Origin of the sequence: Mycobacterium sp. NPDC049093, assembly GCF_040704635.1 — a bacterium.
Lineage (GTDB): Bacteria > Actinomycetota > Actinomycetes > Mycobacteriales > Mycobacteriaceae > Mycobacterium.
Window position 1 is genome coordinate 115,344 of sequence record NZ_JBEZJS010000007.1, and the last position, 228,628, is coordinate 343,971.

The window sequence follows — 228,628 nt, forward strand, 5'->3', positions numbered from 1 at the left end:
CAACTGCCTTGGCATTTCCGCGCAGTGCCGTCAGGGTGTGCAGCGCGTTTTCAAGATTCGTACGCCAGATGTTGCGCCCGTCGACCACGCCCGCCACCAGCAGCTTGTCCGCAAGCTCGGGGACCGCTGAAAGCGCCTTGGCAGATCCGGCCACCAGATCGATGCCAATCCCTTCGACCGGCGTCCGCGCCAGAGCGGGCAACGCATCGGTGAGTTCACCGAAGTAGGTGGCGACGAAGATCGCCGGCCGCTTCGCCAACTCAGCCAGCCGGGTGTAGGTGCGCTCAGCCAGCTCGGCAGCATTGTCGAGGATGTCGGTCACCAGGACGGGTTCGTCGATCTGTACCCACGTGACTCCCTTGCCGGCGAGCACTGCGAGCAACTCGGCGTACACGCCGACGAGCTCGTCCAGCCTGGAGATGGGAGCGTCGGCACCCTCGACCGCCTTGGACAGGGCGAGGAACGTGATCGGGCCGACAAGCACCGGTCGAGCCGGAACACCCTGGGCTGCAGCTTCTTCCAGTTCACCGAGCACCTTCGCCGGATTGAGCGCGAAGTTGGTGTCCGGTCCGATCTCGGGCACGATGTAGTGGTAGTTGGTGTCGAACCACTTGGTCATTTCCAGTGGCGCGATGTCGTCGTTCCCGCGCGCAGCAGCAAAGTAGCGGTCGAGATCATCGGCAATGCCGTGGACACGGGCCGGCAGGGCACCGACCAGGACTGCGGTGTCGAGCACCTGGTCGTAGTAAGAGAAGTCGTTGACCGGGATCGAATCCAACCCGGCCGCCGCCAGTGCCTTCCAGGTGTCGCGCCGCAACGTGGCGGCTACGGACTCCAGTTCGGCGCGATCGATTCGCCCGGCCCAGTACTTCTCGACGGCACGCTTGAGTTCACGATTGGGCCCGATTCGGGGTGACCCCAGAATGGTGGCGGAAAAAGGTATTGCGGTTGTGCTCATGACGAGGTCCTTCAACGTACGAAGAGGATGGCCACCGCCAGGAGACACCGACCGAACGCGACCACCCGCCACGAGTGAGCCGCTTTCGGCCACTGCCCATTCCGCGAGGCGATGAACCACCGGACGCGGCGCGCCCGGTACGGCTGGCAGGTCTTCGGACTCACAGGCACGCACGAAACCGTGCACCTACTGGCCGTCGCTTCCCAGCCGCGCAATCCTGCGTGCCAGTGCTGATGACGGCGGTCGTTCCTGCATACCGCTGCGGGACAGTCCCGGATTCTCACCGGGTTCCCTCTCGCGTCGCATCTCAATCAGCCTGCGACGCTCGATGTCGGCACCGTAAACGCCCCAGTGCCGACAAACCAACTGCGTGGCTCAGACTACCCCGTGGTCAGCACCGCTCATCGAGGCATCGCGGCCTTGATCTTGTCCACCACATCGGCGGCCTGGGTGACCGAGGATCCGGCCGGCTTGCACGCCTGGATGTCCATGACGAGGTTGGCGGCGGCGGCCAGCGCGCGCTGGCAGTCGCGGGTCTGGTCACCGTCGACGCGGGTGAACGGCAGGGTGAGTTCGTCTTCGGTCTGTGTGAGCGCCCCGCTCTTCCATTTGGGCAGCGGTTCACCGTTCAGCGTGATGTTCACCTTGTGGTCGGTGCACTTGGACCACCGTTCCGCCGACTGAGCAAGGAAGTCGTCGGCGTCCTGCGCAGACGGAAAGATCACCACCGACTGCACCAGCAGGTTGTCCCAGTTGTCATTGTCCGGCGACCGGAGCAGCACCTGGCGCATGGCGGCCCAGTGATCCCCGTAGAGGGCGGACTCGTTCACCTGCCAGGCACCGAGGCAATTCAGATTGGGGAGCAGGTTGCGATGGTCGCTCATATCGGTCACGGGTGGGTGCGCCGTCATCCCCTCGGTTCCCATCAGGCTGTTGACCTCTTCGGTGCTGAGCAGCAGCCCCTCGAGTGCCGACTTGGGCACGTCCTTCGGCGGCCCCTGGACCGTGTCGCCGTTGCCGGAACAACTGGTGGCCATCAGCACGAGTGCAACCAACGAGATCACGAGCCGGATCACGGTAATCCTTTACTGCAGGCACGGTGCACCGCGCGTCGGGTGGGTGAATGTTCGAAGGTGGCAGGTGCCGGCCAGGCCGCGATTACCCAATCATTCCAACGTGATTGGCGTTTCGTCAGGCGTGGGTACCCGCGGCGGCACAGGCCATCTGCGCGTTGTTGGCATCGTTGTTGAGCTGGGTGGCCGTGTCGTTGAGCGATTGACCGCCGGTCCGCAGCCCCATCTTCAGCAGCAGCTTGGTGGCACCGAAAGACCATGAGCGCATCGGGTTGGCGATGTCGGGCGACAGCCCCGGCGTGCCTGCGGCGTTCATCGCCGACGCGGCAGCTTCACGCAGCGCCGTCCGGCCGCTGGTGTTCGTCGTGCTGATGGTCGGATCCCCGTAGTCGGGGCGTTCCACACCTTCGATCGAATCGGCGAAATCGCCGTAGTAGGTCGATGCCGAGTCGAGCGCGGTGGCGAACGTCGAGCAAGCCGTAACCGCAGGCACGCCAGGGTCATCCGTGCTCGCAACCGGCACCGGCACCGGACCTGCAACCGGTGCACCCGCCGCCACCGGCGGCAGCTCGGGCACACCGGGCGCCGCCGGCCCCGGTGCGCCGGCTTCATCGTCGGGTTCCGCGAACGCTGTGGGCACGGCACCGAACCCAATGCTGAAGGCAATGAGCAGCGATGCGATGCCTCGCTCGTACACCTGAGACGACCTCAACGATTCCTCCGTCAGTCGGATAGCAGTTCGGCGCCGGGCGCCACAGTTGACGTCCGCGCCTCATCGACGCATCTGCCGTCCCCCCGGATGCACCACACGGTCGAGGGTCCATATGTCCAAAAGGTGAACACCCGGCCAACCCGCTCCCCCTAACGGTCGTCCATTCTGTGCCGACCGTCGCCTCCGATGCCTCATATATGTAATGCGCTGCAGCACACGACATTTCCCAGCAACCTCACAGGTTGGGCGATTCCAGCCCGACGGAAATGAGGTGGGAACTGTTGGGACGTTGTTCACCAAACCGAAACGCGACCGGTTCATGATTCGTCGCGACAGATTCCTTGGGCCCTTTGATTTTTGACGACCACGGCGCGTCGCATAACGCAGGGCCCAGAACCACGAGAGGCGCAAGTTCACGCATGTTGAGTCGTTTTGCCCCCCTGGCTGCAGTCTGCATGTTGGCCCCTGTAGCGATTGCGCCCCTTGCATATGCAGATCCCCCGCCCCCGCCGGACCCGGCAGCCCCCGTCGCCGCGCCCGCAGGGCCCCCACCGGACACCGGCGCGGTGCCGTCGTCGCCTCCCGGCGTCCTGGACACCCCCGACGGCTGGCATGTCACGGTGGCCGGCTCCAACGAGACCCTGCTCCCGGTCGCCCCGCTGACCACCGCGATCTCGTCACGCGAGTACCTCGTCGGCGGCACCTTCAACGGGAAGGTGTCGGGCGGCGGCAAGACCAAGCTGACCGGCGGCACACTTGAGGCCGGGGCCCAGATCGGTTGCGGCATCATCAGCGACGAAACGGAGATCAACCCCGGTATCAGCTTCTCGCCGAGCCTCAAGATTCCGTTCACCGGGTCCGCCGGCGATGTCGGTGCCGGTACGGGTATCAGCTTGCAGGGCAAGGTGTACCTGAAGCCGGGAACGGTCACCATCGTCCCGATCGACAAGAAGTCGTTCAAGGGCTCGGGTACCCGCGTGACGATCACGGGCGTTCGCATCAAGTTCGATCAGTGCGCCGGCCAGTCGTTCATCCGGACCTACGCGACCATGACGAGTTCCACCGACAACACCGACGACGTCATCACCTACCTCGGCGTCACCAAGGCCGTCTGACCTCGGCCCGGAAACGACACCGACCATGAATCACACCGATCATGACGCTGATCCCTCGGATTCGACCCCCACGAGAGGCACAAGTTCCCGCATGTTGAATCGTTTCGCCACCCTGGCTGCTGTCTGCATGTTGGCCCCGGTTGCGTTGGCGCCCCTCGCGTCAGCCGACCCGCCACCGCCGCCGCCGGACCCCGCGGCTGTCGACGCCGGCCCACCGCCGGACAACGGCCTGGTCGCATCCGCCGAGCCGGGCGTGGTCACCACACCGGACGGCTGGAAGCTCACGGTCTCGGCCAAAGACGAGAGCCAGCTGCCGATCGCGCCGCTGACCACCGCCGCGTCGTCACGCGAATACCTTGTCGCAGCGACGTTTACCGGCACCGTCACCGGCGGCGGGTCCACCTCGCTCACCGGCGGCACGCTGGACACCGGCTACCAGATCGGCTGCGGTATCGAGCTGGGACAGGTCCGCCTCATCGGATCGATCGGTCTGAGCACGTCGGGCTCGACGCTGGCCGGCATCATCCCGACCGGTGTGAGCATGCCGATGTCGGGCACTATCGAGATCCACGCCAAGCCCGGCACCGTCACCAACGTCTCGGTGAACAAGAAGTCGTTCAAGGCCGCGCCGGTGCGCGTCACGGTGAAGGACGTCCACATCAAGATCGACGGCTGCGTCGGCCAATCATTCCTGCGCTCGTACGCAACCCTGACCAGCTCCACCACCGACACCGACGATGTGGTCGCGTACTACGGCGTCACCAAGGCAGTCTGACGGGCTGGATGTGAGAGCGAAACACGAAGGCATGAGCGAGAACCCGGACGGCACATTCGCGGTCAAGCACGCGATGGCCACCCTCGCCGCAGCCGGGCTGTTCGTGGTCGGCGCGGCGGTTGCCTGCTCGGCAACCGCCGCGGCCGACCCGGCACCGCCGGAGGTTCCAGGTGCGCCTGCGGTCGCCGCCCCGGCCCCGGCCCCTGAACTGGCACCGCCGCCACCACCCGGGCCGCCGGTGCCCATGATGGGCGCACCGCTCGGGCCGAACGGTCTGTCGGTTCTCGGCCAGACGGGCACCGACACGGCGCCGGGCAGGCTCGGCGTCCCCAACGGGGTCGACATGAGTCCTGGCGCGCTACTGGGCCAGTACGAAGCTCCGTCGGCCCCGGGCGGACCGGCGCCGACCAACGCTCCCAACCTCAGGGCGTTCAACAACGGAAACTTCTTCCCGCAGAACGAGAAGCCGGCAGCGCCCGGCCAGGGCACTGTCGTGGGTGTCGCACCGGGCCAGGAGAACGCGGACATCTCCGGGCTCGACTGGATGCGGCAGATGCACACGATGTACCGCAACGGGAACCTGCGTGGTGCAGCGCTGGGTCAGGTGCCCAAAGAACAACTGGGTGAACCACTTCCGGGTACCGCTCCCCCGCCCGGGACCAACATTCCGTCGGGTCTGGGCGAGAATCTGCCGGACCCGGCGGCGCCACCTCCGGCACCGGGAGCACCGCTGCCCCCAGCGGATCCAGTCCCCCCACCGCCTGCTCCGTGAGACATTCGGGCAGCATCCGGTTATCTCCGGATGCTGCCCGATTTCTATTCCCCGGCAAATGTCACCTACACGATTTTTGATAACTATCTGTTAACTTTCTGTACATCCGGAATACACTGACTGGTAACGGTCGGGGCTGCCGGTGAGAGCGACAGCATGAGATCCGACCGCCGGGAGGATCGAAATGTTGACGATGACTCGATGTTCGAAGGTCGCCGGTCTGGCCGTGCTCATTCCGGCCATTGCGACCGGGGGCGCTCCATTGGCCGCGGCGGACCCGCAGAGCAATGACCAGGCGGACCAGATCATCTCGGCCCTCAGCAACGAGGGCTACAACGTGGCGGTCAACTGGATCGGCGGCAAGAGCACGCTGTCGTTGTCGCTGTGTCGAGTCAATTCGATCCACAACCCCAACCGCGGCTCTCCGGCCCTGCCCAAGTCCGAGGTAACGGTCTACGTGGATGTGCAATGCCCGGACGAGGGCTCGAATTCGTGAACTGCGCGTGAATCGCTCAGCCGAGCAACAACTCCGTCATGCCCTTTCCCGGCGGAATAGACTGACACAAGCCGATCCGACCGCCGGAAGGGCCACCATGCGACGAGTAGTGCGTTGCGCGAAGGTGTTCGCACCCTTCGCAGCACTGTGTGCCGGCATCGTCCTCGCTCCGTCGGCAGTGGCGGACCCGACGACAGGCACTCGATCGGCTGCCGACACGATCAACGACCTGACTGCCAAGGGCTATGACGTCCAGATCAACTGGGTAAGTGGGGTCAGCAGTGAACCGCTCACGCGCTGCCGGGCGACAGCGGTTCACAACCCCGACCGATCTCCGGGTACCGATCCGGCGAATACCACTGTCTACGTAGACGTCTCGTGCCCCAACGGACCCGATGATGACGTGTGGGGCGGTATCGGAATCGGGTTCGGCTGACCTACCGTAGACGCTCCGTCAGCACGAATCAGAACGCTGCCCCGTTGGGCGCCGAGGTGGTGGCGTAGGGATTCGACATGGTCGTCGTCGGCGGCGCGGTTGTGTCGGCCGGGGCTTCCGGCGGTGGCGGTGGCGTAATCGATGTGCCGATGTCCTCGCTGGTGCTCACCGGCGTCCGCGGTGCAGTGCTCGTGGTCGTGGTCACCGCCCGCGACGAAGGCTTCACCGGCGTCACCGGGGTCAGCCGATCAGGTTGAGGGGGCAGCACCGACTGGTGTGACGTCATCAGGACCGCGAACACCAACGCGCCGATGGCCACCACACCACCGATCCCGGCGACGACCATTGCGGCGGGAGTCTCGTGCCATGGCGTTCTCGGCTGGGCCTCGGCCGGATCGACCCGATGGTCCAGATCAACTTCCGGCATGCCACTCCGAACTCCGGGCGGCGCCGTTGAACGGAAAACCCGACAGCGACAACGTAATCAGCCAGACCACACCGGCCAGCACGGCCAGATCCGCCACATTGAACACAGGCATCGGGCCGATGGCCAGAAAGTCGACCACGTGCCCTCGCATCGGGCCGGGGGCACGGAAGAACCGGTCGACGAGGTTGCCTGCAGCACCACCCAGGATGATCCCCAGGCCAAGGGCCCACCACCGAGAGCGGACGTTCACACCGATCCAGGCGATGGCCGCAGCCACCGATAGGACAACGATGGTCAGCAGCACGGTCCGGTCCGCGGCCATCGACATGGCCGCACCGGAATTGCGGGTGAGCTCGCAGGACAGCCAGCTGCCCAGCAACGGGACGGGATGGCCGGGTTCGAGCGTGCCGACGGCAAGCGCCTTGGTCCCCAGGTCGAGCAGGAAGATCGCCCCGGCAGCCATGAACAGGAGACGACGACGCGTCGGCTTTGCCGACTGCGCGCCAGAAATACCGGCAATGTCAGCCGTCACCGAATCATTGTCCGCTCACACCGGCCGGACCGCTGGGCAATGAGGCCGACGTTTCGATGAACATTTGTGGTCACCCGCACGGAGGCTAGGCACCGACTGCCACGCGCCGAATGTCACGCCAGAGTGGCGCGCGAGCGCGGGCGCCACTCTGGCGTGACGCTCACCCGGCAATGCGCACGGAGGCTAGGGTGGCTTCGTGCCGGATTCAGTGTTGGTCAGCGTCGACGATCACATCGCAGTCATCACCGTCAACGATCCCGATCGCCGCAATGCGGTGACCTTCGAGATGTCGGCGGCCCTGCGCGCTGCAGTCGAGGGCGCCGAGGCCAACCCCGACGTGCACGCCGTGATCGTCACGGGTGCGGGCAAGGCGTTCTGCGCCGGAGCCGACCTCACCGCGCTCGGCGAGGCCACCGAGGACGGGCTGCGCAAGATCTACGACGGGTTCCTGGCGGTCGCCAACTGCACGCTGCCCACGATCGCCGCGGTCAACGGCGCCGCAGTCGGGGCGGGCCTGAACCTGGCGCTGGCCGCCGACATCCGCATCGCCGGCCCGGGCGCGCTGTTCGATCCACGGTTCCAGAAGCTGGGCATCCACCCCGGCGGCGGCGCCACCTGGATGCTGCAGCGAGGCGTCGGCCCACAGGTGGCCCGAGCGGCACTGTTGTTCGGTATGCGCTTCGACGCCGAATCCGCGGTGCGCCACGGATTGGCGCTGTCGATCGCCGAAGATCCGGTGGGTGCGGCGCGCATGCTCGCCGCGGGTCCCGCCGGTGCTCCGCGCGACGTGGTGATCGCCACGAAGGCCTCGATGCGGGCCACCGCCGATCCGGGCACGGTCGACACCGACCAGCACGGGACCGCCGTTGACATCGAACTCGGTCCGCAGGCACGCTCGATCGAATCTCCCGAGTTCGCAGCGCGTTTGGCTGCCGCCAAGCGGAAGTAGCGGGCTACAACTCTCCCTACAGGTCCAGCACAGCGAGCTCGGGCGCCTCGACCAGGGTGCGCAGGTCGCCCAGGAATGCCGCGGCCTGCGCGCCGTCGACGACGCGGTGGTCGAATACACACGTCAATGACATGGTCGGGCGGGCCGCAACCGCACCGTCAACAACGACCGGGCGCGGTTTGATCGAACCCATGCCCAGAATCGCCGCCTCCGGATAGTTGATCACCGGTACGCCGTCGTCCAGGCCGAGAGCACCGAAGTTCGACACCGTGAACGTCGACCCGCTGAGCTCCGCCGGGCTGAGCGTGCCGGCTCTGGCCCGCTCGACGAGCCTGGCCACCGCACCGGCCAACTGCCGGGTCGTCATCGTCTGCGCGTCACGGACCACGGGAACCAGCAGTCCGCGCGGCGCGGCCACCCCGAAGCCCAGATGCACGGCCGGATGCCGGTGGATCTGAGCACCTTCCGTGGTTTCCAGCCACGTGGAGTTCAGCAGCTGATGCCGCCCCAGCGCCACCACCAGCAGCCGCAGCGTCAGTACGAACGGCGTGACGGGCAGCTCGGCATCGGCAGCCCGGATCCGGTCGCGCAGCTGCAACAACGCGCTGCAATCGACTTCGACACGGGCATGGGCATCAGGAATTTCCTTGTGCGACAGAGACATCCTTCGCGCCATGGCGGCCTGCACGCCAGTGACGTCGAGGTTCTCCGAGCTACCCGCGGCGGCCAGCACATCGTCACGGGTGACGATCCCCTCGGGCCCCGATCCCGGGACAAGTGCGTCGAGGTCCACATGCAGATCGGCTGCCAGTTTCCGCACCGGTGGTTTGGCACGGGCCCGGTCACCCGTTGCCGGCGCCCGCCTACTGGCATCCATGCTGTCATCGGTGCCGTATCCGACCAGTACCGATTTACGTGGCGTCGCACCATTCTTCGCCGGAGGAGTGGGGGTATCGGCCGGCTCACCGGCATCGATGCGGACCAGCAACGTCCCGACGGTCAAGGTGTCCCCTGCCGCGCCGCCGAGTTCGAGCACCTGCCCGGCGAACGGGCTCGGGATCTCCACCTCGGCCTTGTTGGTCTCGACGGTGCACAGCGTCTGGTTGAGCTCGACCGTGTCGCCCACCGCGACACTCCAGCTGGTGATGGTGGCGTCCTGCAGCCCCTCGCCGAGATCGGGGACCAGGAACTCCCGGTTCACGGCTGTTCCAGCGCACGCTCGACACAGTCGAGCAACCGGTCGACGCCGGGCAGCCACGCCTTCTCCAGCCGGGCCGGCGGATACGGTGTGTCAAAACCCGTGGCGCGCAACACCGGTGCCTCAAGGTCGTAAAAACACTCCTCGGAGATCCGGGCAGCAAGTTCGGCACCGAAGCCCAGGGTCCGAGGGCCTTCGTGCATCACCACCGCACGACCGGTGCGCTGCACCGCGGCCGCGACCGTGTCGAAGTCGAGCGGGTTGAGTGAGCGCAGATCCACCACCTCCAGGCTCCAGCCGCGGTCGGCGGCCAGCTCGGCGGCGTTGAGCGCGGTGCCCACCAGCCCGCCGTAGGTGATGACCGTTACGTCGGTTCCGTTGCGCCGCACGGCGGCCCGGCCGATCGGCGGCGCCGGTGCGCTGGTGTCGACGAGTTCGCGGGCCCAGTAGCGCCGCTTGGGCTCCAGGAAGATCACCGGGTCGGGGCTGCTGATCGCATACCGCAGCAGCCAGTAGGCATCCGACGGGGTCGATGGTACGACGACCTTGAGACCGGCGGTGTGCAGCCAGTACGACTCGGTGGACTCCGAGTGATGCTCGACCGCGCCGATACCGCCGAACGACGGAATCCGCACCGTCACCGGCATCTTCACGTCACCGTGGGTGCGCATGTGGTATTTCGCCAGGTGGCTGGCGATCTGGTCGAAGGCCGGATAGCTGAATCCGTCGAACTGCATCTCCGGAACCGGGATGAAACCGCGGATCGCCAGGCCGATGGAGATACCGATGATCGCCGACTCGGCCAGCGGAGTGTCGAAGCACCGCTCGGCACCGAAGGTTTCGGCCAGCCCCTCGGTGACTCGGAAGACGCCGCCGAGGGTCGCGACGTCCTCGCCGAACACGAGGACATGTTCATCGGCGGCCATGGAATCACGCAGCGCCCGGTTGATGGCCGCGACCATCGTCAGCTCGGTCGGCACCGGCATGACATCCGGCGGCGGAGGCATCTTGAGCAGAGTCAGCTCCGGCTCCCACGGGTCCGGCGAATCACCCTGAGCGGCAGGACGATCGATGATCTGGGTCATGGTCTCACGCCTCCTTCGCCAGTTCGGCCGATAGTTGATCGCGTTGACGTGCCAGATCCGGGGTGATCTCGGCATACACGTTGTCGAACAGCTCGGCCGGATCGGCATCCGCGGCTCCGACGATCGTGTCGCGCAACTCTGCGCAGAGCCGGAGTGACCGCGACGCGACGCGTTGCTCCAGACGGTCGTCGAGCACACCGGTGGTCTGGAGGTAGGTGCGGTAGCGCGCGATCGGATCACGGGCCAGCCAGTCATCGAGCTCGGTGGCCGACCGGTAGCGGGTGGGATCGTCGGAGGTGGTGTGCGGGCCCATCCGGTAGGTGACGGCCTCGATGAGCGTGGGACCGCCGCCCTGCCGGGCTCGTTCGGCCGCCTCTGCCATCACCGCATAGCAGGCCAGTACGTCGTTACCGTCGACGCGGACACCCGGCATGCCATAGCCGGTGGCCCGATGTGCGATCGACGGCCCGGCCTGTTGCCTGCTGACCGGCACGGAGATCGCCCACTGGTTGTTCTGCACGAAGAAGACGCACGGCGCCTTGAACACCGAAGCGAAGTTGAGCGCTTCGTGCGCGTCACCCTCACTCGTCGCGCCGTCGCCGAGAAATGCGACGGTCACCGAATCCTCGCCGAGACGTTGGGCAGCCATCGCCGCGCCGACGGCGTGAAGTCCGTGCGTGCCGATCGGAATCGCGATCGGGGCGACGCAGCGGCTGGTGAACTCCGTGCCCCCGTGCCACTTGCCCCGCCACACCGCACCCATCTGGCCGGGCGTGATGCCGCGCAGCAAGAACGCGCCGATCTCCCGGTACTGCGGGAACAGCCAGTCCGTCTTGCGCAGACAGGCCGTGGCCCCGATCTGTGCGGCCTCCTGACCACGACACGACGCGTACAGCGCCAGCTCACCCTGCCGTTGCAGGTTGATGAATTCCGTGTCCAGATCGCGGGTGACCACCATGGACTCGTAGAGCCAAGCCAGGGTCTCGTGGGGCAGATCGCGGCTGAAGCGGGTCTCGCCGGTGGGTGACCCGTCCGCGTCCACCAGACGTACCGGATCCAGATCGACACCCGGTGCCGCATACATCCCAGCCATACCGCCTCCTTCTCAGGTGACGGCATGTCGCGCCGCCAGTCCGTGAGGTGCTCAGAGCAGCGGCGGTACGTGCAAAACCCCTGGTGAGAGGCTTCCGGCTAATGCCTGGGTGTGGCGCTAGTCAGACGATCCGCTCGGCCCGTCGCAGCACTGGGGCATATCGCCATTATGCGCCCGAACCGAGTTCGGCCGGGTCCATCGCCGGTAACGATTGGAGGCGTGTCGGCCCAAATCAGGGCGCCAGAGCGACGATCCGCTCGGCCCGGCGCAGCACCGGGGCGTCGACCATCAGACCGTCGTGCTGGAAGACGCCACGTTCGGTAGCCACCCGGTCGAGCACTGCCCGTGCCCAGCTGATCTGCTCATCGGTCGGCGCATAGGCCGAGCGGATGACGGCGACCTGCGTGGGGTGGATCGCCACCTTGGCGTCGAATCCGACCGCTACCGCGTCATCGGACTCGGCCCGCAGGCCATCGAGATCCTTGATGTCGAGGTACACCGAATCCAGCGCCAGCTTCCCGTAGGCCTTGGCCGCCAGCAGGGTCTGCGACCGCACGTGCTGGGCGACGTCGCGGTAGGTGCCGTCAGGCCGGCGGTTGGCGGTGCCGCCGGTGACCGCGAACAGATCCTCGGCTCCCCACATCACCGCGAAGGCGTTGTCGGGCTGCACCAACTCGACGACGTTCAGCGCGGCCAGCGGGGTCTCGATCAACACCACGACATCCAGCGGGGCCAGCGCGCGCACCTGATCGGCATGCTCGGTCTTGGCCAGCATCACGGTGGTGTAATCGGTTGCGGCGACTGCCTTCAGGTCCAGCTCGTGATCGGCGCTGTCGGTCGGGTTGACCCGCACCACGGTGCGGGCCGGATCCAGCCGCGTGTCGATCAAGGCCTGGCGAGCGGCGGGGCGGTCCTTGGCCGCGCACCCGTCCTCGAGGTCGAGGATCACGACATCAGCTGCCGCCGCGGCCTTTTCGAACCGTTCCGGCCGGTCGGCCGGGCAGAACAGCCAGCCGGGTCCGTTGTTGCCCAGTGTCATCAGGAACCCCCCTCCGGGCACATCCGCATCAGGGCCTTGCGGGTAGCCGTGGCCACGATGTCACCGTGCTGGTTGCGTCCGGTGTGCACGAACGTGACGATACCCTCGCCGGGACGGCTCTTGGATGCCCGCTTCTCGGTGACGACGGTCTCGGCGTAGAGCGTATCGCCATGAAACATCGGCTTGGGGAAGGCGATTTCGGAGAACCCGAGGTTGCCGACGGTGGTGCCCTGCGTGAGCTGGGAGACAGAGAGCCCGACCAGGGTGGCCAGCGTGAACATCGAGTTCACCAGCCGCTGGTTGAACGGCGGCTGCTGCTCGGACCAGGAAGCATCGAGGTGTAGCGCCTGGGTGTTCATGGTCACCGCGGTGAACAGTGTGTTGTCGGCCTCGGTGATGGTGCGCCCGGGCCGGTGCAGGTAGCGCACCCCGGTCTCGAACTCCTCGAACCACAGCCCACGCTGTTCGATCACTCGCTCCTCGGTCACAGACCCGCCTCCCGCGCGATCAGCATCAGCTGCACTTCGGTTGTCCCCTCACCGATTTCGAGAATCTTGCTGTCCCGGTAGTGACGCGCCACCGGGTATTCGTTCATGAAACCGTAGCCGCCGAAGATCTGGGTGGCGTCGCGGGCGTTGTCCATCGCCGCCTCGCTGGAGACCAGCTTGGCCACCGACGCCGCCTTCTTGAACGGCTTGCCGGACAGCATCAACGCCGCGGCGTCGTAGTAGGCGGCGCGGGCGGTGTGAGCCCGGGCCTCCATCCGGGCGATCTTGAAGGCGATGGCCTGGTAGGTACCGATGGCCGCACCGAAGGCCTGACGCTCCTTGGCGTACTTGACGCACTCGTCCACGCAGCCCTGCGCGACACCGACGGACAGCGCCGCGATGGCGATGCGGCCCTCGTCGAGGATGCGCAGGAAGTTGGCGTAGCCGCGGCCGCGTTCGCCGAGCAGGTTTTCGGCGGGCACACGGACGTCGTCGAAGCTGAGCGGGTGGGTGTCCGAGGCGTTCCAGCCGACCTTGTTGTAGGCCGGTTCGGCGGTGAACCCTTCGATCGGCACGGGGACCAAGATCGAGGAGATCTCCTTCTTGCTCTGCCGATTCCCCAAGTCGCTTCGCTCCTGCCCGCCGGATCCTCCCGCTTCGCCGGTAACCGCCGTGACCGTGACCAGCTTGGTGATGTCGGTGCCGGAATTGGTGATGAACTGCTTGGAACCGTTGATCACCCAGTGGCCATCGTCCATTTTCGCGGTGGTCTTGGTGGCACCCGCATCGCTGCCGCCCCCGGCCTCGGTCAGACCGAACGCACCCAGTGCCTTACCGCTGGCCAGCAGCGGCAGCCACTCTTCCTTCTGCGCGTCATTACCGAAGCGGTACACCGGCATGGCACCCAGTGAGACTCCGGCCTCGAGCGTGATGGCCACGCTCTGGTCCACCTTGCCGAGTTCCTCCAGGGCCAGGCAGAGCGCGAAGTAGTCGCCGCCCATGCCGCCGTACTCCTCGGGGAACGGCAGCCCGAACAGCCCCATGTCGGCCATACCGGCCACGACCTCATACGGGAACGAGTGTTCCTCATCGTGTTTCGCGGCCACCGGGGCGACGACGCTCTGGGCGAAGTCGCGGACGGTCTTGGCCAGTTCCGCGTAATGGTCCGGCAGCGTGCCGGTGGACAGAAAGTCCGTCATTGCTCGTTCTCCTGTGTTGCAGCGGTAATCCGGGCCAGCGGCTGGCCCACCTTGACCTGGTCGCCGACGGCGACAAGTAGCTCGGCCACACCATCGGTGGGTGCCGTCAGGGCATGCTCCATCTTCATCGCCTCCACGGTGACGACCATGGTTCCGGCGGACACCTCGGTGCCGCTCGCAACGCCCACGGCGACAACCGATCCCGGCATGGGACTGACGAGTTCGGCGTCACCGCTGTGCTCGTCATCGGGGCGCACCGGCGCCTCGCGGACCTCCTCGACGAGGTAACTGCGTCCGGCGCCGGAGAGCCACAGCTGACCTACCCCCCCGCTCAGTTGCGCGCCGACCAGGTACTCGGCCCGCATGCCGTCGAGGGTGAGGGTGAACTGATCTCCGACGAATGCTGCACTGACGGTGTGGGTTTCACCGTGCTCGACGGTGGCGGTGGCCTGACCGGGAGTGCCGGTGAGGTGCACGTGGTCGGTGCGGTCGCCGGCCCTCAGCCGGAATGCCGCCGGGGCACGCTCCCCCACCCGCCAGCCGGTCGGCCGTGCCCACAGATCGTCGCCGGCCTCGGTCCAGTTGCTGATCCACTGGTAGGCCGCCGCGGCGATCAACTCGGCGTCGCCGAGTACCTGAGGCGCGAAATCCGGTGCCCGACGGTCCAACAGGCCGGTGTCCAGCCGGCCGGCGGCCACATCGGGATCGGCCAGCAGGAAGCGCAGGAACTCGGTGTTGGTGGTCAGGCCCAGTACCGCGGTATCGGCCAGCGCCCGGTCCAGCTTGTGCAGCGCCGCGGCCCGGTCGGCGCCGTAGGCGATGACCTTCGAGAGCATCGGGTCGTAATCGCTGCCGACGACGGTGCCCGCGGCCAGGCCGGAATCCACCCGCACACCGGGTCCGGTCGGCTCGCGCAATCCCAGTACCGGCCCACCGGTGGGAAGGAAGCCGTTCGCGGGGTCCTCGGCGTACACCCGGGCCTCGATGGCATGTCCGGTCATGACGATGTCGTCCTGGCCGAGCCCGAGCTTCTCCCCCGCGGCAATGCGCACCTGCTGCTCCACCAGGTCCACACCGGTCACCATTTCGGTGACCGGGTGTTCCACCTGAAGCCGGGTGTTCATCTCCATGAAGAAGAACTCGTCGGGTGCATCCGCGGACACGATGAACTCCACCGTGCCGGCGCCCGTGTAGTCGACGCTACGCGCGGTGTCGCAGGCGGCGGCCCCGATACGAGCCCGGGTGGCCGGATCCAGCAGGGGTGACGGCGCTTCCTCGATGACCTTCTGGTGGCGGCGCTGCAGGCTGCATTCGCGCTCACCGAGGTGGATCACGTTGCCGTGGCCGTCGGCGAGCACCTGCACCTCGATATGGCGGGGCCGCAACACGAATCGTTCCAGAAACAGGGTGTCGTCACCGAACGCGGCCGCGGCCTCGCGACGGGCGCTGATCAGCGCAGCAGGCAGGTCGGAAGCCTGTTCGACCACACGCATGCCCTTGCCGCCACCGCCTGCCGACGGCTTCACCAGAACGGGGAACCCGACCTCGGGCGCGCCCGCGATCAGCTCGTCATCGGTCAGGCCCGGACGCGAGATGCCGGGTACGACGGGGACGCCGAACGCAGACACCGCGGCCTTGGCCGCGATCTTGTCGCCCATGGTGGCGATCGCCGAAGCGGGCGGGCCGATGAACACGATGCCCGCGGCCTGCAGTGCGGCGGCGAACTCGGCGTTCTCGGAAAGGAATCCGTAGCCGGGGTGCACCGCCTGTGCACCGGTGCGCTGCGCAGCCGAAACCACTGCGTCGATGTCGAGGTAGCTCTGCCGGGCCGCAGCCGGTCCGATACGGACGGCCACGTCGGCCTCTGCAACATGTCGGGCTCCGGCGTCGGCGTCGCTGAACACCGCCACCGATCGGATGCCCATGGCCCGCAGGGTGCGGATGACCCGCACCGCGATCTCGCCACGGTTGGCGACGAGGACTGTATCGAACAGAGAGAGGCTCATCATCACATCCGGAATACGCCGTAGGAGACCGGCTCCAGCGGAGCCTGGCCGACAACCGAAAGAGCAAGTCCGAGCACAGTTCTGGTGTCGGCCGGGTCGATCACCCCGTCGTCCCAGAGCCGGGCCGTCGAGTAGTACGGGTTGCCCTGGTGCTCGTACTGGGCGCGGATCGGCGCCTTGAACTGCTCTTCTTCCTCGGCGCTCATGTCGCCGCGCACCGTGGCCAGCACCGAAGCGGCCTGCTCGCCGCCCATCACCGAGATGCGGGCATTGGGCCACATCCACAGGAACCGTGGCGAATAGGCACGCCCGCACATCGAGTAGTTGCCGGCCCCGTAGGAGCCGCCGATCACCACGGTCAGCTTCGGCACCCGGGCACAGGCCACCGCGGTGACCATCTTGGCGCCGTGCTTGGCGATGCCGGAGGCCTCGTAGTCGCGGCCGACCATGAACCCGGCGATGTTCTGCAGGAACAGCAGCGGTGTCTTGCGCTTGTCACACAGCTCGATGAAATGCGCTCCCTTGAGCGCGGATTCGCCGAACAGCACACCGTTGTTGGCGACGATGCCGACCGGGTGGCCGTGGATGTGGGCGAACCCGGTGACCAGCGTGGTGCCGTACTCGGCCTTGAACTCGCTGAACTCGCCACCGTCGACGATCCGGGTGATCACCTCGTGCACGTCATACGGCACGCGGGAGTCGACCGGGACCACGTCGTAGAGCTCGGTCTGGTCGGCGACGGCGTCCACGGTGGGCGTCACGGCCCACGGCGGGGCCTCGGCCGGCCCCAGGGTGGCGACGATGTTGCGCACGATCCGCAGCGCGTCCCGGTCGTCGTGAGCCAGGTGGTCGGTGACACCGGAGGTCTTGGAATGCAGGTCCCCGCCGCCGAGGTCCTCGGCGGTGACGACCTCACCGGTGGCGGCCTTCACCAGCGGCGGACCGCCCAGAAAGATCGTGCCCTGGTTACGCACGATGACGGCCTCATCGCTCATCGCAGGCACGTAGGCGCCACCCGCGGTGCACGAGCCGAGCACCGCGGCGATCTGCGCGATGCCCTGCGCGCTCATCGTGGCCTGGTTGTAGAAGATCCGGCCGAAGTGTTCGCGGTCGGGGAACACCTCATCTTGACGCGGCAGGAAGGCACCGCCGGAGTCGACGAGATAGATGCACGGCAGTTTGTTCTGCAGCGCGATCTCCTGCGCACGCAGGTGCTTCTTGACCGTGACCGGGTAGTACGTGCCGCCCTTGACGGTCGCATCGTTGGCCACGATCAGGCATTCCCGGCCCGACACCCGGCCGATGCCCGCGATCATCCCGGCACCGGGACATTCGTCGTCATACATCCCGTCGGCAGCCAGTGCGGCGATCTCCAGGAACGGGCTGCCCGGGTCCAGCAGCCCGTCAACCCGGTCCCGGGGCAGCAATTTGCCCCGGTCGACGTGGCGTTGACGGGCTCGCTCGGGGCCGCCGAGTGCGGCGGTGGCGAGCTTGGCGCGCAACTGCCCAACCAGCGCCTGATGCTCGTCGCGGTGCGATGACAAGGCAGCTCCCATTTCGGTTAATGACAACTAACTCGTGTTAGGTTAGTTTTCATTAACTGAGTTGTCTACCCCCGGAGGCGCCATGTCCGACAGCGCCGTCACCCGTCGCAGCAAGGCCAAGTCCGACCGCCGCAGCCAACTGATCGCTGCCGCCGAACGGCTTGTGGCCGAACGCGGTTACCTCGCGGTACGCCTGGAGGACATCTGCTCTGCGGTCGGCATCTCCGGGCCGGCCATCTACCGGCACTTCCCCAACAAAGAGGCCCTGCTGGTCGAACTGCTGGTCGGGATCAGTACCCGCCTGCTCGCGGGAGCGCAGGAGGTCACCGCCCGCAGCGCCCCGCCCGCAGACACCCTGAACGGCCTCGTGGATTTCCATCTCGACTTCGTCTTCGGCGAGCCCGACCTGATCCGCATCCAGGACCGCGACCTGGCCCATCTCCCCGACGCCGCCAAGCGCCAGGTGCGGCGGTCCCAGCGACAGTACGTCGAGATCTGGGTGGCGGTCCTGACCCAGGTGAACCCGGATCTGGCCGAGGACGACGCCCGCGTCATGGCTCACGCCGCGTTCGGCCTGCTGAACTCCACCCCCTACAGCGTGAGACCCGCTGTCCCCAAGACACATTCACGTGCGGTACTGCGCCGGATGACGCTGGCCGCGCTCACCGCCGACTAGACACCGAACGCCTTGGACAGCCAGCGGGTCGCCACATCGACCAGCACGGCGCGGTTCTCCCGCTTGACGATCTCGTGGCCGTCGTCGTCGAAGATCAGCAGTTCTGCGGTGCGCCCGAGCGCCATCAGTGCCTCGTACATCTGACGGGATTCATCGGGCGGCACGTTCGTGTCGTTGCCGCCGTGCACCAGCAGCAGCGGGGCGATCATGGCATCCGCCCTCGGCAGCGGCGAAAGCCGTTCCAGCAGATCACGATCCGCCACCGGATGGCCGTATTCGGGGTAGGACGCCGCGGCGATCCACTGCTCGGTGGTGTGATAGAAGCTGTTCAGGTCGCTCATCCCGCAGATGCTGATGCCGGCGACGAACAGTTCCGGGTGGAAAGCCAACGCCGCCTGGGTCAGATAGCCGCCGTACGACCACCCGGTACAGGCCAGCCGATCGGCCGGCGCGACACCCTGGTCCACCAGATACTGCGCGCAATCGGCGACATCGTCGATCGCGGCGAACCGCAGCTCCTTGTCGTCGGCGTGCACGAAAGCCCGGCCGAACCCGCCCGAGCCGCGCACGTTCGGCGTCAGCACCGCAAAACCCGCCTCCAGCAGCGCCGGGAAGATCTCGTTGTATTCCGGCCGCGCCTGCCCCTCGGGGCCGCCATGCAGGAACATCACCGCACCCACCGTCTCGCCCTGCGGCCGGTACAACCACCCGGTGAGCTGCAGCCCGTCGCGTGCGGTGATCCGCTCCAAGGTCGGCGCCGCGGTCAGGGGCCCGCTGCTGGGCTCCCGGTCGATCCGCTCCCATTCCAGCGAACGCGGGTCGACGAGTTCGACGGTGCGCGGCAGCGACGGCCCCTGCACGGTCACCGCCACCATGGACCCGCCCGCGCTGATGCTGAGCTCACCGGCGACCGGACCGGGCATGGGAATCGGTGCCGACAGCGATTCGTCGGCATACTCCAGGACCTGCAACTCGCTGCGGCCGTCGATGTTCCACAACAACGCGACGGTGGACAGATCGTCACTGACCACGAACTCGTCGAGCTCGTAGCCGGCCCGCTCGGCCACGACGTGATACGTCACACCTTCGGCGGTCACCGTCACCTCCAGCAGACGGGCGTGCGCGGCGCCGTTGTCACTGCGGATCAGGGCCCGCACAAAGCCTTCGGTGCTGCCCGGCTCATAGGTGCTGGCCGGGTAGTACAGGGTGGTCTCACCGTCGAAGCCGCTGCGGAGCCTTCGCGGGGTGTGATCATCGAGGATCACACCGAAATCGGTGACCGACCCGGGATCCGATGGCAGCAGCGCGATCTCGGTCAGGCCCCACAACATGATGAGCTCCTGGTACCCGCGCGGCCCGACCCGCACCAGCGAGGCGCCCGCCCACGCGTCGACCAGCCGGCCGCCCGACCGTCGGTCGAGTATGAGGGTGCCACCGGTGGCCGGATCGATCAGGCACGAGCTGCCGACGCCGTCCTCTCCGGTGAGGATCGCCGCGACCTGGGTGCCGTCCCAACTGATCAGTTCGGCGGTGCCCTCCGCGTCGGGCGGCCAGTAGTCGATCCGGCGCGCGTCACGGTCGTCGGGATCGGTCGTCACCACCCAGATCTGGCTGCGGGTCCCACCTTCGGGTGCCACCTGGCACGCCAGCCAGTGGCCGTCGGCGGAATGGATGACCTTCGTCACGGGCCCGACCACGGGCAGCTCGACGTCGCGCGAGGAACTGGCCCGCCACCCGCGCAGGAAGCGCTGCACCGCCCGCGGATAGCCGCCATCGTCGACCAAGTGGGCAAATGCCGTCGCATCCGGTGACAACGACGCGCCGTAGTTCACCCGCACATGCCGATCTGCGGCCACCTCGCGTCCTCCCGTCATCTGCGCAGTCCACTCCAGCATCTCTCATCACCACGCGATCCCTGGGACCTCGGCCGCAGCGGACTGAGCATCCGCACAGGTACCCTCGCAGCCATGAGGTGGGCATGACCGATTCACCACGCCGCGACGGGTCCGAGCCGACCCAATCGTTCGGTAGCGGCTACCCCGTGGACTATCCAGATCCGGCGTACTCGAACCAGCCGCCGTATCAGGGCGCGTACCCGGCTGTGCCCGGTCCGGCGCCGCAGGCAGCCCCGAATCCCACCCAACAGCTACCGCCCTACTCTCCCTACGGGCATGACGCGGGCGCAACCGGCCAGCCGCCGGGCGCTCCCACTCCGCCGGGAACCCCGCCGGAGCCCGACGGCCCCGAGCCCCGGCTCTGGTTGTGGATCCTGGCTGCCGTGGCGGTCCTGGTCGCGCTGGGCCTCGTCGTCGCACTGGTGATCGCCAACGGCTCCAGCCAGGAGACCGTGGTCGCGCCGCAACCGATCACCCCGCAGCCCAGCTTCAGCACGTCACCGAAGACACCCACCACGACCTCGCGGGCGCCCCGCCCGGTCCCGGCGCCCACCACGGCCCCACCCACGGAGACCACGCCCGGGCCCACCGAGACGGTCACCTACGAGGTCGCCGGTGAGGGCCGGGCCATCAACATCACCTACCTGGACACCGGCAACGTGCTGCAAACGGAGTTCAACGTCATGCTGCCCTGGAGCAAGCAGGTCGAACTGGCTCAACCGGCGACCGAGACCGCCAGCGTGAGCGTCGTGAACTTCGGCCCCGAGGTGGCGTGCACCGTGACCGTCAACGGCGTGCAGACCCAACATCGGACCGGCTCGGGAATCACCATCTGCGTCGGTACGGCCTGAGCCCGGCTCAGTGCGCCGGCACGGCGGGGCTGGGCTGCCGTGCCGGCACCCGCACGGCCAACATGCCCGCCAGTCCCAGCGCCAGCACCAGCACCAGTCCGCCCATCCCGGCCCGGTCGGCGCCGAACACATTGATGAAAATGGAGAACAGCAACGGCGCCAGGGGGGACGCTGCGCGTCCGACGGTGGTGTAGAGCCCGAACGCGACGCCCTCCTTGCCGTCCGCGGTGATCCGCAGCATCAAGGTGCGGGCCGAGGCCAGCGTCGGCCCGATGAACAGACACAGCAACAGGCCGCACGCCCAGAAGGCCACCGGTCCTGACAGCACCAGCAAGGCCAGCCCCACCGCGATCAGGGAGACCAGCGATCCGACGATGACGGACTTGGAACCGATCCGGTCATCGAGCTGCCCACCGATGACGGCCCCGAGCGCGGCGATCACACAGGCACTGATCCCGAACAACAGCACGTCTGCCTCGGAGATGCCGTAGACGCTGACCCCCAGCACCGCGCCGAAGGTGAACACCCCGGCCAGCCCATCGCGGAACACCGCGCTGGCGAGCAGGTAGTAGACGACGTTGTGGTCGCGTTGCCACTCGCCGCGGATCTCGGACCACAACTTGCGGTAGGCGCCGAAGAAGCCGACCCGCTCAACAGGGGGCGCATCTTTCACCGGCGGCACCATCACGAACAACGGCAGCGCGAACAACGCAAACCAGACCGCGGTGAGCAGCATCACCGCTCGCACGTTCTGTCCGTCTTCGGTCTGGATGCCCAGCATCCCCCCGTCACCGGCCATGAATCCGACGTAGGCCAGCAGCAACAGCACGACGCTGCCCCCGTAGCCCATCGCCAGGCCGAGCCCGGAGATCCGCCCTGACGTCTCCGGGGTGGACAGCTGTCGCAGCATGGCGTTGTAGGGCACGGTGGCCAGCTCGTTGCAGGCCGCGGTGCAGGCCAACAGGATCAACCCCGGCAGAAGGTAACGGTGGTCGTCGCGGATCAGGCTCATCGCCGCGGTGAACGCCACGGCGGCACCCGTCATCACCGCCAGTACCCGACGCCGCCGCTGCGGCGCGTCGACCCAGATCCCGACGGCGGGCGCCAGCAGAGCCACCGCGAGACCGACGGCGAACATGGCCCAGCCCAGCCAACTGGCCGGCGAGGTGTCGCCGGGCAAGTCCGATCCGACGCCTTTCGTCAGATACACCGAGAACACAAACGTGATGACGATGGCGTTCAGCCCAGTCGCGCCGCAGTCCCACAGTGCCCACGCGAGCACCCTCGCCCGCCGGGGGTTAGTCATGACCGACACCTTATGGGTTCGGGCGCCTTCTAGGATTGGCCGCATGCCAGTACCCGCACCCAGTCCGGATGCCCGTGCCGTCGTCACCGGCGCCTCGCAGAACATCGGCGAAGCGTTGGCCACCGAACTCGCTGCCCGCGGCCACCACCTGATCATCACCGCCCGACGGGAGGACGTACTGACGTCACTCGCGCAGCGCCTCACCGAGCGTTACGGGGTCACCGTCGAGGTGCGCGCCGTCGACCTCGCCGATCCCGCGGCCCGAGGCGTCCTGTGCGACGAACTCGCCCAGCGCGAGATCTCGATCCTGTGCGCCAACGCGGGCACCGCGACCTTCGGCCCGGTCAACGACCTCGACCCGGCCGGTGAGAAGGCACAGGTGCAGCTGAATGTGCTCGGTGTCCACGATCTGGTTTTGGCGGTGCTGCCCGGAATGGTCAAGCGCGGCTCCGGCGGCATCCTGACCTCAGGCTCGGCGGCCGGTAATTCACCGATCCCCAACAACGCCACCTACGCGGCGACCAAGGCGTTCGCCAATACCTTCAGCGAGTCACTGCGCGGCGAACTCAAGGGCGCGGGCGTACACGTCACGGTGCTGGCGCCGGGCCCGGTGCGTACCGACCTGCCCGACGAGTCCGAGCAGTCTCTGGTCGAGCGGCTGATCCCCGACTTCCTGTGGATCTCAACCGAATACACCGCCAAGCTGTCGCTGGACGGTCTGGAGAAGAACAAAATGCGGGTGGTGCCCGGCGTGACCTCCAAGGCCATGTCGATGGCCAGCGGATACGCACCGCGGGCGATCGTCACCCCGATCGTGGGCGCCGTGTACAAGAAGCTCGGCGGCGGCTAGAGCTTCCCACCCCTCTGCGGCGAAACGGCATTCCAGCAGCGAAATATCGAGTAACGCCCTGCCGGAATGCCGTTTCGGCGGATACGCGGACTACCGGCGGCGGCCCGTCCCGAAGATGCTGCGGGTGATCTCGCGACCGATCACGGTGCCCGCCGAGCGCATGGCGCTCTTGAACGCCGAGCTCTTGAGCACCTGCTCGAGCATCCCCGGCTCGGCCGGTTGCGCCGGGGCCGGCATGGCCTCGATCTCACCTGACGCCTCGACACCGCCGAAGCCGCCCGGATCCTCCGGCGACGGTGGCGGGGCCAGCTTGGCGGCCAGTTGCTCGTAGGCCGAATCCCGGTCCACCGTCTGGCCATACGTCGCCTGCAGCGGGCTGGCCTTGGCGGCAGCGGTGATCGCGTCATTGCCGATCGTGTCCATCAACGACCGCGGCGCCCGCATCCTCGTCCACGCCACCGGCGTCGGCGCACCCTTCTCCGAGAGCACCGTGACCACAGCCTCGCCGATACCCAACGACGTCAGCGCCTTCTCCAGGTCGTAGACATCGGTCTTCGGGTATGTGCGCACGGTCTTCGACAGCGCCTTCTGGTCGTCCGGGGTGAAGGCGCGCAACGCATGCTGCACCCGGGCACCCAGCTGTGAGAGCACCTCGTTGGGCACATCGGTGGGCAGCTGCGTGCAGAAGAACACGCCGACGCCCTTGGAGCGGATCAACTTGACGGTCTGCTCGACCTGCTCCAGGAACGCCTTGGACGCGTCGGTGAAAAGCAGATGCGCCTCATCGAAGATGAAGACCAACTTCGGCTTGTCGATGTCACCGACCTCGGGCAGCGACGTGAACAGATCGGCCAGCACCCACATCAGGAACGTCGAGAACATCACCGGACGCGCGGCCTGCGAACCCAACTCCAGCAGGCTGATGATGCCGCGGCCCTGCGCGTCGGTGCGCAGCAGATCCTTGGGCTCGAGTTCCGGTTCGCCGAAGAACGAATCGGCGCCCTCGGCCTCCAGGTTGACCAGGGCCCGCAGGATGACACCCGCCGTCGTAGTCGACACCGCGCCCAGGGCCTTGAGCTCGGGCTTGCCCTCGTCGCTGGTGAGGAACTGGATCACCGAACGCAGGTCCTTGATGTCCAGCAGCGGCAAGCCCTTCTGATCGGCCCAGTGGAAGATCAGGCCGAGCGTGGACTCCTGAGTTGCGTTGAGCCCCAGAACCTTTGACAGCAGGATCGGTCCGAAGCTGGTGATCGTGGCCCGCACCGGGACCCCGATCCCTTCGGTGCCCAGCGACAGGAACTCCACCGGGAAGGCTGTCGGCGCCCAGCTGTCGCCGGTGTCCTTGGCCCGCTGCGCGGTCTTGTCGTTGGCCTCGCCGGGCTTCGACAGTCCCGACAGATCGCCCTTCACGTCGGCCATCACCACCGGGACACCCGCCGCGGACAACTGCTCGGCGATCACCTGCAGCGTCTTGGTCTTGCCGGTACCCGTGGCACCCGCGATCAAGCCGTGCCGGTTGACCGTGGCCAGCGGGATGCGGACCTGCGCGCTCGGGTCGACAGTGCCGCCTGCGTCGTCGGGGACGAAAACAGTTCCCAGCTCCAACGCCCGGCCTTCGACTGCGTAACCGGCAGCAATCTGCTGCGCGGGGGTGGCTGTCGATTCGGTGGTCATGCCGCGGTCCTCCCAGTTTTCGCGAACGAGCCAATCGGGGTTTGACACTACTTGTCAGGCGGCGCGCGCGGTCGGTGTGACGGCTCGTTGTCACGTGTAGGAATACTGTGGATCTTCGTGCGAGACGAACTGGTATGGATCGACTGCGAGATGACCGGCCTGGACCTCAAGTCCGATCGGCTGATCGAGATCGCGGTTCTGGTAACCGACGCTGACCTGAACATCCTCGGTGACGGCCTTGACGTGGTCATTCACACCGACGACGAGGCGCTGTCCTCCATGGTCGACGTGGTCAAACAGATGCACACCAGGTCCGGGTTGATCGAAGAAGTCCGGGTGTCGACCGTCGACGTGGCCACCGCCGAGCAGATGGTGCTCGACTACATCCGCGAGCACGTCAAGACCGCCAAGGCCGCTCCCCTGGCCGGCAACTCGATCGCGACAGACCGTGGCTTCATCGCCCGCGACATGCCCAAACTCGACGATTACCTGCACTACCGGATGATCGATGTCAGCTCGATCAAGGAGCTGTGCCGCCGCTGGTACCCCCGGATCTACTTCGGCCAGCCGGAGAAAGGTCTCGCACACCGCGCCCTGGCCGACATCCACGAGTCGATCCGCGAACTCAAGTACTACCGCTCGACCGCGTTCGTCGCGCAGCCCGGGCCGTCTACCAGCGATATCGCTGCGATCGCCGCCGAGCTCGGCCCGCCGAAGGACGACGCGACCGAAACCGATTCGGCGGTACAGCACCCAAGCAGTTAGTATCTACGAGCCGCATATGCTCCAGAGGCAGAGCGGCGATGGTGGCTGTAGTTCAGTTGGTAGAGCACCAGGTTGTGATCCTGGCTGTCGCGGGTTCGAGTCCCGTCAGCCACCCCGATATCGGGAACGCCGTCTGCGCAAGCAGGCGGCGTTTCTGGTTTCCGGCGTCCTTGCCGTCAACCAATCCCAGGATCACTCCATCGAGCGATGATCTGACCGGCGAAATCAAGCATCTCGTCCAGGCTGGGGAACATGGCGAAGGGATCCACGATCGCCTCGTCGGCACCGGACCCGGCCAGACGCTCGAGCCTGTCGGCGACAGAGTCGACGGACGTGCCCGGATCGAGGTTGATCCGCATGGCCTTCTTCAGCGCGTCAGGATCGCGGCCGGCGTCCTTCGCCTCCCAGCGGGCAATCGACCACAGGTGGTCGGTGATCTCGTCCTGCAGTCCCTCGACTCCCAGCCAGCCGGTGCCGCTGCGGCCGACCCGGCGCATCGCCGCCTCGCTGACACCGCCGATCCAGATGGGCGGACCACCGGCCTGGACCGGGCGAAGGTCGGCATGCACCGGCGGCAGTGAGAAGAACTCGCTTTCCCAGGAAACCGGGGTCGTCGTCCACCACTCGTGCAGGAACGCCAACAGGTCGTCGAGCTGCCGCCCGCGCCGGCGCCAGTCCGCGCTGCGGGCGATGTCATGTTCGTCCTTCATCCACCCGATTCCCACGCCGACGTCAAGGCGGCCTTCGCTGAGCACGTCGAGTGTGGTCAGCATCCGGGCCAGGTGCACCGGCTCGTAGTAGAACGTGCTGAGCGTGCTGGCGTTCAGCCGCACCCGACTGGTTGCCGCCGCGGCGACCGTCCACAGCAGCACCGGGTCGAGGTAACGGGTCATCTGTCGCGGGTACGGCTGCTCTTTGCCCGGGTAGGTGCTGTGCATGTCGACCGGCGTGACCAGGCGATCGCCGACCCAGAGTGTGTCGTAGCCAAGGTCTTCGAGTCCGCGGCAGAACCCACTGAGACCCTCGGCGCTGCTGATTGCGGGCCCGACTATCGGAAGCGCGAAACCAAGCTTCATCAAGAAAATCCTTTCATTGATACGTCAACCACTACTGGGGTCCGGGCCGACGGTGCGGCTCAGGCGGGACGGGTGGCACCGAGGGCAAAGCCGAAGTCCCCCACCCCATTTCGGGCGAGGCCCATCATGACCAGGCCCGTTCCTTCCAGCCAGTGCGCCATGTTCAAGCCGCCTACGTCGAGCGGGCGCAGCCCGAGGCTCGCGATGAACTCCGTTACGTCTCCTTTCGCGCGCACGTCGTCGCCGGCGATGAAGACGTCGAGCGGCCGGCCCTGGTCGAGGACGACACCGAAGATGGTGTTGAACGCCTTCACCACGCTGGCGCTAGCCGGTGCCGCCTTGGCGACTTCCTGTGCGACTGAGGTGTCCTCGGGGATCGCCAGCCCGTCGGCCGCGGCATTGAAGGGGTTGCTGATGTCGACGATGACCTTGCCCGCCAGGGCGTCTCCGTACTGGGTGACGACCGGAACGACGTTCGCGTACAGGAGGGACATGATGACGATGTCCCCGGCCGGGACGGCGCCGAACTCTCCCGTCGTCGTCCTCCCGCCGAGCGCCTTGGCCAGGTCGGAGGCCTTGGTCTGATCTCGGCCGGTGATCTCGACGGTATTGCCACCCGCCACCGCCAGTGCGCCTATGGCGCGGGCCATGTTTCCGGTGCCGATGATGCTGATGCCGCTCATGAGATATCCAATCTGGTCAAAAAAGGTTGATGCATCAACCTTAAGCTGAATTGGGTGATGCGTCAACCAAAAGAGTTAGAATGGAGCCGATGGAACCGAACTGGCTGAGCCCGAGCGAAGACCGCGCCTGGCGGGCCTTCATGCATGCCCACCATCAACTCGTTGCGCACCTGAACAGAGGTCTGCAGGAATCGGGCCTATCCGGGGCCGATTACGAGGTCCTGGCGGTGTTGTCCGGTCACGACGGGGACCGCATGCCCGCCCACGAGCTGTGCAATGCACTGGACTGGGAGAAGAGCCGGGTCTCCCACCAGGTGCGGCGTATGCAGAACGACGGACTGATCAGCCGCGAGCCCAACCCCGACGACGCCCGCAGCACCATGGTCCGACTGCTACCGGCCGGCCGCGCCGCCATCGAGAAGGCAGCGCCCAGGCACGTCGACGACGTCCGCCGGAATTTCATCGACCTACTCAGCCCGGCCGAGCTCGACATGCTCGCCGCCCTCAACGAACGAGTCCTGCGCCATCTGGCCAAAGGCAACGACGACTCCCCCGCCGAAGGCGAGTCCTCGTAACCCTTGTCAGCCTGAGGATTTCAACTCCAGCCCAGGCCTCCCCCCGGGGCCGCTGGAGCTCAATCCTTGACGTCCGGGTCCCAGGTGGATGGCAACAGTGGCACCGTCGAACCATCGCCGAACTCGGCGCCGCCCAACGTCGTCAAGCCCGTCGTCGTCGCATCCTTCTGGTCCCGCGCACCGGAAAATCCCAGAGCCCCCGCACCGCGGTCCGAGGCCATCGGCGATGTCTCCGGAGCAGCATCCCCGGGCAGGTCAGCTTGCAGGTCCATGTATTCGTAGCCGTAGCCCTTCTCGCGTATCGCTGCGCGTCGCCGGCGGCGGGCGCGCGCCTCGCGGGCTGTTTCCCCGGCAGCGGCCACAGCGGCATCGGGTTCGGAAGCTTTCTTCTTGGCGGCGGCCGCGGCGTTGGCCCGGGCCGCGGCCGGAACGGCGGCGCCCGGCGCGCCGATCAGATAGGGCGGGAAGAATCCCGGTCCACCACCCGGAGCAGCCGACGGCGCCGATGCGGAGGCGACGGGTGCCGACGCCGACGCACCGGTCGAGGGGGCGGCGGGCGCCGACGGCGCGGTCGGAGCCGGCGTCCCGCTCGCCACCGTCGATGCGCTCCCGGCCGCCGGCCATGATTCAGGGTCGGTGCCGGCCGGAATTTCCGCCCCAACCAAGGCGGGCGGCTGGATTGCGGCCAGACCGGTGATCGCCCACCCCAGGTTGGCGATCACGACGCTCAGGGCGGGCTGAATCAGGGCCGGGGACAACTGAACAACGACCTGCAGCAGCTGCGCCGCATGGAACGCCATGTCGGCCAACACCATCGGCAGGTTGGTCAACAACGCAGCAGGGTCGTTCAGCAGGTTGTCGATCAGCAGGCCGATGTTCTCGATCTGCTCTTGGCCGACTTCCAGCCACCACCGCGGGTCCAGTGGGCTCAGGTCACCGTGGCCATGGTCGTCGTGGTCATGATCGTGGTCGCCGTCGTGATCGTGATCGTGGTCGCCGTCGTGGTCATGGTCATGGTCGTCGTCGTGATCATGGTCATCGTCGTGGTCATGTTCGTCGTGCAGGATCCGCGGCGCCGCCCGGGTGACTGGCGCGGATGCCACGGCCGTCTCGGAGACTCCTTGGTAGACGGTCATCGTGGTGGCGGCCTGGATCCACATCCGCACGTAGTCGGCCTCGTTCACCGCGATCGGGATGGTGTTGATCCCAAAGAAGTTGGTGGACACCAGGACCGCCTGCCGTGCATGGTTGGCGGCCAACTCGGCCAGGGTGGGCATCGCCGCCAATGCACTGGTATAAGCGGCGGCGGCGGTTTCATGCTGGACGGCGATCGCCGAGCTGTCGGCGCTGACCTGCTGCAACCACGCCAGATACGGCAGGTGAGCAGCCAGGTACTGTTCCGCACTCGGACCCTGCCATGCCCCCGCTTGCACCGCACCCAGCACTGCCGCGAGTTCTGCTGCCACCGCGGCATATTCGACGCTCAACGACGACCACGCGCCGGCCGCAGCCAACATCGCACCGGGACCCGGGCCGCTGGTCAGCAACGCTGAATGCACCTCTGGCGGTGAGGCCATCCATACCGCGACCATGAGGACCCTCCTTGTAGACCGGCTACCCGAAGCGTCCAAGCTATTGAATATGATTGTCATTATCAATGAATCATTTGAAACTCATAGAATGCCGAGCGGAAGCAGCGTCAACGGCAACGTCGCCACACCGACGTTTCATCGCGGACATCATGCATCGCGTGCGGGCAGCCCTGGCCCACCAAAGGGGCCCAAAGGCCTTGTGAGCGAAAGGCCCTCACGACCCTCGAGGTATCGCAGCGACCGGAGTCACCGGCCGAGTGAGTTGCGGACTATGGCGTGTCTGTTAATTGCTGACGCGGTAGAAGGTGGTGACGGATCCTCAGCCTGGCTGCCTCCGTGCCGAGTCTCGTGAATCGGACCTTGTCCGGGAAAATCAAGTCTCCCTGTGTGCCACAACACCATTCATATTGATTAGACATGCTCTACGTCTAGGATTGCGGCCACATGCTGGCAGTAATCCTAGGCGTAAGCGCTTTCAGGGTTGAATTAGCTGCGCTTTGGCCAGGGTCCGCTGCGACACCGTGGCCAGCGCCTTGGGTCTGCCGATTTTGTCAGACACACCCTAGTCCGCCGCGTCGACCCGCCGACGAATACGCGGCGCCAGTTGCACGATCTCGGGCACCACGGTCGGATTCTCGTAGGCGGTGGTCACCAGCGACACCAAGGTGTTGGCGACGTCGCGCAGGGCCGACATCCGGGCCGGCAGGGCCCCCTGGGCCACCCACGTCTTCACCAATTGGTCCAGCAGATCGCGGTCCGCACCGCGCAGGATCTCGGTGTCGTCGGTGGGGCCGACGCCCACCCGGATCAGCGACAGCTCGGGATGCTCGATGCGCCAGGAGTTCAGGATCTCGTCGAGCGCAGCCTTGCTCGCGCTGTAGGCCGCCACACCGGCCCGCGGACGGCCCACGTCATAGCTCGACGCGACCAGCACCACACCGTTCTCGGACAGCCGCGGTGTCGCCGCGCGCAGCACGTTGTTGGCACCCACGGTGTTGACGCTGAACGCGTGTAACCAAGTGGCCACATCGGTGTCCTCGATGTAGGCGAAGGGGATCACCGTGCTCGTGAACACCACGGCGTCCAGGCCGCCCAGCGCGTCCGCCGCCTCGTTGACCACACGACTGATGGCCGAGGAGTCCTCGACGTCGAGTTCGAAGGCGACGCCACCGATGGCGTCTGCCAGGGAATTCAGCAGGTCGACGCGTCGCGCGGCGACAGCGACCTTGGCGCCGCGTTCCGTGGCACTGACCGCAACAGCGTGGCCGATGCCCGAGGAAGCACCGACGACGAGGAGACGCAGCCCGGCTGCATCGGCTCGCTGACCGCTCATTCTGGATCAACCTCCATGGTTCATCTCAAGGTGTTAGGTCACCCTTCGCTCGTCGGACATTACCGGGTGCGATGAATTCCGGACGCTCGGCGGGTCCACTTAAGAGAACGAGATTCTCCGAGCAGCAGTCAGGAGCCCTTCATGACGACAGGAAAACCGCCGATAGTCGACCAGCAGGCGTGGCGCACCGCGCTCGACGATCTGCGGCACCGGGAGAAGGCCGCCACCCGGGAACTGGACGCGATCGCCGCCGCACGCCGCCGGTTGCCGATGGTGGAGCTGCCGGACTACACGCTGATCGGCGCAGAAGGCCCGGTGCGCCTGGCCGATGTGTTCGACGGACGCGCTCAGTTGATCACCTACCACCACATGTGGACCGACGGTGCCGAATGGCAGTGCGGCGGCTGTACGGGCTTCACGTCGCAGTTCACCCGTCTCGACTTCCTGGACAACTACGACGCCCGCTTCGTCATCGTCACCAACGGACCCATCGAGGAGGCGCTGGCCTACCGCGAGAAGGTCGGCAACCGCATGGACTGGTTCTCGTCATCCGAGAGCTCCTTCGGGTCCGACGTCGACGCCGCCCCGGGCGAAGGCTTCGCGGTCAACGTCTTCTTTCGCGACGGCGAAACCGTCTACCGCACCTGGCACACCAATGGCCGTGGCACAGAACAACTCAGCCACTCGTTCGCGCTGATCGACCTGCTGCCCTGGGGCCGGCAGGAACAGTGGCAGGACTCCCCCGACGGCTGGCCCAAACAGCCGACCTACTCGGGCTGGCTCGACAGCCCCGACATCGCCCACCTGTACGGAAAGGACTCCCTGTGACCACATCAACCGATCAGCAGCGCTACGTCGTCACCCGTACTACCTCCGCGTCGCCTGCCCAGGTGTTCGCCGTCCTGGCCAACCCGGCCCGGCATTGCGACACCGAGCCCGGCGACTGGGTGCGCGACGCGATCGACCCCGAACCGATCACGGGGACCGGCCAGATCTTCGCGGTCAACATGTTCCTACCGGCGGCCGGTGGCCACTACGTGATGCACAACCTGGTGACGGAGTTCGACCAGGACCGGACCATCGCGTGGTTACCCGGCCAGCTCGACGAGCAGGGCCACCATGCGCCCGGCGGCTGGTGGTGGCGGTACGACCTGGCCCCCAACGGGGACCAGACGGACGTCACTCTCACCTACGACTGGACCGACACTCCGCAGGGCTTCCGCGACCAGATCGGCGGGATGCCGCCATTCGGGTCCGACTTCCTCGACGAATCGCTTGCAGCACTGGATCGTTCATCGAAATAGTCAGGCCGGCACCTGGTCCAGGAACCCGAGAACGGTCTGGATCCGGCCCTCACCGTCAGTGGCGAGGACGTCGAATCCGACCACTACCGGATCGGCGTCGCGCGGACCGAGCCCCCACTGGAAACGCGCCTGCCGGTGGTGGGTATCGGGCCCGCTGACAAGGGTGAACACGAATCCCGGAAACTGGGAGTGGACGGCCTCGATGGCGCCCGAGATGCCGTCGTGCCCGCTCACCTCAGCCAGCGGATCGGTGTAGGTGACGCCCGCCGACCAATGCCGTTCCAACAGGGCCCGTCGTTCGACGGCATCGGTGGCATTCCAGGTGCTGAGGTACGCGGTGACGGTGTCATTGAGCTCGGCCATTTCGCCTCTTTCACGGTAATCGACTGGGACTCAGCCAGATTCACCGATCTGAAGCGGGATGTCGATTACCGCAGGGGTAATCGGGTCAGGTGCTGGCGTTGCCGGTGCGCCACCGGTCCCACGGGATGTTCCAGTCCCCCAGGCCCTCGGTCCCCGGCAACACCGAGCCCACTGTGTTGACGACCTCGACGATGTCGCCGCGTTTGGTGTTCTCGTAGAACCACCGGGCGTTCGCCGTGCTGACATTGAGGCAGCCATGGCTGACGTTGCTGTACCCCTGGCTGCCGACCGACCACGGGGCACCGTGCACGTAGATGCCGCTGTAGGACATCTGGGTCGCGAAGTCGACCTCGGTGCGATAACCGTTCGGCGAGTTGACCGGCACCCCGTAGGTGGAGGAATCCATCACCATATGGTCGAAACGATCGCCGACGATGTAGACGCCGTTGTTGGTCGGAGAACTGTTCTTACCCATGGAGATCGGCATGGCCTTGACGACCTCGCCGTTGCGCCGGACGGTCAGTGTCTTGGTGGTGTCATCGGCCTGCGCGATCACCTCGTCACCGATCGTGAAGTGGGTCGTGACGTTGCCCTGGCCGAACAGCCCATCGCCCAACGCGACACCGTAGGTGTTGACCGTGACGTCGACCGAGGTGCCAGGTTTCCAGTATTTCGCGGGCCGCCAACGGACTTCCCGGTTGTTGAGCCAGTAGAACGCACCTTCGACCGGCGGATCGGTCTTGACCGTGACGGCACGTTGGGCAGCCAGTCGATCGGAGATGTTCTCGTCGAACCGGATTGCCACCGGCTGCCCCACCCCGACCACTTCCCCGTTGTTCGGCAGGACATACGGCATCGTCAAGTTGGCCGGCGAGTGCGTCTCGAACCGCAGTCTGCGGTTGGCGACGCCACCGAGGCCCAGAGACTGCGCGTTGAGGGTGTACTGCTCGTTGTAGTCGAGCGGGTCGGTGGTGGACCACGTCAGCCCGTCGGCACTGAACTTGCCTGCGACGCTGGCGCCTTCTTCGTTGGTCATGGTGACGCCACCGAGCACACCGTTCTCCGCGCTCACCGTGACCGGCGCGTCGACGGTTACCCCGACCGCACCATCGGTCACCGAGGCGTTGACCCTGGGCACCAACAAATCCCCGTAGGGGGTGCCCTTGTCGGTGATCACCGGTGCCGGCCCCTGTGGGTCTTCACCCCCGCACGCGGTAAGCCCCAACATCATTGCCGGCACCATGGCAACCACTGCCCGCCGGAACACACCCCGATACGGACGGGTCACCGTCTGGGCCTGCCCCATGGTCGTCCTACCCCTCGGATGGTCGATAGCAAATTCTTGGCAATAGTCTAAGGGTTCCGGCCGGATCGGGCCGATCAGAAGCCCGTCCCAGCCCCGCCACCAGCGGATTTCACTGTTGAGAGAAACTCCTGTTATTGTCTCTCTCGCGCGCCGTTAGCTCAGTTGGTAGAGCAGCTGACTCTTAATCAGCGGGTCCGGGGTTCGAAACCCTGACGGCGCACCAACCAAAAACCCTGCCTCGGCAGGGTTTTTGCGTTTCAGGGTCTCAGAGTTACTGGGATTGCTCACCTGTCAGGCTCGGTACCTCTCGGCCAGTCGGTCGTCGATGCTGGGTTCAGCCTCTTCCAACAACATCTCCACGGCCCCGGCCAGATGCGCGGCCGCATAACCGTGATCCCGGTACTGCTCGCTCTTGAAGCGGTCGAGCTCCCTGCGCAGATCGCCCAGGGTTTCGTCGCTCACATGCGCCATATGGCTACCTCCCGTCGGTGTGACCACGGCTCACATCACCTTGCGGAGGTTCGACATGAGCCATTGGGTGTCGTCAGCGAATCCCGACGATGAGCCCGTCGGGATCGGCTCTACCGGCGATAGCCCATGCAGCAATCCTGGCAAACGGAAAATAAGTTAGCTGCAACGCAATACCCCCTTGTCACACGATTGTCCCGTGTTGCGGTCGGGATCAAGACCCAGGGCCGCCTCCCCGATCCTGACCCGACGTCGACCTTAGCTGGACACCTATGCACTAGCAACCGGTTCGACCAGAAAGACGCGTTCCCGCCCTGCTATGCAGGAGATTTCAGCTATCGCGCCTCGTCTGCACCGAGTTGCACAGGACACCGGCGATTACCAGACCGACACATGTTTGCCAATCGTTTTCCCCACCAAATCGGCGTGGATCAGGACGGAACAGCTGACCGCGCGTCACGCGACGCCAACATTCCAGCAAACTTTTCAGTGGATCGGTCCGATTACGTCCGTCGCCACGCACTCAGTTTCCATCCGCCACCAGGGCCGTCGGCCGAATTTGCGGTGAGCGGTACTCGTAACAGTCAAACACCCGTCGCCGACATACCTCGATAATGTGCTGATAACCGTGACGCAACCCGGCAAGTTGGGGTAATACTCCATTGTTGACGGAGTCGTAAGTTACTGCCTAGAATCCATCTTCAGCGCTTCCGCTGGTCAGACGCTAGAAACCGTGTTAATCTCAAGTTAGCTGATTAATTGCGATCCGGTACCGCATGGCGATTACGCCAAGATGAGGGGTGTTAGCTGATGCCTGCCGTAGGTGGCGCCGATCCCACAGCTGCAGCGACCGCCGCATTTGTTGCTGCGAACCAGCCCGTCATGGTGTATACCTGCAGCCGTCTGGGCCGCATCGCCAATCCCCCGAGTTTCTCGTTGGCGGACTGGCTCCTGTTCCGCCGCCGCTGAGCGGCGTATTCAGCTGGAGCCGCTGAGCGGCGTATCAAGCCGGAGCCGCCGCTCCGGGCGTCTCCGCAGGGCACACAACGCGCGCCCTGCGGATCGACACTCAGCGCCGCTTGATCCGTCGCACGACGACGAACACCACCAGCACTCCCGCACCGGCCAATGACGCCGTCACGGCGGGCTTCTTGATGAAGCCGATCACCGCCGACTTGAAATCGTCGGCCAGACGCTGCGGGTTGGCCCGCTCTGCCAGGGAGTCGACAGTCACCGCCAGCTGATCGCGAGCCTGATCGATGTCCCGCTTGATGCTCTCCGGGTCCCGGTTCGCCACTGTTTGCTCCTCCAAGCCGCTCCACGTCGTGCTGCCCTGCCGCACTACCCTAGATCAGCCGGCGCCGTGACGACGGAACCGGTCGACAAGAAGGGATACCCACGAATGCCGCAAACCCCGCGCCTCGAGGTGGGAGACACCGCCCCGGCTTTCAGCCTGCCCGACGCCGACGGCAACATCGTCAAGCTCTCCGACTACAAGGGCCGCAAGGTCATCGTGTACTTCTACCCCGCGGCGTCAACGCCCGGATGCACCAAGCAGGCGTGCGATTTCCGGGACAGTCTCACCGAACTCAATGGCGCCGGCCTCGATGTCATCGGCATCTCCCCCGACAAGCCGGAGAAGCTCGCCAAGTTCCGCGACAAGGAAGAGCTCACCTTCCCGTTGCTGTCCGATCCAGACCGTGAGGTGTTGACGGCCTGGGGTGCATTCGGCGAAAAGACCATGTACGGCAAGACGGTTCAGGGTGTGATCCGCTCGACGTTCGTCGTGGACGAGAAGGGCAAGATCGCCGTCGCGCAGTACAACGTGCGGGCCACCGGCCACGTCGCCAAGCTGCGCCGCGACCTGTCGGTCTGACACCGGTCAGGACTGGGTCGTCAGCAGGAACGTCAGGTAGCCGAGGTAGGCCGTGATCATCGCGGCCCCCTCGGCTCGGTGCACCCGCCGACCGGAGACGAAGATCGGGATACAGGCCAGGCTCGCCGCGACCATCAGTGGGATGTCGATCCACACGAGGTTGTGGGTCAGCTCGAGGCCCCGCGCGGGCACCAGGCACGTGATTCCCAGGATCAGCAGGATGTTGTAGACGCTGCTGCCGAGGAGGTTACCTACCGCGATGTCACGTTCGCCGCGCACCGTCGAGACGATCGTCGTGACCAACTCCGGGGCCGAGGTTCCGATCGCCACGACGGTCAGGCCGATGAGCGCGTCCGACACCCCGAATCCGCGGGCGATCCCCACCGCCCCGCCGACCAACCATTCGGCCCCGAGAATCACCACGGCGATACCGCTGACCGTCATGACCGTATCCTGAAGTGCGCCACGGCCAATCGGTTTCGTCTTGGCACCGCTTGACTGTCCCGTCGGGAAGGCTTCGGCGTATCCGGCGACGGTGGCCCGGCTCTCCCGCCGCGACATGCGGATCAGCACAGCGGTGTAGACGAGGGCTCCGGACACCAGGATCAGCCCGTCCACGCGCGACAACACCCCGTTGACGGCCAACACCCAGAGCAGCACCGCGGCTCCCGCCATCACCGGCAGGTCGAAGCGCAAGGTGCGCTGCTCGATCGCCAGCGGACGGATCAACGCGCTGAGCCCGAGGATGAACAAGATGTTGACGACGTTGGTGCCGGCGATGTTGCCGACGGCCAGTTCGCCGCTGCCGGTGGTCGCGGCGGTGATGCCGACAGCGAGTTCGGGAAGACTGGTGCCGATCGACACCACGGTCAGACCGATCAGGATCGGGCTGATTCCCAGGCGCGCTGCAAGTTTCGCACCGCCGCGGACCATCACCTCGGCGCCGATCGCCAAGGCGATCAGGCCGACGACGAACCAGCCGACGCTGCTGGCCATCTCGGGCTAACGGCCCAGCGCCTCGAGCAGTAACGCCTCGGCCGTCGCCGCTTTCTCGAGCACCCCGAGATGCAGGCTCTCGTTCACGCTGTGCGCCTGGGTGCCCGGGTCCTCCACGCCGGTCACCAAAATCGTCGCGGCCGGGAAGGCTTCGGCGAATTCGGCGATGAAGGGAATCGATCCGCCCATGCCCATGTCCACCGGGTCGGAGCCCCAGGCGGTCCGGAACGCCGTGCGGGCCGCGTCGTACACCGCACCCGAGGCATCGATCGCGTAGGGCTGGCCCACGTCGCCGGGAGTCACGATGACCTGGGCTCCCCAGGGCACATGGGATTCGAGGTGACGGGTCAACGCCTCCAGATGCGCGTGGGCGTCACCGCCGGGCGCGACCCGCATGCTGATCTTGGCGCGGGCCCGCGGGATCAGCGTGTTCGACGACTTGTCGATGGATATGGTGTCGATGCCGATGACGGTGATCGCGGGCTTGGCCCACATGCGTTGCACCACTGAGCCGGAACCGATTTCGGCCACCCCGTCCAGCAGACCGGATTCCTGGCGGACCCAGTGCGCACCGCGGTCGACATCAGCCGCGGTCGTTTCGTGCAGACCGGCGACCGCGACATTGCCGTCGTCGTCGTGCAAGCTGGCCAGCAGGCGGACCAACACGCTCAACGCATCCGGCACCACCCCACCCCACAGGCCCGAATGCAGGCCGTGATCCAGGGTCGCCACCTCGACCACGCAATCGGCCAGGCCGCGCAGGGTCACCGTCAGCGCCGGGATCTCGATGCTCCAGTTGTCGGAGTCGGCGATGACGATCACATCGGCAGCCAGGGCCTCTTTGTGCGCAGCCAGGAGTGCGCCCAGTGACGGCGACCCGGATTCCTCCTCGCCTTCGACGAAGACCGTGACACCGACCGGAGGCTTGCCGTCGAAGGCCCGGATCGCCGCCAGATGGGTTGCGATACCGGCCTTGTCGTCGGCGGTGCCGCGGCCGTAGAGCCGGCCGTCACGTTCGGTGGGCTCGAACGGTGCGGAATCCCACTGGGCCGGATCCCCTTCGGGCTGCACATCGTGGTGGGCGTACAGCAGCACCGTAGGGGCTCCCGCCGGTGGCGGGTAATGCGCGATGACGGCCGGCGCGCCGCCTTCGCTGACAATGCGGACGTCGGGAAAGCCTGCATCCGACAACAGCTTTGCGACCGCCTCGGCGCTGCGGTGCACTTCGTCGCGCCGGGCCGGGTCGGCCCACACCGACTGGATGCGGACCAGATCCTCCAGATCGGACCGTACCGACGGCAACACCTGCTGCACCCGCGCCACGACGTCACTCATGGTGACGACACTAGCCGCACTGTCGAACGCCGCGAACGTGCGCGAAGCGCGGCCCGATCACGGCGTGTCGGACAGCAGACGCGCACGCTCGCGGTGCAGAGGGTTAGAGCTCCTCGATGATCGCCACCGCGGCGGCGGTGTCGGCCTCGTGGGTGAGCGAGACGTGAATGGTCACGGTTTCGAGGTGCTTGGCGATCTCGCCGGACAGCCGCACCTTGGGCCGACCCCACATGTCGGTGACCACCTCGATGTCGCGGTGGATCCCCTCCGGCAGGGCCGGCCGCTTGGAGAACCGTGAGCTGGACCAGGCCTTGATCACGGCTTCCTTGGCCGCCCACCGGGCCGCCAGGTGCCGGGCCGCCGACGAACTCTTGTCCGCGGCGTCCCGGCGCTCACCCGGCGTGAACGTCTCGGCGAATACGGTTCCCGGCCGGTCCACCTGCTCGGCGAAATCAGGTATGGAAACCACATCGATGCCTATGCCCATAATCGCCATGGAAGCGAACCTAGCTCACCTCTCCGTGCCCGCACTCACCGCACATAGAGATCGTCGTCACCGAGGCGGGCGTCCGCGTTCAGCAACATCGCGGCTTCCTGACGCTTCTCCGGCACATCGTGGTCGAAGCGGCGGTCGGCGGGCTTCTCGTACATCGGACGCCCGCCGGCGATCGCTCCGGCCAGGCGGCGCTGACCGGCCAGCGTGCGCTGCTCGGCGCGCTTGCGGTAGTCGTCGCGCTCGGCCGGATCCAGTGACGCGATGAACGCCTCCGGATGCACCAGGGCAACCAGACCCGACACGTGACCGAACCCGAGGCTGGTGACCAGACCGGCCTTGAGCGGGAACTTCCCGCGCAGGTCGAGGGCCTCGCGCACCCAGACGAAGTGGCCGGAGGTGGCCAGCTCGTCGTCGACGCAGTCCAGGCTGCGGTTCGGCGGGATCACGCCGTCGCGCAGGATCTGGCACAGACCCATCATCTGGAACACCGCCGCGCCGCCCTTGGCGTGCCCGGTCAGCGTCTTCTGGCTGACGATGAACAGCGGCGCACCCTGCGAACGGCCCATCGAGTCGGCCAGCCGCTCGTGCAGCTCGGTCTCGTTGGGATCGTTGGCCAGCGTCGAGGTGTCGTGCTTGGAGATCACCGCGATGTCGTCGGCGCCGACACCCAGCTTGGCCAACGAGCGAGCCAGCTGCGAGTCCTTGCCGCCACGCCCGGCACCAAGGGCACCCAGGCCCGGAGCCGGGATCGAGGTGTGCACACCGTCGGCGAAGCTCTGCGCGTAGCCGACCACGGCCAGCACCGGCAGACCCATCTTGGCGGCCAGATCACCGCGGGCCAGCAGGATGGTGCCACCGCCCTGGGCTTCCAGGAAGCCGAGACGACGACGGTCGTTGGCGCGGGAGAACTTCGAGTCGCTGATGCCCTTGGCCCGCATCATCTCGGTGTCGGCCGTGGCGGCCATGTCACCGAAGCCGATGATGGCTTCCAGGGTCAGATCGTCGAAGCCGCCGGCGATCACCAGGTCGGCCTTGCCGAGGCGGATCTTGTCCACACCTTCCTCGACCGAGACGGCCGCGGTGGCGCAGGCGCCGACGGGGTGGACCATGGCGCCGTAGCCACCGACATAGCTCTGCATGACGTGTGCCGCAACGACGTTGGGCAGCACCTCCTGCAGGATGTCGTTCGGCTTGGCGCGGCCCAGCAGGTTGCCGTGGTACATGGTCTGCATCGAGGTCATGCCGCCCATGCCGGTGCCCTGCGTGGAGGCCACCAGGCTCGGGTGAACCCAACGCATCAGCTCGGTCGGGGTGAAGCCCGAGGACAGGAACGCGTCGACGGTGGCGACGATGTTCCACAGCGCAACCCGGTCGATCGAGTTGGCCATGTCCGGGGTGATGCCCCACACCGTCGGGTCGAAGCCGGTCGGGATCTGGGCACCGACCGTGCGCGACAGTTTGGTCTTGCGCGGAACCCGAATCTCGGTGCCCGCCTTGCGGATCACCTGCCAGTCACTGGAATCGGGAACCGGCCGGGCCACCGTGTGTTCGGGGTCGAAGGACACGAATGCCCGGGCATCGGCCTCACTGGAGACGACGAAGCTGAAGTCCTTGTCCAGGAACACGCTGACCAGCAGCGGCGAGGCGTGATCGGGGTCGATCGCACCGTCGTCCACGAATTCGCGGATGCCGCAACGTTCCACCACGGCGTCGTGGTAGCGCTCCACGATCTCCGATTCGGGCACCAGGTCACCGGTCGTCGTGTCGTACCAGCCGGCCTTGGGATCGTCTTCCCACTTGACCAGACCGGTAGTCCAGGCCAGTTCCAGCACGCCGGCCGCCGACAACTCGCCGGAGACCTCCATCTCGAAGCGGGTACGCGACGAGCCGTACGGCCCGAGCTCGGCACCACCGACGATGACCACCAGGTCGGCCGGGTCGACGTCGAGGTCGGCCCACTCCGGCGCGGGCGCCGGGTTGTGTCCGCGCGGCGGGGACGGCAGCGCCGCAACGGTATTGCTACCGCCTTCCTCGTCCTCGGATTCGGCTGCGGCGCTGGACATGTCCTCGCGAGCCTTGGCAGCCAGCTCGGCCATGTCGATCTTGATGTCGCCCAGACCGCCGGTCAGGTCGGCCTTGATCGGCGCATTGGCCGCGGCCACCTTGGACTCCACCGTGCACAGGTTCAGCAGCATGGCTGCCATCTCCGCGGTGCTGTAGGTGGTGACGCCGGCCTCCTCGACCGCGCTGACGATGGCGTCGTTGTGCCCCATCAGCCCGGTGCCCTTGGTCCAGCCGATCAGCGCGTGCGCCAGGCTGACCCGCTCGGCCCACGAGCTTTCCGCGCTCCAGCGGTTCACCAGCGCGTCGAGCGCCGACTTGGATTCGCCGTACGCGCCGTCGCCGCCGAACATGCCGCGGTTGGGCGAGCCCGGCAGCACCACATGCAGGCGCGAGGCGATGTCACGCTCGGCACCGATCGTCGACAGCCCGCCGATGAGCCGCTGCACGGCCCACAGCAGGACCTTCATCTCCATCTCGGAGCGTGAACCCGCTTCGGAGAGGTCCCCGGCCACGCGCGGCGCGGCGAACGGGAACAGCAGCGTCGGGGTCTGCGCATCCTTGAGGTGGATCGATTGCGGCCCAAGGCTTTCGATCTGCTCGCTACCGACCCACTCGGCCAGCTTGTCGATGTCGGAGTAGGACGCCATGTTGGCCGGGACCACCCACAGGGTGGCGCCGAAGCGGGCGTTCTCGCGGTAGAGCTTCTTGTAGAACGCCAGCCGGTCGTCGTCCAGACGCGAGGTGGTGGCGATGACGGTGGCACCGCCGTCGAGCAGCTGCCCGACGACCGAAGAGGCGATAGAGCCCTTCGACGCACCGGTCACCACGGCGACCTCGTTGGTGTAGCGCCCCTTGCCCGGGTTCTCCGCACCGGCCGCGATGCGACCGAACAACGACGCGTGGATGGTGCGCCCGGCAGCGAGCGCCTTGCCCTGCCACCAATTCGCCTGCGTGGCAACGGCATGCCCGGCACCCTCGAACCGCTCCGACAGGTGCGGCCAGTCGGCGTCGATCTCACCCTCGTCTGCCAGCCACAGCTTGACCAGGTCCTCACGTGCGCTCGCCCAGCGGTCGTCGAACACGACGGCCTTCTTGGCATCGAACGCCGGAGCCACCAATCGCGGCCAATCCGAACCGAGTTCGGTGGTGACCAGGTCGATCAGCTCGGCATCGGTGGCAGCCTCGGGGGCGCCCACGGGCGCATCCAGACCGAGCTGACCCAGAATCGTGCGCGCGGCCGAGGCCAGCACGCCGTCGGGACCGGTGACCTTCTCGGCGAACTCGTTCAGCGCGGCCGAATCCACCACACCGCCACCACCGGCTCCGCCGGCCGAGGGCAGGCTCACCGGGACACCCCGACGCGCACCCACCGCGGCGACCGCGGCGTCGATGACCTTGTCGACGTCAGCGGCACTCGCCAGCGCGCCCGGGTGCAGACCACCCAGATCGCCGCCGCGAACGCTGCTGCCTTCACGGGTACCCATGGCCACCTCGACGGTGACGTGCTTGGCCCAGCCCGGTCCGAGTTCCCAGGTCTTGGTGACCCGCTCGGCGATGTAGCCCGGACGCTTGCCCGACGGGCCGAAGACCGTGCGCAGCTGATCGTTGATGGCGTCCGAGAGCACCGGGCCGAACGGCTTGTAGGTCCGGGCCAGCTTGCTGACCTGTCCCTTGAGCGCGCCCAGATCCGCCTCGGCGGCACCGTCGATGGCACCCAGGTTCAGCTCGGAGCCCAGGTCGACCAGCAGCTGGTTGCGACGCGAGGACGCACCGTCGGTAATGGACTCGATGGAGTCCAGCGCCTCGATCTGGTCGATGCGCATCTTGGCGCTCAGCGCGATGAGGCCCACCGTGGCGTCGGCCGCGTCGAACGTGATGTCGTCGGGCCGTGGGCCACCGGACGGAGCAGCCGGGGCGGCTGCGGGCGCCGGGGCCGCCTCGGCGGCCGGGGCGGCTTCAGCGGACGGGCTCGCCGGGCTTTCGTCGACCTCGGGCTCCGGCTCCGGATCGGTGTCGCTGGCGAACAGCACCGCGGCATCGCGCTCGGCGTTGAGCACCTCGACGGTGCTGTGGGCGTATTCGGGCAGCTTGAGCGTGTTGGTGGCCAGGCCGGCGACGGTCGGCGCGTTCTTCACGCCGATCTCGACGAACCGCTCCACTCCGAGTCCGCCTGCGGCCTCCTCGATGAACAGCAGGTCCTGGGTCTCGATCCAGCGCACCGGGCTGGCGAACTGCCAGGCCAGCAGCTCGATGACGACCTTGCGGCACAACTCGATCGGACGCTCGTTACGCCAGGTGTCGTAGTCGGCGAGGATCTCGTCGAGCGGCTCGGCCGGCACCAGATCCCGGATCTCCTGGATGAAGTCGCGGTCCAGCGTGAACGGCCGGGGCACCAGGTTCGGGATGTAGCGGCCGACGACCAACTCCGGGTCGCGATCGCGCGGCAGGACGCGTTCCAGGCTGCGCCGGAAATCGTCCACGCCCACGCGCAGCACGCTGGAGTGGAACGGCACGTCGATGCCGGGCACCAGGATGAACGACCGCTTGCCGCCGCTGATCTCGCGACGACGCTCGACCTCTTCCTCCAACGCCTCCAGACCGCGCACCGTTCCGGCGATCGCGTACTGCGAACCACGCAGGTTGAAGTTCACGATCTGCAGGAATTCACCTGTACGTGTAGCGATCTCGGCGACGAAGCTCTCGACGTCCTCATCGGCGAGGTCGATCTGCGACGGCCGGATCGCGGCCAGCCGGTAGTTGGACCGGCCCCGCTCGTCACGCGGCACGATGTCGTGCATCTTGGAGCCGCGGTGGAACACCGCCTCCAGCAGACCTTCGAGCTCGATCACTCCGGAAACGCAAGCCAGCGCGGTGTACTCACCGACGGAGTGACCGCAGGCGATCGCGCCCTCGACGAACGCACCCTGCTCACGCATCTCGGCAACCTGGGCGGCGGCCGTCGTGGCCATCGCGACCTGGGTGAACTGCGTCAGGTACAGCACGCCCTCGGGGTGCTCGTAATGCACACCGGAGGCGATCAGCGACGTCGGGTTGTCGCGGACCACGTGCAGCACCGAGAAGCCGAGCGTCTCTCGGGTGAACTTGTCGGCCTTGTCCCACACCTTGCGGGCGGCCTTGGACCGGGCCCGGACCTCCATGCCCATACCCTTGGACTGAATGCCCTGGCCGGGGAACGCGTAGACGGTCTTGGGTGCGGCCAGGCGTGCGGTAGCGGCCATCACCAGCTCGGAGCCGATGCGGGCCTGAACCTCGACAACCTCTGCGCCGACGTCGATTCCGACCCGGTCGACGCGGAAGTCGACCTCGTCGCCCGGCTTGACCATGCCCAGGAAGCGGGCGGTCCAGCCGACCAGCTTGGCCGGCGGAATCGGCTTGCCGTCGGTGGCGGTGACGACGTGCTGCGCGGCGGCGGACAGCCACATGCCGTGCACGATGGGCGATTCCAGACCAGCCAGCAGCGCGGCGGCCCGGTCGGTGTGGATCGGGTTGTGGTCACCGGACACCACGGCGAACGGCCGCATGTCCACGGGCGCACCGACGGTGACGTCGCGACGACGACGACGCGGGGTGTCGGTAGCGTTGTCCGAGATCGCGCCGCCGGCCCGGACCGGGTCGGTCAGCTCGGCCTCACCGGTGCGGCCGCGGATCGCGAACCGCTCCTCGAGCTTGGCCAGCTCGGTGCCATTTGCACTGGTCACGGTCACCGAAACCGGCACAACGCGGCCAACTTCGGTGTCATGTGCCGCCGAAGCCGTTGCGGTGACGGTCAATTCGGCGGGCTCGGTCGGGAGCGCCGACAACAGGTGCGCGGCGTGGTCCAGGTGCACGAGGCTCAGCAGACCCTCGACGACCGGGAATCCGGAGTCGGTGGCGGCGGAACCGATCGCGGCGAAGACCGCGGGCCAGCAGCGGCCGACCAGCGCGTCGGGGACGACGGTGAGCGTCGGCGCCAGCGGGGCACCGAAGGTGGCGGTGACGCCGGTGTGGTCGGCGACCTGCTCCGGGTTCCAGGCGACGGTGACCGTTGCGGCCCCGTCGACCACGGACGGCAGTGCATCCGGACCGTCGACGCCGGCGGCAATGGCGAGCACCGACCGCATCGCGGTCGCCGCATCGGCGACCTCGACGACCGGTGCGCCACCGCTACGGATGGCATCGGTCAGGGTGAACCGGATGTCGATCCAGGTTCCCGACAGCGGCACCGACAGCACCACGTGCCGATCGTCGGCGACCTCAAGCCGCGCTCCCGTGGACGGGTTTGTAGCGGAACGGTTCTCGTTCACCTGCCACGCAGAGGCGGGGGCGATCCGGTGCACCGGGTTGACCGAGGTGCGCCCGGCCCACAACACGTCGGGAGCGTCAAGCAGCACGGCCAACGGACCGGTCACGTCGTCGCGGCCCTGACGGCGCGACAGCACGGCCTGCGGCTGGGCACCGGCGGCCAGCGCCTCGTCGACGGCGGTCTGCTCGAAGCGGTCCAGCAGTTCGCCGACGGGCTCGTCGACCCGGGTGATGCCGGCCACCGCTTCGGTACCGGGGATGACGCAGACCTGATCGGCCGCGTAGCGCGCATCGTGGGCCTGCCACAGCGAGTCACTGCGCCACCAGCGGCGCACGTCCTTGTCGATCACCGGGACGAAGTTGACCGGCTTGCCCAGCGACTTGCACAGCTCGACGAAGAACGGCACGTCGGCCGGGTGCAGCTGCACCGATGCGGCGTCCGGGTAGGCCGAGACCAGCGCGGCCAGCGCGGTCTTCGGGTCCTCCAGCAGTGCCTCGCCGTCGCCGGCGGCATCGAACAGCGTCTCGATGGAGCCGAAATCCTGTGCACTCAAACGCGCTTCGGCGCGCTTGAGCATCTGCTCGAAGCGGTCGCGCCAGGTGATGTCCAGCCACGGCGAGTGCTCGCGCTTGGTGTCGGCGGTGCTGTTGCCCTCGCCGATCGCCAGCTCGATGTAGCGACGCAGCCACTGCAGGTAGGTCATGTCGGCGACATCACCGAAGTACGGCTTGGCGGTGTCGGCCATCGCGGCGATGATCTCGTCGCGACGGGCGGCCACCGCATCGGCGTCACCGGCCACCTCGTCGAGCAGCCGGCCGCAACGCGACGCGGTGTTGTCGATCTCGTGGATGTCGGCGCCGAGCTGGCTGCGCCCGGAGGCCATGCCGCCCGAGGCCTTGCCTGCCCCCACCCATGCGTCGGTGCCCTTGGTGTCCACCAGCAGCTGCTTGACCTGCGGGCTGGTGGTCGCTTCAAGGGTGGCCATGGCGGCGGTGCCGACCAGGATGCCGTCGATCGGCATCAGCGGGTAACCGTGGGCGGCCGACCAGCGTCCGGACAGGTACTCGGCGGAGCGCTCGGGGGTGCCGATGCCGCCGCCGACGCAGATGGTGATGTTGGACCGGCTGCGCAGCTCGGAGTAGGTGGCCAGCAGCAGGTCGTCGAGGTCCTCCCACGAGTGGTGGCCACCCGCGCGGCCGCCCTCGATGTGGACGATCACCGGCTTGGTGGGCACCTCGGCCGCGATCCGGATGACCGAGCGGATCTGCTCGACGGTGCCCGGCTTGAACACCACGTGGCTGATGCCGAGGTCGTTGAGTTCGCCGATCAGCTCGACGGCCTCTTCGAGGTCCGGGATACCGGCACTGACGATGACGCCGTCGATCGGCGCGCCGGACTGGCGGGCGCGCTGCACCAGACGCTTGCCACCGACCTGCAGCTTCCACAGGTAAGGATCGAGGAACAAGGTGTTGAACTGGATCGCCCGGCCGGGCTCCAACAGCTCACCCAGCTCGGCGATGCGATCGTTGAAGATCGGCTCGGTGACCTGTCCGCCACCCGCGAGTTCGGCCCAGTGGCCGGCGTTTGCTGCGGCCGCGACGATCTTGGCGTCGACAGTGGTGGGGGTCATACCGGCCAGCAGGATCGGCGAACGTCCGGTGAGACGGGTGAACTTGGTCGAGAGCTTGACCGAACCGTCGGGCAGGCTGACCACGGTCGGGGCGTAGCTCGACCACGGGCGGGCCACCTCTGGCACCGCGCCGATGGTGAACAGGTTGCGCTGGCCACCGCGGGTTGCGGCGGGCACGATCCCGATGCCGAGGCCGCGGACCACCGGGGCGGTCAGGCGGGTCAGGATGTCGCCGGGGCCGAGGTCAAGAATCCATCGAGCTCCAGCGTCGCTGATCTCGGTGATCTCGTCGACCCAGTCCACCTGGCTGACCAGGATGGACTCGGTCATCGCGCGGGCGAGTTCGACGTCGATGCCGACGGCCTCGGCCCAGCGGGCGACGATCTCGATGCCGTCGGCCAGACGCGGAGTGTGGAATCCGACCTCGACCTGCACCGGGTCGAAGACCGGGGCGAAGACCGCGCCGCCGCGGACTTTGCTCTTGCGCTCGGCCTCTTCCTTCTCAGCGATCTGGTTGCAGTACAGCTCGAACCGCGACAGCTGCTCGGGTGTGCCGGTGATCACAACGGAACGCCGACCGTTGCGGATGGACAGCACCGGGGGCAGCACGGTGCGCACGTCCTGGCTGAACTCTTCGAGCAGCTCGTAGATGCGCTCGGGCTCGGCATTGGTCACCGACACCATCGGCGGGCGGTCACCCAGCACGGTGATCCCGCGACGACGGGCGACCAGGGTGCCTGCTGCGCCGATCAGCTGCGCCAGCGCCAGCAGCTGCACGTCCTTGGCACCCTTGGCGGCCAGGGCCTCGACGGCCAGCACGCCCTGGGAATGCCCGGCGACGGCCACCGGCGGGGTGGCGGCCAGGTCCATGCCCTGACGGGCCAGTGCGCGCACCGCAGCGATCTGGGTGAGCAGGACGCCGGGCACCGACACCGCGGCAGAGGTCAGCTGCTTGTCGGAGGGCACCGGCTCCTCGGCGGCCAGCGCGCGGACCCACTGCAGGGGCTCGAACCCGATGGGCCGGACCACGACGAGCTCGGCGGCCACCGGCTCGAGCAGCAGCTCGGCCTCGCCGGCCAGGGTCGCCAGTTCGGCCTCGATACCGGCCGAGGACACCAACTCCTCAAGAGTCTCCAGCCAGGCGCTGCCCTGGCCACCAAACGCGACGGCGTAGGGCTCACCGGCGCTCAGCCGGTCCACGAGAGCGTGGGTGGAGTCAGCCTGCCGACCGTCGGATCCTGAGTCGTCGTTGCGACCGGCGGACACCCGGTCGTGTTCATAGATCGTCACTGGCGCTATCTCCTCGGTGCTGCTGTGGTTCTGCGGTGAATGGTGTCGCGTGTGGCTGTCGCGTGCGGTCTTGGTTATCTGTCTGCATGTCTGGGGCGGTGTGGCTGCCCGGCGACAGGCCAACGGCGATTCAGCGTCGAATCAGGCGGGGAACGCGGTGCCGCCGGAGTCCTCCGGACGGTGTCACGCACATTCCCGCCGTACTAAGAGTGTCATAAGAGGTGGTGGGCTTTTTCCGCCCAGATTGGTTACTGGCGAGTTCTACGCATGGGTAACCGCCGGTAACGTAACGCGGCGTCGAGTAGCGCCCAAAGACATTCGGGACAAACGTCCTGTTGGCAGGTGGTTACGGTCGAGTAGGGATAACTGCGCAGATCAAGGCAGTATTGTTATCGAATCGTTATCTAAATTTTCCGCCGCATCCGGGGCCGCGAACCGGCCGCGAACCAGCAGACAATCGAGCCGATTCTGTCTAGCGAATCACACGCACTCGGGCCGAAAGTTTGCTGGAATATCTTACTCGCCGGTAACTATTCAGTCCCACTGGCCGGATCTCGGCTTCAGGACATGGTTGATGTCGACGCCGATGCCCCCGACTTTGCGCTTGTCGATCTCGACCTGATGCAGGGGCGCGACCCACCGTTGACTTCCGGTGGATGGACGATCAATCAGCGGTGCCCACGCCCGCACGTAGGGCCCGGTCCACCCCGGCCGAGACCACCGCCCGGGCCAGCTCGGGCAGACCGGCATCCGAAGGGGCCCCCTGACATTCAGCGACGGCAGCGGCAGCCGACTCGGCCAGGTGATCGATCTCCGGCCCTGTCACCCGAGCGAGGTGGGCCATGCTGCGGACGAGACGCCGATGGTCCTCCGCGCCGTTGATGAGCGCGACCAAGGCGGGATCGGTCACTTCGATAGAACCGTCCACGACGTCCGCCAACCCGAACTCCACAAGCGTCCGGGCGTCATCTCCGGCCGGGTCCACGTTCAAAACCAGCGTCGTCGGCCGGTACCAGTCCGAAGCCCGGACTCCCAAGGCCTCGGCCAGATCCTTGCCGCCGCGCAACGCGACGAAGAACTCGGCGATGTGCGCCGAATTGAATCCCTTGGCCAGTAGCTGGCTGATCGATGTCAACTGATGCAGGTGCCGCTCACCGTAATACGCCGAGCGCCCGACGCGCCGCGGCGAATCGAGTAACCCGCGTTCACGATAAGCGCGGATATTGCGAGCGCTGACGCCGGAAATTCGCGCCAGGTCTTCAAGACGGTACTCAGCCAAGCCGGCGCCCTCCGCGTCGGTTTGAACAGCGATTCATGCCGACACCCTACTCCCCGGTTATTGGTGCGAGCGAATTCGCAGCTACAGCATTCCATCATCCGATGGCAGGATCTGCAGCGCGACCAGCTGCGGATATGTCTGCCACCCTCTCTCAACTTGTACATGAGAGTGCATTTTCAGCCAACTTGGTGAATCGATGGAAAACCGGGTTGGAGGCGAAATTCACAACGGTGACAAACGGGCGCTGTCGCTCGAACGCCTACGGTGAGAGACCATGTACGTCTGCCCCGCGAAACACATTTGACGAAAGGTGCCCGCGTGCGTCCCTGGATCGTTTGGGCCACCGGGCTGCTCGCGTACATCATCGCCGTTCTCGACCGCACCACCCTCGGCGTCTCGGGCCTGCAGGCAGCCGACAGATTTGCCGCAAGCCCGGGCGTGCTGTCCACATTCGTGGTGTTGCAGGTGATCGTCTACGCCGCGGCGCAGGTTCCCGCCGGACTATTGTTGGACCGCTTCGGTTCCCGGGTTCTCATCGTCTGCGGGGCCGCGCTGATGACCGCGGGGCAGCTCGTGCTCGCACTCAGCGAGTCACTACCCGCAGCCATCGGTGCGCGGGCCATCGTCGGCCTCGGCGACGCACTGACCTTCATCTCGGTTCTCCGTCTGGTGCCCCATTGGTTCGAGCCGGCTCGTGTCCCGTTGGTGGCCCAGTTGACCGGCATCTGCGGCCAGCTCGGCCAGGTGCTCTCCGCGGTCCCGTTTCTGGCGATCCTCACTGGTAGGGGCTGGACGCCCGCCTATCTGTCGGTCGCCGCATTCGGCCTGGTGGTGATCGTGTTGGCACTGGCGCTGATCCGCAACACACCGCACGGTTCGGCGATGACACCCGAACCGATCTCGATGCACACCACCCTGTCTCGCATCAAGACCGTCTGGCTCCGACCCGGCACCCGGCTCGGGTTCTTCACCCACATGGGCACCCAGTTCTCGGTGACGGTCTTCGCGTTGATGTGGGGGGTGCCCTATCTCACCGTGGCGCAGGGGCTTTCGGAGACAGCGGCGGGGTCGCTGCTGACCGTCTCGGTGGTGGCCGCCATCTCCGCCGGGATCATGATCGGTATCTTCACCGGGCGCCATCCACACCGCAGGTCGCGCCTCGTGCTCTGGATCATCGCCAGTAACGCCTTGGTGTGGACCGTAGTGCTGGCCCTGCCCGGCCCGGCGCCGGTGTGGTTGTTGGTGGTGCTCATCGTGGTCATCTCGGTGGGCGGCCCCGGGTCGATGGTCGGCTTCGACTTCGCCCGCACGTTCAATCCGAGTCACAACCTCGGCACCGCGCAGGGCATGGTGAACATGGGCGGTTTCCTGGCGGCACTGCTGGTGATGCAGGCCATGGGACTGATCCTGTCCGGCACCGACAGCTACTCGTTCGCCTCGTTCCGCGTGGCATGGTCCGTCCAGTACGCGGTGTGGGTCCTCGCCACCATCGGAATCCTGATCACCCGCCACAAGACGCGCCGCCTACTGGCTGCCGAGCAGGAACGAATGCTGTTGGAAAGCTTCGAAACTCACCCCGGTCGATGAATGTCCAGACGCCGACTGACGATCGCCGCGGCATGCCGGTGCCCGACGGCCTCGAACCCGACGACGACAACCACGGGAGCCGCGGTGACGATCAACAGACACACCGCCATCGACGTTCCGGATGCGGCCAGCGCCACCGCAGCCACCAGCGCAGCCCCGGCCAGCACCAGCAACAGCGCGTGGAGCAGATCGGTCTCGCCCACCAGACATGAGTAGATGACGAACATCGACAACAGGTAGATGCCCACCGGGATGGCCACCGCCAGCACGGTGCCGACGGAATCCAGCTTCGACTGGCCGTCGACGTAGTAGGCGGCCACATGGAGCCCGGCGCCAGTCGCGACGATGGCACCGAACACTGCCACGTGCAGATAGCCGTACCAGAACGACAGTTGGCGCCTGGCGTGCAGCAACTCACCGGCCGGAATCAGGAAATACACCCACCACATACCGAAGGTCAGACCGGTGCCTGCGGCCACCAGCAGGATGGCGTCGGTGGACCAGCCGTGCTCCCCCACCGCTGCCGTCAACGACGCCACTGTGCCGACCACACCTTCGCCCAGCGCGATGATCGCGAGCAGTCCGTATCGTTCCGCGACGTGGTGGGCGTGCCATGGCGTGCCTCCCATGCGCCGCTCGGCCAGCAGCGGACCGCTGATCTCCACCAGCACCAGCCCCAGCGCGGTGACGAAGAAGACCGGAACCGAGGTCTCCACGAAGATCTGGACGATCCAGCCGATCTGGGCGACGACGACCGCACAGGCGTACGTCAGGCAGGCGGACCGATGTTGTCGATCCTGCGCAGCAGCCCGTAACCACTGCCCCACCAGAGCAATTCGCATCACCACATAACCGGCCACCAGTACCGAGTTGTCGACGTGCCCACCGTGTTCGACGGACGCGAACATCGCCGGTATGCCGAGCGAGAGGATGATGACGCCGACCATCTGCAGCATCGTCATCACGCGGTATACCCAGTCGTCGGTGTCATAGGCGGACGCGAACCAGGTGAAGTTCATCCACGCCCACCAGACCGCGAACGCAGCGAAGGCAAAGCCCACCAGACCAGCCGACACATGCCCCTCGGCCATCAGATGCGCGAACTGTGAGGCGGCCACCCCGAAGGCGATGACGAACGTCAGGTCGAACAGCAATTCCAACGGACTCGCCACCCGGTGCTGCTCGTGCGGGTCGCGTCCGGACATCCTGCTCAGGCGGTGGGATTGAACCGGGTTAGGCGTTTCTTCGTTCAACCTGATGTGTCCCTTTCTCACCACGCTTTCCCGCAATTCCATCGCATCCGGGCGCAGGACAGTGGATTGCCGACGGCGTGGTGGGCAGAAACTCACCGAAATACAAGTAGTCGACTACTGATGCCAGGGCTCCGGCCTCACTCGAGGATGTATATATGTCCAAGCAATTCAGGCTGAACCTCCTCGGCGAGTTCGCCGTGTATCGAGACACGGAACCGCTGGTGTTGCCGCCCTCGTGTCGCCGGTTGGTGGCGCTCGCCGCGGTGAAGCGCCGTGAGCTGCACCGCAGCTGGGTCTGCGACTTGCTGTGGCCGGGCAGCCCTCCGCACAAGGCGGTGTCCTCGCTACGTTCTGCGCTGTGGCGGTTACGACCGCTGGGCGCCGATGCGTTGCTCGTCGTGCGACACCAGTACGTCAGCCTGGCGCCCGAGGTGACCGTCGACTGGCACGAAGCGGTCGCCCTGCACGAGGCGCTGACCATGATCGAAGGACGGCCGGTGCCTGCGGGCGCTCATCCGACACTGCATCGACTGGTGCGCAGCGGTGACCTGCTCGAAGGCTGGACCGATCCCTGGTGCAAGACCGAGCGTGACCGCTACCGCGCCATCCAGCAGTCTGTTCGGGACATCCCCGACAGCGCCGTGCCGAGGCAGGTAACGCACTACGCAGTCGGTGGCTCTGCGCACCGTCCAGCCGCCCGCGGGGGCCTCCGCCACAGCGACAACGCATGGTGCCGGCCATGAGTGCGTTGCTGCTCGGTCTCGTCGCGGTCAGCGCATTCGCGACCGCATTGGCGGTGCACGAGCTGCAGACGTGGCTGGAGCGGTGGGAGTACGAGCGTCACGCTCAGGATTGACGCCAGTCGGTGGAAGGTCCCGCTACACCGGGTCGAACGACGAGATCAACCAGTTGCCGTCGATCTTGCTCATTCCCACTTTGACCGCGCTGGCGGTGAAGCTCCCGTTGGGGTTCTCGGCGCTCGTGGTGGCCTGGTTGACGAACACCAGCGCCACAGCGGAGTCGGGATGGATCTCCGAGATCGCCGAGCGCACCACCGCTGCGGTGGTCTTGACCGATTTCTGTTTCGCCGCCGGGGCGACGATCTCCTCAGTGAACTGGGTGTAGTACGACAGGAAATCGCCAGTCAGGTGCGTCTTGGCGGCTGTGAAGTCCCGGTCGAGACTGTCCGGCGCGTAGCTCAGCAGAGCCACGGTGCCGTCGCTCGCGGCCTTGAGTACCGTCGCGGAAGCTGCCGCACCGGTCTGCTGGTCGGTGCGGAACTGCGCGAAGTACAGCCATCCGGCCAGAGCTGCTGACGCGACCAGCGCCACCACCAGTGCCAGCGGGACCCACAGCTTCGCCAGCTTCTGAGACCACCCTGACGCGGGCTCGTCGGCTGCGGTGTCGGTGACGTCCTCTGCCACGTCGGCCTCCGTCGCCGCCTGCTGCTCGTCGGCCTCGTCGGTGTTCTCGGTCTCGACTGCCGTCTCGGTGCCGTCGATCTCGACTGCCGTCTCGGTGCCGTCGGTCTCGACTGCCGTCTCGGTGTCCTTCTCGGTCTTCTTGATGTCCACGGTCACGGCACGAACTCGACTTTCGACAGCTTGATCTGGTCGCCCTCGCGGACCATGTCAACGGCCACCCGCCACGGCCGCGGTTGCTTGTTGGCACCTGTGGTGTTGGTGACCTGGGTGTTGACCGCGACCAGGACCACTGCTTTGTCATCGCTCATGGTGTCCACAGCGGCGGCGGTCACTTTCGCCTCGGTCACCACCTTGGCGTCCTGGGCCAGCTTGACGAAATCTTTCGACTGCGACTCGAAATCGTCCCGGAACTCGCCCGTCGAGTTGTCGAGAATGTTCTTGACGGCGTTCTGAGCGTGGTTGAAATCCAGCGACATGAGCGTCACGACGGTCTGGCGGGCCGCGGCAGTGTATTCGGCCGCGAGTTGCTGGCGATGCTCAGCTTGGCGGTGGTGCCAGATCATCCAGCCGCTGGCGGCGAGCAGGCCCACGATGACGATGATCGTCAGGCAGCTCGCCAGCACCTTCCAGAACAGGCGCGAGACCTGCAGCCGCGGCAGGCGACGCGACGACGTGCCGTCGGCGACCGCTACTGCTGTCTCCGGTTCGGCATCGTCGATCGATTCGGCCTCGACGGCTCCTGCCTCTGCATCTACGCCGGTGGTTTCGGTGATCTCAGGGGTATCGGAGCTTTCGGTGTCCGCCGGATCGTCGGCATCTTCGGTCACCGTCGTGACCACCGCGTCCGCGGCAGCCTGGTTGCGCAGCCGAATGGCGCGGGCCCTGGCGCGTGCGGCAGCCGCTACGGCCTCGGCCTCTGCGGCCTCGGCCTCGGCCAACTCGGCCTGTTCGAGTGCGTCGCCTGGCGACGCGTCATCTTCGCTAGTATCGAGTACCGGCGACGAAGGCTTGCGGGACGGCATGCCGACCTCCTGTCCGTTCAGCAGCCTGCTTAACGAGAATAACGTTATCAGTTTGCGGTAGTGACCCGAGAGTACATCATCGACAGCAGGCACTTAAATGGCCATTTACCTGCGGAAATGATGTTTACGTGCTGTGCGTTCACTTAGCCCGGGCTGGCAGTTATCCGGGACTCGAGCTGGTTCTTCATCACCTTGCCGGTGGCATTGAGCGGTAGTTCGTCGAGGAACTCGACATACCGAGGCACTTTGTAGCCAGCCATGCGCTCGCGGCTCCAGGCGATGAGGTCCTCGGCAGCCACAGGCGAGACCGCGGGCTCGGCCCGCAGCACGACGAACGCCTTGCCGACCTGGCCCATCCGCTCGTCGGCGACGCCGATGACGGCGACCTGGGCGATCGCCGGATGCTCCAGCAGGAATCCTTCGATCTCGGCGGGGTAGGCGTTGAAGCCGCCGACGATGAACATGTCCTTCTTGCGTCCGACGATCCGCAGCCGACCGGATTCGGTGAACTCGCCGAGATCTCCGGTGTGCAACCAGCCGTCGGGGTCGATCGCGTCGGCGGTGGCGGCCGGATCGTCCAGGTAGCCCTGCATCACGTTGTATCCGCGCACCAGCACCTCGGCGTCATCGGCGATGCGCACCTCGACGTCCCCGCACGGAAGTCCGGCGGTGGTGGCCACTTCCTCCGCCGAGTCACCGGGTCGTGACAACGTGACGTTGCCGGCCTCGGTGAGCCCGTAGCCGGTCATCAGCGTCTGGAACGGCAGCTCCTCACGGATGCGTCGCACCAGTTCCACCGGAATGTCGGCGGCGCCGGTCACCCCGGCGCGCAACGTCGCCAGCCGGTCGCGGTCGGCGACGGCCAGCAGCGAGTGGTACAGCGTGGGCGGGCCCGGCAGCATCGTGATGCGCTCGCGCTCAATGAGTTCCACGGCATTGTCGACGTCGAACACCGCGACCGGCAGCATGGTCGCACCGCGGAGGAAGGAAGCCACCAACCCGGCCTTCAACCCGAAGGTGTGGAAGTACGGGTTGATCATCAGATAGCGATCACCCTCGCGCAGATCCGCCAGGGTGGCCCACTCCTCGTAGGCCCGCAGCGTCTGACGATGATTCATCATCGCGCCCTTGGGCCTGCCGGTGGTACCCGACGTGAAGATGACGTCGGAGACGTCCGTGGGGCTCACGTCCCGGGTGAACGGGGTTCCACTGCTCAAGAAGTCCGACTTCAGATCGATCGTCGGAACATCGAGATCGGTCCCGGTGAACGCGAAATCCTGTCCCAGGAAACCCTTTTGGATCATCACCGCCTTGGCGCCGCTCCGCGCGACCACATCGGCGGCCTCGTCGGCCTTGAACCTCGTGTTGACCGGAACCAGGACGCCGCCGGCGGCCATGATCCCGAACGCGGCGATGATCCAGTCGGCCGAGTTGGGCGCCCAGACCGCGACCCGGTCCCCCTTGTCGACGCCGAACTCGGCGAACGCACCCGAAGCCCTCCGGATGCGCTCGACGAGTTCGGTGAACGACAGACGCAGCGGACCGTCGACGACAGCTTCGGCCTCGCCGAACCGGTCCGCTGCACTCAAGACCATCTCGGGGATGGTCTGCCAGTTCGACACCCGTTACGTGGTGACGAGGCGACCGAGGTTGCCACCCATGATCTTGGCCTGATCCTCGACAGCGAGGTGCTCAAGCGCAGTCACGTAGTGGGTGGGCTCGGCGAGACCCTCCGGGTGCGGCCAGTCGGAGCCGTACAGCACCTGGTCGACACCGATCAGGTTGATCAGGTCGTCGATGCCTTCCTCGTAGAACGGGCTGACGTAGATGCGGTTCTTGATCTCCTCGATCGGGTTGCCCAGGAAAGCTTCCGGAGCCTTCTTCCAGACCTCGGCCATCGAATCCAGCAGCGGGAACATCCACTTGGAGCCGGCCTCGACGATGCCGACCTTGAGCTTCGGATGCCGGAACAGGGCTCCGTGGATCACCCAGGATGCCACCGCGTCCTGGATCGGGCGCCACTCGTTGAGGATGCCCATCGCATTGGTCTGGAACGGCAGCATCTCCTGCACGGTGCCGTCCCATTCCGAGGTGTAGCGCGAGTAACCACTGTCGGATGAGTGCATGCCGACGAACACGTCGTACTCGACGCAGCGCTCCCAGAAGGGGTCGAACTCGGGCAATGCGAACGAGCGCGGGCCACGGAAGCCGGGCACCGGCGCCGGGCGGACCAGGATGGCGCGGGCACCGCGCTTGACGGCCCACTCCAGCTCCTCGATGGCCTTCTCGACGATCGGCAGGGTGATGACCGGGGTGACGAAGATGCGGTTCTGGTAGTTGAAGCCCCACACCTCGTCGAGCCACTGGTTGAGCGAGTGGATGATGACGTGGATGGCGACCGGGTTGTCGCGCAGCCGCTCCTCGATGAGGCTGGCCAGCGTCGGGAACATGAGGCTGCGGTCGACACCGAGCTCGTTCATCAGCTCCAGCCGCGGAGCCGGCTCGAAGAACGCCGGGATGGACCGCATCGGCTCACCGAACAGCTCACGCTTGCTCTTGCCGTCCGGGTTGCCGAACTTGAAGTACTCCTCCCAGGCGCCGGGCTTGGCGACATGCGAGAACGTGGGGTTCGGGATGTAGTTGCTGATGTGGCCGTCGATCGCGATCTTGGTGCGGCCGTTGACCTCGACGTACTGGACGATGTCCTTGTACTCCTTGGGGAGGTACTTGGTCATCGCCTCCGGCGGCTCGTACAGGTGGTTGTCCGCATCGAACAGCGGAAACGGAATGTCGACCCTATGCGACAGTTGTCCCATGGAAAACTCCTTTGCAATTCACGAGAATCATATTCTCACTTGCTAGCTGCCGCAATGCCCAGCTGGCCCCAGAGGCTGCTCAACGGGCGATTGCAGCAATCTGCTGACGGATGACGAACTTCTGCACCTTGCCGCTGGCCGTGCGGGGCAAGTCTTCGGCCAGATGTAGCTCTTCCGGCCACTTCTGCCGGGCCACCCCGTTGGATTCGAAATGCGACCGGACCTGATCGAGGGTGGGCATCGTGCCGCCGTCGCGCACCCGCAGCACGGCGGCCACCCGCTCCCCTAACCGGGCATCGGGAGCGGCCACCACGATCGCCTCGATCACATCCGGGAGGCCGAGCAGCACCTCCTCCACCTCCAGCGCGCTGATGTTCTCGCCGCCGCGGATGATCAGATCGGTGGTGCGGTCGGTGATCGTCAGATACCCGTCGTCGTCGAGCACCCCGATGTCCCCGGTCCGGTACCACCCGTCGGCGTCGAAATGCTTTGCGGTCAGGGCATCGTCGGTGTAGCCGAGGCACAGGTCTGGTCCGCGGCTGAAGATCTCGCCATTGGGCCCGAGCCTGATCTCCACGCCGGGCCGCACATTGCCGTCGGTGTACAACCGCTTGGCTTCAGGAGCCCCTGCGCCGGACCCGGTGATCGACGGATGCTCGGTGCTCCCATAGGAACGGAAGACGAACAGGCCCAGATCGGCCAGTCGCCGGGTGACGGCCGCCGGTACCGTCGAGCCACCCAGCCCGACGGTGGTGAACCGGGCCAGATGGCGTTCGCTGAACTGCGGATGGTCCATCAGGCTGGTGACGAAATACGGTGGCCCGCCGCCGATCGACAATTCGTCCTGCTCGATCAGCTCCAGCACCTTGCCCGGATCCCACACGTCGCACAGATCGATCGGCGCACCCTCGAGCACCGGGATCAGGAACGCGCCGAGCATGCCGATGAAGTGCCCGACGGGCGTGGCGGTGAGCTGACGGCCCCGGTCCGGCGGGTAGTTCTCCAGCAGCTGGCGGGTTTCGAAGCCCAGCGTCTGGTGACTGTGGATGACGCCCTTGGGCTCGCGGGTGGTTCCGGAGGTGAACGCGATCAGGGCCGGCGCCGCCGGATCGGCGGTCAGCGTGCCGCTCATCAGCTCGTCGGCGAGTAGGTCGTCGAAACTGGCCTGTCCGACCAACCCGACGATCGGCACCTCGGCACACAGGTCGGGCTGGAACGTCATCCGGCCGAACTGTTCGGTGGTGATGAACACCTTCGGCTTCGCCGTGGCCATGATGTGGCCGAGTTCCTTGCGTCCGTAGAAGTGCACGATCGGTACCGTCACAGCACCGAGGAACGCCGAGGCCCAGAACGCGACCGCGGCCTCCATCCAGTTCGGCAGCTGCATGGCCACGACGTCGCCGGGCCCGACTCCGCGATCACGAAGCCCGGCCGCCAGGCGCCGGGCGGTGCGCTCGACCTCGCCGAAGGTGCCGCGGTACGGACGTGTCGCGGAATGCACGTGGAAGCCGGCATCGGGGCTGGCAGCCAGACCGTCGGCCAGCATCTGGCCCAAGGTTTCGGGCCGCCACCAGCCTTCTTCGACGTACCGTTTGGTCAGCTCAACGGGGATGTCGCGCACAACGGTGATGTTATTCTCATCAAACGAGAATGCCAATCCCGGAACTGGAGAACGTTTGATGGTCGACCTCGAAATCGACGGCGAACTGGCGGTCATCACGATCGACCGCCCGCAGGCACGCAATGCCATCTCACTGGACACCATGGATGCGCTGAACAAAGCGTTGGACGGCGCCGCCGGCGCGTCCGCCCTGGTGATCACCGGGGGCGGCGACCGCGCCTTTGTCTCCGGTGGTGACCTCAAGGAACTGGCAGCCTTGCGCACCGAACTCGAGGCGTCGGAGATGGCCTGGCGGATGCGCACGATCTGCGACCGCATCGCCGGGTTCGACGGACCGGTCATCGCGGCGCTCAACGGCCATGCCTTGGGCGGCGGGGCCGAGGTCGCCGTGGCCGCAGACATCCGCATCGCCGCCGATGACATCAAGATCGGCTTCAACCAGGTTGCCCTGGCGATCATGCCTGCCTGGGGCGGAGCCGAACGGCTGGCCACCCTGGTCGGTCGTAGCCGGGCCCTGCTGCTCGCCGGAACCGGCCGGATCCTCGGTGCGCGCGAGGCGGAGCAGTTCGGCTTGATCGACCAGGTGGTACCCCGCGCCGAGTTCGCCGAGACCTGGCGGTCGACGGCGCAGTTGCTGGCGCGGCGTCAGGCCGGTGAGGTCAAACGAGTGATCAACGGTGTGTCCACCACCGAGGCCGTTTCGGCCTTCGCCCGGCTCTGGTGCTCCGACGAGCACTGGGCCGCCGCGGACAAGGTGATGAACAAGGGTAAGTAGGCCTTGCGGGCAGCGTCAGGGAACGTGCACGCAGCCCACGCCGGGAACGCAGCCGCCACCGCCACCCGGTCCGCCGCCACCGGTCGGGCCACCCGGAATCGAGCCGCCGCCACCGCCCGGTCCGCCACTGCCGGTCGGGCCGCCGGGAATCACACCACCGCCACCGCCGGGGCCACCGCCACCGGTCGGGCCACCGGGAATCGAACCACCCCCGCCTTCGGGACCGCCGCCACCGGTGGGACCACCCGGAACGGTGCCTTCGCCACCGGGGGCCGGAGCAGTGGTCTCCACAGTGGCGGGTGTGGTGACGGTGGTGGTGGGCGTCGTGACAGAGGTCGTCGACGGGGCAGTGTCCTCACTCGACCCGCAACCGGCGAGTGGCGCCGCGGTGAGCGCGATGCCCATCCCCACGGTCATCGACCACTTCCGGACACGGACCCAAGAGTCGCCGTTGCGGGCCGTCCTCGTAGGCCGGGTTATTGACATGGTGAGACTCCAGTTTCAGCCAGGGCACTTTTTGCGCTCGGAACGACTGGGTTCCCACTGACCGCCGGCTTGAATCATCGCCGGCGGGCATACGTCACCGCACCCGGATCAGCCGCCCAATTCCCGGACCGGGTCACTGCCGTCCCAAGCGACAGCCTGTTCCCGCACATAGGCGCCCATGCCGCCGGAGGATTCGGTCAGCTCCATGATCTCGACGATCGCCGCCCCGGTCGGCGGTTCGAAGTAAGCGAAGCGCACGCCCTCGCCGTCGCCACCCGACCACACCAGGGGCCAACCGGCCTCGGCGAGCTTCGCCATCGCCGTATCGAAATCGGCTGTCCAATAGGCGAGTTGGTGAAAGCCACCACCGGCCGGAGCGCCCGCGAGGAACTCGGTGAAGATGCTGGGCGTGTCATCGAGTTGTTGGATCAACTCGACCTGCAGGTCACCGCTGTTGGACAACGCGAGAGACAGCCTCACCTCGCAGGGCTCACCGCGGTAGCTCACTCGCTGCGGCAGGTTGCGGATCACGAACCACGGGCCGACGCCCATCTTCAGCCAGCCCGATATCGCGTCGTCCAGGTCGGTGACCACATACCCGATCTGGCGGACCTCCCCTGGTAGAACCTCGCTCAAGCCGACTCCCTCCGCCGTCCCATCTGAACTGCCCACGAGAGCCTACCGAGAGGCGGTTCTCACTAGACGAGAATTGCATTTCCAGTTATCGTCAGCGACGTGTCAACACAGATTGCTCTGGCGCCCGAGATCTCGACGTGGCCCGACGCCGAACCCCAGCTGATCGGCAGCCGTTGCACCGACTGCGCGGCCACCACCTTCCCCGCCCAGGCCCGCTGCCCCAAGTGCTCCGGCGGCAACACCGAACAAGCTCTACTGCCCCGACGCGGCACCGTCATCGCCTGGACCACCCAGGGCTTCCCACCCGGCGCCCCCTACAAAGGCCCCACCGGAAAAGCCTTCGTGCCCTTCGGCGTCGGTCTGGTCGAGCTCGCCGATGACACCGGACCCGTCATCCGCGTCGAAGGACGACTCACCGAAAACGACCCGGCGAAACTGCAATTCGGCATGGACGTCGAACTCACGATGATCCCGTTCACCACCGATGAAGATGGCAACGAAGTTGTCACCTTCGCCTTCCAGCCGGTGTAGAGAGGCAACAACATGACCAACGATGTAGCCATCATCGGAGTCGGCCTGCACCCGTTCGGCCGCTTCGACAAGACCGCGATGCAGATGGGTGCCGAGGCAATCCAATTGGCGCTCGAGGACGCCGGCCTGGAGTGGAAGGACATCCAGTTCGGGTTCGGCGGCAGCTATGAGGTGTCCAACCCGGATGCGGTCACCCGCCTGGTCGGGCTGACCGGCATCACGTTCACCAACGTGTTCAACGCGTGCGCCACCGCCGCCAGCGCGATCCAGCAGACCGCCGACACCATCCGGCTGGGCAAGTACGACATCGGCATCGCGATCGGCCTGGACAAGCACCCGCGCGGCGCGTTCACCGACGATCCGGCGAAACTCGCACTGCCGCAGTGGTACGCCGAGAACGGCCAGTTCGTCACCACCAAGTTCTTCGGCATCAAGGCCAACCACTACATCCACAAACACAACATCTCCGAGGAGACGCTGGCGCGGGTGGCCAACAAGAACTTCCGCAACGGCGAGAAGAACCCGAATGCGTTCCGGCGCAAGGAGATCTCGGTCGAGGAGATCATGGCCTCGCCGGTGCTGAACTACCCGCTGCGGCAGTACATGTTCTGCGCCCCCGACGAGGGTGCAGCCGCGGTGATCATGTGCCGCGCCGACATCGCGCACAAGTACACCGACAAGCCGGTATATGTGCGGGCCAGCGAGATCCGCACGCGTACCTACGGCGCCTACGAGGTGCACGGCACCTCGGCTCCGCTGGATGAGGATCCCTCGCCGACGGTGTACGCGGCCAAGGCCGCCTACGAGGCCGCGGGCATCGGACCCGAGGACGTCGACATCGCCCAACTCCAGGACACCGACGCCGGCGCCGAGGTGATCCACATGGCCGAAACCGGCCTGTGCGCCGATGGCGACCAGGAGAAGCTACTGCTCGAAGGCGCGACGGAGATCAACGGCACGATGCCGGTCAACACCGACGGCGGCCTGATCGCCAACGGCGAGCCGATCGGCGCCTCGGGCCTACGCCAGATGCACGAGCTCGTGCGTCAGCTACGCGGTGAGGCAGGCGAGCGTCAGGTACCGGGCAACCCGCGCGTCGGCCTGGCCCAGGTCTACGGCGCGCCGGGAACCGCCTCGGCCACCATCCTCTCGCTCTAGTTTCCCGGGCCCCCAAGTGAACGTCCCCCGCAACCGTGGTTTCGGGGGACGTTCGCGTGCGCTCGGGCAGACGCGGGCCTCAGGCCGGCAGTTCCAGCGGCTGCGGCTCACCTTCCAGACGTCGCAACCAGTCCTCGCAGAACTGAAGCACCTCGGCGTGGCCTGCCGTCATGCCGAGCGCCTGCTCCATCACCATCACCCGCGACACACTGGCCGCGATGAATGTCCACACGATCGGCGGCACCTCGGACGCATCGACGCCGTAGCGCCGCAGCGCCGCCTCGATCGCCTTGGTCTCCGCCTCACGGAACATCTCGGCGTAGCGGCCGATCTCCGCGCGCAGCACCGGTCGGTGGTTGGCAAGCCCGGTCATCTCCATCGTCAAACGCGTAGCGCTCGGGTCTGTGCCGAACCGCCACAGCGCCCACAGCGGCTGCGGCGAATTCAGGGCTTCGGCCTGCGCAGCCAACCCTTCGTCGGCACGTCGCACGAACACCGCCAGGAACAGGTCGTCCATCGTGCGGAAGTAGTAATGCACCAGCTGGGGCTTGAGCCCGGCCCGTTCTGCCACTCGCCGGGACGTGACCGCGACGTACCCTTCCTCGATCATCAGCGCCTCGGCGGCGTCGAGCAGCACGATCCGGTTCTTCGCGTCCGGCGCCCCGATCCTTCGCGCCGATGCCATCGGTCCTCCTCACGACAAGTTCCCGACAATGTATGGCTGATCGTAACTTTCACGCAGCCAGGTGATCTTGACCATGACTCTAACGACATGCTAAGCAGGTGCTCAGCAATTTTCGAAAATTCTTCGCGCGGTGCAGCCCGCCGCGAAACCACCGCAGCGCACATCGAATTCGGGAGGCAGCGCACACCATGACCGATTCCGGAACGACCGATTACGACACCATCGACTACTTCACCGACCAGTCGCTGGTACCCGACCCGCACCCGTACTTCGACCACCTGCGCAGCAAGTGTCCGGTCGTGACGGAACCGAACTACGGCGTCATGGCGATCACCGGGTTCGAGGAGGCCACCACGGTCCTCAAGGACACCGACACCTTCTCGTCCTGCATCGCGGTCGCCGGACCGTTCCCGCCGCTGCCCTTCACGCCCGAAGGCGACGACATCACCGAGCAGATTGCGGCGCACCGCGCGCAGATGCCGATGTTCGAGCACATGGTGACCATGGACCCGCCCGACCACACCAACGCCCGTTCCCTGCTCAATCGGCTGCTCACGCCGCGCCGGTTGAAGGAGAACGAGGACTTCATGTGGCGGCTCGCCGACCAGTGCCTCGACGATTTCATCGCCGACGGCAAATGCGAGTTCCTCAGCGCCTACGCGAAGCCCTTCTCGCTCCTGGTGATCGCCGACATGCTCGGCGTGCCGGAAGAAGACCACGAAGAGTTCCGGACGGTGCTGGGCGCCCCCCGGCCCGGCGCTCAGGTCGGCTCCCTCGACGGCGACCTGGTTGCCAGCAATCCGTTGGAATGGCTCGACGAGAAGTTCAGCGGCTACCTCGAAGACCGGCGATCAGAACCCCGCGACGACGTGCTGACGGCACTGGCCACGGCGAACTACCCGGACGGTTCTGTACCGCCCATCATCGAGGTCGTTCGGTCCGCGACATTCCTGTTCGCCGCCGGCCAGGAGACCACCACCAAGCTGCTCTCGGCCTCGCTGCGCGTGCTCGGCGACCGCCCTGACATCCAGCAGGCCCTGCGCGACGACCGCAGCCGTATCCCGACCTTCGTCGAGGAGGCCCTACGGATGGACGCTCCGGTCAAGAGCCAGTTCCGATTGGCCAAGAAGAACACCAAGCTCGGCGACATCGACGTTCCCGCGGGTACCACCATGATGGTGTGCCCGGGTGCGGTGAACCGCGACCCGGTCCGTTTCGAAGACCCGCACACCTTCAGCCTCGACCGCAAGAACGTGCGAGAGCACATCGCGTTCGGCCGTGGCGTCCACAGCTGCCCGGGTGGTCCGCTGGCCCGCGTCGAGGGCCGGGTGTCGTTGGAACGGATCCTGGACCGCATGGCCGATATCGCCATCGACGAGGAGTTCCACGGCCCCGCCGACGATCGTCACTACACCTACGAGCCGACCTTCATCCTGCGCGGACTGACCGACCTGAACATCACGTTCAAGCCCGTGCGCTGACCGCCGCTCGACAGACGATTCCGCGTATCTCGTCTTCGCCGCATTTGCTATTCTCCGATTGCGAGAATGACAATCTCGCTGGCGAAGACGAGATTCCGGTTTCGGCACGGTGGAGCCTGCTCTCGTTCTATAGTCAGCCGACCAGTGCTGATCCGTGGAGGTGCCTGTGAAGTCCAGCTTGATCCGTATGGCGATGAGCGCCGTGCTCGGGTTGGGGACTGCAATCGCGTTGGCACCGCCGTCACAGGCCATGTACTTCGGCAATTACAACCTCAACATGCCCGACCGCAGGGACTTCCACACCTGGATCTGGTCGGCGATCACCCCTTGCCACGATCCCGGGACCGACAACTTTCAGCACGACTGCATCACCATCATGACCGTCCCGCAGCCGGTCGCCAAGGCGGTCCCCAACCGTGCCGACGCCAGACTTGTCGACGGTCGCTACACCTTGACGATCGACGAGTTCTACGGATTGCGGTGCGGTGACATCTATTACGGGCCTACGATCCCGACTCACGACGTCTACACGTGGGACGCGACCACCCTCACAGGCGAGATGGTCTCCACGTTCGATGTCGGCTGCGACGGCGCTCCCGGTGGCTCCTTCACCTATCCGTTCACCCTGACGAGGATGTGATCGATGCGCTACCCGACTATCCGAGCGCTGTCCATTGCGGCGGCCGCCGCGCTGGCAGCCGGCGCAATCACCACCGCCGCACCGGCATTCGCCGACGATCCGGAACCGGTGGGACCGCCACTGCGCCACGTGCAGTACACCGTGACCGCCGATGCCCCGTACTGGGTTCACATCTACTACCGCGACTCCGAACCGGTGCAGTTCTCGGATTACAGCCACAACCCGTACGAATTCAGCCCGAGAGCCGATGTGGACGTCGCACCGGACAAGCCGTGGGTGTTCGACGCCATGCTGGCAAATCCTGACCTGTGGGCGATGGTCCTGGTTCAGAGCGGTGAGTCGCCCAACCTTCCGACGCCCGGGTTCAACTGCAAACTGACAGTCGACGGTGTGGTGGTAAAGACCAACAGCGGCCCCAAGGGCGCGTTGTGTTCGATCCGGAACTGGTAGACCTCGAACTCACGACCGAAACGTCAAAATGCCTGGGGGCGACGCGAACCGCGTCGCCCCCAGGCATTTCTCAAGCATTCGGCTCAGGCGTCGCCACGAAGCCAGCGTGTCTCACCGTTCATCGGCACACAGCTCAGGAACAGGCCGTCCGGGGCCTGCGCCACCGAGTTCTGTTCGTTGATGCACAGGCTGTTCTCGTCGCGGATACCCACCATGGGTGGCGACCGGAACCACCGCGGCTCGTAGCGCCGCGGGGAGCCGCAGAACACCAGCCGTCCCCAACCGTTACGCGCGTCGACCCCGAACACGAAGTAGGAGGTGTTGTCGCACGGGGCGCCGAGTACCGCGTTCGGGTTGATCCCCGGCGTGCAAAACGCGTCATTACATGTCTGCGGTCCCGCGTTTGCCTGCGGAGCAGCCAGCATCCCGGCGACAATCACTGAAGCGGTCGCCATCACCGTCACACGCACGTTGCTACTTTCGCATAGCTGGAAATTAAACTCTCAGTTTTGGAGAATATTACTACGAAAGGCCCGCCGCTGGTCCCCCGGCCGGAGGCGTGACGAGTTGGCACGAGTGAATCCACCGTGGACCAGCCGTTGATAGTGATATTCTCCGAAACTGAGAACACGGCTACCGCCCCTCAGGTCGGCCAGAAGGAGCAGTTCATGTCAGTCTCCCGGGTAAGTGCTGTTGCGGTGGCGATCGCCGCCGCGACAACTGTCGGCCTCAGTGGAGCCGCCCCGGCCAGTGCGGGCGAACAGTGGGGTATCAACGGCACCTTTGCCACCTCCTCCAACGGCGCGTGGGCCAAAATCAACGACCGCTACGAGGAGCAACCGCGGGTGGTGAGCAACTGGACGATCTCGACGCAGTGCATCTCGCCAACCGAATGCAGCGGCACGGTGAACAGCGACGCGGGGTGGTCCGCACCGGTCTACACGACCAACGGCCTCTGGTACGTGAAGCGGGTCGTACCCAACTGGCGCTTCTGCGCCGACGGGACGCCCGTCGAAGGCATGCAGGTGTACAAGTTCTATCCGGTGGGCTTCGACGGACACGTGGATCAGGCTTCATCCGAATACGCCGGCGAGGACGTCACGAAGGGCCCCAGCGGTTCGTGTGGGCGCAATCAGTGGCCCGTTGTCCGGATGCCGTTCTACATGCGGCCCGCCTAGCTGAAAACCGAATCGCGACAAAAGAACTGGCCCCGGGCTATTGCCCGGGGCCAGTTCTTTTCGCACGATCCGCTACGTCGGCATCAGGTCCTGCCACGTCTTGGGCGTGGACACGAGATCCGTCTGCTTGTACAGATTGCCGTCGCTGCCCATGTACTCCCCCGTGCGCGGGTTGTACTTGGCGATCGCCACTGACGGCCCGTTTCCGGCACCGCCCGTGAACGCGCTCGGCGCCACCCCCGGTTCCGCCGGCATGGGGACCTCCGGAGCATCCGGAAAGACCCCTTGGCCATGCGGGACGGGCGGCAGCTCGGTTGCCTGCGGCTTGTCCGCCTCAGGCACCGGAACCGCGTTGGGATCGCCTGCCGGAGGCGGTGGCACGCCGGGCACCGGCGGCTCCAGGTACATCGGCTGACCCGGCAGCATCGAACCGGGATTTGTCCCCGCGAAATTCGGCGCCGGCTGCGGCTCGGGCGCTGCGCCCGGCGGTGGAGCGCTCACACCCGGAGGCAGAGGAGTGCCGCCCAGCGGCCCGAAGATCTTCTCGTCCGGCAGCACCCGGGAATCCGGGGGCACGCCCTGCGCGATCAGACTGGGGTCGAGCGGATACGGACCGAGCGCATGCTGACGCTGGGCGATGGGCTGAAATCCCTTGGGGTCATTACACAATTTGACCGTCGGAGCCCGCTTGCCCGGGTGGCCCATACACGGGTAGTTTCGCGCGCCGCGGACGCCGATAGGCGAATCCTGCGGCAACTTGCAGTAGATGTCGTCCGGGGTATCGATCACGGTCGTGTCGGCCGGGGAGCGCCAGGACGACGGCGGCAGGAATCCGACTGTGCACGTCGGCGGATCACCCAGGCCCAGCGAGAAGTCGGCCATCGGCAGACCGCTCGTGTTGTTGGTGTGCGCATAGGTCTGCAGCTGAGCGACATACGGCGGCAACAACACCAGCAGTTGCTCGATCGACGGGTTGTAGGTGACCGCGATCTGACCGAACGTGCTCAGATTCGCCAACAACACCGGCAAAGTCGGCTTGATCTGGTCGAGCAGCTTGGTGGTCTCCTGGGCAAAACCGGGACCGTTGCGCAGCAGCGAGCGCACCTCGGGATCATTCTCGGCCACCTGCCCGGTGATACCGGCCAAGCTGGCCGCCCAGGTCCGGATCGAATCGGTGGTCTGTGCTTGCGCGTCGAGGAAGGGCTTGGAGTCATCGATCAACGCCCGCGTCTGATCTGAGACCGCGTTCGAATCCCTGGTGATCGTCGAAGCCGAGTCCAGCAACGAGCCGAAGTCGTAGCCGGTTCCGTTGAACGCGTTGTAGGACTCGTCCAGCAGCTGGCTCAGCTTGTCCTTCGGGATGGTGTCCACCAGGGCGCTGAGCTGATCGAGCATCGGTCCGACCTGCTGCGGAATCTTGGTGTTCGACATCGCGATCACCGATCCGTTGTCCAGGTAGGGCCCAGAATTGGTGCGCGGCAACAACTCGACGTACTGCTCGCCGACCGCCGACATGCTGCGGACCTCGGCGGCCAGGTCCGCGGGCACCTTCGGCGAGCGGTCCAGGGACAGCGTCGCCTCGGCCCCCTTGTCGGTCAGTTCCACCGACGTGACCTTGCCGATCTGGGACCCGCGATAGGTGACATTGCTGAACTGGTAGAGACCGCCGGTCGCCGGCAGTTCCATCTTCACGGTGATGCGACCGATGCCGAGCAGCGTCGGCACCTGCATGTAGGCGAACAGCATGACGGCCACACCGACGACCGAGGCGACGGTGAAGAGAATCAGCTGAGTCCGGATGAAGCGGGTGAGCATCTATCCGCCACCCCCTGTCGATGGAGTAGGTGCAGTAGGTGGTGCCGGCTGCTCAGCTGGAGCCGGACCGCCTTGCTGCGCATAAGGTCCGGCGAACACGGATGTCGATGGGCTCGGCGGTGCAGCCGGCTGCGCCATGCCACCGGGCATGGTCATCGGCGCCGGAGGCACCACCGGGAGCACCGGGCCCGAGTAGGTGGGAGCTGGGAGATCCGGTGGTGGCGGTCCGTCCGGAGCCGGCGGCAACCCATCCGGCGGCGGCGGAGCGACCCCGGTCTTGAGTGGGTCATAGGTGTAGTTGAGATAGCTCGGATCCCCGGGCACCGGAACGTTCTGCGCGTCGCCCTGCTCCCAGCGGGTGCCCATCATGAGGCTGCGCTTGAGATGCGGGATGGTCATGTCGAAGTACGCAAAAAGGTTGTAGTAATCGCCACGGATCACCCGGTCCATGAAGCTCTGGGTGAACGGGAAATGCGGCGCGTACTCAAGTACCGAAGCCAGGTCCGGTCCGACGTTGGCCAAAGCCTTCAGCGCCGGCTCCAGGTTCTTCAGGTTCCTGACCAGATCAGCCTGCGAGTCGTTGACGAATTGGTTGGCGGTGGCGCTGAAGGTACCGAGTTTCTGCAGTGCGGTCGTGAATCTCGGCCGCTCTTTGATCAACACGTCGAGTGCGGGCGGGATCTTCTCCAGTGCACGAGTGATCACATCGCGCTGCCCGGCAAAGGTCGAGGCCAGTCGGTTCAGACCCTCGATGGAGGCAACGATGTTGTCGCGCTGGGCATCCAGAGCGCCGACGAACGTGTCCAGTCGGGTGAGCAGGTCACGGAAATCAGCTTCCCGACCGTTGATCGCGGCACTGAAGTTGTGGATGATGTCGCCCATTTGGCCGAGACCGCCGCCGTTCACCACGGCAGCCAGTGAGGACAGCGTCTGCTCCGTCGTCGGATACGTCGACGAGTTGTTCAGCTGGATCGTCGCTCCCGGCTGGAGTTTTCCGTCGGGAGCCTGACCGGCGGGCGGGTTGATCGCCAGATGCATCGAACCCAGCAAGCTGGTCTGCCCGATGCTGGCCACCACGTTGGCCGGCACCACAACACCCGGTTTCACCGAGAACTCGACGTCGGCGTGCCAATCCTTAACCGACAGGCTGCGGACACTACCGACGACGACGTCGTTCATCATCACCGGCGAGTTCGGTTCCAGCGTCGCCACATTCGCGATTTCGACGTGGTAGACGCTGGAGTCCGCACCGCGCCCGACCGCCCCGGGCAGGGGCAACGAGTTCACGCCCTGGAAGGCGCACCCGCTGGTGGTCAGCGCAACGCAGGATCCGACGGCGATCGCCAGCCGTACCGGCTTTCCCCTGGTCATGCTGGTGGCGTCCCTTCTGCTGGTGCCGGTGCCGCTGGCGCCGGGGCTTCGGCCGCCAGTGGACCTGGCGCAGGTCCCGGCGGCGGACCCGGTTGACCGCCAGTGGGATTGAGCATGTCCGACACCGTGTTCGGCATGTTGGGCGGGTAGTACTCGCCCCCTGGCAGGAGCTGCTGGGCCCCTGGCGGCGGCTCCCCGGGCCCGCGGCCGGTGAACGGCGGAGGTGGTTCCGGGCCAGGGTTGTAGGCCGAGATCGCCGGCGGGGTCTCGGGCGGAGTGGGTGCCCCACCCTCACCACCGGGCGCGAGCCGCGGTTCGGAGTACACGATCTGCTCGGGACTGGCCGACGGCATCAGGTACGGCGAGATCGGGAACGGCAGATAATTGAAGTTGATGAGCCGCAACGCCGGCCCGAGATACTGCGAGCAGAGTTTCGCGGTCTCCGGTGCGGTGGTGTTCTCGACCGCACCGATTGCACCGCAGATGAACTCGACCGGGTTGGAGAAGTTGTTCATCACGAACTGACCGACGGCGCTGCCGGAGTCCGGGTTGTAGATGTTGTAGCCGTTCATGAACGCGTTCGGCGCGACGTGGAGCAGCTGCTCGACCTGATCCTTGTTGTCGACGAGGTTCTGGGTGACATTGGCCAGCCGCTGCACCTGCTCGGCGGTCTGATCACGAGAGCCCGCGACGAACCGCTGCACATCAACGACCGCGATCGACAAGTTCGTCAACGCCGCATCGAGGTCCGACCGGCTGCCGTCGACCACACTGGTGAGGGTGGCCAGCCGGTTCTGGAACGACACCACCTGCTGGTTGCTGTCCCGCAGCGCGGTGACGAACGTCTGCAGGTTCTTGATGATGTCGACGATGTTGCCGCTGCCCTCGGCCAGCACCCGGGCCACGCCGGACAACTGCGAAATGGTCTGCCGCAGTTTGTCGCCGTTGCCGGCCATCGCGTCGGCTGTGCTGTTGATGAAGCGCGACACCGACGTCCCGTCGACGCCACTCTGCGGTCCGAGGTCGGTGGACAACCGCATCAGCTGTTCCTTGACCTGATCCCACTCCACCGGAACGGCGGTGCGGTCCAGGCCGATCACCGCGTCATCCGGCAATGTCGGGCCACTCGAACGGTAGGCGGGCGCGAGCTGCACATAGCGGGCGGCGACCAGGTTCTGGGCCACGATCACCGCTTTCGCATCCGCGGGGATCGGCACGCCGTGATCGACCTTGAGGGTGACCCGCGTCTGGGTGCCTTCGGGCTTGATGGACTCGATCGTGCCGACCTTGACGCCGGAGACCCGGACATCGTCACCTGGGTAGACACCGGTGGCCGAGGTGAACAGAGCAGAGATGGTCTTCTGTCCGAAGAAGGTCTGACGCAGCAATACTGCCGCGCCGACGACCAGCAGCGCCACCAACGCCACCGCAAGCCATTTACCGAGACGACTGCGGTTCATCAGCGTGAACCTCCAGGAATTCCGTTGTAGGGCAGGGGCAATTCGGCACGCGGGCCGGCGTTGTCCGGCGGCTGACCGGCGTTCGTCCCACGCCTGAATCCGAACGCGTAGTCGAAGAACGGCTGCAACAGCTGAGCCGGCTGCAGGTTGGGAACGTAGGCGTTGTAGTACGCCCCGTTCGCCAGGGTCTCAGCCTGGGACAACTGGAACTTGTTCATGTTCGGCAGTGCCTTGGTGATGTTGTCGCGGTTGCGTTCCAACATCGCGGTCACCGAGTTGAGCCGCTTGAGCGTCGGCGCCAGTTGCGCCTCGTTGTCGGCGACGAGTCCACTGAGCTGCTGCGAGACGGCCGCCGTGTTCGCCAGCAGATCGACGATGGCCTGCCGCCGGTCGTTGAGCACGCCGAGCAGGTCATTGGCGTTGAGGATCAACGTGTTGAGCTGATCGCTGCGCTGCGACAGCACCACGGTCACATCGCTGGCGCTCTTGAGCAGGCTGGCCAGACTTTCATTGCGGCCGTTGATCGATTTCGACAGCCGGCTCAGCCCGTCGAATGTCGGCCCGAGCTTCGGTGCGACCTGGTCGATGGTCGCCGAAAGCGTGTCCAGGGACTGGTTCAGCGAAGCCGTGTCAGTGCCCGCCGAATTGGTGGTCAGATCACTGACCGCCTCGGTCAGTGAGTACGGCGACGACGTGCGCGACGCGGGGATCACGTCGGTGGTGCGCAAAGTTCCGCTGCCGTCCGACTCCAACGTGAGCACCCGCTCACCGAGCAGTGAACCGGTGCGGATATGCGCGGTGGTCAGCGATCCCAGTGGGTACTTGCCCTCGGTGGTGAAGGTGACCAACGCGTCGCCGTTCTCCAACGACACGTCGGTGACCGCACCGATCTTGATACCGGACAAGGTCACGTCGTTGCCGACGGCGATCCCGCCGGCTTCGGTGAACAGTGCCTGATGACGCACCGAGGAGGCCCATTGTTGCAGCCGCTCGGGCTGTAGCCCGACGGCGATGATGAGCATCATCAGCACGACGCCGATGAAACCTGCCTTGATCAGATTTGATTCGCGGTACTTAAGCATCAGGGCTCCGCGCACCTCCCGCCTTCTTGTTTGATCATCGGGAAGTGCGCGGTGCGCCCCTGCAGATCGGTGACACGGATGGAAAGTCCGCAGATGTAGTACATGATCCAGCTGCCGTAGGAGCCCAGCCGGGCCAACTTGCGGAAGTTGTCCGGGGCCTTCTGCAGACCCCGGTCGAGGACGATCTGGTGGTCATCGAGCAACGGCGCCAGTCGGTTCATCTGATCGACGGTGCCCTTGAGCGGCGGCCGCGCCTCGGTGAGCAGGCTTGCGAGCGAGGCGGTCCCGTTGTCGAGCTGCGTCACCGCCGTGCCGAGCGGGTCACGGTCCTGCGACAGACCGCTGATCAACTGCTCGAGCCGGTCGACCGTTCCGTCGAACTTCTTGCCGTCCTTGGCCAGGGTTCCGACCACCGAGTTCAGGTTGTCGATCAACTGCTGGATCACCTGGTCGTTGTTGGCCAACGTGTTCGAGAACGACGAAGTCTTGCTCAGCAGCGAATCGAGGGTGTCGCCCTGGCCCTGGAAGATCTGGATCAGCGAGGACGTCAACGCGTTGACATCCTGGGGGTTGAGCCCCTGGATCACCGGGCGTAGACCACCGAGCAGCAGATCGAGGTCGAGCGCGCTTGTGGTGCGCTCCTTCGGGATCAGTGAGCCGGCGGGCAGGAGCTTGGTCGAGCCGGGACTGTCGACGAGTTCCAGGTAGCGGTCCCCGACCAGGTTCAGGTACCGAATCGCGGCCTTGGTACTCGTGGTCAGCGCGACGTTGCGGTCGGTGTCGAAGTCGACCTTGACCGACTTATCTGATTGCAGAGAAACGTTTTTCACCGTGCCGACCCGAACACCGGCGACCCGCACCGAGTCCCCGGCCTCCAGCCGCGAAGCGTCACCGAAGACCGCCGAGTAGCCCGAGTAGGAACCGCCGCGGTACTCCGAGAACGTCATGAACAGGAAGGTCGTGAGGACGGCCATCACCACCGCGAACGACGCGAACTTGATGAATGTGCTTCTGCCGCGCTTCATCCCGGTTGTCCGATCTGCATGGTGTTACGTGGCGGGCCGTCCAGCGGACCGAACAGCGTCTGCTTGAGGCCGTCGGAGTTCAGAAGGATGCCCTGGTTGCCGTACTGCCACGGGTTGGCGCCGGTATCGGTGACGAGATACTTGGCCTTGTTGCCGAATCCGATATACGGCAGGCCCATGCAGTGCGGACCGCCCTTCGCCGCCACCTTCGGCAGGTTCTGCGGGTAACGGTAGCGCTCGATGCCGAGCGTGAAGGCCACGTTGACCACGACACCGGGTTCCGGCTGGGGCGGCGTATGGGCCATGTAATTCATGCCCTTGAGGCCGCACTCGATACCGGGGGCGTACTCGTTGAGCAGATCGGTGGTGGGTGCCAACAGGTTCAGCGTGGTGCTGAGGGCCTGCCGGTTGCCGCCGATGACGTCGTTGCCGGCGTCGGCCAAGCCGATCGAGCTGACCAGGAAATTGTCAAGGTTCTGCTGCTCGGCCACGATGCTGTCGCTCAGCTTGTTGGTGTTTTCGAAGGTCTTGAGCAGATCGGGTGCCGCGTCACCGTAGGCCCGTGACACCGCGGCCATGCTCTCGATGTCGCCGGTCAGATTGGGGAGGCTGGGCTCGATCTTCTTCAACACCGCGTCGAAGTCGGACAGGGACTGCCCCATCGCCTCGCCGCGCCCGCCGAACGCGGACGACAGCGCGCCAAGGGTTTCGTTGAGCTTCGCCGGGTCGATCTTGTTCAAGACATTGGTCAGTTGCTGGAAGACCGTGTTCATCTCGACGGTGACATGGTCGCCCTGCAGGATCTGGCCGGGGCGGAGCTTGTCCGACGACGGCTTGTCCGGCGCGACCAACTGGACGTACTTGGCGCCGAACACAGTCGTGGAGGCGATGTCGGCCTGAACGTTGTCTGGGATCAGGCCAAGCTGTGACGGGTTCATCGCCAGGTGCAACACGGCCTTACCGTCGGCTCGGTGCTCGATAGAGCTGACTGTGCCGACCTGGACGCCACGCATCTTCACCTTGGCATCGGGGTTCATCACCAGGCCGGCCCGGTCGGAGATGAGCGTGATCGGCTCGGTCTTGGTGAAGCTGCCGCGGAACAGCGCGACGGCCAGGCCGAAGATCAGACCTATCGCGACCACGGTCGCCAGGCCTGCCAACGGCCGCGCGGAGCCCCGCGCACCGAAGCTGCGTCCGGGGCGTGCTGCCACCGGCACAGCGCTACTTGTGGTTTCGGACCGGTGGGCTGGGCCCGGTCCCACGTTTCGTGTCAACTCTTCTCCCTAACCCGACAGGTTGAAGTTTCCGTTGGAGCCGTAGACGGACAGTGACACCAGCAGGGTCACCGAGACCACGACGATCAGTGAGGTTCTTACGGCGTTGCCGACCGCGACCCCGACCCCGGATGGCCCGCCGGAGGCGAAGTAACCGAAGTAGGTGTGGATCAGCAGGATGGTGATGGCCATCAGGACGGCCTGCAGGAACGACCACAACAGGTCGATCGGATTGAGGAACGTCGTGAAGTAGTGGTCGTAGAGGCCGCCCGACTGCCCGAGCAGCACCACGGTGGTGAACTGGGAGGCCAGGAACGACAGGATCACCGCGATGGCGTACAGCGGGGTGATCGCGATCATCCCGGCCACGATGCGGGTGGACACCAGGTACTCGACGGGCCGGATCGCCATGGCCTCCAGTGCGTCGATTTCCTCGTTGATCCGCATCGCACCGAGCTGGGCGGTGACGCCCGCGCCGAAGGTGGCGGCCAGGCCGATACCGGCCACCACCGGTGCGGCGATCCGGACGTTGATGAAGGCCGCCAGGAAGCCGGTCAGTGCCTCGATACCGATGTTGCCCAGCGACGAATAGCCCTGGATGGCCAGCACACCGCCGGTGGCCAGGGTGAGGAACCCGACGATGACGACGGTTCCGCCGATCATGGCCAATGTGCCTGCACCCATCGAGATCTCGGCAATCAGCCGGATCAGTTCCTTGCGGTAGTGCAACGCCGCGTGCGGAGTGCCCGCCAGTGCTTTGAGATAGAACAGCGTGTGATCGCCGATCCGGCTCAACGTCGACACCGGCTTGTTGAACTGTCTGCTGACCCGCGGGTAGGTCGACCGCAGGATCGTCATGGTTCCCATTGCGTCCCCTGCCTCAGTGCGCCGTCATGCGGATACCGATGGCCGTGACGACCACGTTGATGACGAACAGGGCCATGAAGGCGTACACCACGGTTTCGTTGACGGCGTTGCCCACTGCCTTGGCACCGCCGCCCGTGATCGTCAATCCGCGATAGCAGGCCACCAGTCCGGCGATCAGGCCGAACAGCGCGGCCTTGACACACGAGATGATCACTTCCGGCACACCGGTCAGCAGGGTGATCCCGGCCGCGAAAGCACCCGGGTTCACGTCCTGGATGAACACCGAGAACACGTAGCCACCCAGGATGCCGATGATCACCACCAGGCTGTTGAGCAGCAGCGCCACCAGTCCCGACGCCAGCATCCGCGGCGTCACCAGACGCTGGATCGGATTGATACCGAGCACCTCCATGGCGTCGATCTCCTCGCGGATGGTGCGCGAACCCAGATCCGCACACATCGCCGTCGCGCCGGCGCCGGCGACGATCAGCACCGTCACCATCGGGCCCAACTGGGTCACCGCACCGAAGGCAGCACCCGCGCCCGACAGGTCGGCCGCACCGAGTTCGCGCAGCAGGATGTTGAGCGTGAAGCTCACCAGCACGGTGAACGGGATCGCCACCAGAAGCGTCGGTGCCATCGACACCCGGGCGACAAACCAGCACTGCTCGAGGAACTCCCGGCCCTGGAACGGACGCTTGAAGATGAACCGGATGGCGTCCAGCGACATCGCGAACAGCGCCCCGACGGCCTGCATCGGGCCCGACAGGTTGCGTAGCGATACTCCGGTCGACCATTTATCTGCCATCAGAACTCCTGTTCCGGCAAGTGGCTGCCGACGCCGCGGTCGGTGCGCCGATGTTAAGTGCTTCACCGCGCGGGTGCTCGAACAGATCTACTACGTGTGCTGCGGCCCGGAGCCCGAGCCGGGTCATGCCGCAACCTCCGAGCCGGCACATGCCAACCGGCCGGTCGGGCGCTCGGACACATACGAATACGACTGGAGCACATTGCCTTTCACGAGGAAGAGCAAGTACGGGGCGCGTTCGGACATCTGACGCACCTCCTGTTTCCTGCGGACCTCGTGCGCTTCACCGGACCTACCGGTGAAACCGGACAGACTTGCCCCCGTGACCGCCCCCCGAGTGCCTGATGCTATCGGACCCGGTATCTGTCGCGGAGGCAAATAACGTAGAACTTGCTCGGGTAGTTGACAATTGGGACGCCCCCGGTCGCATGAAGGACCGCTCGTGTCGTGGGCTGCGGTGGGAGCAGCCCACGACACACAGTGTGCGGCGGAAGAGACGAGGGGCATGACGGAGGCGGCCTAGGTGACCGCGCCGGCGGTTTTGAGTTCGATGATGCGATCCCAGTCCAGACCGAGTTCTACCAGGATGTCGTCGGTTTGTTCGGCGAAGCCGGGGGCCGGCCCTGTGCTCGGCGCCGTGACGTCGAATTGCACTGGGTTGGCGACCAACTCGAGCTCGCCCGCCTGCACCAGGTACTCGTTGGCCCGGATCTGGGCATCCTGTCCCGCCTGCAGGGTGTCCTGCACCGGAGCCCACGGTCCTGCCAGCGTGGTGAATCGCTCGCTCCATTCTGGCAAAGTTCGCTTCTTCATCGCCTCGGTGAGGATCTCGACCGCGTCGGGCGTGTTCTCTGCGAACGATTCGGCAGTCGCGAACCTCGGATCGTCGATGTAGCTCTCCAGATCCATGTGGCGGCACACGTCGGCCCAGAACTTGGTCGGCTGCATCATCACGAACGAGATGTAGCGGTCGTCGGCGGTGCCGTACAACCCGACGAGCGGATTGATCGGCGACCCGTGCACACCGGGTGGAGGTGTCACCATCAACTGGTTCAGGTGTTGAGTCAGCGCCACGGTGTGGCCCATCGACCAGAGGCCACTGCCCAGCAGGGACACGTCGACCACCGACGGGTCGCCCGTGCGCTCCCGCTTGAACAGCGCCGCCGCGATGCCGCCGGCCAGGTTCGTGCCCGAGATGGTGTCCCCATAGGCCGGCCCGGGCGGTGCGATCATTCCCGCCATGCCGGCGGGGGTGATGGTCGCGGCGGTGCCGGCGCGGCACCAGAAGGCGGTCATGTCGTAACCGCCCTTCACCGACTCCTCACCGCGGGGACCCAGGGCGCTGCCCCGGGCGTAGATGATGTTCGGGTTCACCGCGCGGATGTCGTCGACGTCGATGCCGAACTTCTGCCGGTGCCCGGGCAGGAAGCTGGTGAGGAACACGTCGGCCTTCTTCGCCAGTTCCAGCAGGATCTCGCGACCTTCCGGCACCGACATGTCCAGGCCGATACTGCGCTTGCCGCGGTTGGCATGCTCGATGTTCGGGTTGGGATCACCCTCGACGCGCAGCGGCCCGGTCTGGCGCAGACCACGCTGCGGGTCGCCGGTGACGGCGTGCTCGACCTTGATGACGTCGGCACCCCACTCCCCCAGCACGGCTCCGGCCGAGGGGACGAAGCCGTACATCGCGACCTCGAGAACGCGGACGCCTGCGAGTGGCCCGCCACTCATGACAGCACCCGGGCGAACGTCTTGGACTCCATGAACTCCTCGAGTCCCGCGGTGCCCATCTCCCGGCCGATGCCCGACTGTTTGTATCCGCCGAACGGACTGTCGGGGCTGAAGTAGTTGCCGCCATTGATGGAGAAGGTGCCGGTCCGGATTCGACGGGCCACGGCCAGCGCGCGGTCCTCGCTGCCGAACACCGCGCCGGACAGCCCGTAGATCGAGTTGTTGGCGATCCGCACCGCGTCGTCATCATCGTCGTACGCGATGACGGCCAGCACCGGCCCGAAGACCTCTTCCTGGGCGATCTCGCTGTCCGGGTCCACATCGGCCAGCAGAGTGGGGGTGTAGAAGTAGCCGGGGTCGACCTTCTCGCCACCGGTGACCAGAGTGGCGCCGGCCTCCACGGCGCGCTTGACCATGCCGTCGACCTTGTCGCGCTGCTTCTCGCTGATCAGCGGCCCCATGTAGGTCTTGGGATCGGTGGGATCGCCGTAACGCACCAGGCCGAAGTTGTTCTTGATCAGCTCGACGATCTCGTCCTTGTGCTTCGCGGGCACCAGCAGCCGCGACGTCAGCGCGCAGCCCTGACCGGCGTGGGTGACCATGCTGAAGGCCGAGAACAGTGCGGCGGTGTTGAAGTCGGCGTCGTCGAGCACGACCGCGGCCGACTTGCCGCCGAGCTCCAGGAACACCTTCTTCAACGTCTCACTGGCCGCGGCCATGATGCGCCGGCCGGTGGGCGTGGAACCGGTGAAGGTCACCATGTCGACGTTGGGGCTGGTGGTGAGCACCGCACCCACCTCCGGGTCGGCGCCCGAGAGCACGTTGACGACGCCGGCCGGGATGTCGGTGTGGTTGGCGATCAGCTCGCCGAGCGCCAGGGTGACCAACGGGGTGTCCGGTGCGGACTTGAGCACCACGGTGCAACCGGCGGCCAGCGCGGGCGCCAGCTTGGCCAGGGCCAGTTGGTTCGGATAGTTGTAGGCGATGATCGCGGCCACCACGCCGCCCGCTTCCTTCTCTACCCACCGGTGATGCTGCATGCCGCGGCTCTCGATGTTCCCGAGGTCCTCGGTCAGCGGGTAGGTCCTGAGCAGCTCGGCGTAGTACCGCACGATGTCGATCGGTCCGTCCAGCTGGGCACCGGCGCACAATGCCGCGGTGGCCCCCACCTCGGTGGTGGTCAGTGCGGCCAGTTCGTCGCGGTTCTCGACCAGCGCCCGGTGCAGTTGCTCCAGGCAATGGACCCGGAACTCGGTGTTGGTGGACCAGTCGGTGTGGTCGAATGCCTGCCTGGCCGCGGCGACCGCAGCCTGGGCATCGGCGACCGTTGCGTCCGGCGCGTATCCGAACACCTCACCGGTAGCTGGATTGACGGAAGGAAACGTCCGCGGCGTCTCGCGCAGCTCTCCGCCGATCAACAACTTCCGGTCAGCCCGCTGTTCTGCCGCGATGGTCGGCGCTTCCTGCTGCATCATCCTCCTCAGGCGATTCACTACTGTGATGGAAACTGCATTCTCATCACCGGCGAATCATACATTCGCTCGATGAGAACTCAAGTGAAAGCTAGATCAGCTAGTCATGCCCTATTCGCTGCAGATCCACCATCTCCGCAGGAGGCGCGCACGTTGAGCCCGGATCTTGCGGGGAACACCGGTCCGAGAGTACGGTTCTCATAATCGGAAGGATGATTCTTGACCCCTGAGAAAGTCCGGCCCCGCCCGGCGACCGGAGAACTGTCATGAAGAATGCCGTTGTCACTGGAGGAGGTTCCGGTATCGGAGCGGCCATCGCCGCCCGGTTGCGCGCTGACGGCCTCAATGTCGCGGTTCTCGACCTACAGCCCTCGGATGACGAGTTCGCTCATGTCGCCGACGTGACCGATCGCGCCGCCGTCGACACCGCGCTCAATGCCATTCGCGCCCAACTCGGTCCGATCTCGGTGTTGGTCAATGCGGCGGGCCTGGACTGCTTCAAGCGTTTCAGCGACGTCTCGTTCGAGAAGTGGCAGCAGATCATCGACGTCAATCTCAATGGCGTATTCCACTGCATCCAGGCGGCATTGCCCGACATGCTCGAGGCCGGCTGGGGCCGCATCGTCAACATCTCGTCGTCCAGTACGCATTCCGGCCAGCCCTTCATGTCGCCCTATGTCGCGGCGAAGTCCGCAGTGAACGGCCTGACCAAGAGCCTGGCGCTGGAACTCGGCCCCAACGGCATCACCGTGAATGCCGTGCCGCCGGGCTTCATCGACACCCCGATGCTGCGCAAGGCCGAAGGTAAGGGCTTCCTCGGCGACACCGACAAGCAGATCGCGCAGACGCCGGTGCGCCGGATGGGCAAGCCGGAGGACATCGCCGCCGCCTGCGCCTTCTTCGTCTCCGAAGAGGCGGGCTACATCACCGGCCAGATCCTCGGCGTCAACGGCGGCCGTAACACCTGACGCGCAGGCGCACCCGAAACATCATCAGCGAAAGGACAATTGTGGGAAACAGCGGAGAAGGCAGGGTTGCCGGGAAAGTCGCGTTCATCACCGGCGCGGCACGCGGCCAGGGCCGCAGTCACGCGATCCGACTGGCCGAAGAGGGCGCCGACATCATCGCGGTCGACATCTGTAAGAACTACGACACCGTCGGCTATGCGATGGCCACGGCCGAAGACCTCGAAGAGACCAAGAACTACGTCGAGAAGACCGGCCGACGCATCGTCACCGCACAGGCCGATGTCCGCAACGAGGCCGAACTGCGCAGCGCGCTGGAATCCGGGCTCGCGGAGTTCGGCAAGGTCGACATCGTCGTCGCGCAGGCCGGCATCGCCGCGATGAAGGGGCAGCCTGCGATGCAGGCGTGGACCGACGGCATCAACACCAACTTCGTCGGCACCATCAACGCCATCCAGGTCGCGCTACCGCACCTCAAGGAAGGTGCTTCGATCATCGCGACCGCATCTGCCGCCGCGCTGATGGACGCCCACAACAAGCCCAACCCCGGCGCCGATCCAGGCGGCATGGGCTACATGATCTCCAAGCGGTTGATCTCCGAATACGTGCATGCGCTGGCCACCGAACTGGCAGTGCGCGGCATCCGCGCCAACGTCATCCACCCGACCAACTGCAACACCAACATGCTGCAGAGCGAGCCGATGTACCGCTCGTTCCGGCCGGATCTGGAGAACCCCACCCGTGCCGATGCCGAGCCGGTGTTCGGTGTGCAGCAGGCGATGAAGGTCAACTTCATCGAGCCGGAGGACATCAGCAACGCGGTGCTCTGGCTGGCCTCCGACGAGGCCCGGTACGTCACCGGCATGCAACTGCGGGTCGACGCAGGCGGTTACCTCAAGTGGTACGACTACCACGTCTGATTCCGCAACCAGCGGTTCGAAAGGAGTTGTCGTAGTGAAGGTTTCGGTTGATGCCAGTCGCTGCCAGGGGCACACCCTGTGCTCGATGATCGCGCCGGATTCGTTCGTCCTCGATGACGTCGACGGTCACGCGTCACCGGTTTCTGACCTGGTACCCGCGGATCAGGAGGACGCGGTCCGCGAGGCCGCGCACTCCTGCCCTGAGCAAGCCATCGTCATCGAAGATTGACGCAGACCGAAAGGCCAAGGGAGACAACGCCGTGAGTATCGACGATGTCACGACCGACGACGACCGCAAGAAGAACAACTACCACTTCGACCGGCACACGCCGGAATACCGGTTGCAGTTCGAGAAGATCACCGAGGAGATGCAGTCCCGCTGCCCCATGGCGTGGACCGACGCCTACAACGGGCACTGGGTGGCCGCAGACAGCAGGCATGTCTTCGAGCTCGCCCGCTGCCCTGTCGTCTCGAATCACCACGACATCAGTGGCGAGACGCCGTATCAGGGCATCACGATCCCGAAGGCCAGCCGGGCCACCGTGGTGCGGGGCGGCATCCTGGAGATGGACGAGCCGGAGCACAGCGCCTACCGCGGTGCGCTGAACCCGTACCTGTCCCCCGCCGCCATCAAGCGGTGGGTACCGTTCGTCGACGAGATCACCCGCGCCGCACTCGACGAGCACATCGAGTCCGGCGAGATCGACTTCGTCGAGCATCTGGCCAACGTGGTGCCCGCGGTATTCACCCTGGCCATGATGGGCATCGAGCTCAAGAAGTGGAACGTCTACAGCGAGCCCACCCATGCGTCGGTGTACACACCCGAACACTCCCCCGATCGCGAGAAGATCAACGAGCAGCACCGCGAGATGGGCATCGACATCATCAACAACATGATGGAGATCCGGGAGACGCCGCGGCCCGGGCTGGTCAACGCGATGCTGCAGCTACGCATCGATGGTGAACCGGCACCGGACATGGAGATCCTCGGCAATCTCGGGCTGGTCATCGGCGGCGGATTCGACACCACCACCGCACTCACCGCGCATGCGTTGGAATGGCTGGGCGAGCACCCTGATGAACGCACCCGGCTGAGCGACGAGCGTGCCACCCTTCTCGACCCGGCCACCGAAGAGTTCCTGCGTTTCTTCACGCCGGCGCCCGGTGACGGCCGCACGTTCTCCGAGGACGTCGAGGTCGAGGGGCAGCAGTTCAAGCAGTACGAACGACTGTGGCTGTCCTGGGCGATGGCCAACCGTGACCCGTCGGTGTTCGACCAGCCAAACGAGATCGTCCTGGATCGGAAGGGCAACCGGCACTTCAGCTTCGGCATCGGAGTGCACCGCTGTGTGGGTTCGAACGTGGCGCGCACGGTGTTCAAGTCGATGCTCACCGCGGTGCTGGACCGGATGCCGGACTACGTGTGCGACGCCGAGGGCACCGTGCACTACGACACGATCGGCGTCATTCAGGGCATGCGAAATCTGCCGGCGCGCTTCACCCCGGGCAAGAAGCTGGGCCCCGGCCTGGACGAGACCCTGGAGAAGTTGCAGCGCATCTGCAATGAGCAGGAGCTGGCCCGGCCGATCACCGAGCGCAAGGAAGCCGCCGTCATCGACTGATGCGGACCCGGAGCGGTTTCGCTAGGACGCCTTGTACGTCTGCCGCCTGTTAGCCTCGAGTGAGGTCGGGTCCGGCAAACGTACAAGGCGTCGCCTTCTTGGGCGAACAACATGGGGGTTTCCAGCAGGTGAGCAAGTCTTTCAAGTACATCGCGGCCGCTCTCGGCGGTCTGGCCCTGTCCGTTCCGCTGGTGACGGGAGTGGCATCCGCCCAACCCGATTTCAGCGGTGTGGTCAACACGACCTGCAGCTACGAGCAGGTCATGGCGGCACTCAACGCGCAGCGTCCTGATCTGGCACAGCAGTTCAACGCGTCCCCGTTCGCCCAGGGTGCGTTGCGTAACTTCCTGGCGTCGGGACCGGCCCAGCGCCAGCAGACGGTGGCCCAGCTGCAGGCCAGCCCGGCCGCTCAGGAGTACTTCGGGCCGATCAACTCGATCGCGGGCAGCTGCAACAACTACTGAGATCGCGGCTCGGCGGTAAAGGCCCTCGCTACTTCCGCAGTGTGAACTGATTGACGTCGAGGTATCCGCCGCGGAAGAGGTCCGGACAACCGGTGAGGTACTTCATGTACCGGTCGTACACCTGTTGGGACTGCAGGGCGATGGCCTGGTCACGATGTGCTTCCAGGTTGGCCGCCCACTCCTCCAAGGTCCTCGGGTAGTACTGGCCGATCGGCTGCACCATGGCCACCTCGAATCCGGCTTCTCGGGCATGTTCCTCGACCATCTGTCCCGTGGGCAACCGACCGCCGGGGAAGATCTCGGCCATGATGAATTTGACGAACCGGGCCACACTCAGCGTCAACGGGATTCCCATCCGGACCGCATCGTCCTGAGTGATGCCGCAGATCGTGTGCAACAGCATCGATCCACCGGCCGGGAGCGCGTTGTAGGCCATCTCGAAGAACGCCGGATAACGTTCGTGACCGAAGTGCTCGAATGCCCCGATCGACATGATGCGGTCGACCTTCTCGTCGAATTCCTCCCAGCCCTGCAGTCGCACCTCGACGCGGTGGCCGTTTGGGACCTTGGCCAGCTTGGCCTCGGCGTAGTCGCGCTGCGACCGGCTGAGAGTGAGACCGATGACGTCGATCTCATACGTCTCGACGGCCCGCTGCAATCCCCCACCCCAGCCGCAGCCGATGTCGAGCAACGTCATACCGGGCTGAAGGTCCAACTTGGACAGCGCCAGATCGAACTTCGCGTTCTGCCCCTCGTCGAGAGACATGCCGACGCGATCGAAGTACGAGCACGTGTAGCCCATCGTCGGACCCAGGAACAGCTCGAAGAACTCGTCTGAGATGTCGTAGATCGACTGCAACGTCTCATAATGTGGGCGTAGCGACGCCATGTGTTGCGATGGTAGCCCCCTCGGCTCCGCTACCGCGGCTGATTGGGGACCCCGGGGAACAACTGCTCGGTCGGTCCCACGGTCACCCACCCACCAAGTTTGGTGACCAGATGCGGCGCGAAGACCGAGGCGTAAACCGCGTGCCCGACCACGATGACGGCGATCACCGAAACCACTGCTGACTGCACCCGGGTCTTGGAGATCTTGTCGGCCCACATCTCGATGACGTTGCGGCCCTGCTCATCGGTTCGGCCCAGCAGGTAGGTGAACACCATCATCTGCACACCCATGGCGATGGCGTCGTAGATCGGGTACTGGTGCTTGGTCCCCTCCCACAGGCCGAGGCCTTCGATCACGTAGCCGTAGTAGAACAGGCCGAGCCGCGCGCCGATGATCGCGTTGAAGAACAGCGCCCAGCAGAACCCGACGGCGAAGCCAACCAGCAGCAGTGTCTGCGGACGTCGCCAGTGCCACTTCCTGATCGCCCACCGCCCCAGCGCCGCGCCGATGATCGCCGGGAGGACGAAGTACCCCATGTAGCCGACCGGTACCGCCGAGGGCAGCCCGCCCCAGGTCATGTCGAGCGGCCACCAGGACGGCATCCGCGGGAGCGCCGGCGGGAACTGGGCGTACATCGCCCAGTCGTAGGGCGCCTCGATCCAGGAAAACGAGAGTGCCGAGATGCACAGCAGCAGCAATGGGTGCAGTCGGCCGCGGCGCACGCTCAGGTAGATGCCCACGGCAAGAAAACCCAGACCGGTGACGTAGGCGAAGGCCACACCGGCATTGATCAGGAGCTGCACGTTCACGCCTCGACCTCCGTGCCCGGTGTGGGCCGAGGCTCCGGCGGCGTGCGACGCGCCTCCGGATCGAAATACAGCACCAGACCCACGATCAGGACTATCAAGCCAAACAGGGTGCCCAACATGATGATTGCGCCCACTGTCACCTCCTGGGGACACGAGTTTCGCGACTTTTGATAGGGCTTCCTGCACCGCCCCGGGTGAGACCTACTGAGGTCCGTTGGGCCACTTGAGCAGTGAACCCGCATCGACGCGGATGTGCTGGCCGGTGATGTACCGACTGTCGTCGCTGGCGAGGAACACCCCGAGATTGGCCATGTCCTCCGGTTCGATGTACGGAATCGGCATGGCCTGGAACAGGTTGAACAACGGCTCGGCATCTTCGCGGGTGGCTGTCTTGCCTGCGGCTTTGAGATCCGGACGGAACACCCCGTACATGCCCTCGTTCTGCAGCAAGTGGGTGTTGCAGTTGGTCGGATGGATCGCGTTGACCCGAATCATCCTCGACGCCAGGTGAAGACACATCTCATTGACGTACTCGATCACGATCCGCTTGCTCCAACCGTAACCAGCGCCACCCGGGCCCATGTCGGGACTGGTGGTGGTGCCGCGGATCATGCCTGCGGTGGAACCGGTGACGATGATCGACGCACCGTCGGGCAGATGCGGTATCGCCACCGCGACGGTGTTCATCACGCCCAGCAGATCGACGTCGGAGGCATCGACGAAACCCATCGGATCGGGATTGCCCATCGCCATCGGCAGGATGCCCGCATTGGCGACCACGATGTCGATCTTGCCGAGATCGGCGATACCCGCCTCGACCGCGTCGCGCAGCTCGTGGCGCTCGCGGACATCGGCGACCCGCGCGACGACACGTCGGCCGAGTTCCTTGATCGACCGTTCGGTCTCGGCGAGGTCCTCGGGTGTGGCCAGTGGGTAGGGATTGGACGGGATGTCGCGGCAGATGTCGACGGCGACGATGTCGGCACCCTCCCTGGCCATCGCGATTGCATGGGCCCGGCCCTGCCCGCGGGCGGCACCGGTGATGAAAGCGACCTTGCCGTCGAGCTTTCCGGTCATGTGGTGCTCCTTTTCTCTGGCGAGTTTGCGTCTGCTTCAGGTGTCAGTGCAGCGGTGTGAAGGTGATGTGCAGCGTGCTGAGCCCACGCATGATGAAGGTCGGTTCGTAGGTGTAGTTGCGGTTGTCCGCCGCGCCGTGGTGCTCGGTGGAGATCGTGATGTCACCCATCCGGTCGAGGATCCGGTTGAGCGAGATCCGGCCCTCCGCGCGGGCCAACGGGGCACCCGGGCAGGAGTGGACACCGCGGATGAATGCGATCTGTTCGCGTACGTTGGCACGGTCGGTTCGGAAGATGTTGGGTTCGGGGAACTTCCGTTCGTCGCGGTTGCACGCTCCGGGAAGCACCATGACGGTGGTCCCAGCGGGAACCTCGACATCACCGATGCTGGTGGTCTTGCCGGCCATCCGGAAGTGCGATTTGACCGGGCTTTCCAAGCGCAGTGTCTCCTCGAGGAATGCTGGGATCTTGCTGCGGTCCCCGCGCAGCAACCTCTCGAATCCCGGGTTGTCACCGATGAACCGGACCGCCGAGCTCACCAGCTTGGTGGTCGTCTCCGTTCCCGCGGCGAACAGGAACGTCGACAGGTTCATCACGTCCTCGATCTCGGGCGTCGAACCGTCCTCATATTTGGCCTGCGCCAGCCCGGTCAGAACGTCGTCGCGTGGCGTGCGCCTGCGATCCTCTATGTAGGCGTAGAACTTCTCGTTGAGCCACTGCAGGGGGTTGTGCGTCGTCGGTGCCTCCTTGCCGAGTTCACCGACCGTCTCCAGCGCGAACGCGGCCTTGAATTCCTCGTGATCGTCGGCCGGGACACCCAGCAGATCGGCGATCACCAGCAGCGAGAACGGTTTTGCGTAGTCGGCCAGGAATTCGCAGCCGCCCTTGTCGATGAAGGTGTCGAGCTGCTCATCGGCCAGTCGCCACATGAACTCCTCGTTCTCCTTGAGGCGCTTCGGCGTGATCAGCTTGTTCATCAGCCCGCGGGTGCGGGTGTGCACCGGCGGATCCTGTGAGGTGATGTGCTCGGCCATCGGAACCGCGGCGCGGTGCTGCTCGATCAGGTCGGTGACATCGTCACTGTCCCCCGGCCCGAACGGCATCCCCGAGAACGGGCCCGCGACCGACACACAGGATGAGAACGCCGGGTCCCGGTAGACGGCCAACGCCTCGTCGTAGCCTGTCACTGCCAGGACGTTGAACGGGGTCGCCTGGGCGACAGGGCACTTCGACCGCAGGTGGTCGAAGTAGGGGTACGGGTCGGGCACCAGTGACTCGTCGGTGAAGAAGTCCACCGTCTCGAAGTCGGTCATCTCAGCCTCTCCTCGGGTCACTTTTCCTAGCGCGAGCAGACGCATACGTACCCCGAATCGCGGTGTGTCGGGTACATATGTGTCTGCTCGCCGGGGTGGTCATCGGGCGGCCGCATCGAACAGCACTGGTAGCGCGGTCGGCGACCGGAAGACCTGACCGCGGATGTGCGGATCGTCCCCGTCCGGGTCCAGCCGCAGATTGGGCAGTCGATCCAGCAGAAGGTTGATGCCGGTGCGCATTTCCAGCCGTGCCAGGTGCATGCCCAGACACACGTGGACACCGTGACCCCAGCCGAGGTTTCCTTTGGCGGTGCGGAAGATGTCGAACTCGTCGGGATTCTCCCACCGATCGTCCTGCCGATTCGCCGAGCCGAGCATCGGCATCACCGAACAACCTTCGGGGATGTGCACCCCGCCGAGCTCGGTGTCGCAGGTGGTGGTCCGGGTGATGGTCAACAGCGGAGGATTCCAGCGCACCGCCTCCTCGATGGCCTGTGGCAGCAGTGATCTGTCGGCCCGGATCGCGTCCAGCTGCGTCGGGTCCGAGAGCAACCCGAACAGCAGATTGCCCAGCGACCGGTACGTCGTCTCCACTCCGGCCGGCAACAGCAACCGCAGAAAGGAGAAGATCTCTTCATCGGTGAGCTTCTCGCCGTCGATCTCGGCCTCGGCGAGAAGGCTGATCATGTCGTCCTTCGGCTCGGCCCGACGGGCTTGCAGGATCGGAGCAAAGTACTCGCACAGCGCGGCTGAAGCCGCCAGACCGCGCTCGGGATTCAGGATCCAACTCAGCAGCGAGATGGACCAACGCTGGAACTGGGGATAGTCCGCTTCCGGCAATCCCAACAATCCCGCGATGATCCGGCTCGGATAGTCGAAGGTGAATTCCTTAACCAGGTCGGCCCTGCCCTTGTCCGCGAACTTGTCGATGAGTTCGTTGCCGACCCGGCCGACCAACTCGTCTTCCCAACGCGTCAAGGCCTTCTGCGAGAACGCCTTCGATACCAGCGAACGCAGCCGGCCGTGCACCGGTTCATCCATGCCCAGCATCACGCGCTCGCCGAGCACCGGACCGAACGCTGCGATGACACCCGACGACGAGAACGTCAAGTTGTCGCGCAGCATCTGCTGGGCGTCCTCGTAGCGATACACGATGAACACGGGCTTACCCGCTTCTCCCGGCATCGCGGACATGTCGATCCGCTGGATCGGTTCCTCGCGGCGAAGCCTGGCGAGCTCCGGGAATGGATCCCGGACATCTCCCGAGACGGCGTCGTCGAACGAGCCGAAGTCCTCCAGGTCGTCAAATAGCTGCGACAAAGCTGTCTCCTCCTAGCCGGCCGGGTAGGCGACGGACTTGATCTCGGTGTACTGCTCGAATCCGGCGATGCCGTTCTGGCGTCCGACTCCGCTGTTCTTGTAACCGCCGAACGGGGTGTCCGCGCCGTAACCTGCGGTGCCGTTGAGCCCGATGAACCCGGCGCGCAGCCGGCGCGCGACGGCAAGCGACCGCTCCAGCGAGCCCGACATGACGTTGCCTGCGAGCCCGTACGGGCTGTCGTTGGCGATCCGGACGGCGTCATCCTCGTCCTCGTACGGGATGACGACGAGAACCGGTCCGAAGATCTCCTCCTGCGCGATGGTCATCGAGTTGTCGACATCGGTGAAAAGGGTTGGGCTGACCCAGAAACCCTTTGCATACAGACCGAGAGCCGTCGGCGCCTGCGTACTGCCGACGAGCATCGTGGCACCTTCGTCGACGCCCTTCGCGATGTAGCCCAGGATGCGGGCTTGCTGTTTGGCTGAAATGACCGGGCCGCAGAGGGTTCCGGGATCCTGCGGATCGCCTGGGGTGATGTTCTCGTAGATCGCCTTCAGGATCGCCACGCCTTCGTCGTAACGGGAGCGCGGCAACAGCATTCGGGTGGGAGCTGCGCAGCCCTGCCCGGCGTGCAGCAACGGGCCGATACCGATCAAACATGCGGAGTTGAACGCTGTGTCATCCAAATCTTCCAGCACGATCGTCGCCGACTTGCCACCCAGTTCGAGGAACAGCCGCTTCATCGTCGCGGCACCTTTTTCCATGATTCGCCTACCCACGGCCGTGGAGCCGGTGAACGAGATCATGTCGACCTTGGGTGACAGGGTGAGTTCTTCGCCGACGAGGTGGTCCGATGCCGTCACGACATTCACCACACCCGCTGGGATGTCGGTGTTCTCGGCGATGAGCCGGCCGAGCCGCGTGGCATTGAACGGTGTGTCGGGCGCAGGCTTGAGCACCACGGTGTTACCCGTCGCCAGGGCCTGCCCCAGCTTGTTGACGGCGACCTCGAACGGGAAGTTCCACGGCACGATGGCACCGACCACGCCGACCGGCTCACGCCACACCTTGCGGGTGGTGTTCACCCCGGTGACGGAGACGACGGTATCGCCGAGATCGGTTTCCCACGGAAAGGTGTCGATCAGTCGGGCCGGGTATTTGAGCCCGTCGGCGAACGGAGCGTCGAGTTGGGGGCCGTGGGTCACGGCGCGCGGCGCACCGACTTCGGCGATGAGTTCCTCGCGCAGCGACTCCAGTTCGCCCTGGATCGCCTCGTGCAATTGTTCAAGGCACCGCTTGCGGAGTTGATGGTCGGTCGACCAGTCGGTCTCGTCGAACGACCGGCGGGCCGCGTCGATGGCCCGGTTCATGTCGGCCTTCGACGCGTCTGAAACCTCGCCGAGCACATCTTCATTCGCCGGGTTGATGTTGGCGAAGGCTCCTGACTCGCCCTCGACGAGCTTGCCGTCGATCAACATCCTCGCTTCGAAGTCAGTCATGGCCTGCACCCTCCCCTCGTAACGCGCCGAACCGTGGGATGCCCATCATCAGCCGGGTCACCTGGTGCAAACCCGCCGCGGGAAGCAAGCGGTTGGCGATCAACAACATTCGTGCGTCCGGGCCGACGGCGGTCTTGACGAAGGGTTTCGGACTCTCGAGGGCCTTGGCCAGACCCGCGGCGAATTTCTCGGGGGGCCGGGCCGCGCGCTTCATCATGGCCCGCCCCCGCTTGTCCATCGTGCGGTGGTGGCGGGCATAGGGCCCGTCGAGGTCACGGACGTCTGTCGTGCCCGCGTCGGTGATGATCTCCGTGTCGTAGGTACCGGTGACCAGAATGGTGACGCCGATCCCGAACGGCCCGACTTCACCGGCCATCGACTCCCCCCACCGTTCCAGCGCTCCCTTGACTGCCGAATATGGTGCGGTGGCCGGCATTCCACGAACCCCGGCAGCGCTGGAGATCAGCACGATGCGGCCCCGTCCGGCGTCTCGCATCGACGGCAGCAGCGCCTTGGTGAGCGCCACCGGGCCGAAGACGTTGGTCTCGAACATGCGCTCCCACAGATCCGGTGGCGTCTCCTCGACCATTCCGGCCGCGGAGATCCCGGCGTTGTGAACCACCGCATGTGGTGCCCCGAGGGTTTCGGTGACGCCCTTGGCCGCCGCGGCGATCGAAGCGGCGTCGGTGAGGTCGAGCTGGATGCCGATCAGCCGGTCGTCGTCGTTCCCTGCCCCGGTTGCTTCCCGCAGCAGTGTCATTCCGCGGTCCGGCGTGCGCATCGCAGCCACCACGCGCCACCCCTCGCGATAAAGGTGCGTGGCCGAAGCGAAGCCGAGCCCACGGGACGCACCTGTGATCAGGACCGTTCTATGCTCTTCGCGCAAGCGCTCATCGGTCCGCTCAGTCATGCTGGTTCCCCGTTGCGCACCGATCGCTCTTCGAACCCAGCTCGACGTCGAGGTTGCGGGACGGTCCCTGCTGCCAGGTGGACCACTTGCCCACCGAGTACGGCCCCTCGGCACCGTTCGCCCGGTAGTAGCCCTGGGGGTCATAGATCTTGGCCTCGGGATATGGCCACGGGCAGGCGACCGAGGTGGCGAGCCCGCTGGCCTTGATCGCCCAGAACCAGCCACCGTAGGCGAAGTACGAGACGTTGATGATCGCGAACATCACCAGGAACGTGCCGAGTACGGGCTTCGTCGGGAAGAGCCTCGCCTTCGCAGCGAGCTTCTCGGCCACCGACTTTCCCGTGTCGTCGCGATAAACGAGGATGGCCGCCGGGATCATCACGAACGTCACCGAGAGCGATTCCCAGATGAGTGGGAACTGAAAGGTGCTGCCGGGGAACAACGTTCCGAACGGAATCGCCTGCGAGTAGATGTAGAGTCCGGTCCGCACCAGGCTGACTTCCAGTATGGCGTCGAAGATGAACCCGATCACCAGCACCAGGGCGCCCAGGCTGACCAGCGGGTGTCGGGTAACGAACGCTTCAGGGCCGCGCTTGGCCTGCAGCTTGCGAAGAATCCAGATCGCCGGGAAGTACGGTCCGAAGTAGAACAATACGTAGCCGAACACGATGAACGGTTCCACCGTCGGCGACATCATGATCAGGTACCAGTTCTCTGGCCAGTGCAGCAGCATCGGGTTGTACACCGCGTACGGCGACCAGTTCATGATCGGGTCCTGCCAGACGATCAGCGTCGTGCACAGGACCATCAGCAGTACCGGACTGCCGGGGTTTTTCCGCCAGCCGACAATGAACATGACGGTGAACGCCACGACGATGATCACGGCACCCACCTGCGGGATGATCTGCCAGTGGTCGAACGCGGTCAGGAACGCGACGGGACGTGGCCGCCCCTCGACGTTCGGGTTGGCCACCCGCGGGTCGACGTCCGTCCGCCCGACCGCGACGAACAGGCCGAGAAAGCCGAGCCAGGCGAGCAGCGCCACGACCCGGCCCCAGTTCGGCCCTTTGCGCGGCGGCGGCTTGACCTGTGTGTCAGGCGGTAGGGATTCCCTGGTAGTCATGTCATTCCGCCCCGAACCGGTCGACGAGGTGCGAGTTGATGCCGTCGGCATCGAGGGTCCGCGCGACCAGATATCCCGGCCCCATCCATGCGCGTCGCGTCCACTTCCCCAGGGACACCCGGGTTCCCGGCGCGCCGGACGCCGCGGGCATCATCTTCACGCGCTCGAGCGCTTCTTTGACCCCGCGCGGGCTCAACGGATGCGCGTCGGTGAAGGCTCGCACCAGCGTGGCCGCCACGTCGTGGTTGACCACCGAAACGCAGTACTCGGGGCGACTCCCGTTGTACCGCTTCGCATACCGGTCCAGCCAGGCCTGCCCGACGGCATTTCCCTCGTCGTACTGATCGACCCCGACCCAACCCAGAAGCGCGTTCCACATGATCGGATTGACCCACGCGTTCTGGAACGCGGTGGTGGTGAAGCGCGGGGGGTCCCAGTTGACGGCCTCAAGTGCGGGATTGATGAAGACAATGCCAAAACCGAAACCGAGGTGCACGATCGCCTCTGCCTTCGCCTCGTGCAGCGTGCTCACCGCGGCGTTGATGTCCTGGGCGGTCTGCGCGATCGCGGCTTCGGCGACAATCCGAATACCCTTGCGGGCACATGCAGTTCGTAGATTCTTCAGATAGCTGTCACCGATGAGGTTCTGCTCCACCAGGACGCCGATCTCGGTCAGGCCCCGCTTCGAGATCAGATCCGCCAGGAAGATGGGTTCGTCGGTCATCGATCCCTGGGGGAAGGCGAACGTCCACTCGCCGAGCCAGTCGTCGGTCCCGGTAACGCTGATTGCGGGCACCTTGAAGCGCTCCTCGATCGCTTCCCGCAGTGGTACGCAGTTGTCGGTGATGTTCGGCCCGAACACCACCAGGCAACCCTCGTCGACAAGCTCACCGAAGGCGTCGATCACTGCCTTGACCGATCCCTTCGGCAGCCCTTCCACCTCGCGGTAGATCATCTGCACCGGGCGATCCATCAGGCCCTGCTCAACTGCCTCCTCGAACACCAGCTCAAACGTCTGGGTGAACGAGGCCATCAGTTCTTCCGGGAAACCCGGCGGCAAGGTGAAATCCATCAAATAGCCGACTTTGATGGGCTGCGCAGTGCTCTCGTACGACATCTGACCTCCATGTTTCGGCACTCATCGCGAGGGCGCCGTGGGCAGACCTAATATTTGTTCAGACACTAATGGCGGCCGGACCCACCGTCAATCACCCGATGCGGATCCGCCCAGGTAGACGTCGATCAACTCGTGCAGACCGCGACCTACCGCAACGTCATCGGTGAGCGGTCCCGCGATCGCCACCCTTGCCGCTACCGCGACCGGCAGGCCTTCGGCGATGAGTCGTCCCGCCGCGATCAACACGCGGGTCGATGCGACCTCACGCAGGCCGCCGGTCTCCAGGCGCCGGATCGCCTGGCCGAACCGCACCAACTCGACAGCCGTGGCATGATCCACGCCCGCTTCGTGGGCGATGATCCCCTCTTCGACATCGGGATCCGGAAAACCGAACTCGATGGCCACCATCCGCTGACGCGTCGAGTCCTTCAGGTCTTTGAGCACACTCTGGTAGCCCGGATTGTAGGACATGACCAGACCGAATCCCGGTGCCGCATCGAGCGTGATGCCGAGCCGTTCGATGGGCAACTGGCGCCGGTAGTCGGACAGTGGGTGCAGCACCACCGTGGTGTCCTGCCGAGCTTCGACTACCTCGTCCAGGTAGCAGATCGCACCTTCCCGCACAGCGCGGGTCAGCGGCCCGTCCACCCACACCGTCTCGTCGCCGCGTAGCAGATACCGACCCACAAGGTCGGCGGTGGTGAGGTCGTCGTGACAGGAGACGGTGATCAGCGGGCGCCCGAGATCGTGAGCCATCGCCTCGACGAAGCGCGTCTTACCGCACCCCGTCGGCCCCTTCAAGACTAGCGAAAGGCCCTGGCGGTACGCCGCCTTGAACACTATCTCCTCGTTGCCGACCGGTCGGTAATAGGGACGTGCACTCAGGGCCTGCGAACTGGCGCCGTTCTGGTGAGCGAGCCCGGACTCGTTGGCCATCAACACACCTTTCGTCGTAGCCGCGACGCTGCGGTACGGAAGTGAGCCTATCGTGGAACAGATGTTTGTTTCAACCATTCTTCACAACGCGCCTGCTCATATCGGATCAGACCCAATGACATTCTGGGACTTGACATTACGACACTCGGCGACGAACCTCACCGGAACGAATCGCGGAGCGGAACACCGGCCCGATCACGCCGGCGAGCTGATCGGGACTGGCGATGGTGGCGTGAGCGGCACTCCCGAACACCCGACGCAACGACTCCACGTCGGTGCTGGCGCCGATGGTCAGACACACGCAACCCGTCCCCCGACGCCGAGCCTCGGTCAAGGCGCGTCGGGCGTCGGCAGCACCGTAGGCGCGCTCGTAACCATGGTCGTAGGCCAGTCCGTCGGACAGCACGACCAGTAGCCGCCGCGAGGTGCCACCACGCTCCTCCAAGACCGCCGAGCCGTGCCGGATCGCCGCTCCGAGACGCGAATACGCGCCCGGCTCAAGGCTGTTCAGTCGCCGGAACACCTGTGCATCCAGGTGGTCGTCGAACCGTTTCACCGGAACCATCGTCACCGCCGACCGACCCTGGGAGTAGTAGGCGTACAGCGACACCCGGTCACCCAGGTCGTGAAGCGCCACCATCAGATGGGCCACTGCCGTCCGCTGTTGCTGATGCACCGTGCGCCCGACGGTGCCCGGCTCAGCGGCCGAACCGGAGATGTCCAACAGCAAAAGCACCGACAGGTCCCGCCGGCGACGCAGACTGTCCAGGTAGACGGCCTCGTCGGGCACCGATCCGGCCCGAACTTCGACCCGGGCCTCCAGCGCGGCGTCGATGTCGATGTCGTCGCCCTGCGGTTGCCGATGACGCCGATGCAGTCCCATGCCAAGACGCGCCAGGGGGCGCCGCACGCTGATCGCGTCCTCGATCTGCTGGGTCGCGTGCGGCTTGATCTGCGGGTCAGCCTCGCGGACGGTGCACCAGTCGAGTCGATAGACGCGGCGTTCGGCGTTCCATTCCGGATACTTCACCCCGTCGGTCTTGACGTCGACGATTTCCTCCGACGACACCGTGGCGAGCGAGGAGACCGCGTGCACCCCACGTTTCGTCGAGTTGGTTCGATGTGTCGGCGAATCGGCACCCGGCGGCCCCCCACTGCTGCCACCTGTCTTGCGGGACGACGACAAGAGCTTCTTGAGCCATTTTCCAATGGCTCCACCCCCGCCGACCGGGCTGGAGAACAGATCGGGGTCATCAGAGTCGTCGACGTCGTCTTCATCGAGTTCCTCGAGCTCCTGCTTCTCATCGCGCCGCGGCACATGTGCCACCGACCGCTCATCTACAGGCTTGGCCGCTGCGCACGCCGCCAGGACCTTCCTGGCCTGGATCGCACCGAATCCCGTCGGCGGATCGGGTAACGCACCCTTGCCGCTCGCCATCACCAGGGACGCTGCGGGTGAATCGCTGCCCTCGCAGACCCTCGGGTCCGCGAGGGCGCCAAGGAAATTCGGCAGGAGTGCGCGGTTGACCAACAGCGCGCGGTGTCCCTCGACGGCCAGATAGCGGCCGGCCAACCGCCGATGACGGACCAGGGCTCCGAGCACATCAGGGTCCAGGCTGCCTGCCGCGATCAGTGATGCCTGCACGGCCACCGATTCGAGCTGCGTACGCGGGGACGCCGACGGATCGACGAACACGGTCTTGCCATCGGTCCACGGCACGGCCCCCGGGGCGGCCGCCGTCACCGCAACCGGACGAGCTGCGAGGGCGGACGCCAGCATGCCCAGCCCGGCGAACCGGCCGTCGTCGTCACCGCCACCGGGCACTTTCCACCTCCGCACCCCGTTGACCAAATATCTGTTCCACCGTAGAGTTCGGGCCGACCGGAGTCAATCAACCGACCCGGAACATCAACTGGCAAGGGCTACAAAGTGATCGACTTCGACGACCAGGTCGCCGTGGTGACCGGTGCCGGCCGCGGCCTCGGCCGGATATACGCTCTCGAGCTGGCACGGCACGGCGCCGCAGTGGTGGTCAACGATCTGGGCGGGTCCATGTCTGGCGACGGTTCGGACGTCGCGGTGGCCGATCAGGTTGTCGACGAAATCGTCGGCTCCGGCGGTACCGCGGTGGCGTCCTACGATTCGGTCGACAGCCCCGAAGGTGGCGAGGCGATCGTGCGCACCGCCGTCGAACAGTTCGGTCGGCTCGACGTAGTGATCAGCAACGCGGGCATCTTCAACAGCGTCCCGTTCGACGAGCTCTCCCCCGAAGACTGGCGTCGCATGCTGCGAGTGCACCTCGACGGCGGCTTCTACCTGTCCCAGCCTGCGTTCCGGGTCATGAAGAACCAGGGCTACGGCCGGTTCGTGTTCATCGCCTCGTCGGCAGGGATGTTCGGCCAGCACCTCGAAGCCCATTACGCTGCAGCCAAGGCCGGCCTGGTCGGCCTCGCCAATGTGATCGCGCTCGAGGGCGCACCGCACGGAATCCTGGCCAACACCGTACTGCCGTTCGGCATCTCGAGGATGGTCACCGAGACCCTCGGCGATCCGAAAGCGCTTGAGGGCAACGGCTTCTTCAAGGCGATCCGGCCTGAGCTGGTGGCACCCTTGGTGGTGTACCTGGCCAGCCGTGACTGCGAGTTCAGCCATCAGAACTTCTCTGCCTGCGCCGGACGGTTCGCCCGGGTGTTCGTCGGGCTGGGTGAGGGCTGGCTGGCACCCACCGGCAGCAACCCGACCGCCGACGATGTCGCCGCTCATCTGCCGGAAGTGGCTGCGACAGAGCCGTTCACAGTGCCGGGGTCGATCTACGACGAGGTATTCGCGGTTACCGAGCGGCTCGGCGTCACCGGGTGAGTCCGGCGACAGCGTTGCCGTCGGCACGTTCGGCGCAAGGCCCGGAACCCGGCCGTGCAGGGCCTACCGGCGTCTTTGGCTTCACGGGATCCCCGGCGCACCAGCGCTGTTCTGGTAGCCTCTAACCAAATATTGGGTCGGAAACCCAAATCGTATGACGGGAGCCAGCAATCATCGTGGAGCCGCTGTGGGCCGTCCCCAGGTAACCCCTGGGGAGCGCAAGACGCTCAAGCGCACCCCAGGTCGCGCAACCGAACCCGGCACCGTAGCGGAGGATCGTACGCGCCGGACCGAGATCCTCGAGACCGCCGCCACGTTGATCGCCACGTCGGGCCTGCGCACATCGCTGCAGGAGATCGCGGACGCGGCAGGCATTCTGCCGGGCAGCCTGTACCACCATTTCGAATCCAAAGAAGCCATCCTGGTGGAATTGCTCGAGCGGTATCACGAAGACCTCGACCGCATCGCCGAGCACGCCCAGCGCCGGTTGGACGGCCCCGATCCGGCATCGCCGTTCGACCGGATCGCCGAGCTCGGCTCGGATATCGCGCGATGCGCCGTCGCACACCGTGCCGCTCTTCAGATGTCGTTCTACGAGAGCCCGAGTTCCAACCCCGACCTCGTCGCGCTGGCACAGCGCCGCCCGACGGCGACGCTGGATGCCATGCAGCAGACGCTGCGAGCCGCCCGATGGGCCGGCTACCTGCGCTCGGATATCGATCTGGCCGTTCTGGCCGACCGGATCTGCCAGACCATGCTGCAGGTCGGCCTCGACGTCATGCGCCACAACGCCGCACCGGAGAAGGTCGCCACCCTGCTGTGCCGGATTCTGCTGGAAGGCTTGGCCACCGGCCGGCCCACCGACACCGAACTCGACAGGTCCGTCCCGTTCATCGCGGCCGACGCCGTGGTGCGGACCTGGATCGAGGAGGCCGCCTCCGAGGCCGATGACAAGACCGCCCATATCCGCGCGGTAGCGCGGGCGGAGTTCGGCCGGCGGGGCTATGAGGGCACGACCGTGCGCGACATCGCCTCCGCGGCAGGCATGGGTACCGGCACCGTGTACCGGCTGATCGGGTCGAAGGACGAACTGCTGGCGGCGATCATGCAGTCCTTCGGGGAGAAGATCGCCGTGGGCTGGACCGAAGTCCTCGGATCCGAGGGCACCACGATCGAAAAGCTCGACGCGCTGAGCTGGATCCACACCAACGCGCTGGACCAGTTCGGAGACGAGTTCAGGATCCAGCTCGCATGGATGCGCCAGTCCCCGCCGGACACCCCCAACCCCGGCTGGTTGTTCACGCAGCGCGTCAAACAGGTCAAGTCACTTCTCGCCGCAGGGATCAGGGCCGGCGAGATCAGCATCGACAGTCCGTCGAACGAGATGCTGGCCCGGTCCGTGATCTGTGTGGGCTGGATCCCCGAGAACATCCTGCGGCAGTTGGGTACCCGGGCGGCGCAGATCCATGTGCGCGATACGAGCCTGCGCGGTGTCGTCGCGCGCTGACTGTGGGCTAGTCGAAGGCGTGTCGCGGCAACGTATTCGGTATGTCGAGTGAGCTCAACAATCCTGCGGGTGCGTCGACGACGTAGGGAATCGCATTGACCACCCGCATCGCGGTGGCCGCCATTGCCGCCTGCCCGGCACCGTGTCCCTCGGCCTCCCCCAGGTTCATCACGCAGTGGATGTCGGGATCTCCCTCGATGTCCACCCGGTAGGTGGCGTCGAATTCTGATGCCGGCCAATCGGGTGCAACGTCGCGCGACATCCGGATGATGTGCTCGATCACGATGGCCTCCCGGCCGTTCACCATGCCGACAGCGCGTGTGCATACTGCACCACAGGTTCCCGCCGGGATAGTGCCGAAAGCGACCTCGATGTCACGCTCGGTGATCTGGCGATCCAGCGAGCCGCGAATCTCGGACACCTCCGCCCCGAACGCATCGGCCATCAGATAGATCGGCGCCTTCCAGGCCATCTCGATGAAGCCGGGGGTCTTCAGCATCGGTTCGAAATCCAGTGGACGCCCGAAACCCATTCCGTCCATCATCACGTCGGCCACCGGATAGTGGTCGTTGAGGGACACCTCGGCCACCGTGACGCGGTCGATCTTCTTCGACTGGGTTGCCAGCATGAGTGCCAGTTCGTCCGAGGCGAACCCGGGAAATACGCCCGACGCATAGAACGACGAGTTCCCGGCCTTGGCCGCGGCTTCCAGCTGATCTCGCCATTCTGCGGAGTAGTACGCCGGCGGGTACACCAGTGCCGTCGAAGTCGTTGACACTACGTTGATTCCGGCGTTCAGCAGTCGCAGATAGTCCGGCACCGCGCCGGCGTCGCGGTCCGGGCCGCTCGCCGCGTACACCACGCAGTCGGGAGACAACGCGATCAGCGCATCGGCATCGCCGGTGGCGGTGACCCCGAGCGGCGCCCGTCCGGCCAGCTCACCCGCGTCCCGGCCGACCTTCGCCGCCGAGTGCACCCAGACGCCGACCAGTTCGAGATCCGGGCGCTGGGCGACTGCGTCGATCGCGATCGACCCGACACCGCCGGTTGCCCAGACGACGGTCCGCAAGGGTGTCGGCATTCTCGACTCCTTCGTAGTCGGGTCATGTGGATTGGGCGGCCGCGGCTGCCCGCTCGAGGTACGGCCAGGCGACATCCGGCGGCAGCCCGCCGCACAGCGGCAGCAGCGGCAGTGACCTGCCGTCCCGGAGGTAGCCAGCGGCCTCGTCGATGGTCAGGATTCGATACGGCCCGTCGGCTTGCCGCAGCGCCGCCACATCGTCGGCTCGGGAGATGCTGGCGACCGTATCGTCACCGTGTCGGTAGGACGCCGCGGTGCGTGCATCATGAAGAAGGTAGGGACCCAACTCATCCCACGCCCGGTCCGGGTCGTCGGCCACGAATATCGCGGTGGGCGTATTCGGTACCGGGAACTGGATCACGCCGGGTTCGTGGCCGTTGGCTCGACATTCGGCCTCGTAGAACTCCTTGAGCCCGGGGGTGGCCGTCTGCGAGATGAACCCGAGGCCGTGCCGTGCCGCGCGTCGCGCTGCGACCCGGCTACCGCCCGCGATCAGAAGGTACGGTCCGGACGGACTTGCGCACATGGGCGTCACCGTGATGCATCGGCCGTCGTAATCGACGGTCTCCCCCGCCAGCAGTCGTAGCAGCAGCGCCAGCTTCTCGTCGGCCAGCTTGCCGCGAATGCTCATGTCCACGCCGAAATGCTCGTATTCCTCGGTACGGTGTCCGATCCCAAACGCACAGGAGACCCGACCCCGGCTGATGATGTCCAGCGCACAAATCTCCTCGGCGAGGCGCACCGGATCCCAGAACGGAATCGGTACGGCGGCAAGCAGAATCGCCAGACTGCTGGTGCGGGCCGCGATCGCCGAGGCGAGGATATGCGGCGCCGCCAGATGCCCGTCGGCGGTGCCGTGATGCTCTGACAGCACCGCCATCACCGCGCCGCGGGTTTCGGCCCAGGCGCACATGTCGATCGCGGCGCCGTAGAGCTCGGTCGCCGGAGTATGTGGAGCACGCATATCGAAGCGCAGCGTGAACATCACGCCGACTGTAACCTAAGTTTTGTTCCGCGTCACTGGTGCGAATCGATCACCTCGCATTTGTCACGCTGGAGTGACTCCCGGGCTCGAAAGCCACTCCAGCGTGACAGCGCAGGTATGACGACGCGAATTTGCGCCATGCGCCTCAGCGGCGGGGCAACCCCAGCACCTGGGTGGCGATGATGTTGCGCTGAATCTCCGAAGTCCCACCGGCGATGGTGCCGCCGAAACTCCTTGCATAGCGCTCGAACCAGCTCGCGAAGTAGTGGTCGAGATTCATGTGCTCGTACGGGCCCGACGTGGTGGGGTGGATCAACCCGTCGGGGCCGGCCGCGGTCAGCGCGTTCTCGAACGCATTGCGCTCGGCCTCGGAACCGAAGAGCTTGAGCACCGACACAGAGGCGGTGTCCGCTTCGCCACGTGAGGCCTTGGCCAGCGCCGCAGATCCCATGGCGCGCAAGGCCTGATAGTCCATGATCGTAGTGGCGTACTGGTCGCGCTCCAGCTCGGTCTTGGGCTGGAAGTCGGCCAGCATGTTGTCGATCCGGTCGGCGAAACCGAGCCACATCATGGTGCGCTCGTGACCGAGCGATCCGTTGGCCACTCCCCAGCCGCCGTTGAGCGGACCGACCAAGTTCTCGGCCGGCACCCGGGCGTCTGTGAAGAAGACCTCGTTGAAGTCGAGGTTCTCCTCGCCCGTCATGTCGGCGAACGGCCGGCACACCACCCCGGGGGTGTCCGTCGGGATGATCAGCACGCTGATTCCCTTGTGCTTCGGCGCATCCGGGTCGGTACGCACGAACGTCAGCAAGAAATCGGCGTCGTGCGCGCCCGAGGTCCAGACCTTCTGTCCGTTGACGACGAAATGGTCACCATCGAGGACAGCCCGGGTGCGCAACGACGCGAGGTCAGAACCCGCACTCGGCTCGCTCATCCCCAGTGAGGCAGTCTTCTCACCGCGCAGCACCGGTACCGCCCAGCGGTGCTTCTGCTCGTCGGAGCCAAATGTCAGCAGTGATGCCGCAATGATGTTGACGCCCTGCGGGTTGAAGCTGTGGTAGATCCGGCGACGGCACAGCTCGTCGAGGTGGACGAAGGTCTGCACCACCGAAGCGTTGCGTCCACCGAACTCAGGCGGCTGGGCCGGAAGCAAATAGCCGTTGTCGAAGAGCAGCCGCTGCCAATCGCGGGCCCATTGCGGCATGTGCGAGACCGAACGGGGCCGCTCCAAGGTGTCGGCCTCCGACGGCAGGTTCGCATCGAGGAACGCGGAGAACTCGGCGCGGAACTCCTCGACGTCGGAATCGTATGTCAGCTGCATTTACAGTCCCCTGTAGGTCGTGCGGTACTCAGCGGCGATCACGCCTCGGTGCTCGGCAGCGCCGCCCAGCAGCAGCTCGCCGGCCTTGGCCCGCTTGAGCGCAAACTGCACGTCGTTCTCCCATGTGAAACCCATCCCACCGAACAACTGCACACCGTGGCGGAACACCACGGTCTGGCACTCCCCGGCGGCCGCCTTGGCCATCCTCGCCGCCAGTCGACGGCGCGGGTCATCGGCGGCGATGGTCAGTGCGGCGAAATACGCCAGCGCGCGGGCCCGCTCAATCGCCACGTGCATGTCGACAGCCTTGTGCTGCACGGCCTGGAAAGACCCGATCGCCACCCCGAACTGCTGCCGCTGCTTCACATGGTCGAGCACGAGGTCGAGCGCCCGCTGACAGGCGCCGACCATGGTGATGGCCATCCCGGTCAGAGCCAGATGGTGTGCCTTCTCGATGTCGACGTGCAGGCGGTCCGTGTCATCGACAAGAACGTTGTCGAATGACACCTCGGCCACGTGCAACACCGGATCGAACACCGCGCTGCGCTTGGCGGAAACCTGAGCCCCGTCGACCAGGAACACACCACCGTCGGTCACCACGGCGAGGTTCTGGGCGCGGTCGCCGTCGAGGACGTGATGGGCGGTTCCCGTCAGCACCCAGCCGGTGGCATCCCGGTTGGCCGCCACACCGCGGTAGACCGCAGTGCCGGCCCGAGCCGCGTCGAAGCGATCCCCCGCCAGAGGTGCGTATTGCGTCATGGTCGCCAGGTAGGGAGTCAGATCGGTGGCCCGACCGAGTTCTTCGAGCACGATCGCCAACTCGACGGCGTTCTCCGAGTCGGTGAGCTCGGTCCAGCCCTGGTCGATGTAGCTCTGCCACAGCGGTGTCGGATCGACACCCTGCTCGGCCACCTCACGGACCAGCGTGGCCGGGCACTGTTTGGTCACCGCATCGCGCACGGTTTCCTGCCATAGCCGCTGATCGGCATCGAATTCGAGTAGCACCCGCCGCCTCCTGCTGCACTGTCACGTCCGGACGAGAATATCATTCTCTTTCTATGTTGTGACATTCTCCTCTGGCAAGTGGCCGTTCTCGGAAACCCACCGCTAGGCGACCGACCAGCACCGCAGCTACCTGCACGTAAGCCCTGCCGTCATCCGAGAACTATGTTCTTGCAATAGAAGAATATGGATCTAGACTGGCGATACGGTCCGGCGTGAAAAGCACGTCGCCCATCGCGGTGTGCACAGCTCGTTTCCGGACGGAACATCGGAGGACAGTCTTGGCGATCAACAACCCTGCACAACCTGGCAGTGCGCGAACGCCGGTTATCGACGCGAGCGTGCATGTCTTCTTCGGTTCGAACAAAGACCTGCGGCAGAACTTCCTGAAAGAGCCGTTCGCCAGTCGCGGCTTCCCCGATTACGAGATGAACTGGTACGGCGCACCCGGTGGCGAGTACGCCAAGGGCACCAAGGGGCCCGATCGCCAGTACCCGGGCTCCGATCCCGACATCGCCGCGCAGCATCTGTTCATCGACCGCGGCGTCGACATCGCGGTTCTGCACCCGATGACCCGCGGCATCATGCCCGACCGTCACCTCGGAACCGCTCTGGCGGCCGCGCACAACGCGATGATGGTGACCCGCTGGCTTGAGCACCCCGAGCACGGTGAGCGGTTCCGCGGCACCATCCGGGTCAACCCGGACGACATCGTCGGCGCCTTGCGCGAGATCGACAAGTACAAGGACCACCCGCGCGTGGTGCAGATCGGCATCCCGATGCAGTCGCGCGAACTGTATGGCAAGCCGCAGTTCTGGCCGTTGTGGGACGCGGCCGCCGCCGCCGGTCTGCCGGTGGCGGTGCACATCGAGGGCGGGGCGGGTATCCAGTTCGCGCCCACCCCGTCGGGCAAGACCAGGACCTATGAGCAGTACCTGGGTTTCATGGCGCTCAACTACATCTATCACCTGATGAACATGATCGCCGAGGGCGTGTTCGAGCGGACGCCGACACTGAAGTTCGTCTGGGCCGACGGCGCCGCAGATCTGTTGACCCCGTTCATGTGGCGGATGGACTGCTTCGGCCGTCCCCACCTCGAGCAGACCCCGTGGGCGCCCAAGATGCCCAGCGACTATCTGCCCGGCCACGTCTACTTCGTTCAGGGCGCCCTCGACGGGCCCGGCGACACCGAGTTCGCCGGCGAGTGGTTGAGCTTCACCGGTAAGGAAGACATGGTGATGTACGGCTCCAGCTATCCACACTGGCAGCTCAACGAACCGGAGATCCCGAGTGCGTTCAGCCCCGAACAACGCGACAAGTTGTTGTGGCGCAACGCCGCAGAGCTTTACGGGCTAGAGGATGCGGTTGCATCCGGTTCGGCGTCCGCAGTTGCGGCGCAGTAGGTATTCGAGGGAGGCACAGCACAGATGACCGTCACAACCAACCCCCGGGTGCCTGCAGCCGAGCGGATTGCAGTCCGGTGCGTCGACTCCGACGTACACCCCATGCCGCGCCGCGGTGAGCTGATCGAGTACATCCCCGAGCCATGGCGCAGTAAGTATTTCCTGAGCCACAAGGTCGGCGAGCAGATCTACTACGACGCGCCGGATTACGCACACGCCTATGCCATGCGAGTGGACGCTTTCCCTCCCGACGGTGAATTCGCCTGCAGCGATCCGGATATGGCGCTGCGTCAGCTCATCATGGAGGCCGGCTCCGACATCGCCATCCTCGAACCAACACACTCCGAGCACCGACTGGGCGAGGCCACCGCGGCCTACTGCACCGCGGTCAACCTATGGCTGGCCAATCACTGGCTGGATGGTCACAACAACTGGCACGAGCGCTGGCGGGGGTCCATCTGTGTCGCCATCGAGGAGCCGCAGACCGCGGTGGCCGAGATCGAGCAGTGGGCCGAACACCCCTATATGGCCCAGGTTCTGATGAAGGCTGAGCCCCGCCCGTCGTGGGGTGACCCGAAGTACGACCCGATCTGGGCCGCAGCGACCAAGCACGACATCACGGTGAGCTGCCACCTGTCCCGCGGCGAGTACGAGACGCTGCCGACACCGCCGGTGGGGCTGCCCAGCTACAACCACGACTTCATGGTCAGCTACTCGCTGTTGGCGGCCAACCAGGTGATGAGCCTGATCTTCGACGGGGTTTTCGACCGGTTCCCGACGCTGCGCATCGTGTTCGTCGAGCATGCATTCACCTGGATCCTGCCGCTGATGTGGCGGATGGATGCCATCTACGCAGCCCGCAAGGGTTGGATGGACATCAAGCGCAAGCCCAGTGAATACGTCAAGGACCACATCAAGTTCACCACCCAGCCGCTGGATTACCCCGAGGACAAGACCGAACTGTCCCGGGCATTCGAGTGGATGGAGTGCGAGAAGATCCTGCTGTATTCCAGCGATTACCCGCACTGGACGTTCGACGACCCGCGCTGGCTGGTCAAGCATCTGCCCGAGCACGCCCGCGAGCCCATCATGTTCCGCAACGGCATCCAGACCTACAAGTTGCCCGAGACTGTTCCGGTCCTCGAGGGACAGGCCCGGGTGTTCTGATGATTCCGGAGGGCAGAAGCGAAGCGACCGGGGAATCTGTGCAGCAGCCCGAGAAGCGCCCCCGACTCGCGCAGGGACGCGAGCATGTCGTCGCCACCGTCGACGAAATCCCGCCGGGCACGCACAAACTCGTACCGATCGGCCGTCACGGCGTCGGCGTGTACAACGTCAACGGCACGTTCTATGCCATCGCCAACTACTGCCCCCACGAGGGTGGTCCGCTGTGCTCGGGGCGCGCCCGGGGCCGCACTGTGGTCGACGAGAAGGTGCCCGGCGACGCGGTGATGGTGCGCGACAAGGAGTACATCTACTGCCCCTGGCACCAATGGGGTTTCGAGTTGGCAACCGGCACCACCGCGGTGAAGCCGGAATGGAGTATCCGTACCTACCCGGTCCGTGTGGTTGGAGATGATGTGTTGGTGATGGCATGAGCGAGCTTGCGAGCGAATCAACGGATCTGGCGGTGACTCGTCCACTCAAGCCGGGCGAGAAGACCATGGAGGTCAACGGCGGCAACGTCGTCTACGAAATTCTTGGCGACAAGGGCGATTTCATCGCGCTGACTCCCGGCGGCCGGTTCAGCAAGGACATTCCGGGCCTGCGGCCGTTGGCCGAGGCCCTCGTCGAGGGCGGCTACCGGGTGCTGCTGTGGGACCGGCCGAACTGCGGCAGGTCGGACGTGCAGTTCTACGGGCAGAGCGAATCGCACATGCGGGCCGAGACGCTGTACCACCTGATCACCGGCCTGGACATCGGGCCGTGCTTCATCCTCGGTGGCTCCGGTGGTGCGCGGGACTCGATGCTGACCACCATGCTTTATCCCGAGATCGTGCGAAAGCTGGTGGTGTGGAACATCGTCGGCGGGGTGTACGGGTCGTTCGTACTCGGCGGCCACTACGTGACTCCGAGCATCCTGGCCGTGCGCGGGCTCGGGATCGAGGGGCTGCTGAACGTGCCGGAATGGCGTGAGCGGATCGCCGAAAACCCGGCCAACAGACAACGCCTGCTCGACCTCGACGCCGACGAGTTCCTCAAGGTCATGCTGCGCTGGCTCAACGCGTTCGTGTCGAAACCCGGACAGACCATTCCAGGTGTTCCCGACGAGATGTTCGACAACATCACCGTGCCCACCCTGATCATTCGTGGTGGCGAGAACGACTGGGATCATCCCAAGCGCACCTCGCTTGAAGTGAGTTGTCTGATCAAGGGTTCCGAGCTGATCGATCCCCCCTGGCCCGAGGACGCCTGGGAGCGTGCGGGCGAGAGGTTCGCCCAAAGCGGCGGTAAGACGTTCTGCCTGTTCGATACCTGGGTGCAAGCTGCGCCGGCGATCATCGACTTCCTGAGGTCCTCGTGACGCCGGTGCCGCCGTACCGTCACACCGTCCGGATGTGCACCTCGCAGTTCAACGAAGCCTCGAGAGCGGTGTGGACGCGGCTTTCCGGGATGCGGGCCAGATCGGCTTTGTCCAGGGTCACCGTCACGACATCCCAGCCTTCACCATCGACCGATCGAACGATGTCGCCCGACAAGCCGAACCCGGCAAGCACACCCCGGACATCCTCATCGGTGCCGCGGCTGACGAATGTGACCACCCCGGCCGCGGGACTGGTGCCAAAGGCCTTGGCGCACAGCTCCATCGCGATGGCCTGTAACTCTGGTGCGTCGTTGCCGGCGATCAGCACCTCGACCTCGCGGCGATGGGCGGGCAGTTCGGCGAGCTGGTTGTCCAGCACCTCGGCGCCCCGGTCTCCCAGCAACTCACGAAGCGTTGCCATGCCGTCGGACAGCTGTTCCGCGCCGAGCTCACCAGCCGGGTCGACTCCGACGCGCACCACCGCAGTTCTCATGCCGGTAAGCCTAACCGGGGACGGGATGTAACCATGACAGCCGAACTCAGCGTCGCGGTATGGCCGGGAATCACCCCGCGTCTGCTCCGCGACCGGCCGGAGAGCTTAGTGGAGTACCAGCAGTCCGGAGGCTATGGTGCCCTTGCCGATCCAGATCACCTACTGGCCGAGGTGCACGCCAGCGGGCTGCTGGGCCGGGGTGGCGCGGCCTTTCCGTTGGCGGTGAAACTGCAGACGGTGCGCGCCAACGGGCGGGACGCGTCGGGCACGGTAGTGATCGCCAACGGCGAAGAGGGCGAGCCGGCCTCGATCAAAGATCGCTGGTTGCTGCGCAACCGCCCACATGTCGTGCTGGACGGTCTCCGGCTCGCTGCCGGGATTGTCGGCGCCGACCGCGCCGTGGTGTACGTATCGGATTCGGCGGCAGCCGACAGTGTTGAGCTGGCGCTCGACGAAAGCCCGCGTGAACGGGACGGTGTGATAATCGAATTACTCACCGTCGCACCGGGTTACGTCGCTGGCGAGGAAACTGCGGCGGTGCACGTGGTCAACGGCGGACCGGCCAAGCCGACCGACAAACCCCCACGCCCTTTCGAGGAAGGGGTGGACGGGAAGCCGACACTGATCAGCAATGTCGAGACGCTGGCCCACCTGGCCTACCTCCACCAGCACGGCGCGAGGGCGTTCCGGGAGTTGGGCACCGAGGCTTCACCGGGAACCTTCCTGGCCACGATCACCGGTGCCGGACGAGCACCCGCACTGTACGAATTGCCGCACGGTATCGCGTTCGCGGATCTGCTGACACTGCACGGGGTATCCCCCGACAACGTCCGCGGAGCCTTGATGGGTGGGTACTTCGCCGGGCTGGTCAACCGCGACATCGTGGGAGCCACACTGGATCACGAGTCAGTGCGGGCGTTGAACAGCGGGCTGGGCTGCGGCGCGATCGGCATCCTCACGGACGAGTGTCCGGTGGCGGTCGCCGCGTCGGTGCTGGCCTACTTCGACCGCGAGAACGCCGGCCAGTGCGGGTCGTGCTTCAACGGGACGGCCGCGATGGCCGCGGTTGCCGTCGGACTTCGCGACGGCAACGCCACCCAGGATGATCTCGATCGGCTCAAGCGGTGGTCGGTGGTGCTGCGGGGCCGCGGCGCCTGCGCGACGCTCGACGGCGCGGCCAATGTGGCAGCCAGCCTGCTGGCCCAGTTCCCCGATGTGGTGCAGCGCCACCTCGAAAATGGCTGTCAGACCTGCCGTTCCGGCGCTTTCACCGCTGCACGGCCGTACGAAGTGGAGTCCCTGGAGGCGGTGGTGGCGGTATGAAGGTCAAGCTCGATCGCACGCTGTGCGATGGCTTCGGATTGTGCGCCAAGCACGCACCGGAGTACTTCCCCCTCGACGACTGGGGCTACGCCTCACTTCAAGGCGACGGCAACATCCCCGCAGCCGACGAGGACGCGGTCCGACGTGCCCTGCTGGACTGCCCCGTGCACGCGATCATCGAGTTGAAGGAAACGCGGACAGAGCGCGAGGCGGGTTGACCCGGCTCGGATGCGTAGAGGCTGGATCACCGATCCCGGAAACTGGTAACGTGATTCTCCACACAGAATAACCCGCTTACCACCGGAGTCGAGTTGTCACAGATACCGGGACGTCCGCTCCCGACGGTCACCACGCTCAACGAGTACTTCTGGACCGCGGGCGCCGACGGGGTGCTGCGAATCCAGGAGTGCCAGGACTGCAGCGCCCTCATCCACCCGCCACAGCCGGTCTGCCGGTACTGCCGTAGCCGCAACATGGGCGTGCGGGACGTGTCCGGGCGCGGATCGCTCGCCGGGTTCACGGTCAACCACCGTTTCGGGTTCCCGGATCTGCCGCCGCCGTACGTGGTGGCCGAGGTGGCCATCGCCGAGGATCCCCGCGTCCGACTGACGACCAACATCGTCGACTGCGATTCCGAGGACCTCAAGCTCGGGATGCCCGTCGAGGTCGAATTCCAGCAGATCGAGGATGTCTGGCTGCCGGTGTTCAAGCCGTCGTCGGACACCACCTCAACCCCGTCGGTCGCCGAACCCGTCGCGCCCCAGGACGTCGCCAAGTACGTCCGGCCGATGCTGACCAAGGAGAAATTCGAGGATCACTCGGCCATCACCGGCATCGGGATGTCCAAGATCGGTCGTCGACAGATGGTGCCGCCCCTGGCGCTCACGATCGACGCCGCCGAAAAAGCGGTCGCCGATGCGGGTTTGACGTTCGACGACATCGACGGGCTTTCCACCTACCCGGGTCTGGCCATCGCCGGTATGGGCGAAGGCGGCGTGAGCGCCCTGGAGGGCGCACTCGGGCTCCGGCCGACCTGGATCAACGGCGGCATGGACACCTTCGGTCCGGGTGGCTCGGTGATCGCGGCCATGATGGCCGTGGCCACCGGCATGGCACGCCACGTGCTGTGCTTCCGCACACTGTGGGAGGCGACCTTCGGCCAGCTGGTCAAGGAGGGCAAGATGTCCCCTCCGATGGGTGGCCGCAGCGACAACTGGCAGCATCCGTTCGGGTCCACCTCGGCGGCACACACGTTGGCGCAGAACGCCGGCCGTCACTTCGACCGGTACGGCACCACTCGCGAGACCCTCGGCTGGATCGCGCTCAATCAGCGCGCCAATGCCGCGCTGAACCCGACCGCCATCTACCGCGATCCGCTGACCATGGACGACTACCTGTCGGCCCGCATGATCACGACGCCGTTCGGCCTCTACGACTGCGACGTGCCGTGTGACGGTGCGGTGGCCGTCATCGTCTCGGCTGTGGACGCCGCGCGTGATCTGGCCAAGCCGCCGATCCTGTTCGAGGCCGTCGGCACCCAGATCATCGAACGACTCGACTGGGACCAGACCACACTCACCCACGAGCCTCAGGTGCTGGGTCAGAGTGCACATATGTGGTCGCGAACCTCGTTGCGGCCCAGCGATGTCGATGTGGCCGAGCTCTACGACGGGTTCAGCTTCAACTGCCTGTCCTGGCTGGAGGGGCTGGGCTTCTGCGGCATCGGCGAGGCCAAGGACTTCCTCGACGGCGGTCACAACATCGCCCGCGACGGCATCATCCCGCTCAACACCCACGGCGGTCAGCTCTCGCACGGCCGTACCCACGGCATGGGGCTGATCCACGAGGCCGTCACGCAGTTGCGCGGCGAGGCCGGCGAACGCCAGGTCAAGGATGCGCGCGTCGCCGTGGCCAGCAGCGGCGGCCTGACCCCCAGTGGTGTGCTGCTCATGCGCAGGGACGACTAGCCGTGACGTCGACGGCGAGCAAGGCCGATCCGCACCCCAGAGTGGTGATGGTCGACGGTGTCCCGATGTCAGCCCTGGTCGCCGAGTCCCCCGACCCGCGCGCCGTCGTCGTCGCATTGCACGGTGGCGCCACCACGTCGGCCTACTTCGACTGCCCCGGCCACCCGGGGCTGTCCCTGTTGCGGACCGCAGTCGGCCAGGGGTACACCGTGATCGCGCTGGACCGCCCCGGCTACGGTGCATCGGCGGCCTACCCGGACGCCATGGCACGACCCGAACAGCGGGCCGCGTTGGCGTTCGGGGCAATCCAGCGGATCACCGGTACGGCTGACCTGTTCGTCCTCGGCCATTCGATGGGCTGTGAGCTGGCCCTGCACCTGGCCGTCCAGCGGCCCGAAGTGCTCGGTGTATCCCTGGCCGGCACCGGCCGTCGGTATCACCCTGCCGCTCAGGCGTTGCTCAAGGACGCCTCACCAGTGAACCGGCCGCGTGGTCTGCGCGAGCTGCTGTGGGAACCGGCCCGGCTCTATCCGCCGGATGTGATCGGCGCCGGACTGTCGGCGGGCGGCACCGCCTACGAGGGCGATGTCGTCAAAACCTGGTCACGGCAGGAGTTTCCGGCACTGGCCGGGCAGACCACCGTTCCCGTGCAGTTCCTCGCCGGCGAGTACGAGAACGTCTGGGAGTCCGATGCCGAGGCACTGGCCGGGATCGCTGCGATGTTCACCGTCTCGCCGCGGGTAGAGACCGGCGAACTGGCCGACAGCGGACACAATCTCAGCGTGGGACTGACCGCCGATACCTATCACCGCAAGGTGCTGTCGTTCGCCGATGAGTGCGTGGCCAACCGTGGCCCCGAGCCGGCGAAAGGCACTGTGAATACCGAACTGGAAGTGGAGGCAGGTTGATGCGAGTCGGATTTATCGGGCTGGGCAGCCAGGGGGCGCCGATGGCGCGGCGGATCGTGGAAGGCGGGTTCGAGACCACCCTCTGGGCCCGGCGCCCGGCGTCGCTGGAACCCTTCGCCGACACCGGCGCCAAGACCGCGGGCTCCCCCGCCGAACTGGCTGCCGCCAGCGATCTGGTCTGCCTGTGCGTCGTGGGCGACGACGACGTCCGTCAGGTGCTCGACGGCGAGACGGGCGTGCTGGCCGGACTGGCCCCGGGCGGCGTCATCGCCATTCACTCGACCGTGCACCCCGACACCTGCCGCGAGCTTGCGGAAAAGGCTGCCGCCCAGGGAATCACCGTCATCGACGCCCCGGTGAGCGGTGGCGAGCCCGCTGCCTCCGCCGGCACTCTGCTGGTGATGGTCGGCGGCGACGAGGAGGTCGTCGAGCGCGTGCGTCCAGTGTTCGCCACCTACGCCGACCCGATCGTGCACCTGGGCGGCGTCGGCGCCGGCCAGGTCGCCAAGATCCTCAACAACCTGCTGTTCAGCGCCAACCTGGGCGCGGCCATGAGCGCGCTGGAACTCGGTGAGGCACTGGGAGTTCCGCGTCAGGCACTGTGCGAAGTGATCTCGCGCGGTTCGGCCACCAGCAAGGCGCTCAACAGCATCGCGATGTTCGGCGGGACGCTGGACAACCTGGCACCGATCGCCGGCGCGCTGCTGCAGAAGGACTGCAGGCATGCCGCCAGCCTGGCCGACGATGCCTCAGCTCCCCAGGGGGCAGTGTTTGATGCCGCCGACAACGCCCTGGCCATCATGAACCATCCCCGCTGATGCGCGTCGGTTTCATCGGAGCAGGCCGGATGGGCGCACCGATGGTGCGCCGCCTGGCGGGTGCCGGGCACCAGGTACGGGTGCTGGGCCGTGACGACGAAAAGCGCGCTGCGGTGGCCGAACTCGGCGCCGACCCGGTGAGCTCACCACTAGCGGCGGTCACGGGCGCCGACGTGACGATCGTCTGTGTGTTCACCGATGATCAGGTCTGGGACCTCTGCCCAAGCCTGATCGACGAGATGCCGGACGGGTCGGTGCTCGTGCTGCACACCACCGGCAGCCCTCGCACCGCCGAGGCCCTCGCCGAGCGCGGGGCCGCGCGGGGCATCGCCGTCGTCGACGCTCCGGTCAGCGGCGGACCGCATGACATCGCGGCCGGCACCGTCACGGTGTTCGCGGGTGGTGACGCCGACGCGATAGCCCGCGCCCGTGAGGTGCTGACGGCCTATGCCGATCCGGTACTGCACGTCGGCCCGGTCGGTGCCGGGCAGCGGGTGAAGCTGGTGAACAACGCGCTGTTCGCCGCGCAGATCGGCGCCGTGGCCGAGGGAGTGCGCCTGGGCGATCGGCTTGGCATCGACGAGGCGACACTGCTGACCGCCCTCACGCACGGCAGTGCGGCAAGCCGCGCCCTCGGCGGTATCGCCGCCACCGGCTCGGCCGACGCCTTCATCGAGCGGGTCGGCGAATTCATCGGCAAAGACGTCGCCGTGGTGCGCAGGACAGCCTCTGAACTGGACAGCGACCTTGGCCGGCTCGAGGGACTCCTCGACGCCGCCATCAGGTGACCCACACGGACATCACGACCTGATCAGCACCTATTTTGTGCTTTTCAAACACTCTCAACAGAGTTACTGTTAGCGTTACAGTTCAACAGTTTCCCGTAACGTGTCACGAAACTTCCGGCCCAGCCCGCCGCGAAGGAGGAGCCAGCCAAATGACCAAGGCCCAGGTGATCTTCGATCCGTTCTCCGAGGAGTTCTTCAACAACCCGTTCGACATGTACCGCCGGATGCGCGAGGACGCACCGCTGTACTACAACGAGGACTCTGACTTCTATGCCCTGACAAGGCATGAGGACGTGTCGGCAGCATTGAAGGACCACGAGGCGTTCTCCTCGTCGCGTGGCTGCGATCTGGCCATGGTGCAGAGCGACGAACCGCCGCAGAAGTCGATCATCTTCATGGACCCACCCGATCACCGGCACATGCGCAGCCTGCTCAACAAGGCGTTCACCCCGCGCATGATCCAGTCTCAGCGCGAGACTGTCGTCGAACAGATCGACCATCACCTCAGCCTGATCGACTCCGACGAATTCGACGTGGTCCAGGATTTCTCGGGTCCGTTCCCTGTCGAGGTCATCACCCGGATGGCCGGCGTCGACCCGGAATACCGCCAGCAGGTCCGGCACTGGATCGACACCAGCCTGTCGCGTGAGCCAGGGCAGATCGGCTACTCCGAGGCCGGCATGCAGGCCAACATCGACACCGGCATCTACTACTACGGGCTGGTGCAGAAGCGCCGGGAAAACCCGCAGGACGACATGATCAGCCGGCTCATCGCCGCGGAGATCCCCGGCGAAGACGGCCAGATGCGTCGTCTCGACGACATCGAGATCACCGGCTTCGCCACCCTTCTCGGCGGCGCCGGCGCGGAAACCGTCACCAAGCTCGTCGGGACCGCGATGGTGCTCTTCGCCCGTAACCCCGAACAGTGGCAGAAGCTGCTCGACGACCGCGAGAAGGTCGGGGCCGCTGTCGAGGAGTTGCTGCGCTACGAGGGCCCGGTGCAGTACAACGTCCGCTACACCCTCAAAGAAGCCCACGTGCCCAGCGGCACCATTCCGGCGGGCAAGGCAGTCTTCCTGATCAGCGCCGCGGCCAACCGCGATCCCGATGCGTTCACCGATGCCGATACCTTCGACATCGAGCGCGACCGCACCGAGGCCCAGAACCTGGGGTTGGGCTACGGCATCCACAGCTGTCTGGGTGCGGCACTGGCCCGCATGGAGAGTGCGGTCGCGCTGGAGAAGCTGCTCGATTTCATGCCCCGCTATGAGGTGAAATGGGATGAGCTGCAACGGGTTCAAATGCAGAACGTGGCGGGTTATTCGCACGTGCCGGTAAGGGTGTTGAGGTGATGGCGAAAAAGGTTCACGTCGATTTCGAGATCTGCGAGAGCAACGCGGTCTGCATGGGGATCATCCCCGAGGTGTTCGATCTCGACGATCAGGATTACCTGCACATCCTTCAGGAGGACGTGACGCCAGATAACGAGGCACAGATCCGCGAAGCGGTTCGGCAGTGCCCCCGCCAGGCCATCTCGATCGTGGACGAGTAGGCGTGCGGTTCGTCTTCGTACACGGCGGCTTTCACGCCGCCTGGTGCTGGGAGCGCACCATCGCCGAGTTGCAGAATCTGGGTCATGACGGCGTCGCGGTGGATCTGCCCGGGCACGGCGCCCGGTTGGCCGAAGAGTCCACGCTGGCCAATCGGTGCGCCGCGATCCTCGACGTGATGCAGGCCGGAGATGTGCTCGTCGGACACTCTGGCGGCGGGTTCGACGCCACCCTCGCCGCAGACGCCGCACCGGAACTGGTGGGCCACATCGTGTACCTGGCCGCGGCGCTGCCCAGGGAGGGCCGCACGTATCCCGAGGCCATGGCCATGCGTTCGGCCGATGACGAGTTGGGCGGCGAGTTCGACGGTGACGTCGGCGAGATGCTGGGCTATCTGCATTTCGACGACGAAGGTGCGATGCACTTCGCCGACTTCGATGGAGCGTGGCGCTACTTCTACCACGACTGCGACGAGGCAACGGCCCGCTGGGCTTTCGAGCGTCTCGGGCCGGAGCGGTTCGGCGACACGACGGTCACGCCGGTGTCGGTGCCACAGTTCTGGGCCGCCGACCTCCCCCGCAGTTTCATCCGCTGCACCCAGGACCGCTCGATGCCGCAATGGCTCGCCGACACGGTGACCAAACGTCTCGGTGTCGAGCAACTCACGATCGACGCGTCGCACTCCCCGTTCCTGAGCCGGCCACGTGAGCTCGCCGAGCTGTTGGTGCACGCCACCACGACGACGCCGATCGGCGCACTGACGCCGGCTTAGGTTCCCCTGCCACTACGCCGTCTTCGACACCTGGGTCGCGTCGAGCGAAGAACCACGACCCCAGCGTCGAAATCGGCGGCCCGGCACGGGCCCGCGCCCGGCCCTGGCTAGGCGGCGATTACCGACTTGCCGAACTGCTCGGTGGCCTCCAGTGCATGGGCCAGGCTGTCTCCGGGCAGGGCCACGTGGAGCCAGGTGACCCCGAGTGCGGCAAGCTTGTCCACGCCGGCCAGGTACGCGTCGGCGTTGAAATCGTCGCTGCCGGGGTTACCGCCTTCAAAGTTGTTGAACACGATGTCGATTCCGGCGGGATCGCGACCGACCGCGGTAAGCCGGGCCCGCAGATCCTCGATGCCGGCGGCCAGGGCGTCCAACGAGTCCATCGCGGCTGTTCCTGCGGTCTTGGCCAGGCCCGGTGGTGCGGCGAACGGGCACCAACCGTCGCCGTGCTTGGCGACCCGGGCCCGCGCCGCGGAAGTGTTGCCGCCGATCCAGATCGGTGGATGCGGAGTCGCCGCCGGTCGCGGATGCGCGGTGATACCGCGTGCGCTGAAGTTCTTACCCTCGAAGGTGTAGTCATCGGTGGTCCAGATGCCACGGATCACCTCGAGGGCCTCGTCGAACAGTGCAGCGCGCTCGTCGAAGGAGACGCCGAGCGCGGCGAATTCCCGCTTGAGATAACCGACTCCGACGGCCAGCGTGAACCGGCCACCGGACAGCAGGTCCAAACTCGCACCGGATTTCGCCACCACGAAGGGATTCCGATACGGCAGCACCACGATGTTGGGCACCAGACGCAGCGTCGTGGTGTGCGCCGCGGCGAACGCCATGGCCACGAACGGGTCCAAGGCGTCGTGGCCGCCCGCATCGAGCCAGCGCTGAGATGGAGCGGGATGGTCGGTGAATCCGAAGCCGTCGAAACCCGCAGCCTCGGCCGCAGCGGCCATCGCGGCAACTCCGCTGCCACTCACCAGATCCGGATGGTACGGATGAGTGTGCATCGGGTACGTGATGCTGTAGCGCACTGCGGTCGCCCGATCAGGAGGGGAAGCCGGAGAGGATGACGCCGTTGCACTCCGCGGCGCCTTGGCGGACCTTGGCGGCCGCCTGGTAGGCGTCGGAGTAGTACCACTCGCGGGCGGCGTCAACGGATTCGAACTCGAGCACCACGGTCTGGGTGCCGTGCCAGGCGCCCTCGATCACCTCGGGCTTCTGGTCGACGGCCACGATGGTTGCACCGCCCATCGCCTTCGACGCCAGTTTGGCGTACTCACCCATACCGGCCGGGTCTTTGATGTCCTCGGTGATGATGACGTAACCCTTGGCAGATGCCATTGCGAATCTCTTTCTCTAGTTGTCGATTTCGCTGATCGCCCGTTCCGGGCAGTTCTGTATCGCTTCACGGGCGGCGTCTTCCAGCCCGGCCGGAACTTCTTCCGGGTCGGCCACCGCCCAACCGTCGTCCGACATCTCGAAGACCTCGGGGCACAGAGTCAGGCACATGCCGTGGCCGGCACAACGGTCCTCGTCAACCCGCACCTTCATCAGCTGTCGAACTCCAGATGCAGCTCGGTGAGCCCGCGCAGGATGAACGTCGGGATGTAGTTGTAGCGCCGTTCGCCGTCCGAGCCGTGCTTGGCCTCGGAGATGCGGATGTCGGTGGTGCGGTCCAACAGGCGCTCGAGGCCGACCCGGGTCTCGGCGCGTGCCAACGGGGCGCCGGGGCAGCTGTGGATGCCACGACCGAAAGCCAGGTGCTGGCGGGCGTTCTTGCGCGCCGGGTCGAAGGTGTCGGGATCCTCGAAGCGGCGAGGGTCGCGGTTGGCCGCACCGTTGAGCACCATCACCGTGGTGCCCGCGGTCAACTCGGTCTCACCGATGGTCACCGGGCAACGCGACAGCCGGAAGTCGCCCTTGACCGGGCTCTCGATCCGCAGCGCTTCCTCGATGAAGTTCGGGATCAGGCTGCGGTCGGCGCGCAGCCGCTGCTGGATTTCCGGCTGTTCACCGAGGACCTTCAGCGCGGTGCTGAGCAGGCGCACCGTGGTCTCCTGCCCGGCCGAGAAGACGTTGGTCGCCACCCTCGCGACATCGCCGACGTCGGGGATGCTGCCGTCGGGGAAGGTCGCCTCGGCGAGACCGGTGAGTACATCGTCGCGCGGGTTGGCCCGGCGATCCGAGATGTAATCAGAGAACTGACCGTAGAGGAACTCCAGCGGGCTGTGGGACAGCGACTCCTTGCTGGTGCTGCCGATGCCGCCGCCGGAATTCTGCTTGATGCCATTGACGAACGCTTCGCGATCCTCGTCTGGGATACCGAGGAGATCGGCGATCACCAACAGTGTGAACGGACCGGCGAAACCCTTGATGAACTCACCCCCGCCGGGCGCCAGGTAGCTGTCGAGCACTTCATCGGCCAACTGCCACATGGCGTCCTCGTTCTCTTTGAGGCGCTTGGGCGTGATGAGCCGCATCAACAGCGAGCGGTGATCGGTGTGGGTCGGCGGATCCAGCGTCGGCAGCTGATCACTGAACGGCAGATCATTGCGATGCTTGTCGATGAGCGCGGTGACCTCTTCGGCGCTGCGCCCTTCCAGCGGGACCGGGAACCCCGGGAAAGGCCCGGTGACCGACAGGCACGACGAGAAGGTCTCCTCGTCGTTGTAGACCTGCACGGCTTCGTCCCAGCCGGTCACCATGGTCACGTTGTAGTGGTCTTCCCGGCTGACCGGGCACTTGTTCCGCAGCGCCTCGAAGAACGGATACGGGTCGTCGACCAATCGTTCATCGCGGAAAAAATCGATACCCGTTGGGTCGATCGCCATCTGTTGCTCCCGTTCCAGCCACGCGTATGAGAATGCGCCTCTCATCTATGAATAGTAGATTTCCACAGCCCCGGTTGCGCGTCAACGTCGGACCCCAACCGATCAGCGACAAACAGCAAGAATAAGATTCTCGCTCTATCCACCCAGCATCGTCAGGCCGCCGTCGACAGCGATCAACTGACCGGTGATGAAGGCCGCCCCCTCGCCGGCCAGGAACACCAGAACCGGCCCCAGATCGCGGGCCGGGTCCCCGAGTGCACCGCCCAACGGGATCGTCATCTTCATCTGCTGATCGACGAGCTTCGCGACCTCAGGGCCGAGGAACTCCCGAAGCCGATCCGCGCCGGGAGTCTCGACTGCCGGCGCGAGCGCGTTCACCGTCACCCGGTCCGCCGCCCACGCCTTGGCCGCAGATCGCGTCCAGGCCTGGACCGCACCCTTGGTCGCCGCGTACACGGCCGAGATGGCGCTGCCCATGACCGCCTCGGCCGAGCCGAAGTTGATGATGCGTCCGCCGGAACCGCGCATGGCCGCGTAGGCGGCCTGGTTGGCGAAGATGGTGGCCTTGAGGTTGGTGTCGACCAGATAGTCGATCTCGGCCACCTCGATCTGCCCGGGGATGCCCGGTTGCCACAGGCCCGCCGCGTGCACCAGGACGTCGAGGCCGCCCATGGCCTGTGCCGCCGAGGTCACCATGGCGTCGACCGCGGCCGCATCGCGCAGGTCGCACTGTAGCCAGGTCACCGTCGCTCCGTCGGGCGGCGGAGTCCGGTGGTAGGTGGCCACGACGTCGGCGCCCGCGGCACTCAGCACATCCACGGCGGCCGCCCCAATACCCGAGGCGCCGCCGGTGACCAGAATCCGGCGACCGTGCAGCGGTTGGTTCATATTGAGATAGTTAGACAAACGTCAACTATTTTCAATAGTCGAATCCGTTGTTAGAGTCCGAATATGCCCAAGGAAGTCACGACAGACACCGCTGACAGCAGTCAACGTCGCGCCTCGTTCCAACGGGCCCGCTCGCACCAGACCAAACGCGACCTGGTCCAGGCCGCGATGGCGCTCTGGCGCACCAACGGATACGCCAAGACCACAGTGGCCGACATCTGCCGAGCCGCAGGGGTGTCCCGGGCGTTGTTCTACTTCTACTTCCCGGCCAAAGAAGACGTGCTGTTCGAGGTCGGCCTGACCTCGACCCGCCTGGCCCAGAAGCGCGTGAAGTCCCTGCTGACCGGCGATTACGACATGATGGCCGTCATCACGGAGGCACTCCGCAGCCTGGAACGGTCGATGGCGCGCAACCCACCAGAACTGATCGTCGAGACGATCCTGGAGGGGTACCGGCACGAGCACCGGATCCTGGCCGGCGACGTCGACCCCGATACGCAGGACGCCGACATGTTCGGCGAGTTGTTCACGCGCGCCCAGGCCGACGGCAAGCTCGGCGCACACGTCGACGTGCCGCACCTGTCCCGGCTGGCCCAGATCCTGGTCAGCGAAGGTGTCCGGCATTGGGCCGGGGGCAGCTACGGCGACCGCTCGTTCACCGAGCTCGTCGCACGCGACATCGGCGCGATGATCACCGGCTTCAACACCACCACCTAGCCACCTACAACCAGAGCGGAGGACCCCCGATGGCGTGGGATTTCGAGACCGACCCCGAGTATCAGGAATTGCTGGACTGGGCAGACGAATTCGTGACCGAGCAGGTCGAACCGCTCGACCTGGCGTGGCCGCACAAACAGTTCACCCCATTGGAGGGCAGCCGCCGGGAGGCCATCGACCCGCTCAAGGCACAGGTGCGTGAAAAAGGTTTGTGGGCCACTCATCTGGGCCCCGAGCTCGGCGGGCAGGGTCACGGGCAGCTCAAGCTCGCGCTGCTCAACGAGATCCTGGGCCGCTCGCAGTGGGCGCCCATCGTGTTCGGCTGTCAGGCCCCCGACACCGGCAATGCCGAGATCATCGCGCATTACGGGACCGAGCAACAGAAGAAGCGCTACCTGCATCCACTGCTCGAGGGAGAGTTGTTCTCCTGCTACTCGATGACCGAGCCGCACGCCGGTGCGGACCCCACCCTGTTCACCACGAGCGCGGTGAGAGATGGGGATGGGTCGAGCTGGATCATTAATGGCTGGAAGTTCTTCTCCTCCAACGCCGCAACCGCATCGTTCCTGATCGTCATGGTGGTGACCAATCCCGAGGTCAGCGCCTACCAGGGCATGTCGATGTTCCTGGTGCCCACCGACACCCCCGGCGTCAAGATCGTCCGCAACGTCGGTTTGTACGGTGAGCCGGACAACGAGGGCAGCCACGCGTTGATCCACTACGACAACGTCCGTGTTCCCGCCGAAGCTCTGTTGGGCGGCGAGGGCCAGGCGTTCGTCATCGCCCAGACACGGTTGGGCGGCGGCCGGATTCACCACGCGATGCGCACGATCGGCCTGGCCCAGAAGGCGCTCGACATGATGTGCGAACGTGCGCTCAGCCGCGAGACGCAGGGCAGCCGGCTATCCGACAAACAGTTCGTCCAGGGTTACATCGCCGACTCCTACGCCCAGTTGCTGCAATTCCGGCTGATGGTCCTCTACACCGCGTGGGAGATCGACAAGTACAACGACTACAAGAAGGTCCGCAAGGACATCGCCGCCGTCAAGGTGGCCATGCCCACCGTGCTGCACGACATCGCCTGGCGGGCAATGCAGATCCACGGCGCGCTGGGCGTCACCAACGAGATGCCCTTCCTCGGCATGGTCACCGGCGCCGCGGTGATGGGCCTGGCCGACGGTCCGACGGAGGTACATAAGACCACCGTCGCCCGGCAGGTGCTGCGCGACTACCAGCCGACCACCGACACCTGGCCCACCGAGTGGATCCCGCGCAAGCGCGACGCCGCGAAGGCCAAGTTCGCCGAATACCTGGAAGCTGAGGTGGGCAACCTGTGAGCACGATCGAAACTGCGCGCCTTGCCGATTGGATGGACAACGCCGGGCTGGCTGGCAAGGGCGAACCGCTGGAGGCCCGCTTCCTGTCCGGCGGAACCCAGAATGTCATCTACGAGATCCGCCGTGGCGAGCACACGTGCGTGCTGCGCATGCCGCCGGACGGCGCCCCACCGGACCGGGACAAGGGGATCCTGCGGGAGTGGCGCATCATCGAGGCACTCGACGGCACGGAGGTCCCGCACACCGCAGCGGTCGGAGTCTGCGCCGATCCGCAGGTGCTGGGCCGGCCGTTCTATCTGATGGGATTCGTCGACGGCTGGTCGCCGATGGATACCCACGGTCGCTGGCCTGAGCCGTTCGACTCCGACCTGAGCACCCGGCCCGGGCTGAGTTATCAGCTGGCCGAGGGTATTGCGTTGCTGTCGAAGGTGGACTGGCAGGCCAAGGGGCTGAGCGATCTGGGCAGGCCCGACGGCTTTCACGAACGCCAGGTCGACCGCTGGATCGGATTCCTCGACCGGATCAAGAACCGTGAGTTGCCCGGGCTGGAGGTGGCCACGGACTGGCTGCGGGCCCACAAGCCGCTCGATTTCATCCCGGGCCTGATGCACGGGGACTACCAGTTCGCCAATGTCATGTACCGCCACGGCGCACCGGCCACGATGGCCGCGATCGTGGACTGGGAGATGGGCACCGTCGGCGACCCGAAGCTGGACCTTGCCTGGATGGTGCAATCGTGGCCCTCCGACACAGACAACCCGGAGCCGTCCGAGATGGGTTATGTCGACATGCGTGGGATGCCCTCGCGCGACGACGTCGTGGCGCACTACGCGAAGGTCTCCGGACGCCAGGTGGACGACCTCGACTACTACCTGGTGCTGGCGAAGTGGAAGCTGGCGATCGTCCTGGAGCAGGGTTTTCAGCGGGCGGGCGACGACGAGAAGCTGCTGGCATTCGGGCCGGTGGTCACCGAGCTGATGCGATCTGCCGCCGAACTCGCCGAATCCACCGACTACACGTGAAGGCCGCCGTCTGCCCCGAGTACGGGCCTCCGGATGTCGTTCGCCTCGACGACGTCCCCGCTCCCCCGCTGGAGTCCGGCCAGGTACGGGTCGAAGTCGGCGCGGCCGCGGTGAACTTCCCCGATGTACTGCTGGTCGCCGACAAGTACCAGATGCACGTACCGGTGCCGTTCATCCCGGGTAGTGAGTTCGCCGGGGTGGTCACCGAGGTCGCCCCTGACACCGACGGTTTCGCCGTCGGCGACCGGGTGACCGGAACCGGATTGTTCGGTGCGTTCGCCGAGCAGGTGTGCGTTGCGGCGTCGGGATTGGCCCGAATTCCCGACCATGTGGACGACGGCACCGCGGCGGCCTTCGGAGTGGCTCACCGCACCGCGTATCACACGTTGCGCTCGGTGGCCCGGATCCAACCCGCCGACGACGTGATCGTGCTGGGCGCCGGCGGCGGCGTGGGTCTTGCGGCGGTGCAGCTCGCAACCGCCCTCGGCGCACGGGTCACGGCAGTCGCCTCGTCTGACGAAAAGCTCTCCACCGCAGCTCAATACGGTGCCGTCTCGCTCGTCAACCACGCGCGCGGCGACCTGCGCGCCGCTCTGCGGGAAGCCCTGCCCGACGGCGCGCACGCCGTGCTCGACCCGGTCGGCGGGGACCTGTCCGAGCCGGCGTTACGGTCGCTGCGTCGCGGCGGCCGGTTCGTGACGATCGGCTACGCCTCTGGCGTCATTCCCCGCATCCCGCTGAACCTGGTTCTGGTCAAGGGAATTCACGTTCTGGGCTTTCAATTTCAGGACATCGCCCCGGACGAGTTCGCCCGCAACGAAGAGGAATTGCGGGATCTTCTGGCCACCGGCACCGTTCGACCACACATCGGTGCGGTCTATCCGCTCAGCGAAACCGCTGCGGCACTGTGCGAGGTGGCCTCCGGCAAAGCTGTCGGCAAGGTCGTGATCGACCTCAGGACTCCTTCGGCGGATAGAAGTATTCCCGCCACGCCGTGATCTTCTCGTCCCGCACCTCGTAGGCACCCATGACCGGCCAGCTCATCTGCTGTCCGTTCACGATCCAGTGATCGCGCCGTTCCATCAACACGACATCTCCGTCGACTGCGAGGTGCAGGATCTCCAGGTCGACGCATTTCCCGCCGGCGAAGAACACCTTCATCATCTCGTGAATCGCATCGCGCCCCGAGAGTTTCGGCCAGTCGGGGCCGATGTCAAAGGTGGCGTCGTCGGCGAAGTGACTCATGACCTCGTCGACGTCGTTGCTCCCCCATGCGGCGATCTCGGCGCGCACGATTTTCTCAGCGGTCATCAGTCCCCCGTCGGCCGTTGTGACAGAGATTTACACTAGCCCGCCCGAGTGTAATTCCGATAGACATCACTTCCGGACCAGCTCACCTTTCAATCCGCAACAGCCCGTATCGAATTCGATCCGATTCTGAGCGCCGGCGAGCCAATCCTTGACCGGGCTACCCCCGGCCTGCTAAGCAGGTGCACAGCCCATTCGATACGGTCAGGAGACCAGCCGTGCCCACGTCGACCGAAGCCGACCTGTACTACGACCCGTACAGCGTCGAGCTCAACATGGACCCCTATTCGGTGTTTGCCCGAATCAGGGAAGAAGCCCCGCTGTATTACAACGAGCAGCACGACTTCTACGCACTGAGCCGGTACGACGATGTCAACAAGGCGGTCATCGACCATGAGACATTCATCTCCGGGCGCGGAGCCCTGCTCGAGATCATCAAGTCCGGCATGGAGATACCGCCGGGAACACTGATCTTCGAGGATCCGCCGATCCACAACATTCACCGCAACCTGCTGTCGCGGGTGTTCACCCCGCGTAAGGTGCTGGCACTCGAACCGCAGATCCGAGAATTCACCGCGCGTTGCCTGGATCCGCTGATCGGGTCGGACAAGTTCGACTTCGTCAACGACCTGGGCGAACAGATGCCGATGCGCGTCATCGGCATGCTGCTGGGCATCCCCGAGGACCGGCAACGCGCCATCACCGACCACGGCGAGGAGACCCTGCAGGGGCAGACAGTCGACGCCCTGGCCACCGGTGAGGTGTTCGCGGAGTTCATCGACTGGCGCACCGAGCACCCGTCCGACGACATCATGACCGACCTGCTCAACGCCGAGTTCACCGACGAGACCGGCACCGTGCGCACGCTGCGTCGCGACGAGCTGCTGCTGTACCTGACGGTCATCGCAACAGCCGGCTCCGAGACCACCACGCGCCTGATCGGCTGGGCCGGAAAGACCCTGGCCGACGTCCCGGATCAACGTCGTGAGCTGGTGGAGAATCCTGAGCTCATCCCCCAGGCGATCGAGGAGATCCTGCGCTGGGAGCCGCCGGCACTGCAGATCGCCCGCTACGTCACCCGCGATGTCGAGTACTACGGCCGAACCGTTCCGGAGGGCTCGGCGATGCTCATGCTGGTCGGCGCGGCGAACCGCGACCACCGGCGGTTCGCACCGGACGGTGACGTCTTCGACATCCACCGGGAACAGAAGTCCCACATGACTTTCGGTGCAGGCACGCACTTCTGCATGGGCAACGCACTGGCCCGCCTGGAGGGGCGCATCGCCTTGGAGGAGATCCTCAAACGATTCCCGGAGTGGACTGTCGACTGGGCCAACGCCAAACCGTCGGAGACCGCCGCGGTGCGGGGCTGGTCAGCGATGCCCACTTTCGTCTAGCGCGCCGAGCGTGCACTCAGATCGCGAAATCGCGTGAATTCGCGATCTGTATGCACGCTCGGCGAGAGATCAGCTGGCCGGAATCAGATCCGCTGGCACCGAGCGACTGAGCATCGTGCCGCAACGGAACGCCTCGGTGTTGCCGACCACCTTAGCTTCGGGATCGTTGACCGCGGCGAGCGCCTGGGCCTTGAAAGCGCGTGCGGCGGCGGACAATTCGTGACGTACCGGGTCAACACTCAGATCGGCCGGACACTCGTCGCCCCACAGCGTCACCTCGGTGTGGCCCTGCTCCAGCGCCCCCAGGACGCCGCGTCGTACCCGCTCGTCGGTGTTGAACAGGTTGGCGGCCACCGCGACGGTCTGCGGATGCGGCCGGTCCTCCCAAGACTCCAGGACGGACTCCAGCGCAATGGTCTCGACCCCGAGGATCGCCAGCGGCCGGACATCCTCGTCGGCGCCGATCAGCACCGTGACATCCCACCCCGCCATCACCCGATCGACGAGCCAGCCGCCGGCGAACCGGACCGCGTCGACCACACAGGGGGCGACCACATCAAGCCGATACCGCATGTCGTCCTCCAATCTCACTGGACGGTCGCCCCGTTGCGGCCGTCCGGCTGCTCGATCTCCCGCCCCAGCATGTCGGCGTAGCTCTTGAACACGTCCGTCAACGGGAGCGAGGGATCGAGTAGCCATGAGGTCTCCATTCCATTGATGAATGCCAGGATCTCCACGGCCTTGGTGGCCGCGTCGAAGTCGGAGCGGTAGCGGCCACTGTGCTGGCCGCGGGTGATGATGTCGGTGACGATGTCGCGCGCAGCTTGCTGTCGTTTCAGCAAACGATCGTGCAGTGGCGCATCAGGTTGGATGTTCTCCACCAACAGAACCGTGAAGGTGCCGACCAGTTCAGGCGCCCGGACAAACCGCTCGGCAACCCGCTTGATCTCCTGAGCGAGATCGCCGGAGCGGTCGGCGTGGGTGTCGTCGTCATGGTCGCGGGCGTCGAGCACTGCGTTGAGCAGTTGTTCCTTGGACTCGAAGTGGTGCAGCAGACCGGCCGGGGTGACGCCGACCTCCCGGGCTATCTGAGCCAGCGAGGTGTTGCGCCAACCATTGCGGGCGAGCAGCTTCTCAGCCACAGAAAGTATCCGCTGCCTGCGGTCTTCCCCCTTGGCCAGGAGCGTCTCATAGGGCCGTGCGCCCTGAGAGGACACCTCTGCCCCTGCAACTGAAGTCACCGAACTCCTTCGTCGAACCAACCTAGTGAACACACAGTAGGTTGGTTTGACCGTTGTGACAAGCGTCTCAGGAAAAGAAGTTTCCGACGGCCGTCACAGCCGCCGGATATACCCGCTCAGAGCCCCAGCGACTTGGCGATGATCACCTTCATGACCTCGCTGGTCCCGGCATAGATGCGCGCCACCCGGGCATCCGTGTAGAGCCGGGCGATGGGGTACTCCATCATGTAGCCGTACCCGCCGAAGAGCTGCAGGCAACGATCGATCACTCGCGCCTGCATCTCCGTGCAGAACAGTTTCACCCGGGCCGCGTCGGCACCGGACAGTTCGCCGTCGACGTGCAGGGCCACCGCCCGGTCGAGCATCGCCTGCGCCGCTTCGACCTCCGTCGAGCACGCCGCGAGTTCGAACTTGGTGTTCTGAAAAGACGCCACCGGTTGGCCGAACGCCTTGCGGTCCTTGGTGTAGCCGATCGCCGCCGCAATTGCCGAGCGCGCCTGAGCCACCGAACCCACCGCCACGGTGAGCCGCTCCTGGGCCAGGTTGTGGCCGAGGTAGCTGAAGGCCTCGCCCTCCTCCCCCAGCACGTTCGCCACGGGCACCCGGACGTCGGTGAACGACAGCTCGGCGGTGTCCTGCACCTTGCAGCCCATCTTCTCCAACTCGCGGCCCCGCTCGAAGCCCGCCATGCCGTCCTCGACGACCAGCAGCGTCAGCCCCTTGCGCCGGTTCTCCGGGTCGGTCGACGTCCGTGCCACGACAACCACCAGATCGGCCTGGATGCCGCCGGTGATGAACGTCTTGGCACCGTTGAGCACGTACTCGTCACCATCCCGGACCGCGGTGGTGCGCATTCCGGCCAGGTCCGAACCCGTTCCCGGCTCGGTCATCGCGACCGCGGTCAGCAGTGTGCCCGCGGCCAGCCCGGGGAACCACCGCTGCCGCTGCTCCTCGTTCGCGTAGTGCAGGAAGTACGGCAGGATCACCTCGAGCTGAGTCCGCACCGTCGACAACGTCACCAGTGCACGGGCCGCCTCCTCCTGCAGCACCACGTTGTAGCGGTAGTCGCCGATGCCGGCGCCGCCGTACTCCTCGGGGATCGCCATCCCGAGCATGCCGAGTTCACCCATCTGCTTGAAGACGTCACGGGGCATCCGTCCGCCCTTCTCCCACTCGGGATAGGCGGGGACGACTTCCTTCTCGATGAAATCCCGTGCGAGGGCGCGGAACGCCTCGTGGTCCTCGGTGAACAGGTTGCGTTGCACTACTTCTCCCTAGCGTCAGTCGATGAGCTCGACCAGCGTGGCGTTGGCGGTGCCGCCACCCTCACACATGGTCTGCAGTCCGTAACGAATTCCGTTGTCGCGCATGTGGTTGATCATCCGGGTCATCAGCACCGCACCCGACGCACCGAGCGGATGTCCGAGCGCGATGGCACCGCCGAGCGGGTTCAGTTTGGCCTCGTCGGCGCCGGTCTCGGCCAGCCAGGCCAGAGGCACGGGGGCAAATGCCTCGTTCACCTCGAACACGCCGACCTCGTCCAGACGCACGCCGGCCTTGTGCAGCACCTTCTCGGTCGCCGGGATGGGCCCGGTCAGCATCAACACCGGGTCCGCGCCCGTCACCACGCCCGCCCGGTACCGCGCGATGGGCGTAAGGCCCATTGCCAGAGCGGCTTCGGCCGTCATCACCAGCAGGGCCGCGGCACCGTCGGAGATCTGTGAGGAGTTGCCCGCGTGGATCACCCCGTCCTCGGCGAAGGCGGGCTTGAGACCGGCGAGCTTCTCCACCGTGCTGCCGCGGCGGACCCCTTCGTCGGCGACCACCGGATCAAGCTGGTCGGCCGGGTCGGGAAACACGGTGATCATCTGGTTCTCGAAGGCGCCGCGGTCCTGCGCCGCCGCGGCCCGCTCGTGCGAGGCGACGGAGTACTCGTCCAGCTGGGTCCGGCTGAAACCCCACTTCTGCGAGATCATCTCGGCCGAGATGCCCTGGTTGAACGAAAAATCCTGGTACCGCTCGAACACTTTCGGCCCATATGGCTGACCGGTGGCCCGGGCCGCTCCCAGCGGCACCTTGCTCATCACCTCGACCCCGCCTGCGACGACGACGTCCTGTTGGCCCGACATGACGGCCTGAACCGCGAAATCCAGCGCCTGCTGGCTGGATCCGCAGGCGCGGTTGACCGTCGTGCCCGGGATGTGTTCGGGCCAGCCGGCGGCCAGCACCGAGTACCGGCCGATGTTGCTGGACTGATCGCCGACCTGGGAGACGCAGCCCCAGACCACGTCGTCGATGATGTCGGGGCTGATGCCCGCCCGCTCCACCAGCGCGTTGAGCACCAGTGCCGACAGGTCGGCGGCATGGAATCCCGACAGGCCGCCGTTGCGCTTGCCGACCGGGGTACGGACGGCCTCGACGATGACGGTTTCGCGCATTGGATTCTCCGTTCTTCTTGACTAGGACTGCGGGTAGGCGGGGCCGATCGCGCCCTGCTCGCGCAGCACGGCGATCTGCTCGGCGCTCAGGCCGATCCCGCTCAGGATGGCATCGGTGTGCTCGCCGAGTCCCGGCACTGCGCCCATCCCCAGTTCCATCCCGCTGATGACCGGCGGCGGCAACAGCGCCGCGATCTCCCCGTTGGGGGTGCCGACCTGACGCCAACGGTCTCGCGCTTTCAGGTGCGGGTGGTCGATGACCTCGCTGGGCAGGTTGTACCGCGAATTGCCGATCCCGGCCTCATCGGCGGTCCGCTGGATGTCGTCGAGATCGTGCTGGGCACACCAGGATTCGATCGCCTTGTTGAGCTCGTCGCGATGCGCACAGCGGTCGGAGTTGGTGGCGAAGCGCGCATCGTCGGCGAGATCGGGCCGCTCGATGATCTCGCGCGCCAACCGCTGCCACTCCCGGTCGTTGGTGGTCCCCAGCACCACGGTCTGCCCGTCGCGGGTATCGAACGCCCCGTAGGGCGCCACCGCCGGCGAACTCATCCCCAGCGGAACCTGGTCGATCCCGGAGTGCTGGGTGTAGGCCAGCTGGTACCCCATGATGTCGGTCATGGTGTCGAACAGGCTGACCGCCACGGCCGGCGCGGCACCGGTGTCGCCCGAGCGGGCCCGACCGACCAGCAGCGCCATGACGGACAACGCCGAATACAGCCCGGTGGTGATATCGGCAACCGCCGCACCGGGTTTGGCCGGCATGCCCGCATAGCCGGTCGACGCGCACGAACCGGATTCGGCCTGCACCAACAGGTCGTAGGCGCGCTTGTGCGACAGCGGCCCGCCGGGGCCGTAACCGTCGATCTCCACCGGGATCACCTGAGGATGACGCAGCTTGAGGTCCTCGGGCCCCAACCCCAGGCGCGCGGTGGCACCCGGAGCGAGATTGGACACGAAGGCGTCGGCGCCGTCGAGCAACCGGTGCAGCACCTCCATGCCCTCGGGTGACTTCAGATTGAGGGTCACCGATTCCTTGCCGCGGTTGGCCCACACGAAATGGGCCGCCTGACCGAGCACGACATCGTCGTAGTCGCGGGCGAAGTCACCGCCCTTGGGGTTCTCGATCTTGATCACCCTGGCGCCGAAATCAGCGAGCACCCGGGTGCACATCGGCGCGGAAACCGCCTGCTCCATCGCGATGACGGTGATACCTGCCAGCGGCAAAGAGGATTCAGCCGCTGTGCTGGATGGTTCGCTCGTAAACTCGCTCACAGGCTCACATAACCATGCCGCCATCGACCGGCAGCACCTGCCCGGTGATGTACGACGCAGCGTCAGAGGCCAGGAAGACGAACGCGCCCGCAACCTCGTCGGCCTCGGCCCACCGCTTGAGCGGGATGCGGTTCATCATGTTGGCCGCGAACTTCTCATTGGTGCGGATGGTTTCCGTCATCGGCGTCGCCGCCAGCGGCGCCAGGGCGTTGACCATGATGTTCTTCGTCGCCAGCTCACGAGCCAGTGACTTGGTGAACCCGATCAGGCCGGCTTTGGCCGCCGAGTAGTTGACCTGCCCGAGCGTGCCGGTGAGGCCGGCCGCCGAGGTGACGTTGATGACGCGGCCGGTCCCGTCGGTCGGCATGTGCGGCAGTGCCGCCTGCGTGACGTGGAACGTACCCATCACGTGGATGTCGAAGGTGACGCGGAAGGTCTCGTCGGTCAGCTTGGGGAACATCGCCGGCGACGTGACGCCCGCGTTGTTGACCACGATGTGCAGGTTGCCCTCGCCGAGTGCGGCGGCCTGCGCGGCGGCGGCCACTGCCGCGTCGCGGTCACTGACGTCCAGCGCGGCACTGTCGGCCTTGCCGCCCGCGGTGTTGATTCGGTCCGCGACCGCAGCCGCCGCCTCACCGCTGATGTCGGTGACGAGCACCGCGGCACCGGCCGCCGCGAGCGCCTCGGAAACCGCCGCGCCGATCCCGGCACCGGCCCCGGTCACCAGCGCCGAACGTCCGGTCAGGTCGAAATAGGTCCTCATAGATCTGGATATCTCCTAGTAGCTCTTGGGCAGGCCGAGCACGTTCGCGCTGAGGAAGTTCAGGATCATCTCCTGGCTCACCGGGGCGATCTTCATCAGTCGGGACTCACGGAAGAACCGGGAGATGTTGTACTCCTCGGAGTAACCCATCCCGCCATGGGTCTGCAGCGCACGGTCGGCCGCACCGAACCCGGCGTCGGCACAAAGGTATTTGGCCATGTTGGCCTCGCGACCGCACGACTTACCGTTGTCGTAGAGCCAGGTGGCCTTGCGCAGGATCAGTTCGGCCGCATCCAAGCGGGCCAGTGAATCCGCCAGCGGGAACTGGATGCCCTGGTTCATGCCGATCGGGCGATCGAACACCACCCGCTCGTTGGCGTACTTGACCGCACGGTCCAGGGCCACGCGACCGATGCCGAGGGCCTCGGCGGCGATCAGCATCCGCTCCGGGTTGAGCCCGTGCAAGATGTACTTGAACCCCTTGCCCTCCTCGCCGATCAGGTGCTCGGCAGGCACCCGGAGATCGTCGATGAACAACTCGTTGGAGCTCACCGCATTCCGGCCCATCTTGTTGATGGGACGGATCTCGACGTGATCCCGGTCGAGGTCGGTCAGGAACAACGACAGCCCGTCGGTCGGCTTCCCGCCACGTTTCTCCACGTCCTCGCGGGACTCGGTGCGGGTGAGCAGCAGGATCTTCTCTGACTCAAGCGCTTTGGAGATCCACACCTTACGTCCGTTCACCACATAACTGTCGCCATCCTTCCTGGCGAACGTGGTGATACGTGAGGTGTCCAGGCCCGCACCGGGTTCGGTGACGCCGAAGCACACATGCAGATCGCCGTTGACGATGCGCGGCAGCGTCTCTTTCTTCATCTCCTCGGAGCCGAACACCACTACCGGCTGCATCCCGAAGATCGACATGTGAATCGCGCTGGCGGCGTTCATGGCTCCACCGGACCGGGCCACCTCCTCGGCCAGGATGGTGGCCTCGGTGATACCGAGGCCGTGCCCGCCGTACTCCTCGGGGATGGTCATCCCCAGCCAGCCTCCGCCGGCGATGGCGTCGTAGAACTCCTGTGGGAACTCGTGACCCTGGTCCTTGGTCATCCAATAGTGATCGTCGAACTTGCCCGCCAGCTCCGCAACGGACTTGCGGATCAGCTGCTGGTCTTCGGTCAGCTCGAAGTTCATACCGCCCGACACTGTGTGTTCTCCTATTTTTCTCAGCCGTTCGTGTTGGCGTTCAGTCGCGTGCGCCGGCAACAGCTTTCGCATTGACCTGGAAGTCGGCGAAGCTGGCGCCGGTCTTCTCCTTCTTGCTCAGTGCCTGAATCGACACGTCGTGGCCTTCGGCGGCCTTTCGCAAGGCACCGACGGTCGCCTGGCCCTTGGGCACATGGGCGAACGGGTCGAAGTGGTACAGCCGCATGGCGTTCTCGTGGGTGATCTTGTTGATCTCGTCGTCCGGGACGCCGTAGGTTTCGAACACCGCATGCAGTTCCTCGGGGGCACCGGGCCACATCGAGTCACTGTGTGGGTAGTCCATCTCCCAGCAGATGTTGTCCACACCGATCTCGTGGCGGTTCTTCACCCCGACCGGATCCGAGATGAAACAGGTCATGAAGTGCTCCCGGAACACCTCTGAGGGCAACTTGCCGCCGAAGTCCTGGTGCGTCCACGTCGAGTGCATGTCGTAGGTACGGTCCACCCGGTCCAGGAAGTACGGAATCCAGCCGGTGCCGCCCTCGGACAGTGCGATCTTGAGTCCCGGATACGCCTTGATCGGCGCCGACCACAGCAGATCAGCCGCGGCCTGCACGATGTTCATCGGCTGCAGGGTGATCATGACGTCCATCGGGGCGTCCGGGGCCGTGATCGCCAGCTTGCCCGACGATCCGATGTGCACGTTCATCACGGTGTCGGTGTCGACCAGGGCCTCCCACAACGGCTTCCAGTACTCCAGGTCGTGGAAGGACGGGTAGCCCAACGTCGACGGGTTCTCGGTGAATGTCAGAGAGTGCACACCCTTCTTCGACACCCGACGAACCTCGTCGGCACACAACTGCGGATTCCAGATCGCCGGGATGGCCATCGGGATGAACCGACCCGGGTTCGACCCGCACCATTCGTCGATGTGCCAGTCGTTGTAGGCCTGCACCAACGCCAACGAGAACTCGTCGTCGTCGGTGGCGAACAGTCGGGCGGCGAAACCCGGGAACGACGGGAAGTTCATGGTGGCCAGCACACCGCCGGCGTTCATATCCTTGACCCGTTCGTCGGGGTCGTAGCAGCCCTTGCGGATCTCATCGAGCCCCTGTGGCTCCAGCCCGTACTCCTCCTTGGGCCGGCCGGCCACCGCGTTGAGCGCCACGTTCGGGATCACCGTGTCGCGGAACTGCCAGGTGTCACTGCCGTCGGGGTTGTGCACCAGACGTGGTGCCTCGTCGCGGTACTTCTCCGGGAGATGGTTCTTGAACATGTTCGGCGGTTCGATGATGTGGTCGTCGACGCTGATCAAGATCATGTCGTCTTTGTGCACTGCCTCGCTCCGTTCCATGGCCGTCACATTGGTTCTCTATGGGAGAAAACTAGCTTCTCGTCTAGAGAGAATCAATGTCTGATGCCGCTGACGAGCAGATTTAGCCAGGTCACCACGCAATCTCGCGCGTTCTTGTTGACCATCGACACAAAAGGTGGAAACCTGTTAGTCGGAAATGAGAACCTGATTCTCGTCATCGAGAGTCACCAACGGGTCACCGAGAGGAGAACCGCCCCGTGCGCTTGGCCCCCTTGCCCGCCGAGGAGTGGGACGACGACGTGCGACGAGCACTGTCGGTCATGCTTCCCGAGGAGCGGCTCAATCCCGAGGGAGCGGGCACCGCGCTGTCGACACTGGCTCGCCACCCCTCCCTGACCAAGGCGTTCCTGCGGTTCAGCAATCATCTGCTGTTCCGCTCGACACTGGATCCCCAGATGCGTGAGCTCGCCATCCTGCGGATCGCCCATCGCAAGAAGTGCGAATACGAGTGGACGCACCACGCATTCATCGGGAAGTCCGAGGGACTCACCGATGAGCGGATCGCGAGTAGTACCAGCGGCGAAGGTGCCACTCCCCTCGACCAGTTGGTGCTCGACTCCGTCGACGAACTCGACGGGCAGTCGGAGATCTCGGACGGCACCTGGGCCGCCCTGAGCGAGCATCTCGACGAGCGCCAGCGCATGGACCTGGTCTTCACAATCGGCGGCTATGGCCTGATGGCCATGGCCTACAACACCTTTGGAATTGCGCCGGAATCCGGCCACTAACTCAAGAAGAAAGTAGAGGTAGATGATGGCGTTCTTCCCGAAGCCAGACGCCGGCAGCTGGACCGAGAACTGGCCCGAACTGGGCACCGGCCCGGTCAACTACGAGGACTCGATCGATCCCGAGCAGTGGAAGCTGGAGCAGCAGGCCATCTTCCGCAAGACCTGGCTGCAGATGGGCCGCGTGGAGTTGATCCCCAAGAAGGGCAGATACATCACCCGCGAGCTGCCGTCGGTCGGCCCCGGCACCTCGATCATCATCGTCAACGACGGCGACCAGATCCGCGCCTTCTACAACCTGTGCCGCCACCGCGGCAACAAGCTGGTGTGGAACGACTACCCGGGCGAGGAGGTCTCCGGCAGCTGCCGCCAGTTCGTCTGCAAGTACCACGCCTGGCGTTACGACCTCAAGGGTGACCTGACGTTCATCCAGCAGGAGCAGGAGTTCTTCGACGTCGACAAGGCCGACTACCCCCTCAAGCCTGTGCGGTGCGAGGTCTGGGAGGGCTTCATCTTCGTCAACTTCGACGACGACGCGGTGTCGCTCGAGGAGTACCTGGGCGAGTTCGCCGAGGGCCTCAAGGGTTATCCGTTCCACGAGATGACCGAGCACTACAGCTACCGCTCGGAGGTCAAGGCCAACTGGAAGCTGTTCATCGACGCATTCGTCGAGTTCTACCACGCGCCGATCCTGCACATGAAGCAGGCGGAGAAGGAGGAGGCTGAGAAGCTGGCCAAGTTCGGCTTCGAGGCGCTGCACTACGACATCAAGGGCGACCACTCGATGATCTCGTCCTGGGGCGGCATGAGCCCGCCGAAGGACCTCAAGATGGTCAAGCCCATCGAGCGCATCCTGCACAGCGGTCTGTTCGGGCCGTGGGATCGCCCCGACATCAAGGGGATCCTGCCCGACGAGCTGCCGCCCGCGATCAATCCCGGCCGGCACTCGACATGGGGCCAGGACTCTTTCGAGTTCTTCCCGAACTTCACCCTGCTCTTCTGGGCCCCGGGCTGGTACCTGACCTACAACTACTGGCCCACCGGTGTGGACAGCCATATCTTCGAGGCCGACCTGTACTTCGTGCCGCCGAAGAACCTGCGCGAACGACTGTCCCAGGAACTGGCCGCGGTGACGTTCAAGGAGTACGCGTTCCAGGACGCCAACACGCTGGAAGCCACCCAGACGCAGATCGGCACCCGCGCCGTACTCGACTTCCCGCTGTGCGACCAGGAAATCCTGCTGCGCCACCTGCATCACACCGCTCACAGCTACGTCGACCGGTACAAAGAAGCCAAGGCCAACGGGAATGGTTCAACGAACGGCAATCACGCCGCTCCGAGTGAGAAGGCCGCAGAGAAGGATGCCGCAAATGTCTAAGTTGCCTGAAGAATTCGCCGACCTGGAGCGGTTCAGCGACTGGTGCCTGCCCACCGAAGAGGAGCGTTATCAGAAGCGCCTCAACTCGTCGATGGACGAGATGCAGGAGCTCTACGACGCCGGCATGGCGCGCCTCGAGGACATCATGGTCTACGTCGATGCCCGCTTCCCGCTGGCGAGCATGCCGGACGACGCCAAGGCGCTGGTACACCTCGGGCAGTCGGTCGTCATGGTCAGTTTCCCGATCGAGGTGTGGAAGCAACCGCGCGTGCTCGACAGCGGTGCCGCCTACATCAATCTCATCAAGGAGCCGGTGGTTTAGTCGTGCTGACCCTCAAAGCTGCGGGTCTTGTCGACGTCGATGCCGGGACGATCATTCGTCCCGGCATTGTCCGTGTCGACGGAGACCGAATCGTGGCCGTCGGAGACGGCAAATCAGACCTAGCCGTCGGTCCTGATGACGAGATTATCGATCTCGGTGACTCCATCCTGCTGCCCGGCCTGATGGACATGGAGGTCAACCTGCTCATGGGTGGCCGGGGTGAGAACCCGGGCCTGTCCCAGGTGCAGGACGATCCCCCGACCCGCGTGCTGCGCGCGGTGGGCAACGCCCGCCGCACCTTGCGCGCCGGGTTCACCACCGTGCGCAACCTCGGATTGTTCGTCAAGACAGGTGGATACCTGCTCGACGTCGCCCTGGGCAAGGCCATCGACGCCGGCTGGATCGATGGACCCCGCATCATCCCGGCCGGCCACGCGATCACGCCCACCGGCGGGCACCTCGATCCGACGATGTTCGCGGCGTTCATGCCGGGCGTGCTGGAGCTGACCATCGAAGAGGGCATCGCCAACGGGGTCGACGAGATCCGCAAGGCCGTGCGCTACCAGATCAAGCACGGCGCCCAGTTGATCAAGGTGTGCTGTTCCGGCGGTGTCATGTCGCTGACCGGAGAGGCTGGTGCGCAACACTATTCCGACGAGGAGTTGCGCGTCATCGTCGACGAGGCGCACCGACGCGGGCTGCGGGTCGCGGCCCACACCCACGGCGCCGAGGCCGTCAAGCACGCGGTGGACTGTGGCATCGACTGCATCGAGCACGGCTTCCTGATGGACGACGAAGCCATCCAGAAGCTGGTCGACAACGACCGGTTCCTGGTCACCACCCGCCGCCTGGCCCAGGCCATGGATGTCTCGAAGGCACCGAAGGTGCTGCAGGACAAGGCAGCCGAGATGTTCCCAAAGGCCGAGACCTCCATCAAGGCTGCGTACGAGGCCGGGGTGAAGATCGCGGTCGGCACCGACGCGCCGGCGATCCCGCACGGCAAGAACGCTGACGAACTCGTCACGCTGGTGGAGTGGGGCATGCCGCCAGCCGCGGTGCTGCGCGCGGCCACGGTGGTGGCCGCCGACCTGATCAACGTCACCGACCGGGGCCGGTTGGCCGAGGGACTGCTCGCCGACATCATCGCGGTGCCGGGCAATCCGCTCGAGGACATCTCCGTTACACAACGTGTGGATTTTGTAATGAAAGGCGGTAAGGTCTTCCGCAATGAGCACATCAACTGATTCCCCGACCCGGACCGAGGATCTCATCGAGATCCAGCAGGTGCTCGCCAAGTACGCGGTGACCATCACCCAGGGCGACATCGAAGGTCTCGTCAGCGTTTTCACGCCCGACGGCACCTACAGCGCATTCGGCGAGACCTACACGCTGAATCGCTTCCCGGTCCTGGTGGACGCCGCCCCCAAGGGCCTGTTCATGACCGGAACCGCCCTGATCGACCTGGTCGAAGGGGCGGATACGGCGTCCGGTACCCAGCCGCTGTGCTTCATCGAGCACTCCAAGCACGACATGCGCATCGGCTACTACCGCGACACCTACGTGCGGACCGCTGAGGGCTGGCGGCTCAAGACCCGGGCGATGACGTTCATCCGGCGCAACGGCGATCACGACCATGGCCGGCCGCACGCGATCGGCAGGCCGGAAGCAGGATGAGCGAGCGTAGCGATCTGTTCGATCCCACGACCTTCCGTACGGCGCTGCAGGATTGGCTCGCCGAGAATGACCTGACGCCACCGGACGACCATTCGCTCGAAGGGCACATGCGCCAGTTCGCCCGCGTGCAGAAGGCGCTGTACGACGGTGGTTGGAGCCGTTACGGCTGGCCCGAACACGCGGGCGGGTTGGGCGGTCCGGCGATGCTGCGTGCGATCGTCGGCGAGGAAGTCGTGGGTCGCCGATTGGCCGAACCCGGCCCGTACTCGATGCTCGAGGTGCTGGCGCCGACGATGATCGACTACGCGCCCAAAGAGCTGGCTGCTGAGATGGTGCCGAAACTGCTGTCCGGCGAAGAGCAGTGGTGCCAGGGGTTCTCCGAGCCGGGTTCGGGTAGCGACCTGGCCTCGCTCACCACCCGCGCGGTCCAGCGCGACGACGGCAAGTGGATCGTCAACGGTCAGAAGGTCTGGACCAGCTTCGCGCAGTACTCGCACCGGTGCATCTTGCTGACCCGCACCGGCGATGCGGACACTCCCAACCACCAGGCCATCACGGCGTTCTTCGTCGACACCGACGCTCCCGGCATCACCATCCGGCCCTTGCACACCATGCACGATGTCGACGAGTTCTGCGAGGTGTACTTCGACGACGTCGAGGTCGACGCGAGCCGGATGCTCGGCAATCCGGGCGACGGTTGGCAACTGGCGATGGATCTGCTGCCGTACGAACGCTCGACCTGCTTCTGGCAGCGCATCGCCTACCTGTACTCCCGGTTCGACGCGTTGGTGGAGGCGGTGAAACGGCAAGGGCAGGTGGTGGATCCGGACCTCGGTGAGGTCTATCTGGCCCTGCACACACTGCGCTGCCGGTCGGCGGCAACCCAGCACCGACTGGCCGATGGGCACAAGCTCGGGCCGGACACCTCGATCGACAAGGTGCTGCTGGCCGGCGCCGAACAGCTGCTCTACGACACCGCCCGCAATCTGCTGCCCGGGGTGATCGAACTCGAAGACTCCGAATGGCGCACGGAGTACCTGTATTCGCGGGCGTCGACCATCTACGGCGGCACCGCCGAAGTGCAGCGCAACATCATCGCGCGCCGACTGCTGGACCTCGGGAAGGAGTGAGGCGTGACGGATTTGGATACCGAATCACTGGGCCTGCTCGAAGATGCCCTGCGCAAGACCATGCTTTCGGCCTCGGGCGCCGAACTCGATGCCGCGCTGGCCGAACTCGGCTGGGCCGAGATGCTCTCCGACATGCCGGAGACCGCCCTGCCACTGGTATTCCGGCTGCTGGGCGAAACAGGCTCGCACGCGTCGATTCTCAACGATGTGCTGCTGGAGACCATCGGCGGCCTGCCGGGCGGCACCCCGCCGATGCCGTACGCCGGTGGAACCTGGGTGGTGTGGGAAAGGACTGACAGCAGCAATCCGGCACTGGGCGGGCTGCCGCTGCGGCAGGTGCCCGACGGCCAGCTGCTCCGGGTTTCCGAGGCCCGCCGTGCACTGGGCTGGTGGCTGGTCGGCTCGGCCCGGGCGATGCTCGTGCTGGCCCGGCAGCACGCACTGGACCGGGTCCAGTTCGGCAAGCCGATCTCGTCCTTCCAGGCCGTGCGGCACCGGTTGGCCGAGACGCTGGTGGCCATCGAAGGTGCCGAGGCAACGCTGAGCCTTCCCGGCGCAGACAATGTCGACCTGAACTCCCTGCTGGCCAAAGCCGCCGCGGGCAAGGCCGCGCTGACCGCGGCCAAGCACTGCCAGCAGGTGCTCGGCGGGATCGGGTTCACCGAGGAGCACGAGCTGCACAACCACGTGAAGCGCGTCCTGGTGCTCGACGGGTTGCTCGGCAGCTCAAGGGAACTCACTCGTAAGGCCGGCGCCGGGCTGCGCGCCCGAGGCACCGTCCCCCGCCTCGCCCAGCTGTAGGTTTTTCCACCGCGAGCGTGCGGGTCTGCTGCCCGACACGCCGTGGTGGAGCGGCAGTGAGTCCACAGTCGCGGAGAACGACGCTCGCCGCTACGACGAGTCCGCGACGGGCTCGGCGAACACCGTGGCCGTCGAGCGCCCACGCAGTACCGTCGAGCCGCGCACGGCCCAGTGCCTGCCCTCGTCGGCATCGGCATGGGCCAGTGCGCTTCCCGAACACAACACTGTCGACTCGCGGTCCTTGGCGTGGTCGGCCAGGCGCGCCGCTTCGTTGACGGCGTCACCGATCACGGTGTACTCGTAGCGGTTCTCGGCGCCGATGTTGCCCGCGAACACCGAGCCGCACGAAATGCCCACGCCGAACTCCACATCCGGCAACTGGTGCAGCCGTGGCACCAGCGCCCGCGCGGTGGCCAGCGCCGAGGAGGCCGGGTTGTCCAGCCGTAGCGGTGCTCCGAAGACGGCGAGCACGGCGTCGCCCTCGAACTTGTTGATCAGACCGTGATGCCGTTCGACGGTATCCACCACGATCTTGAAGAACCCGTTGAGCAGTTGCGCCACTTCCTGGGGCGGGCGTGAGGCGGCGAGGGCTGTCGAGCCGACCAGATCGACGTAGAGAACGGCGGCCTCACGGACGTCCCCGGTGACGGCCCCACCCTGCTGCAGGGCGTGGCGAGCCACGTCGACCCCGACATAGCGGCCGAAGAGGTCGCGCAACCGGTTCCGCTCAGCCAGGCCGGCCAGCATTCGATTGAATCCGTACTGGAGCCGGCCGATCTCGGACGATTCGTACACCTTGACCGAGACACCGGACCAACCGCGTTCGACGGCCTTCATGGCGAGGACGACCTCCCCGACCGGGTCGGATACCGAACGCGCCACCAGGACCATCGACCGCAGTCCGAAGACCAGCGAGATGACGGCCACCACCAGCACTGCCGCTTCGACGGGCGCCGTCTTCTGCACGAACCAGCCGTTGGAGCGGGCCAATACGATCAGGGCGATGCCTGCCAGGGGCAGGCCGCTGAACAGGGTCCAGATGGTGATCAGCCGGGCCAGCACACCGGGCATGCGCACCATCGTCGACGAGGATGCGGTCAGCGACGCTGCCACGATCGGCCGCAACATGCGTTGCGTCACCAGGAATCCCATGCAGGCGGCCGCGACACCGCCGAACAGGATCGCCCCGCCCATCACGTAGGCGACGCCTCCCCCGGCACCGAGGTTCAGCAGCGTGTACACGAGCGCGCTCACGGCCCAGGTGGTGAACTGGATGATGGTCTGCCTCGGTGCGATACGCATGGCAGCGCGCTGCTGTTGCGGTGTCGGATCCGCCCCCGCGGCAAACCATTTGAACGTCGGATGGACATTGACCCAACCCACGACGGTATCGACGATTGCGGCCGCGACCATCAGCGCGATCAGCGCAACGAGGTTCGCCTGGGTCAGCAGTTCGCGCGCATCACCGACGGTGTTGCGGCTGAGCGCCAGGACCACCAGCGTCACCGCAGCCGCCGCGGTGGTCTGCGCGTAGATCTGCCTGGCCGCGTAACTCACGCTGAGCCGGATCGCCCCCATCTTCAGAGGCCCAGGCCTACTTGATGTTCTGCTTCATTCCATCGATATCCATCAGTACCGGCCATCCGCTGACGCTAAGCGCATTGCCGTGCCCGGTCTGGTGAATGTCGAACACCGATTGGATCGCGGCGTAGAAGCCCTGAACGTCGAGGGTCTGATTGACCGCGCGTTTGGCCTGGCGGAGCGCGAAGGCGGGCATCTGCGCGATCTGCGCGGCCAGCTCGGCCGTCTGGACGTCGAGTTCGTCACGAGGGACGACCCGGTTGACCATGCCGGTGCGCTCGGCCTCCTCCGCGGTCAATGCCCGGCCCGTGAACAGGATCTCCTTGGCCTTGCGGGCGCCGAGTTCCCAGGTGTGACCGTGGTACTCGACACCACCGATGCCCATCAGTGCGACCGGGTCGGAGAACAGCGCATCGTCGGCGGCCAGGATCAGATCGCACGGCCAGCAGAGCAGCAGGCCGCCTGAGATGCAGCGTCCCTGCACCGCCGCGATCGACGGTTTGGGCACATTGCGCCACCGCAGCGTGTACTCCAGATAGCGTCGCGACTCGTGCTCGATGAGGAATTCCAGGGTGATCTTGTCCGGCACCGGCCCGCCGCCACGCAGGTCATGGCCTGCCGAGAAGTGCTTTCCGTTGGCCCGCAGCACGATCACCTTCACCTCGCGGTCATCGGCGGCCCTGGTCCAGGCGGCATCGAGTTCGTCGAGGAGTTCGGGGTTCTGCGCGTTGGCGGCTTCCGGCCGGTTCAGTGTGATCGTGGCGATCGAATCGGCGACGTCATAGTCGATGTACACGTGGTTCCTTCTGCTCACCGCTGCCACCCGACAGCCGTCTTCGCGATGCGGCAGCTACCGGCGAACAGCGCCCCGGCGGCGCCGAATTTTGATGCGAAACCCTTCTTCTCAAAGGACTTCTATAATTCCCTTCATGAGAATACTATTCTCACAGTACGAAAGTTACAATCTCCGACACATTGGCCGCGAGGGGGTCTGGCACCACAATGGCAAGGCGTTCTCCGGTACAGTCAGTTCATGTTCTCCCCACTCGACAAGCGTCGGAGCAGCCAGTGACCACCGCTGGCGAAGAACCCGCGTGGAAGCAACGAGCTGTCGAGCGGTCGATCAAAACGGCCAAGTTGCGCGCCGCCCAACGCGTGCAACGGTTCCTCGACGCGGCCCAGGCGATCATCATCGAAAAGGGCAGCACCGACTTCACGGTCCAGGAGGTCGTGGACCGTTCCCGTCAATCGCTGCGCAGCTTCTACCTGCAGTTCGACGGTAAACACGAACTCCTGCTCGCGTTGTTCGAAGACGCGCTGAGCCGCTCGGCCGACCAGATCCGGGCCGCCACCTCGACGCAGGGCGAACCGATCGAACGCCTGAAGGTCGCCATTCAGCTGCTTTTCGAATCGTCGCGCCCCGATCCGGCCGCCAAGCGCCCACTGTTCACCGACTTCGCTCCGCGTTTGCTGGTGTCACATCCGTCAGAGGTCAAGGTCGCCCACGCTCCGCTGCTGGCCCTGCTCACCGAACTCATGGAGGAAGCGTCCGAGGCCGGCCAGCTGCGCTCGGGGATCAACCCCCGGCGAATGGCGGCGATGACGATGCAGACCGTGATGTTCGTCGCGCAATCCAGTGGAGGCCCCGACGAGGCATCGATCCATCCGATCAGTGCCGACGAGGTCTGGGACTTCGTGGCCAACGGATTCGCCGCCAGCTAGTTGAGAATTTCGTTCTCCTAAGGAAAGAATTCTCCTTACACTCAGGCGCGTGCCCGATCTCCGGACTCACCGCTACCGCGTCGCGCAATGGGCGACCGGCACCATCGGAACCCACGCATTGCGCTCGATCATCGAGCATCCGCACCTCGAGTTGACCGCTGTTCATGTCTTCGGCGCCGACAAGGTCGGCATCGACGCGGGCGAACTGTGCGGCCTGGACCCCACCGGCATCTCCGCCGCCGACAACGTCGAGGCCATCCTCGACGCGGACCCCGACTGCGTGCTGTACATGCCGGCGGCTCCCGACGCCGAGCAGTTGTGCCGGCCATCTCGCCGCCGGAACCGTGGCCGCGCAACGAATCACCGTGTCAGGCATCCGCTCGGGGCGAGAGCTCCTGCGTTTCCGGGCCACCTGGTACTGCGGTACGAACCTCACCGAAGACTGGGACCTGCGCCCCACCGGTTGGCGCCTGACCGTGGACGGCGATGCACCACTGGACATCGACGTCCGGATGCCGATTCCGCTCGATCGGATGGCGGCAATTTCCCCGGGCTACACCGCGAACCGAGCGGTCAACGCGGTGCCCTTCGTCTGCGCCGCCGAGCCGGGCATCCGTTCCACGCTGGACCTGCCGCAGATCGTGGCCACAATGGCCGACTGAGAATCACATTCTTTTAAGCAGAGAGTACAAATTGCCCGAAACGTATCTGTCGTTGACACGGTGGGCAGCCCGGTGACAGAGTTGCTGAGCAGGTGCACAGTATTTCACCGCTACGTGGCAGACACGAACACAGAACTGGGGTAATCAATGACTGGACGGGTGGAAGGCAAGGTCGCGTTCGTCACCGGCGCGGCCCGCGGCCAGGGGCGTAGTCACGCGGTACGGCTGGCGCAAGAGGGCGCCGACATCATCGCGATCGACATCTGTGGACCGATCCGGCCCGGCGTGGAGACCGCCATCCCGGCCTCTACCTCCGATGATCTGGCCGAGACCGCGAATCTCATCAAGGGGCTCAACCGCCGCGTCGTCACGGCCGAGGTCGACGTTCGCGACGCCGATGCGATCAAGGCGGCCGTGGACAGCGGCGTCGAGCAGCTGGGTCGCCTCGACATCATCGTGGCCAACGCCGGTATCGGCAACGGCGGCGATGTCCTGCACGAGACCAGTCAGCTGGACTGGGACGAGATGATCGACATCAACCTGTCGGGTGTGTGGAAGTCGGTCAAAGCTGCTGTGCCGCACCTGATCGAAGGTGGCCGCGGCGGATCGATCATCCTGACCAGCTCGGTCGGCGGGCTCAAGGCCTACCCGCACTGCGGTAACTACGTCGCCGCCAAGCACGGCGTCGTCGGGTTGATGCGCGGATTCGCCGTGGAGTTGGGTCAGCACAACATCCGTTGCAACACCGTGCATCCCACACATGTGGCGACCCCGATGCTCCACAACGACGGCACATTCAAGATGTTCCGGCCCGACCTGGAGAACCCGGGCCCCGACGACATGGCGCCGATCTGCCAGCTGTTCCACACCCTGCCCATCCCGTGGGTCGAGGCCGTGGACATCAGCAACGCCGTGCTGTTCCTGGCCTCCGACGAGGCGCGTTACATCACCGGTGTGACGCTGCCGGTCGATGCGGGAAGCTGCCTCAAGTAGGTCCGGATCCCTAGCCCGGACCGAGTGTTGCGGCACCGGTCTGCGGGTGGCGGTACCAGCCACCCGCAGCCCGCGTGCCACCGTCGACGTGAAGCGTCTGTCCGGTGACGTACCCGGATAGACCGGAGGCCAGATAGACCGCCGCCCCGGCGATTTCGTCGACATGGCCGGCCCGGCCCAGTGGGATGGCATCAGCGATTCCCTCCGGTGGCCTGTCCGGGGACAGGGCCATAAGCCCCTCGGTGAGGGTGAGGTCGGGGGCGATCGCGTTGACCCGGATGTTGTGCGGCGCCAGTTCGAACGACGCGGTCTGGGTGTAGTTGATGACGCCCGCCTTCGCCGCCGCGTACGCGGCATAACCGGGAGCCGCCCGCACTCCTTCGATCGATGTGAGATTGATGATGCTGCCCGGCAATTCATCGGCGACCAATCGGCGTGCCACCCGCTGTGTGCACAAGAGGACGTGGCGCAGATTGCTCCGATACAGCGCGTCCCAACCGTTCTCGCTCGTTTCCAGCAGCGACGAGGCGAACACTCCGCCGGCGTTGTTGACCAGGATCCGGACCGGGCCCAGTTCGGCGGTCGTTCGGGCCAAGGCGGCATCCACCTGTTCGCCGTCGCGCACATCGGTGACGATGCCGAGTGCCCCGATGGAGTCGGCGGCCTCGGCACAGCTCTGCTCGTTGCGCTCCCAGATGGCCACCGAGGCGCCGAACGCCGCCAATCCGGCAGCGATACCCCGGCCGATGCCGGCGCCCCCACCGGTGACCACAGCCACCTGTCCCGTGAGCAGAATGTCAGAAGGATTGATAGCCATGGTGATTGAGGCTAACGGTGGGACAGGCGGTGAGGCTAGATGCAACGGTGGGTGACCGGCGACGGAACCGGCCTTGAATTTCCCGCTGATCCGGACACGTTCCGTGACGCCGGACCGGTGTTCCTGACCGCAGCCCTGCATGCCTTCGGCGCTCTCCCGCAGGACAACCGGATCAGCGCGATCACCCGCTTCGAGGATTGCACCGGAGGCAGCACCGGGCGCAAGGCCCTACTGAACGTTCGGTACGCGGATCCGGCCGACGGCCTGCCGACCGAACTGTTCGTGAAGTTCTCCCGCGACTTCGACAATCCCCGCCGCGATCGGGGAAAGACGCAGATGGAGCTCGAGGTGGCATTCGGGGCGTTGTCGGTCGCCGCCAAGCTACCCGTCACCGTGCCGGTGTGCCTGTTCGCCGACTATCACCACGCGTCCGGCACCGGCATGCTGCTGACCGAACGGATCTCGTTCGGCAGCGGCGGCGTCGAGCCACACCACGACAAGGGCCTGGACTACCGGATGCCTGATCCACTCGGTCACTACCGAACCTTGCTGGCCTCGGTCGCACGGTTGGCCGGCGCCCACCAGGCCGGGGCGCTCCCCGATACGGTGGCCGATCAATTCCGTTACGACGCCGCCAAAGTGACGGTAGGCGCCCGGGTGCACCACTCTCCGAAAGAGCTCACCGAGCAGGTTCACCGACTGGTCGCCTTCGCGACGCGGTACCCGGGGCTGCTGCCTGCCGTCGACGGCCGGCCGGAGTTCACCGCCCGCATGCTGGCCGACGTCGCCCGCATTGCCGCGGCCGAGGACGCGATCATGGCCTGGCTGCACGCCACCGAGGATCAGATCGCACTGTGCCACTGGAATGCCAACGTCGACAACGCCTGGTTCTGGGCCGAACCCGATGGCACCCTGGGCTGCGGCTTGATGGACTGGGGTTGCGCCAGCGTGATGAACGTCGCGATGGCTCTGTGGGGTTCGCTGTGCAGCGCCGAGACCGCGCTCTGGGACCAGCATCTCGACGTCCTGCTCACCCACTTCGCCTCCGAGTACATGGCCGCCGGTGGGCCGGTGCTCGACCTCGACAGGCTACGGACTCAGCTCATGCTGTACGCCGCGGTGATGGGCGTGGCCTGGTTGCTCGACACTCCGGCCCACCTTCAGGCCTACCTTGAGTCCACCGCGCCTGACCATCACATCGACCGCTTCGACCCGCGGATCGCCGACAACGAGCCGGTACGGGCCCAGTTACTGATGCTGTCCAATGTGCTGCACCTCTGGCACACCCAGGATTTCGGTGCGTTGCTCGACGAGTTCGCGCGCCGGCCCTGAGCCCGGCTCAGCGAGTTGCCTTGCGACGTCCACCCACGCCGGGTTCAGTGCCGATCACGCCGTCCTCGGCTAGTGCCGTGATCTCGTCGTCAGACAATCCGAGCTCAGCCAGCAGTTCGTGATTGTGCTCGCCGAGCAGCGGTGCGGGCTGCCGGTGCAGCGCCCGCGGTCCGTTGGCCAGCGAGACGGGCAGGGTGCTGTGGGGTGCGGCGTTGTTCACCGGATGCCCGACCTGCTCGAAGAAGCGCCGGAAGCGCACCTGCGGAAGCTCCAACTGACGGTGCGGCTGCATCACCTTGGCCACCGGAACCTCAGCAGGCCAGAGGATTTCGACGATCTCGTCGCCGCTGCGGGGCAGGCACCAGGCCGCGAGTTTCTCGTCGATCAGATCGTGGCGATCCCGGCGCCCGGCGGCGGTGTCCAATGCCGGATCCATCGCCCAGTCCGGTTGCCCGAGCGCCGCACGGAGCGCGGCCCACTGGGCATCGGTGCTGACCGCGATGGCCACCCAACTGTCGGCACGGCCGAACTCGTCGATCTCGGCGGTCTGGTAGATGTTCTGCGGCGCCGCGGCCGGCCCACGGTTGCCGTCGCGCTGAAGCAGCGCACCGTAGGCCGAGTATTCGATGACCTGCTCGGCGCCGATGTTGAGTGCGGCGTCGACCATCGCGGCCTCGACAAGCACCCCTTGCCCGGTGCGACGCCGGTGCTCGAGTGCGAGCATCAATCCCGACAACGCATGCACGCCGGCGTTGGGGTCACCGATCGAATACGGTTCGAACGGGGTGCGATCCGGGTAGCCGGTGAGCCAGCTCAATCCGGACGCATCCTCGATGATGTAGGCGAAAGCCGGGTTGTCCCGCCACGGCCCGTCGAGGCCGAAGCCGGGCATCCGGACCATGATGATGTCTTCGCGCAACTCTCGTAGCGACTCGAAGTCGAGCCCGATCTGTTCGATCACCCTCGGGGTGAAGTTCTCCACCACCACGTCGCAGGTGGCGATCAGCCGGCGCAGCAGATCCCGGCCCTGCTCGGTCTGGAAGTCCAGGGTCAGGCTCTTCTTGTTGGTGTTGAGCGCACTGAAGATCGGCGAGCGCTCCCACCACTGCTCTACAGAGGCCGGGATCCCGGCGATCAGCCGGGTGCCGTCCGGACGTGGGGTCGATTCGAGGTGGATCACCTCGGCGCCGAGCAGGCCCAGCGGATGGGTGCACGAAGGTCCGGCCCAGAACGTGGTCATGTCGAGCACGCGCAACCCGCTGAACGGCAACCGATCCCCGCCGGGAGTGCCGGCCGGCGCGTCGCGCGGGACCAACTCGTCCGCCCTGACCTGCTCGGTGTGCTCGCCGAGCCGGGGAGCCGACGCCGCCTCCCTCAACGCCACCCCGGACAGCCGGTACGGCGCGGCGGGCTGGGTGAACCCGTACTGCGGGTTCTGGACGAACGCCTGGCGCTGCACGAAATGGTCCATGGCGGTGACGTTCTCACCGTTGCCGACCGGGGAGTTCGGGATCCGGAAGGCCCCTGCAAGTTCACGAAGATCTTCCGCTTTTTGTTCGCGCACCCAGTCGTAGAGCTCCTCGGCATGAAGATTGGCCTGCTCGGTGATGGTGAGCTCGGAGTTTTCGTCGATCCACTCGTCATGCCCCGACATCGCGCACAGATCCCACCACTGCTGGGCCGTGCCGCATCCGAGCGCCACCAGCCCGTCGGCGGCCTCCGCGACACCCGGAACCGTGGGCCTGCGCTCGGTACGCCACGGACGGCCCAGCATCTCGAAATAGGTGACCGGGTAATATGTCAGGCCCAGGATCTGCGCCTCCAGCGCCGAAAGGTCCACCAGCTCGCCGTGGCCGTCACGGATCGCCCGCGCCCGAAACGCCAGCGTCATCGCCGCCGTGTAGGCGCCGGCCAACCACTCGCCCACCTGTCCGCCGATGGACACCGGCGCTCGGTCCTGCACGCCACGTCCGATGCCGATCGCGCCGCCGGACCACGCCTGCAGGGTGAATTCGGTGGCGGCCCTGCCGCTCCACGGACCATCCAACCCGAACGGTGTGATTGTGGTGACGATCAGATGTGGATGCCGCCGAAACAGATCCTCCGGCGCGACCTTCTGGGCCACAGCCGATTCCGGCGACCAGATCACGGCATCGGCCGCTGCCACCAAGCGGTCCAGCAACTCACGGTCACCGGAGGCCTCGTGGTCAACGACCACGCTGCGTTTCCCGCCGGCCAAGAATGCGAACAACGCACCGTCCCGGTCCGGACCGATGTCTGCCCCCGACGCCGACCAACGGCGCAACGGATCGCCTTCGGGTGATTCGACTTTGATCACGTCGGCGCCGCCGTCGGCAAGGATCTTCGTGGCGTACGCGCCCGCGATCCCGCTGGACAGGTCGATGACGGTGTAGCCGTCTAGTGGTGAGCTCATGCGTCTATTCGGGTTTCGCCCTGTTCTTCTTGGACAGCCGGAAATCGGGCGGGAACTTGCTGTCGTTGTCATTGACTGCGGCCGACAGCCCGGAATCGATCGACTCGAACATGTCGAGGTCGTCATCGCTGTCGTTGGCCACCCCGTTGCCCATCGACTCGAAGAACGCGGACAGCAGGCTGCCCATGTACTCACCCTGTTGCTGTTTGAAGATCTCGAAGAACATCTTCTGCTGAAAGACGGTGTCCACCGGCCGGTTCCGGGTACAGGCGAGCGCGTACTTCTGCACCTCGGCTTCCAGCTGATCGCGTGCCACCACCTTGTTCAGGAAGTTGCAGTCGTACATCTCCGCTGCGGTGAACGGCCGGCCGGTGAAGACCATCTCCTGGAACTTGCGCAGCCCCATCATCTGGACCCACGTCCACATGCGGGGTCCCCACCCGTGATACCGGAACGACGGATGCCCGAAGAGCGCATCGTCCGACGAGATCACGAGGTCGGCATCGGCGCACTGGTAGAAGTGCCAGCCATAGCAGTAGCCCTTGGCCTCGACGATGCTGATCTTCTTGAAATCCTGCAACGCACGGTTGCCTGCCTGGGAGTTGGCGTACCACGAGCTGATGGTGGCGCCGTTGCGGAAGGTGCCCTTGGGCGGGTACGTCACCTCCCCTACTCCGTCATCCTCCAGCCGCAGCTCCGCCAGCCGTACCGCCGGATTGTCGTTACCCTCCATGAACTCCGGCAGATCCGCCCCGCTGCCCAGGTTGTCCCCCACGCCGCGGATGATCACTACCTTGACGTCGTTGTCGGCGTTGGCCGCCCGCAGCACGTCGGCGTAACGCAGCCGGGCCATCGACGTCGGCGCGTTGAGGAATTCCGGCCGGTTGAAGGTGATGGTGGCGATCTTGGTCCTGGGGTCCTTCTCGTAGAGGATGATCTCCTCCGGTGTGGGCCGCTCAGACATGTGCCACCTCACTGTCGGTCGGGGCCTGGGTCAGCACCTCTGGGCCGTCGGCCCCCACGACAATGGCATCGCGGGTGAACACCGCACCGACGCCCTGCTCCCAGACATAGCCCGTCACGGCCAGGACCATGCCCTCCTCGAGGATGTCGGCCTCGGCGGTCGCCCGCAAGGTCGGCGACACCACCGGCGGGTCAAATCCCAACCCGAGCCCGTGCGCCACCGGCATCGCCGGCAGCGGTTCGCCGGCCTGTTCGTACGCATCGAGTAACCCGCTCGTCGGCTTTCCGGCGCGGCAGGCGTCAACCAGCCTGTCCCACAGGTCATCCCGGCGCCGGTACAGCGCTCGAACCGCATCTGTCGGTTCGCCCACGTAAACCGTCCGCGCCACCTCCGCGACGTAACCGTCTGCGAGCACGCCCGCCGACAGAGCCACCAGGTCACCCTCGCTCACGCGCCCGTCACCTTCGGCACGACGCCACGGATGGTCTTTCGAGGTGACCCACGCAGCGTCCTGGGTGGCCGGGGTGCTCACCCCACCGGCGGCCTCGGCCTCCAATATCGCACCGGCGAGACGCTTCTCGGTGGTTCCCGGGACCAGCTCGGCAATGCCTTTCGCCAGTCCCTCCTCGGCGACGGCCAGCGCGCGGCGCAGTGCCACGATCTCCTCGGGGGTCTTGACCCGGCGTGCGGCGCGCATTGCCTGCTCACCGTCCACCAGCTCCGCGTTCGGGAAGGCCATCGGCAGCAGCTTGGCGAAGGTGGGTGTCAGAGCGTCTGTTCCGATGCGCCACGCCGAGTCGGCGCCCTTGATGCTCTGCAGCACGCCGACCAGAGTCATCGGGTTCCAGGCGAAGCCGTACAGGTTCTCGTGTGGGATCTCCTCGGGGATGCCCTCGTCCCACGTGCTGTTGAGGTGGATTTCACCGGTGGCACGGACGAAGGTGCAGATCGGCCCGAACGGCCGGGTACCCACCACCCACAGCTGCGGGGCGCCGGAGATGTATCGAACGTTGGCCTGCCTGCCCAGTACGAGCGCGTCGAGGCCATGCGCCTCCATCTGGGCGATGGCGCGCTCCCGGCGGCTGACGCGCAGTGCCAGGCCGTCGGCCTCGATTTCAGTTCCCACGGGACACCTCATAGGGGTCGTACGGATATGCGGTCAGCGGCATCCAGCCGCCCTCGGTCACCACCACGATCTCCTCGCCGCGGTAGCCGCCGGTGCCGTCCTCCCAGACCACCGGCTCGAACACCAGCAGCATGCCTTCCGGGAAGACGAAGTTGTCGTCCCATTCCTGGCCGAGATCCGTTCCGATCATCGGCATCTCAGCCGCGCTGGTACCGATGCCGTGCCCCAGGTAGAAGTGCGGGAGCCACGGCTTCTGCCCACCGCCGGCCGCGGTCGCCGCCCGGCCGAGGTCACCACAGGTGGCGCCGGCCCTGGTCACCGACAGCACGGCGTCGACGATGCGACTCCACTTGTCGAACTGCTTCTGTTGGGCCGCGGTGGGATCCTGACCGACGATCCAGGTGCGCCCGTGGTCAGAGCAGTAGCCGTGATAGGCGATGGACACGTCGGTCCACAGCACGTCGCCCTGCTGCAACTCGCGCTCGGTGGTGAGCAGCGGCAGGGCGAGATCGCCGGTGGTGGTCCAGGTGCCCTCCGCCTTCGACGCGGGCATGGCCTGCCAGATCGAGTCGAACATGTTGGTCGTGGCGCCCAGTTCGAAAGTACGGCGCACGAATTCGGCAGAGAGGTCGATCTGGCGCACACCGGGCGCCAGCGACTTGTGGATCTCCGCAACGGCCTGTTCGGTGATCTGACAGGCCCGGCGGATGCAGGCGATCTGGTCGATGGTCTTGACGATCTTGGCCGCACCGATCACCGGGCCGGCATCCACCGGCGCGCTGGGGAACAACGCGCTACCGGCGAGCCGCATCGCCCCGGTCAACTCGTCGGTCGCGATGGTCGCACCCGCCGGTAGCAGGCCGGACAGGATCTTTGCGAATTCCGCAACACCCTCGTCGAATTCGAGGTAGACCGGCCCGTGCAGGTGATCATCGGGCAGCCCGGTTTCCATGGCCGCGCCCTCACGGAACGGCAGGAACAGGTGCGGGTGTTCATCACCGGCCAGCACGACCGCGATCGGCCGTTCCACGTGCGACAGTCCGGCGTCGGCCAGCGGCCAGGCGATGCCGGTGGCGTACATGACATTGCTGTTGCCGAGCAGCACGAGCGCGTCGACACCTTGGTCCGTCATCGCGGCATGCAGGCGCGCGCTGACCTCACGACGCAGCCGGTCGAGGTCAGGCTCATCCGGGATGTCGAACGGAGTGAAGCCGGTTCGGGCGATCTGGGTGACGCCTGAAAGCGTCGAACTCGTCATAGGAGCCCCAGGAAATTCTGGATGTTGGTCGACACGATCTTGGTCGCGTTCTCCGGTCCGACCGCCTCCACGACGGTGGCCAGAGACTTCTCGGAGTACCCGAAAGTGCTTTCGTTGTGCGGGTAGTCGCTGGACCACATCACGTTGTCGACACCGATCTCGTCGATCAGCCGCAGGCCGAGCGGATCCACCATGAACGAGGCGGCCATGTGCTCGTTCCAGTAGTGCCGGACATCGTGTTGCAACTCGTGATTGAACATGTGCCGGTAGGAGGCCAGCATGTGCTCGGCATCCTGCAATGCGGTGGGAACCCAGGCGATTCCACCCTCGAACCAACCGACCTTGAGTGTGGGATGCCGATCGAGGATGCCGGAGAAGACGTACTTGGCGAACTGCTCACGGAAGGAATCGACGTTGACCATCATGCCGACCACCACGCTGTTGTTCTCGCACGGCGTCTTGGGCGGCGTCTCGCCGATATGGTGGCTGACCGGGATGCCAGACGCCTCGATCTCGTCCCAGACCGCATCCATCGCGGTGCTGCCGTAGTCGTAGATGTTGCCCTCGTCGTCCTTGCCCGGATTCAGCGGCAGCAGGAAGGTCTTGAGGCCCAGCGACTTCAGCTCCTCCAGGGTGCTTCGCGTGCCCTTCGGATCCCACCAGTTGATCAGGCCGACGCCGTAGAAGTGTCCGCCTGACTGCTCCTGCAGAGCAGCGATGTGCTCGTTGTAGATCCGGAACACCCGCTCACGCAATGCCTTGTCCGGGTAGTGGAACAGGGCCAGCACCGCGTTCGGGAACGCCAGCTCCTTGTCGATGCCGTCCTCTTTCAGCTCCCTGATGCGGGCCGCGATGTTGTTCGACGCGGCCCCCGCGAGATCGTCGTACTGCATCAGCACGCGGCCGAAATCGCCTCCGGTCCAGGCCTTGCCCTTCATACCGACCATGTAGGCGCCGTCCTCGTACCAGATCCGCGGCGCGGCACCCTTGAGCTCCTCGGGGAAGCGCTCGAAGAAGATATCGTCGGCCACCGAGATGTGGTTGTCGGCCGAGAAGATCTCGGTACCTGGTGGCAGTCCGAGGTCACCGGTCGCATGTCCGCGCCGGTTCTTCGGTGCCCCAAAGCCTTCCGGCGGATAGAGGGTCGTCGAAGCAGTCATCTGTGGTACTCCAATCGGGCTGTGAGGGCTGAGGGATCGGCTTGCGGCGACTACCAGGTGACGGGGAGTTCGTAGACGCCGTAGGCGAGACGGTCGTGCTTGAACGGCACCTCGTCGAGCGGAACGGCCAAGCGCAGGGTCGGAATCCGGCGCAGCAGCGTGTGGAACACGATCTGCAGTTCGGCGCGTGCCAGCTGCTGACCGACGCATTGATGCCTGCCGTAGCCGAAGCCGAGTTGCTGGCCGGCGTCGCGGCTGAGGTCGAGCTTGTCGGGCTCCGCGTAGGCCTTCGCGTCCCAGTTGGCCGGCGACAGGTCGATGATGACGCCGTCACCGGCGCGGATGGTCTCGCCGCTGATCTCGATGTCCTCCAGCGCGACCCGCCGCTGGCCGGTCTGGATGATGGACAGATAACGCATCAGTTCCTCGACCGCGTTGGCGATCACCTTCGGATCGTCGGCGGCACGCAGGAAGTCGGCCTGCTCAGGGTTCTCCAGCAGCGCCAGGATGCCGATGCCGATCATGTTGGCGGTGGTCTCATGTCCGGCGATCAGCAGACCGGTGCCCAGCTGCGCGGCCTCCTTGACGCTGATCTCCCCGGCGGTCACGCGCTCGGCCAGATCGGACACCGCGTCCTCGGACGGGTTAGCCTGCTTCTCCTCTACCAGATTGATCAGGTACTGGTGCAGGCTCATCGCGCCCTTCTGCATGGCATCGGCTGCCGCGTAGCGGGCCAGACCGGCGTTGGCATGCTCCTGGAAGAACTCGTGGTCTTCGTAAGGGACGCCGAGCATCTCGCTGATCACCACGGTGGGCACCGGCAACGCCAGCTTGGCAACCAGGTCGGCGGGCTGCGGGCCGGCCAGGATCTCGTCGATGCACTCGTCGGTGATCTTCTGGATGGCCGCGCGCAGCCCCTCGACGCGACGGAACGTGAACGGCTTGGACAGCATCCGGCGGAACCGGGTGTGCTCCTCGGCGTCGGAGGTGAACACCGAGCGCGGCCGCTTGTCGACAGTGGAGAGCATGTGCTCGTTCCAGTGCGGGAAACCCTCGATTCGGTCGTCCACGCTGATCCGGGAGTCTGCGAAGAGAGTCCGGGCCTCTTCGTGGCCGGTGATCAACCAGGGGGTGTCGCCGTTCCAGATCTTGACGCGGAAAAGACCTTTGGGGTTTCCCAGCATGGGCGGTGGCGGCGCGAACGGGCACCGTACATCGCGCTCCATCGGGTAGTCGGGGATGTCGACTTCGGTCAGCGTCTCAGACATATGGTGCTTCCGTTCCTCAAGTCAGTCTTGAATTTCGATGGCCAGGGCTGGGCAGGCCGCGGCGGCGCGGCGGGCGTTGTCGGTTTGATCCGGACCGGGGACGGGTTCGAGCAGCACAACGACACCGTCTTCGTCGCGCTGGTCGAATACCGCACTGGCGTTGAGTACGCACTGCCCCGAAGAGACACACTTGTCCTGGTCGACAATGACTTTCACAGGAGGTCGCTTTCTCGAGTAACCGGCGCCATCCACAGACCGACGATCGCGTCGATCAGCCCCGACGCCGCGCCCTGCCAGGACGCCCGCGGCACGGTGCCGCCCTGGGCCATCGCGCGTTCGCGATCAGCGGCACTGTGCATCAGGAGATTGCGCGCCATGATGTTGCGTTCGACCCGGATCTCATCGGGCAGATCGGGGAGGCAGTTTTTCATCCCATCGATGACCTGCACCAGCGACGCGGAGCTCAGGGCGTCACGAACCACGATGTTGTGGTAGGCCGGATCGGTCATCACCTGCGCGGCGAACCTGGCATACCAGGTCGGGTTGCCCAGCGCGGCAAGGTGATCGGTGAGTGGCTGCACCAGGCAGGCAACCCAGTCCCTCAGCTCGGCCGACGCACCGGTGTCGGCAACCATCTGCTCGCGCAGGCACTCGATCGGACCACGGTGCTTGTGCTCGATCGCGCGGACCAGATCCGTCTTGGTGCCGAAGTGGTAGCCGACCGCGGCGTTGTTGCCCTGCCCGGCCGCCTCGCTCACCTGGCGGTTGGATACCGCGAACACCCCGTGCTCGGCATAGAGGCGCTCAGCCGCCTTGAGGATCGCCTCCTGGGTACTGCTCGCCCGATCGGCGCGGGCGGTCCGGTTGGCTGCTGTCACCGTTACAGTCAACGCCCCTCCTGTAATTAAGTCAAGCACTTGATTTAATCTTCCGCGGCCGCCGTCCCCGAGCGCGCCAACACTACGGTTTTTGACGCGATAACCAGGTTTTTCCGTCAAAAACCGTAGTCTCGGCGAGGCAACTTGGCGGGGCTGCGCGGGGTGGGCTACTTCGGCTACTTGGGCTTTCTCACGATCACCTTGCCCGCGACGGTGCCCCCATCGATCGGCAGGATGGTTCCCGTCACGTACCGGGACCGGTCGGTCGCGAAGTACAGCGCCGCCTCGGCCACGTCCTCGACCGTGCCCTCCCGCTTGAGCGGGCGGTCGTTGCGCATCTGGGCGCGGATCCCGGCCTCGAACTCCTCGATACGCTCACGCTCCTCGGGGGAAGCCGACTTGGCCACGATCGCGGTCCGGATATTGCCAGGAGCGATGGCGTTGACGCGGATCTCGTAGTGGGCCAACTCGATCGCCGCCGACTTCGTGAACTGGATGACCGCAGCCTTGGAGGCGCGATACGTCATCACCCCACCGCCGGCCTGGATCCCGCCGATCGAAGTCAGGTTGAGGATCGATCCGCCGCCGTGCTCGGACATGTACCTTGCGGCATCACGGGTACCGGCCATGACAGCACGGACGTTGACCCGCATCACGGTGTCGAAATCGGCGAGATCGTCGTCGAGGAAGCGGCGGTGCATCCGGCCCGAGACCCCGGCGTTGTTGACCATGACGTCCAGGCCGCCGAAGTCCTCCACCGCCGTCGAGACCAGACGTCCCACCTGCTCGACGTCAGCCACGTCCGTGAACAGGAACGCGGCGTTTTCACCGAGTTCCGCGGCCAGCGCCTTGCCGCGGTCCTCGTCGACATCGCCGATCAGCACCTTGGCGCCCTCAGCCGCGAATCGGCGCACCAACCCTTCACCGAGACCCGACGCACCGCCGGTGACGACCGCGACTTTTCCGGCCAACTCGTTAGTCATGCGCGATCCCGCTCCGCTTCTCGCTCGTGGTCATTCGACCTCTTTCAGAAAATCCAGCAGCACCTCGACGAGTGCGACAGGCTGTTCGATCTGCGGGCAGTGCCCGGCACCGGGAATCACCGCACTGCGGGCGCCGGCGATCTGGCCGGCGATCTCGGCGGCCCAGCCGGACGGCAGCAGCTTGTCACGATCCCCCTCGATGATCATGGTCGGCACACCGATGCGGTCGTATGCCCGCTGCGACGACGGCATCGCCGGCGGCTGGAGTCCGGGCCGTCGAAAACGGGCCGCCGCCAGGGATTCCCAGGCTCCCGGCGCGATGCTCGACTCGTACCGCCGCTGCACATACGCCTCGTCGGCCGGGTAGGACGGGTCGGCGAACAGTGCGGTGACGATGCGTCGCATCCCGTCCGGCGTGGCGTCGTAGTCGTACAACGCCGCCGAATGTTCGTTGCGCTGGATCTCCCCTCCCCCGCAGATCGCCGTGAGCGATCGCACCGGGAGACGCGGGGTCTCCGACGTGGTGTCGACGAGCAGGTTGATCGCCCCCATCGAGTTGCCGACGAAATGCGCTCCCGCAACACCGAGTTCGGCGCAGAACCGGGCGACGTGCCGAATCCGCATGCCCCGGCCGTCGTTGAAATCGATGACCTTGGCGCTCTCACCGAAGCCCAGCATGTCCGGAGCGAGCACCCGGTAATGCTCGGACAGCGCTCCGATGACACGCTCCCAACCCAATTCGGCACTGACGCCGAACTCGCCACCGTGAAGTAGGACGACAGGGTCGCCGGACCCAGCTTCCAGGTAACCGGTCGTCAGGCCGTCGACGTCGATGCTCTTGCGGGCGAACGTCCGCTGCGCCGTCACTGCGGGGCTCCGCCGGACCGACCGAAGTTCAGCAACTGGGTGGCCAACATGTCGAGTTGACCGCGTACGGTTCCGTCGGCCAACTCACCTGTCTCAGACCAGATCTTGTCCGCGGAGTTGATCGCCACCCCCAGTGGAGTGGGCCAGGCCCGCAGTGAGTGACCGATCGTACGCAACTGGCCCAGCGTGCCCACCGCAGCCTGCCAGCCGTAAGCGCAGCTGATGCAGCCCCACGGGGTGTTGTCCAGGTACACCCTCGGGTCCTCCCGCAGATCCTCGATGTAGTCCAATGCGTTCTTGACCAGACCGGAGATCGCGCCGTGGTACCCCGGTGAGCCCACCACCACCGCGTCGGCGTCACGCAGCGCGGACACGAAGTCGAGGGCCGCGGGCGTGCGCTCCAAAGAGTGTGGCGCGTACATCGGCAATTCGAGATCCGGTCCGGCGAACATCCGCGTCCGGCCCCCTTGCCGCTCCACGGCTGCCAGGCAGTACCGCACGGCCCGCTCGGTCGAGGAGTCGGCGCGCAGTGTGCCGCCCAGCCCGACCACGAACGGCACTTTCTCAGTTGACGTCATCTCACCTCACTTGATCGCAATGGGATTCACCGGCGAACCGACGGCACCGGTAACCCGCAGCGGCGGGGCGACGAGCTGGAACTCGTAAACGCCGTCGGCCGCGCAGTCCGCGGCCAGCGGACCGAGATCCCAGTACTCGCCGAGCATCAGGCCCATATCGCGCAGACACAACATGTGCATCGGCAGGAACGTGCCCTCGACACCGTTGGCCGGGTCCGGGTCTTCGACCATCAGATTGTCGGCGGCGACCGCCGCCACCTGATGGTCGTGTAGCCACGAGGCACAGTGCCAGTCGAGTCCGGATCCGGGCTCGGCGCCGTCACCGTTCGCCGAAAACCGTGTCCACCAACCCGTGTGGACCATCACGATGTCACCCGGGGTGATGCTCACCCCCTGCGCCCTGGCCACATCGTCGAGTTCGGCCGGGGTGATCGGGTTACCCGGCTCCAGGAACTGCTCGGCACTGCGGTGGCGGACCAGGTCGAGGAGCACCCCGCGCGACGTGATGCCCTTGCCGTCCACCTTGTCGATGCCGCAGTGGAAGGCACCGAAGCTGGTGACCGAATCCGCGGGGAACCCGTTGTAGAGCTTGTCCTCGTAGTAGACGTGCGACAGCGCATCCCACTGCGTGGCCGCCTGCAGCGGCATGACGATCATGTCGTCGTTGAAGCGGAACGGGTTGTCCACGAAGAACCCGCTGACCTCATGTGCCACCGTGTTGCGCAGCCACTGCGGTCCATACTGCGCCAGGGTGTGGGCGTCGCCACCGTCCACCGTCATCACATGCGTCGGGTTCTGCCGGAACTGGAAGGCCCCCTGCGGCCCGGCCGACGAGAAGTCGACACCGAGCGCGAACACCTTGCCCTGCTTGGCCAGTGACGCACCCTCGGCCACCTTGTCGGCGGTGATCAGGTTCAGGGTGCCGAGTTCATCGGCGTCGCCCCAACGACCCCAGTTGCGCACATCGTCGGCGACCTTGCGGAAGTCGTGCATCGTCCCGGCCAAGCTCAGCTCCTCTGCTCGGTATCTGCAGCGTCATCTACAGCATCGACCAAAGCTGCCTCCCGCCGGGCGAGAATGCCACCGTCGGCCCAGATCACCTGCCCCGTCACATAACTGGCACCCGGGCCGCCGAGAAAGACCAACAGCGCGGCCTGTTCGGCCGGCTCGGAGTTGCGGCCCAGCGGGGTGGTGAACGAATCGAGGTACTGCTGCCCGTAGGCCGAACGCAGCTGATCGAGAATGGGAGTCTCGGTGACGCCGGGGGCCGTGCAGTTGATCCGGATCCCCCGGGCGCCGAGTTCGGCAACACGGCCCATCCCGTAGAGGATCATGGCCTCCTTGGACAACCGGTAGCCGCCGTCGGCCAGGGCCTCGGGGTGGTCGTCACACCATCGCACCCCCTCCTCGAACGTCCGCGTCCTGACCAACCCTGCTGTGGTGAAGCGGTTTTCGCGATACCCCGATGCTGCCAGAGAAGACACCGAGGTGATCGATCCACCGGCTGCGATGCGATGCTCCACAGCCTCGGTGAACTGCCGGGTACCCAGGAAGTTGATCCGAACCACCAGCAGTGGATTGCCGATGCCCGACGACACCCCGGCCACGTTGAACAGCGCGTCCACCGGACCGTCGACCGCACCGGCGGCACGGTCGACGGACTCCGGGTCCGCGAGGTCCAGTTCGATGAAGGTGTCGGGCAGGCGATCGGGTGGCCGGATGTCCAGTCCCGTCACCCGGGCGCCGAGCTCACCCAGCGTGCGGGTGACCTCGGCGCCGATACCCGACCCGCAGCCGGTCACCACAACGTGCTTGCCGTCGTAGCGCACGAGCTTGTCGAGTGCGGTCACGGTCACCCGGCGTTTTCTCGAGCGTCCTTCTCCGCCTGTGCCGCCTTGACCCGGCCCTCGTTGATCTCCGCCATCGCCTCGGGAATCTCGCCGGCGGTGAACTTGTCGCGGCCGGTGGGCAGCCCACCGAAGGCGTAGGTCTCGTCGAACAGCGGAGCCTCGGACGGACGGCGACGCGACTCGACCTTCTCGATCACCGGCTCCAGACGCTTGGCCTTGTCCGCCACCGCCTTTGCATCCCGCTCGATGAACTCGGGCAGGATCTCCTTGCCCATGATCTCGATGGACTCCATGGTGCCCTCGTGGCTGCGCGGGTTGAGCAGCAGGATGATCTCGTCGACGCCGCTCGCCTCGTAGGCGCGCAGGAACTCGCGGACGGTGTCGGGTGAACCGATGGCGCCGCGGCCGGGACCGTAGGCCAGCGTCGGATCCTCCTTGACCGCCTCCTGATAGCGTTCCCACACCTTGGTCCGACCGGGGGTGTGCATACCGGTCAGGTAGTAGTGCATGATCCCGAACGAGAAGAAGCCACCACCAGTGCCCAGGCGCTTGAGTGCCTCGTCGTCCGTCTTCGCCACCATCATCGACAGGTCACCACCGATGGCCAGGATGTTGGGGTTGATCGCCGGGGTGACGGGCGCGCCCTGCTCTTCGAATTCCTTGTAGTACCCGTCAACCCGCTCCTTCAAGGCCTCGGGACCGGTGTAGGCGAAGCTCAACGCGCCGATCGCCTTCTGGGCCGCCATCTGCACCGACGACGGGCGGGTGCAGGCCACCCAGACCGGCGGGTGCGGGTTCTGCAGCGGCTTCGGAATCACGTTGCGGGCGGGCATCTCGACATGCTCACCCTTGAAGCCCGTGAAGGGGGCCTCGGTCATACAGCGGATCGAGACCTCGAGGGCCTCCTCCCACATCGTGCGCTTGTCGGCCGGGTCGATGTCGAAGCCACCCAGCTCGGCCACCGAGGAGCCCTCACCGGTACCGAACTCGACGCGCCCGTTGGACAGGTGGTCCAGGGTGGCGACGCGCTCGGCGATCCGGGCCGGGTGGTTGATCGGCGGCGGCAGGTGCATGACACCGAAACCCAACCGGATGTCCTTGGTGCGCTGGCTGGCCGCGGCCAGGAACATCTCCGGCGCGGTCGAGTGGCAGTACTCCTCCAGGAAGTGGTGCTCGGTGAGCCAGACGGTGGAGAAACCGGCCTTGTCGGCGGCCTCCACCTCGGTCAGTCCGTGCTGGAACAGCTGATGTTCGTCATCCTCCGACCACGGCCGGGGCAGTGGGAACTCGTAGAACAGCGAAATCTTCATCGGTTTCCTCCTGGGGTGTTGCTGACGTTGTCGTGGACTTGATGGTTGGCGGCTTGTGAAACTGGTTGTGCGGCAGCCTGTTCAGCTTGCAGCTCGGCGATGTGTCTGGCTGCCACGTACCCGAAGGTCATCGCGGGTCCGATGGTCGCGCCGGCACCGGCGTAGCTGCGGCCCATGACTGCGGCCGAGACGTTGCCCACGGCGTAGAGCCCGTCCACGGCGGAATCGTCGGCGCGCAGGACCCGCGCGTTCTCGTCGGTGCGCAGGCCGCCCGAGGTGCCGAGGTCGCCGAGGATGATCTGGAACGCGTAGTAGGGCGGTTTGCCGAGCGGTCGCAGATTCGGGTTGGGCAGCGTCGGGTCCCCGTAGTAGTTGTCGTACGCGCTGTCACCGCGGTTGAAGTCGTCATCGTGGCCGCCGTGCGCCAACTGGTTGAAGCGATCGGCGGTGGCCTGCAGATTCTCCGCGGGCACACCGATCTTGCCGGCCAGTTCCTCCCAGCTGTGTGCCTCGACGACGACACCGGAATCCAGCCAGGCCTCAGGAACCTTGCGCCCGGTGGGGACCGGGGCGAACGGGATCTTCGGGATGGGCAGATGCCCGCCCACCACATAGCGGTGGAACGAGTCGATGTCGGTGACGAGCCAACACGGGATGTGCCCCACCCCCGACTGTTGTCCTTCGATCATGGCGTGGGCGAAGTCCATGTAGGGAGCGGCCTCGTTGATGAAGCGCTTGCCCTCACCGTTCACCACGAACTGCGACGGCATCATCCGCTCGTTGAGCATGAACTGCAGCCGGCCGTCGGGCCAGCAGATGGCCGGGAACCACCACGCCTCGTCGAGCAGTTCGGTGGCGCCGCCGGCCTTCTCTCCGGCCCGGATACCGTCGCCGGTGGCAGCGGGATTGCCGAAACTCCAGTCCTTCTCGAGCACGGGTAGATGCTCCTTGCGCCACGCGATGTCGTGGTCGAAGCCGCCGGAGGCGAGGATCACTCCCCCGGTGGCCCGGACCCGCAGCGCCTTACCGTCCCGTTCGATGACGGCTCCGAGCACCGCACCGTCGTCGCCGGTGATCAGCGAGGTCATCGGCGCATCGAGCCACAGCGGGATGTCGTGTTGTTTGAGCGCCAGCCGCATGCGGGCGGCCAGCGACTGGCCGATGGCGGCCATCCGGTCACCGAACACCCGCGCCCGGACCATCCGCCAGATCAGCTTGAGCAGCACGGCCTTGCCACGCCAGTTCTGCCGGATCTGGTAGAAGAGCCGAAGATCCTTGGGGGCGAACCAGATTCCCTTGGGCGCGAGGGCCAGCGGGGCGAGCAGCTCCTGCTCGTGTTCGCCGAGCTTGCGCAGGTCGATGGCCGGGACGTTGATGGTGCTGCCCTGGGCGGAGCCGCCCGGCAGTTCCGGGTAGTAGTCGGCGTAGCCCGGCTTCCAGACGAACTCGAACCAGTCGCTGTTGCGCTCGAGGAAGTCCATCATCTCCGGCGCCGCCTCGACGTACGTGCGCAGCCGGGCATCACTGACCGTGCCCTCGGTGATCTGCTTGAGATAGTCGAACACGCCGTCCGGGGAGGGCACATGGCCGGCACGGCGCTGTGACGGTGCCCCGGGCACCCAGATGCCTCCCCCGGACAGTGCAGTGGAACCGCCGAAGTGAGAGGACTTTTCGACCACGAGAGTCTTGAGTCCGGCCGCGTCGGCCGCCAGCGCAGCCGTCATGCCACCGCCCCCGGACCCGACGACGAGCACGTCGACCGTTTCGTCGAATGTCTTGGTGTCTGAAGTCATGCTGCGATTCCTACCGCCGTCCTGATTGCGAATCCTGCGATCAATTCCGGAGCCGCCCGGTAGAAGTGGTTTTCCGTCCGGTACGGCCCGTTGGCTTTCAGCGCCGCGAACGCGGCCACCCAGGTGCGGATCTCGTGCGCCGAGTTGCCCCCTTCGGTGGCGATGAAGGCATTGGACCAGCCGTCCAGGTCGGTCAACCGACCCTCGTCGAAGATCTCCAGCAGGCCGTGGTCCCAGTCGGGGTTCAACGGCCGTAACGCACTGTCGCCATGGGCGAAATCGTGCGCGGCCTGACTCACCGCGGTCTGCCGGGCCATCCGCTGTTCGGTGGTCATCGGGACCCCGTGCACGATTCGGTCCAGCGCCGCCGGTGGTGCGGTGGCCAAGGTCGGTACCGGTGGATCATGCGACAGTCCACCGGATCCCAGCACCAGCACCCGCTTGTCGAGGGTGGCCAGGTAGGCGCCGACGGCCGTGCCGAGGGCGCGTGGCCGCGACAGCGGGCCGAGCGGCGTGGCCACGGAGTTGATGAAGATGGGCACGATGGGACGCGCGGTCGCTTCACCGAACAGTTCCTGCAGCGGCTGCACGGTGCCGTGATCGACGTCCATGCTGGTCGAGATCGCGATGTCGACCCCGGACTCCCACACCGCCTCTGCGCACTGCTGGGCGATGTCGCCTGCGACATCGAGCGCACCCTCGTACGTCCCGTAGTCCCCGACTCCGGAGGCCGCGGTGCCGATACAGAACGGCGGCATCAACCGGTAGAAGAACCCGTTGTAGTGGTCGGGCGAGAAGGTGACCACCAGCTCGGGGTCGTAGTCGGCAACAAACGCGCGAGCACTCCCGACCGCTGCGCTGATCTCGTCGAGGAGATCAGCCGACGGTCCCGGAAGATTCAGCAGCGGGCTGTGGGACATACAGCACAGGGCTACCGGCATCGTTCACTCCTCCTTCCCGCACATGCAGTACGTCGAACAGGGCGTCGCTCAGTTCGGGGGCACGCTGGGCGATATCGGCACCGGCGATGCACCGGTCCGGGCGCAGCACCAGCACCGATTCGGCGTGCACGTCGAACCAAGATTTGAGCGCACCCGTGCGGTCACCCACGATCACGACCGAGCCGTCGTCGCCGTCCGCATCGTGCCCGGTCCAGAACAACTGCGTCTGCGGGCGGGCCGCGATGAACTTCGCGCCCAGGGCTTTCCAGCGCGCATAGGCCTGCTCTCCGAGCAGGGCGCGCGGATTGTTGTTCCAGCACAGCACCGCGAAGTTCAGTCCGATCACATCGTCGAGCAACACGTTGGACTGCTCGCGGGTGTCGACTCGGGGCTGGATGAACAAGGTGCCGGCCGGCGAGTCTGCCGTCGGCGGCTTCGGGTGATAGACCGCGCCCTGGTCGTAACGCGGCATCGGCTTGAACCGCATCTCCAGGACGTAACGTTTGAGCGCGGGTACCACCGATGCGCCGCGAATCAGCCTGTCCCGCACCACCGCGATCTTGCGGTTGGTGGGCGAGATGACCCGACCCACCAACGTGGACAGATCGATCATGGCCCGGGCGTGCTTGCGCCGCTCGGTGTCGTAGCTGTCCAGCAGGGCGTCACCGGCCTGACCGTTGACCACCGCAGCGAGCTTCCAGCCCAGATTCGCCGCGTCCCGGATGCCGCTGTTGTAACCCTGGCCCTGCCACACCGGCATCAGGTGCGCGGCGTCACCGGCCAGCAGGAACCGGCCCTTACGGAAGTTCCCCGCGATGCGGGAGTGATGGGTGTAGACGCGACGACGGATCACGTCGACCTTGTCCGGATGCGGGACGAACGGTGCCAGCAGGCGTGCCACGAACTCGGGATCCTCGGCCTGCTCGTCGGTTTCGTCGGCATGGATCATGAACTCGAATCGGCGGATACCGTGGGCGATCGAGATCGACGCGTACGGCCGGTCCGGATCGGCACCGACCTCACTGTTCGGATGGCCGAGAGGATCGTTGGCCAGATCCACCACCACCCAGCGGGTCGGCGAGGTGGTGCCGTCGAACGACACCCCCGTGATGCGGCGGGTGGCGCTGCGTCCCCCGTCGCACCCGACCACGTAGCGCGCCTGCACTGCGGGCACGTCCGGCCCGAACTCGACCGTCACCCCGTCAGCCGTCTCGACCGCCGATTCCATCCGGCGACCCCAGGCCACCTGCACATGGTCGAACCGGTCCAGCCCGGCCAGCAGCTGTGCGTCGACCAGCGGCTGGACGAAGCCGTTGCGCTTGGGCCAGCCGAATCGGGCATCCGGAGGCGCCATTTCGGCCAGCAGCCGGCGGTTGCCGTCGTAGAACCGCAGGATCTGATTGGGCACGGTGTGCGGGAGGACCGCCTCGACCAGCCCGATGGACTGGAAGGTACGCAGCGACTCGTCGTCGAGACCGACCCCGCGGGGGTAGTCGATGAGGGTGTCGCGCTCCTCCACCACGAGGGTCCGGACGCCCTGGATGCCAAGGACATTCGCCAGGGTCAGGCCCACCGGCCCGGCGCCGACGATGAGGACGTCGACCTCGTCAGCCACGTTCGGACCCCAACAGAAAGTCCAGGTGCAGCCGGTTGAACGTCTCAGGGTCCTCGTACTGCGGCCAGTGCCCGCAGTCGGGCATCACCTCGAACCGGGAACCCGGGATCATCGACGCGATCCGCCGGCCCTCGCTGACATCGGCGGTCGGGTCATCGCTCGTCCACAACACCAGGGTCGGCGCCGTGATCGAGCCGTATTCCTTCTCCCCCAGCAGGTTCCGCGCCCGGATCTCCGGATCCTGCAGCGCCATGATGTCGCTCATCGCGGCGACGAAACCGGGCTGGCGGTACACCGCCTGGCGACTCGCCACGATGTCGTCGTAATCCTTTGTCTTGTCGGCCATCAGCCACTTGATCCGGGCCTGCACCGTCTCCCAGGTCGGGTTCTCCGCGGCTGCCATCGACAGCGTGATGATCCGCTTCATCACCTCGGGGTCGGCTTGCGAGCCACCGGCCGTGTTGAGTACCAGACGGTCGACCCGGTCCGGATGATCGGCGGCGGCGCGGGCGGCCACCCAACCGCCCAGCGACTCACCCGAGATGTGGGCGCGCTGCGCACCGATGGTGTCGAGGAAACCGACGAGGTGATCGACGTAGTGGGACACCTCCAGCGGGTGCCCCGGCTTGTCGGTGTAGCCGTGCCCGAGCATGTCGATCGACCACGTCGAGAAGTGCTCCGCATGGGATTCCAGATTGCGCACGTACGCCTCGGCATGTCCACCCGACCCGTGCAGCAGCACAAGCACGGGCAGTTCCGGGTCACCGGCGTGCAGGTAGCGGGTACGGATTCCGCCCACATCGAGGTATCCCTGCGAGAACGCAACGCCTTGGAGATCAGCCCAGACGCTCTCGTGCTCGGTGGCCGAAACGGAACCGGATGCCGGCCCGGCGGCAGTGCTTGTCATGTTCCCCTCTCCGGAGGTAGTGAGAATGCTATTCTCCAAATTTGTAAGCACTTTGCTCATATAGCGCACATCGGAGTGCATTATTATCAGAGCATCACTCTCGCGGTTCTATCTGTCAAGGAGGGGCGCGATGCCGGCCAAGGCAACCCCGTCGCAGGCACAATCGAAGACCGACGGCACCCCCACCGGGGTGCCCGGTTCGCAGACGTTGGCACGCGGACTGAGCGCGCTCGCGGCCATCGCCGCCGCCCCGACCGGGCTCACCGTGCAACAGGTCGCCGACCATGTCGGAGCCCATCGCACGATCGCCTACCGGCTACTGGCCACCCTGAGCCAATTCCGCTACGTGACAAAGGGGGAAGACGGTCGCTACCGGCCCGGCGCCGGGCTGGCGGCGCTCGGATCCTCGTTCGACAACAACATGCGTCAGCTCAGCGTCCCGACCCTGCGTGCACTCGCCGACGAGCTCGGCAGCACGGTGTCACTACTGGTGGCCGAGGGCGATCAACAGGTGGCCGTCGCGGTGATCGTCCCGACGCAGGTGTTCTACCAACTGTCCTTCCACGAGGGCAGCCGTCACCCGCTCGAACTGGGCGCGGCCGGGGTGGCGTTGCTGGCGAGCATGCCGCCGCGCCCCGGTGAACGTGAACTGGTGCGGCAGACCCGCGAACAGGGCTGGGTGATCACCCACGGCGAGATCGAACCGAACACGTACGGCCTGGCCGTACCCGTGCGCCGGCGCCTGCCCTCACCGCCCACCTGCATCAACCTCATCTCGCACCGCGAAGACGTCGTGATGGGCGGCAAGGATGCGGTGGTCCGGGCCGCGAACGAATTATCGGCCATCCTGTACTGAAAGGGAAAGACATTGACCCGTACCGAAATTGACTGGGACGACGAAGTCGACGTCGTCGTGCTGGGCAGCGGCGGCGCCGGGCTCACCGCGGCGCTGACGGCGTCGGTCAACGGCGCGTCGGTCGCGATCTACGAGAAGGCACCGACCGTCGGCGGCACGACCGCGGTTTCCGGCGGCATCGTGTGGATCCCCTCCCATGACCGCAGCGCCGACGGACCGCTACCGGTCTCCGATGCGGTGGACTACCTGCAGGCCCAGTCGCTGGGCTACCTGGATACCGATCTCGTGGACACCTTCGTCCGGACCGGACCGGCGATGCTCGATTTCGTCGAGGAACACAGTGAGCTGCGCTTCGCCGTCGCCGAGGGCTTCCCCGACTACAAGCCCGAACTGCCCGGCGGGCGTCCCGGGGGTGGCCGCTCGCTGAGCGCCGCCCCGGTGGACCAGGGCAAGCTCGGCAACTGGCGCGACCGGATCACCTCGTTCCCGGCCGATTTCAGCAATGTCGGGATCGACGCCGAAACTCGCGCCCGGATTCACGCCGTCTACGACGACCCGGACGCCGACCTGTGCGTGGCCGGCACCGCACTGATCGCGGGACTGCTGCGGGGGCTGCTCGACCGGGGCATCCAACCGGTCACCGAGGCCCGCGCCGTCGAACTGATCGGTGACCACACCGGCATCGAGGGCGTGCGCATCGGCTTCAACAACACCAGCGGAGCGGGCGTTCAAGTCCGCGCCCGCAGCGGCGTCGTGCTGGCCACCGGCGGCTTCGAATGGGACACCAAGCTGGTCGAGGCCTACCTACGCGGCCCCATGCGCGGCGCGGTGTCACCGCCGAACAACACCGGCGACGGGCTGCGGATGGCCATGGCTCACGGCGCCGACCTGGCCAACATGGGTGAGGCGTGGTGGGTTCCGATCGTGCAACTGCCCGGCGACACCATCGACGGTCACCCCCGCAGCCGCAGCGTGCGGCTGGAACGGACCCGGCCACGCAGCGTCATCGTCAACCGGGCCGGCAAGCGCTTCCTCAACGAGGCGGGCGAATACAACTCGATGGCCGGGGCATTCCAGTACCTCGACCCCAAGCTCGGCTACGCCAACGACCCGGCGTGGATTGTGTTCGACTCCGTGCACCTGCAGCGCTACGGGTTCCTCGGCGTCGAACCCGGTGCCCCGGCGCCGGAGTGGTTCTGCGAGTCGGCCACGCTCGCCGAACTCGGCGCCAAGACCGGCATCGACGCCGAAGGCCTGGCCGCGACCCTGAGTCGCTGGAATGACAACGTCGCCGACGAGGTCGACCCGGACTTCGGCCGTGGATCCAGCGCGTATGACGGCTACTGGGGCGACAACTCGGCCGCCACCCCGGCCGGCCAGACGCTGGGGCCACTCGACACCGCGCCGTTCTACGCAGTGCCGGTCAAGATCGGCGCGATGGGCACCAAGGGCGGACCACGCACCGACCGCGACGGCCGAGTACTACACGTCAACGGCGCACCCATCCCCGGTCTGTTCGCCGCCGGCAACGCGATGGGCGGGGTGACGGGCAAGGCCTACGGAGGAGCCGGCGGCACCCTCGGCCCCGCCATGGTGTTCGGTTACCGCAGCGGCTACGCCGCAGCGACGGGCAAGTCGGTGAGCTGATCGGCTACGGTCGAGTCGTGCTGGGGACCCCGCGCAGCGCGGCGCAGACCCGCATCCTCGATGCGGCTCTCGAGCTGATCGCCGACCACGGCGTCGGCGGTACCTCACTGCAGATGATCGCCGACGCCATCGGTGTCACGAAAGCCGCCGTCTACCACCAGTTCAAGACCAAGGAAGCCATCATCATCGCGCTGACCGAACGCGAACTCGGCCAGCTCGAAGAATCGCTGGAGGCGGCCGAGGCCGAAGGTTCGCCCACCCGGGCCCGCGAAATCCTTCTCACCCGCGTGATCACGATGGCGGTCTCACGTCGGCGTGCTGCCAGCACACTGCAATTCGACCCAGTCGTGGTGCGACTGCTGGCCGAACACGAACCGTTTCAGCAGTTCATCGACCGGCTCTACGCGGCGATGCTCGGCGACCAGTCCGGCGATGGGGCACGGGTCCATGCGGCGGTGCTGTCCGGGGTGATCGGCGCCGCGGTGATGCATCCGCTGGTAGCCGATCTCGACGACGACGCCCTGCAGACCGAACTCCTCGCCACGATGCGACGGGTGATCGGGCTCGCCGACTCAGCGGGCTGAGTCGGCGATCAGTTGGGCTGCCGCCGTGTAGGGGTCAGTGGTGCCGTCGGCCACCGCCGCCGCCAGCCCGTCCAACTCTTCGTGGTTGCGCAGCAGCGTCTGGGCCAGTGACAGGATCTGGGTGCGGGCCCGGGCGGTGCGCCGCTCAGCGGTGTCGGCGCGGTGATGGGCATCGATGGCCTCGACCAGCTCGGCCAGGCCCTCCCCCTGTGCGGCAACAAGTTTGAGTACCGGCACGGTGGCTTCGGCGCGCAGATCGCGGGCGGTCTGATCGGCCCCCTCGCGATCGGCCTTGTTCACCACGACCAGATCGGCGACCTCCAACAGGCCGGCCTTCGCGGCCTGAACGGCGTCACCCGCACCGGGATTGAGGATCACCACGGTCGGGTCGGCGATCGCGGCGATCTCGATCTCGGACTGGCCGACACCCACGGTCTCCAACACGATCAGGTCGTAGGACAGGGCGGCCAGCAGCCGGATCGCCGCCGGTACCGCCGCAGCCAGCCCGCCCAGATGCCCGCGGGTGGCCACCGAGCGGATCAGCACGTCGGGGTCGTTGATGTGGGCGGCCATCCGGATCCGATCCCCCAGCAATGCACCGCCGCTGTACGGGGACGACGGATCGACGGCGAGCACCGCGACCCGCAGTCCACGCTCCCGGTACGCGCCGACCAGGGCGCCGACCGTCGTCGACTTCCCCGCGCCGGGCGGACCGGTGACCCCGATGACTCGCGGCGACGCGGGACCGAGTACCGCGAGAACCTCACCGCGACGGTCGCTTTCGACCAGGCTCAGCAGACGCCCGACAGCGCGCTGGGATCCACTGCGCGCTGCTGCGATCAGCTCTTCGATGTTGTGCTTCGTCATCACGGTCGACACTACGGTGAAGGCACCTCGATGACCGTCGCCGAACCCATCCCGCCGCCGGCGCACATCGCGGCGACACCGATGCCGCCGCCGCGCCGGCGCAGCTCGTGGACCATGGTGGCCAGCATGCGCGCCCCGGTGGCGGCCACCGGATGTCCGAGTGAGCACCCGCTACCGCTGACGTTGACGAGCTCCGGGTCGATGTCGAGCAGCTTGATGGTGGCCACACACATCGACGCGAAGGCCTCGTTGATCTCGAAGAGGTCCACATCCGACAGCGAAAGACCGGCCCGGCCAAGCGCTTTGGTGATGGCTTCGACCGGAGCCAGGCCGGTGGATGCCGGGTCGACGCCCACCGACGCCCAGGACTTGATGGTCGCCAGGGCGGGTAGCCCGAGTTTGTCGCTGGCGATGGTCAGGAGTGCGGCAGCGTCGTTGGCTCCGCACGCGTTGCCTGCGGTGATGGAGAAGCCGTCGATCTCGGGATGAAGTGGTTTGAGTGCGGCCAGCTTCTCCAGCGTGGTGTCGCGGCGCGGGTGCTCATCGGTGTCGAACAGCCCGTGCGGAGTCTGGATCGGGACGATCTCCTCCTTGAACCGGCCCTCGTCGATCGCCGCGATGGCCTTGAGGTGTGAACCCAACGCCCACTGGTCCATCTCCTCGCGGCTCACCCCGGCCTTGACCGCGGCGTTCCAGCCGACCGTGATGGACATGTCCATGTTCGGTGCATCCGGGCGGTCGGGGTGGGTCGGCGGGAACCAGTTCACCCATTCGGCGTCCTTGGCACTGCTGGCCGCGCGGAGGAAGCGGGGCGAGGTGGAGGCCGAGTTGACGCCGCCGGCCAGAACCAACCGGTCCATACCGGCGCGAATACTCGCGGCCGCGTTCTGCACTGCGGACTGACCGGCGGCGCAGTGCCGATTGACGGACGCACCGGGCACCGTGGTGAGGCCGGCGGTGATGGCGGCATGACGGGCGACGACGCCGCCGCCGTAGAGACCCTCGCCGAGGATCACGTCGTCGACCGGGATGGTGCCGTAGCCGGCAAGGTCCTCGGCGGCTGCCCGTACTACGTGGTCAGCCAGCGCGTAGGCGTCGGTATCACGCAACGTGCCCTTCTTGGCCGTGCCGATGGGGGTCCGCAGCGCGGACACGATGACGGCTTCAGGCATTGATTCTGCTCCCTGGTTCACCCGGTAAGAGAATGTTATTCTCGCAGCCAGAGAGTCTCAGTTGCAAGAAGGGGAACCCTATGCAAATCGCCGGTAATTCCGCGATCGTCGTCGGCGGTGCGGGTGGCCTGGGTGAAGCGACAGTCCGCCGTCTGCAGGCCGCAGGAGCCAAGGTGGTCGTCGCGGACCTGGCCGACGACAAGGGCGCCGCCCTGGAGAAAGAGCTGGGCGTGCGCTATGTGCCCACCGACGCCACCTCCGAAGAGTCGGTGCTCGCAGCCATCGCCGAGGCCGAAGCCCTTGCCCCGCTCCGCATCTCGGTCGACACCCATGGCGGACCTGCCGCCGGCGGCCGCCTGGTCGGCAAGGACGGGTCCCCGCTCGATCTCGACGGATTCAAGAAGACCATCGAGTTCTACCTGACCGCGGTGTTCAACGTGATGCGACTGTCCGCTGCGGCGATCGCCAAGACCGAACCGTTGGAGGAGGGCGGCCGCGGCGCCATCGTCAACACCGCCTCGATCGCCGGTTACGAAGGCCAGATCGGCCAGCTGCCCTACTCGGCCGCCAAGGGCGGTGTGCTCGGCATGACGCTGGTCGCCGCGCGCGACCTGTCGCCGTTGGGCATCCGGGTCTGCACCATCGCCCCCGGCACGATCAACACCCCCGCCTACGGCAAGGCCGCCGATCAGCTCGAGCAGTACTGGGGTCCGCAGGTGCCGTTCCCCAAGCGCATGGGCCGCTCGACCGAGTACGCCCAACTCGCCCAGAGCATCATCGAAAACGACTATCTCAACGGTGAAATCATCCGCCTCGACGGGGCATTGCGCTTCCCGCCGAAGTAATAGTCTGTCGCGATGAACCTGACCGGAAAGGTCGCCTTTGTCGCCGGTGCAAGCCGCGGTATCGGCGCTACGATCGCCCGGGCACTGGCAGCCGAAGGCGCCGCGGTCGCGGTCGCGGCCCGTTCCAAGGAGCAGGGCAAGTTGCCGGGCACCATCGGATCGGTGGCCGCAGACATCACCGGCGCGGGCGGACAGGCCCTCCCGGTCGCCTGCGACGTCACCGATGAGGAATCGGTGAACAAGGCTGTCGCCAAGACAGTTTCAGAGTTCGGTGGCATCGACATCCTGGTGGCCAACGCCGGTGTACTGTGGCTCGGCCCCATTGAGACGACGCCGCTCAAACGCTGGCAATTGTGCCTGGACGTCAACCTCACCGGGGTGTACCTGGTGACCAAGGCCGTCATTCCCGAGGTACGCAGGCGTGGTGGCGGGTCGCTCATCGCGATCACCACCACCGGCGTCGACATGATCGAGCACGGCGCCAACGCCTACTGGGTGTCCAAAGCCGCCGCCGAACGCCTTTACCTCGGCCTGGCCGCCGATCTGCGCGGCGACAACATCGCAGTCAACTGCCTGAGCCCGTCACGCGTGGTGCTGACCGAGGGTTGGCAGGCCGGCGGCAGCGGGCTGCAGATTCCGCCGGAGATGGTTGAGCCGCCCGAGGCCATGGGCCTCGCGGCCGTACGGCTGGCCGGTCAAGACGCCAGCGGTGTCTCCGGTACCGTCCAGCGCTCCGAGGCACTCACCTTCTAGTGATCACGGCCATTGGCCACCTACGGCACGCTTTTCGCTGATTCGCGTGCCGTAAGTGGCCATTCGGCGCACCCTCGCGGGGTCGGTTGGCGGTCAGTTCTTGGCGATCAGGCCGTCCACGATCCGATTGAAATCGGCCGTGCCGAACGAGACGTACTCGGCGAGGTTGGCGTAATCCAGCGACGCCATCACCTGCTGCTCCAGCTGGATGTTCATCAACCGCTTGGTGGCCTCGACGGCCTGCTTGGGTAGGTCGATCAGCTTCTTGGCGCAGGCAATCGCCTCCGAAAGCGGGTCCTGCACCACATGATTGGCCAGACCGAGCTCGACCGCGCGCTGGGCCTTGATCCGCACGCCGGTGAGCGCGAACTCCTTGGCCTGCAGCAGGCTGATCTGCGAGCCCCACACCAACGGACCCCCGTCCGCGGCCACCAGACCGATCTGCACGTGGGGATCAGCGAAGTGCGCGTTCTCGGCCATGTACACCACATCGGAGAGCGCGGCCAGGCTGCAGCCCAGCCCGACCGCCGGGCCGTTGACCGCGGCCACCACCGGGATGCGGCACCGCACCATACCGATGACGAGATCACGTCCGTGCTTGATCGTCTTCTGACGCAACGCCTCGTCGCGGCGCAACTCGTCGAGGTAGTTGAAGTCACCCCCGGCCGAAAACGCGCGTCCCGCACCGGTGATCACCGCCGCCCGCGCGTCGGCATCCTCGTTCAGCTCTTCCCAGATCTTCGCGAGTCCGACGTGCAAGTTGTCGTTGACGGCGTTGAGCGCATCGGGGCGGTTCAGCGTGATGATGCGCAGGGCACCGTCGGCCTGCACATCGATTTCATCCGGCATTCCGTACATGTATCTAGACTCCCAGCCCGAGGATTCGTGAGGCGATGATGTTCTTCTGGATCTGCGACGTGCCACCCATGACGCTCTGGGCCCGGCTGTACAGATAGGCGCTGAGCAACTCGGGATCAGACGTGCCCGCCACCGCGAGCGCGGCATGCCCGACGGACTGCTCGACCCAGGTCATCAGCAGCTTGTCCAGCGAGCCGTCGGGGCCGTGCTTGAGCCCGTCGAGCTGTTCGGACAGGCGCCGGCGCACGTGCAGACGGAGCATCTCGGCCTGCACCCCGGCCCACGCGAGATCTTCTGGCGTCTTACCCGACACCCGAGAAGCCATCTCCCGCACCAGTTTCCCGTACCGGGCCGAGTAGCCGAGAGTAGACGGCTCCCGCTCATGGCTGACCACCGTCATGGCAAGGCGCCAACCGTCGCCCGGCTCACCGACCATATTCGAGGCCGGCACTACTGCACCGTCGAACGCGACCTGGCCGAACTCCGTCGTGACACCGTTGATCATCTGCAGCGGCCGCTGCTCGATGCTGTCCTGGTGCATCGACACGATGAAGGCCGAGATGCCTTTGTGCTTGGCCACATCCTTGTCGGTACGGGCCAACACCAGGCACCAGTCCGCCACATCGGAGTAGCTGGTCCAGATCTTGTGTCCGTTGATGATGTAGTTGTCGCCGTCGCGCGTCGCCGTGGTGGTCAGCGAGGCGAGATCCGAACCGGCGCCCGGCTCCGAAAAGCCCTGGCACCAGCGCTCGGTGCCATTGATCATGCCCGGCAGGAACCGCTGCTGCAGTTCCTTGCCGCCGTGGTGGCCCAACCCGACCACCAGGTAACCGAGGCTGGGGCGCGGCGGGGCTCCGGCGCGGGCCAGCTCCTCGTCGACGATGACGTCGTAGACGGGCGGCAGGTCCTGGCCACCGAACTCCTTGGGCCACGAAGTGCCGAAAAACCCTGCGGCATAGAGGGCCTGATGCCACTCCCCCATCCTGGCCCAGTAATCGTCGCCGGATGCCTTGAAGGACGCGGCGTTGTCCGTCAGCCAGGTCCGTAGCCGGTCCCGGAAGGCAGCTTCCTCAGTTGAATCACGAAAGTCCAAGATCAGTTACCTCCAGGTCCTCTAGCTTGACGGGCCACAACTCGGTGGCCACCAGAACGCGGCGCAGGTATACGTGCGCCAGGCATTCCCACGTGTTTCCGATACCGCCGTGCACCTGAATCGCGGTCTCACACACGGTCCGCGCGGCACGGGCGCAGTAGATCTTGGCGATCTTCCCGGCCCGGACGGCTTCCTCCCCCGGCAGTTCGTCGACCGCCCATGCCGCGTGGCGCAGGACGCTGATCGAACCCTCGATCAGCGCCAGCCCCTCGGCCAGCAGGTGCGCGACGGCCTGGTACGAGCCGATCGTCGAGCCGTACTGCTCACGGACTTTCGCGTAATCGACGGCCAGTGCATGCGCACCGCGCGCAGCGCCGACCAGGTCGGCGCTCGTGGCAGCGAGCGCCAGCGCCTGCCAGCGCAGGGCGTCCTCGCTCGACAGCTCACCGAGTTCGGCGGGCGACTCGACCACACCGACGGTGCTGCGGGTGAGATCCACACCGGCGGTGGCGGCGTCGTCCCCGCCAGACTCCCCTGAGCCGACCGCCACCTCACGATCGAGCCGACGGGCCAGATCGTCGGCGAGCACCGGTCCGAGGAACGGCACGTCGACAAGACCGCGCCCGAACTCTTCGGCGACGATCGCCACTTCCACACCGGAGGCGCCGTCGGAACGCAGGGTGCGCCACTCGGTGGCAGCGACCGTATTTTCCAACCGGGCGATCCGGCCCTCATCCGACAATTCTCCGACCGCATCAGGTCCGAGGTCGTCGGCCAGTTTCGCTGCGGCCTCTCGCAGCTGCTGCTGTTCAGACGTCAGTCGAACGTCCATGCCGCTCCTTCAGCACTCGTCGCAATACCTTTCCGGAAGGTAACCGCGGTATGTCGGTTACGAACTCCACGCGGCTGGGCCGCTTGTACGAGGCCAGCCGCTCACCGACGAGATCGATGAGTTCCTCGGCAGACACCGCAGAACTTATCGCCACGGCGGCCACCACGGCCTCGCCGTCGGCCGCATCGGCAACACCGAACACCGCACAGTCGGTGACCGCCGGGTGGCCGTGCAGCACCGCCTCGATCTCGGCCGGCGCCACCTGGAAACCGCGGACCTTGACCATCTCCTTGGAGCGGTCGGTGATGCGCAGATAACCGTCGTCATCGAGGTAACCGATGTCACCGGTGCGGTACCAGCCGTCGCGGAATGCGCCCGCCGAGGCGTCCTTCGGCAGGTAACCGGCCATCACCGAATCCGACCGGACCTGGATCTCGCCGTCCTCGCTGATGCGCACATCCACCCCGCTCACCGGCCGGCCCACGGTGTCGATGCGGCTGGCATCGAGTGGGTTGCAGGCGATCACGGGGAGTTCGGTGGTGCCGTAGGCGGTCAGCCACTGAATGCCGGCACGCTGGGTTACGGTGTCGGCGACGCTACGGGTGACCGGAGTGGCACACCACATCACATAGCGCAGCGAGGACAGGTCGTAGCGGCCGAGATCAGGATGTGCGGCCAACGCCAAAGCGATTGGTGCCACTGCCATCTCGATCGTGATCCGGTCCGACTCGATGTGGCGCAGCATGGTGTCGATGTCGAAGCGGCGGTGCAGACGCATCCAGGCTCCGGCGTCGAGCACCATGGCGATGTTGAGCAGGCCGAGGATGTGCGACGGCGGCGTCATGATCTGTATGCGGTCGGCGTCGGTGAACCCCAGCGCGTCGCGCCAATGCTCGATGGCTGCGGCGAACCCGCGGTGGGTGTGCCGGACCGCCTTGGGCAGGCCGGTGGTTCCCGAACTGAAGACGAACAGGGCGTCGCCGTCCGGGTCGGGCAGGTCGAACTGCCTCCGCCCCGGGGTGATCGGCTCATCCAGATGCAACATCGGCATCTGCGCCGCCAGCGCCTCGTGGTCACCCACCGCATGACTCGGCGTGGTCAGGGCCAGGACATGCGCCACCTCGGCGGCTTTCCAGGCCGGACTGATCAGCACCGCCACCGCACCGAGTCCCCAGATCGCCCGCAGCGCCACCACGAACTCGGGGCGGTTGGACGACATGATCGCCACCCGGTCACCCGGGCGTACGCCACGGTGTTCCAGGGCGGTGGCCATGCCGCTGGTCAATGCATCGAGCTCGGCGAGGGTGTACTCACGGTCGTCGAATGCCAGGACGGCGGGGGTGCGCACGCGAGGAGCAGTTGTGACCTCAGTCAAGATTCACAACCCCTCTCCCGAAGCCTCTGGGTAGGCACCGACCATGCCGAGAAGATACTATCAGTTAGCGAGAATGGTATTCTCTTCATATCAGAACGTACTTGCACAGGGGAGCTACATGACCGCAGGAGCGATGGCCGGCAGCGAAGCGGACGGCAAGGTCACGATCGTCTTCGACCGCGAGCAGTTGTCCGTGCCGCGCAGGGAGGGCGAGACACTGCTGGAGAGCGCGCGCCGGGCCGGTATGACGCCGCCGTTCTCGTGCGAGGCCGGCAACTGCGGCACCTGCATGGCCAAGCTCCTCGAGGGCACCGCCACCATGCGGGTCAACGATGCGCTCGACGACGACGAAGTGGCCGACGGTTACGTGTTGACCTGCCAGGCCGTGCCGGACTGCAATTCGGTGACGGTCTCCTACGACGAGGACTGAGCTCAGGCGCGAGGTGCATCCGGTCCAGGGTGCCGCCGGTTTCTACCTCTGGGCTGCTGCGAGCAAGCAGTCACGACCCAGGTGCAGAAACCGGCGAGCACTGTCCGTATTCGTCGAACACGGGCGCAGGCCGATAGTCCGGTGAATAGCCGGTGACGTGCACCGGGCTACCCACCAGCCGGAAATCCCCAGCGGTGACCAGCATTTCGGGCGTCGCATCCAATGCCTGCGGCAGCGTACGCACCGCAGCCGCCGGGATCCCCAGCGGCTTCAGCCGTGACTCCCACCCCGCAGCCGTATCGGTCGCCAGTGCGGCGGCTACCACGCCGAGCACCTCGTCGCGCTTGCCGGCCCGCTCGGCCATGGTCTCGAAACCTTTGATTCCGGCCTCACCGGCGAACGACTTCCAGAACCCGTCGTGGGTGATGAACAACGCCAGATAGCCGTCGGCGGTCGGGAACAGCTGCGCGGGCACGTAATAGGAATGGGCACCGAACGGGTGGCGGCGTGGTTCGGCTCCGTCGTTCAAATAGGCCGAGGCGCGATAGTTCAGCTGCGAGAGCATGACGTCCCGCAGCGAGACATCCACCTGGCCGCCGTTGCCCGACACGATCATCGCCAGCAAGCCCAGCGCAGCGGTCAACCCGGTCGAGTTGTCCGCCGAGGAGTAGCCCGGCAGCGTGGGTGGGCCGTCGGGATCACCGGTCATCGCGGCTACGCCGGTGGCGGCCTGGATGACGTAGTCGAACGCCGGGTCGTCTCCCCCGTCCAGCCCGAATCCCGTCATCGCGACACAGACGATCTTGGGGTTGACGTGCCGCAGGTTCTCGTAGGTGAGCCCCAGCCTGCGGATCACCGACGGCTTCATGTTCACCAGCAACGCATGCGAATCAGCCACCAGTTCGGCAAGTTTCGCCTGACCGGCCTCGGAGGCGAGATCGAGGCAGATGCTGCGCTTGCCCCGGTTGAGGCTGGCGAAATAGCTGTCGCTGACCTGACGGGAGATCTCCCCGCCGGGTGGTTCGACCTTGATCACCTCAGCGCCCAGATCGGCCAACATCATGGTGGCGTACGGGCCGGCCAGCATGACCCCGACCTCGATGATGCGGATGCCCGCGAGTGGACCCGTTTCGGAAGTCATCGCAGTGCTCCCTCGCTCTTCGCGCAAGCGCTCATCGCAGGCGCTTGGCGAGTTCCGCGATCACCTCACGGGTCCGGTACTTCGACGCGATCAGCTCGTCGCGGTTCTCCCCGATCGGCAGCAGGCGCACCGACAGATCCGTCACCCCGGCATCGGCGAACTGCTTGAACCGCTTCAGGATCGACTCCTCGTCACCCGCCGCGAGCAGATCGCCGACGTTACGAGCCTCGCCACGGTCCAGCAGTCGCTGGTAGTTGGGCGAGGTCTCGGCTTCCGCGAGAACGCGGTTGGCCCGGTCCTTGGCTTCCTCGATCTCGGAGTTGGCGCACAACGTGACCGGGATGCCCGCGACGATGCGTGGCGCGGGCTTGCCCGCTTCCGCAGCGGCCTTGTTGATCTTCGGGGCGATGTGCTCGCCGATCGCCTTCTCGTCGGCCATCCACAGCGAGGTGCCGTCGGCATGCTCACCGGCGATCTGCAGCATCACCGGGCCCAGTGCGGACACCAGCACCGGCATCGGGGTGTCGGCACCCAGCACGGTCGGGTTGTGCACAGTGAACGAATCGTTCTCCACGTCAACGTCTCCGGGCCCGGAGATGGCTGCGTTCAGCACCTGCAGGTAGTCCCGGGTGTAGGCGGCGGGCTTGTCATACGGCAGGCCCAGCATGTCGCGCACGATCCAGTGGTGCGACGGCCCGACACCCAGGACCAGCCGGCCACCCGAGATGGCGTGCACCGACAGCGCCTGCCGCGCCAGCGCGATCGGGTGTTGCGCCTGCAGCGGCACCACCGCGGTGCCGAGTTCGATGCGCGACGTGTTCGACGCCATCAGCGCCACCATGCTGAGTAGGTCGAAGTCGTTGGGTACCTGCGGCATCCACGCGCTGTCGAGGCCGGCGGATTCTGCCCACTGGATATCGGAGACCAGCTTGGCGACCTTGCGGGCCATATCGCCGCGCTCGGCCCCGATCATCACACCAAGGCGCATGTCAGCTCGCTTTCTCGGTCAGTGCGCGGACGTCGGTCACCAGTGTCTCGAGCGACGTTCCGGTCGGGAACACTGCAGCCGCACCGGCATCGAGGAGTTTCTGGACGTCGGACTGCGGGATGGTGCCACCGACGACGACGGCGATGTCGCCAGCATCGGCGGCCCGCAGCGCGTCGACCGTGCGCGTGGTCAGCGCGACGTGCGCACCGGACAGGATCGAAAGACCGACCAGCGCAACGTCTTCCTGCAGCGCGATCGACACGATGTCCTCGATGCGCTGACGGATGCCGGTGTAGATGACCTCGAATCCCGCGTCCCGCAACGTACGCGCGACGATCTTGGCCCCGCGGTCGTGACCGTCGAGACCCGGCTTGGCGACAAGTACTCGGGTTGCCATCAGAACACCACCGGCTGCTGGAACTCGCCCCACACCGACTTCAAGGTCGACACCATCTCTCCCACTGTGCAATACGCATTGGCGCAGTCGATCAACCGGTGCATCAGGTTGTCTGCCCCCGGTCCACTGCCTTCGGCGCCCCTGGCCAATGCCGCCAATGTTTCTTTGACCGCAACGTCGTCGCGCTCGGCCTTGACCTTCGCCAGTCGCTTGAGCTGCAGATCGCGACCCTCGGCATCGAGTTCGTAGGTGTCGATGTCGGGCGCAGGCTCGTCGGTGACGAACTTGTTGACGCCGACCACCGGGCGCACCCCTGACTCGGTCTCCTGGTGGATCTTGAACGCCTCGTCCGCGATGAGACCCTGCAGGTAGCCGTCCTCGATGCAGCGCACCATGCCGCCGTGCTTTTCCAGGTCGTCCATGATCTCGATGATCTTGGCCTCGGTGGCGTCGGTGAGCGCCTCGACGAAGTACGAACCGCCCAGCGGGTCGGCCACCTTGGTGACGCCGGTTTCGTAGGCCAGGATCTGCTGGGTACGCAGCGCCAGCGTCGCGGACTCCTCACTGGGCAGGGCGAACGGTTCGTCCCACGCTGCCGTGAACATCGACTGCACGCCGCCCAGCACCGCCGCCAACGACTCGTAGGCGACCCGCACCAGGTTGTTCTGCGCCTGCGGCGCGTACAGCGAGGCCCCGCCCGCCACACAGCCGAACCGGAACATCGAGGCCTTGTCGGTGGTCGCGCCGTAGCGCTCCCGCACGATCGTGGCCCAACGGCGCCGGCCCGCACGATATTTGGCGATCTCCTCGAAGAAGTCACCGTGGGTGTAGAAGAAGAACGAGATCTGCGGGGCGAACTTGTCGATCGTCATTCGGCCGCGTTCGACGACGGTGTCGCAATAGGTGACACCGTCGGCCAGGGTGAACGACATCTCCTGGACGGCATTGGCCCCGGCGTCGCGGAAGTGCGCACCGGCCACCGAGATCGCGTTGAACCGCGGCACCTCTGCGGCGCAAAATTCGATGGTGTCGGCGATCAGCCGGAGAGATGGCTCGGGCGGCCAGATCCAGGTGCCGCGCGACGCGTATTCCTTGAGGATGTCGTTCTGGATGGTGCCGGTCAGCTTCTCGCGCGGCACGCCCTTCTTCTCCGCGGCGGCAACATAGAAGGCCAGCAGGATGGCCGCGGTGCCGTTGATGGTGAAGCTGGTGCTGATCTTGTCCAGCGGAATGCCGTCGAACAGGATCTCGGCGTCGGCCAGGGTGTCCACCGCGACACCGACACGGCCGACTTCCTCGCCGTACTCTTCGTCATCGGAGTCATAACCGCACTGGGTCGGTAGGTCCAGCGCGACCGACAGACCCGTCCCACCCTGATCGAGCAGGTAGCGGTAGCGGCGGTTGGATTCCTCGGCGGTACCGAAGCCCGAGTACTGCCGGAAGGTCCAGGTCTTCCCGCGATATCCGGACGCGAAGTTGCCGCGGGTGAAGGGGTAGGTCCCGGGGGCAGGCGGTTCGACCGCGCGGTCGTCCGGTCCGTAGACGGGCGCCAGCGGGATGCCAGATGGGGTCTCTACCGGAGAGACATCTTGCTCGCTCATCAGTGGATAACGTACTTGCTAAAAATGAGAATGCCAATACCGCGTGGTGGAAATGTGGCACCTGTACTGGCCGGGAGTGCTCGGACCTGCACACCGAGGACCTCTCACGACACACGCGAAGAGGTCTGGTCGATGCCGCTTCCCCGGGCGGTGCGCCCCACGATTACGACACTTGCTAAAAATGAGAATGCCAATACCATTTGGGTACGGTTGACACACGGCGCATAGCGGACGCTGCGCTCGACGAGGAGGACCATGTCCAGCCAGCAAGAGTCATTCACCGATCGCACGCTGGTCGTATCCGGTGGCAGCCGCGGTATCGGGCTGGCGATCGCGCTCGGCGCCGCCCGCCGTGGAGCCAACGTGGTGCTGCTGGCCAAGACCGCTGAACCCCACCCCAAGCTGCCCGGCACCGTGCACACCGCGGTTGCCGAGGTCGAGGCTGCCGGCGGCAAGGGCGTCGCCGTGGTCGGCGATGTGCGCAAGGAAGAGGACGTGGCCCGCGCCGTCGAGGCCGCGGTCGAGCACTTCGGCGGCGTCGACATCGTGATCAACAACGCCAGCGCCATCTCCACCGACCCCACCGAGTCGCTGTCGGCCAAGAAGTTCGACCTGATGATGGACATCAACATCCGCGGCACCTTCCTGCTCACCAAGGCGGCACTACCGCACCTGCGCAAGTCCACCAACGGCCAGGTGCTGACCCTGGCCCCGCCGATGAACATGAACCCCTACTGGTTGGGCGCACACCCCTCCTACACCCTTTCCAAGTACGGCATGACGCTGCTGTCGCTGGGCTGGGCGGCTGAATACGCGGACGCGGGCATCGGTTTCAGCTGCCTGTGGCCCGAGACCTACATCGCCACCGCCGCAGTGACCAACCTCGCCGACGGCGACACGATGGCCTCACAGTCCCGCAGCCCCGAGATCATGGCGGATGCGGCCGTCGAGATCCTGTCCCGCCCGGCCGCCGAGGTGAACGGTGAGACCTTCGTCGACTCGGAGGTGCTCACCGCTTCCGGTGTCACCGACCTCTCCCGCTACGGCGGCGGGGATAATCCGATCATCGACATCTTCATCGACGCACCGGGACAGGGCCTATGAGCATCTCGCTACTGCTCGAGATGGCGGTCTCGGGTGGGCCCGACCGCACCGCAGTGGTGTCCGACGATCTCCGCCTGACCACCGAGGAACTCAGCACCCTGGCCGACGGCGGCGCCGGCGTCATCGCGGCCTCCGGAGCCGCCCACGTGGCCTATGTCGGCACCGGCGGAGCGCTGCTACCGCTGCTGCTGTTCGCGTCGGCCCGTGCCGCTGTTCCGTTCACCCCGCTGAACTACCGCCTCAGCCGAGACGGTCTGCACGAGCTGATCGAGCGGTTGCCCGAGCCGCTGGTGGTCGCCGACGCCGAATACGCCGATGTCGTCGCCGGAGCGGGCAAGCAGGTCATCACCTCCGAGGAGTTCCTGGCCGCGGCGCGCGACGCCGAACCCACAGCCGAGTTCGCCGACCCCGACGCGGTCGCGGTCGTGCTGTTCACCTCGGGCACCACCTCCCGGCCCAAGGCCGTCGAGCTCACCCACAACAACCTCACCAGCTACATCACCGGCACCGTCGAATTCGGTTCGGCGGCAGAGGAAGACGCCGCCCTGATCTGCGTGCCGCCCTATCACATCGCCGGGGTCAGCGCGGCGATGTCGAACCTATACGCGGGCCGGAAGATGGTGTACCTGCGGCACTTCGACGCCGACAAGTGGGTCGAGCTGGTCCGCACCGAGGGCGTCACGTCGGCAACCGTGGTGCCTACCATGCTGGACCGCATCGTCACCGCGCTGGAATCCGCCGGCCTCGAACTGCCCACCCTGCGCAACCTCGCCTACGGCGGCTCCAAGGTCGCGCTGCCGCTGGTCCGCAAAGCACTGCAGCTGCTGCCGAACGTCGGCTTCGTCAACGCCTACGGATTGACCGAAACCAGCTCCACCATCGCGGTTCTGGGCCCCGACGATCACCGCGAAGCACTGGCCGCCGAGGATGCGTCCGGCGCCCGGCGACTCGGCTCGGTCGGCCAGGTGGTCCCGGGTATCGAGGTGCAGATCCGCGCCGACGACGGCACCGTGCTCGGCGCAGGCGAGACGGGCGAGCTGTTCGTGCGTGGCGAGCAGGTGTCGGGTCGCTACACCGACATCGGATCCGTGCTCGACACTGAAGGCTGGTTCCCCACCAAGGACGTCGCCATGCTCGACGAGGGCGGCTACCTCTTCATCGGCGGACGCTCCGACGACACCATCATCCGCGGCGGGGAGAACATCGCCCCGGCCGAGATCGAGGATGTGCTCGTCGAACATCCTGAGGTTCGCGACGTCGCCGTCGTCGGCCCGGAAGATCCCCAGTGGGGCCAGATCATCGTGGCCGTCGTGGTACCCGTCGAGGGGGCCTCCCCTGACCCGGATGCACTGCGCGAACATGTTCGCAAGCAGCTGCGCGGTTCGCGCACCCCCGACCGGGTGGTGTTCCGTGACGAGCTGCCCACCAACCCGACCGGCAAGGTTCTGCGCCGCCAACTCGTCGACGAACTCGCACCCGTTTCAAAGGAGTCAGCATGATCAAGAACGGCACCCGCCTGCAGAGCCAGGTGTGCGACACCCAGGTCATCGTGGTGCGCAGCGCCGACAGTCTCGACGACCTCCGCGCCGGTGGCGTCGCCATGGTCCCGCTCGATGCCGAGAAGGACTCGGGCGCAACCATCGACGGCGCGTTCTCGGACGGCAACCTGATGGGCAAGCGCTACGTCGACGAGGGCGGCGCCGAGGTACTGGTCACCAAGGCCGGCGCCGGCACGCTGTCGGTCGGCAGCACCGCGCTGAGCCTCAAGGAGGCCAAGCCGCTTCCCGCCAGCGACTAACACCGGCCAGAACGGCTGAGTGGCCAGTTACGACACAGATTCTCCGAGTTCACGTGTCATAACTGGCCATTCGTCGTAGGGATCGCGCAGTCACGCGTGACGGCTGGTCACTCCCCCGTCCACGACGAGTTGCGTACCGGTGATGAACGAAGCCTTCGGTGACATCAGGAATGCCACGGCCGCCCCGATCTCGTCGGGCTTCCCCAGCCGCCCCAGCGGCGCGGCCTGTTCGAAGCTCGCCCGGATCTCCTCGACGTCCAATGCGATCTGGAGCATCGGGGTGTGGATGAAGCCCGGGCACACGGCGTTGACGCGAATCCCCAACGGGCCCAACTGCGCCGCCATCGACCGAGTCATCCCGAGCAAGCCCGCCTTGGAGGCGCAGTAGGCCGGGATGAACGGGTTGGCGGCCAGGCCTTCGATGCTGGAGATGCCGACCACGGCGGGCGACCCACCGTCAGATGCGGATTTCTCCAGATGCGGCAACAGCAACTGCACCAACAGCGCCTGCGCACGCAGATTCACGTCGAGCACCGCGTCCCAGGACTCCTCGGTGAAGGCGCCCACCGGTTCGGGGAGCACCCGGCCCGCGGCATGCACCAGACCATCGATGCCGTCGAGCGCCTGCGCCGACACCTCGACGGCTGCTGTCAACGCACCGGTGTCGCAGACGTCGATCACCGTCGAGGGCATGCCCAGCCCTTCGGCCACCTCGCGGACCTCGGGCGCTATGTCCCACAACGCGACCCGCCGACCGTCTGCGATCAGCGCCTCCGCGCTGGCCCGGCCGATCCCCGACGCTGCACCTGTCACCACCACACCTGTCATGCCGGACACCGTAGTGGTTTCTCGGCCGTCCGGATCGAGGATTCCCGTCAGGCGGTCGGCCTGACCGACGTCACCGACCGATGAGGTCGGCCAGCGCCTGCGCGGTCTGCAGATCTTCGTAGGCCGCTGAATACCGTTGAGCCAGCGCCAGTGCGATGTCCGGGCGCTGCCACAGCTCTCCCGCGCTGGCGGTGGCCAGCCAGGTCATCAGACCGTGGGCGACCGAGGCCCGGTATCGCAGCCAGATCTCGTCGGGCGACGGCAGTTCCTCGGCCGGAAGCTCCAGCGCGTCCCGGTATTCCTCGAGCAACTGACGTTCGGCCACCCTTCGGTCTTCGGTCGTCAACGCACCCTGCAGGAAGTAGCCGAGATCCAGTGAGTAGTTGCCGTGACGGGCCACCTGCCAGTCGAGGAATCCGACATCCCCATCGGGCAGCAGGTAGGTGTTTCCGATATGAGGATCACCGTGCAGCAGCGTCTGCGGGACGCCGGCTGCGGTGAGGGTCCGGATGAACGGCTTCCAGATCCCCTCCACCAGATGGTCGATGGTCAGCGCATGCACTGACGCCGGCGCATCGTCACCCAACCGCTCGAGCGCAGCGGGTAAGGGCGCCCACTGCATACCGTCCCACGGCTCGAACGGTTCCAGCCACTCCAGTCCGGGGCGGCGCACCCGCGCGCCCCAGAACGCGCCGTGCAACCGGGCCAGGCCGCGTACGCCGTGCGCAGCCTGCTCCACGGTCAGCGGCCTGGTGGCATCCCGCGGGTCTGCCGAGCGTGCCGTGAGGTCTTCCATGACCAGCATGAAGTCCTCGTCGCCCTCGTCGATCGGAGCCGCGTACACCGTCGGATGCTCCAGCGGCAGTTCGACTTTGGAGTTGAACAGCCTCGGCTCATGGAGCAGACCGCTGGTGTACTTGATCATCTCCTTGTGCCCGGGATCGACGGCCTTGGCGAACACCGTCGAAGGACCGGTCCCCGACGAGTACGTGACCGACAGGCGCGCACGGCGGTTGGTGCCGTCATCGCGCATGTCGACCGCCACGCGGTCCACCACCGCATCGGGGTGGTGATCGGCCAGCGCGGCTGTCAACCACTCGGGCGTGACCTGGGTCCAGTCCTTGGGGACGGTCAGCGAGGCCGTCACGCGGTTGCCTCGCAGGCTCGGCTCCGGCGTGTCCAGGTACGGTTCGCTCCGCAAGCGTCGCTCACGGGATCAACGCCGGCATCGAATCCCAGCCGCGGACCGTCGAAGTGGGTGACAATATGGCGTTGTCGAGGTCGACGTCCCACTCCGGGAAGCGCTTGAGCATCTCCTCCAGCGCGATCCGACCCTCCAGGCGCGCCAGCGCCGAACCCAGGCAGTAGTGGGTGCCGACACTGAACGCCAGGTGCTGACGCTGCTCGCGGTGGATGTCGAAAACCTCACCGTCAGGCGGGAACTGGCGGCTGTCGCGGACGGCCGCGCCGATCAGCATCATCATCACGCTGCCCTCGGGAACCGTCTGGCCGTGCAACTCCACGTCGCGGGTGACATACCGCGCCACGTGCGGGGCCGGTGGCTCGAACCGCAGCAGCTCCTCGATCGCCTGCGGGATGAGCGCGGGATTCTCGGCCAGCTGGCGCCGCTGATCGGGATGTTCGGCGAGAACCTTTGCCGCCCAACCGATCAACCGCGTCGTGGTTTCGTTGCCCGCACCTGCCACCACGTTGATGTAGATCAGCAGTTCCTCGCGGGTGAGCTTGCGGGTCACCCCGTGCTCGTCGGTGAACTCGACATTGAGCAGGTCGGTCATGATGTCGTCGGACGGGTTGTCCTTACGCCAGTCGATGTAGGTCTCGAAGATCGAGCCGTCGACCAGACCTTCCTGCGCCGCCTTCATCGGCTTGCCGGCCTCGGTGCGCAGCTGGTCGTTGCCGTGGTCGCGGATCATCTCCTGGTCGTCCTCGGGGATCCCGAGCAGCGCGCTGATCACCCGCATCGGCATGATCGCGCCGAAATCCTTGATGAAGTCGACCTTGCCTGCTCCCACCAGCGGGTCCAGCGACTGCGCGCAGAATTCCCGGATCTTGGGCTCCAGCGCATTGATCTTGCGTGGGGTGAACATCCGGGCCAACAGCTTGCGATGCACGGTGTGGATCGGCGGATCCTCGAAAATCAGGGCGCCCGACGGGATGTCGATGTTGGCCTTGATCAGTTCGATGATTGCGCCGCGCGCCGAGCTGAAGGTTTCGTGGTCGACGAGGCCCTTGTTGACATCGGCGAAGCGGCTCAGCGCGTAGAAGTCGTACTGCTCGTTGTAGTAGAGCGGCGATTCCTCGCGGAGCCGGGCGAACGTCGGATACGGATTGGCGTTGATCTCGACGTCATAAGGATCGAAATACACGTCATTGGTGGTGCTCACACTCACGGCGGTCCGCCTCTCTGAGGGCTGCGGAGAGTTACTTACCCGCGTAAGTTACACGTCGGGACCACCCCCGGACAAGGTCCGGACGGGTTACGGTATGCCGTTCGCCTGTAATGCTCAGGTGCTGTCGCGCACGATGAGCCCGGCAGGGTCGTTGTCTTCCACGTCGGCGACCGTGGGGTATCCGAGTTCTGCCATCATGGCCGGCACCGCGGCATCGACAATGGTCTTGGCGTCGAACACGACAGAGGTCAACGGCGGGGAACTCACCGCACCCAGCGGTATCGCGTCAACTCCCATGACCGCGAGATCGTCAGGGCAGCGCAAGCCGGCTCGCCGTATCCCGTGCAGGACCACGAACGCCGTCTCATCGCTCTGCGCACACACCGCCGTCACGCCCGCTGACACCCATCTCGACACGACGGCGGCCGCATCGGACCCGTCGGTGGCGACGCTGTCGACCTCGATCTCGGGCAGGCCCTGCGCGTCGGCGGCGATGCGAAGACCCGACAACCAGTAGTCACCGAGCGGCCGCAGCACCTCCGCGCCGGAATAGGCGAAGCCCAGGCGCGTGTGGCCCCGCGACATCAGATGCTCCACCCGCATCGCCCCGACCGTCAGATGCAGCGACCCGAGTGCGCGCAACTTCTCGCTGCCCAGGTAGATCTGCGGGATCCTCGCCGCTTCGACTGCCGCCGCAGCGGCGCCGGTGAGCGGGAACACGCCGGCAACGGCCACCGGGTTCAGGTTCGCAACCGCGTCGACGATGTTCTGACCGTCGTCGGTCTCGAGCTGCATCGACAGCACGATGCCGTGTCGGCCGAGCGCGGTGGTGAGCCGACTGCCGACCTCCAGGGGCAGTTCGCCGAGGTCGGTGCGCGGCACGATGTAGAGCACCACACCGCTGCCGCCGACGGCGAGGTTGCGGGCCGCAAGGTTGGGTCGGTAACCGAGGTCGGCCGCCGCTTTGCGCACCGCGGCCTGGGTCTGTTCCGAGATGCGTTGCCCTTGAACATTGTTGAGGACATAGCTGACGGTCGCCGTCGAGACGTTGGCCAGCCTGGCCACGTCGGCTTTCGTCGGGCGCAGCCCAACATTCGACCTAGGCGGGCGTCCTTCTTTCCCACCCGTCGGACGTCCTCTTGTCGTGCTCACGGTGTCATCGTGGCACGTTGCTGCCCCGGCGGGTCGCCCACGCCACGCATTGGTTGCCCCGCACTCTCGCGCAATGTCAGGACGGTGGCCACCGAGACGACTCCCGCGGCAACCAGATACAGCGCGGGGGCCAGGTTGTTGCCGGTTGCCGCGGTGAGCCAGGTGACCACATACGGGGTGGTCCCGCCGAACAACGCGACCGCGATGTTGTAGCCGATCGAGAAGCCGCTGTAGCGGACCCGGGTCGCAAAGAGCTCCACGCCGGCCGTCACCGCCGTCGCGACATACACGGATTCGATGGCCGCAAGCAGGCAGTGCCCGACGATCGCCGCTGCCACCGATCCCGAATTCATCAGCAGGAAAAGCGGGTACGCGCCCACCACGAAGGAGGCCGAGCCGGCGATCAGCAGCGGTTTGCGCCCGATCCGGTCCGACAGCGCGGCCAACGGCAGGATCAGGATCAGTGCCACCAGACTGGCCAGGGTGATCGAGACGAACGCCTGGGTCTTGCTGAAGTGCAGCGCCTTGATGAAGTACGTCGGCAGGAAGGTGAAGACGACGTAATAGCCGACGTTGAACACGATGAACAGGCCGATGACTTGCAGGATTGCCCGTCGCGCGGTGCCCACGGCTTCGCGCAACGGCGAGGTGGCCACCCGGTCGGCCTCGTCGAGCTCGGCGAACTCAGGAGTGTCGTCGAGGCGCAGCCGGATGTAGAGACCGACCAGGCCGAGCGGCGCCGCCACCAGGAAGGGGATACGCCAGCCGTAGCTCTCCATCGCCTCGGTCGCCAGGAATGCCTGCAGCAGCGTGACGGTGACCGAGCCCAGCAGGAATCCCAGCACCCCCGACCACGCGATGAACGTGACGGTGAAGCCGCGTCGCCGCGTGCTCGCGTACTCGGCGAGATAGACTGCGCCACCGCCATACTCGCCGCCGGCGGAGAATCCCTGCAGGCACCGCAGCAGAAGCAGGAGCAGCGGCGCGGCCACACCGATGGTGTCGTAGGTGGGCAGCAGGCCGATGCCCAGCGTGGCCGCCGACATCAGCAGGATCACCACGGCGAGCACCCGCTGACGCCCCAACCGGTCACCCAGTGGACCGAACACGAAGCCGCCGAGCGGACGCATGAAGAATGCGGCGGCGAAGATGGCGAAAGTGTTGAGCAGCGAGGCGGTTTCGTTGCCGGCCGGAAAGAAGTTGCCGGCGATGTAGGTCGCCAGGAAACCGTAGATGGCGAAGTCGAACCACTCGACGGCGTTGCCGATGGATGCACCGGTGATCGCCTTGCGCACGGTGGCGTCGATGCGGGCGGTGTGGGTGTCGCTCGTTGGTGCCGTCAACAGAAAACTCGCCTCTCAGAATCGCGAGAGGCGAGTTTATCTGTCGGGTTATGCGCGTAAGCCCATTTCTGGGACCTTACGTATCAGACTCCGGCGAGCGCGTCCGCGGTGAGCAACGCCTGGGCCACCCCGGACACGATCGACGCCAGCCGGATGGCCTCGAAGATCGTCGTGCGGGAGACGTCGGCGTCGCGCAGCACGGTCTCGTGCGCGGACAGGCAGTGCGAGCAGCCGTTGATGGCAGAGACCGCCAGCGACCACAGCTCGAAGTCAGCCTTGGGCACACCGGGATTGGCGATGATGTTCATCCGCAGCCCGGCCCGCAGGTCGTCGTAGCGGCCGTCGAGCTGCCCCTTGGTGCGGTAGAAGACGTTGTTCATCCCCATGATCGACGCGGCGCCGAGGGCGGCGTGGTACGCCTCCGCGCTCAGCACGTCGAGAGCGTCCTCGGAGATCTCCTTCAGCAGCTGCTGCGATTTGGTCGCGGCGGCCGTGGCGACCAACGCACCCCACAGCTGCTGCTCGTTGAGCTCCGTGGACTTCACGATGCTGCCGAAGTTGAGCTTGAGGTCCTTCGCGTACTCCGGCAGTGCTTCCTTGATGTTGTCGATGCTCATGACTAGACCGCCTCGGACAGCAGCTCGCCGGCGTTCAGCGTCGGGTCGCCCTTCTTCCAGTTGCACGCGCACAGCTCGTCGGACTGCAGCGCGTCGAGAACGCGCAGCACCTCATCGACGTTGCGTCCCACCGAACCGGCGGTCACCGAGACGAACTGGATCTCGTTGTTGGGGTCGACGATGAAGGTGGCCCGGTCGGCGACACCGTCGGCATTGAGTACGCCGGCCGCCGCAGTGAGCTCACGCTTGAGGTCCGAGACCATCGGGAAAGGCAGCTTCTTCAGGTCGTCGTGCTGTGCACGCCACTGGAAGTGGACGAACTCGTTGTCCACCGAAACGCCGATCACCTTGGCGTCGCGATCCTCGAAGTCTTCGTTGAGCTTTCCGAACGCGGCGATCTCGGTGGGGCACACGAAGGTGAAGTCCTTCGGCCAGAAGAAGATGATCCGCCACTTGCCCTCGTCGTCCTTGTTGGTGACGCGGGTGAAATAGTCATCGGGCTGCTTGGCATCGACCTTGGACAGATCTCCACCAATCACGGCCGTCAGGTCGTATTCCGGGAACTGAGAACCAATCGACAAAAGTGCCATTGCAACCTATCCAATCTCGCGCTGATTTTCTGGAATGATTCCAGATTTACCACCACAATCATGGCTCTCACCGAGGGTTATAGCAACTCACCGAACCGTGATTATGCACACAAACGACATCAGTGTGAGCTGGGCCTCACGGCCGCCACCGGGACCACCAGATCGGCGCGCTCGGCGGTCGCCGCCACCAACCGGGCATTGGGTTCATCGACCTCGGCAACCCAGCGCCGCGCGGCACCGGCCGGCTTCCCGAAGGCGATGTGACGAGCCACCAGACGGGCGGCGCGGACATCGTCTTCTATTACGCAGAACCAGATTTCGTCGATCTCCGCGGTCACCGCCGACCACGCCGGATCGTCGAGCAGCAGGTAGTTGCCCTCGGTGAGCACCACCGCCGTGTCCGGGAACACGGGGATCGCACCGGCCACCGGCTGCTCGATGTCGCGTTCGAAACCGGGGGCGTAGACCACCTCGGTGCGTCCGCGGATACGGCGCAACAGGGCGGCGTATCCGGCAACGTCGAACGTGTCCGGCGCACCCTTGCGGTCCAACCGGTCAAGCCTGAGCAGTTCCACGTCGGCGAGGTGGAATCCGTCCATCGGAACGTGCGCCACCGCGTCGTCGCCGAGCCGGGCCCGGACGGCGGCGACGAGCGCCTCGGTCAGCGTGGATTTGCCTGCCCCCGGCGCCCCGGCGATCCCGATGACGGACGTCCCCGGCTCCGCTGCACGGGCGAGTACCCGAGTCACCAGATCGTCGAATGTGTACATGGCGCCGCCATTGTCCCGCAGGTCATCGGTGGCCCGCGCCGAACGTCGTCGCGAACAGGTAGAACTGGCTGGGGTGGATCGCGTGGAAGGCGGATCAGTTGGCGAGGCTTCGCTGGTGGCTCGGTCTGGCCTGTTGTGCGGCGCTGCTGGCCGGATGCGGCGACGCCCCCGTGATCGGGGGCAGGGCGACCTCGATGCTGTTCCTACCCGACCGGGTGGGTGGACTGCCGGTGACCGACGGCCACAGCGGCACCCGACCCGATGCCCCCGGGCCGACCCGCCGGGCCGAGAACACCGATGGCGGCCAGATCGATGACCTCGCCCTGCGGGCCATCGACGACATCGAGGACTTCTGGTCGCAGAACTACAGCGGCGGTTCCCTGCCGGGAACCTTCACCCCCGTTGCCCGCCTGGTGTCCTACAACTCCGACGCCTCCCCCGGGCTCGAGATCTGCGGGGAAAGCACTGTCGGGCTGACCAACGCCTTCTACTGCCTCAAGAGCGACGTGATGGCCTGGGACCGCGGCGTCGCGATTCCGGTGGCGGCGCAGTACTTCGGCCAGATGGGCGTGGTCGGGGTGATGGCCCACGAATACGGCCACGCCGTCCAGCAACAGGCACGGCTGATCAACGAGAGCACGCCCGTGCTGGTGGCCGAGCAGCAGGCCGATTGCCTGGCCGGGGTCTACCTGCGCTGGGTCGCCGCCGGAAAATCCCCACGCTTCGAGTTGAGCACCGGCGACGGCCTCAACCATGTCCTGGCCGGGCTGATCTACATCCGCGATCCCCTGATGACCCGGGTCGACGCCACGCTCACCGGCAACGAGCACGGTTCGGCGCTGGACCGGGTCAGCGCCTTCCAGATCGGCTTCAGCGGCAATGTCGACCAGTGCGCCGCCATGGACTCCGACGAGATCACCAAGCGCCGTGGTGATCTGCCCAAATTTCTCGACTTCTTCGGCGGCCCGCAGAGCGCCAACAGCACGATCACCGCGAATCTGCTGGACCACACCATGCAGTCGCTGCGGCAGGTCTACGCACCCACGAACCCACCCACGTTGACTACCGAGCCGAGCGCCTGCCCCGACGCCGGACCGTCGCCGCCGGCGTCCTACTGCCCGGCGACCAACACCATCGTGGTCGACCTGGCGGGGCTGAAAGCCCTGGGGGAAGCCAGAAACGAGAACGACGAGCAGGAGCTCCTCCAAGGCGACAACTCGGCGATCTCCGTCCTGACATCGCGGTACGCCATGGCGGTGCAACACGAGAAGGGCCTGACGCTCGACACTCCCGTGGCCGCGATGCGCACCGGCTGCCTGACCGGCGTGGGCCAGGCCAGGATGGCCGAGCCCGGTCTGCCGATCACGCTGTCAGCCGGTGACACCGACGAGGCGATCAGCAGCCTGCTCACCAATGGGCTGGCCGCCAGCGACGTCAACGGCAGGGTGCTGCCGGCGGGGTTCACCCGCATCCTGGCCTACCGGTCCGGCCTGCAGGGCGATGACGCACAGTGCTACCAGAGGTTCCCGTGAGCCGATGAGTCCAGTCGAGGAGAACCGATGAGCGGTCCCGAGCAGCCGTGGTGGGCGCGGCCGGGCGGCGCACCCCTGCCCGGTGGCACGCCGCCACCGGGTGCTCCCCCGCCGCGGCGCGGATGGACGCCACCACCACCCCCACGACAGCCGGCACCGCCTCAGCACCGCGCGTGGCCCGAACCGTCGCCGCAACACCAACCGCGGCCCGCACCGCCGCCGCCGACTCCGCGACCCGAGCCCACGCGACCCGACCGGCGTCTGCTCATCGGTGCGGTCGTCGCCGTCGTGGCAGTCGCGGTGATCGGCACCGGGCTGTGGGCGTGGAGCCGCGCGGACACCAACAGCACCCGACTCGATGTCCATCAGGCCGAGTCCGGAGTGGCACAGATCCTGTCCGATCCGATCAACGGCTACGGGGCCAACCGCGTCGTCGCGGTCGCGTGCAACAACGGCCGGAATCCGGTCGTGCGGGCCGGAGCGACGTTCACTTGCGCAGTTGAGATAAATGACACGCTGCGCAGGGTGATTGTGGAGTTCACCGACGATAACGGCACTTATGCCGTGGATGGGCCGCGATAAAAAGAGACGCACGACACATTTTCCACACCTCGTGACAACCCACACCGGACCGCGCTGCCAGGCTTTATTAGAGTCACTATTAGTCTTACGGCATGGGTCGGGATCCCTTCGCAACCAGTGCCGTTGATACGTCGACGTCGAACATCGAGAACTACGTCCGCGATGACGGCACGATTGTCGTACCCGACGGCGTCACCCTGACGTCGTTCCTGGATCGCAACCGGTTCATCTACGGAGATGAGCCGTCCTACCGATTCCTCGACTACTCGACCAATCCTGACGGCCAAGCGGTCGAGCTCAGCTGGAACGCTCTGTGGGCGCAGGTGTGTGCTGTCGGCGCCCGACTGCAGCAGGTGACGCAGCCCCGCGACCGCGTCGCGATCCTGGCTCCGCAGGGTGTCGAATACGTCGCGGCCTTCTTCGCGGCCGTGCACGCCGGCAACATCGCCGTCCCGCTGTTCGCGCCGGCCCTGGCCGGTCATACCGAGCGACTGGCCGCGGTGCTGGCCGACGCCAAGCCCACCGTCGTGCTCACCACGACCGCAGCGGCCGAATCGGTCCGCAACTTCATCAAGACGCTGCCCGCCGCCGAGCGGCCTCGCATGATCGCCGTCGATGCCGTCCCGGACACGCTGGCCGAGATGTATGTCAGCCCGTCGGTCGACTCCGACGACATCGCCTACCTGCAGTACACATCCGGGTCGACACGCACCCCGGCCGGTGTGGAGATCACCCACCGCAACGTGTGTACGAATGTCATCCAGATGATCCTGGCCGGCGACCTCGACACCGGGATCCGCAGTGTCAGCTGGCTGCCGCTGTACCACGACATGGGCCTGATCATGATCATGTTCCCGGCGCTGTGCGGTGGCCACATCAGCCTGATGGACCCAATGGCGTTCGTCCGCCGCCCGTACCGCTGGATCAAGCGGTTGGCCGAAGAGGCTGCCCACGGACGCACTTTCGCCGCAGCCCCGAACTTCGCCTTCGAGCTGGCTTCCGAGCGGGGCCTGCCGCCCGAGGGCGAGACGCTGGACATGACCAACGTCGTCACGCTCCTCAACGGGTCCGAGCCGGTCACGATGGCCGCCGTCGAGAAGTTCACCTCCGCGTTCGCCCCGTACGGGCTGCCCGCGACCGCGATCAAGCCGTCCTACGGCATGGCCGAGGCCACCCTGTCGGTGGCCAGCATCGCGCCGAGCGCCGCGGCCAGTGCGGTGTACCTCGACCGCGACCAGCTCAGTGCCGGACGCGCCGTCACCGTTGCAGCAACCGACGAAGGCGCCGTGGCCCACGTGTCCTGCGGACAGCCGATTCCGAACCAGTGGGCGGTGATCGCCGGCGCCGACGGCGACGAACTGCCGGACCGGACCGTCGGCGAGATCTGGCTGCACGGCAACAACGTCGGCCAGGGATACTTCGGTCGCGTCGACGAGAGCGAGCGGGTGTTCGCCAACAAACTGCAGACCCGGCTCACGACCGGTAGCCACGCCGACGAGGTGCCCGACAACGGCCACTGGCTGGCCACCGGCGACCTCGGCGTCTACATCGACGGCGAGCTGTACCTCACCGGCCGGATCAAGGACATGATCCTGATCGACGGACGCAACCACTACCCACACGACATCGAGACGACCGTCAGCGCGTCATCGCCCGCGGTGCGCTCGGGTTATGTCGCCGCGTTCTCGGTGAACGGGGACCGCGGCGAAGAACTGGTGATCGTCGCCGAGCGGGCCGCCGGAGCCGGACGCGCCGAGCCCGGACCGATCGTCGACGCGGTGCGCGCGGCAGTGTCCCGCCATCACCAGATCCGGGTCGCCGATGTGCGCATGGTCGCCGCCGGCGTGATCCCCCGGACGACGAGCGGCAAGCTCGCCCGAAACGCTTGCCGCGTCGAGTATTTGAGTGGGAAGTTCGACAGGTAGCGTCGCGGTCGGCGCTGGCGCGCCGAACGCGACGCTACGGTCGTCTCCCGACGCGTGGCGCGACCCTGGCGTTGATCTCGACTACAGCTGAGTCATCGCCTCACCGAACGCCCCGTCACCCAGCAGACTGATGCTGCGGGCCTGGGTGTCGATCTGGGTGATGCGCTGCACCGCGCCTCCGTGCCAGAAATAGGTATCCCGGCTGATCGCCCCGCCAGGCGGATTCTCGGTCTGCCCCACCGTCACCGAAGCGAGCCAATTGACTGCATCAGCGGTGGCCTCGCCGACGGCGTGCAGGAACAGCAGACTGCGGTGGGGCACGCTGAACACCACCCCCAGCGGTGCGGCTCCCCCGAGCACCGTCTCGATCAGCCGAGGCAGGTTCAGAGCTTTCGAGGCGATGAAGAAGGAATCTCCGGCCAACGCAAACACGTTGCGGTCCAACGCTTGTACGGTCACGGGCTCGGCATCGGTGTTGCGCTGACCCACCTCGTAGAGGAAATTTAGGTCGCGGCCGACGACGTCGTTGTCACCCACCGTCTTCACCACCGTCGGCAGGTCACGACTCAGCTCGGCCACCAGACCGTCGAACGCCGGGCGGGCGTACCGCATCGAGGTCATGCCCGAGGTGTCCGGCGTCTGCAGGCGCGTGCGAACCTGCGCCAGAAATTCGGCGTCCGTAAGTTCGGCCGGCCCGGGATCCGAGCGGCCGGCGAACTGCTGATCGAAATGAAACTCGACAGCGCCCGCCCACTCGGCCGGCGGGCGCTGCGCACATTGCAGCTGAAGGTTGTACAGCCGGTAGTGATTTCCCGTCTGGTCGATGAAACAGTCGTCACCCAGTGCGTCCTGCGGGGCCGGACGCACCCGTACCCCACGACGCTCCAACGATTCCAACGCCAGCCGGCGCACGTGCCGCCGCCGGTCATCGGTGCTGAAGGTCGGCTCGCTCCCGCTCGTCGACGACTCCCCCATGCTGCCCCCCGTAATGATGCTGATCGACCCATCCATGTTCCCACCGTCGCGGGCACCCACTCCGCACCAGTTCGGAGCGCACCGACTTGTCGGTACCCCGTGCGAATCTGTCCGGTTCTCAAACGAGCCGACACAGGAGGGCCGGGGATGTCCGAGCTTCAACAACAGAACTTCCGAGTGAATCTCGGCGGGGTGATCGCGCTACTCAGCAAAAACTTGTATTCCAGTCCCGGCGTCTATGTGCGGGAGCTGATCCAGAACGCGGTGGATGCCATCGCGGCCCGCGACGCCTTTGACGACGCACCTGCGCCACGCGTCATCACGATCTCACCCTACGGAGTGGCCTCGCCGCACTCACCCGCCGACGAGTTCGCACTCACCGATGCCGGAATCGGGGTCAGCCCAGCGCAGGTCGAGCAGTTCCTCGCTACCGTCGGTGCCAGTTCGAAGAGCGACGAACTGCAGCGGAGTCGTCGGACGTACATCGGTCAATTCGGGATCGGCTTGCTGAGCTGCTTCCTGATTGCCGACGAGATCACCGTCGTCTCGCGAAGCGCGACAGGCGCGGACCCGATCGAGTGGGTGGGCCGCAGCGACGGCACCTACACGATCCGCACCATCACCGACGAAGCGGCGGTCGGCACCACCGTGCGGCTGCAGCCGCGCCCGGACATGATCGGGTGGGCACGGGCTGAGCAGGTGAGCCCCCTCGTGCAGAAGTATGCCGAGTTCCTTCCGGTGGCCATCAAGGTGCTGACAAGCCAAGGCCCGAAGGAGGTTTCGCGTGAATATCCGTGGGTACGCGACTTCGGCGCTCACCGGTCGGGTGTGTCGCAGGGTGTCTCGCCCGTTTATGGCGGCCTCGGGGTGGGTAGGCAGTTCGATGCCATCGAGATTGCCGACGAGACCCAGGGACTACAGGGCGTGGTGTACATCGGAACTCCGTCGCGCCGGACCACTTCCGTCCGCCGCAATCGCGTCTATGTCAACGACATGCTTGTCGATGACGCCGAAGGCTCGCTGCTGCCGTCATGGGCGTTCTTCGCCTGGGCGGTGGTCAACTCGACCAAGCTTGAGCCGACCGCCAGCCGCGAGGCCATCATGAACAACGCGGTACAGGCCGGGACTCGACGCGCGCTCGCGCAGGCGGCGCTGAAGTGGCTGCGTTCCCTGGCCGACACCGATCCCGAGCGCTTCGCCGAGTTCGTCACGGACAACGAACTCGAGCTCAGATCCGCTGCGACGCACTGCATCGACGCGGAGAATCGTGGGCTGGCCGATGTCGTGCTGCCGATGCTGACCATGCAGACAACCGAAGGACACCTGCGTCTGGTCGACATCGTCAGCCGGAACCCGAACGTCCTTTTCGCTGCGTCGGTCAAGGAGTTTCGCACCATCGCGAGCTTCAACCCAGGCGGGCGGATCGTCGTCAACGCGGGCCACGCTCTGGACCAGGAAGTGTTGCTCATGCTGCCGCAAGTGATGTCCGGGGTCACCGTCACACGGGCCTATCCGGCGTCCGAAGTGGCGGCGCTGACGGTACCGTCCGCCGACGGTGCCGTGGGGGCACTGGAACAGCGCGGCAGCCACGCGCTGCAGGCGTCTGGTAGTCGGGTTGTGGTGCGCCGTTTTCCATCGACGGACCTGCCTGCCGTCTTCATCGGTCACGGCCAGATCGACGCAGATTCGCCGGGGTGCAGCGACCTTCCGCATCTGGTGGTGAACTGGGACAACCGGGCGGTGCAGGCACTGATCCACACCACCGACGACCTTGTGTTCAGTCGGCTCATGCAGCTGCTGTTCGTCCAGGCTCGGATGGCCGCACAGTGCGATGGCCCCGAGGATCGAATCCTGTTGTCGGAGGCGCTCGATGACATCATCGTGCTGGCCGCCGGCGTCGACGGATCGGAGGTCGTCCGATGACCGAGCCGACGCGTCTGTCAGCGGATGAGCTCGAACAGCTGGGCGACGAGGCGCTCGCAGCGGGAGAGCTGGAAGCGGCACTGCATCATTACAGCGAGGCACGCAAGCTTGTCTTCGACATGCTCGATCCTGCGTTGATCCAGGGTTCGGATTTCGACACGGTGTCGGAGATCGCCGACGAGCTCAGCCGGATCAGCACGAAGCGCGACGACCTCGTGCGCACCACGCAACCGCCGCCGAAGCCGCTCGACGAACAGGCGGCGGATCTTCGCGCTGCGGTGGATGCGTCCATGGAGCGAGGCCACATCGTTCACGCCGCAGAGCGGTGTATCGATCTCGGCGACATCCTGACGGAACTGGACGATCTCGACGGCGCGGAATCCGCCTACCGACAGGCCGTGGCGCTCGCCCGGCAAGTCGATGCCGACATGCCCGAGTTGATGCTGTGGACGTTTCGCAAGTTGATCGAATTCCTTGCACCGTCAGAGGAGTCGATCACCCTCGCCCAGGAACTGGCCGCCAACTTGATCGAGCGCGACGAGATGTACCACCCGATGCGGGCTGCCGACGCGGCGTTCCACTGGGCGGTCGCCGAGCTGAGGTTCGCAACGGTGGCGCACCATCGGGTGGATCACACCATCGAGGGCATCGCTCGGCAGGCAATCGGGATGCTCGACGAAATCTGTATGCACGACTTGGGTCAAGCACTGCAACGCCACGCGGCCGACACCTTGCGGTGCGTCGGCCGCGATGTCGAGGCAGATCAGTGGCAAGCCGATGCAGACAGGTACGAGGACTGGTCAGCTTTCATGGACCAGCAGATCCCCGGCCACATCCACCTGTGGGACATCCGGCTCGACGCGTCTGCCCGAGCAGGTGACGAGTGACACTGGCGATCGCCGACTCGCCGCGGCACGGGCCGGGACTAATCGAGTGATTTCCAGAATCGTGAAAGCGCCACCGCACCGCGGGCTGGGTCCTGCACCATCCACCAGTGATCCAGTCCGTCGAGCACCTCGGTGGACGCCCCTGCTCGGCTGGCTGCGCGACGCCGGATTTCTTCGGACCCCACGTATGGGTCCGCCGTCGCCAGTAGCGAAAGACCGGGGCGCGCACTCGCCCGCTCCAGCCCACCGCCCGCTTCGGCCATGTCACCGGGCATTCCTGCCGAACGGTACAGCCGAAGGGTCGCCTGCCCCATATCCGGCCCCTGAGCGCGTGCCATCGACGCTGCGATGTCCTCCGGCAGCAGCGCGGCCCACACGGCGGTCCGGTCTTGAACCGTGCCGCCCAGCATGTTCTCGACGAGCCGCTCGCCCTTGCCGGGTGTCCGCCATGCCTGGGCGATGTCAGGCCACTCGTAATCAGCGTCGAACACTCCGACGATGTCACTTGCCCAGCTACGCACCAGGTTGGGTCGATGCATCATCGCGTTCACCACGTGCACACCACCCCAGTCGTGTCCGACAAGGTCAACCGGCTCATTGATAGCTTCAAGCTCGCGTTCGAGCCAGTCCCGGTAGGCCACATACGTCGCCGAGAAGCCGTCAGGTAGCGGAGCCCCGAATCCCGGCGGTGACAACCGCACGACATCCTTGCGTCCAAGCGCATCGACCAGCGGACCCCAGATCGCGTCAGTCTCCGGATTGCCGTGCACCAGAACGATCGTCATGCCCGACATCGTGACACGACTCGCTCGATCTCAGGCCGCAGCCCACTCCTTGGCCGTATCGAGCTCGCCCAGCCCGAATACCTTGAGCTCTCCCGGAATCATCCAGGCGAACGCGTGCATCGCATGGGCGACCCACTCCCTATCGGACACAACGGCAATCCGTTTGAATGCCGAGTGATGCTCGAGCAGCGCGCCGAAGCCGAGCTTCATATCCTCGACCAGACCACCGGACCCGAAGCCCTCGTAGTCCGGCGAGATGACCTCGACGATCCGGATCTCCCCGGTCTTCAGCAATTCGTCCATCGTCGGCCGGAAGTCGCGCAGGTCATCACCGCGCACCCGGCCTGACACCCGAATACCGAACACGCCCTCGGGCATGTCAGGAAGGACATCGATCATCGTTTCTCCCTCCGTCTCGCACTCGAGTCTGCACCCGATGGGCGGTGCGTTCATTCAGGAACGGGAAGACTGCCAGAGGTTGGATATCTCCGACGGCACGTTCTCGCGTTTGACGGCGCTCCTGGTCCACCCACCGTGGCTGCCGGGAGCGATCCGGTAGACCCCTTCATCACCTGAATACACCCAGAGCTGTTCAGGTTCGGTGGGCAGCCAGGTGATCACCACCCCCGGGGTGCGGTAGGAGGAATGGTCGTGGAAGACCTCCTGACCGGCTTTGTCGCGAATCACAGGGACCCAGGTCTTGCCCCCATTCTCGTCGGGTCCCTCCTCGGCGGAGGCGGTGTAGGCGTCCGACGGCGAGGTCTGGTCGTGGCCGGGTGTGACTACCGCAGCGGCCGCGTTGTCGCTTTTGCCGCAGCCCGCGGCGACCGCCAGCACTGCCAGGATCACTGCGATCAACCGCTTGCCCATGTATCGACTCCTTCGGTGCTGACGAGCGCGCTGTGCGCCATCGCCGCTTGACGAGATGGAACGATACGGTCTGTACGCCAGAACCGATCAGCACCCCGGCAGCTTGCTCACAGCATTGTCGTCAGCCCGGCGATGACCACATCGAGGTTGAACTCCAGCTGCGCGTCCTCGTCAGGTTCCGCCGACATCGCCGCCAGAACCTGCTGCAGCAACTCGTAGTCGTTTCCGTCACCAACGTGTATGGCCGCCAAGGCCTCTTCGTGTTGCGGATGCACACCTCGCCCGGCGCGCAGCAGAGAATCGCGGGCCGCGGACAGGGCCAACTCGGCGACGGTGTTGGCGGCCCGGCCTGCCTGCGCGACGGCGAAGCCCGCGTCGACCAGTGCGTGGAGGACGTATTCGGCTTGGTCCAAGGCCGCGAGGCCGATCGCGCCCTCCATCGGGAACGCGTCGTGCACCCCGAGTTGAGCTATCGCATTGCGCGCCCGGTACGCATACCACCGCAACACATCACGCCAGTCGCCGTCGACCGGCGGTGGGACACGATCGAATTCCGCCTCGAACACCGCTGATGCCATGAGCGCCAACAAGGTTTCGCGATCGCCGATGTGGTACTTGACCGACTTCCGGTCGACGCCCAGAACGTCAGCGACCGCCTGCATCGTCAACGCCGCCGGGGGGACGCCGAGAGCGGCAGCAACAATCTGCTCGCGGTTGATCCGCGCCGGACGCCCTCGCCGAACTCGCGCTGCAACAGCGTCGCCGCTGTCGAGATCGTGGGCACTCACATCTGCCAGCCTAGTTACCCGCACCGTGGGGTCGGGGTCGACAACCATCGGCGGGCACGAACCGGACATTTTTACCCGTCACGGGAAAAATTTCGCGAATTCCGCTCCACCTCTGGTTTCGGCGACGTATACAAGACCGCGTGAAAGCGTCTGCGTACATCGGTCGGGTCGGCGGTTTGGCTATCGCGTTGGGGGTCGGCGTGGCCATGACCTCGGGAATCGGGGTGGCATGGGCCGACCCGCACGGCTCGACAACGAGCGATTCATCGGCCGGTCCGACGAATAGTCGCACCGGCGGCACCGCAGGTGCGGGTGCGCCAGATACCGGCCCGCGAGCCCGGCTCAAACGCGCCGAGGATCAGGCGTCGCACGCCCTTACCGGGCTCACGCATGAGCTGCAGAACCGTGCGCAAGCAGCCTCCAGCCAGAGCAAGCACGCCACGGCGACGACGCCGAAAAAGAAGAAGACCACCGGCCGGCCCTCGACTGCGCCATCGGCTCTGAGAGCCGCAACGCGGCCTGGGGCCCCGCGCTCCGCGGTGGCGCCGAACACGGCAACGCCCGCTGACACCGGCACACCCAGACCTGCGTCGCGCATGAAGGCCGACCCCGCGCCGACGCAGGCCGCTGCTCCGGCCCGCATCGCGGCACCACCCGCGACGCAGCCACCGACGACGACAACATCGACCACCACGTCCCCGGACAATCCGATCAAGTCGGCCGCAACGGCGATCTCGCACTTGTTCGCGGCGGTGAACAGCCCGGCAGTCGGCAACACCCCGACCGCCCCGGCTGATCCCCCACTGTCGTGGGTGATGCTGGCGGCAGCCCGTCGCGAGCTCTCCGGCGCCTCAAGTGCGGCGAAAACTGTTGCTGCCCAGGCACAGCCATCCCCCACTGACGCGACCGCATGGTTCCAGCAGGCTGTGTACACGCCGGTGCACGACGGTATCCAGAACTGGATCGACAGTGACCTGGGTCGGCAGGTCGATGGCGCGATCAACACTGTGGCCGGGTCCTACGTGATCGGCAACGGTGCCGACGGCAGCGCGGCCAACCCCGACGGCGGCGCCGGCGGATGGCTGCTGGGTGACGGAGGAGACGGCTGGAACAGCACAGTCGCCGGTGCCGGCGGTGGCAACGGGGGCACGGCCGGATTCCTGGGTGACGGTGGGAGGGGCGGTGACGGAGGCGCCGGCAGCGACGGCGGGACCGGTGGCGCCGGCGGATTGCTGATGGGCCTAGGTGGCGCGGGCGGCGATGGTGGCAACGGTCTCGCGGGTGGGATCGGAGGTGCCGGCGGCGAAGGTGGTGCGGCTACCGGTTTGGCGTTCGGCATCGGGGGCGCCGGCGGTGATGGAGGCAGCGGCGCCGACGGTGGCCGTGGTGGTGACGGCGGCGATGGTGCGGCTCTGCTGGGCAGCGGCGGCGACGGAGGCGACGCAGGTGACGGTGGAATAGGCGGTGCTTCAACACAACTCGCAGCGCTGGGCGGAGCGGGCGGCAACGGCGGCCTGTTCGGCGAGCACGGAGCGGTCGGCCGCTACGGCATCCGGACCGACTCGCCGGCAAGTGGCGACACCTCACTGAGCACCACCGGCAATTGGATCACCGACAGTGAGGGTCGGGTCGTCATCTTGCACGGCGTCAACATGGTCTACAAGGTGCCACCCTATGAGCCCTCCGCCTCCGGCTTCGGCGACGACGACGCACAGTTCCTGGCGGACAACGGCTTCAATGTGGTGAGACTCGGCATCAACTGGGCCGCCGTAGAACCTGAACCCGGCGTCTACGACGACGAATACCTGGCCTCGATCCAGCAGACCGTGCAGACGCTGAACGCCCACGGTGTCTACGTCATCCTCGACATGCATCAGGACACCTACGGCACCAAATTCGGCGGCGAAGGTGCACCCGAGTGGGCGACGCAGACCGGCGGACTACCCAACCCGATTCTCGGCTTCCCGCTCACCCAGTTCCTCAACCCCGCCGAGCAGCACGCCTGGGATGCCTTCTGGTCCAACTCCGAAGCGCCCGATGGAGTCGGTCTTGAGAACCACTACGCCCAGACCTGGCAGCACGTGGCGTACTACTTCAAGGATGAGCCCGGCGTCGTCGGCTACGAGATCATGAACGAGCCGTACCCGGGGGCCTCACAGATGTTGGCGACCATGTTCGGCAGCCCGTTCTTCTCGGCTCAGCAGCTGACCCCGTTCTACAACCAGGTGGATGCCGCGATCCGGTCCGCCGATCCGAACACGACGGTGTACTTCGAACCCGACGCCGACACCAACCTGGGCTTCCCCGTACACCTGGGCACCATCGACGACCCGAACAGCGTCCTGTCCTACCACGCCTACGACTACGTGTCGCTGGGTCCGTTGGGCTCCTTCCCGAACGCCCAACTGATCTCCGACAATGCACAGGCATACGCGGCGGCCCATGGCATCCCGGCATTCATGAGCGAGTTCGGCGGCAGTTCGGACAGCGCACGCATCATCGGATCCATGGATCCCGCAGACCAGCACATGTTCGGCTGGACCGAATGGAGCTACACGGGCGTCGGCGACATCACGACCTTCGCTCCCCCGGAGGAAGAGGCGCTGGTGTACGACCCGAGCCTGCCGCCGGAGGGTGACAACGTCAACACCGCGAACCTGAAGACGCTCGCGCAACCGTATCCGCAGGTAACGTCCGGTACCCCGAAATCATGGTCGTTCGACAACGGCACGTTCGACTACACCTATTCCACCCAAAGAGCCGACGGCACAGGCAACTTCGCCGCGGGATCGGAAACCACGATCGCGACCCCTGCCGTCCAGTTCCCCCACGGCTATCAGGTGACGGTCACCGGCGGACACGTCGTCTCTGCCCCCAACGCCACCAAGTTGGTGATCGCGTCGGATGAAGGCGCGAGCGAGGTTCACGTCGTCGTGACCGCCAACCCCGACGAGTCCGCGGTGACGACGGTGTGAGCTTTGCTGGCCAGTCGCGCCGCCTACAGAAACGCTCGATTGCCGTAGCGGTCGAGTGAGACGAATTCTCCGACGGGCCGACGTGTCGTCGGCCCGTACTTGCCCTTCGGCCAGCCCAGCGGGATGACCGCGCACGGAGTGACATTCCACGGCAAACCCAGGGCGCGGCGCGCCAACAGCTTGCTCCACAGCGGCATGGTGATCAGTGCCGCGCCCAACCCAACCGCACGTGCCGCGAGCAAGAGGTTTTGCACCGCGGGAAAAATGGAACCGTAGGCACTGCTCACCGCCACCGACGGCCAGAGCGGAATGACGCCCTTGAGGCAAGCGACCACTACGACGGGGATCTCGTCGAAATGATCTGCCTGCCATTGCACCGCCTTCTCGATCCGCAGCATCTGGTCATTCATATTGCGCACAACGAAGCGCTTGTAGATCGGTCCGCCCAACTTCAAGGCTCGGCGATTCAAGCCGCCGAGTTTCGCGACGACTTCGCGGTCCTTGACGACGATGAACTCCCAGTTCTGAGCGTTCGAACCCGTGGGCGCCTTCATCGCGAGTTCGAGAATGTGAAGCAGAAGAGCGTCATCGATGGGATCACCCTTGAGCCGACGGATCGCCCGTTGAGTACGCATCGCCTCTTCGAGTGGCATGGCCAAAGCCTCGTTCTGCGTCATGGCCACAATTCCAACATGGCCAGTCAACGTCAGAGGGCCTTCTCGGAAGAAGCCTCAGTCCGTTGTCGGCGCGGAACTCCTGGGCGATCTCCGACGGACATCGAGCAACTCGTCGGCTTGATCTATGGGGTTGCATGAGCTGGCCGCGGATTTGTACCGCACACTTTTGCGATGACGATGCAACAGCGCCTCGACAGGTGGGAGGCACGCGCCGAATGGCCGCTGGCCTCGGTGGCGGCGGTATTTCTCGCTGCCTACTCGGTGGAGGTGCTGGTGCAGCCGCACGGGTTGGCGGCGCGGGCTGTCGAGCTGGCGACTCTGGTCACCTGGGCCGTGTTCACCGTGGACTATGTGGCCCGGCTGTATCTGGCCGACGACCGCACGCACTGGTTCCGGACCCACCTGTTCGACCTGGCGATCGTGGTGTTGCCTCTACTGCGGCCGCTGCGACTGTTGCGCCTCATCGTGTTGATCGGTGTGCTCCAGAAAGCCGTCGGCCACGCGATCCGCGGCAAGGTCATCCTGTACACGATCTCGGGCGCGATCCTGCTCGTCTACGTCGCGTCGTTGGCCGTCCTCCAGACTGAACGCGGCGCCCCTGACGCCCACATCACCAACTTCGGTGACGCGATCTGGTGGGCGATCACGACCATCACCACCGTCGGCTACGGCGACATGTATCCGGTGACCACGACCGGGCGAGTCATCGCCGCGCTGCTGATGATCGGCGGGATCAGCCTGGTCGGCTCGATCACCGCGACGATCGCGTCGTGGATCGTGCAGACCGTGGCCGTCGACGACGCCGCCAGCGCAGCCGTGACGGCTGCCCACATCAACGAGTTGCGTGCCGAGATCGCATCGCTGCGGGACGAACTGCGTCGGGAGCCCGCCGGCGACGGATCTGGAAGCGACCACCAACCGTGAAAGCTGGTACCGCGTGCGGTACCAGCTTTGAGAACGCCTGAAGAGTGCGGGCGGTGGGACTCGAACCCACACGTTCTTTCGAACACCGGCACCTAAAGCCGGCGCGTCAGCCAATTGCGCCACGCCCGCGGAGCCTTGATCGTACAACCCACGTCACAGCCGAATCTGTCGGAGGTGGGCGATACGTTGGAGCCATCGGAGGTCGAGAGGCTCGATGTGCGATCAGCAAGCGAATTCAACGAAGTTCAGAAACTCATTGCAGCAGGCGTCAACGACTGCGCCATTGCACGGCGAACAGGAATTCCGCGCCCGACAGTGCGCGACTGGCGAACCCGGCGAAACAAACGGGTCCGACTACCCGGTGCATGCTCGCCATGCGGTGTTGATCACGACTACTTACTGCTAGCCCCGCGCGAATATGCATACCTACTCGGCCTATATCTGGGCGACGGATGCATCTCACAACATCCACGGGCGTGGCGGCTCAGGATCACCCTTGATAGCAAATACCCGGGGATCATCGACAGCTGTTGCATGGCCATCGACACCCTGATGCCTGCACAGCACGCGTCGGTCAAGCGACAACCAACTGCGTGCGTCGTGGTGTCCCAGTACTCCAAGCACTGGCCCTGCCTGTTTCCTCAACACGGACCCGGCCGGAAGCACAACAGACCAATCCGGCTCGAGCCCTGGCAGCAGGATCTCGTGGACCAAGCCACCGAGGAGTTCGTGCGCGGCCTGATCCACAGCGACGGTTGCCGGGTGGTCGCGAACGACCGCGGCGTCAAGAGCATCCGGTACCACTTCACGAATCACTCGGAGGACATTCTCAATCTGTTCACTGCGGCGCTGGATCACCTCGGCATCCCGTGGACGCGTTCCACCAAGTACGTCGTCTCGATCTATCGCAAGGCCGCCACCACTCGCCTCGACGAGTTCATCGGCCCCAAGGTCTAATCGGCCGGACGCGCCTGACCCGACATGTCGATCAGCCTGTCCTGTTCGTCGAACCGGAACTCGGCATGGCCGTCGGGCAATGCGATCCGCAGGCCCCCCGGCATCTCGTCGACCTGGACCCCGCGCACATCACCCCATGCCCACACGCTGCGGGGCGCGACCGGCAGGGCCTGCAACGCCTCGCCCACGCTGCGCATCAGACGCGGCACGGTCGGCTCGGGCAACCGCAGCCGATCGTCCGCCAGCACAATTGCGCCGATAGTGGAGCCGTCGGCGTCGAAGGTGTAGGTGGGCAATTGTCCGAGAAGGAGCGCCGCGACCCCACCCATCCACCACGCGAACTCACGCGGCTCAGCCTCACCGAGTGGCACTTCTGCGTCGCGCAACTCGGCGACTTCGTACTGCTCGCCGAAGTTACGGATCAGTGCGCTGCTCTCAACGATCGAGGGCGGGTAGGCGGAGTTCGCCCATGCCCACAGCCACGTGCCAGGTCCCTGCGCGGCGGAGCCGAGCAATTCGGCCCGGGCAACAAATGGGTCGGCTCCGTTCGTCGAGGCCTTCGAGAACACCCCGGCGCCGAGATCCAGGCTCCAGTCCCCGTCGTACGGTGAATTTTCGCCGATGAGGTCGGAGAGGTGGGCTTGCGTCTCGGCTTGGACGATCGCGGCGTCGAGGAGCAGGTCGTAGAGCAGCACCCGAAAAGCCTAAGCGCCCCGTACCGCCCATCCAGGCACGTATTTTCGACGCCCGAGACCCGCGCCGTACCATGGACGAATGTCCACTACACGGCGTAGGAGACCAGCGCTCATCGCGCTGGTCTGTCTCGGCGCCGCCGGCTGCCTGGCGTTGGCGTGGTGGCAGTGGACGCGTTACGAATCCGCCTCGGGCACCTTCCAGAACTTGGGCTATGCCCTGCAGTGGCCCATGTTCGCCGGGTTCTGTTTCTACGCGTACTACAAGTTCGTCCGCTACGAGGACGCCCCACCGGAGCGGCCCAGCGGAGACGTCACCGAGATTCCCGCGGGCCTGCTGCCAGAGCGTCCCAAGTCCGCGGCTGCGGACGCCGGCGACCAAGAGCTCTCCGAGTACAACGCCTACCTCGCCGAGCTGGCCAAGTCCGACCAGCCCGAGAAGAAAGACAGGACCGATAGATGACGGAACCAGAAGCGGGCCCCGAGGCCACGCCGGTCGTTTCGACACCCAAAGAGACCATCCGCAAGGCCTTGCTGGGCTACCGCGTGCTGGCATGGACGACCGGTATCTGGCTGATCGCCCTCTGCTACGAGATGGTGCTCAAGTACATCGTGCAGGTGGACAACCCTCCGGGCTGGATCGGCATCGTGCACGGTTGGGTGTACTTCATCTACCTGTTGTTCACGGCCAACCTCGCGGTCAAGGTTCGCTGGCCGATCGGCAAGACCATCGGCGTGCTGCTCGCCGGCACGATCCCGCTGTTGGGCATCATCGTCGAGCACTTCAATACCCTCGACCTCAAGAAGCGCTTCGAGATCTAGGGCGTACGAAAGCCCGTCCACCTCTCTGTCACGCTGGAGTGACGCCGGCGCTCCACAGCCACTCCAGCGTGACAATCCGCGGGGCAATGCGCCCTACGACCCGGCCAGCTCCCGCAGCGCAGGCACCAACAACGCCAGCGCCCGGCCGCGGTGCGACGCCGCGTCCTTCTCCGCCGGAGACAACTCCGCGGCGGTGTGAACGGACCCAGAAGGCAGGAACACCGGGTCGTACCCGAACCCACCTTCGCCACGGGGTTCGTGGGTGACGGTGCCCGGCCACTCGCCGCGCACCACCGCTTCGCCAGACGCGGAGACCAACGCACACGCCGACACGAACGCCGCCCCGCGGCGTTCATCGGGTACATCGGACAGCTGCCCCAACAGCAACGCGGTGTTGGCGGCGTCGTCGCCGTGCACACCTGACCACCGCGCCGACAACACGCCCGGCATGCCGTTCAGGGCATCCACCGAGATACCGGAATCGTCTGCCACACACGCCAATCCGGTGGCACGGAACCCGTCCCGCGCCTTGGCCAGAGCGTTGTCCTCGAAGGTCGCGCCGGTTTCCGGCGCCTCGTCGAACGGCGCGACATCGGCCAGGGACACCAGGTCCAGCCCGGTGATCCCGGCCGCATCCAGTACCCGCCGTAGCTCGGCCAGCTTCTTCGCGTTACGGCTGGCCACAAGAAGCGAGGGCACTCAGCTTCCGAACGACTTCTTGGGCGCGGGCCCTTCCGGCAGCACACCCGGATATGGCAATTCCAGTGCCTCGCGCTGGACTACGAACAACTGCTCACAACCCGCCAGTGCGGCGTCGAGCATCTTGTCCAGGGTTGAGCGCGGGAACGTCGCGCCCTCGCCGGTGCCCTGGATCTCCACCAGGGTGCCGGTGTCGGTGGCGACGACGTTCATGTCCACCTCGGCGCGCGAGTCCTCGGTGTAGGGCAAATCCAGACGCACGCGACCGTCGACCACGCCCACCGACACCGCCGCGATGGCGCAGGACAGCGGACGCGGATCGGAAAGCCGCCCGGCCGCAGCGAGATACGTGACCGCATCGGACAGCGCCACGTACGCGCCGGTGATGGCAGCGGTGCGGGTGCCGCCGTCGGCCTGCAGCACGTCGCAGTCGATCGCGATGGTGTTCTCCCCCAGCGCACCGAGGTCGATGCACGCGCGCAGTGAACGTCCGACCAGGCGGCTGATCTCCTGGGTCCGACCGCCGACGCGTCCCTTGACCGATTCCCGGTCGGAACGGTCGTGGGTGGCGGCGGGCAACATGGCGTATTCGGCGGTCAGCCAGCCCTGCCCGGAACCCTTACGCCAGCGCGGCACCCCTTCGGTGACCGAGGCGGTGCACATGACACGGGTCTGGCCGAACTCCACCAATACCGATCCGGCGGGATGCGATGTGAATCCGCGGGTGATGGTTACCGGGCGCAGTTCGTCGTCGAGACGACCGTCTTCTCGCTTGGACACCCGCCAACCCTAGCGGGTCACCGCCGGGTGACGTCGAAGGTCTCGCCGCTCAGCACGGCATGCACCGGGCCGTCGAACTCGGCCTTGGCCTCGCTGATCACATCCTCGCGTGACGTCCACGGCGGAATGTGGGTGAGCAGCAGCTCACCGACGCCGGCTTCGGCGGCGGCGCGCCCTGCCTCGGTGCCCGACAGGTGCAGGTGCGGCGGGCGGGACGGATCGTGTGTCCACGATGCCTCGCACAGGAAGACGTCGGCCCCGCGGGCCAGTTCGACGAGCGCGTCGCAGTACCCCGTGTCGCCGCTGTAGACCAGGGTTGCCCCGGACGGATCGGTGAAGCGCATGCCGAAGGATTCGGTCGGATGGCACACCAGCCGGGGTGTCACGTCGAGTGTGCCCAACTGCACCGTGGTGCCGTCCTCCCAGTTGCGCACCTCGAAGATGTCGGTGAAGTCGTCGATCTCCCCGCCCTCGGGCGAGGAGGCTGCACCGAGCCGGGCCCAGGTGTTGACCGGCCCGTACATCAGGCCGCGCTCGGTGGCCGGGATCGGGTGATAACGCCGCCACACGAACAGGCCGGGCAGATCCAGACAGTGGTCGGCGTGCAGATGGGACAGCAACACGTTGACCGAATTCGGATCGGCGTAGCGCTGCAGCGCACCCAGGACGCCCCCGCCGAAGTCGACGACCATCGGAGTCGTGTCAGGTGCGGTGACGAGATAGCCGGAGGCTGCCGAATCCGGGCCGACAACGCTGCCGGAGCATCCCAGGATGGTCAATCGCACAGTGTCTAGCTTGCCATGCTTGCTGTGCACGTTGCCAAGACATCGCCGGTTTGGGCGACGGAGATCATTTTCCGGCCCCCACGTGACGCCGGACCTGCCGCGCCCCGTCCAGCCCTGGGCCCAGGAAGCGGGCTGCCAGCGTGGTGAACGCCTCAGGATCGCCGGTGGCCTCGAACACCCGTCGGGCCGGGCCGGATTCGTGCGGCTTCAGCAAATCGAGTTCGGTGAGCACCCGGAGCAGGTCCTTGGCGGTCTCCTCGGCCGAGGAGACCAGCGTGACGTTGTCGCCCATCGCCAACTGGATCAGACCGGACAGCATCGGGTAGTGCGTGCACCCCAACACCAAGGTGTCCACCTCGGCGCGCTGCAGCGGTTCGAGATAGCCCTCGGCCAGACCCAGCACCTGGCGACCACTGGTGACCCCGCGCTCCACGAAGTCGACGAACCGCGGACAGGCCACCCCGAACACCTCGGTGTCACGCGCCGCGGCGAACGCATCCTGATAGGCGCCCGAGGCGATGGTGGCGGCCGTGCCGATCACACCGATGCGACCGTTGCGGGTGGCGGCCACCGCCCGCCGGACCGCAGGCAGGATCACTTCGACCACCGGCACCGGTGAGTAGCGCTCGCGCGCGTCACGCAGGCAGGCCGAGGACGCGGTGTTACAGGCGATCACCAGAGCCTTGACGCCGCGGGCCACCAGGTCGTCACCGATGGCCAGGGAGTGCGCCCGGATCTCGGGAATGGTCAGCGGCCCGTAGGGACCGTTGCCCGTGTCGCCGACGTAGATGATGTCCTCGTCGGGCAGTTGGTCGATGATCGCGCGGGCCACGGTCAGACCACCGACGCCGGAGTCGAAGATGCCGACGGGTGCGAGTGGGTCGTTCATACGGTCATGCACTCAGACGCGGCCGGGCGGAGCTCTTCTTCGCTTCCCGCGCCTTACGTTCCGGTCCGGACAACAGGTATGCCGCCAATACACCGGCGGCGGCGCCACTGAGGTGGCCCTGCCAGGACACGCCCGCATTACCGGGTAACACTCCGAACAGCACACCGCCGTAGACGAACAGCACGACGACGCCGATCACGATCTCCCACACATTGCGCGTGAAGAATCCGAACACGATCAGGAACGCCAGCCAGCCGAAGATCAAGCCGGACGCACCGATGTGAGTGCTCGTGCACTGCACGGTCACATAGGGGCAGTGCAGGCCGATGTTGCCGATCAGCCACGTGCCGAAGCCACCGAGGATCCAGATGATCGCCGTCGCTGCGATGAATCGCCCCATCCCGGCCAAGGTCATGAGAAAGCCGAGCACCAGCGCGGGCACGGTGTTGGCGATCAGGTGCGGCCAGCCGCCGTGCAGCAGCGGCGCCCACAGGATGCCCCACAGTCCGTCGGTCTGCAGGGGTTGGATGCCGTCCTGGTCGAGCCGGTGGCCCATGGCGGTGTCGACGGCCTCGATCACGTACAGCAGCGCGACGAAGCTGACGATCGTGACGCCGCCGACAATCCATGCCGGACGTTTCTTCGGTGCGCCGGCCGCGGGTAGACCCGAGGTTGTCATTCCTGCCCGCTCACGCCCATAGCTGCCCTTCCAATGCATCCTCTGCGTCATCAAGGCTACCGGCGTAGGCACCGGTCGACAGATACTTCCAACCGGCGTCGGCGACCACGAACGCGATGTCGGCGCGCTCCCCCGCCTTGACCGCCTTTGCCGCCATCCCCAGCGCAGCGTGCAGCACCGCGCCGGTGGAGATGCCCGCGAAAATGCCTTCGCGGGTCACCAGATCACGGGTGCGCTTCACCGCGTCATAGGAGCCCACCGAGAACCGTGTGGTCAGCACGTCGGGGTCGTACAGCTCGGGGATGAACCCCTCGTCGATGTTGCGCAGCGCGTACACACCCTCGCCGTAGCGCGGTTCGGCCGCCACGATCTGCACGCCCGGCACGTTCTCGCGCAGGAACCGGCCGGTGCCCATCAAGGTCCCGGTGGTGCCGAGCCCCGCGACGAAGTGGGTGATCTCGGGTAGGTCGGCCAGCAGCTCGGGGCCGGTGCCGTAGTAGTGCGCGTCGCTGTTGGCCGGGTTGCCGTACTGATACAGCATCACCCACGAAGGGTTTTCCGCCGCAAGCTCTTTCGCTGTCGCCACGGCGGTGTTGGATCCGCCCTCGGCTGCGCTGAAGATGATCCTCGCGCCGTAGAGTTCCAGGATCTGACGCCGCTCGATGGAGGTGTTCTCGGGCATCACACAGATCATGTTGTAGCCCTTGAGCATCGCGGCCATCGCCAGCGAGATGCCGGTGTTGCCGCTCGTGGGCTCCAGGATGGTCGCGCCGGGGCTCAGCAACCCGTCACGCTCGGCCTGCTCGATCATGCGCAGCGCCGGCCGGTCCTTGATCGACCCGGTCGGGTTGCGGTCTTCGAGCTTGGCCCACAACCGCACGTGCGGCCCGTCCTCACCATCGTCCCAACGCGGCGAGAGGTTCTGCAGCCCGACCAGCGGGGTGTTCCCGAGGGCCTGCAGCAGTGAGTCGTGCCGTGCCATCGGCTATCCGCCTGCCACAGCGGGCAGGATCGTCACCGAGTCGCCGTCGGACAGCGCGGTGTCCAGCCCGCCCGAGAACCGGACGTCCTCGTCGTTGACGTAGATGTTGACGAACCGGTGCAACTTGCCGTCATCGACCAACCGGCTTGAGATCCCGGAGTAGTTGGCCTCCAGGTCGCTGATCACGGCCGACAAGGTGTCGCCGGATGCGCTGACGCGCTTCTGCCCGCCGGTGTGCGGACGCAGGATGGTCGGGATCGAAACTGAAACAGGCATGTGAGAGCCCTCCTTATGACTAGGTGTACTGCTCGACGATGTCGACGGGTTCCTCGGTGACGACGCCGTCGATGATGCGATAGCTGCGCAGTTCGTGCTCGTCAGGGTCCCGCGTGGAGACCAGCACGTAGTGCGCATCGGGTTCTGCGGCAATCGAGACATCGGTTCGACTCGGATAGGCCTCGGTGCCGGTATGCGAGTGGTAGATGACGACGGGCGCCTCGTCGGCCTCATCCATCGCCTTCCACACCCGAAGTTGCTCCATGGAGTCGAAGCGGTAGAAGGTCGGGGACCGCTCGGCGTTGACCATCTGGATGAAGCGCTCGGGCCGATCGGAGCCGTCCGGCCCGGCAATGACCCCACACGCCTCGTCAGGATGGTCGGCGCGGGCATGCGCCACCATGGCCTCGACGAGATCCCGGCGGATCACCAGCACTTGATCACTCCCATTCCTTCACTGCGAACGCTCCCGGCAACATGCCACGGTAGGTCGGTATTCCGGCCACCGGCTCGGCAGCCAGCAGCCCGACCAGTACGGCGCGGGCCAGTACGTCGGCCGCGGCAGCTCCGACCTTGGTCACCAGCGCCGTTTCCGGTGACATCGCTACCGGGGTCTTTTCGTCCGGCTCGACGGTCACCGCGCCCGTCGCCAGCGCAAACACCGTATCGCCATCGATCGGGGTGTGACACGGCTGGATGGTCCGGGCCAGCCCGTCGTGGGCGGCGACCGCCACCCGGCGGCACCCGGCGGGGCTCAGCGCCGCATCGGTGGCGACCACCGCGATCGTGGTGTTCAACGCGCTCAGCTCGGTGTGATGGTCGGCGTAGGCCGCGAGTTGATCGGCGGGCGGGCGCGTCAGTCCGAACTCCTCGATCAGCCCCGCCATCCACGGCAGACCGGTGGCCGGGTCAACCACGTCACCGGCGGCGTTGAGCACGACCAGGGCACCGACCGTGACGCCGCAGTCCAGCGTCACCGACGCCGTACCCACACCGCCCTTGAGCACACCGGCGCGGGCGCCGACCCCGCCGCCGACGGTGCCCAGGGCGAACTCGGTCGAGGCAGCGGCGGCGGCCGCATAACCGAATTCTGCGGTCGGCCGGTTCGCCCAGCCGCCCACCGGCAGATCGAAGATCACCGCGGCGGGCACGATCGGCACCACGCCGCCGTCCATCGCCACCCCGCGGCCCTGCTGCTCCAGCCAAGTCATCACGCCGTCGGCCGCGGCCAGCCCATATGCGCTGCCGCCGGTCAGCACCACGGCGTCGACGTGGCGCACGGTGTTGATCGGGTCCAGGAGGTCGGTCTCGCGGGTGCCCGGGGCGCCACCGCGCCCGTCGACGGCACCGACGGTGCCCGGTGGCGTCAGCACCACCGTCGACCCCGAGGCCCATCCCGAACCCAGCGATACATCCGGGTCGATGCGGTGATGGTGGCCGACCAGAATGCCGCCGACATCGGTGATCGAGCCCATCTGGTCCTATCTCCCCATCAGGCCGAGGACGAGGTATTCCTGCAGCACGGTGAGCCACTGATAGACGTCGAGGTGCCCGGCCATCGGATGCTCGGCGGGCAGTTGGTCAGGGCCCTGCGCACCGATGTCGAGCATGGTTCCCAACGCCAGCCGGATGTCGTTGACCGCCGCGGCCCACGACTCGGCATCGTCCTGCGTCAGCTCAAGCTTGCCGCCGCCGTCCGGGATGGTGTCCAACAAACGTTGCGCCGCTTCGCGTTTGGCGTCGATGATGGTCGGCTCATGCAGTCCGCGCAGCGCACTGTTGAGGCTCTCGGCGGTACCCGAACCGGCGGGATGCTCGGTCTGCGGCCGATAGAAATCCGGGAGCAGACGCTTCATCGTGGCATCCTCGGGCGGCTGCGGATTACCGGTCTTCATGCCGGTGATCATCTCGAGTTCGTCTGTGGGCCCGGACGATCCACGCTCGTCGAGCATGCCCAGCATCGAGGTGCCCAGGCTCGACAGCAGTGCGGCCTCGTGGGGCTCCAACGCCGAGCGGAAGCGCAGACCGTCGGCGGTCTCGACCCTTTTCCACTTACGCACAGTCGATCAGCGGTCCTGTTGCATCGTGGCCCACAGCCCCGCCGCATGCAGTTTGGACACATCGGTTTCCATCGACTCACGGCTGCCTGCCGACACCACGGCCTTGCCGTCGTTGTGCACCTGCAACATCAGTTTGGTCGCGTGCGGCTCGCTGTATCCGAACAACTTCTGGAACACGTAGGTGACATAGGTCATCAGGTTGACCGGATCGTCCCAGACGATGGTCACCCATGGACTTTCGGAGGCTGTCTCTTCCCGGGGCGCAGCCTCGACGCTGCGCTCCTCGCGGGTCCCCGGACGGGCCTTCGCCGGTGTAACCATGGGCCCACAATACCGGCAGGGGAGCCGCGCTATTGAAGCAGCCGTGAACAGCTACGGTTGCTGGTGTGACCGTCGCGTTGCTCACCGACAAGTACGAGCTGACGATGCTCGCCGCCGCGCTGCGCGACGGCACGGCGCACCGCCGCACCACGTTCGAAGTCTTTGCCCGCCGCCTACCCGAAGGGCGCCGGTACGGCGTGGTCGCCGGCACCGGGCGGTTTGTGGAAGCGTTGGCAGAGTTCAACTTCTCGCCGCAGGAATTGACCGGGCTCTCCGAGTTCCTCGACCCCGCGACACTGGATTATCTGGCGAACTACCGGTTCACCGGTGACGTCGACGGCTATGCCGAGGGCGAGCTCTATTTTCCGGGTTCACCCGTGCTTTCGGTGCACGGAACCTTCGCCGAGTGTGTGGTGCTCGAGACCCTGGTGCTCTCAATCCTCAACCACGACACGGCGATCGCATCGGCGGCTGCCCGGATGACCAGCGCCGCCCACGGCCGCCCGATGATCGAGATGGGCTCACGGCGTACCCACGAGTTGGCAGCCGTGGCCGCAGCGCGGGCCGCCTACCTGGCCGGGTTCACCGGATCTTCCAATCTGGCCGCCCAGCAGCGCTACGGAGTCCCCGCGCTGGGCACCGCGGCGCACGCCTACACGCTGCTGCACACCACCGAGTCCGGCCCCGACGAGCAGGCCGCGTTCCGCGGCCAGGTGGCTGCGCTCGGCGTCGACACCACCCTGCTGGTGGACACCTACGACATCACCGCCGGTGTGGCCAACGCGATCGCCGCGGCCGGTCCGCAGCTGGGCGCCGTCCGCATCGACTCGGGTGACCTCGGGGTGCTGGCCCGTCAGGTGCGCCAGCAGCTCGACGGTCTCGGGGCCACCGGAACCCAGATCGTGGTCTCCGGTGACCTCGACGAGTTCGCGATCGCCGCCCTGCGCGCCGAGCCCGTCGACAGCTATGGCGTCGGCACCTCGGTGGTCACCGGATCGGGCGCACCGACCGCCGGGATGGTCTACAAGCTGGTCGAGGTCGACGGGATCCCGGTGGCCAAGCGCAGCAGCCGCAAGGAATCCCACGGCGGCCGCAAACAGGCGCTCCGGCTGGCCAAGGCCTCGGGCACGATCGTCGAGGAAGTGGTCCACCCGTACGGCCAGGTTCCGTCGGAGCCCTCGGGGCTCACCGCGCGCCGGCTCACGGTGCCACTGGTCACCGACGGTGTCCCCGCCGAGGGGCACCACCCGACCGCCGATCTGACCACCGCGCGCGAGCGGGTGGCCGCGGGTCTGAACAGCCTGCCGTGGGATGGCCTCAAACTTTCCCGTGGCGAGCCGGCCATTCCCACCCGGGTCGTGGCGTCGGCACTGACATGACGACCAAATCGAAGCCATCCCGTGAGGTGGCCAACGTGGTGACCAATCTCCTCAAGATCGCCGTCAAAGGGCTCGGCGGTGCCAGCCGCCCCGGTCAGGTCCAGATGGCCGAGGCCGTCGCCAACGCCTTCGAATCCGGTGAACACCTGGCCGTGCAGGCCGGCACCGGCACCGGCAAATCGCTGGCCTATCTGGTGCCCTCGATCGCCCGCGCGCTGCAGACCGAGCAACCGGTGGTCGTCTCGACTGCCACCATCGCCCTGCAACGCCAGCTGGTCGACCGGGACCTGCCCCGGTTGGTGAACTCACTGGCCGATGCGCTGCCCCGCAAACCCACGTTCGCGCTGCTGAAGGGGCGCGGAAATTACCTGTGCCTGAACAAAATTCACAACGGATCGGCCGAGGAGCCGGCGGACCGACCCCAGGACGAGTTGTTCTCCCCCATGGCTGTCAGCGCCATGGGCCGCGATGTGCAACGGCTGACGGAATGGTCCTCCGACACCGAGACCGGCGACCGCGACGAGGTGACCCCCGGCGTGCCGGACCGATCGTGGTCGCAGGTCAGTGTCTCGGCACGGGAATGCATCGGGGTGTCGCGCTGCCAGTTCGGTACCGACTGCTTCGCCGAGCGGGCGCGGGAGAAGGCCGGGGCCGCCGACGTCGTCGTCACCAACCATGCACTGCTGGCCATCGACGCGCTCTCCGATTTCTCGGTGCTGCCCGAGTACGAGCAACTGGTGGTCGACGAGGCTCACGAACTGGCCGACCGGGTGACCGGGGTGGCCACCGCCGAATTGTCGGCGACCTCGATGGCCGTGGCACACCGCAGAATGTCCCGTTTGGTGGATGACGAACTGGCAGAACGGTTCGAGGCCGCGGTGGCGACGTTGTCCTCGATGCTGCACGAGCTCGACGCCGGCCGCATCGATGTGCTCGACGAGGAACTGGGCACCTATCTGACCGCATTGCGCGATGCCGCCAATGCGGCACGCACGGCGATCGACACCGCACCCAGCGACCCGCAGGCCGCCTCGGCCCGCACCGAGGCCGTCACCGCACTGAGCGACGTCAGTGACACCGCCACCCGGATCCTCACCTCGTTCGTCCCGGCCATCCCCGACCGCGTCGATGTGGTGTGGGTGGAACAGTCGGACGGGCCGAACACCGGAAACACCGGGGCTCCCAGACCAGGACGCAGCCTGTTGCGGGTGGCACCCATGTCGGTGTCGGGCTTGTTGCGCACCAGGCTGTTCGCCAACACCACCGCGGTACTGACCTCGGCAACGCTGACCCTCGGCGGCAACTTCGACGCGATGGCGCGCAACTGGGGCCTTGGCGGTTTCTCCGACGACAATGAGTCGGCCAAACCGGGCTGGCGCGGTCTCGATGTCGGATCACCATTCGACCACGCCAAATCCGCAATCCTCTACGTGGCCAAGCATTTACCGCCTCCCGGGCGGGACGGCACCGACACCAGGACTCTCGATGAGATCGAGGGGCTGATCACCGCGGCCGGCGGCCGCACCCTTGGTCTGTTCTCGTCGATGCGCGCAGCCAAGGCCGCCGCCGAGGTCATGCGCGGACGGCTGTCCACACCGGTCCTGTGCCAGGGCGAGGACACCACTTCGGCTCTGGTGCAGAAGTTCTCAGATGATCCGGAGACCTCGCTGTTCGGCACCCTTTCGTTGTGGCAGGGGGTGGACGTGCCCGGGCCGTCGCTCTCGCTGGTGCTGATCGACCGGATTCCGTTCCCCCGCCCCGACGATCCGTTGTTGACCGCCCGGCAGCGGGCGATCAGCGCGCACGGTGGTAACGGCTTCATGGCGATCGCCGCCAACCACGCCGCGCTGCTCCTCGCCCAGGGCACCGGTCGGCTGCTGCGCCACACCGACGACCGCGGCGTCATCGCGGTGCTCGACTCCCGGTTGGCGACCGCCCGCTACGGCGGGTACCTGCGCTCGTCACTGCCGCCGTTCTGGTCCACCACCGACCCCGAACGGGTACGTCAGTCGCTGAAGCGGCTGCGCGGCGCGAGCTGATATCGCACCCTGAGCTCGCTCGGTTAACTAGTGTGTGCGGCAATTACCCGCGCGGATGGTTATGGCCGCCAGAGTGCACCGGAAGGCGGCAAAATGAGCCGACGCGCCCTGTTCGGCATCGCTTTTGCCGTATGCACGGTGTTGCCGCTGGCGGGTTGCTCGTCTCTGGTGGGCGGGACGGCGGTGTCGGTGTTCAGCGACCCCTTCTCGGTTGCCGGAATGCCCGCCACCGACGGTTCGAGCGGTTTGCGCCCCGACGCCGAGAAGCCCTCTCGCAAGGTCACCAACTCCGACGGCGGCAAGATCGACAACCTCGCCGCCAGCGCTGTCAGCGACCTCGAAGAGTACTGGTCGGATGCCTACTCCGAGGCGTTCGAAGGTGAGTTCCAACCGGTGCGGGCGCTGATCTCCTGGGACGCCGAGAGTTTCGACGGTGGGTTCTGCGGGATGGAGACCTACGGTCTGGTCAATGCCGCGTTCTGCAAACCGGATCGGACCATCGGTTGGGACCGCGGCGTGCTGATGCCCGGGCTGCGCCAACAGAACGGCGACATGGGCGCCGTCATGGTGCTCGCCCACGAGTACGGCCATGCGATCCAGCAGCAGGCCGGACTGGTCAACCGCAAGACGCCCACCCTGGTCGCCGAACAGCAGGCCGACTGTCTGGCGGGCAGCTACATGCGCTGGGTGGCCCAGGGTGACTCCCCGCGGTTCTCACTCAGTACCGCCGACGGGCTCAACAAGCTGCTCGCCGCCGTGATCGCGTTCCGGGACCCGCTGCTCACCGAGGCCGAGGCCCGGGTCGGGATCGACGAGCACGGGTCGGCGTTCGAACGGATCTCGGCCTTCCAATTCGGGTTCACCGACGGGCCCGCGGCCTGTGCCGCGATCGACGTCAAGGAGATCAACCAGCGGCGCGGCGACCTTCCGGTCCTGCTGCCCGAGGACCAGAGTGGCGACCTGGACATCACCGAACACTGGGTGCGCTCGATGGTCGACGCGCTCAACATCCTCTTCAAGCCGGCGAGCCCCCCACGGCTCGACTTCCGGCCCGAGGCGGCAGCGGACTGCGCAAACGCACGGCCCAGCCCCCCGGCCTCCTACTGCCCTGACACCAACACCATCGTCGTCGACCTGGCCGAAATGCAAGCGCTGGCAACACCGTCCGACGAGGTCGACGTCGGCGATCTGGCCGGCGGTGACAACACCGCGTTCTCGGTGCTGATTTCGCGTTACGCCCTGGCCCTTCAACATGCCCAGGGCTTGGTGCTCGACAACGCCGAGGCGGCGCTACGCACCGCCTGCCTGACGGGCGTGGCCACCGCCAAGATGATCAAGCCCGTGAACCTGCCCAACGGCGACACCATCCTGCTGACCGCGGGCGACGTCGACGAGGCGGTATCGGGCATCCTGACCAACGGGTTGGCGGCCAGCGACGTCAACGGAGAGTCGGTGCCCTCGGGGTTCGCCCGCATCGATGCGTTCCGGGTCGGCATCCTCGGTGACGAGCAGCGCTGTCTCAAGCGCTTCGCGTGACGGCTCAGACCACCTTCGTGGTGCCGTACCAGGCCAGCACCGCCTCGGATTCTTCGGTGGAACGGGTCAGCACCGCATAGGACCGGATGAACGACTGGCCCACGCAGCCGTCGATCTTCACCCTGAAGTTGCTGATCATCACCCATGGCTCGGTGCCCTTGAATTCCTTCTTGGTCACCGGGATGAGGTTGATGATGCCGGGCTTGAGACCGACCGTGATGCCGCCGCCGATGTTGGCGCCGACCCCCGGCAGGATGCCTTCGGGCCAGGGCGAGACCACATCGGTGCCCAGGACCCCGATCGAGCTGTTGAGCCCGGCGGTGCCGGTCAACGAGACGCCGTTGGACGTGCTCATGTCGATGCCGCAGCCGATCTGATAGCCGGCCTCCAGGGTGCCGCCCGGCTTGTCGCCGCCGTCGGGTCCGGTCATGGCGCCGCGGTAGGTTCCGCCGACGACGTATTCGCGCGAGGACAACGCGGTGGTCAGCGGCGGTGCCGCGACCTGCGTCTCGTCGGCGGCCGACACCGTGAGGTCCCAGCCGTCCGGGGTTTTGAGGGTGGCCGGTGGGGTCGACTCGACCAGATCGGCAACGACCGGTTCACCCGGCTTGGGCAGCACATCGGCGACCACCTCGATTTCGGGGGCGACGACGGGATCGGCCCAGGCCGGGGCAACCGACGCCGTGCAGGCCAGGGCCGCGGCCGTGAGCAGTCCCAACGAGCGAATCAACACAGGCGGCCTCTCGTTACAGTTCCCCGCAGGAACGTATCGCCACGTTCCCGGAGGGAACCTGCCTATGTACTTACCTGACCGTTGCTGGCGACGGTCACTCAGGTGGGCATTTTCAGGACGAATCCACATTCCAGCGCCACCCAACAGGCCCCGTCGGGACCGATCGCCAACCCGTGCGGTTCGCTTCCGGATGGCAGGTCGATGGTCACCACCTCACCGTCGCCGCTGATCCGGGCGATCTGGTCGGCACCCCAGAGGCTGACCCAGACGCCGTCGGTCGGGTCGGCGACCACCGCGTGCGGTTTGCCCGGCAGGTCGAGCTCCTGGATCGCGTCGTGGACCGGGATCCTGCCCACCTTGTCGGCGCGGATCTCGGTGAACCAGACCGCATCGTCGTGCGTGGCGGCGATGCCCACCGGACCGGCTGCGGCAGTGGGCAGTTCGCGAACCGTGAGATTTCCGTCGACGGTCAGCCGGCCGACCTTGCCGGTCTCGTTGAGGGTGAACCACAACGCGTCGTCGGGCCCCTTCGTGATCATCGACGGCATCCCGCCGACCACGGATTGGCTGCTGATCTCACCATCGGTGCCGATCCGGCAGATCTGGCCCGACGTCATCGTGGTGAACCACATGGCATCGTCCGGGCCTGCGGTGATGCCGAATGGTGAACTGCCCTCGGGCAATTCGAACGAACTCAGCTCCCCCGCCGTGGTGATCCGGCCGATGCGATCGTCGCCGGAGCGGGTGAACCACAGGGCCCCGTCCGGACCGGCCGCGATGATCGACGGACGCGCACACTCCGCAACCGGGTACGTGGTCACGTCGCCGGCGGCCGAGATCCGGGCGACGGCGCCGGCATGCACCAGCGTCACCCACATCGCGCCGTCGCTTCCGGCTGCCAGCGCGTACGGTCCACCGTCGAGCTGAACTTTGAGCGCCTTACTCAAGCCAGTGCCACCAGGCCCAACTCGTTGTCGGCGGTCAGCAACCGATGGTGCGGCAGCACCCGGACGGTGTACCCCACCGGCCCGGCCACCGGCAGCGGCGTGCTGGTGGAGAACACCTCGGTATCTCCGTCTGCCGACCCGGTGTGCGTCATCGGCACGGTCACCGGATTCACGATGACGTCACTGGCGTCCACCCGGCCCAGCACGGCCTGCACCGTGACCTCGTCGGGCCTCAGCCCGGCCAACTGCACCGTGGCCGTCAGCGTCAGCTGTGAACCCAACAGCGGCGTATCGGGCAGGCCGTAGCTGTCCACATCGGTGATCTGGATCTTCGGCCAGGCCTCCTGGGCACGGCGCCGGTAGGTGGCCAGTTCCCGGGCTGCACCGAACGGCTCACCCGAGGTGGCCTCGACGGTCTCGCGCAACGACAGCGCCGCAGGCACGTAGTACTTCTCGGTGTAGTCGCGCACCATGCGCGAGGCGAGCACCTTGGGCCCCAGCACCTGCAACGTGTGGCGCACCATCTCGACCCACCGGGTCGGGACACCATGTTCGTCGCGCTCGTAGAACTTGGGTGTGACCGCATGCTCGAGCAGGTCGTACAGGGCGGCGGCCTCCAGATCGTCGCGACGCGCCTCGTCGTCCACGCCGTCGGCGGTCGGGATCTCCCATCCGTTGTCGCCGTCGTACCACTCGTCCCACCAGCCGTCCCTGATGGACAGGTTCAGCCCGCCGTTGAGCGCGCTCTTCATGCCCGACGTGCCGCACGCCTCCAACGGTCGCAACGGATTGTTCAGCCAGACATCGCAACCCCAGTACAACAACCGGGCCATCGACATGTCGTAATCGGGCAGGAACGCGATGCGATGGCGCACCTCCGGACGGTCGGCGAACCGCACGATCTGCTGGATCAGTGCCTTGCCCCCGTCGTCGGCCGGGTGCGACTTGCCCGCCACGATCAGCTGCACCGGCCGTTTCTCGTCGAGCAGCAGTTTCTCCAGCCGCTCCGGATCGCGCAGCATCAGCGTCAACCGCTTGTAGGTCGGCACCCGTCGCGCGAATCCGACGGTCAGCACCGACGGATCGAAAGCGGTTGCGATCCAGCCGAGTTCAGCGTCCGATGCACCGCGTTCCAGCCAGGAACGGCGCAGCCGGTCGCGCACGTCGGCGATCAGCGTCTCGCGCAGTTGCGATCGGATCCACCACATATGGCCGGGGTCGACCTCCTGCAGGCGTTCCCACACCGCCGGTTCGGCGGCCTCAGAGCCGATCAGCTCACGTCCCAGTGCCAACCACTGCGGCGCCGCCCAGGTCGGGGCGTGTACACCGTTGGTGATCGAGCCGATCGGGACCTCGGCCCGGTCGAACCCCGGCCACAGGTCGTTGAACATGGCGCGGCTGACCCGACCGTGTAGCAGCGACACCCCGTTGGCCCGCTGCGCCAGCCGCAGACCCATGTGCGCCATGTTGAACTTCGACGGATCGTCCTCGGCACCGAACGCGACAACCCGCTCCAGCGGCACTCCGGGCAGCAGCCGCGAATCGGCAGGACCAGCGGGCGGGCTGCCGAAGTAGCGTCGGATCATCTCGACCGGGAACCGGTCGATGCCGGCCGGCACCGGGGTGTGGGTGGTGAACACCGTTGAGGAACGCACTACCGTCAGTGCGGTGTCGAAATCCAGTCCCGCCGCGACCAACTCGCGGATACGCTCCACGCCGAGGAAGCCGGCGTGGCCCTCGTTCATGTGGAAAACCTCAGGGGCAGGCAGGTTTTCGATCTCGGTGAAAGCCCGGATCGCGCGAATGCCGCCGATACCGGCCAGGATCTCCTGCTTGATCCGGTGTTCCTGATCGCCGCCGTAGAGCCGGTCGGTGACGCCGCGCAGTTCGTGCTCGTTCTCCGGAACATCGGAATCGAGCAGGAGCAGCGGAATCCGGCCCACCTGCGCGATCCAGACCCGGGCCCGCAGGTCGCGGGCCTCCGGCAACGCCAACTCCACCAGCACCGGCGCGCCGGACGCGTCGGTGAGCAGGCGCAACGGCAGGCCCTGCGGGTCCAGCGACGGATAGGTCTCGTGCTGCCAACCGTCGGCGGTCAACGACTGCCGAAAGTAACCCGATCGGTAGTAGAGGCCGACCGCAATCAACGGCAGCCCCAGATCCGACGCGGATTTCAGATGATCACCGGCCAGGATGCCCAGGCCGCCCGAATAGTTGGGCAGCACCTCGGCGACACCGAACTCCATCGAGAAGTACGCGATACCTTTCGGCATCGCGACCCCGTCCTCGATCTGCTGCTGGTACCACAGCGGGCGGCTCAGATAGTTGTCCAGGTCGGCGGCCAGCTCGTCGAGCCGGCCCAGGAAGGATTCGTCGGCCGCCAGTTCGTCGAGCCGTTGCGGACTGACCGCCCCCAGCAACGCGACCGGGTCCCCGTTGGTCTGCTGCCACAGCTCGGAATCGAGCACGGCAAACAGATCCTGGGTGGGTTTGTGCCACGACCAGCGCAGGTTGATCGACAGCCGTTCCAGCGCCGCCAACCGCTCGGGAAGGTGCGCGCGGACGGTGAACCTTCTGAGGGCTTTCACGCGATCCAACCTTACTGACAATTCCGGTTCGTGCAGCGATGAGCGATATCCGTTCAGCCGGTGTTAGCCCTACGAGCGGCGGTCTGGTCGCGCTTAACGCCCGTCGGATTGGGCAGCCCATTACGGTGGGTATCAGACACGCGACAAGGTGTGTGAACGAGAGACAGCCGCTTGATCGAGACGACGTGAGGAGTGGATGGGTGGCCGGTCGTATCGGAATCGACGATGTCGCGCCTGTGATCTTCGGCGGGCAGTTCCCGGCAAAAGCCGTCGTGGGCGAGGTGGTGCCAGTGCGCGCCACCGTCTGGCGCGAGGGACATGACGCCGTCGCGGCCACGTTGGTGGTGCGGTATCTCGGTACGGACTACCCGCAGCTGGCTACCGGACCCGGCACCGCGGCCGCACCGGTGCCCATCGACACCGTATTGCCCACCAACTCAGGGGTGCGTCCTTCACAACGCATCAAGCCCCAGGCCCTGCCGATGTCCACCGGACACACCCCCGATGTCTTTCACGGCCAGTTCACGCCCGACACCGTCGGCCTGTGGACCTACCGGGTCGACGGCTGGGGCGATCCGCTGTCCACCTGGCGGCACGCGGTCGAGGTCAAGCTCGGCGCCGGTCAGAGCGAAGCCGAGTTGTCCAACGACCTTCTGGTCGGGGCACGTCTGCTCGAGCGCGCCGCCGCAGGGGTGCCCCGTAAACTGCGCGATCCGCTGATCGAGGCCGCCGCGGCACTGCGTATCCCCGGTGACCCGTTCCGCCGTGCGGGGGCGGCACTGTCCGAAGAGGTCACCGAACTGCTCGAGCAGTACCCGTTGCGCGAGTTGGTCACCCGCGGTGAGCAATACGGCGTCTGGGTGGACCGGCCGCTGGCCAGGTTCTCCTCGTGGTACGAGATGTTCCCGCGG

At 66.1% G+C, this 228,628-nt stretch carries 222 protein-coding genes, 3 tRNA genes, 1 pseudogene and 1 riboswitch (2 of these 227 only partly in view); of the genes and pseudogenes, 85 read left to right on the forward strand and 141 right to left on the reverse strand.

Features of this window, described 5'->3' with window-relative positions:
* The 3 genes from metE to AB0876_RS26525 all read right to left on the reverse strand — a co-directional run.
* A protein-coding gene (metE, locus tag AB0876_RS26515) for a 5-methyltetrahydropteroyltriglutamate--homocysteine S-methyltransferase (RefSeq protein ID WP_526043344.1) crosses the window boundary here: on the reverse strand, nt 1–958 show its 5' end (the start). It extends 1,316 nt beyond the left edge of the window; only the first 958 of its 2,274 coding nucleotides appear in the window; the start codon lies at nt 956–958; the stop codon falls past the left edge of the window.
* Nucleotides 959–1,086: 128 nt separating this feature from the next.
* A riboswitch (cobalamin riboswitch) is annotated at nt 1,087–1,302 on the reverse strand.
* Between the two features lie 57 nt (nt 1,303–1,359).
* Entirely contained in the window at nt 1,360–2,034 is a 675-nt protein-coding gene (locus AB0876_RS26520) for a sensor domain-containing protein (protein WP_526043345.1), read from the reverse strand.
* A gap of 115 nt (nt 2,035–2,149) precedes the next feature.
* Nucleotides 2,150–2,743: an Rv2240c family protein gene (locus AB0876_RS26525; protein ID WP_526043346.1), complete on the reverse strand. Its 594-nt coding sequence runs from the start codon at nt 2,741–2,743 to the stop codon at nt 2,150–2,152.
* Nucleotides 2,744–3,162: 419 nt separating this feature from the next.
* Here AB0876_RS26525 and AB0876_RS26530 point away from each other — a divergent pair, with 419 nt between their 5' ends.
* The 5 genes from AB0876_RS26530 to AB0876_RS26550 all read left to right on the forward strand — a co-directional run bounded on the left by AB0876_RS26530 (nt 3,163) and on the right by AB0876_RS26550 (nt 6,337).
* Nucleotides 3,163–3,858 carry an MspA family porin gene (locus AB0876_RS26530; protein WP_491841162.1) on the forward strand — a complete coding sequence of 232 codons (696 nt, stop codon included), beginning with the start codon at nt 3,163–3,165 and terminating at the stop codon, nt 3,856–3,858.
* Between the two features lie 91 nt (nt 3,859–3,949).
* A complete protein-coding gene (locus tag AB0876_RS26535; protein WP_491841161.1) occupies nt 3,950–4,633 on the forward strand; it encodes an MspA family porin in 684 nt (227 codons plus the stop codon).
* A gap of 31 nt (nt 4,634–4,664) precedes the next feature.
* Nucleotides 4,665–5,405 carry a hypothetical protein gene (locus AB0876_RS26540; RefSeq protein WP_491841160.1) on the forward strand — a complete coding sequence of 247 codons (741 nt, stop codon included), beginning with the start codon at nt 4,665–4,667 and terminating at the stop codon, nt 5,403–5,405.
* Between the two features lie 184 nt (nt 5,406–5,589).
* Nucleotides 5,590–5,901: a hypothetical protein gene (locus AB0876_RS26545; protein WP_526043347.1), complete on the forward strand. Its 312-nt coding sequence runs from the start codon at nt 5,590–5,592 to the stop codon at nt 5,899–5,901.
* A gap of 97 nt (nt 5,902–5,998) precedes the next feature.
* Nucleotides 5,999–6,337, forward strand: coding sequence for a hypothetical protein (locus AB0876_RS26550; RefSeq protein ID WP_526043348.1), 339 nt, complete (start codon nt 5,999–6,001; stop codon nt 6,335–6,337).
* A 28-nt stretch (nt 6,338–6,365) separates the two neighbouring features.
* Here the strand turns inward: AB0876_RS26550 and AB0876_RS26555 are convergent, their stop codons facing one another.
* The gene (locus tag AB0876_RS26555; RefSeq protein WP_491841157.1) at nt 6,366–6,764 is read right to left on the reverse strand and encodes a hypothetical protein; all 399 of its coding nucleotides are present in this window, start codon (nt 6,762–6,764) and stop codon (nt 6,366–6,368) included.
* A complete protein-coding gene (locus tag AB0876_RS26560; protein WP_491841156.1) occupies nt 6,751–7,296 on the reverse strand; it encodes a signal peptidase II in 546 nt (181 codons plus the stop codon). Before AB0876_RS26560 ends, AB0876_RS26555 begins: the two co-directional genes overlap by 14 nt.
* A gap of 196 nt (nt 7,297–7,492) precedes the next feature.
* Here AB0876_RS26560 and AB0876_RS26565 point away from each other — a divergent pair, with 196 nt between their 5' ends.
* Nucleotides 7,493–8,245 (forward strand): enoyl-CoA hydratase, encoded by a 753-nt coding sequence (locus AB0876_RS26565; protein ID WP_491841155.1) that lies wholly within the window; start codon nt 7,493–7,495, stop codon nt 8,243–8,245.
* A 16-nt stretch (nt 8,246–8,261) separates the two neighbouring features.
* Here AB0876_RS26565 and AB0876_RS26570 read toward each other — a convergent pair whose 3' ends face one another.
* The 8 genes from AB0876_RS26570 to AB0876_RS26605 form a co-directional block, all read right to left on the reverse strand.
* Complete coding sequence (locus AB0876_RS26570) at nt 8,262–9,446, reverse strand: 2-oxo acid dehydrogenase subunit E2 (RefSeq protein WP_526043349.1); 1,185 nt, start codon at nt 9,444–9,446, stop codon at nt 8,262–8,264.
* Entirely contained in the window at nt 9,443–10,450 is a 1,008-nt protein-coding gene (locus tag AB0876_RS26575) for an alpha-ketoacid dehydrogenase subunit beta (RefSeq protein WP_526043450.1), read from the reverse strand. Before AB0876_RS26575 ends, AB0876_RS26570 begins: the two co-directional genes overlap by 4 nt.
* 82 nt (nt 10,451–10,532) lie before the next feature.
* Nucleotides 10,533–11,621 carry a pyruvate dehydrogenase (acetyl-transferring) E1 component subunit alpha gene (pdhA, locus tag AB0876_RS26580; RefSeq protein WP_526043350.1) on the reverse strand — a complete coding sequence of 363 codons (1,089 nt, stop codon included), beginning with the start codon at nt 11,619–11,621 and terminating at the stop codon, nt 10,533–10,535.
* Between the two features lie 232 nt (nt 11,622–11,853).
* Nucleotides 11,854–12,660: an HpcH/HpaI aldolase/citrate lyase family protein gene (locus AB0876_RS26585; protein WP_491841152.1), complete on the reverse strand. Its 807-nt coding sequence runs from the start codon at nt 12,658–12,660 to the stop codon at nt 11,854–11,856.
* Entirely contained in the window at nt 12,660–13,148 is a 489-nt protein-coding gene (locus tag AB0876_RS26590) for a MaoC family dehydratase (protein ID WP_526043351.1), read from the reverse strand. Before AB0876_RS26590 ends, AB0876_RS26585 begins: the two co-directional genes overlap by 1 nt.
* Nucleotides 13,145–14,347, reverse strand: a complete 1,203-nt coding sequence (locus tag AB0876_RS26595) for an acyl-CoA dehydrogenase family protein (protein ID WP_526043352.1) — start codon at nt 14,345–14,347, stop codon at nt 13,145–13,147. The genes AB0876_RS26590 and AB0876_RS26595 overlap by 4 nt, the downstream gene beginning before the upstream one ends.
* The gene (locus AB0876_RS26600; RefSeq protein ID WP_526043451.1) at nt 14,344–16,341 is read right to left on the reverse strand and encodes an acetyl/propionyl/methylcrotonyl-CoA carboxylase subunit alpha; all 1,998 of its coding nucleotides are present in this window, start codon (nt 16,339–16,341) and stop codon (nt 14,344–14,346) included. The genes AB0876_RS26595 and AB0876_RS26600 overlap by 4 nt, the downstream gene beginning before the upstream one ends.
* Nucleotides 16,342–16,355: 14 nt before the next feature.
* Nucleotides 16,356–17,909, reverse strand: a complete 1,554-nt coding sequence (locus AB0876_RS26605) for a carboxyl transferase domain-containing protein (protein WP_526043353.1) — start codon at nt 17,907–17,909, stop codon at nt 16,356–16,358.
* Nucleotides 17,910–17,979: 70 nt separating this feature from the next.
* Between AB0876_RS26605 and AB0876_RS26610 the strand changes: the two genes are divergently transcribed.
* On the forward strand, nt 17,980–18,573 hold the full coding sequence (locus tag AB0876_RS26610) for an SACE_7040 family transcriptional regulator (protein WP_491841147.1): 594 nt from the start codon (nt 17,980–17,982) through the stop codon (nt 18,571–18,573).
* Here the strand turns inward: AB0876_RS26610 and AB0876_RS26615 are convergent.
* The gene (locus AB0876_RS26615; protein ID WP_526043354.1) at nt 18,570–20,447 is read right to left on the reverse strand and encodes an alpha/beta hydrolase family protein; all 1,878 of its coding nucleotides are present in this window, start codon (nt 20,445–20,447) and stop codon (nt 18,570–18,572) included. The genes AB0876_RS26610 and AB0876_RS26615 overlap by 4 nt on opposite strands.
* Before the next feature lie 104 nt (nt 20,448–20,551).
* Here AB0876_RS26615 and AB0876_RS26620 point away from each other — a divergent pair, with 104 nt between their 5' ends.
* Nucleotides 20,552–21,319 (forward strand): MmpS family transport accessory protein, encoded by a 768-nt coding sequence (locus AB0876_RS26620; RefSeq protein ID WP_526043355.1) that lies wholly within the window; start codon nt 20,552–20,554, stop codon nt 21,317–21,319.
* 7 nt (nt 21,320–21,326) lie between these two features.
* On the opposite strand, the gene AB0876_RS26625 is transcribed toward AB0876_RS26620, so the two are convergent.
* Nucleotides 21,327–22,625, reverse strand: coding sequence for an MFS transporter (locus AB0876_RS26625; protein ID WP_526043356.1), 1,299 nt, complete (start codon nt 22,623–22,625; stop codon nt 21,327–21,329).
* A gap of 43 nt (nt 22,626–22,668) precedes the next feature.
* On the opposite strand from AB0876_RS26625, the gene cmrA reads away from it, so the two are divergent.
* Nucleotides 22,669–23,475, forward strand: coding sequence for a mycolate reductase (gene cmrA, locus AB0876_RS26630; RefSeq protein ID WP_055115808.1), 807 nt, complete (start codon nt 22,669–22,671; stop codon nt 23,473–23,475).
* Nucleotides 23,476–23,565: 90 nt separating this feature from the next.
* On the opposite strand, the gene AB0876_RS26635 is transcribed toward cmrA, so the two are convergent.
* On the reverse strand, nt 23,566–25,149 hold the full coding sequence (locus AB0876_RS26635; RefSeq protein WP_491841143.1) for a helicase HerA-like domain-containing protein: 1,584 nt from the start codon (nt 25,147–25,149) through the stop codon (nt 23,566–23,568).
* A gap of 117 nt (nt 25,150–25,266) precedes the next feature.
* On the opposite strand from AB0876_RS26635, the gene orn reads away from it, so the two are divergent.
* Both orn and AB0876_RS26645 read left to right on the forward strand, forming a co-directional pair.
* Nucleotides 25,267–25,914 (forward strand): oligoribonuclease, encoded by a 648-nt coding sequence (gene orn / locus AB0876_RS26640; RefSeq protein WP_491841142.1) that lies wholly within the window; start codon nt 25,267–25,269, stop codon nt 25,912–25,914.
* A gap of 41 nt (nt 25,915–25,955) precedes the next feature.
* Nucleotides 25,956–26,028 (forward strand) — tRNA-His (locus AB0876_RS26645).
* Nucleotides 26,029–26,090: 62 nt separating this feature from the next.
* Here AB0876_RS26645 and AB0876_RS26650 read toward each other — a convergent pair.
* Both AB0876_RS26650 and AB0876_RS26655 read right to left on the reverse strand, forming a co-directional pair.
* Nucleotides 26,091–26,990 carry a TIGR03619 family F420-dependent LLM class oxidoreductase gene (locus tag AB0876_RS26650; protein WP_526043357.1) on the reverse strand — a complete coding sequence of 300 codons (900 nt, stop codon included), beginning with the start codon at nt 26,988–26,990 and terminating at the stop codon, nt 26,091–26,093.
* Between the two features lie 59 nt (nt 26,991–27,049).
* Nucleotides 27,050–27,673 (reverse strand): NADPH-dependent F420 reductase, encoded by a 624-nt coding sequence (locus AB0876_RS26655; protein WP_526043358.1) that lies wholly within the window; start codon nt 27,671–27,673, stop codon nt 27,050–27,052.
* An 89-nt stretch (nt 27,674–27,762) separates the two neighbouring features.
* On the opposite strand from AB0876_RS26655, the gene AB0876_RS26660 reads away from it, so the two are divergent.
* Complete coding sequence (locus tag AB0876_RS26660; protein ID WP_526043359.1) at nt 27,763–28,248, forward strand: MarR family winged helix-turn-helix transcriptional regulator; 486 nt, start codon at nt 27,763–27,765, stop codon at nt 28,246–28,248.
* Nucleotides 28,249–28,307: 59 nt separating this feature from the next.
* Here AB0876_RS26660 and AB0876_RS26665 read toward each other — a convergent pair whose 3' ends face one another.
* Nucleotides 28,308–29,840, reverse strand: coding sequence for a PPE family protein (locus AB0876_RS26665; RefSeq protein ID WP_526043360.1), 1,533 nt, complete (start codon nt 29,838–29,840; stop codon nt 28,308–28,310).
* A 562-nt stretch (nt 29,841–30,402) separates the two neighbouring features.
* A complete protein-coding gene (locus AB0876_RS26670) occupies nt 30,403–31,173 on the reverse strand; it encodes an SDR family oxidoreductase (protein ID WP_526043361.1) in 771 nt (256 codons plus the stop codon).
* Nucleotides 31,174–31,314: 141 nt separating this feature from the next.
* On the opposite strand from AB0876_RS26670, the gene AB0876_RS26675 reads away from it, so the two are divergent.
* Nucleotides 31,315–32,001, forward strand: a complete 687-nt coding sequence (locus AB0876_RS26675) for a DUF899 family protein (protein WP_526043362.1) — start codon at nt 31,315–31,317, stop codon at nt 31,999–32,001.
* Nucleotides 31,998–32,477, forward strand: a complete 480-nt coding sequence (locus AB0876_RS26680; protein ID WP_526043363.1) for an SRPBCC family protein — start codon at nt 31,998–32,000, stop codon at nt 32,475–32,477. The genes AB0876_RS26675 and AB0876_RS26680 overlap by 4 nt, the downstream gene beginning before the upstream one ends.
* Here the strand turns inward: AB0876_RS26680 and AB0876_RS26685 are convergent, their stop codons facing one another.
* Nucleotides 32,478–32,840 carry a nuclear transport factor 2 family protein gene (locus tag AB0876_RS26685; protein ID WP_526043364.1) on the reverse strand — a complete coding sequence of 121 codons (363 nt, stop codon included), beginning with the start codon at nt 32,838–32,840 and terminating at the stop codon, nt 32,478–32,480. It lies immediately after the preceding gene.
* An 85-nt stretch (nt 32,841–32,925) separates the two neighbouring features.
* The gene (locus AB0876_RS26690; protein ID WP_526043365.1) at nt 32,926–34,146 is read right to left on the reverse strand and encodes an Ig-like domain-containing protein; all 1,221 of its coding nucleotides are present in this window, start codon (nt 34,144–34,146) and stop codon (nt 32,926–32,928) included.
* Nucleotides 34,147–34,293: 147 nt separating this feature from the next.
* Between AB0876_RS26690 and AB0876_RS26695 the strand changes: the two genes are divergently transcribed.
* Nucleotides 34,294–34,369: transfer RNA gene (locus AB0876_RS26695), tRNA-Lys, on the forward strand.
* 68 nt (nt 34,370–34,437) lie between these two features.
* On the opposite strand, the gene AB0876_RS26700 is transcribed toward AB0876_RS26695, so the two are convergent.
* Entirely contained in the window at nt 34,438–34,617 is a 180-nt protein-coding gene (locus AB0876_RS26700) for a hypothetical protein (RefSeq protein WP_491841394.1), read from the reverse strand.
* 807 nt (nt 34,618–35,424) lie between these two features.
* Here AB0876_RS26700 and AB0876_RS26705 point away from each other — a divergent pair.
* Nucleotides 35,425–35,583, forward strand: a complete 159-nt coding sequence (locus tag AB0876_RS26705) for a hypothetical protein (RefSeq protein WP_526043366.1) — start codon at nt 35,425–35,427, stop codon at nt 35,581–35,583.
* Nucleotides 35,584–35,683: 100 nt separating this feature from the next.
* Here the strand turns inward: AB0876_RS26705 and AB0876_RS26710 are convergent, their stop codons facing one another.
* Nucleotides 35,684–35,911: a DUF3618 domain-containing protein gene (locus AB0876_RS26710; protein ID WP_044524135.1), complete on the reverse strand. Its 228-nt coding sequence runs from the start codon at nt 35,909–35,911 to the stop codon at nt 35,684–35,686.
* Nucleotides 35,912–36,016: 105 nt separating this feature from the next.
* Here AB0876_RS26710 and bcp point away from each other — a divergent pair, with 105 nt between their 5' ends.
* Nucleotides 36,017–36,490, forward strand: coding sequence for a thioredoxin-dependent thiol peroxidase (gene bcp / locus AB0876_RS26715; RefSeq protein WP_491841133.1), 474 nt, complete (start codon nt 36,017–36,019; stop codon nt 36,488–36,490).
* A 6-nt stretch (nt 36,491–36,496) separates the two neighbouring features.
* Here bcp and AB0876_RS26720 read toward each other — a convergent pair whose 3' ends face one another.
* The 5 genes from AB0876_RS26720 to AB0876_RS26740 form a co-directional block, all read right to left on the reverse strand.
* Nucleotides 36,497–37,486, reverse strand: coding sequence for a calcium/sodium antiporter (locus AB0876_RS26720; RefSeq protein ID WP_491841132.1), 990 nt, complete (start codon nt 37,484–37,486; stop codon nt 36,497–36,499).
* 6 nt (nt 37,487–37,492) lie between these two features.
* The gene (locus AB0876_RS26725) at nt 37,493–38,821 is read right to left on the reverse strand and encodes a dipeptidase (RefSeq protein ID WP_526043367.1); all 1,329 of its coding nucleotides are present in this window, start codon (nt 38,819–38,821) and stop codon (nt 37,493–37,495) included.
* Between the two features lie 103 nt (nt 38,822–38,924).
* A complete protein-coding gene (gene acpS, locus AB0876_RS26730) occupies nt 38,925–39,317 on the reverse strand; it encodes a holo-ACP synthase AcpS (protein ID WP_003880044.1) in 393 nt (130 codons plus the stop codon).
* A 35-nt stretch (nt 39,318–39,352) separates the two neighbouring features.
* On the reverse strand, nt 39,353–48,604 hold the full coding sequence (locus tag AB0876_RS26735; protein WP_526043368.1) for a fatty acid synthase subunit beta domain-containing protein: 9,252 nt from the start codon (nt 48,602–48,604) through the stop codon (nt 39,353–39,355).
* A gap of 664 nt (nt 48,605–49,268) precedes the next feature.
* Nucleotides 49,269–49,883: a MerR family transcriptional regulator gene (locus tag AB0876_RS26740; RefSeq protein ID WP_491841129.1), complete on the reverse strand. Its 615-nt coding sequence runs from the start codon at nt 49,881–49,883 to the stop codon at nt 49,269–49,271.
* Between the two features lie 318 nt (nt 49,884–50,201).
* On the opposite strand from AB0876_RS26740, the gene AB0876_RS26745 reads away from it, so the two are divergent.
* Nucleotides 50,202–51,470, forward strand: a complete 1,269-nt coding sequence (locus tag AB0876_RS26745; RefSeq protein ID WP_463794571.1) for an MFS transporter — start codon at nt 50,202–50,204, stop codon at nt 51,468–51,470.
* Here the strand turns inward: AB0876_RS26745 and AB0876_RS26750 are convergent.
* Nucleotides 51,455–52,675 (reverse strand): low temperature requirement protein A, encoded by a 1,221-nt coding sequence (locus AB0876_RS26750; protein ID WP_207549129.1) that lies wholly within the window; start codon nt 52,673–52,675, stop codon nt 51,455–51,457. The genes AB0876_RS26745 and AB0876_RS26750 overlap by 16 nt on opposite strands.
* A 203-nt stretch (nt 52,676–52,878) precedes the next feature.
* Between AB0876_RS26750 and AB0876_RS26755 the strand changes: the two genes are divergently transcribed.
* Nucleotides 52,879–53,466, forward strand: a complete 588-nt coding sequence (locus AB0876_RS26755) for an AfsR/SARP family transcriptional regulator (protein ID WP_463794568.1) — start codon at nt 52,879–52,881, stop codon at nt 53,464–53,466.
* Nucleotides 53,467–53,601: 135 nt separating this feature from the next.
* On the opposite strand, the gene AB0876_RS26760 is transcribed toward AB0876_RS26755, so the two are convergent.
* The 5 genes from AB0876_RS26760 to AB0876_RS26780 all read right to left on the reverse strand — a co-directional run bounded on the left by AB0876_RS26760 (nt 53,602) and on the right by AB0876_RS26780 (nt 59,606).
* On the reverse strand, nt 53,602–54,303 hold the full coding sequence (locus tag AB0876_RS26760; protein WP_526043369.1) for a twin-arginine translocation pathway signal: 702 nt from the start codon (nt 54,301–54,303) through the stop codon (nt 53,602–53,604).
* Nucleotides 54,300–55,169: an Rv1363c family protein gene (locus AB0876_RS26765; protein WP_526043370.1), complete on the reverse strand. Its 870-nt coding sequence runs from the start codon at nt 55,167–55,169 to the stop codon at nt 54,300–54,302. The genes AB0876_RS26760 and AB0876_RS26765 overlap by 4 nt, the downstream gene beginning before the upstream one ends.
* A gap of 143 nt (nt 55,170–55,312) precedes the next feature.
* Nucleotides 55,313–56,791, reverse strand: a complete 1,479-nt coding sequence (locus AB0876_RS26770; protein WP_526043371.1) for a FadD3 family acyl-CoA ligase — start codon at nt 56,789–56,791, stop codon at nt 55,313–55,315.
* Between the two features lie 3 nt (nt 56,792–56,794).
* A complete protein-coding gene (locus tag AB0876_RS26775) occupies nt 56,795–57,985 on the reverse strand; it encodes an amidohydrolase family protein (RefSeq protein WP_064887039.1) in 1,191 nt (396 codons plus the stop codon).
* A 79-nt stretch (nt 57,986–58,064) separates the two neighbouring features.
* A complete protein-coding gene (locus AB0876_RS26780) occupies nt 58,065–59,606 on the reverse strand; it encodes an AMP-binding protein (protein WP_526043372.1) in 1,542 nt (513 codons plus the stop codon).
* A 58-nt stretch (nt 59,607–59,664) separates the two neighbouring features.
* Here AB0876_RS26780 and AB0876_RS26785 point away from each other — a divergent pair, with 58 nt between their 5' ends.
* Nucleotides 59,665–60,381, forward strand: coding sequence for an enoyl-CoA hydratase/isomerase family protein (locus AB0876_RS26785; RefSeq protein ID WP_055115857.1), 717 nt, complete (start codon nt 59,665–59,667; stop codon nt 60,379–60,381).
* A gap of 15 nt (nt 60,382–60,396) precedes the next feature.
* Here the strand turns inward: AB0876_RS26785 and AB0876_RS26790 are convergent, their stop codons facing one another.
* Both AB0876_RS26790 and AB0876_RS26795 read right to left on the reverse strand, forming a co-directional pair.
* Nucleotides 60,397–60,798, reverse strand: coding sequence for a hypothetical protein (locus AB0876_RS26790; RefSeq protein ID WP_526043373.1), 402 nt, complete (start codon nt 60,796–60,798; stop codon nt 60,397–60,399).
* Nucleotides 60,799–60,975: 177 nt separating this feature from the next.
* Complete coding sequence (locus AB0876_RS26795) at nt 60,976–61,503, reverse strand: VOC family protein (protein WP_463804787.1); 528 nt, start codon at nt 61,501–61,503, stop codon at nt 60,976–60,978.
* 87 nt (nt 61,504–61,590) lie between these two features.
* Between AB0876_RS26795 and AB0876_RS26800 the strand changes: the two genes are divergently transcribed.
* Both AB0876_RS26800 and AB0876_RS26805 read left to right on the forward strand, forming a co-directional pair.
* Nucleotides 61,591–62,034 carry a Zn-ribbon domain-containing OB-fold protein gene (locus AB0876_RS26800; protein WP_463794656.1) on the forward strand — a complete coding sequence of 148 codons (444 nt, stop codon included), beginning with the start codon at nt 61,591–61,593 and terminating at the stop codon, nt 62,032–62,034.
* Nucleotides 62,035–62,046: 12 nt separating this feature from the next.
* Nucleotides 62,047–63,192, forward strand: a complete 1,146-nt coding sequence (locus AB0876_RS26805; protein WP_064886999.1) for a thiolase family protein — start codon at nt 62,047–62,049, stop codon at nt 63,190–63,192.
* A gap of 79 nt (nt 63,193–63,271) precedes the next feature.
* Here the strand turns inward: AB0876_RS26805 and AB0876_RS26810 are convergent, their stop codons facing one another.
* Nucleotides 63,272–63,877, reverse strand: a complete 606-nt coding sequence (locus AB0876_RS26810; RefSeq protein ID WP_064886998.1) for a TetR/AcrR family transcriptional regulator — start codon at nt 63,875–63,877, stop codon at nt 63,272–63,274.
* Nucleotides 63,878–64,065: 188 nt separating this feature from the next.
* Here AB0876_RS26810 and AB0876_RS26815 point away from each other — a divergent pair, with 188 nt between their 5' ends.
* From AB0876_RS26815 to AB0876_RS26825, 3 genes are all read left to right on the forward strand, one after another.
* A complete protein-coding gene (locus tag AB0876_RS26815; RefSeq protein ID WP_064886997.1) occupies nt 64,066–65,358 on the forward strand; it encodes a cytochrome P450 in 1,293 nt (430 codons plus the stop codon).
* A 166-nt stretch (nt 65,359–65,524) separates the two neighbouring features.
* Nucleotides 65,525–65,998, forward strand: a complete 474-nt coding sequence (locus tag AB0876_RS26820) for a hypothetical protein (RefSeq protein WP_110777825.1) — start codon at nt 65,525–65,527, stop codon at nt 65,996–65,998.
* A gap of 3 nt (nt 65,999–66,001) precedes the next feature.
* A complete protein-coding gene (locus AB0876_RS26825) occupies nt 66,002–66,448 on the forward strand; it encodes an Rv2576c family protein (protein WP_526043374.1) in 447 nt (148 codons plus the stop codon).
* A gap of 83 nt (nt 66,449–66,531) precedes the next feature.
* On the opposite strand, the gene AB0876_RS26830 is transcribed toward AB0876_RS26825, so the two are convergent.
* The gene (locus AB0876_RS26830) at nt 66,532–66,918 is read right to left on the reverse strand and encodes a hypothetical protein (RefSeq protein WP_413784945.1); all 387 of its coding nucleotides are present in this window, start codon (nt 66,916–66,918) and stop codon (nt 66,532–66,534) included.
* 198 nt (nt 66,919–67,116) lie between these two features.
* On the opposite strand from AB0876_RS26830, the gene AB0876_RS26835 reads away from it, so the two are divergent.
* Complete coding sequence (locus AB0876_RS26835; RefSeq protein WP_064887001.1) at nt 67,117–67,626, forward strand: Rv2253/PknI dimerization domain-containing protein; 510 nt, start codon at nt 67,117–67,119, stop codon at nt 67,624–67,626.
* A 72-nt stretch (nt 67,627–67,698) separates the two neighbouring features.
* Here AB0876_RS26835 and AB0876_RS26840 read toward each other — a convergent pair whose 3' ends face one another.
* The 10 genes from AB0876_RS26840 to AB0876_RS26885 form a co-directional block, all read right to left on the reverse strand.
* On the reverse strand, nt 67,699–69,441 hold the full coding sequence (locus tag AB0876_RS26840; protein ID WP_064886995.1) for an MCE family protein: 1,743 nt from the start codon (nt 69,439–69,441) through the stop codon (nt 67,699–67,701).
* Nucleotides 69,442–70,812, reverse strand: a complete 1,371-nt coding sequence (locus AB0876_RS26845; RefSeq protein ID WP_064886994.1) for an MCE family protein — start codon at nt 70,810–70,812, stop codon at nt 69,442–69,444.
* Nucleotides 70,809–72,272, reverse strand: coding sequence for an MCE family protein (locus AB0876_RS26850; protein ID WP_064886993.1), 1,464 nt, complete (start codon nt 72,270–72,272; stop codon nt 70,809–70,811). The genes AB0876_RS26845 and AB0876_RS26850 overlap by 4 nt, the downstream gene beginning before the upstream one ends.
* Entirely contained in the window at nt 72,272–73,354 is a 1,083-nt protein-coding gene (locus AB0876_RS26855; protein WP_064887000.1) for an MCE family protein, read from the reverse strand. The genes AB0876_RS26850 and AB0876_RS26855 overlap by 1 nt, the downstream gene beginning before the upstream one ends.
* On the reverse strand, nt 73,354–74,379 hold the full coding sequence (locus AB0876_RS26860) for an MCE family protein (protein WP_064886992.1): 1,026 nt from the start codon (nt 74,377–74,379) through the stop codon (nt 73,354–73,356). Before AB0876_RS26860 ends, AB0876_RS26855 begins: the two co-directional genes overlap by 1 nt.
* The gene (locus AB0876_RS26865; protein WP_236734906.1) at nt 74,376–75,596 is read right to left on the reverse strand and encodes an MCE family protein; all 1,221 of its coding nucleotides are present in this window, start codon (nt 75,594–75,596) and stop codon (nt 74,376–74,378) included. The genes AB0876_RS26860 and AB0876_RS26865 overlap by 4 nt, the downstream gene beginning before the upstream one ends.
* 66 nt (nt 75,597–75,662) lie before the next feature.
* Nucleotides 75,663–76,520: an MlaE family ABC transporter permease gene (locus AB0876_RS26870; protein WP_064886990.1), complete on the reverse strand. Its 858-nt coding sequence runs from the start codon at nt 76,518–76,520 to the stop codon at nt 75,663–75,665.
* A gap of 13 nt (nt 76,521–76,533) precedes the next feature.
* Nucleotides 76,534–77,328 carry an MlaE family ABC transporter permease gene (locus tag AB0876_RS26875; protein WP_055115885.1) on the reverse strand — a complete coding sequence of 265 codons (795 nt, stop codon included), beginning with the start codon at nt 77,326–77,328 and terminating at the stop codon, nt 76,534–76,536.
* Nucleotides 77,329–77,847: 519 nt separating this feature from the next.
* The gene (locus AB0876_RS26880) at nt 77,848–79,059 is read right to left on the reverse strand and encodes a CaiB/BaiF CoA transferase family protein (RefSeq protein ID WP_082941821.1); all 1,212 of its coding nucleotides are present in this window, start codon (nt 79,057–79,059) and stop codon (nt 77,848–77,850) included.
* On the reverse strand, nt 79,056–80,534 hold the full coding sequence (locus AB0876_RS26885; RefSeq protein WP_526043375.1) for an aldehyde dehydrogenase family protein: 1,479 nt from the start codon (nt 80,532–80,534) through the stop codon (nt 79,056–79,058). The genes AB0876_RS26880 and AB0876_RS26885 overlap by 4 nt, the downstream gene beginning before the upstream one ends.
* A 263-nt stretch (nt 80,535–80,797) precedes the next feature.
* On the opposite strand from AB0876_RS26885, the gene AB0876_RS26890 reads away from it, so the two are divergent.
* The 5 genes from AB0876_RS26890 (at nt 80,798) to AB0876_RS26910 (ending at nt 84,502) form a co-directional block, all read left to right on the forward strand.
* Entirely contained in the window at nt 80,798–81,499 is a 702-nt protein-coding gene (locus tag AB0876_RS26890; protein WP_064886232.1) for an SDR family NAD(P)-dependent oxidoreductase, read from the forward strand.
* Nucleotides 81,500–81,540: 41 nt separating this feature from the next.
* A complete protein-coding gene (locus tag AB0876_RS26895) occupies nt 81,541–82,416 on the forward strand; it encodes a mycofactocin-coupled SDR family oxidoreductase (RefSeq protein ID WP_055115888.1) in 876 nt (291 codons plus the stop codon).
* 34 nt (nt 82,417–82,450) lie between these two features.
* Entirely contained in the window at nt 82,451–82,645 is a 195-nt protein-coding gene (locus tag AB0876_RS26900; RefSeq protein WP_064886231.1) for a ferredoxin, read from the forward strand.
* A 31-nt stretch (nt 82,646–82,676) separates the two neighbouring features.
* Complete coding sequence (locus AB0876_RS26905; protein ID WP_064886230.1) at nt 82,677–84,038, forward strand: cytochrome P450; 1,362 nt, start codon at nt 82,677–82,679, stop codon at nt 84,036–84,038.
* A 128-nt stretch (nt 84,039–84,166) separates the two neighbouring features.
* Nucleotides 84,167–84,502, forward strand: a complete 336-nt coding sequence (locus AB0876_RS26910) for a hemophore-related protein (protein ID WP_064886229.1) — start codon at nt 84,167–84,169, stop codon at nt 84,500–84,502.
* Between the two features lie 28 nt (nt 84,503–84,530).
* Here the strand turns inward: AB0876_RS26910 and AB0876_RS26915 are convergent, their stop codons facing one another.
* From AB0876_RS26915 to AB0876_RS26970, 12 genes are all read right to left on the reverse strand, one after another.
* Nucleotides 84,531–85,391, reverse strand: coding sequence for a cyclopropane mycolic acid synthase family methyltransferase (locus tag AB0876_RS26915; protein WP_526043376.1), 861 nt, complete (start codon nt 85,389–85,391; stop codon nt 84,531–84,533).
* 29 nt (nt 85,392–85,420) lie between these two features.
* The gene (locus AB0876_RS26920) at nt 85,421–86,200 is read right to left on the reverse strand and encodes a spirocyclase AveC family protein (RefSeq protein ID WP_498883405.1); all 780 of its coding nucleotides are present in this window, start codon (nt 86,198–86,200) and stop codon (nt 85,421–85,423) included.
* Nucleotides 86,197–86,334 (reverse strand): hypothetical protein, encoded by a 138-nt coding sequence (locus AB0876_RS26925; protein ID WP_499047931.1) that lies wholly within the window; start codon nt 86,332–86,334, stop codon nt 86,197–86,199. The genes AB0876_RS26920 and AB0876_RS26925 overlap by 4 nt, the downstream gene beginning before the upstream one ends.
* Before the next feature lie 67 nt (nt 86,335–86,401).
* A complete protein-coding gene (locus tag AB0876_RS26930; protein WP_055115896.1) occupies nt 86,402–87,277 on the reverse strand; it encodes a mycofactocin-coupled SDR family oxidoreductase in 876 nt (291 codons plus the stop codon).
* A 43-nt stretch (nt 87,278–87,320) separates the two neighbouring features.
* Nucleotides 87,321–88,589 (reverse strand): cytochrome P450, encoded by a 1,269-nt coding sequence (locus AB0876_RS26935; RefSeq protein ID WP_064960166.1) that lies wholly within the window; start codon nt 88,587–88,589, stop codon nt 87,321–87,323.
* A 99-nt stretch (nt 88,590–88,688) separates the two neighbouring features.
* A complete protein-coding gene (locus AB0876_RS26940) occupies nt 88,689–89,909 on the reverse strand; it encodes a cytochrome P450 (protein WP_526043377.1) in 1,221 nt (406 codons plus the stop codon).
* Nucleotides 89,910–89,921: 12 nt separating this feature from the next.
* On the reverse strand, nt 89,922–91,409 hold the full coding sequence (locus tag AB0876_RS26945; RefSeq protein WP_526043378.1) for an aldehyde dehydrogenase family protein: 1,488 nt from the start codon (nt 91,407–91,409) through the stop codon (nt 89,922–89,924).
* Nucleotides 91,402–92,319 carry an SDR family oxidoreductase gene (locus AB0876_RS26950; RefSeq protein ID WP_526043379.1) on the reverse strand — a complete coding sequence of 306 codons (918 nt, stop codon included), beginning with the start codon at nt 92,317–92,319 and terminating at the stop codon, nt 91,402–91,404. The genes AB0876_RS26945 and AB0876_RS26950 overlap by 8 nt, the downstream gene beginning before the upstream one ends.
* A complete protein-coding gene (locus tag AB0876_RS26955; protein ID WP_064960163.1) occupies nt 92,312–93,442 on the reverse strand; it encodes a spirocyclase AveC family protein in 1,131 nt (376 codons plus the stop codon). Before AB0876_RS26955 ends, AB0876_RS26950 begins: the two co-directional genes overlap by 8 nt.
* Before the next feature lies 1 nt (nt 93,443).
* Nucleotides 93,444–94,559, reverse strand: coding sequence for an ABC transporter substrate-binding protein (locus AB0876_RS26960; RefSeq protein WP_064886222.1), 1,116 nt, complete (start codon nt 94,557–94,559; stop codon nt 93,444–93,446).
* A gap of 87 nt (nt 94,560–94,646) precedes the next feature.
* On the reverse strand, nt 94,647–95,495 hold the full coding sequence (locus AB0876_RS26965) for a CbbQ/NirQ/NorQ/GpvN family protein (protein WP_064886235.1): 849 nt from the start codon (nt 95,493–95,495) through the stop codon (nt 94,647–94,649).
* 136 nt (nt 95,496–95,631) lie between these two features.
* Nucleotides 95,632–97,275, reverse strand: a complete 1,644-nt coding sequence (locus AB0876_RS26970; RefSeq protein ID WP_526043452.1) for a nitric oxide reductase activation protein NorD — start codon at nt 97,273–97,275, stop codon at nt 95,632–95,634.
* 150 nt (nt 97,276–97,425) lie between these two features.
* On the opposite strand from AB0876_RS26970, the gene AB0876_RS26975 reads away from it, so the two are divergent.
* Together AB0876_RS26975 and AB0876_RS26980 are read left to right on the forward strand one after the other, a co-directional pair.
* The gene (locus AB0876_RS26975) at nt 97,426–98,355 is read left to right on the forward strand and encodes an SDR family NAD(P)-dependent oxidoreductase (RefSeq protein WP_526043380.1); all 930 of its coding nucleotides are present in this window, start codon (nt 97,426–97,428) and stop codon (nt 98,353–98,355) included.
* 187 nt (nt 98,356–98,542) lie between these two features.
* The gene (locus AB0876_RS26980; protein ID WP_064960159.1) at nt 98,543–99,862 is read left to right on the forward strand and encodes a TetR/AcrR family transcriptional regulator; all 1,320 of its coding nucleotides are present in this window, start codon (nt 98,543–98,545) and stop codon (nt 99,860–99,862) included.
* Nucleotides 99,863–99,869: 7 nt separating this feature from the next.
* Here AB0876_RS26980 and AB0876_RS26985 read toward each other — a convergent pair whose 3' ends face one another.
* The 4 genes from AB0876_RS26985 to AB0876_RS27000 all read right to left on the reverse strand — a co-directional run bounded on the left by AB0876_RS26985 (nt 99,870) and on the right by AB0876_RS27000 (nt 104,254).
* Entirely contained in the window at nt 99,870–100,943 is a 1,074-nt protein-coding gene (locus tag AB0876_RS26985; protein ID WP_526043381.1) for an NAD(P)H-dependent amine dehydrogenase family protein, read from the reverse strand.
* A 22-nt stretch (nt 100,944–100,965) separates the two neighbouring features.
* The gene (locus AB0876_RS26990) at nt 100,966–101,928 is read right to left on the reverse strand and encodes an LLM class flavin-dependent oxidoreductase (protein WP_526043382.1); all 963 of its coding nucleotides are present in this window, start codon (nt 101,926–101,928) and stop codon (nt 100,966–100,968) included.
* 145 nt (nt 101,929–102,073) lie between these two features.
* Nucleotides 102,074–103,249 (reverse strand): acyl-CoA dehydrogenase family protein, encoded by a 1,176-nt coding sequence (locus AB0876_RS26995; RefSeq protein WP_448448003.1) that lies wholly within the window; start codon nt 103,247–103,249, stop codon nt 102,074–102,076.
* Nucleotides 103,250–104,254, reverse strand: a complete 1,005-nt coding sequence (locus AB0876_RS27000; RefSeq protein WP_526043383.1) for an acyl-CoA dehydrogenase family protein — start codon at nt 104,252–104,254, stop codon at nt 103,250–103,252. It abuts the gene before it with no gap.
* Nucleotides 104,255–104,592: 338 nt separating this feature from the next.
* Between AB0876_RS27000 and AB0876_RS27005 the strand changes: the two genes are divergently transcribed.
* From AB0876_RS27005 to AB0876_RS27020, 4 genes are read left to right on the forward strand one after another with little or no spacing between them, the layout of a single operon-like run.
* Nucleotides 104,593–105,654: an amidohydrolase family protein gene (locus AB0876_RS27005; protein ID WP_110777671.1), complete on the forward strand. Its 1,062-nt coding sequence runs from the start codon at nt 104,593–104,595 to the stop codon at nt 105,652–105,654.
* A gap of 24 nt (nt 105,655–105,678) precedes the next feature.
* On the forward strand, nt 105,679–106,821 hold the full coding sequence (locus AB0876_RS27010) for an amidohydrolase family protein (protein ID WP_499048320.1): 1,143 nt from the start codon (nt 105,679–105,681) through the stop codon (nt 106,819–106,821).
* Nucleotides 106,821–107,252: a Rieske (2Fe-2S) protein gene (locus AB0876_RS27015; protein ID WP_064884083.1), complete on the forward strand. Its 432-nt coding sequence runs from the start codon at nt 106,821–106,823 to the stop codon at nt 107,250–107,252. The genes AB0876_RS27010 and AB0876_RS27015 overlap by 1 nt, the downstream gene beginning before the upstream one ends.
* A complete protein-coding gene (locus tag AB0876_RS27020; RefSeq protein ID WP_498883395.1) occupies nt 107,249–108,178 on the forward strand; it encodes an alpha/beta fold hydrolase in 930 nt (309 codons plus the stop codon). The genes AB0876_RS27015 and AB0876_RS27020 overlap by 4 nt, the downstream gene beginning before the upstream one ends.
* Before the next feature lie 19 nt (nt 108,179–108,197).
* Here AB0876_RS27020 and AB0876_RS27025 read toward each other — a convergent pair whose 3' ends face one another.
* Entirely contained in the window at nt 108,198–108,671 is a 474-nt protein-coding gene (locus tag AB0876_RS27025; RefSeq protein ID WP_448447993.1) for a hypothetical protein, read from the reverse strand.
* Between the two features lie 33 nt (nt 108,672–108,704).
* Between AB0876_RS27025 and AB0876_RS27030 the strand changes: the two genes are divergently transcribed.
* The 9 genes from AB0876_RS27030 (at nt 108,705) to AB0876_RS27070 (ending at nt 116,797) form a co-directional block, all read left to right on the forward strand.
* Nucleotides 108,705–109,994, forward strand: coding sequence for an NADH-ubiquinone oxidoreductase-F iron-sulfur binding region domain-containing protein (locus tag AB0876_RS27030; RefSeq protein ID WP_526043384.1), 1,290 nt, complete (start codon nt 108,705–108,707; stop codon nt 109,992–109,994).
* Nucleotides 109,991–110,212, forward strand: coding sequence for a ferredoxin (locus AB0876_RS27035; protein ID WP_526043385.1), 222 nt, complete (start codon nt 109,991–109,993; stop codon nt 110,210–110,212). The genes AB0876_RS27030 and AB0876_RS27035 overlap by 4 nt, the downstream gene beginning before the upstream one ends.
* A 93-nt stretch (nt 110,213–110,305) precedes the next feature.
* Nucleotides 110,306–111,961 carry a thiolase C-terminal domain-containing protein gene (locus AB0876_RS27040; RefSeq protein WP_526043386.1) on the forward strand — a complete coding sequence of 552 codons (1,656 nt, stop codon included), beginning with the start codon at nt 110,306–110,308 and terminating at the stop codon, nt 111,959–111,961.
* 47 nt (nt 111,962–112,008) lie between these two features.
* Nucleotides 112,009–112,869 carry an alpha/beta fold hydrolase gene (locus AB0876_RS27045; RefSeq protein ID WP_526043453.1) on the forward strand — a complete coding sequence of 287 codons (861 nt, stop codon included), beginning with the start codon at nt 112,009–112,011 and terminating at the stop codon, nt 112,867–112,869.
* The gene (locus AB0876_RS27050; RefSeq protein ID WP_055115937.1) at nt 112,869–113,687 is read left to right on the forward strand and encodes an NAD(P)-dependent oxidoreductase; all 819 of its coding nucleotides are present in this window, start codon (nt 112,869–112,871) and stop codon (nt 113,685–113,687) included. Before AB0876_RS27045 ends, AB0876_RS27050 begins: the two co-directional genes overlap by 1 nt.
* Nucleotides 113,687–114,475 (forward strand): NAD(P)-dependent oxidoreductase, encoded by a 789-nt coding sequence (locus AB0876_RS27055; RefSeq protein ID WP_526043387.1) that lies wholly within the window; start codon nt 113,687–113,689, stop codon nt 114,473–114,475. Before AB0876_RS27050 ends, AB0876_RS27055 begins: the two co-directional genes overlap by 1 nt.
* Nucleotides 114,476–114,624: 149 nt before the next feature.
* Complete coding sequence (locus AB0876_RS27060; RefSeq protein ID WP_463794299.1) at nt 114,625–115,827, forward strand: cytochrome P450; 1,203 nt, start codon at nt 114,625–114,627, stop codon at nt 115,825–115,827.
* Nucleotides 115,827–116,027: a ferredoxin gene (locus tag AB0876_RS27065; protein ID WP_526043388.1), complete on the forward strand. Its 201-nt coding sequence runs from the start codon at nt 115,827–115,829 to the stop codon at nt 116,025–116,027. The genes AB0876_RS27060 and AB0876_RS27065 overlap by 1 nt, the downstream gene beginning before the upstream one ends.
* A gap of 2 nt (nt 116,028–116,029) precedes the next feature.
* Entirely contained in the window at nt 116,030–116,797 is a 768-nt protein-coding gene (locus AB0876_RS27070; RefSeq protein WP_526043389.1) for an alpha/beta fold hydrolase, read from the forward strand.
* 107 nt (nt 116,798–116,904) lie between these two features.
* Here the strand turns inward: AB0876_RS27070 and AB0876_RS27075 are convergent, their stop codons facing one another.
* The 5 genes from AB0876_RS27075 to AB0876_RS27095 all read right to left on the reverse strand — a co-directional run bounded on the left by AB0876_RS27075 (nt 116,905) and on the right by AB0876_RS27095 (nt 120,510).
* Nucleotides 116,905–117,798: an LLM class F420-dependent oxidoreductase gene (locus tag AB0876_RS27075; protein WP_526043390.1), complete on the reverse strand. Its 894-nt coding sequence runs from the start codon at nt 117,796–117,798 to the stop codon at nt 116,905–116,907.
* A gap of 37 nt (nt 117,799–117,835) precedes the next feature.
* The gene (locus AB0876_RS27080; RefSeq protein ID WP_003880116.1) at nt 117,836–118,132 is read right to left on the reverse strand and encodes a DUF1330 domain-containing protein; all 297 of its coding nucleotides are present in this window, start codon (nt 118,130–118,132) and stop codon (nt 117,836–117,838) included.
* Nucleotides 118,133–118,147: 15 nt separating this feature from the next.
* Nucleotides 118,148–118,342 (reverse strand): ferredoxin, encoded by a 195-nt coding sequence (locus AB0876_RS27085; protein ID WP_055115949.1) that lies wholly within the window; start codon nt 118,340–118,342, stop codon nt 118,148–118,150.
* The gene (locus tag AB0876_RS27090; RefSeq protein ID WP_491841392.1) at nt 118,342–119,622 is read right to left on the reverse strand and encodes a cytochrome P450; all 1,281 of its coding nucleotides are present in this window, start codon (nt 119,620–119,622) and stop codon (nt 118,342–118,344) included. Before AB0876_RS27090 ends, AB0876_RS27085 begins: the two co-directional genes overlap by 1 nt.
* A 135-nt stretch (nt 119,623–119,757) precedes the next feature.
* Nucleotides 119,758–120,510 (reverse strand): SDR family NAD(P)-dependent oxidoreductase, encoded by a 753-nt coding sequence (locus AB0876_RS27095; protein WP_526043391.1) that lies wholly within the window; start codon nt 120,508–120,510, stop codon nt 119,758–119,760.
* Nucleotides 120,511–120,573: 63 nt separating this feature from the next.
* Between AB0876_RS27095 and AB0876_RS27100 the strand changes: the two genes are divergently transcribed.
* The 4 genes from AB0876_RS27100 to AB0876_RS27115 are packed head-to-tail and all read left to right on the forward strand — an operon-like array spanning nt 120,574 to nt 124,584.
* On the forward strand, nt 120,574–121,227 hold the full coding sequence (locus AB0876_RS27100; RefSeq protein WP_491841081.1) for a TetR/AcrR family transcriptional regulator: 654 nt from the start codon (nt 120,574–120,576) through the stop codon (nt 121,225–121,227).
* Between the two features lie 29 nt (nt 121,228–121,256).
* Nucleotides 121,257–122,564, forward strand: a complete 1,308-nt coding sequence (locus AB0876_RS27105; RefSeq protein WP_526043392.1) for an acyl-CoA dehydrogenase family protein — start codon at nt 121,257–121,259, stop codon at nt 122,562–122,564.
* A complete protein-coding gene (locus AB0876_RS27110) occupies nt 122,561–123,586 on the forward strand; it encodes a phosphotransferase family protein (RefSeq protein ID WP_526043393.1) in 1,026 nt (341 codons plus the stop codon). Before AB0876_RS27105 ends, AB0876_RS27110 begins: the two co-directional genes overlap by 4 nt.
* Nucleotides 123,583–124,584: an NADPH:quinone oxidoreductase family protein gene (locus tag AB0876_RS27115; RefSeq protein ID WP_491841078.1), complete on the forward strand. Its 1,002-nt coding sequence runs from the start codon at nt 123,583–123,585 to the stop codon at nt 124,582–124,584. Before AB0876_RS27110 ends, AB0876_RS27115 begins: the two co-directional genes overlap by 4 nt.
* Here AB0876_RS27115 and AB0876_RS27120 read toward each other — a convergent pair.
* Nucleotides 124,541–124,897 (reverse strand): limonene-1,2-epoxide hydrolase family protein, encoded by a 357-nt coding sequence (locus AB0876_RS27120; protein WP_491841077.1) that lies wholly within the window; start codon nt 124,895–124,897, stop codon nt 124,541–124,543. The genes AB0876_RS27115 and AB0876_RS27120 overlap by 44 nt on opposite strands.
* 272 nt (nt 124,898–125,169) lie before the next feature.
* Between AB0876_RS27120 and AB0876_RS27125 the strand changes: the two genes are divergently transcribed.
* Nucleotides 125,170–126,291 carry a cytochrome P450 gene (locus tag AB0876_RS27125; RefSeq protein WP_491841391.1) on the forward strand — a complete coding sequence of 374 codons (1,122 nt, stop codon included), beginning with the start codon at nt 125,170–125,172 and terminating at the stop codon, nt 126,289–126,291.
* Between the two features lie 69 nt (nt 126,292–126,360).
* Here the strand turns inward: AB0876_RS27125 and AB0876_RS27130 are convergent, their stop codons facing one another.
* From AB0876_RS27130 to AB0876_RS27165, 8 genes are all read right to left on the reverse strand, one after another.
* Nucleotides 126,361–126,864: a hypothetical protein gene (locus tag AB0876_RS27130; protein WP_055120461.1), complete on the reverse strand. Its 504-nt coding sequence runs from the start codon at nt 126,862–126,864 to the stop codon at nt 126,361–126,363.
* A 14-nt stretch (nt 126,865–126,878) separates the two neighbouring features.
* The gene (locus AB0876_RS27135) at nt 126,879–127,532 is read right to left on the reverse strand and encodes a TetR/AcrR family transcriptional regulator (protein WP_491841076.1); all 654 of its coding nucleotides are present in this window, start codon (nt 127,530–127,532) and stop codon (nt 126,879–126,881) included.
* A 116-nt stretch (nt 127,533–127,648) separates the two neighbouring features.
* Complete coding sequence (locus tag AB0876_RS27140) at nt 127,649–128,797, reverse strand: acyl-CoA dehydrogenase family protein (RefSeq protein ID WP_055115964.1); 1,149 nt, start codon at nt 128,795–128,797, stop codon at nt 127,649–127,651.
* Nucleotides 128,798–128,812: 15 nt separating this feature from the next.
* Nucleotides 128,813–129,970, reverse strand: a complete 1,158-nt coding sequence (locus AB0876_RS27145; protein WP_491841075.1) for a thiolase family protein — start codon at nt 129,968–129,970, stop codon at nt 128,813–128,815.
* A 21-nt stretch (nt 129,971–129,991) separates the two neighbouring features.
* Entirely contained in the window at nt 129,992–131,269 is a 1,278-nt protein-coding gene (locus AB0876_RS27150; RefSeq protein ID WP_526043394.1) for a CaiB/BaiF CoA transferase family protein, read from the reverse strand.
* Nucleotides 131,250–132,008: an SDR family NAD(P)-dependent oxidoreductase gene (locus AB0876_RS27155; RefSeq protein ID WP_526043395.1), complete on the reverse strand. Its 759-nt coding sequence runs from the start codon at nt 132,006–132,008 to the stop codon at nt 131,250–131,252. Before AB0876_RS27155 ends, AB0876_RS27150 begins: the two co-directional genes overlap by 20 nt.
* Nucleotides 132,009–132,023: 15 nt before the next feature.
* Nucleotides 132,024–133,202, reverse strand: coding sequence for an acyl-CoA dehydrogenase family protein (locus AB0876_RS27160; protein ID WP_491841072.1), 1,179 nt, complete (start codon nt 133,200–133,202; stop codon nt 132,024–132,026).
* A 52-nt stretch (nt 133,203–133,254) separates the two neighbouring features.
* Entirely contained in the window at nt 133,255–134,550 is a 1,296-nt protein-coding gene (locus AB0876_RS27165; RefSeq protein ID WP_526043454.1) for an amidohydrolase family protein, read from the reverse strand.
* A 236-nt stretch (nt 134,551–134,786) separates the two neighbouring features.
* On the opposite strand from AB0876_RS27165, the gene AB0876_RS27170 reads away from it, so the two are divergent.
* The 7 genes from AB0876_RS27170 to AB0876_RS27200 are packed head-to-tail and all read left to right on the forward strand — an operon-like array spanning nt 134,787 to nt 140,619.
* Nucleotides 134,787–135,317 carry a carboxymuconolactone decarboxylase family protein gene (locus AB0876_RS27170; protein WP_491841071.1) on the forward strand — a complete coding sequence of 177 codons (531 nt, stop codon included), beginning with the start codon at nt 134,787–134,789 and terminating at the stop codon, nt 135,315–135,317.
* Between the two features lie 25 nt (nt 135,318–135,342).
* Complete coding sequence (locus AB0876_RS27175) at nt 135,343–136,692, forward strand: aromatic ring-hydroxylating oxygenase subunit alpha (protein ID WP_526043455.1); 1,350 nt, start codon at nt 135,343–135,345, stop codon at nt 136,690–136,692.
* Complete coding sequence (locus AB0876_RS27180) at nt 136,685–137,014, forward strand: hypothetical protein (protein WP_090435114.1); 330 nt, start codon at nt 136,685–136,687, stop codon at nt 137,012–137,014. Before AB0876_RS27175 ends, AB0876_RS27180 begins: the two co-directional genes overlap by 8 nt.
* Before the next feature lie 2 nt (nt 137,015–137,016).
* The gene (locus tag AB0876_RS27185) at nt 137,017–138,258 is read left to right on the forward strand and encodes a metal-dependent hydrolase family protein (protein ID WP_526043396.1); all 1,242 of its coding nucleotides are present in this window, start codon (nt 137,017–137,019) and stop codon (nt 138,256–138,258) included.
* On the forward strand, nt 138,242–138,688 hold the full coding sequence (locus tag AB0876_RS27190) for a nuclear transport factor 2 family protein (protein ID WP_526043397.1): 447 nt from the start codon (nt 138,242–138,244) through the stop codon (nt 138,686–138,688). The genes AB0876_RS27185 and AB0876_RS27190 overlap by 17 nt, the downstream gene beginning before the upstream one ends.
* Nucleotides 138,685–139,818, forward strand: a complete 1,134-nt coding sequence (locus AB0876_RS27195) for an acyl-CoA dehydrogenase family protein (RefSeq protein WP_526043398.1) — start codon at nt 138,685–138,687, stop codon at nt 139,816–139,818. The genes AB0876_RS27190 and AB0876_RS27195 overlap by 4 nt, the downstream gene beginning before the upstream one ends.
* Nucleotides 139,819–139,878: 60 nt before the next feature.
* Nucleotides 139,879–140,619: an acyl-CoA dehydrogenase family protein gene (locus tag AB0876_RS27200; RefSeq protein WP_526043456.1), complete on the forward strand. Its 741-nt coding sequence runs from the start codon at nt 139,879–139,881 to the stop codon at nt 140,617–140,619.
* Nucleotides 140,620–140,709: 90 nt separating this feature from the next.
* Here the strand turns inward: AB0876_RS27200 and AB0876_RS27205 are convergent, their stop codons facing one another.
* Complete coding sequence (locus tag AB0876_RS27205; RefSeq protein WP_526043399.1) at nt 140,710–142,197, reverse strand: adenylate/guanylate cyclase domain-containing protein; 1,488 nt, start codon at nt 142,195–142,197, stop codon at nt 140,710–140,712.
* Nucleotides 142,198–142,213: 16 nt separating this feature from the next.
* Complete coding sequence (locus AB0876_RS27210) at nt 142,214–142,996, reverse strand: enoyl-CoA hydratase (RefSeq protein ID WP_491841387.1); 783 nt, start codon at nt 142,994–142,996, stop codon at nt 142,214–142,216.
* 206 nt (nt 142,997–143,202) lie between these two features.
* Between AB0876_RS27210 and AB0876_RS27215 the strand changes: the two genes are divergently transcribed.
* The 3 genes and pseudogenes from AB0876_RS27215 (at nt 143,203) to AB0876_RS27225 (ending at nt 145,577) form a co-directional block, all read left to right on the forward strand.
* Nucleotides 143,203–143,922: a TetR/AcrR family transcriptional regulator gene (locus AB0876_RS27215; protein WP_082449040.1), complete on the forward strand. Its 720-nt coding sequence runs from the start codon at nt 143,203–143,205 to the stop codon at nt 143,920–143,922.
* A gap of 557 nt (nt 143,923–144,479) precedes the next feature.
* Nucleotides 144,480–144,584: pseudogene (locus AB0876_RS27220) on the forward strand (hypothetical protein); the annotation flags it as partial.
* A gap of 147 nt (nt 144,585–144,731) precedes the next feature.
* A complete protein-coding gene (locus AB0876_RS27225) occupies nt 144,732–145,577 on the forward strand; it encodes a mycofactocin-coupled SDR family oxidoreductase (RefSeq protein ID WP_064938217.1) in 846 nt (281 codons plus the stop codon).
* Nucleotides 145,578–145,587: 10 nt separating this feature from the next.
* Here the strand turns inward: AB0876_RS27225 and AB0876_RS27230 are convergent, their stop codons facing one another.
* Entirely contained in the window at nt 145,588–146,394 is an 807-nt protein-coding gene (locus AB0876_RS27230) for an SDR family NAD(P)-dependent oxidoreductase (protein ID WP_526043400.1), read from the reverse strand.
* 39 nt (nt 146,395–146,433) lie between these two features.
* Here AB0876_RS27230 and AB0876_RS27235 point away from each other — a divergent pair, with 39 nt between their 5' ends.
* Nucleotides 146,434–147,726, forward strand: a complete 1,293-nt coding sequence (locus AB0876_RS27235; protein WP_526043401.1) for a hypothetical protein — start codon at nt 146,434–146,436, stop codon at nt 147,724–147,726.
* Between the two features lie 7 nt (nt 147,727–147,733).
* On the opposite strand, the gene AB0876_RS27240 is transcribed toward AB0876_RS27235, so the two are convergent.
* From AB0876_RS27240 to AB0876_RS27325, 18 genes are all read right to left on the reverse strand, one after another.
* Complete coding sequence (locus AB0876_RS27240; RefSeq protein ID WP_526043402.1) at nt 147,734–150,160, reverse strand: CaiB/BaiF CoA transferase family protein; 2,427 nt, start codon at nt 150,158–150,160, stop codon at nt 147,734–147,736.
* A gap of 4 nt (nt 150,161–150,164) precedes the next feature.
* Nucleotides 150,165–151,124: an enoyl-CoA hydratase/isomerase family protein gene (locus AB0876_RS27245; RefSeq protein WP_055115995.1), complete on the reverse strand. Its 960-nt coding sequence runs from the start codon at nt 151,122–151,124 to the stop codon at nt 150,165–150,167.
* Nucleotides 151,117–152,250: a M24 family metallopeptidase gene (locus AB0876_RS27250; protein WP_491841062.1), complete on the reverse strand. Its 1,134-nt coding sequence runs from the start codon at nt 152,248–152,250 to the stop codon at nt 151,117–151,119. The genes AB0876_RS27245 and AB0876_RS27250 overlap by 8 nt, the downstream gene beginning before the upstream one ends.
* Nucleotides 152,240–153,508 (reverse strand): M24 family metallopeptidase, encoded by a 1,269-nt coding sequence (locus AB0876_RS27255; RefSeq protein ID WP_526043403.1) that lies wholly within the window; start codon nt 153,506–153,508, stop codon nt 152,240–152,242. The genes AB0876_RS27250 and AB0876_RS27255 overlap by 11 nt, the downstream gene beginning before the upstream one ends.
* On the reverse strand, nt 153,505–154,668 hold the full coding sequence (locus AB0876_RS27260; protein WP_526043404.1) for an amidohydrolase family protein: 1,164 nt from the start codon (nt 154,666–154,668) through the stop codon (nt 153,505–153,507). The genes AB0876_RS27255 and AB0876_RS27260 overlap by 4 nt, the downstream gene beginning before the upstream one ends.
* 50 nt (nt 154,669–154,718) lie before the next feature.
* Nucleotides 154,719–155,936, reverse strand: a complete 1,218-nt coding sequence (locus AB0876_RS27265; protein ID WP_526043405.1) for a cytochrome P450 — start codon at nt 155,934–155,936, stop codon at nt 154,719–154,721.
* 21 nt (nt 155,937–155,957) lie between these two features.
* A complete protein-coding gene (locus tag AB0876_RS27270; RefSeq protein ID WP_491841058.1) occupies nt 155,958–156,152 on the reverse strand; it encodes a ferredoxin in 195 nt (64 codons plus the stop codon).
* Nucleotides 156,149–156,814 (reverse strand): TetR/AcrR family transcriptional regulator, encoded by a 666-nt coding sequence (locus AB0876_RS27275; RefSeq protein ID WP_491841057.1) that lies wholly within the window; start codon nt 156,812–156,814, stop codon nt 156,149–156,151. Before AB0876_RS27275 ends, AB0876_RS27270 begins: the two co-directional genes overlap by 4 nt.
* A 176-nt stretch (nt 156,815–156,990) precedes the next feature.
* Entirely contained in the window at nt 156,991–157,797 is an 807-nt protein-coding gene (locus tag AB0876_RS27280) for an SDR family NAD(P)-dependent oxidoreductase (RefSeq protein WP_491841056.1), read from the reverse strand.
* Nucleotides 157,798–157,827: 30 nt separating this feature from the next.
* On the reverse strand, nt 157,828–158,664 hold the full coding sequence (locus AB0876_RS27285) for an alpha/beta fold hydrolase (protein WP_526043406.1): 837 nt from the start codon (nt 158,662–158,664) through the stop codon (nt 157,828–157,830).
* A complete protein-coding gene (locus AB0876_RS27290) occupies nt 158,661–159,242 on the reverse strand; it encodes an NADPH-dependent FMN reductase (RefSeq protein ID WP_491841054.1) in 582 nt (193 codons plus the stop codon). The genes AB0876_RS27285 and AB0876_RS27290 overlap by 4 nt, the downstream gene beginning before the upstream one ends.
* 6 nt (nt 159,243–159,248) lie before the next feature.
* Nucleotides 159,249–160,235, reverse strand: a complete 987-nt coding sequence (locus AB0876_RS27295; RefSeq protein ID WP_526043457.1) for a cyclase family protein — start codon at nt 160,233–160,235, stop codon at nt 159,249–159,251.
* Between the two features lie 14 nt (nt 160,236–160,249).
* The gene (locus AB0876_RS27300; RefSeq protein WP_526043458.1) at nt 160,250–161,092 is read right to left on the reverse strand and encodes a coniferyl-alcohol dehydrogenase; all 843 of its coding nucleotides are present in this window, start codon (nt 161,090–161,092) and stop codon (nt 160,250–160,252) included.
* Between the two features lie 2 nt (nt 161,093–161,094).
* Nucleotides 161,095–162,402: an LLM class flavin-dependent oxidoreductase gene (locus tag AB0876_RS27305; protein ID WP_491841053.1), complete on the reverse strand. Its 1,308-nt coding sequence runs from the start codon at nt 162,400–162,402 to the stop codon at nt 161,095–161,097.
* The gene (locus AB0876_RS27310) at nt 162,399–164,195 is read right to left on the reverse strand and encodes an FAD-dependent oxidoreductase (RefSeq protein WP_526043407.1); all 1,797 of its coding nucleotides are present in this window, start codon (nt 164,193–164,195) and stop codon (nt 162,399–162,401) included. The genes AB0876_RS27305 and AB0876_RS27310 overlap by 4 nt, the downstream gene beginning before the upstream one ends.
* A complete protein-coding gene (locus tag AB0876_RS27315) occupies nt 164,192–165,115 on the reverse strand; it encodes a 3-carboxyethylcatechol 2,3-dioxygenase (RefSeq protein WP_526043408.1) in 924 nt (307 codons plus the stop codon). The genes AB0876_RS27310 and AB0876_RS27315 overlap by 4 nt, the downstream gene beginning before the upstream one ends.
* Nucleotides 165,072–166,751 (reverse strand): bifunctional 3-(3-hydroxy-phenyl)propionate/3-hydroxycinnamic acid hydroxylase, encoded by a 1,680-nt coding sequence (locus tag AB0876_RS27320; RefSeq protein ID WP_526043409.1) that lies wholly within the window; start codon nt 166,749–166,751, stop codon nt 165,072–165,074. The genes AB0876_RS27315 and AB0876_RS27320 overlap by 44 nt, the downstream gene beginning before the upstream one ends.
* The gene (locus AB0876_RS27325) at nt 166,744–167,658 is read right to left on the reverse strand and encodes an alpha/beta fold hydrolase (protein WP_491841049.1); all 915 of its coding nucleotides are present in this window, start codon (nt 167,656–167,658) and stop codon (nt 166,744–166,746) included. Before AB0876_RS27325 ends, AB0876_RS27320 begins: the two co-directional genes overlap by 8 nt.
* A 130-nt stretch (nt 167,659–167,788) precedes the next feature.
* On the opposite strand from AB0876_RS27325, the gene AB0876_RS27330 reads away from it, so the two are divergent.
* From AB0876_RS27330 to AB0876_RS27340, 3 genes are read left to right on the forward strand one after another with little or no spacing between them, the layout of a single operon-like run.
* Nucleotides 167,789–168,514 carry an IclR family transcriptional regulator gene (locus AB0876_RS27330; RefSeq protein WP_526043410.1) on the forward strand — a complete coding sequence of 242 codons (726 nt, stop codon included), beginning with the start codon at nt 167,789–167,791 and terminating at the stop codon, nt 168,512–168,514.
* Between the two features lie 12 nt (nt 168,515–168,526).
* Nucleotides 168,527–170,161, forward strand: coding sequence for an FAD-dependent oxidoreductase (locus AB0876_RS27335; protein WP_491841047.1), 1,635 nt, complete (start codon nt 168,527–168,529; stop codon nt 170,159–170,161).
* Nucleotides 170,162–170,178: 17 nt separating this feature from the next.
* On the forward strand, nt 170,179–170,745 hold the full coding sequence (locus AB0876_RS27340; protein ID WP_448447908.1) for a TetR family transcriptional regulator: 567 nt from the start codon (nt 170,179–170,181) through the stop codon (nt 170,743–170,745).
* Here the strand turns inward: AB0876_RS27340 and meaB are convergent.
* Complete coding sequence (gene meaB, locus AB0876_RS27345) at nt 170,734–171,612, reverse strand: methylmalonyl Co-A mutase-associated GTPase MeaB (protein ID WP_491841046.1); 879 nt, start codon at nt 171,610–171,612, stop codon at nt 170,734–170,736. The two genes, AB0876_RS27340 and meaB, sit on opposite strands and share 12 nt — an antisense overlap.
* A gap of 11 nt (nt 171,613–171,623) precedes the next feature.
* Nucleotides 171,624–172,784 (reverse strand): thiolase family protein, encoded by a 1,161-nt coding sequence (locus tag AB0876_RS27350; RefSeq protein ID WP_526043411.1) that lies wholly within the window; start codon nt 172,782–172,784, stop codon nt 171,624–171,626.
* Nucleotides 172,785–172,864: 80 nt separating this feature from the next.
* Here AB0876_RS27350 and AB0876_RS27355 point away from each other — a divergent pair, with 80 nt between their 5' ends.
* Together AB0876_RS27355 and AB0876_RS27360 are read left to right on the forward strand one after the other, a co-directional pair.
* Nucleotides 172,865–173,629, forward strand: a complete 765-nt coding sequence (locus AB0876_RS27355) for an SDR family NAD(P)-dependent oxidoreductase (protein ID WP_526043412.1) — start codon at nt 172,865–172,867, stop codon at nt 173,627–173,629.
* Between the two features lie 12 nt (nt 173,630–173,641).
* Complete coding sequence (locus AB0876_RS27360) at nt 173,642–174,382, forward strand: SDR family NAD(P)-dependent oxidoreductase (RefSeq protein WP_491841043.1); 741 nt, start codon at nt 173,642–173,644, stop codon at nt 174,380–174,382.
* 93 nt (nt 174,383–174,475) lie between these two features.
* Here AB0876_RS27360 and AB0876_RS27365 read toward each other — a convergent pair whose 3' ends face one another.
* From AB0876_RS27365 to AB0876_RS27380, 4 genes are read right to left on the reverse strand one after another with little or no spacing between them, the layout of a single operon-like run.
* The gene (locus AB0876_RS27365; RefSeq protein ID WP_491841042.1) at nt 174,476–175,240 is read right to left on the reverse strand and encodes an enoyl-CoA hydratase/isomerase family protein; all 765 of its coding nucleotides are present in this window, start codon (nt 175,238–175,240) and stop codon (nt 174,476–174,478) included.
* A 4-nt stretch (nt 175,241–175,244) separates the two neighbouring features.
* Entirely contained in the window at nt 175,245–176,333 is a 1,089-nt protein-coding gene (locus tag AB0876_RS27370; protein WP_491841041.1) for an acyl-CoA dehydrogenase family protein, read from the reverse strand.
* Complete coding sequence (locus AB0876_RS27375) at nt 176,320–177,165, reverse strand: acyl-CoA dehydrogenase family protein (protein WP_491841040.1); 846 nt, start codon at nt 177,163–177,165, stop codon at nt 176,320–176,322. Before AB0876_RS27375 ends, AB0876_RS27370 begins: the two co-directional genes overlap by 14 nt.
* Nucleotides 177,143–178,513: a class I adenylate-forming enzyme family protein gene (locus tag AB0876_RS27380; protein ID WP_526043459.1), complete on the reverse strand. Its 1,371-nt coding sequence runs from the start codon at nt 178,511–178,513 to the stop codon at nt 177,143–177,145. The genes AB0876_RS27375 and AB0876_RS27380 overlap by 23 nt, the downstream gene beginning before the upstream one ends.
* Nucleotides 178,514–178,658: 145 nt before the next feature.
* Here AB0876_RS27380 and AB0876_RS27385 point away from each other — a divergent pair, with 145 nt between their 5' ends.
* The gene (locus AB0876_RS27385; protein ID WP_526043413.1) at nt 178,659–178,970 is read left to right on the forward strand and encodes a 2Fe-2S iron-sulfur cluster-binding protein; all 312 of its coding nucleotides are present in this window, start codon (nt 178,659–178,661) and stop codon (nt 178,968–178,970) included.
* Nucleotides 178,971–179,040: 70 nt separating this feature from the next.
* Here the strand turns inward: AB0876_RS27385 and AB0876_RS27390 are convergent, their stop codons facing one another.
* The 4 genes from AB0876_RS27390 to AB0876_RS27405 are packed head-to-tail and all read right to left on the reverse strand — an operon-like array spanning nt 179,041 to nt 183,097.
* On the reverse strand, nt 179,041–180,111 hold the full coding sequence (locus AB0876_RS27390; protein ID WP_526043414.1) for a CaiB/BaiF CoA transferase family protein: 1,071 nt from the start codon (nt 180,109–180,111) through the stop codon (nt 179,041–179,043).
* Nucleotides 180,112–180,142: 31 nt separating this feature from the next.
* The gene (locus AB0876_RS27395; RefSeq protein ID WP_526043415.1) at nt 180,143–181,099 is read right to left on the reverse strand and encodes an LLM class F420-dependent oxidoreductase; all 957 of its coding nucleotides are present in this window, start codon (nt 181,097–181,099) and stop codon (nt 180,143–180,145) included.
* A gap of 1 nt (nt 181,100) precedes the next feature.
* Nucleotides 181,101–181,496, reverse strand: coding sequence for a methylmalonyl-CoA mutase C-terminal domain-containing protein (locus AB0876_RS27400; RefSeq protein ID WP_454791231.1), 396 nt, complete (start codon nt 181,494–181,496; stop codon nt 181,101–181,103).
* Complete coding sequence (locus AB0876_RS27405) at nt 181,496–183,097, reverse strand: methylmalonyl-CoA mutase family protein (protein ID WP_526043416.1); 1,602 nt, start codon at nt 183,095–183,097, stop codon at nt 181,496–181,498. The genes AB0876_RS27400 and AB0876_RS27405 overlap by 1 nt, the downstream gene beginning before the upstream one ends.
* A gap of 255 nt (nt 183,098–183,352) precedes the next feature.
* Here AB0876_RS27405 and AB0876_RS27410 point away from each other — a divergent pair, with 255 nt between their 5' ends.
* Genes AB0876_RS27410 through AB0876_RS27420 form a run of 3 tightly spaced genes read left to right on the forward strand, consistent with a single transcriptional unit; the run spans nt 183,353 to nt 185,999 of the window.
* A complete protein-coding gene (locus AB0876_RS27410; protein ID WP_526043417.1) occupies nt 183,353–184,201 on the forward strand; it encodes an SDR family oxidoreductase in 849 nt (282 codons plus the stop codon).
* Nucleotides 184,198–185,700 carry a class I adenylate-forming enzyme family protein gene (locus AB0876_RS27415; RefSeq protein ID WP_526043418.1) on the forward strand — a complete coding sequence of 501 codons (1,503 nt, stop codon included), beginning with the start codon at nt 184,198–184,200 and terminating at the stop codon, nt 185,698–185,700. The genes AB0876_RS27410 and AB0876_RS27415 overlap by 4 nt, the downstream gene beginning before the upstream one ends.
* The gene (locus AB0876_RS27420; RefSeq protein ID WP_491841033.1) at nt 185,697–185,999 is read left to right on the forward strand and encodes a hypothetical protein; all 303 of its coding nucleotides are present in this window, start codon (nt 185,697–185,699) and stop codon (nt 185,997–185,999) included. Before AB0876_RS27415 ends, AB0876_RS27420 begins: the two co-directional genes overlap by 4 nt.
* Before the next feature lie 90 nt (nt 186,000–186,089).
* On the opposite strand, the gene AB0876_RS27425 is transcribed toward AB0876_RS27420, so the two are convergent.
* The 8 genes from AB0876_RS27425 to AB0876_RS27460 form a co-directional block, all read right to left on the reverse strand.
* Nucleotides 186,090–186,827: an SDR family NAD(P)-dependent oxidoreductase gene (locus tag AB0876_RS27425; RefSeq protein ID WP_526043419.1), complete on the reverse strand. Its 738-nt coding sequence runs from the start codon at nt 186,825–186,827 to the stop codon at nt 186,090–186,092.
* Between the two features lie 70 nt (nt 186,828–186,897).
* Nucleotides 186,898–187,974, reverse strand: a complete 1,077-nt coding sequence (locus tag AB0876_RS27430) for a phosphotransferase (protein ID WP_491841031.1) — start codon at nt 187,972–187,974, stop codon at nt 186,898–186,900.
* Between the two features lie 61 nt (nt 187,975–188,035).
* Nucleotides 188,036–189,238 (reverse strand): cytochrome P450, encoded by a 1,203-nt coding sequence (locus tag AB0876_RS27435; protein WP_491841030.1) that lies wholly within the window; start codon nt 189,236–189,238, stop codon nt 188,036–188,038.
* Between the two features lie 114 nt (nt 189,239–189,352).
* Complete coding sequence (locus AB0876_RS27440; RefSeq protein ID WP_491841383.1) at nt 189,353–190,324, reverse strand: LacI family DNA-binding transcriptional regulator; 972 nt, start codon at nt 190,322–190,324, stop codon at nt 189,353–189,355.
* A gap of 62 nt (nt 190,325–190,386) precedes the next feature.
* Nucleotides 190,387–191,733, reverse strand: coding sequence for an MFS transporter (locus AB0876_RS27445; protein ID WP_526043420.1), 1,347 nt, complete (start codon nt 191,731–191,733; stop codon nt 190,387–190,389).
* Nucleotides 191,734–191,816: 83 nt separating this feature from the next.
* Nucleotides 191,817–192,350 (reverse strand): alkyl hydroperoxide reductase AhpD, encoded by a 534-nt coding sequence (gene ahpD / locus AB0876_RS27450; RefSeq protein ID WP_135359092.1) that lies wholly within the window; start codon nt 192,348–192,350, stop codon nt 191,817–191,819.
* A 2-nt stretch (nt 192,351–192,352) separates the two neighbouring features.
* On the reverse strand, nt 192,353–192,940 hold the full coding sequence (locus AB0876_RS27455; RefSeq protein ID WP_526043421.1) for a peroxiredoxin: 588 nt from the start codon (nt 192,938–192,940) through the stop codon (nt 192,353–192,355).
* A gap of 119 nt (nt 192,941–193,059) precedes the next feature.
* Nucleotides 193,060–193,710, reverse strand: coding sequence for a nucleoside/nucleotide kinase family protein (locus AB0876_RS27460; RefSeq protein ID WP_526043422.1), 651 nt, complete (start codon nt 193,708–193,710; stop codon nt 193,060–193,062).
* 98 nt (nt 193,711–193,808) lie between these two features.
* On the opposite strand from AB0876_RS27460, the gene AB0876_RS27465 reads away from it, so the two are divergent.
* From AB0876_RS27465 to AB0876_RS27475, 3 genes are all read left to right on the forward strand, one after another.
* Entirely contained in the window at nt 193,809–195,242 is a 1,434-nt protein-coding gene (locus AB0876_RS27465) for a neutral zinc metallopeptidase (protein ID WP_491841026.1), read from the forward strand.
* Nucleotides 195,243–195,269: 27 nt separating this feature from the next.
* Entirely contained in the window at nt 195,270–195,824 is a 555-nt protein-coding gene (locus AB0876_RS27470) for a DUF4333 domain-containing protein (RefSeq protein WP_526043423.1), read from the forward strand.
* Nucleotides 195,825–195,916: 92 nt separating this feature from the next.
* Nucleotides 195,917–197,749 carry a fatty acyl-AMP ligase gene (locus AB0876_RS27475; protein ID WP_491841024.1) on the forward strand — a complete coding sequence of 611 codons (1,833 nt, stop codon included), beginning with the start codon at nt 195,917–195,919 and terminating at the stop codon, nt 197,747–197,749.
* An 81-nt stretch (nt 197,750–197,830) separates the two neighbouring features.
* On the opposite strand, the gene AB0876_RS27480 is transcribed toward AB0876_RS27475, so the two are convergent.
* Nucleotides 197,831–198,760, reverse strand: a complete 930-nt coding sequence (locus AB0876_RS27480; protein WP_526043424.1) for a hypothetical protein — start codon at nt 198,758–198,760, stop codon at nt 197,831–197,833.
* 111 nt (nt 198,761–198,871) lie between these two features.
* Here AB0876_RS27480 and AB0876_RS27485 point away from each other — a divergent pair, with 111 nt between their 5' ends.
* Together AB0876_RS27485 and AB0876_RS27490 are read left to right on the forward strand one after the other, a co-directional pair.
* Nucleotides 198,872–200,647 carry an ATP-binding protein gene (locus tag AB0876_RS27485; protein ID WP_526043425.1) on the forward strand — a complete coding sequence of 592 codons (1,776 nt, stop codon included), beginning with the start codon at nt 198,872–198,874 and terminating at the stop codon, nt 200,645–200,647.
* Nucleotides 200,644–201,534, forward strand: coding sequence for a hypothetical protein (locus AB0876_RS27490; RefSeq protein ID WP_526043426.1), 891 nt, complete (start codon nt 200,644–200,646; stop codon nt 201,532–201,534). The genes AB0876_RS27485 and AB0876_RS27490 overlap by 4 nt, the downstream gene beginning before the upstream one ends.
* Before the next feature lie 38 nt (nt 201,535–201,572).
* On the opposite strand, the gene AB0876_RS27495 is transcribed toward AB0876_RS27490, so the two are convergent.
* The 4 genes from AB0876_RS27495 to AB0876_RS27510 form a co-directional block, all read right to left on the reverse strand.
* On the reverse strand, nt 201,573–202,319 hold the full coding sequence (locus tag AB0876_RS27495; protein WP_526043427.1) for an alpha/beta fold hydrolase: 747 nt from the start codon (nt 202,317–202,319) through the stop codon (nt 201,573–201,575).
* A 30-nt stretch (nt 202,320–202,349) separates the two neighbouring features.
* Entirely contained in the window at nt 202,350–202,718 is a 369-nt protein-coding gene (locus tag AB0876_RS27500; protein WP_526043428.1) for an STAS/SEC14 domain-containing protein, read from the reverse strand.
* Between the two features lie 54 nt (nt 202,719–202,772).
* Nucleotides 202,773–203,189 carry a hypothetical protein gene (locus tag AB0876_RS27505; protein ID WP_526043429.1) on the reverse strand — a complete coding sequence of 139 codons (417 nt, stop codon included), beginning with the start codon at nt 203,187–203,189 and terminating at the stop codon, nt 202,773–202,775.
* A 107-nt stretch (nt 203,190–203,296) separates the two neighbouring features.
* Nucleotides 203,297–203,977: a TetR/AcrR family transcriptional regulator gene (locus tag AB0876_RS27510; RefSeq protein WP_526043430.1), complete on the reverse strand. Its 681-nt coding sequence runs from the start codon at nt 203,975–203,977 to the stop codon at nt 203,297–203,299.
* A gap of 140 nt (nt 203,978–204,117) precedes the next feature.
* Between AB0876_RS27510 and AB0876_RS27515 the strand changes: the two genes are divergently transcribed.
* Nucleotides 204,118–206,952 (forward strand): glycoside hydrolase family 5 protein, encoded by a 2,835-nt coding sequence (locus tag AB0876_RS27515; RefSeq protein ID WP_526043431.1) that lies wholly within the window; start codon nt 204,118–204,120, stop codon nt 206,950–206,952.
* 23 nt (nt 206,953–206,975) lie between these two features.
* Here AB0876_RS27515 and AB0876_RS27520 read toward each other — a convergent pair whose 3' ends face one another.
* The gene (locus AB0876_RS27520; protein WP_526043432.1) at nt 206,976–207,629 is read right to left on the reverse strand and encodes a nitroreductase family protein; all 654 of its coding nucleotides are present in this window, start codon (nt 207,627–207,629) and stop codon (nt 206,976–206,978) included.
* A 171-nt stretch (nt 207,630–207,800) separates the two neighbouring features.
* Between AB0876_RS27520 and AB0876_RS27525 the strand changes: the two genes are divergently transcribed.
* Complete coding sequence (locus AB0876_RS27525) at nt 207,801–208,553, forward strand: ion channel (protein WP_526043433.1); 753 nt, start codon at nt 207,801–207,803, stop codon at nt 208,551–208,553.
* A 45-nt stretch (nt 208,554–208,598) separates the two neighbouring features.
* Here the strand turns inward: AB0876_RS27525 and AB0876_RS27530 are convergent.
* Nucleotides 208,599–208,682: transfer RNA gene (locus AB0876_RS27530), tRNA-Leu, on the reverse strand.
* A gap of 405 nt (nt 208,683–209,087) precedes the next feature.
* On the opposite strand from AB0876_RS27530, the gene AB0876_RS27535 reads away from it, so the two are divergent.
* Nucleotides 209,088–209,510, forward strand: a complete 423-nt coding sequence (locus tag AB0876_RS27535; RefSeq protein ID WP_526043434.1) for an LAGLIDADG family homing endonuclease — start codon at nt 209,088–209,090, stop codon at nt 209,508–209,510.
* Here AB0876_RS27535 and AB0876_RS27540 read toward each other — a convergent pair.
* Nucleotides 209,507–210,205 (reverse strand): DUF6882 domain-containing protein, encoded by a 699-nt coding sequence (locus AB0876_RS27540; RefSeq protein WP_526043435.1) that lies wholly within the window; start codon nt 210,203–210,205, stop codon nt 209,507–209,509. The two genes, AB0876_RS27535 and AB0876_RS27540, sit on opposite strands and share 4 nt — an antisense overlap.
* 79 nt (nt 210,206–210,284) lie before the next feature.
* On the opposite strand from AB0876_RS27540, the gene AB0876_RS27545 reads away from it, so the two are divergent.
* Together AB0876_RS27545 and AB0876_RS27550 are read left to right on the forward strand one after the other, a co-directional pair.
* Nucleotides 210,285–210,665 carry a hypothetical protein gene (locus tag AB0876_RS27545; RefSeq protein WP_055116095.1) on the forward strand — a complete coding sequence of 127 codons (381 nt, stop codon included), beginning with the start codon at nt 210,285–210,287 and terminating at the stop codon, nt 210,663–210,665.
* Nucleotides 210,662–211,024, forward strand: coding sequence for a DUF3817 domain-containing protein (locus tag AB0876_RS27550; RefSeq protein ID WP_491841010.1), 363 nt, complete (start codon nt 210,662–210,664; stop codon nt 211,022–211,024). The genes AB0876_RS27545 and AB0876_RS27550 overlap by 4 nt, the downstream gene beginning before the upstream one ends.
* Nucleotides 211,025–211,117: 93 nt before the next feature.
* On the opposite strand, the gene rdgB is transcribed toward AB0876_RS27550, so the two are convergent.
* The 11 genes from rdgB to clpS form a co-directional block, all read right to left on the reverse strand.
* Complete coding sequence (gene rdgB / locus AB0876_RS27555; RefSeq protein WP_526043436.1) at nt 211,118–211,723, reverse strand: RdgB/HAM1 family non-canonical purine NTP pyrophosphatase; 606 nt, start codon at nt 211,721–211,723, stop codon at nt 211,118–211,120.
* The gene (gene rph, locus AB0876_RS27560) at nt 211,724–212,503 is read right to left on the reverse strand and encodes a ribonuclease PH (protein ID WP_055116103.1); all 780 of its coding nucleotides are present in this window, start codon (nt 212,501–212,503) and stop codon (nt 211,724–211,726) included. It lies immediately after the preceding gene.
* A 17-nt stretch (nt 212,504–212,520) separates the two neighbouring features.
* The gene (locus AB0876_RS27565; protein ID WP_055116105.1) at nt 212,521–213,288 is read right to left on the reverse strand and encodes a cyclic nucleotide-degrading phosphodiesterase; all 768 of its coding nucleotides are present in this window, start codon (nt 213,286–213,288) and stop codon (nt 212,521–212,523) included.
* Between the two features lie 64 nt (nt 213,289–213,352).
* A complete protein-coding gene (gene murI / locus AB0876_RS27570) occupies nt 213,353–214,177 on the reverse strand; it encodes a glutamate racemase (RefSeq protein ID WP_055116107.1) in 825 nt (274 codons plus the stop codon).
* Between the two features lie 4 nt (nt 214,178–214,181).
* Entirely contained in the window at nt 214,182–214,856 is a 675-nt protein-coding gene (locus AB0876_RS27575; RefSeq protein ID WP_463794406.1) for a rhomboid family intramembrane serine protease, read from the reverse strand.
* Between the two features lie 10 nt (nt 214,857–214,866).
* Nucleotides 214,867–215,838 carry a cysteine synthase gene (locus AB0876_RS27580; RefSeq protein ID WP_491841008.1) on the reverse strand — a complete coding sequence of 324 codons (972 nt, stop codon included), beginning with the start codon at nt 215,836–215,838 and terminating at the stop codon, nt 214,867–214,869.
* Nucleotides 215,839–215,841: 3 nt separating this feature from the next.
* Complete coding sequence (locus AB0876_RS27585; RefSeq protein ID WP_463794375.1) at nt 215,842–216,114, reverse strand: MoaD/ThiS family protein; 273 nt, start codon at nt 216,112–216,114, stop codon at nt 215,842–215,844.
* A 19-nt stretch (nt 216,115–216,133) separates the two neighbouring features.
* A complete protein-coding gene (locus tag AB0876_RS27590) occupies nt 216,134–216,550 on the reverse strand; it encodes a M67 family metallopeptidase (protein ID WP_526043437.1) in 417 nt (138 codons plus the stop codon).
* 4 nt (nt 216,551–216,554) lie between these two features.
* Nucleotides 216,555–217,589 carry a P1 family peptidase gene (locus AB0876_RS27595; RefSeq protein ID WP_463794378.1) on the reverse strand — a complete coding sequence of 345 codons (1,035 nt, stop codon included), beginning with the start codon at nt 217,587–217,589 and terminating at the stop codon, nt 216,555–216,557.
* Nucleotides 217,590–217,595: 6 nt separating this feature from the next.
* Nucleotides 217,596–218,174, reverse strand: coding sequence for an oxidative stress transcriptional regulator AosR (aosR, locus tag AB0876_RS27600; RefSeq protein ID WP_491841007.1), 579 nt, complete (start codon nt 218,172–218,174; stop codon nt 217,596–217,598).
* Nucleotides 218,175–218,180: 6 nt separating this feature from the next.
* Entirely contained in the window at nt 218,181–218,495 is a 315-nt protein-coding gene (gene clpS / locus AB0876_RS27605) for an ATP-dependent Clp protease adapter ClpS (protein WP_463794381.1), read from the reverse strand.
* A gap of 104 nt (nt 218,496–218,599) precedes the next feature.
* On the opposite strand from clpS, the gene AB0876_RS27610 reads away from it, so the two are divergent.
* From AB0876_RS27610 to AB0876_RS27620, 3 genes are all read left to right on the forward strand, one after another.
* Nucleotides 218,600–219,874, forward strand: coding sequence for a nicotinate phosphoribosyltransferase (locus tag AB0876_RS27610; RefSeq protein ID WP_526043460.1), 1,275 nt, complete (start codon nt 218,600–218,602; stop codon nt 219,872–219,874).
* Complete coding sequence (locus tag AB0876_RS27615; protein WP_491841005.1) at nt 219,871–221,913, forward strand: ATP-dependent DNA helicase; 2,043 nt, start codon at nt 219,871–219,873, stop codon at nt 221,911–221,913. Before AB0876_RS27610 ends, AB0876_RS27615 begins: the two co-directional genes overlap by 4 nt.
* 93 nt (nt 221,914–222,006) lie before the next feature.
* The gene (locus AB0876_RS27620; RefSeq protein WP_463794385.1) at nt 222,007–223,449 is read left to right on the forward strand and encodes a neutral zinc metallopeptidase; all 1,443 of its coding nucleotides are present in this window, start codon (nt 222,007–222,009) and stop codon (nt 223,447–223,449) included.
* Between the two features lie 4 nt (nt 223,450–223,453).
* Here the strand turns inward: AB0876_RS27620 and AB0876_RS27625 are convergent, their stop codons facing one another.
* The 3 genes from AB0876_RS27625 to AB0876_RS27635 form a co-directional block, all read right to left on the reverse strand.
* The gene (locus AB0876_RS27625) at nt 223,454–224,182 is read right to left on the reverse strand and encodes an MspA family porin (protein WP_491841004.1); all 729 of its coding nucleotides are present in this window, start codon (nt 224,180–224,182) and stop codon (nt 223,454–223,456) included.
* A 98-nt stretch (nt 224,183–224,280) separates the two neighbouring features.
* Nucleotides 224,281–225,129 (reverse strand): Vgb family protein, encoded by an 849-nt coding sequence (locus AB0876_RS27630; RefSeq protein ID WP_491841003.1) that lies wholly within the window; start codon nt 225,127–225,129, stop codon nt 224,281–224,283.
* The gene (locus tag AB0876_RS27635; RefSeq protein ID WP_463794389.1) at nt 225,126–227,717 is read right to left on the reverse strand and encodes a glycosyltransferase family 1 protein; all 2,592 of its coding nucleotides are present in this window, start codon (nt 227,715–227,717) and stop codon (nt 225,126–225,128) included. The genes AB0876_RS27630 and AB0876_RS27635 overlap by 4 nt, the downstream gene beginning before the upstream one ends.
* Nucleotides 227,718–227,917: 200 nt before the next feature.
* Here AB0876_RS27635 and AB0876_RS27640 point away from each other — a divergent pair, with 200 nt between their 5' ends.
* Nucleotides 227,918–228,628: the 5' portion of an alpha-1,4-glucan--maltose-1-phosphate maltosyltransferase gene (locus tag AB0876_RS27640; protein WP_491841001.1), read on the forward strand. The gene runs 1,386 nt beyond the window's last position; only the first 711 of its 2,097 coding nucleotides appear in the window; the start codon lies at nt 227,918–227,920; its stop codon lies beyond the right edge, outside the window.

Bases quoted from the DNA above. Each gene is read 5' to 3' on its own strand.
- AB0876_RS26530 (WP_491841162.1), top strand. From the start codon at position 3,163: ATGTTGAGTCGTTTTGCCCCCCTGGCTGCAGTCTGCATGTTGGCCCCT.
- AB0876_RS26535 (WP_491841161.1), top strand. From the start codon at position 3,950: ATGTTGAATCGTTTCGCCACCCTGGCTGCTGTCTGCATGTTGGCCCCG.
- AB0876_RS26540 (WP_491841160.1), top strand. From the start codon at position 4,665: ATGAGCGAGAACCCGGACGGCACATTCGCGGTCAAGCACGCGATGGCC.
- AB0876_RS26545 (WP_526043347.1), top strand. From the start codon at position 5,590: ATGTTGACGATGACTCGATGTTCGAAGGTCGCCGGTCTGGCCGTGCTC.
- AB0876_RS26550 (WP_526043348.1), top strand. From the start codon at position 5,999: ATGCGACGAGTAGTGCGTTGCGCGAAGGTGTTCGCACCCTTCGCAGCA.
- AB0876_RS26555 (WP_491841157.1), bottom strand. From the start codon at position 6,764: ATGCCGGAAGTTGATCTGGACCATCGGGTCGATCCGGCCGAGGCCCAG.
- AB0876_RS26575 (WP_526043450.1), bottom strand. From the start codon at position 10,450: ATGCCTCCGCCGCCGGATGTCATGCCGGTGCCGACCGAGCTGACGATG.
- pdhA (WP_526043350.1), bottom strand. From the start codon at position 11,621: ATGGCTGGGATGTATGCGGCACCGGGTGTCGATCTGGATCCGGTACGT.
- AB0876_RS26585 (WP_491841152.1), bottom strand. From the start codon at position 12,660: ATGACACTGGGCAACAACGGACCCGGCTGGCTGTTCTGCCCGGCCGAC.
- AB0876_RS26595 (WP_526043352.1), bottom strand. From the start codon at position 14,347: ATGACGGACTTTCTGTCCACCGGCACGCTGCCGGACCATTACGCGGAA.
- AB0876_RS26605 (WP_526043353.1), bottom strand. From the start codon at position 17,909: ATGGGAGCTGCCTTGTCATCGCACCGCGACGAGCATCAGGCGCTGGTT.
- AB0876_RS26610 (WP_491841147.1), top strand. From the start codon at position 17,980: ATGTCCGACAGCGCCGTCACCCGTCGCAGCAAGGCCAAGTCCGACCGC.
- AB0876_RS26615 (WP_526043354.1), bottom strand. From the start codon at position 20,447: ATGACGGGAGGACGCGAGGTGGCCGCAGATCGGCATGTGCGGGTGAAC.
- AB0876_RS26620 (WP_526043355.1), top strand. From the start codon at position 20,552: ATGACCGATTCACCACGCCGCGACGGGTCCGAGCCGACCCAATCGTTC.
- AB0876_RS26625 (WP_526043356.1), bottom strand. From the start codon at position 22,625: ATGACTAACCCCCGGCGGGCGAGGGTGCTCGCGTGGGCACTGTGGGAC.
- cmrA (WP_055115808.1), top strand. From the start codon at position 22,669: ATGCCAGTACCCGCACCCAGTCCGGATGCCCGTGCCGTCGTCACCGGC.
- AB0876_RS26635 (WP_491841143.1), bottom strand. From the start codon at position 25,149: ATGACCACCGAATCGACAGCCACCCCCGCGCAGCAGATTGCTGCCGGT.
- AB0876_RS26650 (WP_526043357.1), bottom strand. From the start codon at position 26,990: ATGAAGCTTGGTTTCGCGCTTCCGATAGTCGGGCCCGCAATCAGCAGC.
- AB0876_RS26655 (WP_526043358.1), bottom strand. From the start codon at position 27,673: ATGAGCGGCATCAGCATCATCGGCACCGGAAACATGGCCCGCGCCATA.
- AB0876_RS26660 (WP_526043359.1), top strand. From the start codon at position 27,763: ATGGAACCGAACTGGCTGAGCCCGAGCGAAGACCGCGCCTGGCGGGCC.
- AB0876_RS26665 (WP_526043360.1), bottom strand. From the start codon at position 29,840: ATGGTCGCGGTATGGATGGCCTCACCGCCAGAGGTGCATTCAGCGTTG.
- AB0876_RS26670 (WP_526043361.1), bottom strand. From the start codon at position 31,173: ATGAGCGGTCAGCGAGCCGATGCAGCCGGGCTGCGTCTCCTCGTCGTC.
- AB0876_RS26675 (WP_526043362.1), top strand. From the start codon at position 31,315: ATGACGACAGGAAAACCGCCGATAGTCGACCAGCAGGCGTGGCGCACC.
- AB0876_RS26685 (WP_526043364.1), bottom strand. From the start codon at position 32,840: ATGGCCGAGCTCAATGACACCGTCACCGCGTACCTCAGCACCTGGAAT.
- AB0876_RS26690 (WP_526043365.1), bottom strand. From the start codon at position 34,146: ATGGGGCAGGCCCAGACGGTGACCCGTCCGTATCGGGGTGTGTTCCGG.
- AB0876_RS26700 (WP_491841394.1), bottom strand. From the start codon at position 34,617: ATGGCGCATGTGAGCGACGAAACCCTGGGCGATCTGCGCAGGGAGCTC.
- AB0876_RS26705 (WP_526043366.1), top strand. From the start codon at position 35,425: ATGCCTGCCGTAGGTGGCGCCGATCCCACAGCTGCAGCGACCGCCGCA.
- bcp (WP_491841133.1), top strand. From the start codon at position 36,017: ATGCCGCAAACCCCGCGCCTCGAGGTGGGAGACACCGCCCCGGCTTTC.
- AB0876_RS26720 (WP_491841132.1), bottom strand. From the start codon at position 37,486: ATGGCCAGCAGCGTCGGCTGGTTCGTCGTCGGCCTGATCGCCTTGGCG.
- AB0876_RS26725 (WP_526043367.1), bottom strand. From the start codon at position 38,821: ATGAGTGACGTCGTGGCGCGGGTGCAGCAGGTGTTGCCGTCGGTACGG.
- acpS (WP_003880044.1), bottom strand. From the start codon at position 39,317: ATGGCGATTATGGGCATAGGCATCGATGTGGTTTCCATACCTGATTTC.
- AB0876_RS26750 (WP_207549129.1), bottom strand. From the start codon at position 52,675: ATGTCCGGACGCGACCCGCACGAGCAGCACCGGGTGGCGAGTCCGTTG.
- AB0876_RS26755 (WP_463794568.1), top strand. From the start codon at position 52,879: ATGTCCAAGCAATTCAGGCTGAACCTCCTCGGCGAGTTCGCCGTGTAT.
- AB0876_RS26765 (WP_526043370.1), bottom strand. From the start codon at position 55,169: ATGCCGTCCCGCAAGCCTTCGTCGCCGGTACTCGATACTAGCGAAGAT.
- AB0876_RS26775 (WP_064887039.1), bottom strand. From the start codon at position 57,985: ATGGGACAACTGTCGCATAGGGTCGACATTCCGTTTCCGCTGTTCGAT.
- AB0876_RS26785 (WP_055115857.1), top strand. From the start codon at position 59,665: ATGGTCGACCTCGAAATCGACGGCGAACTGGCGGTCATCACGATCGAC.
- AB0876_RS26790 (WP_526043373.1), bottom strand. From the start codon at position 60,798: ATGACCGTGGGGATGGGCATCGCGCTCACCGCGGCGCCACTCGCCGGT.
- AB0876_RS26805 (WP_064886999.1), top strand. From the start codon at position 62,047: ATGACCAACGATGTAGCCATCATCGGAGTCGGCCTGCACCCGTTCGGC.
- AB0876_RS26810 (WP_064886998.1), bottom strand. From the start codon at position 63,877: ATGGCATCGGCGCGAAGGATCGGGGCGCCGGACGCGAAGAACCGGATC.
- AB0876_RS26815 (WP_064886997.1), top strand. From the start codon at position 64,066: ATGACCGATTCCGGAACGACCGATTACGACACCATCGACTACTTCACC.
- AB0876_RS26825 (WP_526043374.1), top strand. From the start codon at position 66,002: ATGCGCTACCCGACTATCCGAGCGCTGTCCATTGCGGCGGCCGCCGCG.
- AB0876_RS26835 (WP_064887001.1), top strand. From the start codon at position 67,117: ATGTCAGTCTCCCGGGTAAGTGCTGTTGCGGTGGCGATCGCCGCCGCG.
- AB0876_RS26840 (WP_064886995.1), bottom strand. From the start codon at position 69,441: ATGCTCACCCGCTTCATCCGGACTCAGCTGATTCTCTTCACCGTCGCC.
- AB0876_RS26845 (WP_064886994.1), bottom strand. From the start codon at position 70,812: ATGACCAGGGGAAAGCCGGTACGGCTGGCGATCGCCGTCGGATCCTGC.
- AB0876_RS26850 (WP_064886993.1), bottom strand. From the start codon at position 72,272: ATGAACCGCAGTCGTCTCGGTAAATGGCTTGCGGTGGCGTTGGTGGCG.
- AB0876_RS26855 (WP_064887000.1), bottom strand. From the start codon at position 73,354: ATGCTTAAGTACCGCGAATCAAATCTGATCAAGGCAGGTTTCATCGGC.
- AB0876_RS26860 (WP_064886992.1), bottom strand. From the start codon at position 74,379: ATGAAGCGCGGCAGAAGCACATTCATCAAGTTCGCGTCGTTCGCGGTG.
- AB0876_RS26870 (WP_064886990.1), bottom strand. From the start codon at position 76,520: ATGGGAACCATGACGATCCTGCGGTCGACCTACCCGCGGGTCAGCAGA.
- AB0876_RS26875 (WP_055115885.1), bottom strand. From the start codon at position 77,328: ATGGCAGATAAATGGTCGACCGGAGTATCGCTACGCAACCTGTCGGGC.
- AB0876_RS26880 (WP_082941821.1), bottom strand. From the start codon at position 79,059: ATGAGTGGCGGGCCACTCGCAGGCGTCCGCGTTCTCGAGGTCGCGATG.
- AB0876_RS26885 (WP_526043375.1), bottom strand. From the start codon at position 80,534: ATGATGCAGCAGGAAGCGCCGACCATCGCGGCAGAACAGCGGGCTGAC.
- AB0876_RS26890 (WP_064886232.1), top strand. From the start codon at position 80,798: ATGAAGAATGCCGTTGTCACTGGAGGAGGTTCCGGTATCGGAGCGGCC.
- AB0876_RS26915 (WP_526043376.1), bottom strand. From the start codon at position 85,391: ATGGCGTCGCTACGCCCACATTATGAGACGTTGCAGTCGATCTACGAC.
- AB0876_RS26930 (WP_055115896.1), bottom strand. From the start codon at position 87,277: ATGACCGGAAAGCTCGACGGCAAGGTCGCTTTCATCACCGGTGCCGCC.
- AB0876_RS26935 (WP_064960166.1), bottom strand. From the start codon at position 88,589: ATGACCGACTTCGAGACGGTGGACTTCTTCACCGACGAGTCACTGGTG.
- AB0876_RS26945 (WP_526043378.1), bottom strand. From the start codon at position 91,409: ATGACTGACTTCGAAGCGAGGATGTTGATCGACGGCAAGCTCGTCGAG.
- AB0876_RS26950 (WP_526043379.1), bottom strand. From the start codon at position 92,319: ATGACTGAGCGGACCGATGAGCGCTTGCGCGAAGAGCATAGAACGGTC.
- AB0876_RS26955 (WP_064960163.1), bottom strand. From the start codon at position 93,442: ATGACTACCAGGGAATCCCTACCGCCTGACACACAGGTCAAGCCGCCG.
- AB0876_RS26960 (WP_064886222.1), bottom strand. From the start codon at position 94,559: ATGTCGTACGAGAGCACTGCGCAGCCCATCAAAGTCGGCTATTTGATG.
- AB0876_RS26965 (WP_064886235.1), bottom strand. From the start codon at position 95,495: ATGGCCAACGAGTCCGGGCTCGCTCACCAGAACGGCGCCAGTTCGCAG.
- AB0876_RS26970 (WP_526043452.1), bottom strand. From the start codon at position 97,275: ATGCTGGCGTCCGCCCTCGCAGCTCGTCCGGTTGCGGTGACGGCGGCC.
- AB0876_RS26985 (WP_526043381.1), bottom strand. From the start codon at position 100,943: ATGCCGACACCCTTGCGGACCGTCGTCTGGGCAACCGGCGGTGTCGGG.
- AB0876_RS26990 (WP_526043382.1), bottom strand. From the start codon at position 101,928: ATGTTCACGCTGCGCTTCGATATGCGTGCTCCACATACTCCGGCGACC.
- AB0876_RS26995 (WP_448448003.1), bottom strand. From the start codon at position 103,249: ATGCAGCTGACATACGATTCCGACGTCGAGGAGTTCCGCGCCGAGTTC.
- AB0876_RS27010 (WP_499048320.1), top strand. From the start codon at position 105,679: ATGACCGTCACAACCAACCCCCGGGTGCCTGCAGCCGAGCGGATTGCA.
- AB0876_RS27015 (WP_064884083.1), top strand. From the start codon at position 106,821: ATGATTCCGGAGGGCAGAAGCGAAGCGACCGGGGAATCTGTGCAGCAG.
- AB0876_RS27020 (WP_498883395.1), top strand. From the start codon at position 107,249: ATGAGCGAGCTTGCGAGCGAATCAACGGATCTGGCGGTGACTCGTCCA.
- AB0876_RS27025 (WP_448447993.1), bottom strand. From the start codon at position 108,671: ATGAGAACTGCGGTGGTGCGCGTCGGAGTCGACCCGGCTGGTGAGCTC.
- AB0876_RS27030 (WP_526043384.1), top strand. From the start codon at position 108,705: ATGACAGCCGAACTCAGCGTCGCGGTATGGCCGGGAATCACCCCGCGT.
- AB0876_RS27035 (WP_526043385.1), top strand. From the start codon at position 109,991: ATGAAGGTCAAGCTCGATCGCACGCTGTGCGATGGCTTCGGATTGTGC.
- AB0876_RS27045 (WP_526043453.1), top strand. From the start codon at position 112,009: ATGGTCGACGGTGTCCCGATGTCAGCCCTGGTCGCCGAGTCCCCCGAC.
- AB0876_RS27050 (WP_055115937.1), top strand. From the start codon at position 112,869: ATGCGAGTCGGATTTATCGGGCTGGGCAGCCAGGGGGCGCCGATGGCG.
- AB0876_RS27055 (WP_526043387.1), top strand. From the start codon at position 113,687: ATGCGCGTCGGTTTCATCGGAGCAGGCCGGATGGGCGCACCGATGGTG.
- AB0876_RS27060 (WP_463794299.1), top strand. From the start codon at position 114,625: ATGACCAAGGCCCAGGTGATCTTCGATCCGTTCTCCGAGGAGTTCTTC.
- AB0876_RS27065 (WP_526043388.1), top strand. From the start codon at position 115,827: ATGGCGAAAAAGGTTCACGTCGATTTCGAGATCTGCGAGAGCAACGCG.
- AB0876_RS27075 (WP_526043390.1), bottom strand. From the start codon at position 117,798: ATGCACACTCATCCGTACCATCCGGATCTGGTGAGTGGCAGCGGAGTT.
- AB0876_RS27080 (WP_003880116.1), bottom strand. From the start codon at position 118,132: ATGGCATCTGCCAAGGGTTACGTCATCATCACCGAGGACATCAAAGAC.
- AB0876_RS27085 (WP_055115949.1), bottom strand. From the start codon at position 118,342: ATGAAGGTGCGGGTTGACGAGGACCGTTGTGCCGGCCACGGCATGTGC.
- AB0876_RS27090 (WP_491841392.1), bottom strand. From the start codon at position 119,622: ATGGCGATCGACCCAACGGGTATCGATTTTTTCCGCGATGAACGATTG.
- AB0876_RS27095 (WP_526043391.1), bottom strand. From the start codon at position 120,510: ATGAACCAACCGCTGCACGGTCGCCGGATTCTGGTCACCGGCGGCGCC.
- AB0876_RS27100 (WP_491841081.1), top strand. From the start codon at position 120,574: ATGCCCAAGGAAGTCACGACAGACACCGCTGACAGCAGTCAACGTCGC.
- AB0876_RS27105 (WP_526043392.1), top strand. From the start codon at position 121,257: ATGGCGTGGGATTTCGAGACCGACCCCGAGTATCAGGAATTGCTGGAC.
- AB0876_RS27120 (WP_491841077.1), bottom strand. From the start codon at position 124,897: ATGACCGCTGAGAAAATCGTGCGCGCCGAGATCGCCGCATGGGGGAGC.
- AB0876_RS27125 (WP_491841391.1), top strand. From the start codon at position 125,170: ATGGACCCCTATTCGGTGTTTGCCCGAATCAGGGAAGAAGCCCCGCTG.
- AB0876_RS27130 (WP_055120461.1), bottom strand. From the start codon at position 126,864: ATGCGGTATCGGCTTGATGTGGTCGCCCCCTGTGTGGTCGACGCGGTC.
- AB0876_RS27145 (WP_491841075.1), bottom strand. From the start codon at position 129,970: ATGCGCGAAACCGTCATCGTCGAGGCCGTCCGTACCCCGGTCGGCAAG.
- AB0876_RS27150 (WP_526043394.1), bottom strand. From the start codon at position 131,269: ATGGCGGCATGGTTATGTGAGCCTGTGAGCGAGTTTACGAGCGAACCA.
- AB0876_RS27155 (WP_526043395.1), bottom strand. From the start codon at position 132,008: ATGAGGACCTATTTCGACCTGACCGGACGTTCGGCGCTGGTGACCGGG.
- AB0876_RS27160 (WP_491841072.1), bottom strand. From the start codon at position 133,202: ATGAACTTCGAGCTGACCGAAGACCAGCAGCTGATCCGCAAGTCCGTT.
- AB0876_RS27175 (WP_526043455.1), top strand. From the start codon at position 135,343: ATGGCGTTCTTCCCGAAGCCAGACGCCGGCAGCTGGACCGAGAACTGG.
- AB0876_RS27180 (WP_090435114.1), top strand. From the start codon at position 136,685: ATGTCTAAGTTGCCTGAAGAATTCGCCGACCTGGAGCGGTTCAGCGAC.
- AB0876_RS27190 (WP_526043397.1), top strand. From the start codon at position 138,242: ATGAGCACATCAACTGATTCCCCGACCCGGACCGAGGATCTCATCGAG.
- AB0876_RS27195 (WP_526043398.1), top strand. From the start codon at position 138,685: ATGAGCGAGCGTAGCGATCTGTTCGATCCCACGACCTTCCGTACGGCG.
- AB0876_RS27200 (WP_526043456.1), top strand. From the start codon at position 139,879: ATGCTTTCGGCCTCGGGCGCCGAACTCGATGCCGCGCTGGCCGAACTC.
- AB0876_RS27205 (WP_526043399.1), bottom strand. From the start codon at position 142,197: ATGGGGGCGATCCGGCTCAGCGTGAGTTACGCGGCCAGGCAGATCTAC.
- AB0876_RS27215 (WP_082449040.1), top strand. From the start codon at position 143,203: ATGGCAAGGCGTTCTCCGGTACAGTCAGTTCATGTTCTCCCCACTCGA.
- AB0876_RS27225 (WP_064938217.1), top strand. From the start codon at position 144,732: ATGACTGGACGGGTGGAAGGCAAGGTCGCGTTCGTCACCGGCGCGGCC.
- AB0876_RS27230 (WP_526043400.1), bottom strand. From the start codon at position 146,394: ATGGCTATCAATCCTTCTGACATTCTGCTCACGGGACAGGTGGCTGTG.
- AB0876_RS27235 (WP_526043401.1), top strand. From the start codon at position 146,434: ATGCAACGGTGGGTGACCGGCGACGGAACCGGCCTTGAATTTCCCGCT.
- AB0876_RS27240 (WP_526043402.1), bottom strand. From the start codon at position 150,160: ATGAGCTCACCACTAGACGGCTACACCGTCATCGACCTGTCCAGCGGG.
- AB0876_RS27245 (WP_055115995.1), bottom strand. From the start codon at position 151,124: ATGTCTGAGCGGCCCACACCGGAGGAGATCATCCTCTACGAGAAGGAC.
- AB0876_RS27255 (WP_526043403.1), bottom strand. From the start codon at position 153,508: ATGACGAGTTCGACGCTTTCAGGCGTCACCCAGATCGCCCGAACCGGC.
- AB0876_RS27260 (WP_526043404.1), bottom strand. From the start codon at position 154,668: ATGACTGCTTCGACGACCCTCTATCCGCCGGAAGGCTTTGGGGCACCG.
- AB0876_RS27265 (WP_526043405.1), bottom strand. From the start codon at position 155,936: ATGTCTGAGACGCTGACCGAAGTCGACATCCCCGACTACCCGATGGAG.
- AB0876_RS27280 (WP_491841056.1), bottom strand. From the start codon at position 157,797: ATGACTAACGAGTTGGCCGGAAAAGTCGCGGTCGTCACCGGCGGTGCG.
- AB0876_RS27290 (WP_491841054.1), bottom strand. From the start codon at position 159,242: ATGACGTCAACTGAGAAAGTGCCGTTCGTGGTCGGGCTGGGCGGCACA.
- AB0876_RS27295 (WP_526043457.1), bottom strand. From the start codon at position 160,235: ATGCACGACTTCCGCAAGGTCGCCGACGATGTGCGCAACTGGGGTCGT.
- AB0876_RS27305 (WP_491841053.1), bottom strand. From the start codon at position 162,402: ATGAAGATTTCGCTGTTCTACGAGTTCCCACTGCCCCGGCCGTGGTCG.
- AB0876_RS27310 (WP_526043407.1), bottom strand. From the start codon at position 164,195: ATGACTTCAGACACCAAGACATTCGACGAAACGGTCGACGTGCTCGTC.
- AB0876_RS27315 (WP_526043408.1), bottom strand. From the start codon at position 165,115: ATGTCCCACAGCCCGCTGCTGAATCTTCCGGGACCGTCGGCTGATCTC.
- AB0876_RS27325 (WP_491841049.1), bottom strand. From the start codon at position 167,658: ATGACAAGCACTGCCGCCGGGCCGGCATCCGGTTCCGTTTCGGCCACC.
- AB0876_RS27330 (WP_526043410.1), top strand. From the start codon at position 167,789: ATGCCGGCCAAGGCAACCCCGTCGCAGGCACAATCGAAGACCGACGGC.
- meaB (WP_491841046.1), bottom strand. From the start codon at position 171,612: ATGACGAAGCACAACATCGAAGAGCTGATCGCAGCAGCGCGCAGTGGA.
- AB0876_RS27350 (WP_526043411.1), bottom strand. From the start codon at position 172,784: ATGCCTGAAGCCGTCATCGTGTCCGCGCTGCGGACCCCCATCGGCACG.
- AB0876_RS27355 (WP_526043412.1), top strand. From the start codon at position 172,865: ATGCAAATCGCCGGTAATTCCGCGATCGTCGTCGGCGGTGCGGGTGGC.
- AB0876_RS27360 (WP_491841043.1), top strand. From the start codon at position 173,642: ATGAACCTGACCGGAAAGGTCGCCTTTGTCGCCGGTGCAAGCCGCGGT.
- AB0876_RS27365 (WP_491841042.1), bottom strand. From the start codon at position 175,240: ATGTACGGAATGCCGGATGAAATCGATGTGCAGGCCGACGGTGCCCTG.
- AB0876_RS27375 (WP_491841040.1), bottom strand. From the start codon at position 177,165: ATGGACGTTCGACTGACGTCTGAACAGCAGCAGCTGCGAGAGGCCGCA.
- AB0876_RS27385 (WP_526043413.1), top strand. From the start codon at position 178,659: ATGACCGCAGGAGCGATGGCCGGCAGCGAAGCGGACGGCAAGGTCACG.
- AB0876_RS27390 (WP_526043414.1), bottom strand. From the start codon at position 180,111: ATGACTTCCGAAACGGGTCCACTCGCGGGCATCCGCATCATCGAGGTC.
- AB0876_RS27395 (WP_526043415.1), bottom strand. From the start codon at position 181,099: ATGCGCCTTGGTGTGATGATCGGGGCCGAGCGCGGCGATATGGCCCGC.
- AB0876_RS27400 (WP_454791231.1), bottom strand. From the start codon at position 181,496: ATGGCAACCCGAGTACTTGTCGCCAAGCCGGGTCTCGACGGTCACGAC.
- AB0876_RS27405 (WP_526043416.1), bottom strand. From the start codon at position 183,097: ATGAGCGAGCAAGATGTCTCTCCGGTAGAGACCCCATCTGGCATCCCG.
- AB0876_RS27410 (WP_526043417.1), top strand. From the start codon at position 183,353: ATGTCCAGCCAGCAAGAGTCATTCACCGATCGCACGCTGGTCGTATCC.
- AB0876_RS27415 (WP_526043418.1), top strand. From the start codon at position 184,198: ATGAGCATCTCGCTACTGCTCGAGATGGCGGTCTCGGGTGGGCCCGAC.
- AB0876_RS27420 (WP_491841033.1), top strand. From the start codon at position 185,697: ATGATCAAGAACGGCACCCGCCTGCAGAGCCAGGTGTGCGACACCCAG.
- AB0876_RS27425 (WP_526043419.1), bottom strand. From the start codon at position 186,827: ATGACAGGTGTGGTGGTGACAGGTGCAGCGTCGGGGATCGGCCGGGCC.
- ahpD (WP_135359092.1), bottom strand. From the start codon at position 192,350: ATGAGCATCGACAACATCAAGGAAGCACTGCCGGAGTACGCGAAGGAC.
- AB0876_RS27455 (WP_526043421.1), bottom strand. From the start codon at position 192,940: ATGGCACTTTTGTCGATTGGTTCTCAGTTCCCGGAATACGACCTGACG.
- AB0876_RS27460 (WP_526043422.1), bottom strand. From the start codon at position 193,710: ATGTACACATTCGACGATCTGGTGACTCGGGTACTCGCCCGTGCAGCG.
- AB0876_RS27470 (WP_526043423.1), top strand. From the start codon at position 195,270: ATGAGCGGTCCCGAGCAGCCGTGGTGGGCGCGGCCGGGCGGCGCACCC.
- AB0876_RS27475 (WP_491841024.1), top strand. From the start codon at position 195,917: ATGGGTCGGGATCCCTTCGCAACCAGTGCCGTTGATACGTCGACGTCG.
- AB0876_RS27480 (WP_526043424.1), bottom strand. From the start codon at position 198,760: ATGGATGGGTCGATCAGCATCATTACGGGGGGCAGCATGGGGGAGTCG.
- AB0876_RS27485 (WP_526043425.1), top strand. From the start codon at position 198,872: ATGTCCGAGCTTCAACAACAGAACTTCCGAGTGAATCTCGGCGGGGTG.
- AB0876_RS27490 (WP_526043426.1), top strand. From the start codon at position 200,644: ATGACCGAGCCGACGCGTCTGTCAGCGGATGAGCTCGAACAGCTGGGC.
- AB0876_RS27495 (WP_526043427.1), bottom strand. From the start codon at position 202,319: ATGACGATCGTTCTGGTGCACGGCAATCCGGAGACTGACGCGATCTGG.
- AB0876_RS27500 (WP_526043428.1), bottom strand. From the start codon at position 202,718: ATGATCGATGTCCTTCCTGACATGCCCGAGGGCGTGTTCGGTATTCGG.
- AB0876_RS27505 (WP_526043429.1), bottom strand. From the start codon at position 203,189: ATGGGCAAGCGGTTGATCGCAGTGATCCTGGCAGTGCTGGCGGTCGCC.
- AB0876_RS27520 (WP_526043432.1), bottom strand. From the start codon at position 207,629: ATGACGCAGAACGAGGCTTTGGCCATGCCACTCGAAGAGGCGATGCGT.
- AB0876_RS27525 (WP_526043433.1), top strand. From the start codon at position 207,801: ATGACGATGCAACAGCGCCTCGACAGGTGGGAGGCACGCGCCGAATGG.
- AB0876_RS27535 (WP_526043434.1), top strand. From the start codon at position 209,088: ATGGCCATCGACACCCTGATGCCTGCACAGCACGCGTCGGTCAAGCGA.
- AB0876_RS27545 (WP_055116095.1), top strand. From the start codon at position 210,285: ATGTCCACTACACGGCGTAGGAGACCAGCGCTCATCGCGCTGGTCTGT.
- AB0876_RS27550 (WP_491841010.1), top strand. From the start codon at position 210,662: ATGACGGAACCAGAAGCGGGCCCCGAGGCCACGCCGGTCGTTTCGACA.
- murI (WP_055116107.1), bottom strand. From the start codon at position 214,177: ATGAACGACCCACTCGCACCCGTCGGCATCTTCGACTCCGGCGTCGGT.
- AB0876_RS27575 (WP_463794406.1), bottom strand. From the start codon at position 214,856: ATGACAACCTCGGGTCTACCCGCGGCCGGCGCACCGAAGAAACGTCCG.
- AB0876_RS27580 (WP_491841008.1), bottom strand. From the start codon at position 215,838: ATGGCACGGCACGACTCACTGCTGCAGGCCCTCGGGAACACCCCGCTG.
- AB0876_RS27585 (WP_463794375.1), bottom strand. From the start codon at position 216,114: ATGCCTGTTTCAGTTTCGATCCCGACCATCCTGCGTCCGCACACCGGC.
- AB0876_RS27595 (WP_463794378.1), bottom strand. From the start codon at position 217,589: ATGGGCTCGATCACCGATGTCGGCGGCATTCTGGTCGGCCACCATCAC.
- clpS (WP_463794381.1), bottom strand. From the start codon at position 218,495: ATGGTTACACCGGCGAAGGCCCGTCCGGGGACCCGCGAGGAGCGCAGC.
- AB0876_RS27610 (WP_526043460.1), top strand. From the start codon at position 218,600: ATGCTCGCCGCCGCGCTGCGCGACGGCACGGCGCACCGCCGCACCACG.
- AB0876_RS27615 (WP_491841005.1), top strand. From the start codon at position 219,871: ATGACGACCAAATCGAAGCCATCCCGTGAGGTGGCCAACGTGGTGACC.
- AB0876_RS27620 (WP_463794385.1), top strand. From the start codon at position 222,007: ATGAGCCGACGCGCCCTGTTCGGCATCGCTTTTGCCGTATGCACGGTG.